The sequence below is a fragment of the Micromonospora ferruginea genome (assembly GCF_013694245.2).
GTDB lineage: Bacteria > Actinomycetota > Actinomycetes > Mycobacteriales > Micromonosporaceae > Micromonospora > Micromonospora robiginosa.
This window is the reverse complement of record NZ_CP059322.2, coordinates 1321256-1551941: the sequence shown is the minus strand read 5'-3', so window position 1 is coordinate 1551941 and position 230686 is coordinate 1321256. Positions and strand designations below refer to the sequence as shown.

Sequence of the window (230686 nt, the reverse complement as noted above, 5' to 3'; positions counted from 1 at the left end):
CGAGCAGCGCGGCGGCCGCCACCGCGCCGAACCCGAGCAACGCGCTCGCCACCCGGGCGGCCCGGCGCGGGTCGGGCACGGTCAACGCGCCGAGCGCCGCCGAGGCGGGCCCGGCCAGGACCACGGAAACCAGTGCGACGTCCATCGCCACCCCCTTCAGACATGCGCACTCTATTACACGATTTCTAATTCGTGTATCGTGAGACGCACGACAGTGGCTCGTCACGAGGAGAAGTGAGGGACATGACCGGATCCCCGCCCCAGGAATGGCCCACCAGCCCGAGCTTCGCCCTCGCCCGGCTGCGCGCGGGCCACCACCGCTACCGGGTCGGCGCCGCGCCGGCGCCGTTCGCCTCGGCCGGGGCGCCGGTGGCCGCCGTGCTCTCCTGCGCCGATCCGCAGCCGGAGGCGACGATCGTGTTCGGCGGCGCCGACGTGTTCGCGGTCCGGGCGGCCGGGCTGAGCGCCGGGCCCGCGGTGCTGGGCAGCCTCGAGTACGCGGTCGGCCACCTCGGCGCACCCCTGGTGGTGGTGCTCGGCCACACCACCTGCTCGCTGCCACACGGCAGCGGGCACGAGCAGATCCGCGCCACCCTGGCCGCGCTGCGCCGCGACTCGCCCCTGCTCGATCAGGCGGCGCGGTCCGGCCGCTGCGGCCTGCACGGCATGCTCTGGCACGACGCCGACCGGACCCTCGGCGAGATCCGCCCCGTCGTCGCCGTGCCGGCGGTGCGGCGCACCGGTCGACGGCGACCGCCGAACCGGGCGGAGGTCCGGACGACCTGACCAGCGACGTCAGAGGTTGCACCGCGGGCACGAGCCGGCAGCCGCGCTACGGCTCCCGCCGGCCGACCGCGTCGATCAGGCCGGCCAGCAGCGCCACCCGGGGGACCACCGAGTCGAGGTCGAGCCACTCCCCCGGGCTGTGGTCCGCGCCGCCGATCGGCCCGAGCCCGTCGAGCACGGTCGCGCCGGCCTCGGCCAGCAGGTTGGCGTCGGCGCAGCCGCCGGTCGCGGTGTGCGACACCGGCACGCCGAGCCCGGCGCCCACCTTCGCGGCCAGCTCGGCCAGCCGGCGGCCGGCCGGGTCCGGCTCCCAGGGCGGGGTGGGCGCCTGCACGGTCAGCTCGGCGTGCACCCCGGACACGGTCGGCGCGGCGACCAGCCGGCGGATCTCGGCGAGCGCGGCCTCGTACTCGCCGGTGCGCCAGGCGCGCAGGTCGACGAGCATCCGCGCCCGGTCGGCGACCACGTTGGGCCGGCCGCCCGCCTGCAGCGCGCCGACGTTCACCGTCACCCCGGGCCAACGGCCGTTGAGCTGGTCGAGGGCCACGGTCAGCCGGGCGGCGGCGAGCAGCGCGTTGGCGCCGCGTTCCGGCTCGATGCCGGCGTGCGCGGCCCGGCCGCGCAGCGTCACCGCGAGGTCCGCCACGCCCTTGCGGGCGGAGACCAGGTCACCGTTGTCGCGGGCGCACTCCAGGCAGAGCGCCACGTCGGCCTCGGTCCCGAGGGTACGCAGCAGCGCCCGGCTGCCCACCGAGCCGATCTCCTCGTCCGGCGTGCAGACCAGCACCAGTTCGCCGTACCCGTGCCGGTCGGTGGCGGTGAGCACCTCGACGGCGGCCAGCCCGGCCAGCACACCGCCCTTGTCGTCGCTGACCCCCGGCCCGTACGCGCGGCCGTCGTGCACCCGGAACGGGCGGGCGGCGGCGGTGCCGGCGGGGAACACGGTGTCCAGGTGACCGGCGAGCAGGACCCGGCGGGTGCCGGCGCCCCGGCGGCGGGCGATCAGCACGTCGCCGAGCGGCCGGCCGGCCGGGTCGGCGACCGGCGCCCGCTCGACGGCCAGCCCGGCGCCGAGGCACCAGCCCTGCACCAGGTCGGCGACCTCGCACAGCCCGTCGACGTGGCCGGAGCCGGAGTCGACGGCGACCAGCCGGGCGAGCCGGTCGTGGTAGGTGGCGAGCCGGTCGCCGGCGGCGGTGAGCAGCGGATCCATCAGAGCACCTTGTCGAGGAAGGCGCGGGTGCGCTCGTGGCGGGGCCGGCCGAGCACCTCGTCGGGCGGGCCGGCCTCGACCACCACCCCGTCGTCGAGGAACGCGACCTGGTCGGCGACCTCGCGGGCGAAGCCCATCTCGTGGGTCACCACCACCATGGTCATGCCGTCGGCGGCGAGGCCCTTCATCACGTCCAGCACCTCGCCGACGAGTTCCGGGTCGAGCGCGGAGGTGGGCTCGTCGAAGAGCATCAGCTTCGGTCGCATGGCGAGCGCCCGGGCGATGGCGACGCGCTGCTGCTGCCCGCCGGAGAGCTGGCTGGGGTAGTTGTGCGCGCGCTCGGCCAGCCCGACCCGGTCGAGCAGCCGCAGCGCCTCCTCGCGGGCCCGGTCGCGCGGGGTGCGCAGCACCCGCACCGGCGCCTCGGTCACGTTGCCGAGCGCGGTGAGGTGCGGGAAGAGGTTGAAGCGCTGGAAGACCATGCCGATGTCGCGGCGGCGCACGGCCACCTCGCGGGCCTTCAGCTCGTGGAGCCGGTCGCCCTGGCGGCGGTAGCCGACCAGTTCGCCGTCGACCGAGAGCTGTCCGCCGTCGATGCGCTCCAGGTGGTTGACGCAGCGCAGGAACGTGGACTTGCCGGAGCCGGAGGGGCCGAGCAGGCAGGCCACCTCGCCGGCGGCCACGGTCAGGTCGATGCCCTTGAGCACCTCGACGGAGCCGAACCGCTTGGTGACCTTCTCGGCGTGGACCATCGCCGTCATCGCACGCCTCCCCGGGCGAAGCCGCGGCCGAACCGGCGCTCCACCAGCCACTGGCCGGCGGAGAGGAGGCTGACCAGGGCGAGGTACCAGATCGCCGCCACCAGCAGCAGCGGGATCACCTTGTAGTTGTTCTGGTAGACGCTCTGCACGGCGGTCATCAGGTCCCGGCCGGCGATGATGGACACCAGCGCGGTGGACTTGAGCATGGTGATGGTCTCGTTGCCCATCGGCGGGATGATCACGCGCATGGCCTGGGGCAGCACCACCCGGCGCAGGGTGAGCGTGGGGCCCATGCCGAGCGCGGCGGCGGCCTCGGTCTGTCCCTGGTCGACGGCGAGGATGCCGCCGCGGATCACCTCGGCGGCGTACGCCATCTCGTTGAGCGAGAGCGCGAGCACGGCGGCGACCGTGCCGGTGACCACCACGCTGGTGGGCCGGTCGAACAGGACGGTGCCGGTGAACGGCACGCTGAGCGTGATCCGGGGGAAGAGCGCGCCGAGGAACCCGAAGAAGATGATCTGCACCAGCAGCGGGGTGCCGCGGAAGACCCAGATGAACGTCCAGGAGACGCCGCGCAGCACCGGGTTGTCGGAGAGTCGCAGCACGGCGAGCAGGATGCCGCCGGCGGTGCCGAGCACCATGGCGAGCAGGGTGAGCCAGAGCGTGGTGACCACGCCGTCGAGCACGTAGTCCTGGAACAGGTAGTGGGCGACGGTGCCGGGTTCGAGGTTGGGGCTGCTCAGCAGCGCCCGCAGGAACAGCGCGGCCAGCCCGGCCACGACCAGCGCGGTCAGCCAGCGGCCGTAGTGGCGGACGGGGACGACCCGTACCGCCGGGGGTTCGGTGGTGGTCATCGTGGGGGTGCCTCCGGCAGGGGTTCGGCGGTCGCCGGGCGCCTCCGGGCCCGCCCTCACGGAGTCGGAGGGCGCCCGGCGACCGCGGATCGGGGGGCGGTGGTCCGCCGGGTCAGTCGATGGCCTGGTCGATGGTGGCCTTCTCGACCGCGATCGGGGTCTGCTTCCAGCGGGTGAGGATCTTGCCGTAGGTGCCGTCGTCGATCAGCGACTGCACGGCCGCCCGGTACGCCTCGGCGAGTTCCTTGTCGGCCTTGAGGAACCCGAAGCCGTTCGGGCTGGCCAGCCAGCCGTTGGGCGAGGACGGGTCGTCGACCAGCTCGGCCTTGCCGGCGAGCGAGCCGGCGGTGTCCACCAGGTTGACCCGGGTGGCGGCGACGACCTGCACGTTGCCGGCGATCAGCGCCTGCACCGCCTGCGGGTTCTCCGGGTACTCCTTGACCTCCAGCGGCCGGCCGGCGCAGCTCTCCTTGGCGTACGTGGCGAGGTTCTTCGCCTGGTTGCTGGCCTTCTGCACGGCGACGGTGCGGCCGCAGAGGTCGGCGACGGTCTTCACGCCGAGCGGGTTGCCGGCGGCGACCAGGAACCCGGTGCCGGAGGCGGAGTAGTCGACGAACGTGGCGACCTGCTGGCGTTCCTTCTTGTCGGTGATGCCGCCGGCGATGGCGTCGTACTTGGCGGCCTGGAGGCCGGGCACGAGGCCGTCGAACGGCTGCTGGGTGAAGGTGGCCCTGAGGCCGAGGCGGGCCGAGGCGGCCTGGAACAGGTCGTGGTCGAGGCCGACGAACGCATCCGTGCGGCCCTCCACCTTGAAGTCGATGAACGGCTGGTAGGGGGCGTTGGTGGCGACCGTGACGGCGCCACGGCCGCGCACGTCGGACGGGACCTTGCCGGCGAGCGTCTTATCGGTGTCGACCGCGCCGACGCCGTCGATGGTGACCGAGACGGGCTTGACCTCGTCGGTGGAGCCACCGGCCGAGGAGGCGCCGCAGGCGGCGGTGGCGGCGAGCAGGGCCGTGGTCGCGCCGACCAGGGCGAGGGAACGGATGCGCATGGGGAGTCCTTCCGGGGGCCGGAACAGCCAGCCCCCGGACTGTAACTCACGTTACGATCTCGGTGGGGTTACAGTTTTTTGTAACGGACGTTTCAGCGCCCGCCGAACGCCTGCTGCGCCCCCTCCATCGCCTTGAGCCGGGCGCCGGCCACCGGGCCGAGCCGGTCCATCAACGCAGTGACCAGCGTTTCCACCAGCGCGAGGGTGGGCACGAAGCTGTCGTACGGCGACGGTGAGTCGACCCGGGCGGGCAGCACCACCTCGGCCAGGCCGGCCACCGGCGACAGCCACCGGTCGGTGAACAGCACCACCCGGGCGCCCCGGGCGGTGACCTGCCGGGCCAGCTCCAGGGTCGGCTCCTCGTAGCGGCGGAAGTCGAAGAGCACCACCAGGTCGCGCCGGCCGACGTCGACGAGCATGTCGGCGCGCTCCACCGGGCCGGCGGGCAGCAGCCGGCTGTTGCCGCGCACCTGCATCAGGTGCAGGACCAGATAATTCGCGAACAACGCGGAGAACCGGCCACCGCCCGCGGTGACCCGGAGCTGCTGGTCGGCGAGGAGGCGCACGGCCGCGTCCAGCTCACCCTGCGGCAGGTCGGCGAGCGTGCCGGCCACCGCGTCCGGCAGCGCCGCCGCGGCCCGGGGCAGCGCGCCCTCCGGCGGCGTCCCACCCCGCTCGCTCGCCCGGTAGGCGGTCAGCGGCGAGGTCTCCCGCTCGGCCAGCTCGTCGCGCAGCGCCCGCTGGAACTCCGGGTAGCCGCCGAAGCCGAGCCGGGACAGCAGGCGCAGCACCGTCGGCGCGCTCACCTCGGCCCGCTCGGCCAACGCGGCCACCGTGCCCAGGCCGGCGGAGGGGTAGGAGGCGAGCAGGGTGCGGGCGACCCGGCGCTCGGCCGGGCTGCACTCGCCGAGCCGCCGGCGGATCAGCGCGGCCACCCCCACCGCGTGCGGTTCGTCGACAGCATCGGAGTTCGACACGAGCCGAGCGTAGCGGCCCGCCGGTCCGCGGGCGGAGCCTCACCGGCCCGCCCACGGACCCCCGTCGCGGGTCAGGACCTCGCGACCGTGCAGGCGTAGTCGGCGGTCCCGGAGCCGGCGTACGCCTCCAGGTCGAGGTGGTACGTAGCGGTGCCGGACGCGGTACGGGTCAGGGTGAGCGACTCGTCCGTCCCGGCGCCGTCGTTCACCGAGCGGGTCAGCGTGCTTCCGCTCGCGCTGAGCAGGTAGAGGTCCGCGTCGTACGCCGACGGGATCGCGCAGTTCACGGTGAGCGTCTGCCCGGCGGCGAGCGCGAGCGAGAAGTAGTCGCGGTCGGTGGTGCTCTTCATGTCCCCGGTGACGGTGGCCGGGTAGCTCAGCCCGGCGATGTCGTTGGCGGCCGTGCGGGAGTCGTTCGGTTCCACCTCGGCGTAGGACGATCCCCCCGACGGCGGCGGGGTGGACGAGCAGTCGGTCACCGGGGTGCCGTCGTAGAGGCTGCCGTCCGGCACCCCGGCGCGCACGCTGCGCAGGTAGTAGCCGCAGGTCGGCCGGTTGGCGAAGTCGTAGCTCTGGCCGTTGGCCAGCTTCCAGATCTTGACGTTCAGGTAGGTCAGCGGCTGCCCGGACGTGGCGACCTCCGGCTGGTGGTCGCCGAGCACGACGTAGGCGCTCGGGCCGCTGAGCGTGGCCCGGCCGGCGCGGTCGATGAACAGCGAGGCGCCCTCCTCGACCCCGACGCCCCACGCCTTGCCGCCGGTGACCAGCCCGTCCTTGACCGCCCGGGCGACGAACGCGATGGTCCGGCCCATCCGGTCGCGGGTGACGAAGTGCGAGTCGTTGACGGTGTTGGCGTAGTTCGGCCAGCGGAACATGCCGGTGGTGAACGTCAACGACCTGTCGTACGGGTTGGCCAGCGCGCCCGCCGAGGTGGCGCTCGCGGTGCAGGCGTCGTAGACCACGTCGCTGTTGACGTGGTGCCCGGCGCTGCCGCCGCCGACCCCGCCGCCCTTGGCCACCACCGACTCGACCGACGCCTCCAGCGCGGTGCCCTTCCAGGCCACGTAGCGGCACTGGTCGCCACCGGCGAAGTAGACGAACTCGGCGTTGCGGATGTCCGTGTTGACCTGGCTGTTGTTGCCGTCGGCGGTGGCGGTGAGGGTGAGCGTGGTGCACGAGTTGACGCCGGTCAGGCCGGTGATCACGTCGCACTCCGGGGTGCCGGAGCCGGAGCCGGCGACCACCACCACGTCGATCGCGCCGGTGCCGCCGCGGATCGTGTCGATCGCCCTGGTCATGGTGGCGGTGACGATGCCGCCGGATCCGTTCATCGTCCAGGCCGGGCCGGACCAGCTCGCCCGGGTGGCGTCGGTGGCGCTGCCCTGGCGTACCCGGGTGACCTGGGCGTGTGCGGCGGGAACGCCGAGCGGGGCGACGGTGAGCAGCGCGGCGGCGGCCGCCGTCACGGCGAGTCGGCGGGAGTGGCGGGATGGGGACATGGGCACCTCCGAGGGGCCACGAAGCGATGAAACAGAAGTTACATCCATTAAGTTCACTGCTCAATACGTAACTTCTGTTACATGCTCGTGACGACGGCGCCGGACCGGGCGGGTCCGACGCCGCCGCACCACGTCAGGCCGGCCGGACGCCGACCACCACGTCGGTGAACGTGGTCGCCGACGCGCCCCGGAAGGCGCTGAACCCGGCACCCCGGCTCAGGCGGGCCGCCCACCGCGGGTCCTTCTCGTACGACGTCCCGCCGACCGCCACGCAGCCGGTGCGGGCGGCCAGCCCGGTCTCCACCAGGCCGACCATGGCGTAGTCGTAGAAGACGTCCTCGGACGGCGTCGCCGTGCACGGCCCCGCCTCCGGTCGCACGCGCGGCTTGCCGGCGGCCGGGACGACGGTCCACCGTGGCGCGAGGTACGCGTCACCGGCGGTCAGCCGGCTCCACCGCACGCCCTCGATCGCCCACACCCCACCGTGGTCGGTCACCCGGGCCCGGCGCAGGTCGAGCACGCTCACCCCGCGCTGCCCGAGCACCCGCAGCGACGGGTTGCGCCCGCCGACACCGGTGACCTCCAGTGCCGTGTTCTCGTCCAGGCCGAACACCCGGGCATGCCGGGTGTCCGAGGCGAGCCGGATCGACCGCGCCTCGCGCCCCCGCCGGGAGAAGTGGGTGTCCACCAGCCCGGCGGTGAAGAACCCGAAGCCGCCGCGCGGCAGGTAGCCGAGCACGTCCGGGTCCTCGAAGTAGCCCGGCTTCGCGCCGTCACGCAGACCCGGCTCGGTGGACCCACCGGTGATCATGTCGCGACCGGCCATGATCTGCGCACCCGCGCTGGTGCCGGCGACCACCGCGCCGCCACGCAGCTTGCGCCGGATCGCGGCGAGGGCCGCGCTGTCGCGCTGCGCCGCGCCCCGGGTCATCGTGGTGACGTAGCGGTACTGGTCGCCGCCGCCGAGGAAGAACCCGGTCATCGACTCGATCTGCCGGACCACCGCCGGATCGTCGGCCGCGCCCGGGTGGTCCAGGTCGATCGGGATCCACCGCGCGTCGGCCACCCGGTGGGACCGGAACAGGTCGGCGTAGTAGTCGCCGTTGCAGACGCTGTTGTTGCAGTCCGGGGTGCCGGCGTCGGGATCCTCGGCCGGCACCGGGGCGCCGGCGGTCAGGATGCCGATCCGGGCCCGGCCGGGCCCGCCGGCGAGCCGGACGATGTCGTCGTAGATCTCCCGGTTGTCGTCGGCCAGCGCGCCGCCGACCAGCACCAGGCTGCCGCCGGGACGATGGTGGGACGCGGTGGCCGCGGCCGGGACGGCGGCGACCGGAACGCTGAGCGCGACCGCCGCACAGGCGCCGACCCCGAGGGTCAGCAGGCGGTTCAGGGGCATGGTTGCTCCTCACAAGACCGTGAGGGCGGGCCGCAAGCCAGAGCGTACGGCACCGCTGCCCGGGCGACAAGCTTGAGAGCGCTAACATCGTCGTTCGCAAATCTTGCGCCCTCGTGAAGCGTTGACAGCCGCCTATGTAAACGCCACGCTAAGACCGATTGTTAGCGTTAACTAGTTCGTCATCTCCGCTGGAGGAGGATCGATGGACCCCACCACCGCCCGTCGCCGCCTGGCGACCGCGCTCGTACCCCTGGCCCTGCTGGTCGCCGCCACCGCGGCGGTGGTCGGCTCCGCCGCGCCCCCGGCGCGGGCCGCCGGCACCGGCCCGTGCGACATCTACGCCGCCGGTGGCACGCCCTGCGTGGCCGCGCACAGCACCACCCGCGCGCTCTACGGCGCCTACGCCGGCCCGCTCTACCAGGTGCGGCGCGCCTCCGACAACGCCACCCGCGACGTCGCCCCGCTCGCCGCCGGCGACGTCGCCAACGCCGCCACCCAGGACGCGTTCTGCGCCGGCACGAGCTGCCTGATCAGCGTCATCTACGACCAGTCCGGCCGCGGCAACCACCTGACCCAGGCGCCGCCCGGCGGGTTCTCCGGCCCGGCCGCCGGCGGCTACGACAATCTCGCCGACGCCACGCTCGCCCCGGTCACCCTCGGCGGCCGCAAGGCGTACGGGGTGTTCGTGGCCCCCGGCACCGGCTACCGCAACAACACCACCAACGGCATCGCCAAGGGCGACCAGCCCGAGGGCATGTACGCCATCTTCGACGGCACCCACTACAACGGCGGCTGCTGCTTCGACTACGGCAACGCGGAGACCAACAGCCGCGACAACGGCAACGGCACCATGGAGGCCATCTACTTCGGCAACATCAAGGTCTGGGGGTACGGCACCGGCAACGGCCCCTGGATCATGGCCGACCTGGAGAACGGCCTCTTCTCCGGCGTCAACCCCGGCTACAACGCCAACGACCCGTCGATCAGCCACCGCTTCCTCACCGCGATCGTCAAGGGCGAACCGAACCACTGGGCGATTCGCGGCGGCAACGCCCAGTCCGGCGGGCTCTCCACGTTCTACGACGGCAAACGACCCAACGCCTCCGGCTACAACCCGATGAAGAAGGAGGGCGCGATCATCCTCGGCATCGGCGGCGACAACAGCCACGGCTCCGCCGGCACCTTCTACGAAGGCGTGATGACCTCCGGCTACCCCACCAACGCCACCGAGGACGCCGTCCAGGCCAACATCACCGCCGCCGGGTACGCGGCGAGCACCGGCGGCGGGGGCCAGAGCGTCGAGATCGTCGGCGGCCAGTCCGGGCGCTGCGTCGACGTGCCGAACGGCGCCACCACCAACGGCACCCAGACGCAGCTCTGGGACTGCTGGGGCGGGACCATGCAGCGCTGGACCCGCACCGCGGCCCGGCAGCTCCAGGTGTACGGCACCAAGTGCCTGGACGCCAACGGCCAGGGCACCACCAACGGCACCGCCGTGATCATCTGGGACTGCAACGGCCAGACCAACCAGCAGTGGAACGTCAACGCCAACGGCACCATCACCGGCCAGCAGTCCGGCCTCTGCCTGGACGCCAACGCCGCCGGCACCGCCAACGGCACCAAGCTCATCCTCTGGGCCTGCAACGGCGGCGCCAACCAGCAGTGGAGCCTGCGCAACTGACCGTACGGGCCGGGCGGACCACGATCCGCCCGGCCCGTGCCACCCGTCTCCCCACCACGAAAGGCCCCCCATGCCCGCTCCCCTGGTGAACCGCCGGATGCTGCTGCGCGCCACCGGCGCGACCGCCGTCGCGACCGCGGCCGGCGCGGCCGTCGGGTCCCTCTCCGGCGGCGTCCCGGCCGGCGCCGCGCTGGCCCCGGCCCGCCCGGACATCGGCGTCTCCGCCTACGCGTTCGACGCCGGCCAGGCGCGGCTGACCGCGGGTCGCTGGCTCGACAACCAGAACCGCACGCTGTCCTACCTCCGCTTCGTCGACGTCAACCGGCTGCTCTACAACTTCCGCGCCAACCACCGGCTCTCCACCGCCGGGGCCGCCGCCAACGGCGGCTGGGACGCGCCGACCTTCCCGTTCCGCAGCCACATGCAGGGCCACTTCCTGACCGCCTGGGCGCAGGCCTGGGCGGTGGCCGGCGACACCACCTGCCGGGACAAGGCGGTCACCATGGTCGCCGAGCTGGCCAGGTGCCAGGCCAACAACGGCGCGGCCGGCTTCAGCACCGGCTATCTCTCCGGTTTCCCGGAGTCCGACTTCACCGCGCTGGAGGCCCGGACGCTGAGCAACGGCAACGTGCCCTACTACTGCGTGCACAAGACGCTCGCCGGCCTGCTCGACGTGTGGCGCCTGATCGGCAGCACCCAGGCCCGCGACGTGCTGCTGGCACTCGCCGGCTGGGTCGACCAGCGCACCGGCCGGCTCAGCTCCGCGCAGATGCAGGCCATGCTGGGCACCGAGTTCGGCGGCATGAACGCGGTGCTGACCGACATCTACCAGCAGACCGGCGACGCCCGGTGGCTGGCCACCGCCCAGCGCTTCGACCACGCCGCCGTGTTCAACCCGCTCGCGTCCAACTCCGACCAGCTCAACGGGCTGCACGCCAACACCCAGGTGCCCAAGTGGATCGGCGCGGCCCGGGAGTACAAGGCCACCGGCACCACCCGCTACCGCGACATCGCCACCAACGCCTGGTCCATCACCGTCGGCGCGCACACCTACGCGATCGGCGGCAACAGCCAGGCCGAGCACTTCCGCGCGCCCAACGCCATCGCCGGCTATCTGCGCACCGACACCTGCGAGGCGTGCAACACCTACAACATGCTCAAGCTGACCCGGGAGCTGTGGCAGCTCGACCCGGACCGGGTCGCCTACGTCGACTTCTACGAGCGGGCGCTGCTCAACCACATGATCGGCCAGCAGAACCCGGCCGACCCCCACGGTCACGTCACCTACTTCACCCCGCTCAACCCGGGCGGGCGGCGCGGCGTCGGGCCGGCGTGGGGCGGCGGCACCTGGAGCACCGACTACAACTCCTTCTGGTGCTGCCAGGGCACCGGGCTGGAGACCAACACCACGCTCGCCGACGCGATCTACTACCACAACGGCACCACGCTGACCGTGAACCTGTTCGTGCCCTCGGTGCTCACCTGGAGCCAACGCGGCATCACGGTCACCCAGAGCACCTCGTACCCGGTCTCGGACACCACCACGCTCACCGTCACCGGCTCGGTGGGCGGGTCGTGGACGATGCGGATCCGGATCCCGTCCTGGACCACCGGCGCGACGGTCAGCGTGAACGGCACGGCGCAGGGCATCGCCACCACGCCGGGCAGCTACGCGGCGCTGACCCGCGACTGGACCTCCGGGGACGTGGTCACGGTGCGGCTGCCGATGCGGGTGACCACGGTCGCCGCCAACGACGACGCGGCGGTCCAGGCGGTCATGTACGGGCCGGTGGTGCTCTCCGGCAACTACGGCAACACCACGTTGAGCGGGCTGCCGACGCTGGACACCGGCTCGGTCACCCGCACCGGCAGCGGCTCGCTGGCGTTCACCGCGCGGGCCGACGGTGCGACCGTGAATCTCGGGCCGTTCTACGACGCGCACGGGTTCAACTACACGGTCTACTGGCGCGCCGGCACGAGCGGCGGCGGGAGCGGCGAGGCGAGCTTCCGGCTGGCCAACGCCGCCAGCGGACAGGTGCTCGGGATCCAGAACATGTCCACCGCCGACGGCGGGCTCGCCCTCCAGTGGGGCGACACCGGCACCGCCGACCACGACTGGCAGCTCGTGGTGGACGGGTCGGCGCTCAAGCTGCGCAACGTCAACAGCGGCCGGGTGCTGGGCGTGGAGAACATGTCCACCGCCGACAACGCCCGGATCCTCCAGTGGGCCGACAACGGCACCGCCGACCACCTGTGGACCGTGCTCGACGTCGGCGACGGCACGCACAAGCTGCGCAACGTCAACAGCGGCAAGCTGCTCGGCATCTCCGGCGGCTCGACCGCGCAGGGCGCACAGGCCGTGCAGGACCCGGACAACGGCAGCCTCGACAACCAGTGGCGGTTCCTGCCCGACGGGGCGCGCCGACTCCAGAACCTGGGCAGCGGACTGGTGCTCGGCGTGCAGGACATGTCCACCGCGGACGGCGGGCTGGTCATCCAGTGGGGCGACACCGGCACCGCCGACCACCTCTGGACCGCGCTCGTGGACACCGGCGGCTACCTGCGACTACGCGCCTCGCACAGTGGCAAGGTGCTGGGCGTCGAGGGTGGCTCCGCCGCGGCCGGCGCCCGGATCGTGCAGTGGGCCGACAACGGCGCCGCCGACCACCGGTGGCGGCTGCGCCACGGCGGCAACGGCTACTTCCGCATCCAGTGCGGCAACGGCGGCCGGGTGCTCGGCCTCAGCGGCGGCTCCGGCAGCCAGGGCGCGCAGGCGGTCCTCGGCGACGACACCGGCGCGGCGCACCAGCGCTGGCGGTTCGTCTGAGGCACGGGGTGGGCGGGCCGTCGGTCCACGTACCCCCGATGACGCCGCCGCTGTCGGGCCGGGCGACCCGACGGCGGCGGCTCAGCGCTGCGGCGGTCGAACCGGCGGAACGCCCCGACTCCCGCCACGGGCCCTGACGATCCGGCCCGGAGACTTCCCCCAATGGCTGCCTGTCGAGCTGATGGCAGAAACGACTCGAACCCCGCCGGCCGCAGCCCACCGCGTCATTCCACTTGTCGGCACGGCCGGCCGCACTCTGCGAACACCGCAGATCTTGGGAGGAAAGTGCCCCCGGAGGGGCCGGTTCGTACCAAGATCTCGGGCCGGCCAACGGCGCGTGAGTCGTTGGAGACATCAGCTCGACAGGCGACACGGGGATGGTTGCCCGCCTCGGCGAGCGGCCCGGCCGCGGACCGTCCACTCCGCCGGGCCGCGAGGATGCGCGACTCAGCACGGCGGCGACTCAGCGCCGTGACCGGTCAGCGCTGCGGGGGTGGGCCGACGCTGCGCCGCGACACCAGCTTCGGCGCGATGGTCTGCCGCAGCGGCCCGACGCTCGTCGACTCGATCTGCGCCAGCAGCATGCCGAGGCTCGCCCGGGCCACCGCCGCGAAGTCGGGCCGGACGGTGGTCAGCGGCGGGATGAAGTAGGCCGCCTCGGGCACGTCGTCGAAGCCGACCACGCTGATGTCGTCCGGCACCCGGCGGCCGTGCTCGTGCAACGCGCGCAGCACGCCCAGCGCCAGGTGGTCGTTGGCGGTGAAGACGGCGGTGACCTCCGGCATCCGGGCGAGCATCTGCCCGCACCGGTAGCCCGCCGCGGCGGACCAGTCCGCCGGGACCAGCGGCGGGATCTCGGCGCCGGCCAGCCGCAGCGCCTCGCGCCAGCCCTCGATGCGGCCGGCGCTGTCGAACCAGTCGGACGGGCCGGAGACGTGCCAGACCGTGCGGTGCCCGGCGTCGAGCAGGTGCTGGGTGGCGGCCCGGGCGCCGGCGACCTGGTCGACCGTCACCAGCGGGATCGGCCGGCCCGGGTCGCCGTCGACGGTCACCAGCGGCACGTCGTGGGGCAGCCGTTCCAGCGCCGCGCCGGCCGACTCGACCGGCGCGATCACCACGATGCCGGCGACCCGGTGCGCCAGGTGCCGCTCGACCGCCTCCGAGATGGAGCGGTGGTCGAGGTCGCTGACGCTGCCGACGCTGACCGCGAACCCGGCCTCGGCGGCGGTCTGCTCCAGCGCGGCCAGCAGCGAGGCCGGACCGTAGAGGGTGGTGTTCTGCGCGACCACGCCGATCACCTGCGACCGGCCGGTGACCAGCGCGCGGGCCGCGCGGTTGGGCCGGTAGCCCAGCTCGGTGATGGCCGCCTGGACGCGCAGCCGGGTCTGCTCGCGCACGTTGGGATGCCCGTTGAGGACCCGGGAGACCGTCTGGTGGGAGACACCGGCGAGGCGAGCCACGTCCGTCATCGCAGGACCGCGCACGGCCACCTCACTTTCGCACATGCCCGCGTGGCCGAACCATGTCGACGTCGACCGGACCGGCCGGGGTGGCGACAGTCTACGCCAGTTCTCCCACCGGTCACGGGACGCCCGATCGACGAATCGGTCCGCCGCGCCGGAATGTCGGAGAATGGCCGGCAGCGCCCATTCCATTCCCGCCGTCGGTGCGCGAAAGGGCAGCTCCGGCCGCCCGGAGCGGGGCATTTTCGACCGTTGTCGGCGCCCCGCCCCGGGCAATTTCCGGACCGTCAAGGACCGGAAATGGTGACCCGCGTCACGGCGTTGTCACGGAGAACTGGCGCGCCGTCACCGCGCCGCCCAGTGATTGGGTGGCGTAGTTGAAGATGGCGAACCGGTATCCCATGAAGAACTGCCACGCGTTGTTCAGCGTCAGCGCGTTGCCCAACGGGACGAAGGTGACCCCGTCGGTGCTGTAGGAGAACCGCGCCTGCCGGCCCGAGCCGGGCCGGATGTCGGCGTTGACCCGCAACCAGATCCGCCCGCCGGAGACCGCCGCGCCGGCCACCTCACTGCCGGTCGACGTGGTGTTCCAGGTGCCGCTGGCCATGGTCAACCCGTTGGTCATGACCACCCGGGTGGCGCCGTTGTCCCGGCGCACGCCGATCCACGCCGAGCTGTCGCGCAGCATGGCCAGCCCGGACCGGTCCCCGTCGCGCATGGCCGAGTAGTCCAGCTCGACCGTCGCGGTGGAGGTGGGTCCCTGGATCCGGTGGGTCACCGTGTTGCGCGCCTGGTAGAGGTCGTTGGTCACGGACGCGGTCTGCAGGCGCAGGCCGTTGTTCACCGACCACCGGCTGTTGTCCGGGTTGTGGTTCCACTCGTACTGCGGGCCGAGCGTGGTGCCGGCGAACGTGTCGGTGCCGGTGAGCGGCTTCACCGGGTGCAGCGGCAGCGGGTTGGGGTAGCTCGCGCCCCACTGCCCGTTGACGGTCTGCACCTGCGGCCAGCCGTCGGCGGTCCAGGTGATCGGCGCCAGCGTCGGCATCCGCCCGCCCGGGTACGCGTCGGTGAAGGCCATGTAGTACCAGGCGCCGGTCTGCGTCTGCACCAGGCCACCCTGGTGCGGCACCCCGCCGCCGGAGATCGGGCCGGGCAGGTTCAACAGCACCTGCCGCTGCTCGTACGGGCCGAACGGGCCGTTGGTGGACTTGAGCACGTACTGGCCGTTCGCCGGGCGGGTCAGCCAGATGTAGTAGGCGCCGTTGCGCTTGTAGAAGCGCGCCCCCTCCAGCGTGCCGATGCTCGACGGCGTCTGGTAGACCTGCTGGGCCCGCACCTGGCTGCGCCCGTCCGCGGAGAGCTGCGCCACGCTGATCGTGCTGTTGCCGTACGCGACGTACATGGTGTCGTTGTCGTCGATCAGCATGCCGGCGTCGTAGTAGCAGTTGGGGATCGTGGTGAGCTTGCTCCACGTGCTGTCCACGGCGGGCGCGGTGTAGATGTGGGTCTGGGCGAAGTCGACGCACCCGGCCCAGTAGTAGGTCCTGTTGCTGGGCCGGTAGTTCAACGTCGAGGCCCAGATGCCGTCCACGTACGCCTGACTGCCCGGGGGCAGGTCGTACTTGGTGCCGAAGTCCAGCCGGGGCACCGAGTGCCCGGCGAACTCCCAGTTGACCAGGTCCCAGGAGCGCAGTACCGGCGCGCCGGGCGAGTAGTGCATGGTCGAGGCGGACATGTAGTAGACGTCCCCGACGCGGATGATGTCGACGTCGGCGAAGTCCTGCCAGATCGCCGGGTTGGTGAACGTGCCGCTCGGCGGCGGGTTCGTCGGCGGCGGGCTGGTCGGGGTGCCGCCGCCGTCGACGCGGACGAGCTGCCACTGCTGGTTGGCGCCGTTCCAGTCGTCGTACTGGACGATGTTGCCGCCGTCGGCGGTCGAGGCGTTCTGCACCTCCATCACCTTGTTGGAGTTGCGGTTGACCAGCCGGACGTAGCCGCCGTCGGAGTCCGCCAGCCGGAACTGCTGGTTGGTGCCGCCGTGGTCGGTCCACTGCACCACGGCCGCGCCGTTCGCGGTGGACGCGCCGGTCACGTCCAGCACCTTGCCGGAGTGCCGCGAGCGCACCCGGTAGTAGCCGCCGCCGGAGTCGACGAACTGCCACTGCTGCCACGCCCCGTCGTTGCGCGCCCACTGGGTGATCCGCGCCCCGTCGTTCGTGGCCTGGTTGTACAGGTCCAGCGCCTTGCCGCTGTTGCGGTCCACCAGCACGTACCACGCGCTGGTGTCCACCGTCGCCGCCGAGGCCGGCGCCGGGACCAACCCGACCAGCACGCCGCCGACCACCATCGCCACCAACCCCGCCAGGAGCCGGGACAGCCGAGCTGTCACCACCATGAACCTCCTCGTGTGATCGTTAACAGTTGTCCCTGCCCGAGGGGAGTCGGAGCCGGGTGGCAGCCACGACGAGGACCCCGCCCGGAACGGCCCGTACCGGCTGCCGGCAATCCGACACATCGACTGTGAGCGATAACATGGCGTTCGTCAAGGCGTAACAGCGAGGACACGAACGGGTGGCACGCCCCGGCACGGCACCGGAGCACGCCACCCGTGGTGATCGTCCGCGCGCGGTCAGAACCCGCGCGCGAGCCGGTGGTACGCCTGGTTCCAGCGCAGCTCGTCGGCGAACCGGTGCGGCACGGTGTCGCCGTCGATGACCGCCAGCTCGGTCCGCGTCATCGCGGCCAGGTCACGCAACTCCTCCACGCCCACCGCCTGGGAGAGCACGGTGTGGTGCGGGGCGCCCGCGGTGATCCACGACTCCGCCGACACGGAGAGGTCGGGGCGGGGCCGCCAGACCGCGCGCGCCACCGGCAGGCTGCGCAACGGCTGCGGCGGCGGCACCACGTCCACCACGTTGGCCACCAGCCGGAACCGCTCCCCCAGATCCGACATGCCGAGCACCACGGCCGGGCCGGACGCCGCGTCGAAGACCAGCCGGACCGGGTCCTCCCGCCCGCCGATGCCCAGCGGGTGCACCTCCGCGGTCGGCACGTCGGCGGCGATGCTCGGGCACACCTCCAGCATGTGCGCGCCGAGGACCAGCTCGTGGCCGAACGTCAGGTCGTAGGTGTAGTCCTCCATGAAGGACGTCCCACCCTCGACGCCGACGGCCATCGCCTTCAGCGTCCGCACCAGGATCGACGTCTTCCAGTCCCCCTCGCCGCCGAAGCCGTAGCCATCGGCCATCAGCCGCTGCACCGCGATGCCGGGGAGCTGGCGCAGCCCGCCGAGGTCCTCGAAGTTCGTGGTGAACGCGCGGAAGCCACCGTCGTCCAGGAACGCCCGCAGCCCCAACTCCTGGCGGGCGGCGTAGCGCAGCGAGTCGTGCCGGTCGCCGCCGGCCCGAAGCGCCGGGTCCAGCCGGTAGGTGTCGTCGTACTCCTTCACCAGGTCGTCCACCTGCGCCTCGGCGACCTGGTCGACCACCGCGACCAGGTCGTTCACGCCGTAGGTGTTGACCGAGACGCCGAAGCGCAGCTCCGCCTCGACCTTGTCCCCCTCGGTGACCGCGACGTCGCGCATGTTGTCGCCGAAGCGGGCCAGCCGCAGCGTCCGCACCGACGACCAGCCGATGGCCGCGCGGGCCCAGGCCGCCACCCGCGACACCACCCGCGGGTCGGTGACGTGCCCGACGACCGTCTTGCGGGCCACCCCCAGGCGGGTCTGGATGTACCCGAACTCGCGGTCGCCGTGCGCGGCCTGGTTCAGGTTCATGAAGTCCATGTCGATGGTGTCCCACGGCAGCGCCACGTTCGCCTGGGTGTGCAGGTGCAGCAGCGGCGTCTGCAACGCGTCCAGCCCGGCGATCCACATCTTGGCCGGTGAGAACGTGTGCATCCAGGCGATCACCCCGACCGCGCCCTGCACGGCCGCGTCCCGGCAGGCCGCGAGGATGTCCGTGCTGGAGGTGAGGACCGGCTTCCAGACCACGCGCACCGGGAGCTCCGACGACTCGTCCAGCCGGGCGGCGATCTGCCGGGACTGGTCGGCGACCTGCCGCAGGGTGTCCTCGCCGTAGAGACCCTGGCTACCGGTGAGGAACCAGACCTCGGGCTGGGGGTGAGTTGCCATGTTCGTGCCTTCCGCGCTAGGAGCAGTCACTTGAACCGGATGCCGATGAGGCGCTGGAGGAGGATGAACGCGAAGAGCAGGCCGCCGATCACGATCTTGGTCCACCAGGAGTTGAGGCTGCCGTCGAACGTGATCAGGGTCTGGATCACGCCCAGCACCAGCACGCCGAGCACGGTGCCGAAGACGTAGCCCGAGCCGCCGGTGAGCACCGTGCCGCCGATGACGACCGCGGCGATCACGTCCAGCTCCATCCCGACCGCGATCAGCGGCGCGCCGGAGAGCGTGTAGAACGACAGCAGGATGCCGCCGATGGCCGAGCACAGCCCGCTGATCGTGTAGACCGCGATCCGGGTGCGGCCCACCGGCAACCCCATCAGCAGCGCCGACTGCGCGTTGCCGCCGACCGCGTAGACGTTGCGGCCGAACCGGGTGTACGCCAGCACGTATGCGGCGACCAGCACCACCGCGAACGCGATCAGCACGCTGATCGACACGAAGTTCCCGGCCGGGTTCCCGATGCGCTCCTGGGACATCCCGGTCCAGAAACCGTCGGTGATGGAGATCGAGGCGTCGCTGATGAACGTGCACATGCCCCGGGCGAAGAACATCCCGGCGAGTGTGACGATGAACGGCTGGATCTCGAAGAAGTGGATCGCGCAGCCCATCAGGAACCCGAGCGCCGGGCCGATGAGCAGCGCGACGACGAGCACCAGGCCCGCCGGCAGGCCGTCGCGCAGCAGCGCGGCCGACACCATCGCGGTCATCGCCACCACCGAGCCGACGGACAGGTCGATGCCACCGGTGAGGATCACGAACGTCATGCCGACCGCGACCACGAGCATGAAGCCGTTGTCGATGAAGACGTTGAAGACCACCTGGACGTTGGAGAACGCGCGGTACTGCGAGACGCCGACGCCGTACATGACCAGCAGCAGCGCGAGTGTGGCCAGCACCGGGACGTGCCGCCGGGGCAGGCTGGGCCGCCAGGACCGGACGGCGGACAACGTGGTGCTGCTCATGCCGGCACCTGCTCCTTCTCCCGCTGCGGCGCCGCCGGACCGGGCTCGACCCCACCACGCCGGCGGCGACGGAAGCGGGCCCGGAACGCCGGGGCCTGCACCAGGCAGACGGCGATCACGACGACGGCCTTGAACAGCAGCGACGTCTGCGGCGAGATGTTCATGGCGTACACGGTGGTGGTCAGGGTCTGGATGATCAGCGCGCCGAGGACCGTGCCGCTGAGCGAGAACCGGCCGCCGGCCAGCGAGGTGCCGCCGATCACCACGGCGAGGATCGCGTCGAGTTCGATCCACAGCCCGGCGGCGTTGCCGTCCGCGCTGGACACGTTCGCGGTGACCATGAAGCCGGCCACCGCGGCGCAGGCGGCGCTGACCACGTAGACGAGGAAGATCACGCGGCGCGACCGGATGCCGGCCAGCCGGCTGGCCTCGGCGTTGCCGCCGACCGACTCGACGATCAACCCGAGCGCGGTGCGCCGGGTGAACGCGGCCACCAGCAGCGCCGCGGCCAGGGCGATGAGGATGGCCAGCGGCAGGGTCAGAAAGCTTCCCAGCCCGATCGCCCGGTACGGCCCGGAGTTGATCGTGATGATCTGTCCCTCGGTGACGAGCTGGGCGATTCCCCGGCCGGCCACCATCAGGATCAGCGTGGCGATGATCGGCTGGATGCCGATGACGGAGACCAGCACCCCGTTCCAGGCGCCGAGCACGAGCGCGGCCCCGAACGCCAGAGCCAGCGCGGTGGCCACCGTGGCCGGGCTGTTCTGGTCGGCCGCGCCGCTGATGTGCAGGCAGGCGATCGCGCCGCTGATGGCGCAGAGCGAGCCGACGGACAGGTCGATGCCGCCGGTGGCGATGACCAGGGTCATGCCGAGGGCGACCAGGATCAACGGCGCGCTCAGCCGGAGGATGTCGACGGGCGTGCCGTACAGGTGGCCGTTCTTGACCTCGACGGCAAGGAAGCCGGGCCGGTAGACGGTGTTCGCGGCGATCATCACCACGAGCACCACGGCCGGCCAGAACAGCCGGTGCCCGGTCAGCGGGCGGAGGCGGTCGGCGACGGTGTTCATCGGTTCACCTCCTCCCGGGGGGTTCCGCTGGCGATGGTGCGCATGACGCGGTCGGCGTCGAGCGTGTCGTCGTTGTCGAGCTGGGCGACCATCTCGCGGTCGCGCATGACCGCGACCCGGTGGCTCAGGCGCAGCACCTCCTCCAGCTCGGCGGAGATGAACAGCACCGCCATGCCGCCGTCGGAGAGCTGCACCACCAGCTTCTGGATCTCGGCCTTGGCGCCGACGTCGATGCCGCGGGTGGGCTCGTCGAGGATGAGCAGGCGCGGCTCGGTGATGAGCCAGCGGGCCAGCAGCACCTTCTGCTGGTTGCCGCCGGAGAGGTTGCGCACCGGCAGCTCCGGGTTGGCCGGGCGGATGCTGAGCGCCTGGACGTACTTCTGCACCAGCTCGTCCTGCCGGCGGCGGGGGATCGGACGCAGCCAGCCGCGGGCGGCCTGCATCGCCAGGATCATGTTCTCCCGCACCGACAGCTCCGGCACGATGCCCTCCGCGCGGCGGTTCTCCGAGCAGAAGCCGATGCCCCGGTCGATGGCCTGGATCGGGGTGCGCAGCGGCGCCCGGCCGCCGTCGACGAGGACCTGGCCGTGGTCGGCGCGGTCGGCGCCGAAGAGCAACCGCGCCACCTCGGTACGACCGGAGCCGAGCAGGCCGGCCAGGCCGACCACCTCGCCGGCGTGGATGCGCAGGCTGAACGGGGCGACCGCGCCACGGCGACCCAGCTCGGCGGCGTCCACCAGCGGGGCCGTGCCGTCGGGCGTCACGGAGGCGCGCTTCTGCTGCTCCTCGAGCCGTTCCAGCACGTCCAGCTCCTGGCCGATCATCTTCTCCACCAGGCTGAACTGCGGCAGCTCCTCGGTGCGGTACTCCCCCACCAGGCTGCCGTTGCGCAGCACCGTGATGCGGTCGGCGACCGCGTAGACCTGGTCGAGGAAGTGGGTGACGAACAGGATCGCGATCCCCTCGTCGCGCAACTGGCGCATGATGCGGAAGAGCTGGGCGACCTCGCCGGCGTCCAGGCTGGAGGTCGGCTCGTCGAGGATGAGCACCCGGGCCTGGACGTCGATGGCGCGGGCGATGGCCACCATCTGCTGCACAGCGAGCGAGTACGTCCCGAGCTGCGCGCCGACGTCGAGGTCGAGGTCGAGCCGGGTCAGGAGCTGCCGGGCCCGGCGACGCATCTCGCCCCAGCGCACCGCGCCCAGCCGGCGGGGCTCGCGGCCGATGAAGATGTTCTCCGCCACCGACAGGTTGGTGCAGAGGTTGACCTCCTGGTAGACGGTGCTCACGCCGGCCGCGGCGGCCTGCATCGGCCCGGTGAAGGACACCTGCTCGCCGGCGAGCGTGACGATGCCGGCGTCGGTGCCGTAGACACCGGTCAGCACCTTGATCAGGGTTGACTTGCCGGCGCCGTTCTCGCCCATGAGGGCGTGGACCTCGCCCGGGAACAGCCGGAAGTCGACGTCGTGCAGCGCCCGGACCCCGGGGAAGGTCTTGCTGATGCCGGTCATGGTCAGGACCGGACGGTCACCCGTACCCATCGGACCTCTTCTTCGGACGGTGGTGGCGCGGGGGCCGCCGTCGGCGCGACGGCGACCCCCGAGGTGGGTCAGTACTTGCGGTTGGGCAGGGCCTCCTTCGCCGTCTCCTGCGTGAAGGTGGTCTCCTCGGTCTCGATCCGGGCCGGCACCTCCTCGCCGGCCTTGACCTTCTTCGCGAGGTCCATCAGCTGCGGGCCGAGCAGCGGGCTGCACTCGGCGATGAAGTTGAACTTGCCGTCCGCGAGGGCCTGCATGCCGTCCTTCACCGCGTCGACGGTGATGATGGTGATGTCCTTGCCCGGCACCTTGCCGGCCGCGGTGATCGCCTCGAGCGCGCCCAGGCCCATGTCGTCGTTGTGCGCGAAGAGCACGTCGATCTTCGGGTTGGCCTTGAGGAACTGCTCCATCACCTGCTTGCCGCCGGCGCGGGTGAAGTCGCCCGACTGCGACGCGATGATCTTCAGGTTGGGGTTGGCCGCGATCGCCTCGCCGAAGCCCGCCTTGCGGTCGTTGGCCGGCGCCGAGCCGGTCGTGCCCTGCAGCTCGACGATGTTGACCGGGCCGGTGGCCGCCTTCTTCTGCTCCACTAGCCACTCGCCGGCGAGCCGGCCCTCCTTCTTGAAGTCCGAGCCGAGGAACGTCTTGTAGAGCGACTTGTCGGCCGAGTCGACCGCGCGGTCGGTCAGGATCACCGGGATCTTGGCGTCCTTGGCCTCCTTGAGCACGGTGTCCCAGCCGGACTCCACCACCGGCGAGAAGGCGATCACGTCCACCTTCTGCTGGATGAAGTTCCGGATCGCCTTGATCTGGTTCTCCTGCTTCTGCTGCGCGTCGTCGAACTTCAGCTCGACGCCGGCCTCGCCCGCCGCCTCCTTGATCGAGGTGGTGTTGGCGGTCCGCCAGCCGCTCTCCGCGCCGACCTGGGAGAAGCCCAGCACCAGCTTGTCGCTGCCGCCGCCGGAATCGCCGCCGGTGTCGCTGTTGCCGCAGGCGGCGATGCTGCCGGCGAGCAGCACGCCGGCCAGGGCCGCGATGACCGTACGGGCCGTGCTCCTGGTTCTCATCGAATCTCCTCGGGGTGGGGTGATCCGGGCGCGCGACCGGCGGGGCCGGGGCGACCGGTTGTGGTGGTGGGATGAGGTGGTGCTGGCCGGTGTCAGCCGCTCGGCGGGCGCTGGCCGTACACGTTCTGGTAGCGGTCGTGCAGCGCGTCGACGTCGGCCGGCGCGATCGGCAGCGGCTGCCCCAGCGCGCGGGCCAGGTGCGCGGTGCGTGCGACGTCCTCGCACATCACCGCGGCCTTGACCGCCGCCCGGGCGTCCCTGCCGATGGTGAACACGCCGTGGTTGCGCATGAGCACCGCGGGCGAGCGGTGCCCGGACAGCGTGCCGACGATGCCCTTGCCGATGTCGTCGCCGCCGATCAGGGCGAACGGTCCGACCGGGATCTCCCCGCCGAACTCGTCGGCCTGGGCGGTCAGCCAGCACGGGATCGCCTCACCCCGAGCCGCCCAGGCGGTGGCGTAGCCGCTGTGGGTGTGCACGACGCCGCCGACCTCGGGCATCGCGCGGTAGACGTAGGCGTGCGCGGCGGTGTCGCTGGACGGGGCGCCGCCGCCGTCGACCACCACGCCGTCGAGGTCGCAGAGCACCATGGTGTCGGCGGTCAGGTCGTCGTAGTCCACTCCGCTCGGCTTGATGACCATGAGGTCCTGTCCCGATACCCGCGCCGAGACGTTGCCGGCGGTCCAGGCCACCAGGTTGTTGCGGGTCAGCTCACGGTGCAGCCGGGCGACGGTCTCGCGCAGCGCGGCGACGGCGGGGGTCATCCGACCACCTCCAGGGTCGAGGCGGCCGGCTCGGCGGGGGCGTCGAGCGCCGCGTTGCGGATCGCCCGCAGGCGCAGCATGACGTCGCTCGCGCCGCGGCCGAAGTGGTCGTGCAGCGCGCGGTACTCGGCGTAGAGCGCGTCGTAGGCCCGCACGTTCGCCGGGATCGGCCGGTAGACGGCCTCGTCCACCCGCCCCATGGCCGCGGACGCCTCGTGCACCGTCGGGTACGCGCCGGCGGCGACCGCCGCGTGGATGGCGGAGCCGAGCGCCGGGCCCTGCGCCGAGCCGATGATGCCCAGCGGCCGGTTGGTGACGTCGGCGTAGATCTGCATCAGCAGCCGGTTGGAGGTGAGCCCGCCGGCCACCACCAGGTCGTCGACCGGCACGCCCGCCTCGGCGAAGGCCTCCACGATCATCCGGGTGCCGTACGCGGTGGCCTCCAGCAGCGCGCGGTAGACGTCCGCCGGCCGGGTGGCCAGGGTCAGGCCGACGACCAGCCCGCTGAGGTCGTGGTTGACCAGCAGCGACCGGTTGCCGTTCCACCAGTCGAGCGCGACCAGGCCGTGCGCGCCGACCGGCTGGGCGGCGGCCAGCTCGGTGAGCCGCTCGTGCGAGTCGAGGCCGGCGGGCGCGGCGTGCCGCACGAACCAGCCGAAGATGTCGCCGACGCCGCTCTGCCCGGCCTCGTAGCCCCAGGCGCCGGGGCTGATGCCGCCGTCGACCACGCCGCACATGCCGGGCACCTCGGCGGGGTGGGTGCCGTTGAGCACGTGGCAGGTGGAGGTGCCCATGATGGCCACCAGCCGGCCCGGGCGCAGCGCCTGGGCGGAGGCCGCGGTGACGTGCGCGTCGACGTTGCCGACGGCGACCGCGATGCCCTCCGGCAGCCCGGTCCAGGCGGCGGCGCGGGCGCCGAGCACGCCGGCCCGGTCGCCCAGTGGCAGCAGCGGGCCGTCCAGTTTGGTGACGAAGTCGGCGAAGGCGGGGTCGAGCGCGGCCAGGTAGTCCGGCGACGGGTAGCGGCCGTCCTGCCGGATGCCCTTGTAGCCGGCGGTGCAGGCGTTGCGCGTCTGGACGCCGCACAGCTCCCAGACGATCCAGTCGGCGGCCTCGACGAGGCGCTCGGCCCGCCGGTAGACCTCCGGGTCCTCGTCGAGGATCTGCAGTCCCTTGGCGAACTGCCACTCGGCGGAGATCTTGCCGCCGTAGCGGCCGATCCAGGGCTCGCCGCGCTCGTGCGCCAACGCGTTGATCCGGTCGGCCTGCGGTTGCGCGGCGTGGTGCTTCCAGAGCTTGACCCAGGCGTGCGGCCGGTGACGCAGCTCGGGCAGCTCGCACAGCGGGGTGCCGTCGGCGAGCGTGGGCAACACGGTGCAGGCGGTGAAGTCGGTGCCGATCCCGATCACCGTGGCCGGGTCCACCCGGGCCGCGGCCAGCGCGGCGGGCACCGCCTCGCGCAGCACGTCGCGGTAGTCCTCGGGGTCCTGCAACGCCCAGTCCGGGGGCAGCGACGGGCCGCCGTCGGGCAGGGCCGCCTCGATCACGCCGTGCCGGTACTCGTGCACCGCGGTGCCGACCTCGGCGCCGTCGCGGACCCGCACCACGAGCGCCCGCCCGGACAACGTGCCGAAATCGACCCCGACCACGTAGCGGTCGGGCCCGTCAATCTCGCTCATCTGCACCTCTCCCGTGTCACGGAGTTAGTGTTAGCGCTCACATATACATCCGTCAAGACACCTGAGCGCAACGGCTGCGTAACGAGCGACGGCGCGTTGCGAGGGTCGCCGACGACCGCGCCGGGACCGGCCCGGCCACGCCCCACCGGAGATCGTCCGGCGGCGCCGGCAGGCCACGGTGACGGACCCCAGCCTGGCAGTGTTAGCGAGAACATAAAAGACCTGATGGAGATCACGGTACGACCGCCCCGCGCCACCCCGGGCAGCGGGCCGGCATGCCGCCGACGAGCCGCCAGAAGGGCTCTCAACGGCTCTTTCTTGGGTCGTCCGCCCACCCTTCGGGCCGACTCTCGGCGACCGGCGGACCCGCCAAGCTATTTACAGCATTTGATGTCAGCGATAACATCCGCGACATCGCAGTGCCCACGAGTCGTCCCCGGGCGGACACCACCGGCACCGCGGCGAGGCGACGGCCGGCGGCGTCCCCGGCCATCGCCGACCCACCACCTGAGAGCGACCGCCGGCGGCCCACCGGTCCCCTCGACGCCACGGCCCGCCCGGTGACCCACCGGCCCCGTGACACGGACCGCCGCGTGCGACCGCTCGCCGGACGCCGGCACCGTCGGCGCCCTCGACCGAGGAGGACCTGTGCGAAGAAGAACACGACGGCTGCTGGCCGCTCTGGGGGTGGCGGCGGTCGCGGTCGCCGCCACCGCCGTCGGCGGGGCCGCCGTCCCACAGCCGGCGCGGGCGCTCGACAACGGCGTCGCCCGTACGCCGCCGATGGGGTGGAACAGTTGGAACACCTTCGGCTGCAACATCAACGAGACGCTGATCCGGCAGATGGCCGACGCGATGGTCAGCTCCGGCATGCGCGACGCGGGCTACCAGTACGTCGTCGTCGACGACTGCTGGATGAACCCGAACCGGGACTCGGCGGGCAACCTGCAGGGCGACCCGAGCCGCTTCCCGTCCGGCATGAGGGCGCTCGGCGACTACATCCACGCCCGGGGCCTGAAGTTCGGCATCTACCAGGGCCCGCTGGACAAGACGTGTGCGCAGTACTTCAACAGCTATCCCGGCGCCACCGGGGCCCAGGGGCACGAGGCGCAGGACGCCCGGCAGTTCGCCGCCTGGGGGGTCGACTACCTCAAGTACGACTGGTGCTCGCCCAGCGGCACCATCGACGACCAGGTGCGCGTCTTCAACATCATGCGCGACGCGCTCGCCGCCACCGGCCGGCCGATCGTCTACAGCATCAACTCCAACAGCGTCCACTCCAAGACCGGCCCGCAGCGTGACTGGGGCGACGTGGCGAACATGTGGCGCACCACCGAGGACATCACCAACACCTGGAACAGCGGCCAGACCAACGGCTACCCGATGGGCGTGCAGAACATCGTCGACGTCACCGTGCCGCTGGCCGGACGGGCCAAGCCCGGCGCGTTCAACGACATGGACATGCTGGAGGTCGGTCGCGGTGGGATGACCGACACCGAGATGCGCAGCCACTTCGCGCTGTGGGCGACGATGGCCTCCCCGCTGATCGCCGGCAACGACCTGCGCTCCATGAACGCGGCCACGCAGACGATCCTGAAGAACGCCAACCTGATCGGCATCAGCCAGGACCCGCTCGCCCGGCAGGCCGGTCAGGTCTCCTTCGACGGCACCCGGCGGGTGCTGGCCAAGCCGCTGGCCAACGGCGACGTGGCGGTCGTCCTGTTCAACCAGGGCAGCGCCACCACCACGGTCTCCACCACGGCCGCGGCGGTGGGCAAGAGCGGCAGCTCGTTCACCCTGCGCGACGCGTGGACCGACGCCACCTCCACCAGCACCGGCGCGATCTCCGCCAGCGTGCCCGCACACGGCACCGTGGTCTACCGGGTCAGCGGGGGCGGCACCACCACGCCGCCGCCCACCCCGACCACGTTCCGGCTGCGCAGCGAGTCGTCCGGCCGCTGCCTCGACGTCGACAACGGCGGCACGGCCAACGGCACCGGCACGCTGGTCTGGGACTGTCACAGCAACGCCAACCAGCAGTTCACCGCCAACGGCCAGACGCTTCAGGTGCTCGGCAAGTGCCTGGACGTGCCGACCGGCGCCACCGCCGGCACCCGGGTGCAGATCTGGGACTGCAACGGCGGCACCAACCAGCAGTGGACGTTCAACGGCAACGGCACGGTGAGCAACGGGCGGTTCCCGACGTTGTGCCTGGACGTCGACGGCGGCGCCACCGCCAACGGCACCCGGGTGATCCTCTGGACCTGCCACGGCAACACCAACCAGCGGTGGAGCCGGGCGTGACCGTGCGGCCGGCCGGACGGCTCCCCCGCCGTCCGGCCGGCCGGCCTCAGCGGCTGCCCGCGGCGCGGCGCTTGTTCCAGATGTCGAACGCCACGGCGGCGAGCAGCACCAGGCCCTTCACCACCGACTGGATCGACTGGTCGACGCCCATGAGCTGCATGCCGTTGCTCATCACCGCCATGATCAGGCCACCCACCATCGCGCCGACGACGGTGCCGACCCCGCCGGTGACCGCCGCGCCGCCGATGAAGGCCGCCGCGATCGCGTCCAGCTCGAACATGTTGCCCGCCGCCGGCTGCGCCCCGTTGGACCGGGAGGAGTAGATGACCCCGGCCACCGCGGAGAGGAAGCCCATGTTGACGAAGACCCAGAAGTTGACCCTCCTCACCCGGACCCCGGACAGCGTCGCCGCCGGCAGGTTGCCGCCGATCGCGTAGACCTGGCGGCCGAAGACGGTGCGGCGGGTGAGCAGCCCGTAGACGAGCACCAGCACGGCCAGCACGATCAGCACGATCGGCAGGCCCCGCGCGTGCGCGAGCTGCCAGGCGAACCACAGCACCACCGCGCCGACCACCACCACCCGCAGGACGAACAGCGGGAACGACTCCACCGGCTGCTCGTGGCGGACCCGGGCCAGCCGGGTCCGGAAGACGCTCGCCGCGTACCCGAGGACCGCGAAGACGCCGATGAACAGCGTGAACGCGTCGAAGCCCTGCCCGCCGAACAGGCCGTTGAGGAAGCCGGCCGCGACCCGCTGGTACTCCGCCGGGAACGGCGACAGCGAGATGTTGTCCAGCACCCGCAGCGTCAGGCCGCGGAACAGCAGCATGCCGGCCAGCGTGACGATGAACGCCGGGATCCCGGCGTAGGCGACCCAGAGGCCGTGCCAGGCGCCCACCGCCACGCCCACGACGAGCGCGGCGAGGATGCCGACCCACCAGGGCATGCCCTCGCGGATGACGAGCACGGCGGAGACCGCGCCGGTCAGCGCCACCACCGACCCGACGGACAGGTCGATGTGCCCGCCGATGATCACGATGACCATGCCGATCGCGAGCACCAGGATGTACGAGTACTGGAGCACGATGTTGGTGATGTTGCCGGGGCTGAGCGAGACGCCGTCGGTGAGGACCGCGAACAGCGCGACGATCACCACCAGGGCGATGTAGATGCCGCTCTGGCGAAGGTTGCCGAGGATCAGCGTGCGCGGGTCGCTGGTGCCGGTGTGCAGGGTGGCCGCCGCGCCGGAGTCGGGCGTGTCGAGCTTCGGTGAGGTCGCGGGCTTCGTGCTGGTCATCGGACGAGATCCCTGTCCTTGGTCATGAGTTCCATCAGGTTCTCCTGGGTGGCCTCGTCCACCGGCAGTTCCCCGGTGATCCGGCCGGCCGCCAGGGTGTAGATGCGGTCGCACATGCCGAGCAGCTCGGGCAGCTCGGAGGAGATGATGACGACGGCCTTGCCGGCGGCCACCAGGCGGTTGACGATCGTGTAGATCTCGAACTTCGCCCCGACGTCGATGCCGCGGGTCGGCTCGTCGAGGATCAGCACGTCCGGGTCGGTGAACAGCCACTTGGCCAGCACGACCTTCTGCTGGTTGCCGCCGGAGAGCTTGCCCACCACCGACATGACGGTCGGCGCCTTGATGTTCATGTCGCGCCGGCCCCGCTCGGCGACCGTGATCTCCTCGTTGCCGTCGATCCAGCCGTGGCGGGCGAGCTTGCCGAGCGCGGCGGCCGAGATGTTGCCCCGTACGTCGTCGATAAGGTTGAGGCCGTAGTGCTTGCGGTCCTCGGTCGCGTACGCGATGCCGTTGGCGATCGCCTCGGCCACCGTCCGGGTGCGCACCTGGCGGCCGTTGACGAAGACCCGCCCGGAGATGTCCCGCCCGTACGCGCGGCCGAACACGCTCATCGCCAGCTCGGTGCGGCCGGCCCCCATCAGGCCGGCGATGCCGACGACCTCGCCCGCGCGGACGCTCAGCGAGGCCCGGTCGACCACCAGCCGGTCCTGGGTCGGGTGGCGCACGGTCCAGTCCTCGATCCGCAGCACCTCCGCCCCGGGCGTCGACGTCCGGGTCGGGTAGAACGCGGCGAGGTCGCGGCCGACCATGCCGCGGATGATCCGCTCCTGGGTCGCGGTGCCGTCGCCCATGTCGAGCGTCTCCACCGTGCGGCCGTCGCGGATGACCGTGGTCGAGTCGGCGACAGCGGTGATCTCGCCGAGCTTGTGGGAGATCATGATGCAGGTGATGCCCTGGTCGCGCAGCCGGCGCAGCAGGTCGAGCAGGTGCGCCGAGTCGACGTCGTTGAGCGCCGCGGTCGGCTCGTCCAGGATGAGCAGCCGGACCTTCTTGGACAGCGCCTTGGCGATCTCCACCAGTTGCTGCTTGCCCACCCCGAGCTGGATGACCGGGGTCACCGGGTTCTCGTCCAGGCCGACCGACCGCAGCAGCGCGGCGGCCTCCGCGTTGGTCCGGTGCCAGTCGATCAGCCCACCGCGTCCGCGGCGCTCGTTGCCGAGAAAGATGTTCTCCGCGATCGACAGGTAGGGCACCAGCGCCAACTCCTGGTGGATGATGACGATGCCGCGTGACTCGCTGTCCCGGATGCCCCGGAACTCGACCGGCTCGCCGTCGAGGACGATCTGCCCGTCGTAGCTGCCGGCCGGGTAGACCCCGGAGAGCACCTTCATCAGGGTGGACTTGCCGGCGCCGTTCTCGCCGCAGATCGCGTGGATCTCGCCGCGCCGGACGGCGAGCGAGACGTCCTGGAGCGCGGCCACTCCGGGAAAGGTCTTGGTGATGTCGCGCATTTCGAGGATGTGGTCGCTCATGCACACCGTCCTGCTCGGTTCCGTCCCGTCGGTACGCCGGCGGGCCCGGTGACGCGGCACGCCACCGGGCCCGTCGTGCGGGTCAGCCGGCCCGGCCGGCGGCGACCTCCTGGGCGGTCAGGTAGCCCGAGTCGATGAGCGCGGACTTGATGTCGTCCTTGTAGACGGTCTGCACCGGCAGCAGGAACGCGGGCACGACCTTGACGCCGTTGTCGTACGCCTTGGTGTCGTTCGCCTTGGGCTCCTCCTTCTTCAGGAACGCCTCGGCGGCGACCACGGCCTGGTCGGCCAGCAGGCGGGTGTCCTTGAAGACGGTGGAGCTCTGGATGCCGTCGTTGATCAGCTTGACCGAGGCGACCTCGGCGTCCTGACCGGTGATCACCGGCATCTTCCTGGCCCCGCCGCGGTAGCCGGCGTTCTGCAGGGCGGTGATGATGCCCCGGGACAGGCCGTCGAACGGCGACAGCACGCCGTCGACCTTGCCGCCGTCGTTGTAGCTGGAGGTGAGCAGGTCCTCCATCCGCTTCTGCGCGGTCTCCTGCTGCCAGCGCAGGATGGCCACCTGCTCGATCTTCGTCTGGCCGGACGTCACCTTCAGCGTGCCGGCGTCGAAGTACGGCTTGAGCGTGTCCATCGCGCCGTTGAAGAAGAAGTGCGCGTTGTTGTCGTCCAGCGAGCCGGCGAACAGCTCGATGTTGAACGGGCCGGTCGCGCTGCCCTTCGAGCCGTCCTTGTTCTGCAGGCCGAGGCCGACCAGCAGCGCGTTGGCCTGGGCCACGCCGACCTTGTAGTTGTCGAAGCTGACGTAGAAGTCGACGTTGGGGCTGTTGCGGATCAGCCGGTCGTAGGAGATGACCGGGATCTTCGCCGCCGCGGCGGCCTGGAGCTGACCGCTGAGCGCGGTGCCGTCGATCGGGGCGATCACCAGCACGTCCGCGCCCTGGGTGATCATCTGGTCGATCTGCTGGGACTGGGTGGGGATCTCGTCCCCGGCGTACTGCAGGTCGACCTTGTAGCCCTTGGCCTGCAGCTTCTCCTTCACCGAGTTGCCGTCGGCGATCCACCGCTCCGAGGTCTGGGTCGGCATCGAGACGCCGATGGTCAGGTCGCCGGGCTTGGCGGTGCTGGTGTCACCCCCGCCGCCCGCGCCCTCACCGCTGCACGCGGCCAGGCTGACGGCGATCGCGACGCCGCCGAGCGCGGCCAGAAATCGTCTGCGCACGAGCATTCCTCTCCCCTACGTACTCCACGAACCGCACCGGAATCCTCTCGGGAGTGTTAACGCTCACAAGTTGCACCGTCAACCGGTCGGGCGAAACGCGCATGTCTCGGTCTCGTAACAGAAGCGCCGTCGACAGCACGCGGGGCGGCGCGTCAAGAGATCGACGCACCGCCCCGGTGACGGACGGAATCAGGCGGCCGTGCAGGTCGGGGTGAGGTTCGACGCGCTGCCGTTGCCCTGGAACCCGAACTCGGTGCTCTGCCCGGCGGCGAGCTGGCCGTTGTAGTCCACGTTGGTGAACCGCACCGCGCCGGAGCTGCCACTGGCCGTCGCGCTCCACGTATTCGTCACGCTCACCCCACCGGGCAACGTCACCGCGACCGACCAACCCCGGGTACCACCCGAACCGGCCGTCACCTTCACCGTGGCCACGAAACCACCCGTCCACGAGTTCAACGACACCGTCGCCGAACACCCACCCGTACTCGGCGGCGGCGTCGTCGGTCCGGGCGGCGGCGTGGTGGGTCCCGGCGAGGGCGTCGTCGGGCTCGGCGCCGGGGTGGTCGGGCTCGGCGGTGGCGTGGTCGCGCCGGTGCCGTCGAAGCCGAGGAACCGCACCGCCTGGGCGGCGTCGAACGGGATCGAGTGACCGTAGCCCTGGAAGCTGATCGCCTCCACCGGCGGAGTGCCGCCGGTGCCTCCGTAGCGGGTCCGGACGGCGCTGGCCTGCGGGTAGTCCGTCATGCTCGGCGTCTGCGAGACACCCAGCACGTTCGTCCACTGCTTGATCTGCTCGCCGAAGTTGACGTAGCTCAGCGTGGTGTCCGTGGTGCCGTGCCAGATCTGCATCCGGGGACGCCGGCCGGTGTAGCCCGGGTAGGCGTTGCGGACCAGGTCCCCCCACTGCTGCGGGGTCTTGGTGATCCGCCCGCCGGAGCACTCGCTGTTCCACTCCGAGCCGTTGGTGGTGGCGAAGCAGCCGAACGGCACGCCGGACGAGCTGACCCCGGCGTGGAACACGTCCGGGTAGACGCCGGCCATCACGTTCGTCATCATCGCGCCGGACGAAGCGCCGGCGACGCCGATGCGGGCCGGGTCGACCGGGTAACGGCTCGACACGTAGTCGATCATCGACTTGAGACCGACCGGGTCGCTACCACCACCGCGCCGCAGCGCCTGCGGTGACGACACGTCCCAGCACTTGCTGCTGCGGGTCACCGACGGGTAGATCACGATGAAGCCGTAGCGGTCGGCCAACGGGCTGTAGCCGGATCCGGTGTGCATCGCCGGGCCGCTGCCGGTGCAGTAGTGCAGGACCAGCAGCAGGGCCGGCCGGGACGGGAGCCGGTCCGGCACGTACAGGTGCATCTGCAGGTTGGTCGGGTTGGTCCCGAAGTTGGTCACCTGGGTGAGCGCGGCGGCGGACGCCGGGCCGGCGGCGGTGACGACGGCGGTCGCCGTCGCCAGGGCCGTCGCCAGCACGGCCGCGAGCAGCGCGATCTTCGCTCTCATCGACGGTTCCTCCACGATGGGGTACGGAGCCGCCGGCCCGGCCCACGGTGACGCGGGCCGGGCCGGCGGGCGGATCAGCTGGCGGAGCAGGTGGGCGTGAGGCCGGACGCGCTGCCGTTGCCCTGGAACCCGAACTCGGTGCTCTGGCCGGCGCCGAGCTGGCCGTTGTAGTCCACGTTGGCGAACCGCACCGTCCCGGTGGAACCGCTGGCGGTCGCGCTCCAGGTGTTGGTGACGCTGGCGCCACCGGGAAGCGTCACGCTCACCGTCCAGCCCCGGGTGCCGCTCGAACCGGCGGTCACCTTGATCGTGGCCACGAAACCACCGGTCCACGAGTTCAGCGACACCGTCGCCGAACAGCCACCCGTACCCGGCGGCGGCGTGGTCGGGTTCGGCGGCGGGGTGGTCGGGTTGCCCGGCGTCGTCGGCGGCGGCGTGCTGGTCCCGCCGGCGTTGAGCGCGTTCAGCACCGACGTGTACGCGGCCTTCTTGTTGCCGGCGCAGTCGAAGAGCAGCGCGTTGTCCGAGCCGCGCCACGAGTCGCAGTCGCGCACGCCCCACACGGTGATGCCGGTGCAGCGCGACACCGCCATGCAGGAGCGGGTGACCGTGCCGAAGATGTTCGCCTGGTTGCCGCCGGTCATCACGTCCAGCTCGGTGATCTGCACGTCCACGCCGAGGTCGGCGAAGCGCTGCAGGTTGGCCTGGTAGTCGCCCGGGATCGTGGTGCCCAGGTGCGACTGGAAGCCGACGCAGTCGATCGGCACGCCGCGGGACTTGAAGTCCCGCACCATGTTGTAGACGCCCGTCGACTTCGCGTTGATCCCGTCGGTGTTGTAGTCGTTGTAGCAGAGCTTCGCGCCCGGGTCGGCGGCCCGCGCGGCCCGGAAGGCCGCCTCGATCCAGTCGTTGCCGGTGCGCTGGAGGTTGGAGTCGCGGCGCCCGCCGCCACCGCCGTCGGCGAACGCCTCGTTCACCACGTCCCAGGCGTAGATCTGGCCCTTGAAGTGGGTCGCCACCTGGGTGACGTGGTTGATCGCCGCGTTGCGCAGCGCGGTGCCGGACAGGCCCTGCGCCCAGCTCGGCTGCTGCGCGTGCCAGAGCAGGGTGTGGCCGCGCACGCTCATCCCGTTGGCCCGGGCGTGGCTGACCAGCCGGTCACCGCCGGTGTAGTTGAACCGCCCCTGCTGGGGCTCGGTGGCGTCCCACTTCATCTCGTTCTCGGGCACCACGGAGTTGAACTCGCGGTTGAGCACCGTGACGTACGTGTTGTCGGACAGCTTGCCGGTGGCGACCGCCGCGCCGAAGTAGCGGCCCTTCTCGGCCGCCGAGGCGCGGAGCGTGGTGCCGGCGCTGGCGGTGGGCGCCAGCGCCACCGCCATGCCGGCGGCGAGCGCCCCGGCCAGCAGGCCGGTGGACAGCAAGGCTCTGGTGGGTCTCATACAGGATTCCTCTTCCGGGTTGCAGCGGTGGTGATGCGACCAGCGCGGCTCGCCCGGAGAGCCTGTGCTGCGGATGCCCTGCCATCGACTGTGAGCGATAACATGCCCGCGCGTCAAGTCCGGCGCGGGTCAGGGATACACCTTCTCGTGCGCCTTGCGGTAGTCCACGATCTCCGCCGACCGGCCGGTCGCCGCATGCGTCACCCAGGCCGGATTGCCGAGCAGGGCACGGCCCAGCGCGACCAGGTCGAACTCGCCCTCGGCTAGCCGGCGGGTCAGCCCGGACACCGACTCCGGGCCGCCCGGACGCAGGAAGTCGCGGGTCAGGCCGACCGAGCCCACGGTGATCGACGGCAGCCCGGTGAGGCGCTTCGCCCAGCCCGCCAGGTTCCACGGCGAGCCGGCGAACGCGGGCTGCCAGAACCGGCGCTGCGACGCGTGCAGGACGTCCGCGCCGGCCTCGGCGAACGCGCCGAGGATCTCCGCCAGCTCGGCCGGCGTCTCCGCGATCCGGGCGTCGAACGCGCGCTCCTTGAACTGCGAGAACCGCACGATCACCGGCCGGTCCGCCGGGAACCGGTCGCGGACCGCCCGCACCACCGCGGCCGGGAACGCGGCCCGCCGCGCCGGTGAGCCGCCGTACGCGTCGGTCCGCCGGTTCGTGTCCGGCCACAGGAACTCGTCCAGCAGGTAGCCGTGCGCGGCGTGGATCTCCACCGCGTCGAACCCGACCCGGGCGGCGACCCGCGCCGCCGCCGCGTACGCCGCCAGCAGCTCGTCCATGTCGGAGCCGGTCATGGCGTGCCCGACCGGGCGGCCCGGCTCGGGTACGCCCGACGGCGTCCAGGCTGCCCGGCCGTCGATCGGCTCGCGCAGGCTGCCCAGGTGCCACAGCTGCGCGGCGATCCGGCCGCCCGCGCCGTGGACCGCCTCGACCACCCGCCGCCAGCCCGCCTCGGCCGGCCCGGGTGTCAGCCGCGGCACGGTGTCCTCGTGACCGGCGCTCGGGTGGTCGACCAGGACTCCCTCGGTGACGATCAGCCCGACGCCCTGCTCGGCGCGCCGCCGGTAGTAGTCGGCGACCTCCGGCGTCGGCACCCCGCCGGGCGCGCGGTTGCGGGTCATCGGCGCCATGACGAACCGGGTGCGCATCGGCATCCCGGCGACGGTGACGGGTTCGATCAGCGGTGCCACCGGCGATCCGGCGGCGAGCGTGGTGGTCATGTCCCGACGGTAGGAGTTGACACCGGTGTCAGGGGCAAGCCCTGTCCGGCACCGGGCCGTCCGCGACGGTCATGTCGGTGACGACCTCGTCGAGCACCGCGACGGCGTGCGCGAGCCGCGCCATCTCGGCCTCCATCCGGGTCCGCTCCTCGCGCAGCCGGTCGGTCAGCCAGCGGGTGCGGATGTCGGGGTTGGTCACGCAGGGCAGCAGCTCGGACATCCGCCGGCTGCTCAACCCGGCGTCGAAGAGCCGCTGGATGAGGCGTACCCGCTCGACCGCCGACTCCGCGAACACCCGCTGCCCGCTGGCGGTACGCACGGCGGCGAGCAGCCCCTGCTGCTCGTAGTAGCGGATCGACCGGGCGCTGACTCCGGTACGCGCCGACAGTTCACCGATCCGCATCGCGCCTCCCCGCTCCGCTCCGCCCTGCCGGACCGAGCATGCCAGCCGGCGGCGCACCGCCGCTGCCGACCATCGTGTCGGGACGGCCTGCTACGGTTCCGCCGCCCTTGCCACAGCCCCCGCCGGAGGTCGGTGTGATCAACTCGCACGTGTCGTCGTTCGCCGGATTGCCGGTGCTGCCGTTCACACCGGGAATGGCCCTGCCGGACGATCCGTCCGCGGTGGCGTGGCGCCTCGAGGTCGAGGAGTTCGACGCGGAGCCGGAGGAGTTCGCCGCCCTGGTCCACGCGCTGCGCGACGAGGTGCCGGCCGAGGCGGTCCGGGCCGTCGTGGTGGGCGAGTGGGGCGAGGCGTACGAGCGCGCGCTGCCGGTGGACCTGCTGGTCGAGGCCGCGTCGAGCTGGACCGGGCTGCGCGCGCTGTTCCTCGCCGACCTGGTCGCCGAGCAGTGCGAGATCTCCTGGCTGACCCACGGCGACGTCACCTCGCTGCTGGCGGCCTGCCCGGGGCTGGAGGTGCTGTGGATCCGCGGCGCCCAGGGCCTGCGGCTGGCGCCGGACCGGCACGCCGGGCTGCGCGAGCTGCGGATCGAGTCCGGCGGCCTGCCGGCCGAGGTGACGCGCGGCGTCGGCGCCGCCGACCTGCCGGCGCTGCGCCGGCTCGACCTGTGGCTCGGCCGGGCGGACTACGGCCGCGACACCACGCCGGACGACCTGGCGGGCGTGCTGGCCGGCGACCACCTGCCGGCGCTGCGGCACCTGGCGGTGTGCAACGCGGAGAACGCCGACGCGGTCGCCGCGGCGGTGGCGGACGCGCCGGTCGTGCGCCGGCTGGAGGTGCTCGACCTGTCCATGGGCGTGCTCACCGACACCGGCGCGGCGACGCTGCTGGCCGGCCAGCCACTCACCCACCTGCGCCGGCTCGACCTGCACCACCACTTCCTCTCCGACGAGGCGGCCGCGTCGGTGGTCGCCGCGCTGCCCGAGGTCGAGGTCGACGTCTCCGACCCGCAGACCGCCGAGGTGTACGACGGCCGGCAGTACTTCTTCACCGCCGTCGGGGAGTGAGCGGCAGGTGACATGCGACTGACCGTGGTGGGCAACCCGGCCAACCGCCGGGTGGCGCTGTTCGACCGGGCGGTGCGCGACGCCGGCCTGCCGGCGCCCGACGTGCTGCCCTGGGTCGACGTGCTGACCGGGGCCGCGCCGCCGCCGGCCGGCGCGCTGGTGCGGGTGGACTCCCCCGGCGAGGACCCGCTCGTCGACCGGCTGCTGCGCGGCGCGCCCACCGCCGCCCGGCACGGCGAGCTGGTCGGCCTCGCCGACGCGTACGCCGGTCTGGTCGCCGGCCTCGCCCGGGTCGCCGCCGGCGGCGCGGAGCTGCTCAACCATCCGGACGACGTGGCCGTGCTGTGCGACAAGCGGCGCTGTCACGCCGTGCTGGCGGCGGCCGGCGTGCCGGTGCCGGCCGCGCTGCCTCCGGTCGGCGGCTACGCCGCGCTGCGCGAGGCGATGGCCGCGGCCGGCTGGCACCGGGTCTTCGTCAAGCCCGCGCACGGCTCGTCGGCCGCCGGGGTGCTCGCGCTCGCGGTCGGTCCGCGCGGCGTGCAGGCCGACACCACGGTCGAGGCCACCCCGGACGGGTTGTTCAACTCGCTGCGGGTGCGCCGGCTCACCGACGAGGCGGCCGTGGCCGCGATCGTCGACCGGCTGGCCCCCGACGGGCTGCACGTCGAGCGGTGGCTGCCCAAGGCCGGCCTGGGCGACCGGGTGGTCGACGTGCGGGTGCTGGTGGTCGCCGGCCGCCCCACGCACGCGGTGGTCCGGGCCGCCCGCGGTCCCCTGACCAACCTGCACCTCGGCAACGCCCGGGGGGACCTGGCCGCGCTGCGCGCCGCGGCCGGCGCGTCGGCCTGGTCGGCGGCGATGGAGACCTGCGAGCGGGTCGCGGCCTGCTTCCGCGGCTCGCTGCACGTCGGCGTCGACCTGATGTTCCGCACCGGGTGGCGTCGGCACGCGGTCGCCGAGGTGAACGCGTTCGGCGACCTGCTGCCCGGCGTGCTCGTCGACGGCCGGGACGCCTACGCCGAGCAGGTGCACGCGCTGACCACCGGCCGGTGGCGGCGGCGGGCGGAGGTGACCGCGTGCGCGACCTGATCGGCGACCACGACCTGCTCCTGGTCACGCTGGACACGTTGCGCTACGACGTGGCGGCCGAGCTGGCCGCGGCGGGGCGGACGCCGCGCCTGGCCCGGGTGTTGCCCGGTGGCCGGTGGGAGCGCCGGCACTCCCCGGCCAGCTTCACCTACGCCGCGCACCACGCGTTCTTCGCCGGCTTCCTGCCCACTCCGGCCGGGCCGGGCCGGCACGAGCGGCGCTTCGCGGCGGCCTTTCCCGGCAGCGAGACGGCCGGCGCCGACACGTGGGTGTTCGACGCCCCGGACCTGCCGACCGCGCTGGCCGGGGCCGGCTACCACACGCTGTGCCTGGGCGGGGTGGGCTTCTTCAACCGGCACAGTCCGTTGGGTTCGGTGCTGCCCGGCCTGTTCACCGAGGCGCACTGGGAGCCGGAGTTCGGGGTCACGTCCCCGACCTGCCTGGACGCCCAGCTCGACCGGTTGGCGGAGGTGCTGGCCCGGGTGCCGGCGCGCCGTCCGCTGTTCACCTTCCTCAACGTGGCCGCGCTGCACCAGCCCAACCGGCACCACCTGCCGGGCGCCGAGACCGACAGCCGGGCCAGTCACGCCGCCGCGCTGGAATACGTCGACGGCCGTGTCGACCGGCTGTTCCGCCTGGTCACCGGGCGGGGCCGGCCGGTGTTCACGATCGTCTGCTCCGACCACGGCACCGCCTACGGGGAGGACGGCCACACCGGCCACCGGATCGGCCACGACGTGGTGTGGACCGTCCCCTACGCCGACTTCACCCTGCACCCGGGAGAATGGTGACCAGCACCGATCCGAGCCTCGACGGCTCCGCCTACCAGCAGTACCTCTACGCCTACCCGCACAAGACCTCCTACCGGCCGCTGCGTCCCCGGCCCCGGCTGGCCGACGTGTGGCGGGGTGAGGCGCACGACGCGCTCTTCCTCTACCTGCACGTGCCGTTCTGTGAGATGCGGTGCGGCTTCTGCAACCTGTTCACCCGCGCGAACGCCCCGGCGGAGCAGGTCACGGCGTACCTGCGGCAGGTGCGTCGACAGGCCGAGCGGGTCGCCGAGGCGCTCGGCGACGACGCCGGGTACGCCCGGGCGGCGTTCGGCGGCGGCACCCCCACCTACCTCACCGCCGACGAGCTGGCCGAGCTGTTCGCCGTCGCCACCGACACGATCGGCGCGCGCCTGCCGGGCGTACCGCTGTCGGTGGAGACCTCGCCGGCCACCGCGACGCCGGACCGGCTCGCGGTGCTCGCCGCGCACGGCGCCACCCGGGTGAGCATCGGCGTGCAGAGCTTCCTCGACGCCGAAGCCCGCGCCGCCGGCCGGCCGCAGCGCCGCGCCGAGGTGGAGGCCGCGCTGGCCGCGATCCGGGACGCCCGGATCCCGTCGCTGAACATCGACCTGATCTACGGGATCGACGGGCAGACCGCCGACACCTGGCGGCAGAGCCTGGACGCGGCGCTGGCCTGGCGGCCGGAGGAGCTGTTCCTCTATCCGCTCTACGTCCGCCCGCTCACCGGTCTGGGCCGGCGCGCGCACGCCCGCGCCGACTGGGACGCCCAGCGGCTCGCGCTCTACCGGCAGGCGGTGGAGACGCTCGGCGCGGCCGGTTACCGACAGGAGTCGATGCGGCAGTTCCGCCGCGCCGACGTGCCGGCGCCGGACGGCCCGGACTACTGCTGCCAGGACGACGGCATGGTCGGCCTGGGCTGCGGGGCCCGCTCCTACACCACCGCGTTGCACTACTCCTTCGACTACGCGGTGAGCGTGACGCAGGTGCGCGCGGTGCTCGACGACTACCTCGGCCGGCCCGCCGACGACTTCGCGTACGCCGAGTTCGGTTTCCGGCTGGACGGCGCGGAGCAGCGCCGCCGCTGGCTGTTGACGTCGCTGCTGCGCGCCGACGGGGTGGACGCCGGCGCCTACCGGGCGCGCTTCGGGCGTCCGCCGGGTGAGGACTTCCCCCAGCTCGGCCGGCTGGTCGAGCGGGGTTGGGCCACCGACGGCGGGCTACGGCTCACCGACGCCGGGCTGGCCCGCTCCGACGCCGTCGGCCCGTGGCTGACCTCCGCCGAGGTGCGGCACGCGATGACCGGGTACGCGTTGCGATGAACCTGTCCGTCCTCTACCGGGGGCCACTGGCGAGCTGCAACTACGACTGTCCCTACTGTCCGTTCGCCAAGCGGCGCGACCCGCCGGAGCTGCTGCGCGCCGACCGGGCGGCGCTGGCCCGGTTCACCGGGTGGGTGGCCGCGACCACCGACGTGCGGCTGTCGGTGCTGTTCACGCCCTGGGGCGAGGGGTTGACCCGGAGCTGGTACCGGGACGCGATGACGTCGCTGTCCCACCTGCCGCACGTGGACCGGGTGGTCATCCAGACCAATCTCGCCGCCCGCGTCGACTGGCTGGCCGACGCCGATCCCGGCTCGGCCGCGCTCTGGGCGACCTACCACCCGGGGCAGGTCGAGCGGGCGCGGTTCCTGCGCCGCTGCGCGCGCCTGACCGAGCTGGGCGTCCGGTACTCGGTCGGGGTGGTCGGCCTGCCCGAGCACCTCGACGAGGCGCGGGCGCTGCGGGCCGCGTTGCCGCCGGCCGTCTACCTGTGGGTCAACGCGGCCGAGGGCCGCCGTTACGACGCCGTGGAGGAGGCGACCTGGACCGCGCTGGACCCGCACTTCGGCTACAGCGTCCGGCCGCACCTGTCGCTCGGCCGGCCCTGCCACGCCGGTGAGACCGCCGTCTCGGTGCTGGGTGACGGCACGGTCCGCCGCTGCCACTTCATCCCCACCCCGATCGGCAACCTGTACGACGGGTCGTGGCGGGCCGCGTTGAAGCCCCGAGGGTGCGACGCCGCGGTCTGCGACTGCCACATCGGGTACGTCCATCTGAAGCCGCTCGGCCTGCGGGACGTGTTCGCCGGCGGGGTGCTGGAGCGGATTCCGGCCGCCTGGCCGCCACCGGCCTCGACGGCGCGCTGACGGCTGGTCGAAACAGCTTCGCCCATTGACAGGCATCATATGTTAACGCAAACATTGGTGGGTGCCTCCTCCGGGACGGCACCGGGAGCTCACCACCTCGCACCACCACCGGTCCAGGGCAGGCCGGTGCTGCTCGGCACGCAGGTGACCGAGGGACGGCAGGGGTCGACAACCAGCCATCCGTCGCGCGTCATATACATCATACGAATGATGTGAGCGTTCATTTCGCCTCAGCCGGGCGTCGCCACCCCACTGATGGACCGGGAGGTCCCCGTGCGACCCACCAACCATTCCCGCCTACGGGCGGCGTCGATCGCCGCCGCCGCCGTGCTCACCCTCACCACCGCCGGCCTCACCGCCACCCAACTCCCCGCCGCCGCCGCCACCGGCTGCGCGGTCACCTATACCGTCTCGTCCTCCTGGCCGGGCGGCTTCAACACCAACGTCTCCGTCACCAACCTCGGCGACCCGATCAGCTCCTGGCGACTGACCTGGACCTTCACCGCCGGCCAGACCGTCACCCAGTACTGGAACACCACGCTCACCCAGACCGGCGCCGCCGTCACCGCCGCCAACGTCTCCTACAACGGCAGCATCCCCACCGGCGGCAGCACCAGCTTCGGCTTCAACGGCGCCGCGACCGGCAGCAACCCCACACCGACCAGCTTCGCGCTCAACGGCACCACCTGCACCGGCGGCGTCAGCACCCCACCCACCACGACCCCGCCACCCACCACGCCACCACCCACCACCCCACCCCCGGGCAGCAACGGCCCCTGTGACATCTACGCCGCCGGCGGCACCCCCTGCGTCGCCGCGCACAGCACCACCCGGGCGCTCTTCGGCGCCTACACCGGCCGGCTCTACCAGGTCCGCCGCGCCTCCGACAACACCACCCGGGACATCAACGCGCTCAGCGCCGGCGGCCCGGCGGACTCCGCCGTGCAGGACTCCTTCTGCGCCAACACGAGTTGCCTGATCACGGTCATCTACGACCAGACGACCCGCGGCAACCACCTCACCCAGGCGCCCCCCGGCGGGTTCTCCGGCCCCGCCCCGGGCGGGTACGACAACCTCGCCGACGCGAAGGCGGCACCGACCACGGTGCTCGGGCACCGGGCGTACGGCGTGTTCGTCGCGCCCGGCACCGGCTACCGCGACAACACCACCAACGGCATCGCCAAGGGCGACCAACCCGAAGGCATGTACGCCATCTTCGACGGCACCCACTACAACGGCGGCTGCTGCTTCGACTACGGCAACGCCGAAACCAACAGCCGCGACAACGGCAACGGCACCATGGAGGCCATCTACTTCGGCAACATCAAGGTCTGGGGGTACGGCACCGGCAACGGCCCCTGGATCATGGCCGACCTGGAGAACGGCCTCTTCTCCGGCGTCAACCCCGGCTACAACGCCAACGACCCGTCGATCAGCCACCGCTACCTCACCGCGATCGTCAAGGGCGAGCCGAACCACTGGGCCATCCGGGGCGGCAACGCGCAGTCCGGCGGGCTGTCCACGTTCTACGACGGCAAGCGGCCGAACGTCGCGGGCTACAACCCGATGAAGAAGGAAGGCGCGATCATCCTCGGCATCGGCGGCGACAACAGCCACGGCGCGGCCGGCACGTTCTACGAGGGCGTCATGACCTCCGGTTACCCGTCGAACGCCACCGAGGACGCGGTCCAGGCCAACATCACCGCCGCCGGCTACCGCTGACGGCGTCGCGGCCCGCCGCCGGACCTCCGCTGCCGGCGGCGGGCCGCACCCCCTCGACCGCACCCGCCCCGCCCTGAAAGGAAACGGGCCATGTCTTCGCCGTCCCGCATCTCCCGACGTCGCGGGCGCGACCACCACGTTCGGCTTCCTGGCCGGCTCGACCGGCACGAACAACCGCCCACCAACCTCACCGTCACCGTCGGCTGACGCCGGCCGAGCACAGGAGATCACCCATGGTTCGTCCCTCCCGGCCGCGCTGGGCGTTGACCGCCGCCGCTGCCGCTCTCACCGTCACCGCCGCCGGCCTGGCCGCCACCCAACTGCCCGCCGTGGCCGCCACCGGCTGCGCGGTCACCTACAGCGTGACCTCGTCCTGGTCCGGCGGGTTCGGCGCGAACGTCACCGTCACCAACCTCGGCGACCCGGTCGGCTCCTGGCGACTGACCTGGAACTTCACCGCCGGCCAGACCGTCACCCAGTTCTGGAACACCGCCATCACCCAGACCGGCGCCGCCGTCTCGGCCGCCAACGTCTCCTACAACGGCGCCATCGGAACCGGCGGCAGCACCAGCTTCGGTTTCAACGGCTCGTGGACCGGCAGCAACCCGGCACCCACCAGCTTCGCCCTCAACGGCACCACCTGCACCGGCGGCGTCAGCACGCCGCCGCCCACGACGACGCCACCGACGAGCACCCCACCCACCACGCCGCCGCCGAGCACCCCGCCACCTGGTGGCGACGCGCCGTGCGACATCTACGCGGCCGGCGGCACGCCCTGCGTCGCCGCGCACAGCACCACCCGGGCGCTGTTCCGCGCCTACAGCGGCCGGCTCTACCAGGTCCGCCGCTCCTCCGACAACACCACCCGCGACATCACCACGCTCAGCGCCGGCGGACCCGCGAACGCCCCCGCGCAGGACTCGTTCTGCGCCAACACCACCTGCGTCATCACCTGGATCTACGACCAGACGACCCGGGGCAACAACCTCGGCTACCAGGGATCCGGTGGCATCGGGGGCGCGGTGCAGCCGGCCGTCGCGAACCGGGAGTCGGTCACGGTCGGCGGCGCGAAGGCGTACTCGCTGTTCATTCCCGGCAACAGCAGCTACTGGCGGGACGGGCACCTGACCGGCGTCCCGACCGGCAGCGCGCCGGAGGGCATGTACATGGTGACCAGCGGCACCCACGTCAACAGCGGTTGCTGCTTCGACTACGGCAACAGCGAGACCACCCGCCGGGCCGACGGGGCCGGCGCGATGGACGCGATCAACTTCAGCACCAGTTGCTGGTTCGGCGGCTGCTCCGGCACCGGGCCCTGGGTGCAGGCCGATCTCGAATATGGTCTCTACCCCGGTGGCAGCTCGTCGTGGAACCCGAACCAGCGGGCCTTCACCAGCAAGTTCGTCACCGCCACGCTGAAGAACAACGGCACCTCCCGCTTCGCCATCAAGGGCAGCAACGCGCAGTCCGGCGGTCTCTACACGCTCTACGACGGGTCGCTGCCCCGCGGCTACAGCCCGATGCGGAAGCAGGGCGCGATCATCCTGGGCAGCGGCGGCGACTGCTGCATCGACAACAAGAACCAGAGCGTCGGCACGTTCTACGAGGGGGCCATGGTGGCCGGCTACCCCTCCGACGCCACCGAGAACGCCGTGCAGGCCAACGTGGTGGCCGCCGGATACCGCTGAGCCGACCCGGCCGCCGCTCCCGGTCCGACCCCGGGGACGGCGGCCGCGTCGTCCGGCGCGGCACGTGGGCCACGCGCGCGGCACCGGACCCGACGGAGGCCGCGCGGGCGGACGGTAGGCTGCGGGCGGTCGTCGGGGTGTCCGAAGGGGAACGCGTGACAGGCGTGGCGGTTCGTGGGGCGGTCGCGGCCCACGGAGGTCGGGAGTGAACGACGGGCTTCGCCCCGGTGACCCGGTCCGGCTCGGTGGGTACGAGCTGCTCGGCCGGCTCGGCGAGGGTGGGATGGGCAGCGTCTTCCTGGCCCGCTCGCCGCAGGGACGGCGGGTGGCGGTCAAGGTGGTCCGCGCGGAACTGTCGCACCACGACGAGTTCCGGGGCCGGTTCCGCAGCGAGGTGAACCGCGCGCGCCAGGTGCCGCCGTTCTGCACCGCCGAGGTGCTGGACGCCGACCCGGACCACGAGCCGCCCTACCTGGTGGTCGAGTACGTCGACGGCCCCAGCCTGGTCCAGGTGGTGCGGGACCAGGGGCCGATGACGACGACCGGGGTGCACGGCATCGCGGTCGGGGTGGCGACCGCGCTCACCGCCATCCACGGCGCCGGCGTGATCCACCGCGACCTGAAGCCGGCGAACGTCCTCGTCGCACCGGGCGGCATCAAGGTCATCGACTTCGGCATCGCCCGCGCCTTCGAGGCGACCAGCCAGCACACCCGGACCGACCAGATGGTCGGCACCGTCGCGTACATGGCGCCGGAGCGGTTCGAGACGACGTCCGGCAACCAGGTGGGACCGGCCGCCGACATCTTCGCCTGGGGCGCCGTCGTGGCGTTCGCCGCGACCGGCCGCACCCCGTTCGCGGGCGAGTCCGCGACCGCCACCGCGATGCGGATCCTCACCCAGCCGCCGGACCTGACCGGCCTGCACGGGCCGTTGCGCGCGCTCGTCGCCCGGGCGTTGGAGAAGGACCCGGCCGACCGGCCCACCGCCCGGGAACTGCTCGACGGACTGTTGACCACGGCCTCGTCGGGCGGGGACGCCGGCCGCCCCCCGAGCGTGCGGGCGGCCGCGACGCCCGGGGCCACCGGAGACGCGACCACCGGGCCGCCGGCCGCCGCCGGTGACGGGGACCGGTCCGGCCCGCCCGAGACGGACCCCGTCGCCGACCGACGGCGACGACGCCGGCTCGTCGGGCTCGTCGCCGGCGCGGCGGTGACGGCGACGCTGGTGTCCGGGGCGCTGTTCGGCCCGGACCTGCTGGGCGACCGCACCGGCGCGACGCCCACCCGCAGCGGCTCGCCGGCCGCCGGCGCGACGACGGCCGGTGCGGCCACGCCCGGTGGATCGCCGTCCACGTCGCCGGCCTCGCGTACGCCGAGCGGGTCGCCCTCCGCCACGACCGACCGGACCCGGGCCATCCTGGCCGGGCAGCGCCGGGTCCTGCTGCACGTGGTGGAGATCGACCGGGACCTCTCGCTGCCGTTCGACGGCGAACTCACCGTCGGCGACGGGACCGGCCGGGACGCGCTCTTCGTGCTCGAACCGGTCGGTGTCGACTTCATGATCAAATCAGTGAACCCGGACATCGCGCACCGCCCCTGCCTGGGCGTCAAGCTCGATTCGGAGGGGTACGCGTTCCTGGTGGGCGCCGACTGCCAGCCGACCGGGGCCACCGTGTTCGAGATCTCCCGCGAGGGCAAGGACGACAAGGGGCGCACCTCCTACGCCATCGTCAGCGACAAGTACGGCGTGGTGCAGTGGGACGAGAGCCAGAAGAAGATCTACGTCCAGGAGCTCGGCGACGCCCCGATCGACACCACGTTCAGCCTGGTCGACCGGGGCGACGCCTGACCGGCGTCAGGACAGCAACTCGACGTGGCCGGCGGAGCCGTGCACCCGGATCCGCTGCCCGTCGCGGATCAGCCGGGTGGCGTCGGGCACGTTCACCACGGCCGGCAGGCCGTACTCCCGGGCGATCACCGCGCCGTGGGTCATCTGGCCGCCCACCTCGGTCACCAGGGCGGCGGCGGCCACGAACACGGGCGTCCAACTCGGGTCGGTGTGGACGGTGACCAGGATGTCGCCCGGCTCCAGGTCGGCGCGGGCCAGGTCCCGCACCACCCGGGCCCGCCCCTCGACCGTGCCGTTCGACACCGGCAGCCCGACCAGCGCGCCGTCCGGCACGTCGTCGCGCCGGTACGCCCCGGCGAGCGCCTCGCCGTGGGAGGTGAGCACGCGCGGTGGCGTGAGCGTCCGGTGCCACCGGTACGCGTCCCGGCGTTCCCGGACGAGCCGCTCGTCCACCCGACGGGTGCGTACCGCGTCGCGGAACTCGTCGAACGTCAGGAAGAAGACGTCCTCCCGGTCGGCGAGCACACCGTCGCGGACCAGCCGGTCGGCCTCCGCGGTCAACGCCTGCTTGTAGACGAGGTAGCGGCTGACGATGCCGTACTTCGGGTACTCCCGGTAGCCGATGAAGGTGCGGACCCGGTCGATCATGCGGCGGGTCTCGTCGGCCCTGCGGTCGCCGTCCGGCAGCGCCCGCAGCCGGGTCAGCACCTCCTCGGCCTTGCGCTCCGCCGCCCGCCGCCCCTGCGCGAAACGCCGCCGGGCCTCGCCGGGGGCGAAGGTGCGGACGTGGTCGAGGATCAGCGGTACGAGGGTGGCCGGCTGCTCGCGCCACCGCGGCCGGGTGATGTCGATCTCGCCGACGCACCGCATGCCGTACCGGTCGAGGTAGTCCTCGATCGCGGCGCGTGCCTCGCGCCCGCCGGGAAGCTTCGGCAGCTCGTCGAGGAAGCCGCCGTCCTCGACGTGGCGCAGGAACGCCACCACCTCCGGATGCGGGCGGATCACGTCGGCGACGTCGAGCAGCGCCAGTCCCATCTCGGAGGTGACGTTGCCGGGGGCGGAGAGGGTGAGCGTGTCGGCGGCGTTCGGCTCGCCCAGCCACTCGCCCAGCTTGTCGTTGAGCCACCAGGTGGCCTCCATCCCGGCCATGATCGCCTGCATCCCGACCGGGTCGGCGAGGACCCGCTTGTGCTCCTCGAACGCCTCGGTCAGGAAGTCGAACAGCGCCGGACCGGACCGGGTGCGGATGTCGCGCCGCAGCGCGGCGATGCTGTCCCGGCTGGCCTCGATCAGCGCCGTGACGATGGCCGGGTCGGTCTCGATGGTCGCCGGCGGCAGGCCGGCCGGCGGGCCGGCGGGGCCCGGGGCGGGCAGCGTGGGCACGACGTCGCCGCGGTCCAGGACCGTGGTCAGCGCGTCCAGGGTCAACGGGTCGGACCGCCTCATCAGGTCCAGGAAGCCGGCCCGCCCGGCCGGGTCGCTCAGGTGCCGGGTGGCGTCGACGAAGAGCCGCCCGCCTGCGGCGTGCATGGGCGCCATGGCGGTCAGCCGCCACATCGACAGGCCCAGCGGCCTCATCGCGTCGGTCATCATCTGCTGGTGGCCGACGGAGAGGTAGACGTGCGTGGCGTCGTCGCCGGCCGCCGGGACCGGGAACAGGGTGGTGATCGGCCGGCTCTGCAGAATCTGGACGTCGCCGTCGACCAGGGCCCACTCCACGTCCTGCGGGCGGCCGAACCGGGCCTCGATCCGCCGGCCGAGGTCGACCAGCCGCAGGACCTGCGCGTCGGTCAGCGCCGGCTGCTCCTGGCGGGCCGGGTCGACATCCACCACCCGCGTCCCGCCGCCCGGCACGGCGCGCACCTCCGACCGCTTGGCCGCGATCGTCCGGCCGACGACCGCGCCGTCGCGCACCGTGAACACGTCCGGGGTCACCAGGCCGGCGACCATCGCCTCGCCGAGCCCGAAGCCGGCGTCCACCGAGGTGACCCGACGGTCGCCGGTGACCGGGTCGGCGGTGAACAGGACCCCGGCCGCGTCCGGGACGACCATCCGCTGCACGACCACGGCCATCCGTACCGCGCGGTGGTCGATGCCGTTGCGGAGGCGGTAGCCCACCGCGCGTTCGGTGAACAGCGACGCCCAGCAGCGGCTGACGTGGGCGAGGACCGCGGGCGGGCCGACCACGTTGAGGTAGCTGTCCTGCTGGCCGGCGAACGAGGCGGTCGGCAGGTCCTCCGCGGTGGCGCTGGAGCGGACGGCGTAGGCCGCGTCGTCGCCGAGGCCGGCCAGGGCGTCGGTGATCGCGGCGGCCACGTCGTGCGGAACGGCCGTCTCCTCGACCGCGCGGCGGATGTCCGCGCTGAACGTCCGGATCGCCTCCCGGTCGTCCGGCCCCGGCCGGGCGAGCCGGTCGAGTAGCTCGTCCAGCGCCGGCACGCCCGCCACGGCCAGCCGGAACGCGTCCGTGGTCACGCAGAAGCCGGGCGGCACGCGTACCCCCTCGGTCCGCGACAGCGCCCCCAGGTGGGCGCCCTTGCCGCCGACGACCGCGCCCTGCGTCTCGTCGACCTCGTCGAACCCCACCACGTACCGTCCGGCCATTCCGCGCCCCCGTTTTCCCAGCTCGATCCGCGTCCGGCCGACGATTCTGCGGCACCACCCGGGCCTTGCCACAAGCCCCCGGGTGCGGTATACGTTAGAAGTGGCAGGGAGCGATCTCCCTGCCTTTGCTGTTTCCTGGCCGCTGTCGTTTCCTGGCCGCCGCTGTTTCTCGACCACCGCCGGCCGTGTCCGCATCGCCCGGCGGAACTGTGGCGCTTCCGACCTCGCCGGGGCGGCATGGCATGGCCGTCTCGGGGGCAAGAGCACTGCGGAGAGCGACGCTGGGAGGCCGATCGGGCGGGCAATACGCCACCTCTGCCCGCATTTGCCCCCCGAAGCTGCGCCATCTGGACGGGCAGGATCCGACGCGGTGAGGGAGACTCGGGCGATGACCGGCGCTGGCACCGACCCGCGAACACGTGCCGACGTGTTCGCCGTCGACGGTGAGATCGGCCCGGACCTGGCCCGGGTCGACTGGTCGGCCCACCCGCTCGGCGCGCCGGACGGCTGGCCGCAGAGCCTCCGGACCGCGGTACGCATCCTGCTGTCCTCCCGCTTCCCCATGTGGATGGCCTGGGGGCCGGAGCTGACCTTCTTCTGCAACGCCGCCTACCGGCGCGACACGCTCGGCCGCAAGTACCCGTGGGCGCTGGGCCGGCCGGCGAACGAGGTGTGGGCGGAGATCTGGGGCGACATCGGCCCGCGCATCGACACCGTGCTGCGCACCGGTGAGGCGACCTGGGACGAGGGTCTGCGACTGTTCCTGGAGCGCTCCGGCTACCGGGAGGAGACCTACCACACGTTCTCCTACAGCCCGCTGCGCGACGACGACGGCACGCTGGTCGGGATGCTCTGCGTGGTCAGCGAGGAGACCGAGCGGGTCATCGGCGAGCGCCGGATGGCCACGCTGCGGGACCTCGGCTCCGACCCGAGCGTCATCCGCACCGAGCAGGAGACGCTCGCCTTCGCCGCGCGCCAGCTCGGGCGCAACCCGTGGGACCTGCCCTTCACACTGACGTACCTGTTCGGCGACGACGGCGACGCGCGGCTCGCCGAGGCGACCGGCGTCGCCGCCGGCCACCCGGCGGCTCCGGTGACGCTGTCGCCCGACGACGCCACGACGCCCTGGCCGACGGGCGAGCTGACCGAGGGCGAGTCGGTCCTGGTGCCGCTGGACGGCGACGGGTTCGCCGACCTGCCGACCGGCGGCTGGCCGGACCCGCCGACCGAGGCGCTGCTGGTGCCGCTGCGCCAGCAGGGCGGCACGCCGTACGGCTTCCTGGTGGCCGGGCTGAACCGCTACCGCGCGCTCGACGACGGCTACCGGGGGTTCGTGGAGCTGACCGCCGGGCACGTGGCGACCGGGATCGCCAGCGCCCGCAGCTACCAGGCCCAGCAGCGGCGGGCCGAGGAGCTGGCCGAGCTGGACCGGGCCAAGACCGCCTTCTTCTCCAACATCAGCCACGAGTTCCGCACCCCGCTGACGCTGATCATGGGTCCGGTCGACGAGCTGCGGGTCCGGCTGCGCGACGCCGACGAGCAGGTCCGCGCGGAGCTGGAGGTGGTCCGCCGCAACGGGCTGCGCCTGGGCAAGCTGGTCAACAGCCTGCTCGACTTCTCCCGCATCGAGGCCGGCCGGATGCAGGCCCGCTACCAGCCGGTGGACCTGGCCGCCGTCACCGCCGACCTGGCCAGCGTCTTCCGCTCCGCGATCGAACGCGCCGGCCTGGCCTTCGAGGTCGACTGCCGGCCGCTGCCCGAGCCGGTGCACATCGACCCGGCCATGTGGGAGAAGGTGGTGCTCAACCTGCTCAGCAACGCGTTGAAGTTCACCTTCGACGGCACCGTCCGGGTGACGCTGCGCGCCGAGGACGGGCAGGCCGTGCTGCGGGTCGCCGACACCGGGATCGGTGTCGCCGAGGACGAGATGCCCCGGTTGTTCGAGCGGTTCCACCGAATCGAGAACGCCCGCTCCCGTTCCGACGAGGGCAGCGGGATCGGCCTGGCGCTGGTCAGGGAGCTGATCGGGCTGCACGGCGGCATCATCACCGCCACCAGCACACCGGGCCGGGGCACTGAGTTCACCGTCCGGCTGCCGTTCGGCACCGCCCACCTGCCCGCGGACGCCCTCGCCCCGGCCGGCGCGGGTCGGGCCCCGGTCGCGGCCGAGCCGTTCGTGCAGGAGGCGCTGCGCTGGCTGCCGACCGATCCGGCGGCCGAGGTGGTCCCGGACGACCCGGCGCCGGGCGACGGGCCGGCGCCGGCCCTGCCGGGGCAGGTCGCGGCCCGGGTCCTGGTCGCCGACGACAACGCCGACATGCGCGAGTACCTCACCCGCCTGCTGCGCTCCGCCGGGCACCGGGTGCAGGCGGTGGCCGACGGGCAGGAGGCGCTGGAGGCGGCCCGCACGCACCCGCCCGACCTGGTGGTCAGCGACGTGATGATGCCCCGGCTCGACGGCCTGCGACTGGTGGCCGCGCTGCGCGCCGACCCGCGGACGGCCGGCACGCCGGTGCTCCTGCTGTCCGCCCGCGCCGGGCAGGAGGCCTCGATCGAGGGGTTGGAGGCGGGCGCCGACGACTACCTGGTCAAGCCGTTCCCCGCCGCCGAACTGCTGGCCCGGGTCCGGGCGAACGTGGAGCTGGCTCGACTGCGCAACCACCACGCCCGCTGGCGCACCGCGTTGATCGACTCGTTGCAGGAGGCGTTCTTCGTCTGCGACTCCGACGGCTCGGTAATCGAGATCAACACGGCGTTCACCGACATCCTCGGCTACGGGCCCGAGGGCCTGCCCTATCCGCCGGTGCAGCCGTGGTGGCCGGACCCGGAGGCCGAGCCGGAGGCGCACCGGCAGGTGTCCGCGGCGTTCTCGGTGCTGCTCGGGCAGACCCAGGGCACCTACACCGTGCCGGTGACCCACCGCAACGGCCACCGTCTCTGGATCGCGGCCGCGTTCAACCAGGTCGACGACCCGGACACCGGCCGCCGGGTGATCGTGGGCACGTTCCGCGACGTGACCGACGAGCACTACGCGGTGCAGCGCGAGACCGCGCTGGCCGGGCTCAGCATGCGCCTGTCCCAGGCGGACGACCTCACCGACGCCCTGCGCGGAGTGCTGGACGAGATGCGCAAGCTGTGGCGGGCCACCACCGTGCTCACCGCCGTCTTCGACGACTCCCCCGCCCCGGACGTCACCGCCACCGACCCCCTGCTGCGCTGGGACTCGCTGCCGGACGCGCGCCGCCAGGCGCTTGTCGCGCTGCGCGACACACCGCTGCTGACGCCGGTGGCGACCCGGACGCACGGCGCCGGCATCGCGGTGGAGCACCCGCACGGCACCATGGCGCTCTGGATCGACCTGGGTGAGAAGCGGCCCTTCACCGAGCAGGACCAGACCCTGCTGGCGCTGCTCGCCGGCCACGTCGCGCAGGGGCTGCACCGCGTGCACCAGATCGACCAGCAGCGCGAGACCGCGCTGGCCCTGCAGCGGGCGATCCTCGGTCCGGCCCAACTGCCGGCCGGCTTCGCCGTGCGCTACGCCCCCGCCACGCTCCCGCTCAAGGTCGGCGGCGACTGGTACGACACCGTCGAGCTGCCGGACGGGCGGATCGGGATCGTGGTCGGCGACTGCGTCGGCCACGGCCTGCGCGCCGCGACCGTGATGGGGCAGCTCCGCAGCGCCTGCCGGGCACTGCTGCTCCAGGACGCCAGCCCGGCCCAGACGCTGATGGCGCTGGACCGGTTCGCCGCGCTGCTGCCGGGCGCGCAGTGCGCCACCGTCTTCTGCGGCGTACTCGACCCGGCGACCGGCCGGCTGCGCTACTCCAGCGCCGGGCACCCGCCGGCCATCGTGGTGCAGCCCGACGGCACGTCGGCGCTGCTCGACCAGGGCCGTTCCCGCCCGCTCGCGGTCCGTACCGGCCGGGACCGGCCGGAGGCCGAGACCACGGTGCCGGCCCGGGCCACGCTCATGCTCTACACCGACGGCCTCGTCGAGCGCCGCCGCCAGCCGCTGACCTCCGGCATCGACCGGGCCACCGCCGCCATCCAGGAAGGCCGGTCCGTCCCGGTCGACGACCTGGCCAGCGAGGTGATGGACCGGCTCACCCCGGACGGCGGGTACGACGACGACGTGGCCCTGCTCCTCTACCGCCACCCGGGGCCGCTGGAGCTGGACTTCCCCGCCGAGTCGTCGCGCCTGGCCGAGGTCCGCACCGCGTTGCGCGGCTGGCTGGACCGGTGCGGCCTGGCCCCGGCCCACTCCTACAACGTCCTGGTGGCCGCCGGTGAGGCGTGCGCCAACGCCATCGAGCACGGCCACCGGAACAGCCCCGGCGGCCGGATCCGGCTGCGCGCCGCCGCGACCGCCGACGCGTTGCGGCTGAGCGTCACCGACAGCGGGCACTGGCGGGACCAGAACCGCCCGCCCGACCCGAGCCGGGGTCGTGGCCTGGTGCTCATGCGTGCTCTCATGGACAGCATCACCGTGACGCCGGGCGCCACCGGCACCACCGTCGACATGCAGGCAAGGATCATCCGATGAGCACGGCCCTGACGCTGACCACCAGCGACGGCCCCGACGGCACGCGTGTGCTGACCGCGGTCGGTGAGATCGACATGAGCAACGCGGCCGACTTCGGCGCCGCGCTGGACGACGCGGTACGCCCCGACGGCGACCCGCTCGTGGTGGACCTGACCAAGGTGGAATACCTGGACAGCGCCGGCCTGGCCGTGCTGTTCCCGCACGCCGAGCGCGTCGCACTGGTCGCCAGCCCACTGCTGGAGCCGCTGCTCACCATCTCCGGGCTGGCCGACCTCACCACGGTCCGCAGCGCCTGAGCCGGGTGGCGTTCACCGTGGGGCGGTGAGTTCCCCCGACTCGACCAGGTGACGCGCCACGTCGAGCAGTTTGGTGTTGGTGTGCTGGCTGCTCAGCACGAGCAGGCGGAACGCCTGCTCGCCGGTCACCCGGTGCCGTTCCATCAGGATGCCCTTGGCCTGGCCGATCACGTCCCGGGTGGAGAGAGCCTGGGTGAGCTGGGTGATCTGCCGGGCGTCGGACATGGCGACCGCGGCGTGCGCGGCGAACAGCAGGCCCACCTGCTCCGAATCGTCGGTGAACGCGTCGGGCCGCTCGGCGTAGAGGTTGAGCGCGCCGAGGTTGTCGTCGGAGACGTAGAGCTGGAACGACAGCATGCTGCCGATCCCCAACTCGGCGACGCCCTTGCTGAACGCCGGCCAGCGCGGGTCGGCGCCGACGTCGGACACCCGCACGGTGGTCTCCTCGTACAGCGACGACAGGCAGGGTCCCTGGTCGGTGTCGTACTGCACCTCGTCGACGTCGCACGGCACCTGGTGGGTGGTGGCGGTGGTGGAGATCCGTCGCCGCCCCCTGATCTCGGAGATCGCGGCGTAATCGGCGCCGGGGATGGTGTCGACGGCGGCCCTGACGACGGCGTCCAGCGTGCTCCGCTCGTCCTTCTCGCTCTGCAGGCCGCGGGCCAGGTCGACGAGCACCAGGCCCAGTCGGTCCAGCTCGGCGCCGCCGTACGCCGTCGACGGTCGGCCCCGGGCGTGCCGGTCTCCGTCGCCCACGGGGTCCCTCGCTTCCGCCGCGAAGGCTCCGCTCATCGAAACCCACTGAAGCTCAGACACCTACCCGGTCTCGGGCCGGTCCAATCCGGGGGCGGTCGCGAACATACAGCGACTGCGGATTCATAAGACGTATGCACTTCCGACCATCGATCTATCCGCACCTAGGATATTGACGTCCCCCGATGACAGCGCCTAACGTCTGATGTCTGAGCCGGCTTTCCCCACCCCACCACCCCGTCCCCGAAGGGATCACCATGTCCCGTCCCCACCTCACCCGCCGTTCCCTGCTGGCCGCCCTCGGCGCGGGCGGAGCCGCCGTCGCCGTGGGCGGCGTGGCTCGCCCACTGCCCGCCGCCGCCGCCATCCCCGGGCCGGCCTCCTACGCCGAGACCTGGGCATCGGTCGGCCAGCACCCGGCCGCGCCCGAGTGGTTCCAGGACGCCAAGTTCGGCATCTACTTCCACTGGGGCGCGTTCAGCGTGCCGGCCTACGCCAACGAGTGGTACCCGCGCAACATGTACAACAACGGCTCGAACGAGAACAACCACCACCGGTCCGTCTACGGCGACCCGTCGGCCTGGCCGTACCACAACTTCATCAACGGGGCCCGCGACAAGGCCGGCAACCTCGTCCAGTTCGCCCCGAGGCTGAAGTCGGCCGGCGGCGCCTTCGACCCCAACGAGTGGGCTCAGCTCTTCGCCGACGCCGGCGCCAGGTTCGCCGGCCCGGTCGCCGAGCACCACGACGGCTTCTCCATGTGGAACAGCCAGGTCAACGAGTGGAACTCGGTGGCCCGGGGCCCGAAGCTCGACCTGCTCCGCCTGCACACCGACGCGATCCGTGCGCGGGGCATGAAGGTCATGGTCGCCATGCACCACGCGTACAACTTCACCGGCTTCTACCAGTGGGCGCCGCAGCAGTCCGACGCGAGCCTGCGCAAGCTCTACGGGCAGCTCGGCACCGCCGCGGAGGAGCAGCTCTGGTACGACAAGCTGCGCGAGGTGATCGACCAGGCCCAGCCGGACATGATCTGGCAGGACTTCAACCTCGGCCGGATCAGCGAGGCGCAGCGGCTGAAGTTCCTGGCCTACTACTACAACCGGGCGGTGGCCTGGGACAAGGAGGTCGTCGCCACCTACAAGGACGGCCTGGAGCGGGGCGGCTCGGTCTTCGACTACGAGCGCGGCGGCCCGGCGGAGCGGCGTGACCCCTACTGGCTCACCGACGACAGCATCAGCAGTTCGAGCTGGTGCTACACGGTGGGCATCGGCTACTACTCGCTCAACCAGATGCTGCACTCGCTGCTGGACCGGGTCAGCAAGAACGGCAACATGGTGCTCAACATCGCGCCGATGGCCGACGGCACCATCCCGAGCGGGCAGCGCACCGTCCTGCTCGGCATCGGCGACTACCTGCGCCGCTTCGGCGAGTCCGTCTACGCCACCCGGGCCTGGAGCACCTACGGCGAGGGTCCGACCCAGATGGGCGGCGGCTCCTTCAGCACGCCGCGCGCCGGCACCGCGCAGGACATCCGGTTCACCCGCAACAAGGCCAACACCGTGCTGTACGCGACGATCCTCGGCTGGCCGGGCAGCTCGGTGAACATCACCACCCTGGCGGCGAACCGGATCAACCTGAGCAGCCTGGCCGGCGTGCAACTGCTCGGGTCCACCGCGGGCAGCTACGTCAACCTGCCGACGCGGACCCAGGACAACGGCGGCCTGCGGATCACCCTGCCCTCGGCCTCGGCGCCTTTCAGCGCCCCCGCGTACGTGCTCAAGCTGACCTTCAACGGCGCGATCCCGACCCTGGGCGGCAGCACCGGCACCTGGCAGCGGATCACCAACGTGACCAACGGCCTGGCGCTGGACAGCGGCGGCAACGTCGCCTCCGGGTCGGCGCTGAAGCAGTGGAGCTGGGACGGCAGCACGAACCTGCAGTGGCAGCTCATCGACCTGGGCACCGGCTACCACCGGATCGTCAACCGGACCAACGGCATGGTCGTCGACGGCTTCGGCCAGACCACCAACGGCGCCAACGCCCAGCAGGCGGCGTGGAACGGCGGCAACACCCAGCAGTGGCAGCTCACCGACCAGGGCAGCGGGCGCTACCGGATCGCCAACCGGGCCACCGGCCTGGTGCTCGACGGCGGTGGTCAGGTGGCCTCCGGTTCCCCGGTCAAGCAGTGGACCTGGGACGGCAGCACCAACCTGATGTGGACGATCACCGGCGTGTGAGCACCACTCCGTCGACCTGTTAGGCGGGGGCCCCGCCTATACCGAATGCGTTAACCGGGGCCCCCGCCTTACCGGCGGCACGGCGGTAGGGTGTCGCGGGTGGACGGGAGACGGGTGAGCGGACGGCGGGCGCGCCTGCGGGCCGCCGGCGTGGCAACGATGGTCGCGCTGGCGCTGACCGGGTGCGGCGAGCATCGCGGTGACGTGCTGGCGGCGGACGCGGCGACGGCCGACGCGAAGAGCCTCAACGAGGCCCTCGGGGATCGCAACCGGCCCCGCGACGCCGCGACGATCGCCGCGACCGAGATCCTGGGCGAAGCCCGGCCGCTCGCGCCGCCGGAGGAGGGCTCGACCGTACGCCGGGAGGCCCTGGCCTGGTCAGGTCGCGTCTCCGGCGACGAGCACGCCACCATCGACGTCCGGTTCGTCGCCTCCGTGCCGGAACGCTCGGCGGGCTCGTTCGGCGACACCGGCCACAGCGCCGGTGAGGCCACCCGCTGCTACCGCTACGAGCTGCGGATGTACCGGGAGACGTCCTATCGGGAGATCGACTGCCCGTCCGGGGCCGCTCCCCCACCGCCCAGCGCCGCGCCGGTGCCGAAGGTGCCGGACGACGGGAGCGCCCGGCTCACCGCGGTGCTGCGCACGGCCACCCCGCAGACGCTGGCGGGCAAGGTGCGGGCGGCGTTCCCGCAGGAGTGGATCACCGTCGACACGACGACCCACGAGGGCGCGTTGGTGGCCGCCGTGGGGGTGCCGGCGGAGCGGGACTGCCTGCTGCTGGTGCGTACGCCGGCCGGGCGGATCGAGGCGCCCGGTTACGACCGGGTGTGGTTGGAGCCGGGCGAGATCGGGTGCCGGACCGCCCTCTACACCGCACCGCCCCGCTGAGCTGTCAATGTAGCGTTGACAGATGGCCCTGGATCTGACCCGCCTGACCGAGATCGAGGCCGCCCGGGCCCGGCTGGACGAGCGGGAGCTGGAGCTGATCGACCGGGCCCGGCACGACGGCGCCACCTGGGCGCAGATCGCCGACGCCCTGGGGCTGAGCAGCCGGCAGGCCGCCGAGCAGCGCCGGCAGCGCCTGGTGGCGACCCGTCGCGCGCGGTTGGGGCGGGTGGACCGGGCCTGGTCGGCCGAGGTGGTGGCGCTGCGGGCGGCCGTCGCCGACCTGGACCGGTGGATCGGGGCGGATCGGGGCTGGGACGGCCGGTTCCGGCGCGCCGCGCTGGTGCGCCACACCTGCGCGTCGGCCCTGGACGCCGCGCCGGGGCCGCTGTTCGCGCTGGCCGCGTACCTGGTCGGCGATCTCGCCGGGGTCGGACCGCGACTGCCGGCGCCGGCCCGGGAGGCGGCCCGGCGGATCGCCGCGATGCTGTCAACGGAACATTGACGGTCTTGCTCGGGTGACGCTCAAGAATTGAAGATGTGAGTCTTCCCCGCTCAACCTCGGAGGGCTCATGCGCCGCAACGCCACGCTGTTCGTAGCCGTCTCGCTGCTGTCCGGGCTGGGCGGCAGCGCCATGTCCCTGGTCGCCGGCATCTGGGTGCTCGACCTCACCGGGTCGACCGGGCTGGCCGCGCTCGCCGGGCTCTGCGTCTACGCGCCGGTGCTGGCCGGCCCCTGGCTCGGCGGGCTGCTGGACCGGGCGCCCCGCCGGCCGCTGGTCGTCGGCGTCAACCTGGCGCTGGCCGCCGTCCTGCTCAGCCTGCTCGCGGTGCGCGGGCCGGACCGGGCCTGGCTGATCTTCGTGGTCTCGTGCGCCTACGGCCTCAGCTACGTGCTGATCGACGCCGGCGAGACGGCGCTGCTGCCCGCCGCGCTGCCCCCGGCGCGGCTCGCCGACGTCAACGGCTGGCGTTCCAGCGCGCAGGAGGGCACGAAGCTGGTGGCGCCGCTGGCCGGCGCGGGCCTCTACGCGTGGCGGGGCGGCCCTCCGGTGGTCCTGCTGTGCGCCGCCGTGCCGGTCCTCGTGGCCGCCGGATACGCCGCGTTGCGGCTGCCCGCCACCGGCCCGGTCGACCGGAGTCCGGCGGCACGCCCGCACGGGCTGCGGGCCGGGCTCGCCGTCCTCCTGCGCCGGCGCGCGGTACGCGTACCGGTGGCGCTCGCGGCGGTGACCATCGCGATGTCCGGTTTCACCACCGCGGCGCTCTACACCGTGGTGGTCGAGGAGTTGGCCCTGCCGTCGACGTTCCTCGGCGTGCTGGCCAGCGCGCAGGGCGCCGGTTCGGTGCTCGCCGGGCTGGTGGTCGGGCGGCTCGTCGCCCGCCGGGGCGCGTCCGCCGTCGGCGTCGCCGGCACGGTGCTGTTCGCGCTCGGCTGCCTGGGCCGTTGCCTGCCCTGGTGGCCGGCGACGGTGGCCGCCTCGGTGGTGATCGGCGTGGGTCTGCCGTGGACGCTCGTCGCCGCCGTCATCGCGGTGCAGACGCACACGCCCGCGGCGCTGCTCGGGCGGGTGTCCGGCACCGCGAACACGGCGATGTTCGGGCCGGTCACGGCGGCCATTCCGCTCGGCTCGGCGGCCGTGCACCTCGGCGGCCGGCCGCCGCTCGTCGCCGCCGCCGTGGCCTGTCTGGCCGTCGCGCTGACGACGGTCGCCACGACCGCGTGGCGCGGTCAGTCCGAGTCGGACACCGGCCGGCGGGACAGGTGGCGGATCAGCTCCGGTCGCGAACGGAGCTGCAACTTCCGGTAGACGTTGCCGAGGTGGTACTCCACGGTCTTGGGCGACAGGAAGATCCGGGTGGCGATCTCCCGGTTGGTCAGGCCCTCCGCGACGTGCAGGGCGATCTGGCGCTCCTGGCTGGTCAACCGGTCGACGCCCCGGTCGTCGGGGGCCGGCGCCCGCCGCCCGGTCGCGTCGATCTCGGCCCGGCAGCGCCGCGCCCACCCCTGGGCACCGGCCGACTCGAACAGCCGCAGGGCGGCGTGCAACCGCTCGCGGGCGTCCCGGCGTCGCTTCGCCCGGCGCAGCCGCTGACCGTAGCCGAGCAACGTGCGGGCCCGCTCCAACGACCCGGCCGCCGGGTCACACCGGGCCAGCGCGGCCGTGAACGCCTCGTCCAGGTCCCGTTCCGGGGCGAGCAGGCCGTGGACCCGGGCCGCCGCCGCCCGGCCGTCGCCCAGCTCCGCCGACGCCTGGGCCGCCCGCTCCGCGCGGCCCAGATGGGCGTACGCCTCCGCCAGTTCGCCGGCCACCGGGAGCCAGCCCGGCTCTGCCAACCCGCCGTGGCGCTGAGCGGCACGGATCCACTCCAGCTCGGTCACCGCCTCGTCCCAGCGCGCCGCGACGACGGATGTCATGGCGGTGGCGTACCGGAGCCGGACCTCGACCTCGCCGAACTCGACCGGCAGCAGCCGGCGGGCGTCGTCGACCCGCGCCCGCGCCGCCGGCTCCGCCCCCGACAGCGCCTCCACCAGGGCGAGCCCGGCCAACGCCTCCGCCCGCAGCACCGGCAGCGCCACCTGTTCGGCGAGCCGGACCGCCTCGGTCGCCGCCCGGTAGGCGGCGTGCAGCCGGCCACCGCGCCACTCCAGCTCGGCGAGTCGGGGCAGCGCGTAGGCCAGCAGGAACACGTCGTCGTTCGCCCGTGCGCGGTCGATCTCCGGCGCCAGCAACGCCCGCGCGGTGTCGTGGTCGGCGAGCCAGCAGAACACCTCGGCCAGTTCCGCGGCCGAGCCGTCGGCGTGCCCGGCGCAGACGGCGACGCACTCCCGGGCCAGCGCCGCCCCCTCGGGCAGCCCGGCCAGCACCTGCGCGGCGGCCAGCCGGATCAGCCCCTTGGGCCAGGGCGGGCCGTCGGCCGTCCGGGCGAGCGCCACCACCCGGGTGCACAACGGCAGCATGCCGGCGATGTCGAACCGGGCCCAGAACTGGTTGACCCCGGCGCTCATCAGCTTGGCCGCGCCGAGCGGGTCGACGCCCGCGTAGGACTCCGCCTCGGCCAGGAAAGCCTGCTCGCGTACCGCGGCGTCGCTGTGCTGCAGGGCGAGGTGGGTCAGCAGCGGCTTCACCCGGCACAGCAGGTCGACCCGCCGGGTGAGCGTCAGCGCCTCCTCCCCCAGCGCCACCGCGTGCCGGCCGGCGCCCGCGTTGGCCCAGGCCCGGGTGGCGCCGATCAGACGCTCCGCCCGCAGGTCCGCGTCCGGCGTCAGCCGGGCCGACCGCTCGTACGCCCGCGCCTCGGCCACCACCCCGCCGCGCCGCTGCGCCCGCTCGGCCGACCCGGCCAGCAGCGCGGCCACCCGCTCGTCGGGGACGCTCGTCGCGGCGGCCAGATGCCAGGCCCGGCGGTCGGCCGCGTCGGCGCCGGTCAGCACCGAGGCGATCGCCAGGTGCGCCGACCGGCGTTGCCCGGCGCCGGCGACGGAGTGCACCGCGGCCCGGGTCAGCGGGTGGCGGAACGTCACCTCACGGCCGCCGACCCGGACCAGGCCGGCGTCGACCGCCGGATCGAGCGCGTCCAGATGCAGGCCCTGCATCGTGAGGACCTGCTGGAGCAGCGCCGGCCCGGTCGTGCCGGCCACCGCGCAGACGACCAGTGCCCGCCAGGTGGCCTCCGGCAGGCCTCGGGCGTGCGCCAGGACGCTGGTGCGGATGCGGTCCGCCAGCACCAGCGGCTCCTCCAGCGGCAGCCAGCCGTCCCGGTGCTCCTCGGCGAGCGCCGCCGGCAGCTCGATCAGGGCCAGCGGATTGCCCGCGGTGGCCGCCGCCAGGTCCTCGGCGGCCCGCCGGTCCAGCCCGGCGCGCATCGCGAGCCGGACGGCGGCGTCCGGCGCCAGCCCCGCCACCGGCAGCTCCGGCACGCCGCGCCCGTCGAACCCGGGCACGTCCCGGGCCGCGAAGACGATCGCGACCCGGTCGGCCAGCAGGCGCCGCGCGGTGAACAGCAACGCCTCGGCGGACGCGGGATCGATCCAGTGCGCGTCGTCGACCAGGCACAGCACCGGCGTCCGCTCGGCCGCCGTGGTGAGCAGCGTCAACGTCGCCAGGTACGCGGCCAGCCGGTTGACCGTGCCGGAACCGCCGTCGACGGCCAGCGCGGTGCGCAGCGCGTCGGCCTGCCGCGCCGGCAGCTCGTCGAGCCGGTCCAGCAGCGGGCGCACCAGTTCGTGCAGCGCGGAGAACGGCAGCTCCGCCTCGAACGGCACCCCGGTCGCGCGCAGCACCCGCATCCCGCCCGCGTGCGCGGCGCAGTGGTCGAGCAGGGCCGTCTTGCCCACGCCGGCCGCACCGCGCAGCACCAGGGCACCGCCGCGCCCGTCCACGGCGTCGGCAAGCATCCCGGTCAGGCGGTGACACTCGTCGGCCCGGCCGAGCAGGTCGTCCGCGCCGCCGTCGGTGGCCGTGCCGACGGCGGCGGCCGGAGCCACCGATCCCCCCATGGCCGCACGTTAACCGCTGATCGGTTCCGGACCGACGGTGGCGACACGTTCCCGACAGCGGTCCGCCGGGCCGGCGTCGACTAGGAGGTTCCCGGATCCGGGCGCCGCCGGTCGTCCCTAGCGTCGTCACCAGCCGGGAAGCGGCGCCGGGTGGTCGGCGACCACCGGGCCGACCGTCCCGGCGCAGGGACGCGGGTTCGATCCGAAGGGAGAAACGGCAATGATCAGAAGCAGGGTCGGCGGAGTGCTGGCGGCGGGCGTGCTGGCCACCGGGCTCGGGGCGGTCCTCGCCCCGCCGGCGCAGGCGGCGAGCGGCTACTACGGCATCGTCAACTACGGCAGCGGGAAGTGCCTGGAGGTGGACCGGTTCGGCGCGCCCTCGTCGCTGGGCGGGCTGGTCGTGCAGCGGACCTGCGACGGGCAGGCCGTGCAGCACTGGTCGCCGGTGGGCCAGAGCCCCTACACGTTCGTCAACCGGTTCAGCGGCATGTGCGTGGACGTCCGCAACGGGGTCAACGCCGACGGCACGCCGTTGCAGCAGTGGGCGTGCACCGGGACGACGAGCATGAAGTGGACGGTGAACCCGAACTCCTTCAGCGGGGTGCACCAGATCAAGTCCCAGGTCGGCGGCCGGTGCATGGACGTGCGCGCCGGCTCGACCAGCGACGGCGCGACCGTGCAGATCTACCACTGCACCGGGTTCGGCAACCCGGCGCAGGTCTGGTCCTTCTCGCCGGTCTGACCGGTGGGCGCGGCCCGTCCCCCTTCCCCGGGGACGGGCCGCGCCGGATCCGGTCAGCGCCAGGTGTCGGTGGCGGCGCGGGTGCCGCCGGCCGGCGTGGTGAAACTGCGGTTGGCACCGGACTCCCAGGTCACCGAGCCGTCCGGGTTCCGCTTCACGTACTTGTACTCGACCACGGTGTTCGGCGGCAGGTCGACCGTGCCCCGCCACACCGGGTAGCTGGCCGCGGAGAGCGCGAACCCGTTCGCCGGGTTCCACCCGCCCAGCGCCGCGACGTTGCCGACCACGAACACGTTCTGGCCGTACGCCGTGGTCGCGGTGACCGCGAACGAGCTGGCCACCGCCGTCGACACGGTGTCGCCGCGGAACGTCTCGGTCACCGCGTACGTGCCGGACGCCGGCGTGGTGAGACTCCGGTTCGCGCCGGACTCCCAGGTGACCGCGCCGGAAGCGGTCAGCTTGACGAACTTGTACTCGACCGCCGTGGAGCGGGGCAGGTCGACGGTGGCACGGTAGGTGCCACCGCCCTGCGCGGTGAGCTTGACCCCGTTGGCCGGCGCCCACGAGCCCAGCTCGGGGACGCTGCCGACGACGTACACGTCCTGGCCGGCGGCCGGGGTGGCGCTCACGGTGAACGTGGTGGCGACCCGGTCGGTGGGGTTGGTGGTGGGCGACGCGGTCGGGGACGCGGTCGGCGAGGCGGTCGGCGACGGGCCGGTGCCGGGCCGCGCGCCGACGTGCACCGCGACCGCCCCGTTGGCGGGGATGGTGACGGCGGCCCGGCCGCCGGCGACGGTCACCGTGGCGCCGGTGCAGCCGTTCGCGGTGGCGGTGCCGGAGATGACGTCGCAGTAGCTGCCGTCGGCCAGCCCGGTGGTGAACGTGGCGGTGGTCGCGGAGCCGGAGTCGTTGATGCCGATCCAGGCCCGGTCGCCCCGGTGGAAGCCGATGACGTTGCTGTTCACCGTGGTGAAGTCCGAGACCGTCTTCACCGGGCGGGCGGTGTTGGCCCAGCCGACCATGCCCTTGATGCCGGGGCTGCGGGTCAGGCAGTTCCAGGCCGCGCCGCAGGCCGTGTCGGTGACCCGCCCGGCGCCGTCGCTCGGCGGTGACTGGTTGCGGTTCGACCAGGTGAAGCTGTCGTAGACCGACGGCTTGCCGTGCGGGTACGCCAGTGCGAAGTAGTTGGCGAGCACGTAGTCGCTGCCGTTCTTGTACGACAGCACCACGCCGTCCCGCTCCAGGTCGTGGTTGGTGACCATGGCGAAGACGTTGGCGCTCGGCGCGTCGAGGTTCCAGTTCGGCACGTTGGCCAGCGTGGAGACGGAGCCGAGGAACGCCGAACGGATGCCCTTGGCGTACCCGAAGTCGAGCACGTCGCCGTTGCCGATGAACGCCCGGGCCTGCAACGCCGGGTTGCTGGCGCCGTCGAAGATCTCCTGGGCGACGTAGGGGCGCCGGCCCTCGGCGACGGTGTTGTCCAGCTTGCCGATGATGGCCGCGAAGTCGTCCTTGCGCACGTGCTTGACCGCGTCCACCCGGAACCCGTCGACGCCGAGGCCGATCAGGTCGTTCAGGTAGCCGGCGATCTTGTTGCGGACGGCCTCCTTCTCGGTGTACAGGTCGGACAGGGACAGCAGCTCGCAGCTCGTCACCTGGGCCTCGTTGTTCCAGTCGGAGATGCCGCCGCCGGTGGGGCAGTTGTCGCCCGGGCGGTGGAAGTCCCCGCTGCCGTACGGCACGGCCGGGTAGCTGTAGCCGGAGAACTCGGTGCCGGCGTAGCCCCGCGTGCCGGCCGGGTTGTTGGTGCCGGCCATGTGGTTGACCACCGCGTCGACGTAGACCCGCACGCCGGCGGCGTGGCAGGTGGTGACCATGGCGGCGAACTGCTGCCGGTTGCCGAACCGGCTGTCCAGCTTGTACGACACCGGCTGGTACACCTCGTACCAGGGGTGCACGCCGTCGGGGCTGTTCGGCAGGCTGACCGACTCCTGCGGCGGGGCGACCTGCACCGCGCCGTAGCCGGCGGGTCCGAGATGGTCGGTGCAGGCGGCGGCGATCGAGGGCCAGTTCCATTCCCAGAGGTTGGCGGTCACCTCGCTGTCGTTCAGGGCGACGGCGGCACGGGCGGGGGTGGCGGTGGTGGTGGCGGCGACGACGGCGGTGCCGCCGGTCGCGACGAGCGCGGCGGCGAGCAGCAGGCGGCCGACGCGCCGACGCGGGTGTGGCCTGGCGAATTCCATGGCAGGGGGACCTCTTCCGGGTGCTCGAAAGGGTGCGCGGGGGATGGACGGCCGTCCGGGTAGCGAACACCATGCGCGATCCATGAAAGTCTTTGCAATACCTTGCGGCAAAGTTTTCGAAACCCGCGCGCAACAGTCACCCCCTTGAATGATTGCTGAGCAGCGAGAATCCCTTCCGGACCGCCCTGAACTTGGGACACCCTCTCCCGTCGAGTGGGAGGACCTTGACTCACCCCGGGACCCGCTCGTAAGTTCCCTACAAAGTTTGCGAGCCTTGCGGCCCGAACCCGGTCACCGTCCGTCATCGACAGGACGGCCGTCCGCCGGCACGGGCGCGCCGTCGCCGGACGACCACGCCGACCACGTTCAGGGCGACGCCCCACAACAGCGCCGCGCTCACCCACCGCGCCCAGTCCGGCGCCTCGGCGAGAACTCCCCGCATCGCCCCGTACGGGGTGAGCCGGTCCCGGGCCGCACCCCACGGCGTGAGCAGCGCGTACGCCCCGAGCGGCAACACGATCGTGGCCAGGCAGCCCCACGCCGGCCGGGCGACCAGCAGACCCAGCCCGGTGCCGACGAGCTGCGCCAGCACCTGCACCAGGACCCCCGCCACCGCGACCCCGCCGACGTGCGCCCACGGGTCCGGCGCGGTGGAGCCGGACGCGGCCAGCGCGACGAGGACGATCGCGTCGCCGACCAGTCCCGCCGCCACGGCGATCACCGTCGCCCCGGCGAGCGTGGGCAGCACCCGCGCGCCGGGTGCCCGCCGGAGGTCGGCGGCGAGCAGCACCCCGACGAACGGCAGCGGCACGGAGAGGAACGCGTGCACCGGCTCGCCGAACGCGACGGCGGTGCGCTCGGCGGGCGGGAGCCCGACCACCAGCGCCACCGCGGCGAGGGCACCCGCACCGACCGTCACCAGCAGCAGGATCCGGCGGCCCCGGGTCCCGGCCGCACGCCGCAGCGTGCCGGCGATCGTCTCGTTCGTCATCGCGTGTTCCTCCCGTGGTCAGGTCGACCCGGCCGAGGATCGCCGAGGGGCACGCGCCGGCGCACGGGCCGGAGGATCCGCCCGTCCCCCTACTTTGGTAGCTGGCGCGCCGCCGCGTACCGCCTAGGCTGCCGGCATGGCCGCCGCGCTGTTCGCCCTGCTCGTGCCGGACCCGACGAGCGACCGGGCGGTCGCGCGCCACCGACTCGCCGACGCCGTGGCGGTCACCGTGGCGCTGGGGTACGGCCTGACGATGCTGCGGATCGGGGACGCCACCGCGGCCGGCGCGGCGATCCCGTGGCCGGTCGACGTGCTGATCGGCCTGCTCTGCGCCGTGCCGCTGCTCTTCCGGCGACGCCGGCCGGTGGCCGTGCTGGCGGCGCTGCTGCCGTTCGGCGTGATCTCGGTGACCGCGACCGGGCCGATCCTGGTCGCGCTGTTCACCGCGGCGATCCGCCGCCGGGCCCGGTTGGTGTTCACGCTGGGCGCGGTGCACGTCGGCACCGGCGTGGTCTACTTCCTGCTCCAGCAGGACCCGCCGTACCCGGTCTGGGTGGACGTCGTGCTGCGCGCGGTGACCGGCGCGGCGGCGATCGGCTGGGGTCAGTTCGTGCGGGCCTACCGGCGGCTCACCGAGTCGCTGCGCGCGCACGCCGCCCGGTTGCAGGCCGAGCAGCACCTGCGCGTCGACCAGGCCCGGCTCACCGAACGCGCCCGGATCGCCCGGGAGATGCACGACGTGCTGGCCCACCGGATGTCGTTGATCAGCCTGCACGCGGGCGCGCTGGAGGTGCGCACCGACGCCCGGCCCGACGAGATCGCGATCGCGGCCGGCGCGATCCGCTCCAGCGCGCACGAGGCGCTGGAGGAGCTGCGGGCCGTGGTCGGCGTCGCGAACCGGCCGGAACCGCCGCAGCCCGGCCTCGCCGACGTGCCGGACCTGGTGGCCAGCGCCCGCGCGGCCGGCATGCGGGTCGAGTTCGCCGACGAGGTGACGGCCGACGATCCACCGACGATGGTGGGGCGGACGGTCTACCGGATCGCGCAGGAGGCGCTGACCAACGCCCGCAGGCACGGCAGCGACGCCAGCGCGGCGATCCGGCTGGCCGGCGGGCCCGGCGACGGGCTGCGCGTCGTCGTGGTCAACCCGTCCTCGGGTACGGGCGGGTCGGCCGACCGCCCCGGCGGGATGGGGCTCGTCGGCATCGGCGAGCGGGTGGCGCTGGCCGGTGGCCGGGTGAGCCACGGCGCGCGGGGTGGCGAGTACCGGCTGGAGGCGTGGCTGCCGTGGCAGACCTGAGCGGCGATCCCGGAGGGCGGCCGATCCGGCTGGCCGTGGTGGACGACGACCCGCTGGTCCGGGCCGGGCTGCGCATCCTGGTCGGCGGGTCGCCCGACATCGAGGTGGTCGCCGAGGCGGCCGACGGCGCGCAGGCGGTGTCGATGGCCCAGGCGCACTGGCCGGACGTCATCCTCATGGACGTCCGGATGCCTCGCCTCGACGGGCTGGCCGCGACCCGCCGGATCCGGTCCCGACCGGGCGCGCCGGAGGTCATCGTGCTGACCACGTTCGACGCCGACGAGTACGTGCTGGACGCGCTTCGCGGCGGCGCGTGCGGATTCCTGCTCAAGGACACCCCGCCGCGGGAGATCCTCGCCGCCGTCCGGACCGTCGCCGCGGGCGCGGCGATCCTGTCCCCCACGGTCGTCCGGCGGCTGATCGACCACGTCGCGGACCCGGCCGCGGGGAGCCGCCGGGCACGCGCGCGGGACGGCCTGGCCGCGCTCACCGACCGGGAGCGGGACGTGGCGGTGCTGGTCGGCCAGGGCCGGTCGAACGCCGAGATCGCCGCCGGACTGGGCATGGGCGTGCCGACGGTGAAGGGGCACGTGTCGCGGCTGCTGGCCAAGCTGGGGCTGAACAACCGGGTGCAGATCGCCCTGCTCGTGCACGACGCCGAGCTGCTCTGAGCCGCGCCGTGACGACGGGACGAGCCCCGGTCGATCCGCGCGGGATCGGCCGGGGCTCGTGCGGTGGAACGGCGGATCAGACCAGGTCGAACCGGTCCAGCTCCATCACCTTGGTCCAGGCGGCGACGAAGTCGGTCACGAACTTCTCCCGCGCGTCCTCGCTGGCGTAGACCTCGGCGAGCGCCCGCAGTTGCGAGTTCGAGCCGAAGATGAGGTCGACCGCGGTGGCGGTCCACTTCACCTGGTCGGTGGCCAGGTCCCGGATCTCGTAGACGTGCTCCGCGGACTCCGACGCCCTCCACCGGGTGCCCGGGGAGAGCAGGTTGGCGAAGAAGTCGTTGGTCAGCACGCCCGGCCGGTCGGTGAGCACGCCGTGGGTGGCGCCACCGACGTTGTTGCCGAGGGCGCGCAGGCCGCCGACGAGCACGGTCATCTCCGGCGCGGTCAGGCCGAGCATGTACGCGCGGTCGACGAGCAGCACCTCCGGCTCGGTCTTCTCGCCCGGCCGCAGGTAGTTGCGGAAGCCGTCGGCGCGCGGCTCCATCACCCGGAACGACTCGACGTCGGTCTGCTCCTGGGTGGCGTCGGTGCGGCCCGGCCGGAACGGCACGGTCACCTCGACGCCGGCGTCGCGCGCCGCCTTCTCGACCGCAGCCGAGCCGGCCAGCACGATCAGGTCCGCCAGCGAGATCTGGGCGCCACCGGCGGAGTTGAACTCCTGCTGGACGCCCTCCAGGGTGGCCAGCACGGTGGCGAGCTGCTCGGGCTGGTTGACCTCCCAGTTGCGCTGCGGCTCCAGCCGGATCCGCGCGCCGTTGGCGCCACCGCGCTTGTCGGTGGAGCGGTAGCTCGCGGCCGAGGCCCAGGCGGTGGAGACCAACTGGGCGGTGGTGAGACCGGAGTCGAGCACCTTCGCCTTGAGCGCGGCGACGTCGGCGTCACCGACCAGCTCGCGGCCGGCGGCCGGCACCGGGTCCTGCCAGAGCTGGGCCTCCGGGACCCACGGGCCGAGGAAGCGGCTGACCGGACCCATGTCGCGGTGCAGCAGCTTGTACCAGGCCTTGGCGAACGCCAGCGCGAACTCGTCCGGGTGCTCCAGGAAACGCCGCGAGATCTTCTCGTACGCCGGGTCGACGCGCAGCGACAGGTCGGTCGTCAGCATCGTCGGCCGGTGCTTGCGCGACGGGTCGTGGGCGTCCGGGATGATCGCCTCGGCGTCCTTGGCCACCCACTGCTTGGCCCCGCCGGGGCTGGTGGTCAGCTCCCACTCGTAGCCGAAGAGGATCTCGAAGAAGCGGTTGCTCCACTCGGTCGGCCGGTCGGTCCAGGTGACCTCCAGGCCGCTGGTGATCGTGTCGCCGCCCTTGCCGCTGCCGTGGGTGCTCAGCCAGCCGAGGCCCTGCGCCTCCAGCGGGGCGCCCTCGGGCTCCGGGCCGACGTGGTCGTCGGCGACGCCCGCGCCGTGGGTCTTGCCGAACGTGTGACCGCCGGCGATGAGGGCGACCGTCTCCTCGTCGTTCATCGCCATCCGGCGGAACGTCTCCCGGATGAAGTGCGCCGCCGCGGCCGGGTCCGCGTTGCCGCGCGGGCCCTCCGGGTTGACGTAGATGAGGCCCATCTCGGTGGCGCCGACGCCGGCCGCCATCTCCTTCTCGGAGGCGTAGCGCTCGTCGCCGAGCCAGGTGTCCTCCGGGCCCCAGAAGATCTCCTCGGGCTCCCAGACGTCCTCGCGGCCGAAGCCGAAGCCGAAGGTCTTGAAGCCCATCGACTCCAGCGCGACGTTGCCGGCGAGCACCAGCAGGTCGGCCCAGGAGATCTTCTGGCCGTACTTCTGCTTGACCGGCCAGAGCAGCCGGCGGGCCTTGTCCAGGTTGGCGTTGTCCGGCCAACTGTTGAGCGGGGCGAAGCGCTGGCCGCCGTCGCCGGCGCCGCCGCGGCCGTCCTCGATCCGGTAGGTGCCGGCGGCGTGCCAGCTCATCCGGATCATCAGGCCGCCGTAGTGGCCGAAGTCGGCCGGCCACCACTCCTGCGAGGTGGTGAGGACCTGGGTGATGTCCCGCTTGAGCGCCTCGACGTCGAGCGTGGCGAACTCCCGCGCGTAGCTGAACTCGGGCCCGAGCGGGTTGCCCTTGGACGAGTGGGCGTGCAGCACGGACAGGTCGAGCTGGTTGGGCCACCAGTCGCGGTTGGTGCGCGGGCGGCCACCGGTCTTCGGCGTCGGCGAGTCGATCGCCGGGTTCTCGCTCTCGCTGCCCTGCGCGGTCACCGAGTCGTGCGCGACCGGGCAGCCGGCCGCCTCCTTGGCGTCCACGCCCTGGGCGCTGACGGGCCCGTTGTCCTGGGTCTCGCTCATCTGTTTCCTTCCGAACTGGCGGATCACTGGCCGAACTGGCGGATCAGTGGGCGGTGCGGTCGGTCGCGCAGTCGGGGCAGGTGCCCCAGTAGACGACCTCCGCCTCGTCGACCACGAAGCCGTGGTCGTCGGAGGCGGTGAGGCAGGGGGCGTGACCGACGGCGCACTCCACGTCGGCGATCGCGCCGCACGAGCGGCAGACGATGTGGTGGTGGTTGTCGCCCACCCGTGACTCGTAGCGGGCGACGGCGCCGGCCGGCTGGATGCGCCGCACCAGACCGGCCTCGGTGAGTGCCCGGAGCACGTCGTAGACCGCCTGGTGGGAGACCGTCGGCTGGTCCGCCCGGACCAACGCGATCACGGTGTCGGTGTCGACGTGCGGGTGGTCCCGCAGGGCGGCGAGCACCGCCAGGCGGGGCCGGGTCACGCGCAACGAGACCGCCCGCAACTGGGTCTCGAAGTCGGACGTCATGAGTCGACCCTAGTCGACTCTTCTGGAATGAATCAAGTTTCCGCCCGGGTGTGTCGGCCGACACACGCGACGGTGGGGGCACCGCGGTCGCGGTGCCCCCACCGGGGAGAAGCCCAGCTCAGCTTGTCGAACAGGTCGCCGTCGGCGTGGTGTTGTTGCCGTTCTTGTAGAGCGTGATGCCGAAGTTGTTGCCGTTGCCGTTGGGACGCGCGGTGAGCGTGCCGCTGGTGCCGCTGACCGACGCGTTCCAGCTGTTCTGCAGGCTCTGCCCGCCCTGGGTCTGGATCCGGACCGTCCAGTTGCTGCTGCCGCTGACCGAGAACGTGGTGTTGAACCGGTCGCTCCAGTCCTCGGCCCGGTTCACGCTGACCGTGCAGCCGCCGCCGTTGTTGGGCGGCGGGGTGGTCGGGTTGGAGCCGCCGGAGCTGTCCACGGTGATGTTGGAGTTCCCGCTGCTCTGGTAGCCCTCGGTGGCCAGGATCTGGTAGTCGTGGTTGCCGAGGTTCATGCCGAGCCGGGACCAGGCGCTGAAGTGGTTGCCGGCGCTGATCGTGCCGCCGACGCGCTTCGACTGCCGGACGCTCCAGTACTGGTAGAAGGTCTGGGTGCCGTCGATCGAGGGCGCGTTGACCCGCTGGGTGCGGTAGATGTCGTACGTGCCGCCGTCGCTGCTCACCGTGCCCATGAAGCCGCTGCCCGGCGGGCGCCAACTGCCCCAGCTGTCGACGATGTAGTACTCGACGAGGGGGCTGCGGGTCCACCCGTAGAGGGTGAGGTAGGCGTTGCCGGACGGGTTGAAGCTGCCGGAGTAGGTGACGTTGCGGGCCGTGCCGGGCTTCCAGCCCTTGCCGGCCACGAAGTTGTTGATGCCGCTCCACTGGGTGCTGTACTGACCGCCGTTCCCCATCGTCATGGAGACGTTGCCACTGTCCTTCCAGAAGGAGAAGAAGTAGCCGTTGTTGGTGCCGGTCTGGTTCGACGTGACGGTCGTGTCGGCGTAGGCCGGACCGGACAGGACCGCGGTCGTGCCGGCGGCGGCGAGCGCCACCGCGCAGGCGCCGCCGAGGAGCATCCTGAGGCGTCCGCGCCTGCGGCTGCCCGAGCGGACGGGGGCGTCGTTCATGGGCGAGTTTCCTCCCTGTGGTGGCTGGCGCGCGGCCGATTTTCATAGAGGTGGGTCGATGGCAAGTATTGGAGTCGCCGGTTCACCGTGTCAACAACTTCCGGAAACATCGTGGAAACCGGCGGCGATCCGACCCGGCCGACGAACTCACATATTTCCTGCACAGAGCGCTGTGAAGCGCTTCGACACTCGGCGAACTTCGCGCTGGAGCGGCCATTGCCGATTGCCAAGAAAGCGTTGTCACCGAAACTTTCGGAAGGTTTTCGGGCCAGGTGCAGCGCTACCGGCGCCCGCGCCTTCGGTCGACTGCCCGCCCTGGCCGCCGCGCTCGGCGCACCTCCGGCCCGGTCGTAGCGCTTCCCGTCGCCGGCAGATCAGCGGACGTGGCCCCGCGCGTCCGCCTCGGCGGCGAGGACGGCCGCGCTCACCTCGCGCACGAACGCCGGCGCGTCGCCGTGCGGGCCGGAGTCGTCGTCCCGGCCGGAGTCGTACCACCAGTCGCGGGCCCAGCCGATGAGGTCCGCCCGGTGCGGAAACGCGGCGGCGGTCGGGGCGGCGGCCTGCCGCTTGGACAATTGCCGGCCGCACCGGAGGCGTTGGTAGGCCCGGCACAGGGTGAGCACCGCGTAGGACCGGGCCCCCGGCGTGGTCATCCCGGTCACCCACTCCGGCCAGTCCCGGACGTGGTCCAGCAGGGCCGTGCGCACGAGAGCGGGGTCGATCGCCGGCAACAGCGCGTCGGGCGCCGGGCCGAGCAGCGGACGACCGTGGTCGCGCACCGACGCCCAGGTGACGACGCGGTGGCGGGTGGCGGGCAGCAGGTGCAGCAGCTCGCCGGGGCTGACCCGGGCGATCACGTGCCTGCGGTCCGGCGAGCCCGTGCCGGCGTGACGGACCGCCGCCGGCGAGACGTACTCCACCTCGACCCGGCCGACCCAACCCGGATGCCGCCGGTCCAGGCCGCCGTGCAGCCCGGCGAGCACGGCGAGGAGTTCCTCGTCCGGATCGCGGTCGAGCACCGCGAGCAGGTCGAGGTCGCTGCGCGCCGGGGCGAAGTCGCCGGCCACGAGCGAGCCGTGCGCGTAGAGGCCGATCAGCCGGCCGGGCAGCGCGTCCGCCCAGGCGGTACGCAGGTCGGCCAGCACCGTTTCGGGTGGGGTCATCGCGCCATCCTGCCCGACACCGGCGGTCGATCGGATCGGCGTGTCGACGTTGAACCGATGGGTTCAGTGTCATAAGGTGAACCACGTGGTTCAGCAAGAGATCCTCAACCGGGTGTTCGCCAGCCTGGCCGACCCCACCCGGCGCGACATCCTCGTCCGCCTCGGCGCCGGCCCGGCCACCATCAGCGAGCTGACCGAGCCCACCGGAATGAGCCTCACCGGCATGAAGAAGCACGTCCAGGCGCTGGAGAACGCCGGCCTGGTGGTGACGCGCAAGGTCGGCCGGTCCCGGCAGTGCCACCTCGCCGACGCGCCGCTGGACGACGCGATGGCCTGGATCGGCTTCTACCAGCGGCTCTGGGCACGCCGCCTGGACGGCCTGGACGCCTACTTCACGCTCCGACCCGACCGCACCGACCCGAAGGACCCGGACACATGACCATCGACATGCGGATGACCCGGCAGCTCCCCGCCTCCCCCGAGGAGGTCTTCGACGCCTACACCGACGCCGAGAAGCAGAAGATCTGGTTCAGCATCCTCGACGAGGAGCCGGGCATCGTGGAGATCGACGTGGACCTGCGGGTCGGCGGGAAGCAGACCGCGGTGTGGGGGCCGTCGCCCGACATGCTGTTCCGCGAGACGCAGACGTTCCTGGAGATCGAACGGCCGCGCCGACTGGTCACCGAGTCGGTCGGCAGCAGCCCCGACGGGGAGACGATGACCACCCACATCGAGATCACCTTCGAGGAGCGGGACGGCGGCACGCTGATGACCGTGGTGCAGAGCGGCTTCCCGACGCCCGAGGTGCGCGACTTCTTCGCCGGCGAGGCGTGGAGCGGCGCGCTGGACCGCGTCGAGGCCTACCTGGCGCGGGAGCGATCGCGTGGCTGACCTGCCGCGCGCGGCGGTCGTCGCGTTGGCCACCGTCGCGGCGGTGGTCGTCAACCTGGTCGTCTACGCGGTCGGCCGGGCCGCCGGCGGCACGTTCCGGTTCACCGCCGCGAGCGGGCCGGCCGAGGTGAACGCCGTGACGGTCGCGGCGTTCAGCGCGCTGCCGCTGCTGGTCGGGCTCACCGCCGTGGCGCTGCTGGCGCCCCGGTTCGGCTGGGTGGTCCGGGCCGCGTCGATCGTCGGCCCGGCGCTCGCGGTGCTCACCGTCGTCGCGATGACGCTCCCCACCGACCTGGACGCCACCAGCAAGGCCACGCTCGCCGGGTGCCACCTGACGCTCGTGCCGATCATCCTGGTCGCGGTGGCCGCGCTCGGTCGGCGTACCCCGGTCGGCCCGGACGCGGTGGCGGCCTGAACGGACGGTCGGACCGCCGGGCGGACGTGACCGGGAGCCGGCCCGCCCGGCCCGGCCCACCCCGCGCCGCGGCCGATCGTCACGTCGGCGGCGCGCCGCACCCGTCCGGGCGTACGCCGGCGAGCATGTCGGCGGTGGTGTGCGCCCGGACGCCGTCCGGTGGCGTGCCGCCGGCGTGCCGGGCGACGACCGCGCGGACGTGGCGCTCGGCGGTCTCGGCGAGCCCGTCGTAGACGGCCGTGAACAGGTCGTGGGCCGACTGCCGGGGCCAGCCGGCCGGGAGGAGTTCCCGCGGCAGCCGCGGGTCGAGCGTCGGGAACCGCCGGTAGGTGTCCATCACCTCGGTGCGCGCCCGCACGGCGGCCGGGCCGTCGACCGTGCCGGTCCGGGACGCCAGCGGGGTCCACCGGCGCAGGAACTCCTGGTACTGCGCGGCGATGCCGGCGATGTCCCACGCCTCGATCGGCGCGCGCTGCCCGACCCCGTCCAGCGCGGCCTGCCGGGCCCGGAAGACGGTGACCGCGCCGGGGGCGAGCCCGGCCAGCAGCGACCGGGCCGGCGGGGTCGGCTCGTACGGCGAGACCCAGAGCCCGTCGTAGAGCGGCGCGAAGCCGAGCCAGCGGAGCTGCCCGCGCAGCGCGCGGCGCTGGGCGCCGCGGTCCTGCGGCAGCGAGAACGCGACGAGCGTCCAGCTCCCGTCCCACGCCGTCGGGGTGGTGGTGGAGGTGAGGATCCAGTTCCCGCCGGCGGAGAGGTCGGCGGCGACGCCGCGGCTGAGCCGGTAGGAGCTGTGGCGGCCCTGCCGGCTGCGCTCCAGCACGCCCCGGCGGGCCAGCCGGCTGATCGCGGTCCGCGCGCCGGCGTTGCTCACCCCGGTCTCGGCGAGCAACGTCACGATCGCCGCGGAGGGCAGCGCCGCCCGGGTACGCAGCGTGTAGTCCGCCATCAGCGTCACCACCACACCCTGCGGCGCGGCGCCGGACTGTCGCCGGGGCAGCCGCACCGAGGGCTCGTCGGGGTAGATCTCCTCGATGTCGAACGCGCTGGCCACGGGCACTCCGGAGTCGACTCGGCGACGGGGCCTCGACTGTAGACGGAGATCGGGGTCGGCAACGCATCGCGATTCATCGATTGACACTTGTGGGACCGGCGGGAACACTATCTGCTACCCGACACGGAGCCGGGCAGGGCGAACCACCCACGACGTCAACCTGCACAGGTGATCGAAGGAGTCTCCGTGAGAACCAGAGGGAAGATCCTGCTCGCCGTGGCCGCCACGCTGGCGGCGGCCGGCCTGGTGGTCCCCGCGACGCAACCCGCCTACGCGGCGTCGCTGACCGAGGTGACCAGCTTCGGCGACAACCCGGGGCGGATGCGGATGCACGTCTACGTCCCGGACAACCGGCCGGCCCGGCCGGCGACCGTGGTGGCCATGCACGGCTGCGGCGGCTCCGGCCCCGGCTTCTACTCCGGCAGCGAGTTCGCCTCGCTGGCCGACCGGTACGGCTACATCGTGATCTACCCCAGCGCGACCCAGCAGGCCGGCTTCGGCAACTGCTTCGACACCTGGTCCGACGCCGCCAAGCGGCGCGGCGGCGGCAGCGACCCGGTGTCGATCGTCTCGATGGTCCGCTACGTCCAGCAGCAGTACGGCGCCGACCCGGACCGGGTCTACGCCACCGGCAGCTCGTCCGGCGGCATGATGACCAACCACATGCTGGCGCTCTACCCCGACGTGTTCAAAGCCGGCGCGGCGTTCATGGGCGTGCCCTACAACTGCTTCGCGAACGCGGCGGACTATCCGCCGGGCAGCAGCCAGTGCACCGGCGGCAGCATGAACCGGACCCCGCAGCAGTGGGGTGACGCGGTCCGCCAGGCGTATCCCGGCTACACCGGCCCCCGCCCCCGGGTGCAGCTCTGGCACGGCACCGCCGACAACCTGGTGCCCTACTCGCTGCTCCAGGAGGAGATCGAGCAGTGGACCAACGTGTTCGGGCTCAGCCAGACGCCCACCTCCACGGACACGCCGCAGGCCGGCTGGAACCGGCGCCGCTGGGCCGACGGCGCCGGCACCGTGCAGGTCGAGGCGTACAGCATCCAGGGCGCCGGGCACAGCCTGCCGTCCGCCGGCATGGCCGCGGTCGCGATCGCGTTCTTCGGCCTGACCGGCACGCCCAGCCCGACCACGTCGCCCACGCCGACCACCTCGCCCAGCCCGACGCCGACCCCGACCACGTCGCCGACCCCGGGCCCGACCACTCCCCCGCCCGGCGGCGGGGCCTGCCGGGTGAGCGTCGAGGTCAACGCCTGGAACTCCGGGCTGACTGAGAACATCACCATCACCAACACCGGGTCGAGCGCGGTGAACGGCTGGTCGCTGGCGTTCACGCTGCCCGGCGGGCAGAGCATCACCTCGGGCTGGAACGCCTCCTACTCCCCCGCCTCCGGCCAGGTGACCGCCCGCAACGTCGCCTACAACGGCACCATCGGCCCCAACGGGTCGACCACCATCGGGTTCCAGGCCACCCACACCGGCAACACCGCCAGGCCCACCTCGTTCACGCTCAACGGCGCGGCCTGCGCGCTCGCCTGACCGGCGCGTGCCCGGGGGCGACCCGACCGGCCGCCCCCGGGACCGTCACGGCAGCGGGGCGCCGCGCGCGACCACCCACAGGTCGTACCACTCCTGGCGGGTCAGCTCCGGCTCCCGACGGACCGCGTCCCGGCAGGCCCGGATGCGCTCCGGACTGGCGGTGCCGATCACCGGCGCCACCCGCGCCGGGTGCCGCTGGATCCACCACAGCACGATCGCCTCCGGCGTCGTCCCCTTGGCCTCGGCGAGAGCGGCGACCCGGTCGGCGGTCGCCCGGTCGGCCGGCGTCCGCCCCGCGCCGGTGAAGCGCCCGCGCGCCAGCGGGCTCCACGACTGGACGCCGATCCGGTGCGCCCGGCAGTGTTCCAGCGTGCCGAGCGGAAACCCGACGCCGGTGGACTCGGCGGTGTTCACCAGCACGCCGGCCTCGACCCAGTCGCGCCGGGCCAGGCTGATCTCCAACTGGTTGGCGACCAGCGGCACGTCGAGCGACGCCTGGAGGTGGGCGACCTGCGCCGCCGCCATGTTCGACACGCCGAACTGCCGCACCAGGCCCTGCCGGTGCAGCGTGTGCAGCGCCTCGGCCACCTCGTCCGGCTCGGCGAGCGGGTCCGGCCGGTGCAGCAGCAGGACGTCGAGCACGTCCGTGCGCAGCCGGGTCAGGCTCCGCTCGACGCTGCGCACGATGTGCTCGCCGCGCAGGTCGTACCGGCCCGGACCGTCGTCGCCGGTCAGGCGGATGCCGCACTTGCTCTGCAGCACCACCCGCGAGCGGAGTTCCGGGGCGCGGGCGAGCACCTCGCCGAAGACCGCCTCCGACTTGCCGTTGCGGTAGATGTCGGCGTGGTCGAACGCGGTGACACCGATCTCCAGGGCGGCCTCGACCGCCGCCTCGGCCGCCGCGATCTCCGGCGCGCCGTACGGTTCGTCGTCCCACCCGCCGCCCAGCCCCATGCAGCCGTAGATCAGTCGGTGGTCGCGGATGTCGGCACCCGCCGGGGATACGTGCTGGTCGTCGGCCATGACACGTGGATAGCACAGCACCGGCGTGACCGTACTTTCGGCCGGTTCGTCGGGCCCCGGACTTTCCTAGCCTGGTGGCATGACCGAGACGCGTCGACCGGCCGGCCTCCTGCTCGACCTCGGCCTCGCCGTGGTGTTCGCCCTCGGCCTCGCGGCCACCGCCGTCATGATCGCGACCAGTTGGGGTCCCCGCTACGCCGTACCCGATGCCCTGGTCGGGGTGGTCGTCTGCGCCCTGGCGCTGGCGCGACGCCGGGACCGGGTGCGGACGGCGGCGGCCGGCCTCGCCGTGGCGGCCGTCGCGGTCGGCGTCTCGTTCGTCGCGGACCTGCCGCAGGAACCCGGCCCGGTCACCGGGCTGGCGCTGGCCGTCCTGGTCGGCTCCGTGGTCCGCGCCCGACCGCGACGGACCGCCGCCACGGTCGCCGGCGCGGGCCTGCTGGTGATCGCCGGCAGCCTGCTCACGTCGCTGGACAACCAGCACGGCCTCACCGCGGTGACGGTGCTCGACACGCTGTGCTGGCTGGCCGCCGTCGCGGTCGGCCTCGCGCTGCGCCGCGCCGACACCCGCGCCCGGGCCGCCACCGAGCGGGTACGCCGCGGCGAGCGGCTGGACCTGGCCCGCGAGCTGCACGACGTGGTCACCCACCACGTCACCGGCATCGTCGTGCAGGCTCAGGCCGCGCAGCTCGTCACCGCGAAGCAACCGGAGAAGGTGCCGGAGATGCTGGCCGGGATCGAGCTGTCCGGCACCGACGCGCTGGCCGCGATGCGCCGGGTGGTCGGCCTGCTCCGCGACGCCGACGACGGCGCGCCCGCCACACCCGGGCCGGAAGGGCTCGCCGACCTGGTGGACCGGTTCGGCCGGCACGGCCCGCCGGTGCGCCTGCGGCTGCCCGAGGACGACCGGGAGTGGCCGCCGGAGGTGACCACCACGGTGCACCGGGTCGTGCAGGAGGCGCTGACCAACGTGTCCCGGCACGCCCCGCACGCCGGCTCGGTCACCGTCACCGTCGACCAGGCCCCGGACGCCGTCGCGGTGGAGGTGGTGGACGACGCGCCGCCGACCCCGGCCCGCGTCGGGCACCGCGACGGGTACGGCCTGGTCGGCATGCGCGAGCGGGTCCAGGGGCTCGGTGGCACGCTGCGCGCCGGCCCGCGCGACGGCCGGGGCTGGTCGGTCCGGGCCACCCTCCCCCTGCCGACCCGGACGCCGCGATGAGCATCCGGGTGCTGATCGCCGACGACCAGGCGATGATCCGGGGCGGGCTGCGGCTCATCCTGGAGGACCAGCCCGACATCACCGTGGTGGGCGAGGCGCGCGACGGCGTCGAGGCGGTCGCCGAGGCCCGCCGGCTGCGCCCGGACGTCTGCCTGGTCGACATCCGGATGCCCCGGGTGGACGGGATCGAGGTGACCCGCGCGCTGGCCGGCCCGGGGACGCCCCGCCCGCTGCGGGTCATCGTGGTGACCACGTTCGACCTGGACGAGTACGTCTACGGCGCGCTGCGCAACGGCGCGGTCGGTTTCCTGCTCAAGGACGCCGGCCCGGCGCTGCTGGTCGAGGCGGTCCGCGCCGCGCACAACGGCGACGCGCTGGTCTCGCCGTCGGTGACGCTGCGGCTGCTCAAGCACGTGACCGCGGCGGCCCGGCCGGCGTCGGGACGGTCCCTGCCCCGGCTCTCCGCACGGGAGATGGAGGTGGTCCGGGCGATCGCGCGCGGGCGCACCAACCAGGAGATCGCCGGCGAGCTGTTCATCTCGCTGAGCACCGTGAAGAGCCACCTCTCCGGCATCCAGACCAAGCTGGGTGCCCGCAACCGGGTGGAGATCGCCGCCTGGGCGTGGGAGAACCGGCTGGTCGAGGGCGGGTGACTCACTCCGCCGAGGGCTACCGCGCGCCGGCCCGGCGACGCGCGCGCTCGAACTCGGCGACGTCGGACATCCAGGGGCCGTGCCCGTCGAGTGCCGCGCAGCCGCCGCGCACGAAGTCGCGCACCAGCTCGCGGTATTCGTCGAGCCCGTCGACCAGGCGATACTCCACCCGGTAGTGCGGCTCCGGCCCGACCTGGGGCCGCACCGTCGTGATCCGGGCGATGGAGTCGGCGTAGAAGTGCAGTTGGATCCCCTCGCCCATCGCCTCGTCCTCGATGGTGAACACCTCGTTGCCGGCCGCCGAGCGGTCGGCCACGAACGCCCAGAACTCGGCGGCGGCGCCGCGCGGGCCGTCCCGTCGCCAGGTCCGCTCGCCGCCCCGGTCGTCGGTGAACGACAGCGCCGCCTTCCCCGCACCGGGGTCGACGTCGTCGTCCGCCGGGGCGCTCCGGGACCGGTCCGCGACCTCCGCGCACATCAGGAAACTCACCGTCCGCACCGCGTCGGCGGCGAGCCCCGGGTACGCGCCGCGCACGGCCGCGTCGACGGCCGCCGCCGTCCGGTCCCAGGCGCGCTTGTCCGTGGCCCGGTTGCCCCGCCTCGGGTCGAGGCCGATCCGCATCCCCGCGCACGCCTGCTCGGCGGTGGCGATCACCCGCATGACCTGGGGCAGCAGCGCGGGGTCGACGGCGTCGGGCATCCGCCTCGGCTTCGTCGCGCCGTGCAGATACTGACCGGTGTACCGGAGGATCGCCGCGTCGAGCGGCCCGAGGACCACGCCGCGCTCGGCGCGCCGGCGGTCCGCGTGATGTTGCTGGGCACGCTTCTCGTCCGGCGTCTCCGTCGCCGTGCGCATCGCCTCGCAGACCTGACCGTGTTCCAGCGGACCGAGGCGGGCGCCGTGGGCGACGAGCCGGCTCCGGTCCCACCGGATGCGCCGGAAGAGCGCGTCGACGTCCTCGGGCGGGGCGAGCAGGACCGGGTCCAGGAGCGCGACGGCGGCGCTCTCGTCGAGCCGGCCCCGGGTCCCGGCGTCGTCGCACAGCGGGAGGAGCGCGCTCCACAGCAGCAGGTGTCGGGCCAGGTCCGCCCGGATCACCTCGAGGTGGGCCGCCCCGATCGGGACCGTGAACGTGCGGGGTTCGTGGTTGGCGTCGGCCCCGGCGCCGAGCATCAGCCTCAGCTCGTCGCCCTCACGGATCACGCTCGGGATCCAGCCGCCGCGCGTGAAGACCCTGGTCACGCCCATCGGGCACACTCGGCGTCCAGGCGCGGGTCGGCGCGCACCCACACCTCGCCGTCGGCCGCCCCGGCCGGCGCGTCGACGCGCTCCAGACCGAGGAACGCGATCAACTGGAGCAGCTCGGCCCGCTCGGCCCGGGCGTGGTCGACGTCGTCGGACTCGAAGAACACGTAGTACTGGTCGGTCGGGTCGACGATGCCCGAGTCGGCCCAGATCCGGCCGACCTCGTCGATCGCCGCCGCCTCGGTCGTGAACGTGGCGGCGCGGACGGCACCCCGGGTCTCCGGTGACGCGTCCAGGTCGGCGAGGTCGGCGAACCACTGCCCGAAGTAGTCCAGGCCGGCACAGCCGTTCTCGAAGAACAGCATCGCGGCCGGCAGGTAGCGGTTGCCCCGGTCGACCTTCAGGTGCTCCTGACCCGCCTCCCCGACCCGGGAGATCACCCCCCGCTGCGGCATGAGCACCAGGCGCTGCCTCGCCGCCTCGTCCGCGATGGTGTAGGTGTCGGACTCCCGGTCCCGGAGGAACGCGGCGAACGCCTCGTAAGCCTCCTGGGCGTCACCCACCGAGACGTGGTGGTCGGTGCCGTCGCCGGCGGCGAAGACGAACTGCTTCGGTCCGGGCTGGTAGGGGCGGGCCATGGGGGTCCTTCCGTCAGGCGCGAAGATCCACCAGCGTACGCACGCCGAGCCACTGCTCCGCATCCCAGGCCCGGAACCGCTCCACCTCGGTGAACCCCAGCTTCGCCGCGAGCCGCATGGAGGTGGCGTTCGCGGACTGGGTGGTGAGCATGACCGGCTCACCGGGCAGGACGCGGTCGAACCAGTCGAGCACCGCCCGACACGCCTCGGTGGCGTACCCGTGACCCCACGCCCGCGGCAGGAACTGGTAGCCGAGATCGGCCTTCCCCACCGCCGCCGGCCGGCGATGCTCGGTGGCGCGCCGGAGCAGGACCCGGCCGATCATCGCGCCGTCCAGGTCGACCACGAAGCACCCCGGCCACTGCCCGGGCGCCTCGGGCAGTTCCCGCTCGAGTTCGTCGCGCGGCCGGGGCCCGCCGAGATACGTGTGCGCCTCCGGCGAGGCCAGCAGTTCCACGAACGTCGCCCGGTCCCGGGCCTCGGCCGCCCGGAGCACCAGGCGTTCGGTGCGGATCGGCGCGGGTGGCCAGGGGACGGCTCCGATTCCGGTCATGCCGGCCATCCAACCACGCGGCGGGCGTCAGCTCGGGTGACGCCGGATCCGCCGGAACGCCACGGCCGCCAGCACCCCGGCGAGCAGCAGGTACAGGCCCGACTCCAACCACTGGAACGCCCAGTACCGGCCGACCGGCTGGTAGGCGACGTCCACGTGCAGGTCCTCGGCGGCCAGGCAGGTCGCCGTGTCGCCGAACGGTCCCTCGGCCGCCCCGGTCCTCGGCGGGTCGGTGAAACACCTGTCGAACACCCCCCGGTCGAGCGACCCGCCGGCGCGGGTGCGCAACTCGCTGACGTCGGTGACCCAGGCGTCCGGCACGGCCAGGCCCCGCACCACCGGGGCGCCGGTGATGCTGCCCAGGCCACGCGCCTCGTTGATAGCCGGTGCGGTCATCTCCAGCGTGGCGTGCCGCGGCGGCAGCAGGTGCGGTCGGACCAGGTTCGGCACCAGGAACTGGAGGACCACGAAGGCCAGCGCGGTCAGCGCCATGGCCGGCACGGTGCGCCGCAGCACCAGCCCGATCAGCACCCCGAGCACGACCGCGAACGCCGCGTACGCCACCGGGGTGAGGTTGCGGGCGCCGAACAGGACCGTGCTGAAGCGGTTGTCCGCGATCCGGTCCACCGGGCTCATCGCCCAGGTCACCAGCGCGGCGGCCGCGCCGGTCACGGCCATCGCGGCCAGGCCGACCACGGCCAGCTTGACGGCGAGCCAGCGGCGGCGGGTGACGCTCTGGTTCCAGACCAGCCGCTGGGTGCCGGTCTCCAGCTCCCGGGCCACCAGCGGCGCGCCCCAGAACATGCCGAGCAGGCCGGGGACCGGCCCGAGCAGCGCGGCCAGGTAGAGCGAGGTGTTCTCGTAGTCGACGGCGAGCTGGCGCAGCCGGGGGCAGTCGGGCGCGCCGGCGCACTGGGCCCGGTAGGTGTCGTAGGCGTCCCGGACGTCCAGGCCGAGGTGCCCGACGTACGCGGCGAACAACGCCAACACGGCCACGCCCACCAGGGCCGGGACGCGGAACTGCCGCCAGGTCGTCCAGATCATCGGTTGCCCTCCCCCGCCGCCCGCGTCAGGTAGCTCAGCGCCAACTCCTCCAGGCCGACCGGCTCCACCCGCCACGGCGTCCCCGCCGGCGGACGGTCGGCCCGCACCACGGCGTGCTCGTACGCCCCGGTGTGCCGCCTCAGCACCACCTCGACCCCGGCCGGGAGCCGGTCCAGCTCGCCGCGCGGGGCGACCAGCCGGTGGTGCCGGGCCAGCAGGTCGGCCACGTCCCCGGCGACCTGCACCCGGGAGCCGTCCAGCACGACGAGGTGGTCGCAGGACCGCTCCACGTCACCGAGCAGGTGCGACGAGAGGATCGCGGTCGCGCCCAGCTCGGCGACGACGCCGGTCAGGTTCCGCAGGAAGCCGTCGCGGGCCAGCGGGTCCAGCGCGGCGGCCGGCTCGTCGAGGATCAGCAGTTCGGGACGCTTCGCCACGGCCACGGTGAGCGCCAACTGCGCCCGCTGGCCGCCGGAGAGCCGGCCCGCCCTCTGCCCCGGGTCTAGGCCCACCTGGGCGATGCGCCGCTCGGCCAGGCCCGGGTCCCAGGACGGGTTCAGCTTCGCGCCCATCCGCAGGTGGTCGGCGACCGAGAAGGACGCGTACACCGGGGTGTCCTGGGCGACGAAACCGACCCGGGCCAGGTGTGCCGCGTTCGCCGCCGGCGGTGAGCCGAGCACCCGCAGCGTGCCCGCCGTCGGGGTGCTCAGCCCGCAGGCGAGGTTCAGCAGGGTGGACTTGCCGGCGCCGTTCGGGCCGACCAGCCCCACCACCCGTCCCCGGGGCAGGTCGAGGTCGCAGTCGGTCAGCGCCGGCCGGCGGCCGTACCGTTTGGTCAGGCCACGGGCCTGGAGCACGAGATCGGAAGATGACATGCCCCCGATCCTGCGGATCGGGACCCGCGCCGGCATCGGCCCGACGACGGGTCGGCCCGCGCCGGGCGCCGTCCTTTCGGCCGGTTCTCCCGCCGTCAGCCGTCGTCGTACCGCTCGACGTAGGGGCGGTCCTTGGGCCGGTGGCCGCCGGGTTTGCAGCCGGCGAACGGGCCGGCCGGGTCGCGCAGCGCGCCCATCGTCGGCCACAGGTGGTTCTGGTGCCACGCCGCCGGATCGGACGGCGCCGCCTTCGGGGACGTCCGCTCCTGCCAGGCGAGCCAGAGCCCGTGCAGGTAGGCGATCGCCTCCGGGTGCTCCCACCAGCGGGGGCACCACGGCGCGCCGGAGGTGACCTCGCCGCCGTAGACCGGCAGCAGGAGGCCCTCCACCCAGGTGGCCAGCCGGCGCAGCTCCTCGGCGTACTCGGGGCCGTCCAGGTAGAGGATGAAGAACGGCTTTCGCCCCGGCTCGTCGGTCAGCACGTCAGCGTCCCCTCGTCGCCGGGGTCCACGTCGAGCGCGGCGGTGATCCGGCGGTACGCGTCGACCCGCTTGCCGACCAGTTCGCCGTTGCCGCCGCCGCACTCCAGCGCGCCGTTGATGCTGCGGATCGTCCCGCCGAAGCCACCGCCGCCGGTGATCGCCGCGTGCGCGGTGGTCGCGCCCGCGCCGGGGTTGGTCATCCAGAACCAGAGCGCGGCCTGCCACGCCACCGACGGATCGGTCGCCACCAGGTCCGGGTTGCCGAGCAGGTCCAGCCCGAGCGCGTCGCCGGCCGCCTGGTAGTTGTAGTTCCAGCTCAGTTGCAGCGGCCCCCGCCCGTGGTAGGCGGTCCGGCCCGCCGGACATCCGTAGGGCCTGCCGCCGTCGCAGTAGGTGCCCCAGGCCGCCCGGTCGATCTCGTCGACGTGCGCCAGGCCGCCGGTCTCGTGGTCGACGTTGGCCAGGAACGCGGCCAGCTCCCGCCGGCGGGTCTGCTCGTCGCCGGTGGCGGCGAACGCGGGGAACTTCGCCATCGCGTCGGTGAGCCCGGCGTACGTGTAGAAGGAGTTGCGGCCCGGGAACAGGGTGTCGAACGTCGACGCGGTCAGCGACGCGCCGTCCGGGACCACCCGCTTGTTCGACCCGATGGACAGCGACGGGAACAGCTCCGGTGACGGCGACGGTGACGCGGACGCGGTGGACGTGTCCGTGCCGCCGATGGTGTAGCGGGCGAACAGGCCGCGCACCCGTAGCGGGTAGGTGTCCATCAGGATGACCGGCATGCCGCCCTGCTCCTTCACCGCCTCCAGGCCCTGGTCCCAGGCCATCAGCGTGAGCGTGAGGTGGTCACCGACCACGGACTCGTCGTCCAGCAGCCGCTGGGTCTCCTCGGCCAGGTGGCAGAACCACCGCGCGTGGGCGTGGATCGAGTCCTCCGGGTCCAGCGCCGAGGCCTCGCCGCTGTCGTCGTCGTCCTCGCCGTAACGGTCGAAGACGTCGGGGGTCAACTGGGACAGCCCCTTGCGGCCCTCCTGGCCCTCCTTGTCCGCGTCGAAGTCCGACGCGTACTCGATCTGCGCCGCGAGGATCACCGGGGTGAGCAGGTCGCACTCCCGGGCGGCGGCCCGGATCGGCGCGACCAGGTCCGCCTCCGGCACGCCTGATTCCCGGAACCCGCCGCGGCCGTCGCCGCCGGCGAGTTCGGTGAGGACGCTGCCACCGGCGCCCGGCCCGAGCGTGCTCTCCGGGTCCGGCGAGTAGGAGGTCATCTGCGAGCCGCTGAGCAGGATGATGACCACCAGGACGACCAGGGCCAGCGCGGCCAGCGCCGCGAGCGGCATCATCCCCACCATCGAGATGATCAGCCAGGTGATCTGGGTGGCGCCGAACCGGTTCGTCGCACTCTGGTGCGCCGCCCGCGCGGCCGCCAGTTTGGACACCGTCGCTCACCCGGCCCGCTGGCGCCAGGCCGCCGCCGCGCGGTCGGTGACCGCCTGCGCCTCGGCCTTCGCCGCCGCCGCGATCGGCGCCGCGTCCGGCTCCTTGAACCAGGGCCGCAGCCGGATCACCGCCGGCCGCACGCCGGTCGCCAGCAGCAGCGCCGTCCCCTTGGGCAGCGCCCGGATCCGGTCCGCCGGCAGCGCCTGCTCCTGCCGGTACGACACCGACCGGGAGGAGCCGTCACGCGAGCGGGAGTAGGTCGGGGTCCGCACGTCGTGCTGCCCCACCAGGCGGGCCACCTTGTCCACGAAGTCCGCGTCGTCGAGCCCCGCGCCGAGCAGCTTGACCGTGGCGGCGCTCCACAACGCGTCCATCCCGGCGTCGCCCCAGACCCGCACCCCCTGCCGGTAGCTCTGCAGCAACGTCACCACGCTGATGCCGCGCGAGCCGAGGTGGCTGTAGAGGTCGGGCAGGTCGGCGATCCGGCACACGTTGGCCGCCTCGTCCAGCACGGCGGTCATCGGCGGGTCCAGCCGGCCGCCCATCCGCTCGGCGGCCACCACGCCGGCCCGGACCACGGCGTCCGCCAGCCCGGCGATCACGCCGGCGGCCGAGCCGCCGCCATCCTTGGACAGCAGGTAGAGCGTGTCCCGGCCGAGCACGTGCTCCTCCGGCACGAACTCGGGGCGGTCCGGGTCGGGGCTGACCCAGGCCAGGATCTCCGGGTCGAGCAGGCAGGCGACGCACTGCCGGGACGTCTCGTAGATGCCGTCACGGGTCTGCACCGCCCCGCGTACGGTGCCCTGGAGCTGGTCGGCCATCGCCTCCAGGCCGGCGTCGCGGAGCAGGTCGATCGGGGTGCGGTCGCCCGGGTCGGCGAGCCAGCCCAGCATCTCGCCGACCGTCGCGCCGCCGTGCGCGGCGGCCAGGAACAGCGCGGTCAACGTGTTCTGCGCGGCGGCGATCCAGAAGTCCTTCTTGGACGCGTCGTCGTTGACCGAGCTGACGAAGTGCCCGGCGAGCCGCCGCGCGCCCTCCAGGGTGCGGCAGCCGCCGAGCATGTCCCACCACATGTCGCGCTCGGAGTAGACGATGCCCTGCGGGTCGAACGTCCACACCCGCCCGACGCGGGCCCGTTCCCGCCGGGTGACCAGGTAGACGTCCGACTTGTTCGAGGTCAGCAGCACCGCGCCGGGGGCACGCAGCACGCGGGGCACGGCGATGCCGGTGGACTTGCCGGCCCGGGGGGCCATCAGGTCCAGCTCCACGTCCTCGTAGGAGGAACGCAGCTCCGGCCCGGACGGCAGCAGGTCGCCGAGCAGGTTGCCGGTGTCGTCGGGGCGCAGCCGGGGCACGTCCCGCAACGAGGGGCGCAGCTCCCGGGCCCGCGCCTCGGCCGCCTTGCCGGTCATCCCCCGCAGGTCGGCCGCGCCGGCCAGGTTCGACGGCTGGGCGGCCAGGCGGCGAACCACCGCGCGGGTCCCCGCCACCACCGGCGCGGCGACCAGCGGCAGCAGCGCCACCGCGCCCGCGTACACCAGGGCCGGCGGGACGCCCGGCCACACCGCCTCGGCGCCGCCGCCGAGCAGGCTCAGGTAGACGTCCAGCCGGAACGGCGGTGGCCGCCAGCCGTAGCCGCCGAGCGCGGCGGCGAGCGTGCCGCCGAGCCACAGCAGGACGAAGACGGCGAGGTTGACCAGCGCGAGCCCGGGGATGAGCCAGGGCAGCAGGTCGCCGCCCGCGCCGCGCCTCACCGGGCCACCGCGCCGGGCCGGTCGCCGGCCGTGACGGCCCGCACCACGGCGGCCCGCTCGGCGAGCATCCGCTCGGCGTCGCCGTTGGCGATCCAGCGCGTGTTGGTGTCGTGCAGGTGCCGCTCGGCGTCGGTGATCGCGACCCGGATCGGGATGCCGGGCCGCCCGCCGACCTTGATCAGGAACCGGCCCCGGCCGGGCGGCTCCTCGTTGCCGCCGTCCTGCGCCCAGCCGGCCGGCGACGACCAGGACGACACCAGGTCGATCTCCCGCCGGGACAGGCCGACCACCCGGGCCAGCTCCTCCATCTCCGCCCTCGGCAGGCCGGCGCAGGCGACCATCCCGGCGCGCTCGACGAAGCCCCGCGCCTTGGCCTTGTCCGCCTCGCTACCAAGCGCCTCCGCGTCCTTGAGCGTGTGGGTGATCTTCGCGTCGGCCAGGCCGAGGGACCGGTTCAGCCGGGTCAGCGCGTCGATCCGGTCGACGATGCCGGAGGCCGCCCGCAACGGCCGCCACAGCTCGTCCAGCACGGTGAAGAACCAGCGCCGGGGCGCCAGGCCGGCGTCGGCGAGGGCGTGCGAGGCGGACACCGTACCCAGGCCGTCGGACCAGGCGGCGAGCATCGCGGCGGCGGTCAACTGGCCGTCCGCCTCGCCGATGCGGGAGATGTCGATGCAGACCGCGGTGGCGTCCGGGTCGATGCGGGTGGCGGTCTCCGAGGCGAACGTGTCGCCCAGCGGGCCGTCCACGATGCCCAGCAGCGACCGGTGCAGCGGGTCGACGGCGTCCCGGTACCGGGACTCCTGGCCCCGGTCCAGGGTGACCTGCCGGACCTGCGGTGGCCCCTCCTCCAGCACCGCGAGCAGGTCCGGCAGCCGGTACGTCCGGCCCGGCCCGGTGCGCTCGCGCAGGTGCCGCAGGCAGGCCGACAGCACCGACTGCTCGTGGTCGCTGATCGGCACGCCCCGCACGATGGTGAGCAGCGCGGCCACCATGTTCAGCACCCGGCCGTGCGACTCGGCGGCCAGCGCCTCGCCGGCCTGCCCGCCGATCCGCGCGGCCGCCGCGCCCATCGCGCCCGGGTCCAGCACGTTGAGCCCGCCGACGCCCCGGGCGATGGAGATGACCTGCCCGCCGAGCGCGCGGACGGTGTCCGCGTAGTCGGGCTTGAGGTCGCCGAGCACCAGCGGGACGACGCCCTGCCCGGCCAGGCCGATCAGCATCCGGTTGATCAGGGTGGACTTGCCGAGACCGGGCATGCCGAGCATGAACAGCGACGGGTTGGAGATGTAGCGGGCCCGGGTGAACCAGTTCAGCGGGTCGCCGCAGACCGTGGCGCCGGTGCTGATGTGCTGGCCCAGCGGCACCCCGGTCATCGGGGCGCCGGAACCGGAGGCGAACGGCCAGAGCCCGCACGCCTGCACGGTGGTGGCCCGCCACATGGTCGGGGGGTCCAGCGTCGCCACCCGGCCGCCGCCCACGGCGGGCGCGCCGCGGTGCGGCACCCCGTCGGCGTCGTCCTGCCGGGCCAGGCGTTGCCGGTACCGCCGCTCGGCCGCCTCCTCGGCGGCCTGCCGGCGCCGCGCCCGCCGCAACGCCCGGGGGGTCTGCCCGTCGGTCTCGTCGGGCTCCCGCTCCTGCGCCCCGGCGTCCGGCACGACCAGGCCGGACAACGCGGTGACCGGCCCCGACGTGCGGCGGGGCCAACCCGCGGCGAGGTCCGTCACCCGGGCGCCGTCCGCGCCCACCCCGGCCGTCACAGCGCCTCCTGGAGATCCTGCGGGACGATCGACTGCTCCCAGGGCAGGATGCCGACCGGCAGGGCGCAGGTGAACGCCGCGGCCTGCATCCGGTCTGCCGGTCGCATCGCGATCCGGGTGGCGCCGAGCAGGTTGCGCATCGTCACGTTCGCGTCGCGCACCTCGGCGGCCGAGTCGACGGTCAACGTCACCAGCATCGAGAACTCCACCAGACCGGCGCCGGAGGCCTCCTCCGCCGCGGTCTGCTCGGCCGCCTGGATCTCCGCGACCGCGCGCGCCCGGACCAGGCCCTTCGTCGAGTTGGCCATGAACTGGGCGGACCGCCGGTCCGACTCGACGATCCGGGCGGAGGTCGCCGGGTCGATCGGGCGGTAGACCAGCGCCACCCGCTTGCGGCGGATGCCGGCGGTCGGGTCGAGCAGGCTGCGCAGGATGCCCGAGCGCACCACGCCGCGCGGCGCCATGGTCAGCAGCCAGCTCCGGGACACCCCGGAGTCGTGCTGGTAGGAGGTCACCGACTCGACCGCCGCGGCCGGGCCGGAGTCGTCCCACTCCAGCCCGGTGCGGCCGTGCTGGGCGCGGACGTCGAGGACCTCGGCCGCGGCGGCCGGGTCGTACGCGACCCGCACGATCTCGGCGATCCGCTCGGCGGACAGCGGCTCCGCCGACCCCCCGCCGGCGGCCACCAGCCCGTTGAGGATCCCCTGCAACCGCAGCGCCAGGTCGGCCAGCATGGTGTCGTCGTCACGCCGCGCGCCACCGGGCGCCGAGTAGGTGAGCGTCAGGTAGGTGTTCATCTCCGAGGACGCGTCGGGGTAGGAGCGCACCACCTCCTCCATGACGGCCCGCGCGGCGGGCGGCGCGTCCGGGGAGAGACGGCCCAGCACCTCGGTGGCGAGCCGGGTGCCCGGATCGGGAGCGGTCTCCACCACCACCGACGCGCCCCGCAGCCCCGGCTCGTGGGCCAGCCGCGACAGCCACTCGCCCCACAGCGCCACCCACGTGTCGACCTGGTCCGGGTCGACCAGCGACCCGCCGTCGGGCTCGCAGCTCAGCACGATCGTGTACTGGTGGCGGTTGCGGTGGTGCAGCACCCCGAACGGCCGGTCGTACGGGTCGCGTCCCTCCAGCATGGTCACCCGGCTCAGCAGGCCGGGTGGGCGGAACCGGCCGCCGGGTCGGGCGGACAGCGGCCCGGACACGTAGAGGTGCTGCCGCTTCGACCTGCGGCGCAGCCAGCCGACCCGGACGCCGGCCATCTGGAACACGTTGCGGCCGTCCTGGGTGCGGATCGCCAGCGGCGCCAGCATCAGCGCGAACGGCAGCCCCACCACCAGGGCCGCGTCCAGCGAGATCATGGACGCGAGCAGGACCACCACGAGGCCGCCGAAGAGGCCGAAGGTGCCGATCAGGCCCAGCGAGCCGAGGCCGGCCTTGCGGGGGCGACGCCAGTTGCCGTACGTCGGTGTCTTGATCTGGTCGATTGCGGTGCTCATGGTCGTCCTCCTGGGCCGGCCTAGTCGCGGTCGGGGTCCGGCAGCGCGCCGCGGGCGATGCCCGCGGCGTGCCGGTGGGTGCCGGCGACGGCGCCGGCGCCCTTCTGCACGGTCCAGGCGGCGGCCCCGACGGCGCCGCTGACCACCCGGCCGGCGGTCGAGACGGCGCGGCGCCCGCCGCCCGAGGACGGTGGGCTGCCCGCGGGCGCCGGCTCGCTCACCGGCGCCGGCGTGCTGCCGGACGCGGCGGCGGGCGCGGGTTCGCTCGCCGGGGCGGGCGTGCTGCCGGGCGCGGACTCGCTCTCCGGCGCCGGCGTGCTGCCCGACGCCGGTTCGCCCCCGGTGGCCGGGGCGCCGCCGGACGTGGACGCGCCGCCGGACGAGGAGCCTCCGGACGAGGACGCGCCGTCGGCCACGGACGCGGTGTCGGACGCGCCGTCGGCGGTGGAACCGCCCTCGGTCTTCGTCGCGCCGTCCGCCTTGGACTCACCACCGTCCTTCGAGGCGCCGTCGGGCTTCGACCCGCCGCCGCCCTTGGTCACCGCGCCCGAGGGCGAGCCGCCGCCGCCCGACGACCGGACCGCGCCGCCGCCCCCGCCGTGACCGCCGCCGGCGATCCGCTTGGCGCCGCTGGCCACCGCGCCCGCCGCGGCGGCGCCGGCGGCCACGCCCGCGCCCACCCCGTCGGACGAGCCGAGCGCCGCCATCGCCGGTACGACCAGCCGCATCAACGCGGGCAGCGCGACCGCGGCCATCAGCAGGATGGCGGCGCCGGCCAGCTTGTAGTGCTTGGCGTCGCCGTCGACCGAGCCGATCATCGCCGCCCCGGAATACATGATCAGTCCGACCACCGGTTTGAACGACAGCCAGGCCACCATCCAGGCGATGTGCTTGCGCCACCACCCGCCGCCCGACTCGGTCATCGACGCCGCGGCGGCCAGCGGCAGGGTGCCGGTGAGCAGTACCATCGCGCCGAGCCGCACGTACATCAGGATCACGTGGATGCACCCGGCGAGCAGCAGCAGCAGGCCGATGATGATCAGCAGGAACGCGGTCAGGCCGTCGGTGCCACAGTTGGCGATCAGCTTGAGCTGCGCCTTGATGCCCTGGTCGTAGAGGTGGTCGCTGTAGCGGTCGGCCTCGGTGGCGAGCAGGTTGAGCACGGTCCACGCCGCGCCGACGGTCAGCACCATGCGGACCAGGCCCTGCAGCGCGGTCCACAGCGACTGGCCCCGGCGCAGCAACGCCATCCGGAACGCGGCGGCCAGCAACGACGCCACCGCGATGGTCACCACGAGCCAGTCGGTCTGCAGGTGGATCTGGTCGTTGATCTTCTCGTCGCCGAGCGTCGGCACGTCACCGAGGTTGGCGAACAGCTCCACGGCCGCGCCCATGATGGCGCCGGCGATGTCGCTGAGGATGCCGTCGATCCCGCGTTCGAAGAAGCCGACGACCTGGCCGATCTCGCCGATGTAGACGGCGTCGCCGGTCGCGCACTCAGCCATTGCCGGCCCCGTTCCACAGCACGAAGCCGGCCAGCGAGAGCACCGGCGTGACCGGGCCGTACAGGCCGCCGGAGTTCAGCGGGCGCAACCGCCAGTCGACGCCGTTCCAGTCCGTCGTGTAGTCCACCGAGAAGTAGCGCGCGGTCGCCTGCCGGACCAGCACCCGGACCACCGCCGTACGGGGCGTGTAGCGCACCACCAGGAAACCGGCCAGACGGTTGGCGGTCTGCGGCGGGCCGCCGTCCTCCAGCGACTCGCGCATCGCGTCGAAGTAGTCCCGCCCCAGCCCTGGCACGAGCTGCTGCCGGCTGACCACCCGCCAGTCCGGGCCGCTCATCTGCCGGGAGATGGTGTGCACCGCCAGCACCGCGCCCATCGGGGTGTGCGCGAAGCACCAGCGCAGCGGGCCGGTGCTCCGCAGCGGCCCGGCCGACGCGGAGAACGGCGTCAGCGCGCCGTTCACCGGCCGCCAGGTGATGTCGGCCGGCGCCTCGGTCGGGATCGGCTGCGCGGTGTCCACCGTGCGGCAACCCTGCGGTCGCGACCCGTCCGGTGCGAGCCCGCCGATCACCGGTCCGGCGGGGGGCGCGGCCCGGGAGCCGGCGTCTCCACCACCGTAGAGCGCCGCGCCGATGCCGGCGCAGAGCGCCAGCACCAGGAAACCCGCCGACACCTGCCACCGGCGGTGCCGCCAGAACGGCCCGTCCTCCGCCGGCTCGTGGGCGTGTCGCGCACGCATACGTCAGTTCCCCTCGCCGTCGCCGCCGCCGGTGCCGAAGACCCAGGTGACGATTGGGCCGGCGGTGGCGACCAGGATGCAGCCGCCCAGCACCATGCCGAGCCGGCTCATGTGCTCCGAGCTCTCCCCGCGCTTGTGCGAGATGGCCATCACCGCGCCGGTGATCAGGACACCGAGCACGCCCGCCGCGGTGCCCGCCCACGCGACCAGGCCGAGCGCCTGCTCGACCTTGGTGGCGAGCGGACCGGGCACCGCGTTTCCGCCGGTGGCCGGCTGCGGCACGCCACCGCCACCGTCGCCGTCGCCCGGTTCGGGCGCGAGGCGGAAGCCGAACGGGATCCGCACCAGACCGCTGTAGTAGATGTCGGAGAGGGTCATGGGTGCTCCTTCGAGGTCGGGGAAGGCGAACAGCCGGCCGGTGGCCGGTCCGGTGGTCACTGGCTGAATCCGAGGGCCTGCACGACCGGCCCGGCGGTGGTCGCGAGCAGGCAGGCCGCCAGCACGAACGCGATCTGCTTGGTGTATTCGGTCCGCTCCTCCAGCGCGCCGCGCCGCAACTGCGACGCCAGCGTCATGCCGGTCACCAGCAGGCCGATCACGGCGGCGGCGCTCACGCACCACGCCATCAGCGTGAGCAACTGCACCACCGGCGCGTTCGGGTCGTCCACCGCCACCTGGTACGGCTCGATCGACGGGGCCTCGAAGCTCTTCTTGTTGATCGCGTTCTCGCACTGGAACTTGCCCGCGTACAGGGCGCCCTTGAGGGTGCACGAGTGCGACCCGGTGATGTCCACGTCGTCCTTGGTCCGCGAGTGGCCGCTCAGGTCGACGAGCATCTCGACGTCCATCCAGACCGTGTCGCCGTCGGTGTACTCGGCGGTCAGGTCGAACGAGCCGTCCGTCGAGCCCTTCTTGCCGGAGCAGACCCGGTCACCGCCCCCGGCCGGGTAGGTGTTCACCGTGGTGGTGGTCTTCAGGCAGATCTTGTAGAGGAACGCGGCGTCGCCGCCGTCCACCGTCACCGTGTAGCTGCCCGCGGCCACCGCCGCGCCCGGCGGGGCGAGCGCGAGCACCGCCAGGACCAGGGCGACGAGCGCCGCGCCGGAGCGGACCGCCCGCCTCACCGCGACCCCCGCGCGGGCCGGGCGTCGGCCAGGTCGGCCAGCCGGGTCAGTTGGCGTGGCGGCCGCTGCGGCTCCACGCCGATCCGGTACGACGGGATCCACGGCACCCGGTGCACCGGGGCGACCGAGCGCAGCAGCCGGATCCGGCCGAGCAGCGGCGCCGGCAGCCGGCCCGGGGCGTCGGCAATCAACACCACGCCCACCAGCCGCATCCCCGCCGGGTGCCGGCCCTCCCGCATCGCGTTGAGCGCCCGGGACACCGCCCGCAGGCCGTCGACGTTGGTCCGGCCGACCAGCGCGACCCGGGCCGGCTCACCGATCGCCGGGTCCGGCCAGCGGCAGCCGATGTCCACGCCCCCGAGCAGGCGGGTCAGGGTGCTGGCGCCGGCGCCGCCGTGCGCGCCGATCCAGCCGATGCCCTCGTCGGAGAGAGCGTCGCGGCCCCGTACCGGACGCTCGTCGCGCTCGCGCGGTCGCCCCAGCACCATCGGTCGGCTCATCGCCCGCCCCGCCTCCTCTCCCCGTCGTCCGTCGCACGCGCCGACCGCCGCCGGATGGCCCGGCCGCAGCGGTCGACGGCCGCACTACGACGCGACCGCCCGCTCGGTTCGACCGGGATCCCAGGTTTTTTCTCGCGTCCGGCGCTGAACCACCCCGCCCACCGACCCGTAGTCGGTGCACCGCGATCCGTGGAAGGAGGCGGCACGCCCGAGCCGGCGCGGACCGCCGGCCGAACCAGCCAGTACCAGCGCTCGAAGGAGTGACCATGTCCGACCTGAGGTACAGCTACGAGCCGGACCCGCGGCAGCCGTCGCGACGCGCCCAGACCTTCGCCGCCGCGCCCGCACCGACGCAGCCCAGCGAGCGGCACTACAGCGTCCCGGTCAACCAGTACAGCCAGTACGCGTACCAGTCGTCGTCCAGCTCGGCGGCGCCGCAGTTCACCGACTCGTTCAACGGCGGGCAGCCGCTGCCCCCGGCCGCTCCCCCGCCGCGCTCCAGCCGGCAGAACTCGGCCGCGGCCCGCAACTCCGCCGCCGCCAACCACCAGGTGGACCGGCTGCGCCGTCGGTCCACCTACGTCGCCACCGACCCGGACCGGCTCGTGCAGACGGCCATGCAGGTGGGGGCGGTGAGCACGCCGGAGCCGGTCGAGCCCCGACGGGGCAGCCAGGTGAACCCGGCGAACCCGAACCGGCCGACCGAGAGCGAGGCACGCAAGGGCGCGCAGAACGCCGGTTTCAAGGGCCTGACCGACTTCAAGAACTACATGAACACCTATCTGCCGCCCGGGTCGGAGTTCACCGCCAACGCGTTGAACGCCACCGCCGGCCTCCTCGAGGGGTGGGCCGCGCGCGGCACGCAGATCGGCGCGTCCGCCGTCACCGCCCTGAAGTCCGGCGTGGAGTTCATCGACGCCGCGCAGAAGGGCGACTGGACCAAGGCCGCGGTCCACGCCGGGAACCTCAGCGGCATGGGCCTGAGCATCGCCGGCACGGCCGCGAACGTCCCGCAGCTCAGCGCCGCCGGCGCGTTCGTCGCGGCGGGCTCCGCCGTCACCAACGCGGCGGTCGACCAGCGGCGGACCGCGATCCAGCAGAACTCGCAGAACGTCGACCTGGAGCGCGGGCGGACCAGCCCGAGATCCAGCCCCACCCAGTCGACCGGGCAGGCGCCGCAACAGGCGCCGGCACGCGGTCGCTGACCGACCGTACGACCAGGCGGGCCCGGGTGATCGCACCCGGGCCCGCCGTCGTCGGGCCGGGTCAGCGGGCCTGGCGCCAGTTCTGGTTGCTCTGGCTCGCCGCGCACTCCCAGATCTGCAACGGCGCGCCGTCGTCGGAGTTCCAGTCCCGCACGTCCAGGCACTTGCCGGAGTGCGGGTTGCGCAGCAGCCCGCCCTCGGCCACCCACACCTGCGCCGGCCCGCCGGTGCACCAGGCGAGCTGCACCTTGGCCGCGTTGTCCCGGGACGCCCACGCCACGTCCATGCACTTGTCCAGCACCTTCAGCGTGTCGCCGGCGCCCCGGGTGAACCGCTGCGCCGGGGAGCCGTTGCACCGCCAGAGCTGCAACCGCACCCCGTCGGCGGACTCGCCGTTCGGCACGTCGACGCACTTGTCCGCGAACCCGCGCAGCGCGAACCCGCCGCCCGAGGTGACCGTCTTGCGCTCGGCCGGCGGCGCGGACGGCGCACCCCCGTTGCGGAACGTCACCACGACCTCGCCGCAGCCGGGGCAGTTGTAGACCGTCTCGTTGCCGGCAACCCGGTCGTGGGTGGACCACAGGTAGGCGCGGGGGCCGAACGGGAGCAACGCGGCGGTGTAGGCGCTCTCCGCGTCCCGGTTCGGGTTGACGCAGTTGATCCGGTCGCCCCGGGCCGGGTCGCGCACCGCGTGCGCCTCCGGGCAGGCCGCCAGCATCTGCCCGGCGGAGCAGTCCCACCGCGCGCAGCTACCCGCCTTCTCCGGGCGGGGCGCGCCCGGCGCGTCGATGGTGATCGTGGTGGACACCGCGTCGACGTAGCTGACGTTGTACCAGGGCGCCGCCGGGTCGTTCCGGTCGAAGTTGAACTCGGCCAGGCTCACCGGCTCCGCGCCCCGCTCACACCGGTCGGCGTACGCGCCGCAGTCGCCGACGAGGCAGCGGAACCCGCCGTTCGGGTCGCCGTCGCACCGCTGGCGGGCGAAGAACCGACCCCGCCAGTGACGCGGGTCGCCGTCGTCCGGCACGACGATCGTGCTCCGCTCACCGGGACGGAGCACGGGCAGGCCGGCGATCGGCCGGGAACCGTCGCCGCTCTCCCCCGCGCCGACCCAAAGCGTCTCCGCGGTGGCGTTGACGAAGGTCAGCCGCGCCCCGGCGGCAGCGGCAGCCGCCCCACCCGGCACGACCAGCCCCACCGCCACCAGCACCACCGCGAGAAACGCAAGGAGGGGCCCCCGGTTAACGCCTCCGGAGGTGGCGGGGCCCCCGGTTAACACCTCGGTCCCCGTCCGTGACGATCCGGTCCTCACAGCCATCTAGCCCTCCCTCGGCCTGGCGGGGACGCGTCGCGTCCCCCGACGTGCGCGGCTGGCGCACGCCCACACGACGACGAGGAAGGTCCTCCGGTTCACCGGAAAGTGGCACGGATCGAGGAGTCCGCCGACGCCGGAGCCGCCTCAGCGGGAGATGGGCGCGGTGACCACGGAGGTGCCGTCGGTCAGGCCCACGCCGACGAAGGAGAGCTGGTCGACCGGGGGCGACAGCTCGCCGGTCACCTCCTGCGGCCCGTTCGACGCGGTCCAGTCCCGCACCGGGTGGCTGACCCCGTCGCGGGTCACCGCGAACAGCCGGTAGCGCAGCCCCGGCCGCAGCCCGGTCGCGGTGATCCGGATGGTGGAGCCCTGACCCTCGTGGGTGGTGATCGACACGGACAGGCTCGCGCCCGCGCCGGGCGCCTCCCCGGTCGCGGTCAGCACCACGTCGTCGCGCCCACCGCCCCCGACCGCCGCCACGATCCCGCCGGTGAGCACGACCAGCGCCAACACCGCCGCACCGGCCCAGAGCAGCAGCCGGCGACGGGCGGACAGCGCGGGTGGGCGCCCCTCGGGCCGGTCGCCGGACGCCCGTCCCGGACCGGTCGGGCCGGTAGCGCGCCGCCGGCGCCCCGGGCCGGTCGAGCCCGCACCGCCGGCCGGACTCCCCGGGCGGTCGCTCCGCCGCCCGGCCGGTCCGCGGGCGGCGGCGTCCCCGACATCGGTACGGGACACGTCCGCGCGTTCCGACGCCGGCGCGTCGGCCCGCACCACCGCCGGTCCCGACACCGCCGGTGGCAGGACGGAGGCCGGCGGAAGGGCGAACTCGTCCCAGTCGGCCGCGCCGAGGCCGCCGAGCCCGCTGGTCACCCCGCCCAGGTCACCCGCGGCGGAGAGGCACTCCCCGCAGCCGGCCAGGTGCGCCTCGAAGGCGACCCGCTCGGTCTCGTCGAGCGCGCCGAGCAGATAGAGCGCCAGAGCCTCGTGCTCGGACGTCGGGTGTTCACCGCCGGTGCGCATCACGCCCCCCTTCCCGACCCGACCGAGGGTGCGCCGGAGCGACGATCCGGGCCACCGCGCCGGTGCCGGGGATCGGACGAGGGTCGCCGGTACGTGACATCAGGCCGACTCGATCGGGCCGATCGCCGCGTGCAGCGCCCGCACCGCGTAGTACGTCCGCGACTTTACCGTACCCTCGGGTATCCCCAGCCGCTCCGCGGCCTCCGCGACCGAGGCGCCCCGGTAGTACATCTCGATCAGGACCTCCCGGTGCTCCGGCTTGATCTGGCGCAGGGCCAGGCGAACGGTGTGGGCGCTGACCACCCGCTCCATCTCGTCGTCGGCCGTGGTGAGCCGGTTAAGGTCGGGCACCGCCACCTCGGGCGGGCGAGCCTGCCGGGCCCGGCCGGCGTCGACGGCCACGTGCCGGGCGACGGTGTAGAGCCAGGGCGCGATCCGGCGCGGCTCCTCGGCCAGCGTGGCCAGGTTGCGCCAGGCCCGCAGGAACGTCTCCTGCACCAGGTCCTCGGCCAACTCCTGCCGGCCGAGCACGAGCCGGGTGACGAACCGCAGCAGCGGCTCCCGGTAGGTCTCGTGGATCCACCGCATGAGGCTCTCCGGGGAACCCTGGGCGGCGGCCTCGCCCGGCGCTCCGGGATCCACCGCCTCGTTGGGCACCGCCGACACAGAACGCCTCCCCCTGACGTGTGGGGCGCGCCCGCACGGTCGACCCGACGCCGTGGCGCCGAGCCCCTCTGAGGGGAAAGGATAACCGTACTGATCGGACGGTGCCGCCGGCCGGCGGACCGCGATCAGGGTGCCGGCGCTCATCGGGCCCCGCCCACGCGGCGCGTCGCCGGCCGGCCCTGGTCCGGCCGGCCGGCGACGGCGCTGGTCGGCCCCGCGCCGGGCGGGTGGTGGCGAGTCGACATCGAACGCTCCGATCGACGGTCCGGCAGCCGCGGCGTGGTCCGTCCGTCGGCGCCACATTGACGGCCCGGTGTGCCGGTCGGTTCAATGGCGGCCGGACCGGAATCGGATCCGATTCCGGTCGGGTGAACCGAGGACGTCGCGCATCCGTCACGCCTGGCGACGTCATCACCGGAAGGGAAGCCCCGTGACACCCGATCTTCCTGGCATCCGATCCCGGCTCGCCCGGATCCCGCGTCGTGTCGTCGCCGCCATCGCGGCCGGCCTCGCGGTGCTGTTCATGGTGATCGCCTCCGTGAGCTGGGGCATCGCCACGGCCCGGGACGACAAGTTGACCGGCCGTACCGTCTCCGCCGAGCATCTGACCGCGATCCGGGCGGCGGCCCGGTCCTGCCCCACGCTGACCCCGGCCCGCCTGGCCGGCCAGCTGATGACCGAGTCCGGCCTGGACGGACGCGTGAGGAAGACCACATCGGGCGGTCGCGGCTTCGCCGGGCTCGACGACGCCGGGTGGAAGTCCTGGGCGCCGTGGCCCGACGCGGACCGCACCGACGCCGCCGCGAACATCCTCGCGCTGGCCCACCAGATGTGCGACCTCAGCGGGCAGCTCCGGCTCGCCGGCATTCCCGGCGACCAGTGGCGGCTGTCCCTGGCCGCGTTCCACACCGGGCTCGACCAGGTGCGCGAGGCCAAGGGCGTGCCGTCCGGGGCGGTGGAGTACGTCGACGACGTGAGCCGCTACGCGGCGTACTACGGCGAGCTGACCGCGTTCGGCGGTTCCGGCACCACCGGAGGTGAGCCGGAGCGCCGGCAGCCCAAGGCGGTGCCGGGGGGCTACGTACGCCTCGTGGTGCGCGCCGGGTCGGTGTGCCCGGAGGTGCCGCCCGCGGCGGTGGCCGCGCAGCTCATGGCGCTGTCCGGGTTCGATCCGAACCTGCTCGGCGATGACGGCCGGCGCGGGATCGCCCAGTTCCTGCCCGAGGTGTGGCGGGCGCACGGCCCCGCGGGCGCCTCGCCGTGGGACCCGCAGGTCGCCGTGCCGGCGGCCGGCGTGGCGCTCTGCGCGCTGCGGCGGGACCTGGCCGGCCTCGACGGCGACCCGGGCCTGCTGGCGCTGGCCGCCTACCGCAACGGCCCCACCGCCCTGCGGCAGACCGGTGGCGAGCTGGACGACGCGACGCAGGCGTACCTGCGGCAGGTGCGGGAGTTCACCGACTTCTACGCGCTCGACGGCCGGTTGCGGGTCCCCTCGGCCAGCCCGAGCCCGTCCCCCGCGTCGCCCTCGCCGTCGCCCTCGCCGTCCGCCGGGTCGCCGCTGCCCCGGCCCAGTGTGTCGCCGTCGACCCGGCCGCCGGCGGAGCCGGAGAAGCCGGCCCCGCCGAAGCGCCCGTCCGGGGCCAAGCAGCTCGTCGGCAAGGAGACCGGGCTGTGTGCCACCGGCGGGACCGGCGACGGCGTACGCGTCGTCCTGCGGCCGTGCAAGGAGCACAAGCTGCACTGGTGGACGTTCCCGTCCGACGGCAGCGTCCGCGTCAACGGCCTCTGCCTGGACGTGGCGTGGGGTGAGAAGCGCGACGGCGCACCGGTGCAGACCGCGTTCTGCAGCGGCAATCCGGCGCAGAAGTGGGAGTGGATCGAACGGGACGGCCGGCGGTCGCTGTTCAACCGGGAGACCGACCGCTGCCTGGACGTCGACGGGCACGGCCCGGACGCTCCGCTGAACGCGTGGACCTGCGTGTTCAACCCGAAGCAGACCTGGTCGCTGCGCTAGCGGGCGGTGCAAGGAGGGGCCCCTTCTTAACAGACGTCTGTTAAAAAGGGGCCCCTCCTTGCACCCTCAGTGGCGGCGGCGCATCCGGTAGACCAGGAAGCCACCCGCGCCGAACACCAGCGCGAAGCCCAGGAGCACGGCGACGAGCGTGCCCCCGCCGCGGCCCGCCTGCGCCGCGGCGGCGGCCGGACCCTCCACCGACGGCGCGACCGCGGCGGCCGGGTTGATCATGCCGGCGCCGTACCGCGCGTCGCCCTCGGCCACCTGCCCGCCCACCGGGTCGGCGGTGCCGCGGATCCGCTCCTCGACCTGCGTGGCGGTGAGGCCCGGCTCGACCGCCCGGATCAACGCGGCCTCACCGGCCACGAACGCCACCGCGAGTTCGGTGCCGGTGTTGCCGACCACCTTGCCCCGGCCCACGCCCAGCGTCGCCACCTCGATGCCGGGCGCGACCACCTCGACCGAACCGTCGAGATACTTCTCCGCGAGCTGCCCGCCGGCCCCCACGCCGCCGGTGAGCACCAGCGCGCCGCCACCGGACCCGCCCCGCGGCGACGGCAGCGTGGTCGGCTTGACCGGCGCGCCCGCCACCACCAGCACGTCGTGCTCCAGCGCGGTGGTCAGCGCGGTCGCCACCGCCGGGTCGGCCAGGTCGACGCGGGAGCCGAGCGCGACCACCTGGGCGCCGGTGCTGACCGCCACCTCGATGGCCGTGGCGGCGTCGGCCGGGCGGGCGTCGCCCGAGGAGCGGACCATCCGCACCGGCACGATCGTCGCGTCCGGGGCCAGCCCCACCGGGTTGCCGTCGACGCTGTCGTCGGCGGCGATGATGCCGGCCATCGCCGTACCGGAACCGAGGCAGTCCTCGTCGCCGCGCCCGTTGCCGACGGTGACGTCCGCGCCCACCGCGACCCGGCCGCTGAGCTGTTGGAGTCCGGCGTCGACGCCGGTGTCCACCACCGCGACCTTGACCCCGTTGCCCCTGGTCAGGGTCCACGCGCTGTCCGCCGCCATGCGGAGCTGCGCCCACTCCGACCGGCCGCTGGACGCGGTCTTGGCGGTGCACTTCGCCGCCGGCGCGGATCCGGTCGGCGAGCCGGTGGGCGACCCGGACGGGGTGACCGTGCCGCCGGGCGTCGGGCTGGCGTCCGGCCGTGGGCCCGGCGAGCCGGACGGGGCGGGGCGGGCCGACGGCCGGCGGGGGTCGGCAACTGGCCGTACTCGACGCCGTCGCCGGCCGCGTCCCACGGCAGCACCAGGTACCACCCGGCGCGCAGCTCGGCCGGATCGGTCAGCCGGGCCCCGTCCGGCTGCACCCGGCCGGTGTTGAGCTGGTAGATCTCCGCGGACCGCTCGCCGCTGCCGAGGAAGCGCCGGGCGATCTCGGTGAGGTTCTCCGGCTGGCCCTGGTAGCGCGCCGTGACCTGGTAGTACTTCACGTACGGCTCGGTGTCCGGCCCGGGGGCGGCGACCGAGGGACGTGGCGCGGCCAGGAACGCGCAGCCGACCATCACCACCACGAGCAGTCGAGCAAGGATGGAGTGCTTAGCCAGCACCGGGGTCCCCTTCCGTCACCGCGGCCCACACCGTGCGGCCGTCACCGTCTATTGCGGATCTGCGCCGACTTCGTTCAAATCAATCTGAACCAGATTTCCATGGCGTCCGTCATGGAGACCGCCGAGGGTACCGGCCCTCGATGTCGAGCAGCTTCGGCCGGCGGTGGGGCGTCGGCGGAACGAAGGCGGGGACGGCGGTGACAGAGCTGGTACGGGCCGTGGGCGGCCGGGGCATCGACCGGGTGCCGAGCACCCGTCGCTTCGACCCGCGCCGGCACCGGCGGGTGCCCGGCCTGCTCGACCTGTGGCTGGTGTGCGGGCCCCGGGGACGGCCGGCGCTGCCGAGCGAGCCGGAGCGCCCGCTGGACGCGCCCGCCGTGGCGGAGCTGGTGCGGCGCACCGGGGACGTCGCGGACGACGTGCGGATCCTCGCCGACGACGGCGCCCGGCACGCCGAGCTGTTCACCGAGGTGGCCGGGTTGCTGGGGCACGACGTGCTGGTCAGCCCGGACGGCGCGGACATCCGGCAGGTGTTGCCCGCCCGCACGCCCGAGGTCGGGGACGGCCCGCTGCACGCGTTGCCGCTGGACCGGGTCACCCGCCAGCCGATGGACTGGCTGGTGCTGCAACCGCCCGACCTGGCCACCCCGCTCCCCGGCTGGTTCGCCATGGAGGACGGTCTGGTCCGGCCCCGCACCGGGGTGGTGAACCTGCCGCTGGCCACCGGTGTGGCGTTGGCCACCCGGGCCGACTTCGTGGCCCGCCGGGCCACCGCCCACCGGCTCGGCGCCACCGGGTCCGAACTGGTCACGGTCTCCGTCACGGTCCGCGCCGGCGGCTTCCTGATCGGCGACTACAGCGGCACCCAGCAGGTCCGCGACGCCGGGCACCTGGCCGCGCTCCTCGGCGAGCTGCCGCTCTACGGCGCCGACCTGCGGCTGTGGCTCACCTGGCCGTCCGAACCGGACGAGCAGGCGAAACTCGTCACCCAGGCCGCGGAGCTGGCCGAGACCACCGGCGCCACGGTGTGGACGCCGCCGCCGGGCGGCCGGGCGGAACTGCTCGGCGACCGCCGCGACCTGCGGGCGCTCGACGCGGCCGGCGGCGTGGCGCCGTGGCAGGCCCACCGACCGAGGTACGCCGAGGGCCCGCCGGCCGTCGACGCGACACCCGACGGACTGCTGGCGCCCCGCGTGTCGCGGCAACGCGTCGTGGTGACCGGCGACGCCCCGCCCGACGACACCCCGACCGGCGACGCCGACGACGCTGCCCCGAACGACACCGGATCGGACGGCACCGGATCGGACGGCACCGCGCCGGACGGGCCCGGGCCGGCCCGGCCGGCACCCTCGGCGCGCCCGACGCTGGCCGCCGAGACCCGCCGCGCGCCCCGCTACGGGCCACCGTGGCTGCGTCCCGGCCAGCAGGTCAACGTCACCACGTTCGAGGCGTTCGTGCCGGTCACCGGCGACCTGGAGCGGGCCGCGGCCGACGGCGTACCCAGCGCGGAGCTGTTCCTGGTCGCCCACCTCGACCCGCGCTCCGCGCCGCAGCGGTCCGACCTGCTGCGGGTCCGGGTCGAGCCGGGCGGTGCGATCCCGGTGCAGGTGCTGCGCTCCCACGTCCCGGCGCGCCTGCAATATCTGCTCGGTGCGCCGGACACCTTTCTGCTGCCGGCCGGTCGGCTGGACCGGGCTCGGGTGCGCGACGGGTTCCGGGCCACCGACGACGACGGCCTCCGGGCGGTGGACGGGCTCGACGGCGCGCCGCTGCGCATCCGGTCCGCGCCGGCGGGCGCGTCGAGCGGCGGGCTGCCGCACGACGTCAGCCGGTGGCCGGCGCACGGCACCCGCCGGGCGTACGCGCTGCTGCCGGAGCGGTCCCGCGGCCTGGCGTCGGGCTGGATGCCACTGACCCGGCAACGCCCGGCGGCGCGGGCCGGGCGGCTGCTCGTGGAGGTGCGGGTGCCGCGCGGCCGCACGGTCGACGTCGAGGCCACCGCCGACGCCCTGGCCGCGCTGCCGCTGGCCCGTGGCCGGACGGCACGGCTGCGGCAGGCGGGCGTCGACCTGATCCTCACCAGCCGCTCCTACGACCGGGTGCAGGTGGACCGGGTCCACCGGGCGCGCGACGGGGTGTGGGAGGCCGTGCCCGGGGTGGCGGCGGGACCGCTGCCGGTGGTGCTGCGCGGCGTTCAGTCCCCGCCGCCCGCCGCCGGCTCCGCGTCGAGCTGAAGCGACCAGCGGCCGGCCGGGACGGGACCGAGCACCACCGGCACGCACCGGCCGCCGGTGGCGGCGGCGAGGCCACGCGCCCCGGCCGGCGGTGGGCCCTCGACGAACACCACGGACGGCTCGGGCAGCCCTTCGCCGGGCCGGGGCGGCTCGGGGAGGTCGGGCAGCCGGCGGCAGCCGGCCGGCAGGTCACCGCCGGGCGTCTCCCCGACGACCGCCACGCCGACCCCGGCGGCGGACAGCGTTCCGGCCAGCGCCACGGCGGCCCGGCCGCAGAGCGCCACCGGACCGACGAGCGTGAACACGTCCGGCACCCGGGCGAGATCCACGTGCAGCCGCCACGGCCCGCGGCGTCCCAGCACCAGCGGCAGCATCGCCGGCGGGGCCGTCTCCCCCGGACCCAACCAGGCGTACGGCGGCGCGCCGCGCCCGGCCGCCACCCCGACCAGCCGGACCCGGGCCGGGCCGACGTCGGTGTCCAGGTCGGCGGTGAGGTACGGCGCCCCGTCCTCGGCCGGCAGCGGCGGGCGCGGCACGTCCGGCGTGGCGCCGACGTCCGCTCCGCCAAGGGCCGCTGTCGACGGCGCCGGCCCGGCCACCGACGCGGCCGTCGCCGGGTCCGGCCCGGACGCCGTGACCGCTCCGGGCCCGGTGACCGATCCGGACGTGGCGGACCGAGGCGTCGCCGCCCCGGCGGCCGAGGTGGACGTCGCGGTGCGGGGAGACACCGTCGAACCGGCCGCCGTCTCGCCCGGGCCGGCGGGCCTGGCCGCCTCGGTGGAGTCGGTGGGCCTGGCGACCTCGGCCGGGTCGGTGGGCGCGGCAGCCTCGGCCGGGTCGGCGGGCTTGGCCGCCTCGGTGGTCGGCGCGGGCGGGGAGACGGCGGTCCCGGCGGACCGGACGATGGGCGCGGAACCCGGGGCCGTCGACGGGGGCGGGTCCCCCGCGGGTGCGGCGGTCGCGGACGGCGTCCGCACGCCGGTCGCGAGCGGTTCCGGTGCCAGGGCCGATACGGGCGAGCCGGTGTCCGGCCGGAAGCCCGGCGGCCCGGCCTCGCCCTCGGCTTCGGTCCTCGCGCCGGCGCCGGGTGGGGGCGTGTGGTGCCGGTGCGGCGGCCACGGCCCGTCGTCGCCCGCCACGGCCGGCGCGCGACCGCCGCGGCCCGGCCGCAGCAGCACGATCGCCACCACCGCGAGCAGCACCGACAGCACGCCGGCGCCGACCCGGATCACCAGCGGGTCGATCCCGCCGCCGGTCGTCCGGTCCCGTCGTGGCGGCGCGGCGACCTCGGTGGTGGCCGGGGGCCGGGCCGCCGCCCCGGCAGTGGCGGGCGACCGTGCCGGGGTGGACGACCGCGCCGGGGTCGGCGCGGCGGTGGTACGGGTCGGCGTGGACCGCGCCGGTGCGGGTGGACGGGTCGCCGGCGGGGTGGCCCGGACGCGGGGCAGCGGGCCGATGCGTACCCCCTGGCCCTTGGCGTCGCGGGGCAGGACGAGCACCCAGCCCGGGTTCAGCGTCAGCCCGTCGGTGAACGTCTCGCCGTCCGGCTGGGCCCGGCCGGTGTTCAGGTCGACGATCTCCCGGTAGCGGTTGCCGTTGCCGAGCGTGCGCAACGCGATCGCGTACAGGTATTCCCGCTGCCCGTCCACCGGCGGCCCGACCACGTAGTAGCGGCCGGTCTCCGCCGGCGCGGCGTGCGCCGGAGCGCCGGGCGCCAGCCAGATCCCGACCAGCACCAGCACCGCCTGTACGGCCCGCCGCATCCGCACGCGTCGCCCTCCCTGTCTGTGCACCGCCATCCTGCCGTCCGGCTCACTACGGACCGGACCGCCGGCGGTTCAACGGTGATCGCGGCCAGATCGCGCGGCGGCCCGGCCGGCCCGGGTCACGGGGAGGTGGAGAAGACGCCGATCGCCGCGAGCCCGCCGCAGCAGAGCGGCACGATGACGGCGAGCGAGACGAGCATGATGCTGTAGTTCGACCACAGGCCGAAGCGTGTCACGTCGGTGCCGTACCCGTCGTGCACCCGGTTGCGCCAGCCGCCGAAGCGGAACGACAGGTGCTGCGCGGCGCCCGGCTGGAGCATCACCGAGGTGGTGACGATCGGCACGCCCAGGAAGTCGGTGTAGCGGACGTCGTGCGGCCCCGGTGGCACCGCGATGTGCCAGGTGCCCTCACCGGGGATCGGCACCGACTGCCGGTCGATCTTGAAGCGGCTGGTCGTCGGCACGGGCACCAGGTAGGGCCCGCGGTTCACCGAGACGACGAGCACCGCGTAACCGGGCGGCGGCACGATCGGATGGGGGTACGCGACGAGCGGCGAGACGACGCCGGGCATGGGCGGGTACGGCTGCGCGGGGAGGTAGGACACGGCTGCCGATTCTGGCACGGCCGCGCACCCCCGCCGGATCGGGAATCCGGTCAGGGCTGGCCGGCGCCGGCCAGCAGGCGTTGACGCATCAGGAACTTGCGGACCTTTCCGGTCGGTCCGGTCACCACGTCGTCGTCCGGCACGGTCACCACCCGGCGCAGCGTGGCGGCCACCGCCGGGCCCAGCGCCGCGCGGACCCGGTCGGTGCGGTCCAGCGTGGTGTCGGCGTCGTCGGCGAGCAGGAGCAGCACGTCGGTGACCGTCGCGCCGTCGTCGGCGGTGGCCGCGACGACGGTGCAGTCCCGCACGTCCGGGCAGTGCTTGAGGATGCGCTCCTCGGACAGCGCGGTGTAGAGCCAGGCGCCACCGCCCAGGTCGACCGCGTCACTGGCCCGGTCCACGTGGTGGTAGTCGCCGGCCTCGTCGCGGTACATCAGGTCGCCGGTCAGGTACCACCCGCCGAGGCGGGTGCGCCAGGTGGTGACCGAGTCGTTCCAGTAGCCGATCGCCAGCGTCGGCGACTTCAGCCCGACGTGCCCGACCTGCCCGTCCGGGACCTCCTCGCCGGTGGCCACGTCGAGCAGGGCGATCCGGGCGAACGGGTACGGCCTGCCGACGCAGCGGTCGTAGCGGTCGCTGCCGAGGCGGTGGGTGATCCGGAACGCGCCGTGCCCCATCTCGGTGGAGCCGAGCATGTCGACGAACTTGGAGCCGGGCACGTCGACCAGCCCGTCGCGGGTCCAGGTGGGGTGGCTGCCGACGGCGACGAGCCGGCGCACGTGCGACTCGTGCGCGCAGTCGCCGGTGTTGAACCAGTTGCGCACCGAGCTGAGGTCGCGGGTGCCCAGGTCGACGCGGGCCAGCTCCGACCAGGTCACCGCGAAGCCGAACACGCCGGTCGGGCGCCACCGTTCGATGGCGTCGAGGATCGTCTCGGCGCTGCGCGTGAACGGGCCGCCCTGCGCCGACAGGCAGAGCAACTGGTAGCCGTTGCAGAGCGCCTGGTTGAGCGTGATGATGCCGGCGGCGTGCGCGGCCGGCAACGCGGACAGCTCGCGCACCTCGCCGTACGGCCGGGACTCGGTGAGCCGGACCGCGCGGATCGCGGCGAACAGGCCGTGGTGCGAGTGCACGATCGCGGCGGGCACCCGGGTGGTGCCCGAGGAGTGCGTGACGACCACCGGGTCCTCGGGGTGGTGGCGGTGGTGCGGCGGCGCCTGCGCGGGGTCGCCGGTGCCGGTCTCGGCCGCGTCGCCGAGCACCGGTACGCCGAGGTCGTGCTCGCGCAGCGCGGCGTGGTCGGCGTCGAGCACCACGCCGACGCCGCGCAGCCGCCTGACGAACTCGGCGGCCAGCTCGATCGGCATGTTGCCGTTCATCAGCGCCGGGATCGCGCCGAGCCAGGTGAGGGCGAGGAAGTTGAGGAACACGTCCGGCGCGGAGGTCACGTAGACCGCGACCGGGTCGCGCCGGCCGACGCCGCGCGCGGCGAACCAGGCCGCCCGGGCGGCGACCCGGTCGGTGAGGGTGGCCAGCGACAGCGGGGTCCAGGCGGGGATGTCGTCCACGTCGACGTCGAACGTCACCCGGGGCGCGTGCAGGTCGGCCCCGTGCGCGGCCAGTCGCGGCAGCACGTTGCCGGCGCCCAGTTCCGCATCCGCCGCCAGGGTCGCCCGGAAGTTGTCGGCACCCAACGCCTCACCTCCTCACGTCGCCAGGACACGATCAGGTTAGAGCGCCGGCAACGCTGAGACAATGGTCGATGTACGGACGGTCAGGAGACCTCGCGGTTGAACAGGTGCGACGACCAGAGGAGGCTGGCGGCGGCCAGCCCGACCATGATGAGCGCGCCCTGCCAGACCACGGTCTGCACGATCTGGCCGGCGAACAGCGCCCGCATGCCGTCGGTGGCCCAGGCGAACGGGTTCCACAGCGCGACCCGCTGGATCCACATCGGCGCGAGCACCAGGGGGATGAGCACGCCGGCGAGCAGCGAGATCGGCTGCCCGACGGTGTTCACCAGTACGCCGAGGCTGTTCTCGTTGCGCACCAGCAGCGCGATGTCGTACGAGATGGACGTGCTGAGCAGCACCATCACGCCCAGCAGCGCGTACGAGACGAGCAGGTTGGCCAGGTGCACGCGCAGGCCGAACGGCAGCGCCACGAGCGTGACCACGACGGCCTGCACCACGTTGAGGCACACGTGCATCAGGGCCCGGCCGAGCAGCAGCGCGGTGCGGCTGATCGGGGTCACCCGACACCTGTCGATGATGCCCGCGCGCAACGCGCTGAGCAGCCCGTAGCCGGCGAACAGGCCGCCGAACAGGCCCATCGCCACGAACAGGCCGGGCACGTAGATGCGGTACGCGTCGGCGTAGCTGGAGGCGCCCCGGTCGACCATCACCACCTTGAGGAACGGGGCGAAGAGGACGAGGTAGGTGATCGGCTGGGCCAGGCTGAACGCGACCATCACCGGGTTGCGCACCATCAGGCCGGCCTCCTGCTGGAAGACCAGCCAGGTGTCACGGGCGAGCTTCACGTCACTCCTCCAGTGAGCGGCCGGTCTTGGCCAGGAACACGTCGTCGAGGCTGGGCCGGCGGGCCTCGATCGCGCCGGGCTCGATGCCCCGGTCGTAGAGCGCCCGCATGATCTGCGGGATGGCGGTGGCGGCGCCGTCGACGTAGAGCCGCAGGACGCCGTCGACCGGCTCCGCCGCGCGCACGTAGGGCGCCTCGGCCAGCAGTTTCGTCGCGGCCGGCAGGTCACCGCCGGCCGCGTCGAGCAGGTCGGGCGCGGCGAAGTCCACGGTGACCACGTCGCCGGAGATCTCCCGCTTGAGGTCCGACGGGGTGCCCTCGGCGACGATCCGGCCGGCGTCGATGATCGAGACCCGGTCGCAGAGGCTGTCCGCCTCGTCCAGGTAGTGCGTGGTGAGGAAGATCGTCATGCCCTCGTCGCGCAGCCGCCGGACCTCCTGCCACATCCGGGCCCGGCTGGGCGGGTCGAGCCCGGCGGTGGGCTCGTCCAGGAACATGACCCGCGGCGAGTGGATGACGCCCAGCGCCACGTCGAGCCGCCGGCGCTGCCCGCCGGAGTACGTCCGGATCTTCCGGTCGGCGAAGTCGTCGAGCTGGAACGCGCGGATCGCCGCCACCGCCAGCTCCTGCGCCACGCTCTTCGCCAGGCCGTGCATCCGGGCCTGGAGCACCAGGTCCCGGCGGGCGGTGGAGTCGTCGTAGGTGCCGCTGGCCTGCGCCACGAACCCGATCCGCCGGCGCACCTCGGCGGGTGAGCGGAGCAGGTCGACACCCGCGATCGTCGCCGCGCCACCGCTGGGTCTGAGCAGCGTAGCGAGCATCTTCAGGGTGGTGGACTTGCCCGCGCCGTTGGGGCCGAGGAAGCCGACGATCTCACCGCGCCGCACCGCGAAGTCGACGCCGCGTACCGCCTCGACCGTGCTCGCGCCGCGACCGCGGCCCACCCGGAACGACTTGCGCAGGCCGGTGGCCTCGATCATCGGACCTCCTGGTGCGACGGTGGCGCCGGGACGGCCAGTGCGGCGAGGTGGTCGGCGGCGGCCCGGGCGCCACCGGCCGCGGCGAACGACGCGGCGACCCGGCGCGCGCCGTCGCGGTGGGCCGGGTCGTCGAGGACGGCCGCCAGCGCCGAGGTCAGCTCCGCCGGGGTGGCCTCGTGGAACGAGACCGCGAGACCGGCCCCGGCCCGCGTCACCTGCCGGGCCACGGTCGGGTGGTCGTGGCGGATCGGCGCCACCACCACCGGTACGCCGTGGGCCAGCGCCTCGGAGACCGTGCCCAGCCCGCCGTGCGAGACGACCGCGTCCAGCCGGGGCATCAGCTCCAGCACCGGCACCCGGGGCGCGACGAGCACGTGCGCCGGTGGGTCGGGCAGCAGGCCCGGCGGGGCGGTGAGGACCACCTGGACCCGGTCGGCCAGCGGCGCGGTGGCGGCCGTGATGCGCCGGTAGAAGTCGCTCGCCAGGTGCTCGGCCATGGTGCCGACGGTGACCAGCACGTGCCGGCGGGCCGGATCCCAGGCGTCCCAGTCGAAGGCGGGCGCGTTCGGCCGCCGGCCCAGCGCCGGCCCGGTCAGCACGCACCGCGCCGGCAGCGCCGCCGGGCCGGTCAGCGCCGCCGTGGTCAGCCCGATCACGAGGTACGGCGAGAAGCGCAGGTCGAGCGCCGGGTCGACGGGCAGGTCGGTCATCGCCCACACCCGGGCCACCTGCGCGCGCACGTAGTCGTCGAACCCGGGCATCTCCTCGGTCGGCGGGGTCAGCTCCAGCATGCCCACGCAGAACGTCGCCCAGCGCACCCCGTGTCGGTGCGCGGCCAGCGCGCCGGCCAGCGCGTACTGGTCGGCCACGACCACGTCGGGGCGGTATTCGGCGACCGCCCGGTCGGCGGTGTCGCGGATGAACCGGTTGGCCGGCAGCACGTGCCCCGCCCAGAGGCTGCGCACCGAGTCCATCCCGGACGCGGCGTCCGGCCGGTAGTGCCGCTTGCCGGTCGGGTAGAGCGTGGCGTCCGGCCCGATCAGCGGCCGCAGGTCGCTGCGGGGCCCGCACCAGGCGACCTCGTGCCCGGCGGCCTCCAGCGCCTGGGCGACGGCCAGTGGCGCGGACAGGTGCGACACCACCGGCAGCACCACGAAGAGGAACCGAGCCACGTCGATATGATGCCACGCGCGTTGACATCCATCGGTGTCGTTGGTGTGATCGCTGCGTGACGGTGTGCGGATGACGGCGCTCGACGCCGTCTCGGTGTTCCTGCCGAGCCGCCGGGTGCCGATCGAGGCGCTGGCCGCGCCGCTGCGCCTGACCGAGATGCAGATCCGGCTGTTCCGGCGGTTCCACGGGCTGACCGAGGTGCGCCGCGACCCCGACCGCTCCCTGCCCGACCTGCTGCTGCGCGCGACGGACGGCCTCACCGCGCTGCCCGGCGTGGCGCAGCGGGTTCGCTTCGTGCTGTACGCGCGCGCGTTCCCGGTGGTGGCGCCGTATCCCGCCAACCCGCTGCACGACGTCTGCCGGAAGCTGGGGCTGGGCCACGCGCTCGCGTTCACGCTGACCCAGCAGTCCTGCGCCGGCGCGCTGGCCGCGGTCGACGTGGCCGGGCGGCTGCTGGCCGCCGAGCCGCCCGGGCCGGACGGCGAGCCGCTCGCGCTGGTGCTCACCGGCGAGAAGGCGTTCACCCGCGACGCCCAGTTCATCCCGGAGACGTCGGTGTTCAGCGAGGGCGCGTCGGCCTGCCTGGTCAGCGCGCACGGCGGCCGGGACCGGCTGCTCTCCTACGCGTGCACGCAGCGCGGCGAGTTCGACGTGGCCGGCGGCGCGTCGCCGGCCCGGTTCCAGCGCGAATATCGCCCGGCGTTGGCCGAGGTCATCGACCGGGCCCTGACGGACGCCGGCACGACGCTGGCGGAACTGCGGCTGGTGCTGCCGCACAACGTCAACCTGTTGACCTGGAAGCGGCTGGGCAAGCTGATCGGCCTCCCGCTCGACAAGGTGCTGCTGGACAACGTCACCGAGACCGGTCACGTCTTCTGCGCCGACGCGTTCGTCAACTACCGCACCGCGCGCGAGCGTGACCTGTTGCGCCCGGGCGACCGTTACCTGGTCGCGGCGGTGGGCGCCGGCGACGGGGCGACGTTCGCCGCCATGGTGTTCGAGCACTGACCTGGGAGGCGTCCTGCTGCACCTCATCCGGGCCGCGCGCCGGGAGTTCACCGGCCCGGCCGAGCTGCTCGCCGACCCGGTGCTGCGGGCCCGCGCCGACGAGTACCTGACCGACCTGACCCGCCCGTACGGCCTGCGGTTCGACCCGACCGCGCGGGGCCAGTCCTACGGCGAGATGGCCGCGGCGCTGATCCCGACGCTCGTGCCCGACGACGAGCCGGTGGACCTGCTGGTGCTGGCGTACGCCGTGCACGACGCGCTGCCCGGGCGCGCCACCGCCGCCTACCTCAGTCACGTCTGCCCCGGCACGCCGATGTCGTTCGCGCTCTGCGACCAGGGCTCGGCGGCGGCGTTCACCGGGCTACGGATCGCCGACGCCTCGGCGTACCGCCGGACCCTGCTGATCGCCGTCGAGCAGGCCGTCCTGCCGTACGACCCGGGGGTTGCCGTGCCGGCGCGGCACCGGGCCGTGGCGCTGCTGCTCGGCGGCGGCCCGGCCGACGGTGGCGCGCGGGTGACCGCGCTGCGGCAGCACGCGGACGTCGGGCCGGCCGAGGTGGCCGGCCTGGCGGCGGCCGAGCTGCGCGCGCTCGGCGCCGGGTCCCCGGACGTGGCGGTGGTGCTGGGCGCGGGCCTCGCCGCCACCGGCATCGCGCTCGGGGCGAGCCCGGTGACGGCGATGCCGCCGGGGCAGCCGTCCACCGGGGTGTGGTGGGCGCTGCTGGACCGGATCGACGCCGGTCCGGATCGACCCGGGGCGGTACTGGTCGCCGACTACGAGCCGGACCTGCGCTATCTGTGCCTGGTCATCCTGGCCCACGGGTGACGGCGGGGCCGACCACGACCGGCCCGACGGGCAACGCTGTCAATCGGCCGGATCCGCCCAGGGCCGCTGGATCCAACTGTTGTCGTCCAGGTACGCGGTGAGGCGAGGAAACTGCCGTCTCGCCTTCGCCTCGTCCGTCAGATCGACGGGCGTCCCGAGCGGCTCGTCCAGGCCCGGCGGGCCGTCCACGGCGAACGGGGCGCCAGTCGCGGCAATGTGTGCCTCCATGGCCAGCCCGGTGAACCAGTCGATCTGTGCGTTGTGCCGATCGGGCGCCAACTCGACCAGACTGTCCGGGTCGTCCAGTAGTCGTCGTACGGTGTCGCGCCCGTGCGAGACGATCCAGCCCTGCACGGCGAGGAAGTCGTCCGTGGGCCCCAGCAGCAGAACCGCGGCGTCACTGATCGGCCATCGAAAGACCTCGTCCTGCGCCTGCTCCCACAGTTCCTGGAACCGCTCGATGTCATCGGGTGGCAGCGCTCGAAGGCGGCGAAGCAACACCTGGGCGACGCGTTCACTGTCGGCACCCATCTCCGCGCGGGCGTCTTCGACGATGCTCCAGAAAAGCTCCCCGTCCACCCGCGAACAATAGCGACTGCGCGTGAGCCGCGAGGTCCGCGAAGAGGCGGTTGGAGCAGCGTCACCCGCCGGCACTCCCGCCGGCCTAGCTGGGTCGGACCGGTCGGGGGTCGGGCCCGGAGCCAGGGATCTCCAACAGGCTCCGGATCTCCACGAACTCCTTCCCACGAGTGTTCGGGCGCTTCTTCGGGCTGAGGAAGGTGACCGTGCCGACGCTCGCCCGATCGGCCCACGCGCACATCGTGACGTAGTACTCGCCATTGCGGCCGGCACCGCAGCGAGCCTCACCCCCCAGGGGTCCCGGCTCCACCGTCCGAACGTCGCGCAGCCGGGGAAGCAGCTTGAAGAGCCCGTCCAGCGCCGCATCCTCGTCTCGTACGGAGCCGGCCACCGCGCTCACCATCACCGCATAGTCGGCGTCGGTCTCACCGTTGTAGACCTGCGCGGCCGAGTCGCGCGGCTGCCGGACCAGCCGAGCGAGCTGATCGGTGTTCTCCCCCGCCGCGAACAGCAGCGGGCGGTAGAAGAACTGGGAACGCGTGCCCAACCGCATCGGCAGTTCCAGGCGTGCCCACGGCGCGGACGGACTCGCCGAGGCCTGCGCCGACACCGAGCCGGAGGGCCGCGCCGACGTGGCCGGGGCAGGCTCAGTCGACTGTCGGCCGGGCGGGGAGGAGCAGCCGAGCACCGCGCCGCAGGCGATCACCGACGCCATCGCCCGGGCCGCCTTCCTGCCGACGGCGCTGGACATACCCGACTCCCTCACCGAGATCGACACATTGACGGGACGATACCGCGACCCTCGGCGGGATCTGTCTCCGCCATCACCCGGCGAGCGCTGGCGTGGGCATCGGAAGGAGCGGCTCCTCGGTCAGGCGGAGGCAGCCGAACCCGGACGTCTCGAACCATGCCACTGCGCCGTCACGATGGACGGCGGTGACGATCCGGTCCGGACCGGGATCGTCAGCGGCCCATGATGACGTACCTCATGCGTACGGTCGGGGCATGGTGACCGTAGCCGACGTCCGCGCCCTGGCGCGGACGCTGCCGCGCAGCAGTGAGCACCTCATCCGGGACCGCGTGAAGTTCCGGGTCGGCGCCATCGTGTACGTGGCGTTCTCCCGCGACGAGACGACGATGGGCTTCGGGTATCCGAAGGAGGAGCGCGACGGGCTCATCGCCGGCGACCCGGACCTGTTCTTCCTGCCCGGTGTCTCCGACCAGCGCTTCAACTGGGTGTGCTGCCACCTCGCCCGGCTCGACCACGGAGACATGACCGAGCTGGTGACGGAGGCATGGCGCATGGTCGTGCCCAAGTTCCTCGCCCGGCAACGACTCGGCGGTTGACCGGCGCTGTCCCCGTCGGAGAGCGCTACCGGCCTCACGGCGCGGCCGTCGGTGTCCCGTCGCGACGACGCGACCGGCCGGGGCCGGCCAGAGCACGGACCAGTGCCGGCAGGTCGCCATGCACCAGGGGAAGGTCGCCGAGCTCGTGGATCCCGACCCACGCCATGTCGTCGTGCTCGTCGGGCGCGCAGTTGGTCGGCGAACCTACCCAGTCTCCGACGTGCCAGACGCACAGGTGAACGGCGTTGTCGCCGCTGCCGAGGCGCAGCTCACCCAACCGTGACGAGGACTCCGCCACGATCCGGACACCGAGCTCCTCGTGCATCTCACGTGCGAGCGCTTGCAACTCCGACTCGCCCGGGTCGACGTGCCCGCCGGGCAGATCCCAGAGATCCGGATAGGCCCGGCGGGTCGGGCTGCGGTGCACGAGCAGGACCGCGCCGTTCTCCACGAGTGCGCCGGTGACCACGAGATGCATGCGGGGATTGGAGCACGGGGATACGACAGGCTCCGCGGCGAAAGGGGATGACGCCGGCGACGACATGTCGCACGTCCTCGCGTGCGATCGCCGCCGACGGGTGGGGTAAGGAGTGACCCAGCGGCGGCGAGGTCAGGGCTGCTCCTCGTCCCCGCCTCGCTGGTTCGGCCGGTACCGCTTGATCCACGCTTCGACGTCGGCGCGATCCCACACCCGCACCTTGCCGCTCGCCACGGTGTCGATGGGGTCCGGGAATGTCGACCGATTGGTGATCTCGGTCGCCCGCGTGCGCGACACGCCGCCAAGCATGTCCGCGATGTCGGAGAGCGCCACGAGCCTCACCCCGTGACCGTATGCACGTGACTCGTGCACACGTTGCCACTTCCAACCTTGACGGTGTGCACGTTACAGGGGAGGCTGGTGGGGGCACGTCCGGTGAGCGGTCCAGGTACCTGAACGGGGTTCGGTGCCTGGATCTGCCCGTCTCGGGAGACAGCGGATGATCGAGAGAGAAGCACCACGGTCGGAATGGGTGCCGGAGCTGGCGAAACAGATCATCCGGCGACACTGGATCTTGGGCTACTGCCGTCGGTGCCTGGACAGGGCAGGCGAATGCCCGTCCCTGGGCTGGGCGCGGGAGCGCTTCCGGGCACGGCGGCTGGCGGGCACCGTCCGGGGTGAGCGCTGAGTCAGAGACCTTCGGCGAGCGCGGCCCGGACGAACGCGAGCAGCCGGTCGTTCGCCTCGTCCGAGCCGACCGTGATCCGCACCCCCGCGCCGGGCAGCGCCATCACCAGGATCCCGGCCGCCCGGGCGCGGTCGGCGAACGACACCGCCCCCTCCCCCAGCGGCAGCCACACGAAGTTCGCCTCGCTCGGCGCCACGGTGACCCCGAGACCGCGCAGCGCGCCGATCAGGCGGGTCCGGGCCGCCACCAGTTCCGTGCAACGGCGGGTCAGCTCCGGCGTCACGTCCGGCGACAGGCTGGCCACGGCGGCGGCCTGGGCGAGCGCGTTCGGGAAGAACACCGCGCCGGTCAGCGCCGCCGCCCGGGTCAGCCGGGGCGGCACCACGGCGTAGCCGATCCGCAGCGCGGCCAGCCCGTACGCCTTGGAGAAGGTGCGCAGCACGCAGACGTTGTCGTAGGCCCGGTACAGCTCCATCCCGTCCGGCGCGTCGGGGTCGGTGACGAACTCCCGGTACGCCTCGTCCACGATGACCGGCACGTCGGCCGGGATCCGGTCGAGGAACGCGCGGACCTCGTCGCGGCGTAACGCGGCCCCGGTCGGGTTGTTCGGGTTGCACAGCAGCACGCACCGGGTCCGCTCGGTCACCGCGTCCGCCATGGCGGGCAGGTCGTGGCCGTACCCGTCCATCGGCACCGGCACCGCGCGGGCGCCCGCGTTGCCGATGATCAGCGGGTAGCCCTCGAAGGACAGTGCCGCGTGCACGACCTCCGGCCGGGGTCCGAGCGACTGCACCAGGTGCTGGCACAGGCCGGCCGAGCCGGGGCCGACCAGGATCCCCTCCGGTCCCACCCCGAGTCGCGCGGTCAGCGCGGACACCAGGGCCGACGAGGTGCGGTCCGGATACCGCTGGAGGGCGGCGGCGCCGTCGGCGACGATCCGCCGGATGCCGGGCAGCGGCGGGTACGGCGTCTCGTTCATCGACAGGTCGGCCGGGGGGTGGGTGCCGACGGCACTGGTAGGGGTCATGGTCGCTCACCTCTCCGACGGGGCCGGGGCGGACGGGGCGTGGGCGTGCCGGTCGGCGAGCAACCCGAGTTGGTGCAGCCGGTCGACGAGCGACAGGGGTCGCACGTCGGTGCCGGAGAGGTTGCCGGCGGTGAGCCCGAGCAGTCGGGGGTTGGCGGCGGTGCGGCGCATCATCCGCCCGCCGAGCAGCTTCGGCAGCCCGGTGACACTGGTGATCATGCGGGAGGCGTTGTGGCTGACGGTGGCGACGTGGTCGAGGCGGGACCGGCGCGCGGCCTGGTAGGCGCGCAGCGCCCGGTCCACCGCGTCGGGTTCCGGCGTCCCGCCCTCGGCCGCCAGCGTGGCGGCCAGCGTCTCGGCGTCGCCGAGGGAGCTGTTGACGCCCTGCGCCGCCATCGGGTGCACCGCGTGGGCGGCCTCGCCGAGCAGCGCGAGGCCGGGCACGGTGAGGCGGGCGGCGCGCAGCCGGTAGACCGCGAGGAGTTGGCGGCGGTGCAGGCTGGCCCGGATCGCCGGCTCCAGCGGGCGGATCGCCGGCACGTCGGCGAGCAGCCGGTCGCACCACGGACCCAGGTCGGCCCGGCCCCGGAACTCGTCCGGCGTCACCTGTACGTAGAGGCGGCACCGTCCGCCGGGCAGCGGGTAGACCAGGCACAGGCCCCGGCCGGTGCGGTAGGCGGTCACCTCGTCGGTCACCTCGGCGCCGGCCACGTCGAACGCGACCAGGCCGTGCGGGTACTCGCGGCGCTCGACCGCGACGCCGGCCGCCCGGCGCAGCGGCGAGGACATGCCGTCGGCGGCCACCACCAGCGCCGCCGGGACGTCCTGCTCACCGCCGTCGCCGGTGACCCGGACGCCGGTGACCCGCCCGCCGTCGTCGCGCAGCAGGCCGGTCACCCGCCGGCCCCAGCGCAGGTCCACCGGGTCGGGCAGCCCGTCGGCGAGCACGGCGCGCAGGTCGCCGTAGTCGGCGCAGAGGATCTCCCGGTACGCGCCGGGCAGGCCGGCGTAGTCCAGGCAGAGCAGCGGCTCGCCGGACGGGTCCCGGATGGCCAGCCGCCCGACCGGGCGCGCGCCGGTGGCCCGCAGCGCGTCGAGCGTGCCCCAGGTGTCGAGGATGCGGACCGTCTCGGGTTGCAGGATCTCGCCCTTGGCGATCGACGCGGGGGTGCGTTGCCGGTCGAGTACCAGCACCCGCAGCCCGAGCGCGCCGAGCGCGCGGGCGCTCGCCAGGCCACCCGCGCCGGCGCCCACCACCACGACGTCGGCGCTCATCGGGTCACCGCCCCGGGGGCGACGTCGGGGCGGCCGGCGGCGGTACGGCGGTGTTCGCCGAGCGCCCGCAGCGCGAGCGCCTGGGTGATCACCGCGTTGGGGTAGCGCATGTGGTGGCGGATGTAGTTGCACACCCGGGTCGCCGGCCAGCCGCCGTCCGGGCCGGCGGCCGCCACCAGCCAGGCGACGCCCCGGTCGGTGGCCGTCCGGGCCTCGGGGTCGCCGGTGGCGAGCAGCCCCTGGACGGCCCAGGCGGTCTCCTCCACCGAGCCGGCGGTGCCGTCGCCGGGTCCCCACGAGCCGTCCGGGAGCTGGGTGTCGCGCAGCCACCGGGCCGCCCGGCGGACCACGTCGTGCCGGGCGTGCCCGACGCGTGACAGCGCCGCCACCACCACCGCGGTCCCGGAGGTGTGGTCGCGGTACCAGAGGTTCTCGAAGGTGCCGTCCGGCGCGGCCCGGGTCAGCAGCCAGGCCGCCGCCCGCGCGATCGCCGGGTGGTCGTCGGGGCGGCCGGCCTCGTGCAGGGCGAGGATCGCCTGGCTGGTGATGGCCGGGCACGGCCCGTCGTTGGCGAGCCGGGTGTCGCGGACCCACAGGCTCCACGAGCCGCGGCTGTCCTGCCGCCCGGTCAGCCAGTCCAGGCCGGTACGCAGGACCGGATCGGCGTCGGCGTCGGGGTAGCCGGCGAGCGCGGACAGGATCTCGGCGGACTCCAGCGTCACCGGCCAGCCGCCCACGTTGGAGTAGCTCCAGCCGCCCGGCGGCACGTCCAGCACCTCGAACGCGGCCGGTTTCTGGGTGGCGTGGAAGAACTCGCGGGTGGCGCGCAGCCGGGGGTCGGCCGCGTACCCGGCGGCGATCAGGCCGGTGACCGCGTAGCCGGAGCGGGTCAGGTCGAGGTTGGTCACGGCGTCCCAGGCCCCGTCGAGGCGGACCGCGCGGCGCAGCCAGCCGACCACGGCGGCGGCGATGTCCGGGGCCTCCCCGCTGCGGGCCAGGCCGAGCAGCACCAGCGCGGCGGGCCACGGGTCCTCGCTGAGCGCGCCGGTGCGTCCCTCGTGGTCGAAGACGGAGCGCAGCAGCCGTACCGCCACCGGCCGGGCCCGGCGCAGCGTGGCGCGGCGCAGGCGGCCGGTGGGCAGCAGGTCGGCCTGCATCAGGGCGAGACCGACGAACGGGGTGGTGCGGAACGACAGGCGCCTGCGGCGGACCCGGTCGAACAGGACGATCTCCAGGGGCAGCCGGCGCAGCGGGCCGGCCTCGGCGGTCAGCCCGGCCATGGTCAGGAGTTGGCGGCACAGCAGTGCGATGGCCCGGTCGGTGACCGCGTCGACCCCGCCCATGGCGGCGAGCCGGGCCCGTCCGGCCGCGACCGCCTCGGCGCCGGCGGCCGGTGCGCCGAGCGCCAGCGCGGCGACCGCGACGGCGGTGGGCACGACCTCGCTCGGCGCGCCGACGACGCCACCCCAGCCGCCGTCGTCGTGTTGCTGGCGGAGCAGCCACTCGACGCCGGCGTCGACCAGGTCGGCGCTGCCGGCCGGGTCGGCGGCGTGCAACGCGGCCACCGCGCCGGCGGTGCCGAGCACCGAGGCGGGCGGGTCGTCGGTGAAGACGCCGTCGGCGCGCCGGCGGCGCAGCAGCGCCTCGGCGCCGGCGGTGATCGCCGTCGCGACGGCCTCCGCGGTCACAGCGGTCATGGCGCGTCCTCCAGGGGCACTCGACGGTGGGTGGCCAGGGCGAGGCCGGCGCTCGCCGGGCCGAGTTCGTAGCGGGCCCGCATCCCGCGCTGCGCCCACCAGGTCAGCGCGACCATCGGCAGCGCGAGCACGAGTTGCACGACCACGCCGAGGCCGAGCCCGACCACCGCCGAGGCCAGCACCACCCGCTCGACGACCAGGACGGAGTGGGCGCGCAACGCCACCGTGACCGGCATCCCGCCGCGGCGGGTCACCAGCGGCGCGAGCGCGGCGACGCCGGTGACCGCGACCACCAGCAGGGTCGCCAGGTAGGCGGCGCGGGCGTCGGGTCGGGCCAGCAGGCCGGCGGTGAGCGCGGCGCCGAGCGTGACGGCGTGCAGCGTCACGACGGTCCGGACGGCGACCGGTACGCCCCGGCGGACCGGCAGCGTCGCGTATCCGCCCGCGCGGTCGCCGTCGATGTCGCGCAGCGCGCCGACCAGGTTGGACATCGTGTCGTGCGCCCAGAAGGCGACGGCCAGCGCCAGCAGGACCGGCCACGCCGACGACGGGATCGGGACGGCGAGCGCGCCGTAGAGCAGCGCGACCGCGCCGAGCGCGCCGCGGACCAGGTTGCCGGCGATCCCGCGCGCCTTGAGCCAGCGGCTGTAGGCGACGATGCCGACGCCGGCCAGCAGCGCCGCCGTCCCGGTGCCCCAGCCACCCGCCACCGCCAGCACGGCGAGCACGGCGAAGCAGGCGCAGCCGCAGGCCACCGCCGTCCGTGCGCGCAACCGGTCGGACGGGATCGGCCGGTGCGGCTTGCTGCCGGCGTCCAGTTCCCGGTCGAACCAGTCACCGAGGTAGTGGCCGCCGAGCCAGCCGACGGTGGGCGCGGCCCACGCCGACAGCAGTCGCCACGGATGGTGCGGGCCGGCGGCCACCGCCGCGCCGCCCAGGCCGACCAGCCCCACGTACCAGAGGGTGTAGGGCCGCCAGGTCTCCAGGTGCGCCCGCAGTGCCCGGGCGGCACTCACGCCATCTCGCTCGTCATCCAGCCCGCGATGCCGGCCAGCACGTCCGCGCTCGCCGACGGGGCGAGCACGGTCAGTTCGGCCCGGGCGCGTTCGGCGTGCGTCACCATCCGCCGGTGGGCCTTCTCGACCGCGTCGGCGTCGCGGAGCAGCGCGCCGACCCACTCCACGTCGCCGGGGCCGGCGCCGCGCCGGTGCAGCACCGCCATCAGCTCGACCCGGTCGGTGTCGGTGGCCGCGTCGTACGCCAGCAGCAGCGGCAGCGTCGGCCGGCCGTTGTTGAGGTCGCTGGTCGCCGGCTTCCCGGTCTGCTCCGGGGTGGCGACGTAGGAGAGCAGGTCGTCGCGGATCTGGAACGCGACGCCGAGGTGTTCGCCGTAGCGGGCGAGCGCGGACGCCACGGCCGGTTCGGCGCCGCCGAGCAGCGCGCCGATGTGGCAGACCGCGCGGAACAGCGACCCGGTCTTGAGGCGGATCATCTCCGGGTACCAGCGGGCGCCGGCGTCCAGGTCGCCGACGAGACCGGCCTCGATCGACTGGCCGCGGCACAGGTCCTGTCCCGCCTCGGCCAGCGCGGTGATCGCGGCGACCACGTGGCCGGGCGGCGCCGCGGCGCCGCTGTCGGCGATGGCCCGGAACGCGGTGAAGATGAGGTGGTCGCCGCCGACGATGGCGCCCGGGATGCCGAACGCGACCGGGACGGCGGGACGGCCGCGGCGCATCGTGTCGGCGTCGATGATGTCGTCGTGCACGAGCGTCGCGACGTGCAGGTATTCCGTGCCGAGCGCGGCGGCGAGCACGTCGCGGGGTGATCCGCCCACCGCCTCGGCCGCGTGCAGCGTCATCATCGGCCGGAGCAGCTTGCCCGCCGGCAGCAGCGCGTAGCGGGCGATCGCGGTGAGCGGGTCGGTGGTCTCCGGCCAGCGGCGGCCGAGTTCGGCGTGCAGCAGCCGCCCCGATTCGCTTCGGGCCAGGTCGTCGATGAAGTGCGGATATCGCGTGAAGCCAGCAACCGTCATGACGCGTCGACCCTTTCGCGAGGGATCGGCTAGTCGCCATGCGAGACGTTACCGGCCGGAACTCCCGCGAACAACCATTGATAAATGCGTCAATTCATGGGTGGCCACCAATGCAATGACGATATTCTTCGGCAAATTGGCCGATGCGCAGCCAAATGAGCCTTTCCGACCCAGGTCGGCCGCCGCCGGTTGTCGGACCCGGCTGGCACCATGGGCGCATGACGCGAGCGAAGGGGCCGGTCACCGTGCCGGTCGACACGAATGTCGACGACTTCCTGGCGACGGTCCCCGACGCCCGACGGCGGGCCGACGCGCAACGACTCCGGGTCGTCCTTGCGGAGGTCTCCGGCGAGCCACCGGTCATGTGGGGCCCGAACATCGTGGGCTTCGGCAGCCATCGCGGCCCGACGGGCGACTTCTTCCTGGTCGGCTTCTCGCCGCGCAAGCAGAATCTCGTGCTCTACCTGGCCGGTGGCTACGCCGAGCGGCACGCCGAGACGCTCGCCCGGCTCGGCCCGCACCGGACGGCGAAGGCGTGCCTCTACCTGACCCGGCTCGACGCGGTCGACGAGGGCGTCCTCCGGGAGCTGGTCGACGCGTCCGTGCGGGAGCGCCGGGGCACCGACCGCGCATAGCGCTCCGGCGGCGGTCAGCGCGCGGGCGCGAACTCCATCAGGGTGAGGCCGTCGGTGCCGGCGAAGGTGCGCCGGGGTGCCAGGCCGGCGGTGGCGGCCAGCGCCGCGTGCTCGGCCACGCTCCGCTCCCGGCCGCCCACCAGCACCAGCATCCGCAGGTCGTAGGCGGACAGGTGCGGCACGTGCGGGACCGTCGGCAGCACCTCGATGACCAGCACCCGCCCGGCGTCGCCGGCCGCCTCGGCGCAGCGCCGCAGGATCGTCGTGGCGTGCGTGTCGCTCCAGTCGGTCAGCGCGCGCGACACCACGTAGACGTCGCCGCCGGCCGGCAGCGGGGCGAAGAAGTCACCGACCACGGTCTCGGTCCGGTCGGTGAGGCCGTGCGCGGCGAACGTCCGGGCGGCGGTCGCCACCGGCTCGTCGCGGTCGACGAGCGTGCCACGCAGGTGCGGGTGCGCGGCCAGCACCTCCCGCAGCAGTCCGCCGGCGCCGCCGCCGACGTCGACGACGCGCGTCACCTCGGCCCAGGGGTAGAGCGCGGCCACCTGCGGCGCAGTGAACCGCTGCTGGCTGAGCATCAGCGCGTCGAAGTAGGCGCGGTGCTCCGGGTGGGCGTCCAGGTCGGCCCAGAAGTCGCGCCCGTGCACCGCGCCGTAGCCGGGTCCGCCGGTGCGGATGGCGTGCGGCAGCCCGGCCCAGGCCAGGTCCATCCGCGCGCCGAGACCGCCGAGGTCCAGGTCGGCGCCGCGCCCGCCGCCGGCGCGGTCGCGGAGCAGTTCGCCGACGCCGGTCAGCGCGAACACCTCCGGCGACGGCTCGACGAAGACGCCCCGGTGGGTCAGGTAGCGCAGCAGGCGGCCCAGCGCGGCGGGGTCGACGTCGCACGCCTCGGCCAGCTCGGCGAGGCCGGTGACGCCGGACGCGATCCGGTCCGGCACCCGCAGCGTCACCGCGGTGCGCACCGCGAACGGGGTCGCCAGGTCGGTGAGCCGGTCCAGGCGCGCGCCCGCATCGTCCCCGTCGATCGTCACCAGCGTCCTCCCCCGCGCGCCGGCCGGGACCGCCGCCCCGGCGCAGTGGATGATCCCAAGCCCTCGGCGGGCGCGTCAACGACGACGGTGGTGAGGACATTCACGAACGTGGAAGAATGTGCGGACGGGGCGCCGCGCGCAGACCGGGAGGACCATCGATGACCACTTCCACCGCCGCCGACGTCCGGCTCGTCGCGGGCGCCCTGGGCGCCGAGGTCCACGGCATCGACCTCAACACGTTGACCGACGACGGTTTCGCGCTGATCCACGACCTGCTGCTGAAGCACCAGGTGGTGTTCGTCGCCGGCCAGGCCGGGCTGACGCCGCAGGCGCACGTCGCGTTCGGTCGCCGCTTCGGCGAGGTCGAGCTGCACCCCTACCTGCCCCGGTTGGAGGGGCATCCGGAGATCGTGGTCATCGACTCGACCGACGGCGGGAAGGTGGACGTCTGGCACACCGACATGACGTTCCACCAGAGCCCGCCGATCGCGTCCATCCTGCACCTGACCGAGCTGCCGGCGGTCGGCGGCGACACCATGTGGACCAACCAGTGCCGGGTCTACGAGGCGCTCTCCGCGCCGCTGCGTGACCTGGTCGACGGGCTGACCGCGATCCACGTCATCCGGATCGGCACCGAGTTCACCAGCCGCGCGGAGCACCCGGTGGTGCGCGTGCACCCGGAGACCGGGCGCCGGTCGCTGTACGTCAACCGGCTCTTCACCTCGCACATCCCGCAACTGACCCGCGGCGAGAGCGACGCGTTGCTGGAACACCTGTTCCGGTTCTCCGAGGGCCCGCAGTTCACCTGCCGCTACCGCTGGCGGGTGGGCGACGTCGCGGTGTGGGACAACCGGGTCACCCAGCACTACGCGATCAACGACTACGACGGCGTCCGGCGCGGGCAGCGGATCACCGTGCTCGGCGACCACCCGACCGGCGACGCGCCCCGGTGGGAGCACTACGCCCCGGCCCCGGGCGAGCGCTACTGGCCGGACCGGGTCAACGCGGTGGAGAGCTACTGACCGCCGTCACCAGGTGATCGGGAACGCGGCGATGCCGCCGTTCATCCGGTCGTGCCGCCACGGGATCTCCTCGATCGGCACGGCCGGCGCCAGCTCCGGCATCCGGCCCAACAGCGCGCCCAGGGCCAGTTCCACCTGCATCCGGCCCAGCGCGGTGCCGAGGCAGAAGTGCGGCCCGAAACCGAAGGTCAGGTGCGGCACGGTCGGTGTCCGGTCGATGTCGAACGTGTTGGGCTCGGGGAAGTGCCGGGGGTCGCGGTTGCCGGCCCACGGGATCGCCATCACGCAGTCACCGGCCCGCATCGCGACGCCGCCGAGGGTGAGGTCCTCGCGCACCACCTGGACGCGGAACATGCTGCTCACCGACGTGTAGCGCAGGATCTCCTCGGTGGCCGCGGCGAGCTTCTCCGGCGCCGCGCGCAGCTTCGCCAACTGCTCGGGGTGCTGGAACAACGCGCGCAGGCCGGCGCTCGTGGCGTTGATCTCCAGGCCGCCGAGCAGCACGCCCATGGCCAGCTCGACCAGCTCGGCGTCGACCAGCTCGTGCGCGTCCTGGCCGCGGACCCACGCGGAGAGCAGGTCGTCGCCGGGTTCGGCCCGCTTGCGCGCCAGTTGCCCGGACAGGTAGGCCCGCAGTTGCGCCTGCGCGTCGGCGGCGCCGGCCGAGCCGTACGCGGTGACCGAGTTGAGGCCGGCGATCCAGTCGTAGAAGCGGGGGCGGTCGGCGACCGGGACGCCGAGCACGTCGCAGACCACGAACACCGGCAGCGGCGCCACCAGCCCGGCCACCACGTCGGCCGGGCGGGGACCGGTGAGCAGCTTGTCGACCAACTCGTCCACCAGCCGCCGCACCCGGGGTCGGAACGTGTCGATGCGGCGGGCGGTGAACGCGCGGCCGGCCACCCGGCGCACCGCCGCGTGCGCCGGACCGTCCATGTTCAACTCGCGCGGGCCGCCGGCGCCGGGCGTGGTGGTCGCGCCGAGCGGGAGCCGGGAGAACCGGGGGTCGGCCAGGACCGTGCAGCAGTGCTCGTAGCTGAGCACGAGCCAGGCCGCCCGCCCGTCGGGCAGCCGCACCCGGCTGACCGGCTCGGCGACGACCATGTCGAGCAGCTCGGCGGGCAGGTCACCGGTGAACGGTTCGAACGGATAGGGGCGCAACCCGGAATTGACCGGCACCGGTCAAGACTCCACCACCGTTAGCCGGTCGTCAATATCTATTGACGGCGTCGGTGGCCTTCCCCGACCGGACGCCCATCGCCTAACATCTGTGGTCCGGGACTGCCCTTTCGCGCGCGGATTGGTGGGATTTGACGGCGGCCTTGCGCATTCTGATGTCCACGTGGGGTTGGCGTTCGCATTTCTACGGCCTGGTTCCGTTGGGCTGGGCGTTGCAGGCGGCCGGGCACGAGGTGCGGGTGGCCAGCCACCCGTCGATGGTCACGCCGATCAGCACCGCCGGGCTCGCCGCCGTGCCGCTGGGCGCGGACGTCGACTTCGCAGAGGCGTTCGCCGGCCGGATCGGCGCGGTGGGCGACCTGGACCGGCCGGGCGCCCCACCGGCGGGCGCCCTCGAACCGGCGATCACCGCCGACGGCGGAGTGGTCCGGTTCGCCGACGCCCTGCTCGACGAGCTGGTCGCGTACGGCCGCCGGTGGCGACCGGACCTGCTGGTCTGGGAACCGTTCAACCTGGCCGCGCCGGTGGCCGCCGCCGCGCTGGGTGTGCCCGGGGTGCTGCACCTGTGGGGGCCGGACTCCTCGGTGACGCTGCGCCTGGACCCGGAGTCGGTGCTCGGGCCGCTCGCCGCCCGCTTCGGGCTCGCCGCCACCGACGTGGCGCTGCACGGCGACCTGACGCTCGACCCGGCGCCGCCACCGATGCAGGTGCCGCTGGCCGGTCCCGCCCGGCCGGTGCGCTTCGTCCCGTACAACGGTGCGGCCGTACTGCCGCCCTGGCTGCACGGCCCGGCGGCGCGGCCCCGGGTCTGCGTCACGGCCGGCACCATGATGGCCGGCGTCGGGCTGCACGACCGCCTCGACCTGTCCCGGGTCGTCCGGTCGGTCGCCGAGCTGGACGTGGAGGTCGTCGTGGTGGTCGAGCCGCGCCAGCGGCGCGGGCTGGACGCGTTGCCGGCGAACGTCCGGCTGGCCGACGCGCCGCTGGCGCTGCGGCTGGTGCTGCCGACGTGCGCGGCGATCGTGCAGCAGGGCGGCGCCGGCACCACCATGACCGCGCTCGCCCACGGCGTGCCGCAACTGGTCCTGCCGCAGGTGAGCGACCAGCACTTCAACGCCGAACGGCTGGCGGCCACCGGCGCCGGCACCTGGCTGGCGCCGGAGCGGGCCAATGGGCCCGCGTTGCGCGACGCGGTCGCCGAACTGGTCGGCGACGGCCCGGCGCGGGCCGCCGCGGCGGTGATGCGCGACCGGATCCATGCGCTGCCCAGCCCCGCCGAGGTGGTGCCGGCGCTGGCCGCGCTCGCCGCCCGCATCCCGACCTGACCGTCCGCAGAGGAGTCGCAGATGACGCAGCCGCCACCCGTCCGGTACCCGCTCGCGCCGGCTCCCACGATCTACCACCCGTCGCCGGACTACACCCGGCTGCGCGAGACCTGCCCGGTGGCCCGGGTCGAGCTGCCCGACGGGGCGTCGGCCTACCTCGCCACCCGGCACGCCGACGTCCGCCGGGTCTTCACCGACCACCGGTTCAGCCGGGCGGCGGCGGCCGGCCCCGACCGGCCGACCCGCGAACTCGGCTCGCTCGCCGAGGACTCCCTGATCGGCATGGACCCGCCCCGGCACACACTGATGCGCCGCGCGGTGTCGCACGCGTTCACCGTGCGGCGGGTGGAGGAGCTGCGGCCCACGGTGGCGGCGCTGGTGGCCGGGATGATCGACCGGATGGAGGCGGCCGGCCGCCCGGCCGACCTGATCACCCATCTCTCCGCGCCGCTGCCGCTGGTCGTGATCAGCAAGCTGTTCGGCATCCCCGAGCAGGACCGGGAGCGGGTCCGGCAGTGGTCCGACGCGCTGGTCGGCGACTGGGACGCCGACCCGGCGGCCCCGCTGGCCGCGCTGGACGCGTTCCACGAGATGATCGACGAGCGCCGCCGGCGACCCGGTGACGACCTGATGAGCGCGCTCATCGCCGCCTGGGACGAGCACGACGACCTCACCGAGCGGGAGCTGGTCTCGGTCACCGCCGGCATCTTCGTGGGCGGGCACGAGACCACCACCAACCAGCTCAACCTGTTCCTGCTCGTGCTGGCCCGGCACCCGGAGCAACTGGCCGGGCTGCGCGGCGACGACCCGGTCGCGGTCGCCCGGGCGGTCGAGGAGCTGTCCCGGTTCATCCAGCTCGGCGACAACGGGGTGCTGCTGCCCCGGGTCACCACCGAGGAGGTGGAGCTGGGCGGCGTACGCCTGCCGGCCGGTTCGGCGGTGATGCCGGCGATCGCCTCGGCCAACCGGGACGCGACGGTGTTCCCCGACGCGGACTCGCTCGACCTGGACCGGACGCACAATCCGCACCTGGCGTTCGGCGCGGGCCCGCACCACTGCCTCGGCGCGGCGCTGGCCCGGATGGAGTTGCAGGAGGCGCTGGGCGCCCTGCTGCGCCGGCTGCCCGGCCTGCGGCTCGCGGTCGACGAGTCGGAGCTGCGGTTCCGCCCGGGCCTGGTGGTTCGCAGCCTGGAGTCGCTGCCGGTGACCTGGGGTCCGGACGACAGGTGAGCGGCCCGGGGCCGGTCAGCCGCCGCAGGACCCGACCCGGGTCGGCGCGGCGGCGTCGAAGGCCGCCTCCACGGCCACCTCCTCGACGCCGCGCAGCACGCCCTCGGCCTGCGCCTCGGTGAAGCTCGCGAAGTCGAAGATGACCTGCAGCAGCACCGTGTCCGGATGGTCCTCGACGGTGATGAACGCCTGCTCGTGCAGGTGGTCCAGGGGGCCGTCCCAGGTCAGGAACGTCTCGGCCGCGCGCCGCCGGACCGCCGCCGGGGTCACCTCCTCGTCACGGACACCGTCCGCCGCCGCCGTCCGGGTGGTCACCCGGCGGTCGTTGATCCGGCAGGTGATCCGGGCCGGGTACCCGCGTTCGGCGTCCAGGGCCGCCTCGCGCTCCGCCAGCCGCGCCGGGTCGTAGTAGGCGTACATGCCGGCCGTCATCGAGGCCCGGCGGGCGCGCGAGACCACCTCGTCCACGGTCGTGTCGGCGGTGTCGACGGTCAGCACGCCGTTCTGGCTGAGCGGGGCGATGGCCTCGGCGAAGCCGGGCCGGAACCGGTTGCCCACGATGAGTTTCGCGGTGAGCGGGGTGACGCCGGTGGCCCGGCCGATCGCGACCGCGATGACCGCGAGCAGCACGCGCGAGGTGTCGGTGCGGGTCCGCCGGGCGATGGCCCGCACCGCCAGGTACGCCGCGGGCGAGCCGAATCGGCCGTGCCAGTACCGGTGGCCCTGCCGGCCGCCGCCGGGGGTGGGTTCGCCGAACGTCAGCGGCGGGATGGCCCGCAGGTGCGACGCCCAGTGGCGTACGGCCCGGTCGCTGACCGCGCGCAGCGGCGGCGTCGCCTCCCGCCGCCCGAGGTCGAGGAGTTGCACGGTGCGCGGGTCCCGGGTCCGGCGGACCGCCGGCGCGGCCAACCCGAGGTCGGCCAGGATCAGCGACGTGGCGGTGCCGTCCACCACGAGGTGGTCGAGGGTCAGCACCCGGTGCACCAGCGCGCCCCGGTGCCGGACCACCGCCATCCGCACCGACCAGTCCCGGTAGAGGTCGTAGGGGGTCAGCAGGCGGGTGTGGCCGAGCTGGTAGGCGAACGCCGCCACGTCGGCCGGGTCGGCGTCGTCGGGGACGTCCACCACGTCCAGGGCCGTCTCGCCGGTGGCCGCGACGACCTGGCACGGCTCGCCCCGCTCGTCGCGCCCCAGGCGCATCCGCAGGGCCGGGTGCCGGCTCATCAGGTCGGCCAGCTCGGCGGCCACCTGCTCGACGGTGACGCCGGCCGGCATCGGGTGCGCGCCGCTGACGTTGTGCGTCCAGCCGGTCTCCCGCATGTCCCGCAGGATCGCCTTCTGCCCCCAGGTCAGGGGCGCGGTGCCGGCACCCGGCCCGGCGAACGGAACGGGGACCTGCGCCTGGGCCGTCTGCGCCAACACCGGCCTATCAGAGCAATGCGCATCGGCGCGTGTCAACGTCCTCCCGGGGCCGTTAGGCTGCCGGGCATGCGGGACACCGTGCGGGTCTGGGTGGTGTCGGCCGGGGTGTCCCCGGCGGAGCTGGCCCGCTGCCGCGCGGTGCTCGACGCGACCGAACGCGCCCGCGCCGAGGCGCTCCGCGGCGCCGCGCTGCGGGACCGGTTCACGGTCGCGCACGGCGCGCTGCGGGTCCTCGCCGGCCGGGCGGCGGGCGTGCCGCCGCGGGCCCTCGTCTGGCGCCCGGGCCGCTACGGCCGCCCGGCGCTGACCGGAGCGCACGCCGGGCTGCACACGAGCCTGTCCTACTCGGGTGACCTGGTCGCGGTGGCGCTCGGCGCGGGCCGCCCGGTCGGGGTGGACGTTCAGCACCTCCCGCCGGGCCGGGACCCGGTGTCCCTGGCCGAGCGCTTCTTCCACCCCGAGGAGGCGCGGCACGTCGCCGGCGGCGTCGACGCCGCGCAGCGGGCGGCGCGGTGCACCCGGCTGTGGGTCCGCAAGGAGGCGGCGGTCAAGTGCGCCGGCGGTCGGCTCTGGCCCAACCTGGCCGTGCCGGTGCACGCGGGCGACGTCGTGGAGTGCGTCGAGCCGCCCGGCAGGATCCGCCTCGTCGACGTGCCGACGCCCGCCGGTTACCGGCTGGCGGTGGCCCTCGGCGGTGACGCCCCGTACGCGGTCGAGTTCTACCCGTTGACACTCGCCGATGTCCTTTGCTCTGATGAGTCCATGGTGGAGCCTGGGCGCGACGAGGTCGTCAAGAGCCTGACGGCGTTGCTGGAGCGGATGCTCCGGCCGGACGCTCCGATCGGCGAGGGCACCCAGTTGATGGACGAGCTGGGGCTCAGCTCCTCGCTCGCGCTGGAGCTGCTGCTGGAGCTGGAGGACGAGCTGGAGATCCAGATCGACGTGGAGGATCTGGACGAGGACCGGATGACCACCCTCGGCGACCTGGCGGACCACATCGTCGCCAACTCCACCCCCCGCTGACCATGCCGACTCAGGGCCGACCGAGCCTGAGCGTGGTGGTGCCGGCGCACGAGAACGGCGCCGCGCTCGACGCGACGTTGCACTCGCTCACCCGGCAGAGCCTGCCGCGCGACGACTTCGAGGTGATCGTCGGCGACGACGGCTCGGCCGTCCCGCTGGCCCCGGTCGCGGAGAAGTACGCCGACCGGCTGGCCGTCACCTGTGTCCGCAGCGAGCGCAACCGCGGGCGCAGCGCCAACCGCAACGCGGCGGCGGCCCGCGCCCGCGCCGACACGCTGATGTTCCTGGACGCCGACACGGTGGCGCATCCCCGGCTGCTGGAGCGGCACCGCGACTTCCACGCCGGACGCGCCGGGCGGCCCGGGGTGCTGCTCGGGCAGCGCTACGACCTGGACTGGGCCGGCGCGGACGCGCTGCGTCGCGGCGAGCCGGTCGGTCCGGAGATGCTCGACGCCGAGCGCGGCGACCCGCGCCTGGAGGACACCGCCCACCCGCAGCGGATGCGGGACTTCCCCCGCGCGCCCTGGGTGCTCGGGCTGACGCACAACGCCTCGGTCGACCACGAGTCGTTCCGGCGGGTCGGCGGCTTCGACGAGGCCATGGTCAAGTGGGGGTTCGAGGACCTCGACTTCTTCTACCGGGTCTTCCACCTGCACGGCGCGCCGGCCGAGCTGTTCCGGCTGGACGTGGACGCGTTCTCCTACCACCTGCCGCACTTCCGCCGGACCACCAACGGCCTGGCGTCCATGGACAACATGAAGTACCTGCTGCGCAAACACCTGCGCTACGACGTCGAGGTGCTGTACGCGATCAACACGTTCGGCCGGCACCTGGGCCGCATCCGGCTCTACGGCGACGCGATCGACGCGTACCGGCGGGGTGGGCTGGGGCAACCGGCCGCGCTGCCCGCCGCGCTGCGCGCCGAGCTGGCCACCAGCCGGGCCCTGGTGGTCGGCAACGGGGTGTCCACGCTGGAGCTGGGCGCCGGCTCGCACACCTTCGACCACGCGGCGCCGCCGGGCGAGACGAACTCGCACCTGCTCGGCACCGTGCTGCAGCAGTTCCGCACCGGCGCGCTGGACCTGATCGTCAACGTCGACCTGTGGCGGTGCCTGCTCCCCGACGACCTGCCGGCGTTCCTGACCCGGGGGCTGCTGAAGGCCGACCGGATCGAGCTGGTCGCCAGCCGCACCGACCTCGACCAGCGGACGCTGCTGCCGGTGCCGCTCGTCGCGGACCTGGACTACCTGGTCGACATGCTGGGCACGCACTTCGCCGTCGCGGTCGCGGCGCACGACGCCGCGACCGTCGTCACGGTGCGCTGAGCCGGGCGGGGTCAGCCGGCCGACGCGGCGTGCCCCAGCACGAGGCTCACGTTGTGGCCGCCGAAGCCGAACGAGTTGGACAGCACCACGTCCACCGCCACCGCGCGCGCCTGCTTGCGGACGTGGTCGACGTCGCCGCCCGGGTCCGGGTCGTCGAGGTTGTGCGTCGGCGGCAGCAGGCCGCGCCGCAGCGCCTCGACGCCGATGGCCGCCTCGATGACGCCGGAGACGCCGAGCATGTGCCCGGTGACGCCCTTGGTCGAGCTGAGCGGCGGCGGGTGCGCGCCGAAGACGTCGCGCAGCGCGGCCAGCTCGGCCGCGTCACCGGCCCGGGTGCTGGTGCCGTGCGCGTTGACGTAGCCGACGTCGTCGAGCCCCAGGCCGGCGTCGCGGACCGCCATCCGCATGCAGTGGGCCGCGCCGGCGCCGTCCGGGCGCGGGGTGGTCGGATGGTACGCGTCGTTGGTCGCGCCCCAGCCGAGCACGTCGGCGTGGCGGCGGGCGCCGCGCGCGGCGGCGTGCGCGGCGCGTTCCAGCACCAGGACGCCGGCGCCCTCGCCGAGGACGAGTCCGTTGCGGCGGCGGTCGAACGGGCGGCTCGCGGCGGTCGGGTCGGCCCAGTTGCGGGCCAGCGCGCGGGCGTTGCCGAACGCGTCGGCGAACGCCGGGAACAGCGGCGCCTCGGCGCATCCGGCGACGACGACGTCCGCGTCGCCGGCGCGCAGGATGCGCAGTCCTTCGCCGACCGACTGGGCGCCGGCCGCGCACGCCGTGCCGATCGACGAGGTGTAGCCGCGGATGCCGTGGGTGATGGCGATGCGCGCGGCGCCCATGTTCGGCAGCGTGCCGGGCAGCATGTACGGGCTGACCCCGAAGCGGCCCCGCTGCGCGCGTTGCAGGACCTGGTCGGCCAGGGTGGACAGTCCGCCGACGCCGGAGACGACGACGGCCACCCGGTAGGGGTCGACGTCGTGCCCGATCCGCAGGCCGGCGTCGGCCAGCGCGTCCGCGGCGGCGCGCAGCGCCATCACGATCGAGCGGTCCACCACGCGTGACTCCGGGCCGGGCAGCACGGTGGCCGGGTCGATCGCCGGGGCGAACGCCGCGACGTCGACCACGCCGTCGACCGGGTGCCCGGCCGGGGGCCGGGAGAGCCCGGAGCGGCCGTCGCACACCGCGTCGAACACCTCGGCGGCGGTCGCGCCGACCGGGCTGACCAGCCCGATGCCGGTGACCGTCACGCTCTCGCGCACGGTCGGCGCGCCGGTCAGAGCGCCGACGCCGGTTGGATGCGCTGGGCCACCGTGCGGGAGAACTCGCCGAGGGTCATCATGGCGAGCATCTCCGCCTCGTCGTCGTCGAACGCCACCCCGAACCGGTCCTCCACCCGGACCGCCAGCTCGGCCAGGCCGAGGGAGTCCACGTCGAGTCCGGCCGGGCCGAAGACGGTGTCGTCGTCGACGTCCTCGACGTCGTACTTCATCTCGGTCAGGGCGTCGAGAAGGAACGCGCGGATCTCATCGGTCATGGCCGGTGTGTCCTTTCCCCAGCGTGACATCGACCTTACTCAATCGGCATGGTTTGGCAAGGCGCCGATCGGCCGGTGCGACGCGGTCAGTCGGAGCGGAAGGTGGTCGTAGCCGCGCAGCATGAGCGCGCGCCGCTCGCCGGGCTCGGCGGCGAGCGCCAGCGCCGGGAAGCGTTCCAGCACGCGGGGCAGGACCAGCCGCCCCTCCGCCCGGGCCAGCGCCGCGCCGAAGCAGTGGTGCGGCCCGGCGCTGAACGCCAGGTGCCGGTTGTCCACCCGGAACGGGTCGAACGAGTCCGGGTCGGCAAAGCGGCGCGGATCCCGGTTGGCGGCGCCGGTCAGCACCACCACCGACCGGCCTGCCGGCACCGGCAGGCCGGCGACCTCGGTGTCCTCGGCGGCGTAGCGGACCGCGAAGTGCACCGGCGGCTCGTACCGGAGGATCTCCTCGACGTAGGCGGCGGCGAGCGAGGCGTCGGCGCGCAACGCGGCCAGCGCGCCGGGCCGGGCCAGGAGCAGGACCAGGCCGTTGCCGAGCAGGTTCGCGGTGGTCCGGAACCCGGCGTTGTACATGATGATCAGGTTGGCCAGCAGCTCGTCGGCGGAGAGCTGGTCGGGGTCGCGGTCCCGGATCCGCGCCAGCGCCGACACCAGGTCCTCGCGCGGGCGCGCCCGGCGCTCGGCCAGCAACCCGGTGAAGTACGCGGTCAGCTCCGTCGCCGCCACGTTCGCGGCGCGCACCTCCCGCATCGAGCGGCGGCCGATCTCGAGCACCGCGTCGAACGTGCGGACCCGGGCCGGGAACCACTGCCGGTCCCGCTCCGGCACGCCCAGCAGCTCGCCGACGACGTCGCTGGGCAGGGTGAGCGCGAACGCCTCCATGAAGTCGACCGGACGGCCGCCCGCGCCCGCCGCGGCGAGCCGGTCCAGCAGGCCGTCGGCGATCCGCACGATCGCCGGCTCCAGCGCGGTGACCCGGCGCGGGGTCAACGCCTGGCTGAACAGTTGCCGGATCCGCAGGTGGTCACCGGGCGCGGCGTTGAGCATGGACGTCTGGAGGATCCGGATCGCCGGGTGCGCGCGCCAGCGGACCCCGGCCCGGTCCAGGAACTCGGCGCCGAGCACCCGGAAGACCGGGTCGCGCAGCACCCGGTTGACCGCCGCCCAGCCGTGCACGACCAGGACGTGCGGCTCGGCCGGCCGCAGCGCGACCGCCTCCCCCATGGCGTGCAGCCGGGCGTAGAACGGGTACGGGTCGCGCCGCACCCGCGCGCCGAGCAGGTCGTCGAGGGAGATCGAGTCACCCATGGGCCGCTCCTCGTGGGGCATCGACGTGCGGCGACCATAGACTCACCGCGACCGATGTGTCCACGGCGTCACGGCGTGGCGGTCACCGGCGGCGGCTCCTGGCCGCGGACGGTGAGGATCTGACCGCCGTACTCCTCCTTGGTCGCCTCGAACGCGTCGCGGAAGGCACGGAACCGGCGCGTCAGCTCGGCGGCGGGAAGCGGCCCGTCCGACTCGCTGTGGAACACGCGCAGCGTCTTCTGCAGCCGGACCGCCTCCTGGTGCCCGAGCAGCGACTGTTCCCAGTCCCGCAGAAGCTGCTGTCCGAGCTGCCCGGCGGCGGCCACGAAGCCGAGCACCGCCGGCACCCAGGCCGGTGCCGCGACCGCGAGCGCAAGCGGCACCGCCAGCGCCGACAGCCCGGAGGTGAACGCCAGGCACCGGTGCCGGATCGCCCGGACCCGTGCCGTGCGCACCACCCACGCGATGTGGCCCTGCGCCCAGTCCAGGTAGTCGCGTTCGGCGCGGCTCAGCTCCCCCGGCGGCTCGTAGCGCCGGAACGCGCGCGGATCGGGTCGGCTCTCCTCGGTCAGCAGGGTGCGGACGACGGCCAGGACCGCCGCCAGGGTCAGCAGCCGTCCGGCCCGCGTCGGTCGCGGCATAACGCACCTCCAGACATTCCGACCGCAGGGTAGGACGCGCGTGCCATCGGCCGACCTCCCCGTGCCGTACGGTGGATCGATGTCCGACATGGTGGAGAGCATTCGGCGGGCCTGCCTGGCGCTGCCCGAGGTCAGCGAGCGACTCAGCCACGGCACCCCGACCTGGTTCGTGCGGGGGAAGAAGTCGTTCGCCACCGTCTGGCCCGACGGCCACCACCAGGACGAGTTCCCGCACCTGTGGTGCGCGGCGCCGACCGGTGCGGCCGGCGAGCTGGTCGCGGCGGACCCGCGCACCTACTTCCGCCCGCCCTACGTCGGGGGTCGCGGCTGGGTCGGTGTCCGCCTCGACAGCGGCATCGACGAGGCCGAGCTGGCCGAGGTGCTCCAGGACGCGTACCGGTCGGTGGCGTCGGCGACGCTCGTCGCTCGGCTCGACGGCCGCTGACGGTCGGCCCGCGGCGCCGGTCCGCCCTGCGCGGGCGGTCGACGGAGGAGGGGCACCTTCGGGGAGAGTCCAACTCCCGACCTCCGGCTGCGTTCGCCGGTGTTCTACCCCAACTGAACTACGAAGGTGCGACGGGACGGTACCGAGGGGAATCCAACCCCTGACCTCCGGCTGCGTCCGCCGGTGTTCTACCCAACTGAACTACGGGCACGCCCCGCACGGACGGTAGCACGACCACCTCGCTCCGTGCGACCATCCGTTCCGATGACGACACTTCCTCCCGGTGTCGCGGCCTGGGTGCCGCCGGTGACGAGCACGACCCGGTGTCGTGCCCGGGAGGTCGCGTCGGCCGCGGCCGAGGCGATCCGCACCCGCACCGCCCCCGGCGGCAGGCTGGACCGGGCCGACGACGGGGACGGCGGGCGGTCCCCCGGGCTGGCCTCCGGGCACGCCGGGCTCGCCCTGATGGCCGCCGCGCTGGACGAGAGCCGGCCGGGCGCGGGTTGGGATCGTTTCGGGCACCTGCACCTGGCCGCGAGCCTCGGCGACGAGGCGACGCTGAGCCGGCTCGGTCCCTCGCTGCACACCGGATGGGGTGGGCTGGCGGTCGCCGCGACCGCGCTGGCCGCCGGCCGGCCCCGCTACCGCGCGTTTCTGGCGCAGTGCGACACCGCGCTGGCCCACGGCGCCACGCTGCTGGCGCGCCAGGTCCGGCAGGGTGTCGCGCCGCTACGGCCGCCCCTGGTCGATCTCGTCACCGGGCTCGCCGGAGTCACCGTGGCGCTCCTGATCCGGCGTGGCCGGTCCGAGATCGACGCGGCCCTGCGCGAAGCGCTGGCGGCGCTGGTCACGCTCGCCCGGCCCGACGACGGCAGCGACGGGCATCCGCGTCTCGTCGCGCCGCCGCAGTGGGGGGCGATGCGCCTCGACGGCCGGCGGCCGTTGCTCAACCTCGGCGTGGCGCACGGGCTGCCGGGCGTCCTGTCCGCACTCGCGCTGGCGTCGATCGAGGGTGTCGGCGGTGATGCCACGACGGCGGCGGTGGCCGGCCTGACGGACTGGTTGCGGCGTTACCGGCGCGCCGACCGATGGGGGCCGGCCTGGCCCAACGGCGTGTCCGTCGACCCCACCGTCCCGGTGCCGCCGCCGGGGCGGTCCGCGTGGTGCTACGGGACCGCGGGCTGTGCGCGGGCGCTCTGGCTCGCCGGCTGCGCGCTGGACCGGGCGACGTGGCGCGCCGAGGCGGTGGACGCCGTCCGGGGGACGCTGCGCCGGCCACCGTCCGAACGCGGCATCACCTCCCCCACGTTCTGCCACGGCCAGGCCGGCCTGGCCCACATCGCGCTGCGCTTCGCTGCCGACACCGGTGACGGCGACCTCGCCACAGCCGCGGAGGACGAGGTGATCCGCCTGATCGAGGTGTACGAGCCGGACAGTGTGTTCGGTTTCCGCCGACGGGAACGCGACGAGCCGCCGGTGGACTCGGCCGGGGTGCTCGACGGCGCCGCCGGGGTGGTCCTGGTGCTGCTGGCCGCCTCGGGTGACGGGCCGGCGGGCTGGGACCGCATCTTCGCGGTGGCCTGAGGTGACCGGCGAACGGCGGTGGCGGGCGGCTCCCACGTTCATGGTGCGGGCGCCCGCGCTGCCGGTGGACCGGTTCGTCGAGCTGTCGCAGCCCGACCCCGACCGCCGGCTCGTGACGTTGAGCCGTGACCCGGAGGTGGCGCTGGCGCTGGCCGTCGCCTCGCCGTCGATGGCGCGGGCGGTCGCGGCACACGCCGCCGAGGATGGCGACCTGGCCCCGGTCCGGACGGCCCTGGCCTCCTACCTGGTGCGGATGTCCACCCGACCGACCCCGTTCGGCCTGTTCGCCGGCATCGCGTCGGGCAGTTGGGGGGACCGCGCCCGGGTCACCCTGGGTCCGCCGGCGCGCCGGAGCCGGCCCGACATGGCGTGGCTGCTCGGCCTGGTGGAACGGTACGAGCGTGAGCCGGGAGTCCGGCGGCACCTGCGCCTCACCACCCATCCCGCCGCGCACCTGCGCGGGGGCCGGGCGGTGCTGCCCGACGCGGCGGGCGCGACGGCGTCCTCCGTGCGGGCCACCGCCGTGGTGCGGGAGGCGCTGGCGGCCTGCCGGTCGGGTGTCGGCCACGCCGCGCTGATCCACCGCCTGACCGCCACCGGCCGCGACCCCGACCGCACCCGCGCCGTGGTGGACACGCTCGTCGAGCGGGGCTTCCTGGTCACCGACCTGCGCCCCGCGCTGACGGCGGAGCCCGCACGGGAGGTGGCACGGGTGCTCGATGCGGCCGGCGCGTCGGCCGCGGCCGGGCTGCGCGGCCTGCTCGACGACCTCGCGGGCTGGGACCTCCTGCCCGCGGGCACGGCGCTGCGGCAATGGCCGCGGCTGCTCGCCCGCGCGGAGGCGATCCACCGGCCGGACCCGGTCGACCGCCGGGTCACCTCGCGCCCCGACGCGCCGGCGACCCCGACGGCCACGTTCGCGGTCGACGCCACGTTCACCGGCCCGGCCGTGCGGCTGCCCGCCGCGGTGGCCCGGGAGGCGTGCCGCGCGGTCGAGCTGCTGTCGCGGCTGTCGCCGTGGTCCACCCGGTTCCCCGGGTTGGCGGCGTGGCGACCGATGTTCGCCGAGGCGTACGGCCAGGACCGGTGGGTGCCGGTGCTCGACCTGGTCGCCGCCGGCCTGCCCGAGGTGTACGCCGTGCCGCCGCCCCGCCCCCGCTACGAACGGCTGCTGGTGCGGCTCGCCGGCGAGGCGGTGCGCGCCGGTGAGCGGGTGGTGCGGCTGGACGAGGGCCGGGTGGCGGAGCTGGAGGAGGCGGCGGGACGCGACGGCGATCCACCGGGTTCCGTCGACCTGTTCTGCGCGCTGGCGGCCCGGGACGACCGGGCCGTCGACCGGGGCGACTTCCTGCTCGTGGTGGCCGGGGTGGGTGCGACCGCACCGGCCGGGCGCGCGTTCGGCCGGTTCGGTCATCTCTTCGACGGCGGCGCGCCGGCGTTTCTCGGCGACCTCCCGGTCGGCCGTGCGGACGGGCCGAGGATCGCCGCCGAGTTGCTCTTCGAGCCGGTGCGGGCGCGACCGGCGAACGTGATGGTCCGGCCGGTCGTGCCGGAGCACGTCATCGCCGTGAACGGCGGTCCGCCGCCGGCGGGACGACGGATCATCCCGCTGTCCGAGCTGGCGGTGGTCCTGCGCGGGGAGCGGCTGGCGCTGGTGTGGACCCGGTCCGGCTCCGACGTGCTGGCCTGCGGTCTGCACCTGCTCACCCCGGCGATGGCGCCCCCGCTCGCGCAGTTCCTGCACGCGGTGAGCGTCGACCACGAGTCGGGTCTTCTCGACCGGTTCGGCTGGGGGCCGGCCGAGCACCTGCCGTACCGGCCCCGGGTTCAGGCCGGACGGGTGGTGCTGCGGCCCGCCGGCTGGAGCCTGGACCGCGCGTTCCTCGACGCCTACCCGCGGGACCGCGCCGGGGCGCGGCGGGCCGCGGGTCTGCCCCGGTACGTCCTGCTGGGCCCGCGCGACGAGCAGCTCCTGATCGACCTGGACAGCGAGGTCGGCGCCACGCTGCTGCTCGCCGCCGGGCGTCACCTGCCGGCCGGCGCGCGCCTGGACGTGCACGAGGCGCTGCCCGAGCCGGGCGACGCCGTCGCGTGGTCGCCGGACGGCCGGCGCCTCGTCGAGCTGGTCGTGCCGGTGGTCCGCACCGGCACCGGCCCGACGGCGGGCGGGGCCGCACCGCACGTCGCCGCCGGCCACGCGGGCGGCGGCCCGGATCCCGAGGGCGGCGCCGCGCCGCGGCGGCTGGTTCCTCGTCCGGCGCGGATGCGTCCGCCGGGCTCGGACTGGCTGTACGCCAAGCTGTACCTGCCGGTGGACGCGGTCGACGACCTGCTCGGCGGACCGGTGCCGGAGTTGGCCGGGCGGCTGTGCCGGGACGGCGCGGTCCGGTCGTGGTTCTTCCTCCGGTACGCCGATCCCCGGTTCCACGTCCGGCTGCGGTTCACCGGCGACCCGCGACGGTTGCGTACGGAGACCCTGCCCGCGCTGTGCGACTGGGCGGCGACGCTGACCGACGACGGCGTGCTGGACCGGTTCGCGCTCGACACGTACGAGCGTGAGGTCGAACGCTACGGCGGGCCCGCCGGCCTGGACCTGGCGGAGCAGTTGTTCGCGGCGGACAGCGCGGCGGTGTGCCGCCTGCTCGCCGACCCGGCCGTACGCGCCGCGCCGGACCGCCGGCACCTCGCCGTGCGGACCGTGGACGACCTGTTGGCGGCACTCGGACACCCGCCGTCGCACCGGCTCCGGTGGTACCGCGCCCACCGCGGCGCACGCCACCCGGTCGAGTCCGCCGAGTTCCGGGCGGACAAGCAACGGTTGCGGGCCTCCGTCGCCCCGGCGGAGGCCCGCGACCCGGTGACGGTGGCCCTGGACGCGCGGCGGCCCACCGTGGCGCGGGTCGCGGCCGGCCTGGACGCCCTGGCGGCGGCCGGTCGACTGGAGACGCCCCGCCCGCAGGTGGTGCGCAGCCTCGTGCACATGCACCTGAACCGGCTCCTCGGCGGCGCCCCGGAGCTGGAACGGCGCGTCTTCGCCCTGGCCGGCCTGGCCCTGGGCAGCGTGCTGGCATGGCCGATGTCCGGTGGCCGACAGTATCCGATCGGCGACGGTGATTCGATCATCGACCGCGCGTAGAGTCATCGACGCAGGACGCTGCGCGACCTTCGGGAGTTGCCATGCCCAGTCACATCGTCGACGTCTCCGCCAGGTCCCGGGTCCTGCGGGAGCAGCCCCTCCTGAGTCACGCCTGGGTGATGACCCCGCCGGAGGCCCTGGCCTACCTCCGTCGTCCCCGGTCCGTGCTGCGCACCATCGGCGTCCGGCTCCCGGCGGAGTGCGCCGTCGAGACGGTGTTGCGCAACCACGACTGGCTGACCGGGCACAGCGACGGCCTCGGCGACTCCGACGACGTCGTCGTCTACGCCCGGGGCGACGGGGACGGGCAGCGTTTCTACCGGGTCATGCTCTACGGCGGCAAGGCCGCCCGGCGGGTGCCGGACCGGCCGCTGCTGCACGACCCGACGGAGGAGGAGCGCCCGACCGGCCACGTCACGGATCGGGTGCGTGGCCGGGTGGACGCGATCCGGCGGTCGATGACTGCCGCGCCGATCCACACCGACGTGCACACCTGGCTCGCGCCGCTCACCGTCGACGCGCCGGTGACGAAGTCGAACGCGGAGGCCCACCGGGTGCTCGCCACGCTCGTCGACGCCGTCCGGCAGGTGCTGCCGACGAACCCGGCGTACGAGCCGGTGGTGACGGAGTTGTCGGCCGCGTTGCAGCGGCAGTTCAACCCCGGCTACTCCAGCGTCTACCGCGCCTACCGGGCACCTGACGCCACGTTCCCGCAGGCGTTCACCGGGCTGCTGTACGCCAAGGCGGTGCGGGTGCTCGCCACCAGCGGCTTCCAGCGCGACCAGCAGGTCGAGGAGGTGGCCCGCATCCTCGACGACCCCGCGCCGGCGCTGCGCGTGCTGACCGAGGCCGCCCGTGCCCAGGATCCGGACTTCTTCGTCCACGCGACGGTCGAGGCGACCATGCGCCGCCGGGACGACGGTCGGCTCGACCGTCGGCTGGTCGAGGCGGAGGACCAGTTCGCCTCGTTCGACCCGGACCGCGGTGCTCGGCGGTCGCGGCTCGCCGCTCCGTCGCGGCGGCTGGAACTGCTCGGCCCGGAGCACCGGGACGAGTGGTGGTTCCTGCCGGCGCTGGTCGCCTACGCCATCAACGTCTGGCCGCTGCGCGGCGACCAGACACCGCAGTAGCACTGAGAGGGTGACCGGGATGGGTAGCTCCGACACCGACCGGGCGAGCGCCGTGCTCGTCGACGAGGACGACGAATTCGACCTGGACCTGCGGATCGCACCGGGCTGGTTCTCGGTGCCGGCCGAGATCGGGGCCAGCGGCACCTGCGGCGGCTGCCCGGAGTGGAGCGAGGAGGGCAGCACCTGCCAGTTCAGCTGCCAGGACTCGTGCGGGGGCGGGTGCAGCTACAACCCGGTGTGCGGCGACTGACCGGGCCCCTGTCGCGGTGGTGGGGGCGGCAGGTAGCCCGCCCGCAGCAACGCGGCCGGGTCGTCCAGCACGTCGGCCCCACCCGCGTCCCCGCAGGCCAGGTGCATCCCCACGAGCGCCCGGAACGGGCGCAGCAGCGCCTCGCGGACGGCCGGTTCCGCGCCCAGGACGACGAGCGCCTCGGCGACGGCCTCCAGGGTGGACAGGCCGTGCGGGAAGGGCTGTGCGCGCACCGCGTACCTGCTCGGAGTGGTCGGTGAGATCGACATCCGCGGCATCGTCCCGAGGTGGTCATCGGCTTTCAGCATGCTCCTGGCCTGCCGCCAGGTGCCGTCGAGCACGACGATCGTGTACGGCCCACCACCGGGCACCCCGGTGATCGCGGGCGCGGCCGTCGTCGCGGAGACGGGGTAGAGCAGCAGCGGCGGGCGGGCGGCGTCACCCCGGACCGCGTGATCCGCGGCCGGAGACCTGCGGACACCGTCGAACACCTCGGTCTCCGGGATCACCCGCGCCAGCACCCGCACCGTGCCGAGCGCATGCCGTGCCTCCCGCGGATGGCGCAGCACCACGAGCCGGTGCGGCGTGTGAACCGGGGTGACGAAGCGGCACCAGCAGGCGGCGGGCGGTCGTCCACAGCCGGCGCACCGGCGCCGGCGGCCCTCACCGTCCGGTCGAGGATCACCCATCGCCCCTCCCCCGGCGATCCTCGTGGCCCGCCGGCGCGTCCAGGACGAGACGTCCCCCGTAGGCCGGCGCGTCGAGCACGCCGAGTATCTCCGCCCACGGCCCGCCCGCGGCCAGGGCGTCCAGGATCCACGGCAGCGTGCGCCACTCCTCCAACGACACCATCCCCGGCGGCCCGACCAGCCACACCGGATCCGGTGCGAGGCCGCGCCGCAGCGCGGGGAACAGCGCGCTCGCCCGGCACGTCATCAGCACCCAGAGCCGGGGCGGCCGAGCGCCGGACGCGTCCGGGCGGTCGGCCGACACCACCACCGGACCGGACCCCGAACGGGCCGGGAAGGCCGGCTCGGCCAGCCCACCGGGGGCGTTGCGGGCCAGCCAGTGGGTGAGCCGGGCGACGGCGCTGCCCGGGACGAGGTTGCGGTGTGCGAGGACCACCCGGCCCGCGCCGGTGCGGTCGATCCGGAGCAGGCCGTCGCTCAGCCACGAGTCGAGCGTCTCCTCCAGCCGACGGCCACTCCGACGGGCGGTCCGCGCCGCGTGCCGCGCCAGGCGGTCCGGGTCGGCCGGCAGGCCGCTGCCCGGCGTCACGGTGATCGGCAGGGCGGGGTCGAAGTCGGGACCGAGGCCGAAGCGCAGGTGCCCGACGTACATGCACACCGTGGCCGAGCGCAGCCCGTCCGACAGCGCCGCGGCGGCGCAGGCCCCCTGTCGCCCGTCGGTGTTCGCGACGATCCGCACCACCACGGGCCGCCCGGGCGCCGACGGCGACGGCCGGAACGCGTCCGGGTGGGTGAGGAACGTGGTGCACCCGTCCGGCACCGGCTCACGGCCGGTCGCGGCCAGCACCGGGGCCGCCGCGACCGGTCCGACGGCGTACCCGCGGGCGGTCAACGCGGCGACCAGGGAGCGGTGCCGCGCGACGGTGCCGGGGGTCCGGCCCGCGGCGGCCGCGACCGGGTGCCGGTCGCCCTCGTCGTCGTGCCCGAGGGCGATCACGCATTCCAGCGGCGCGCCGTCGGCCAGCGACGCGTAGGGCGGCGTGCCGGGCGGATGACCCATGTCGCCATGGTGCCCGCACGGAGGCCGGCGGGCAGCGGGGCTGCCGGCTTTCCGTCAGTACGGCGGCGGTCGACGGTCAGCGTGGCCAGCAGCGCGGGATGGTCGGTGGAGCCGCGCATGTCCAGCGCCCGCCGGCAGCAGATCGCGATGTCGCTCGTCGCGATGATCTGCTGCCGCGCGCCGTCGTCGACCCGCCGGTAGTCCGGCGGCACGCACGAGCGTACGTCCGGCGCGCCGCCGGCCCGCAGGTTGAGGTCGCCGCCGAGCACGGTCGGCGCGTATCCGGCGGCGCGTCGGACGGCCGGCACCACCGCGCCGACCAACTGCCCGCACTGGGCGAGCGCGACGGCGCCGTCGGTGTTCGCCAGGTGGGTGGTGCAGGCGTGCAGCACGGCGGCGGCGTGCAGACAGAGCCAGACCCGCTCCTCGGGGTCGGCGAGGTCCTGCGCCGGATAGGTGCCGCGGTGCACCGCGGGCCGGTCGTCGCGGGCGTCGAGACGGGCCAGCAGCCCGATCCCGTACGGCTGGCCGTTGTTGCAGCGGGTCGGGGCGCCGCTGGGGCGGTCGCCGGCGGCCTGGAAGGCGGTGGCGATCCGGCTGCCCGGATGGACGGCGGTGAGGGCACCTTCCAGGGTGTCCACGTCGTCGCGGCAGATCTCGTTGAGGGTGACCACGTCGGGCAGCTCGGCGGCGATCACCTCGGCGGCCTGCGGCACGGCGCGGCCGGTCCAGCAGCCGGCCCGCCCGCTGTTGCAGAGGTTCATCTGGAGCACCCGCAGCACCCCCGAGCCGGTGCCGCCGGCCGGTGACGATCCGGCCGGCATACCGGCCACGACCAGCAGGAGCACGACGGCGAGCGCCCGGCGGGCGCGCCGGGCGGGACGGGTGGTCGACTGCGCGGACAGCGGGGCTCCGGCGGGGTGGGGTCGTCGGCGGGTGGCCGTGATCCTAGCGCCGGCCGACCCCGGCGGGGCGAACCCGCTCGCGCCCGACGGCCGGAACGCTCCGGCCGTCGGTGTTTCCGATGGTGCGCGCGGTGGGCATGATTGCCGGCACCCGGGAGGAGTGACGGCAATGATCGTGAGTGGTTATCTGGGCGCGGTGCTCATCGGCGCCCTCATCGGTCTGCTCGGCCGGCTGGTGCTGCCCGGCCGGCAGCGGATCGGCGTCTTCGCGACGTTCCTCATCGGCGTCGGCGCGGCGGTGCTCGGCACCGTGGTCGCCCGCTGGGTCGGCATCGACGACGACGCGCCGGTGCGGCTGTGGGTGCTGCGGTGGGACTGGATCGTGCTGGCGCTCCAGGTCGGCTTCGCGGTCGTCGGCGTCGCGCTGGCGAACATGCTCACCTTCACCCGGCTGGCCGGCGGTGACGACGAGGCCCGCCGGCGGACCGCCCGCGGCAAGGCCCGGAGCTGATGACCGCACCGGCGCGCATCCTCGTCTACGGGGTGTACGGCGCCGGCAAGTCGACGCTGGCGGCGAAGCTGGCCGACCGGCTCGGGCTGCCGTGGGTCCCGGTCGACGACCTGCTGTGGCAGCCCGGCTGGGTGGAGGTGCCGGTGGCCGAGCAGCGCAGCCGCATCGAGGCGGTCTGCCGGCGGGACCGGTGGATCCTGGACGGGGCCTACCACGGCTGGCGGGACGTCGTGCTGGCCCGCGCCGACCTGGTCGTCGGCCTGGACTATCCGCGCGGGCTCTCCTTCGGGCGGCTGCTGCGCCGCACGGTCGGGCGGCTGGTCAGCCGCGAGGTGATCTGCAACGGCAACCGGGAGTCGTTGCGCAGCGTGTTCTCCCGCGACTCGGTCCTGGTGTGGCACGTCGGCGCGTTCGGCCGGGCCCGGCGGCGGATGCGCGCCTGGCGGGCCGACCCGAGCGGGCCGCCGGTGCTGCTGTTCGGCACTCCGGCGGACCTGGACCGCTGGGTGGCCGACCTGCCGGCGTCGCTGCCCCGGTCGGGCCAGGTCCCTCACCGCGGCCGGTAGCCGCGATCGGGCAGCAGCGGCGACGTGTCCCCCATGACACCGTCCTCCCGTGGATCCGCGCCTGTCTAGATCGGGAAGCGGCCGACGCGCCAGCGCCAGTGACGGCCGGCCGCGAGGTGGTCGACGACGGCACGCTGGAGCGCGGTGCGCCGGGGCAGCCGCTCCAGCGGGGTGCTCAGGTCGCGGAACACGAACCGGCGCACCTCGACGTCGGCGTCGATCCCCTCCGGCTCCTGGTAGGGCTCCAGCGCGAACCGGCGCTGGAACTGGACGATGTTGGCGTCCTCGGGCAGGTGTTCCCGCAGTTGCGGATCCAGCAGCCAGGAGCCGCAGGAGAACTCCGTGTGGGGCTCGTCGGGGAAGTGGCGCGGGAAGAACGCCCGGGCCGCGTCGAGCGAGGCGTCGACCGCCTCCGGGGTCAGCGGCCCGGACTCGGGGATGTGCAGGCCGATCGTCTCGCCGCGCTGGTGCTGCAACCGGCCCATCTCGTAGACACCGCCGCGCGCGTGCAGCGTCAACCAGCTCTGCATCACCGGCCAGCCCTCGCCGCGCATCCGCCGGTCGACCGCGAGGTTGCGGCCCAGGTCGGCGAGCGTCGTCCAGGACACGTCGTCGCCGATGCCGTGGTCGCGGTGGTAGTCCCGCACCACGTCGACCAGGGCGAGGTACGCGTAGACGTAGAGGTGCCGCCAGGCGGGGCCGCGCTCGCGCGGTAACGCCGGCCCGGGCGGCAGCCAGTCGTGTCCGCCGAGGTCGGCGCGGACCAGCGCGGTCGAGCGGTCCAGCAGCCACCGCAGTTCCGGGGTCCACATCGGTGAGTCGGGCACGGGCCAGCCGGCCAGGATCTCGGCGGCGTCGTCCGGGGCGACCGCGAGCCGGTCGAGGATCGCGGGCGCGGCGGCGCGGTCGGGCAGCGGCGCGGACGGCAGGTCGCCGGCGAGCCGGTGCACGCGGTCGACCTCCTCGACGGGCACGCCGAGGCGGGCGGCGGTCTCGGCCGGGTCCACGCGCACGACCCTACCGGCGGGGCGGCGGTCCCGACAGGCCACCGGTCGCGGCGTCAGCGGGCCGTCGGTTCGGTGGGCCGGAGCACCGCGTCGAGCCAGCGCAGTTGTCGCCGTACGTGCACGGCCTCGCCGCCCTCGTGGCCGTTGAACGGGTAGGTGTGGATCTCCCGGGCAGGCGCGGTCACCCGGTCGCCGACGGCGGCGCCGTACTGGTTGTACGCGGCGAAGCCGGTGCTCGGCGGGCAGACGTCGTCGCGCAGGCCGATCCCGAAGTGCGCCGGCGCGGTGGCCCGGCGGGCGAAGGTGACCCCGTCGACGTAGGACAGGGTGTGCCGGACCGCCTCCTCGGCCTCGCGGTGCACCGCCAGGTAGCGGGCGATCTCGCCGTACGGGGACGTCTCGGTGAGTTCGATGCCGCGCTGCACGTCGCACAGGAACGGGGCGGTGACCAGCAGCGCGGCGAGGTCGTCGAGGAGGCCGGCCACCGCGAGCGCGAGCCCGCCGCCCTGGCTGTTGCCCACCGCGGCGACGCGGTCGGGGTCGACGCCGGGCAGCGCGCGGGCGGCGTCGACCGCGCGGGCGGCGTCGGTGATCAGGCGGCGGTAGTGGTAGGTGTCCGGGGCCAGGATGCCGCGGGTGGCGGGGTCGGGACCGCCGGGCGCGTCGTGCGGGTCGGGGGTGTCGCCGCGACCGTGCAGCCCGCCCTGGCCCCGGTTGTCCACCAGCAGGTGGGCGTAGCCGGCCACCGGCCAGGTCAGGCGCTCGCCCGGCAGGCCCCGGCCGCGGCCGTAGCCGGGATACTCCACCACCGCCGGCAGCGGCGTGGACACGCCCGCGGGGCGGGTGTACCAGGCTCGGACCGGCTCGCCGTCGAAGCCGGCGACCGTCACGTCCCACACGTCGACCAGCCGGAGGTCGGTGGGCTCCGGACGGATGTCGAGCAGGGCCGGGGCCCGGGAGGCGGCGGCGAGGGTGGCGCGCCAGAACCGGTCGAAGTCGGCGGGTTCGGCGACGGTCGGGGTGTACCGGCGGAGCCGTTCGACAGCGAGGTCTATCGATGCCCTTGACACAGAGAGAACGATACCCATAAATTCCGAAAAGCTTACGGGGCATTACCGGAAGTTTTCGGTCGCGCGCTCCGGACAGGAGGGTGCGGGTGTTGTCCGAGACCGGTCGGTCGACCTGGCGGCGTGCCCTGCGCCGGGACTGGCAGCTCTACTCGCTGGCCGTGCTGCCGCTGCTGTTCTTCCTGACGTTCCGCTACCTGCCGATGCTCGGCAACGTGATCGCGTTCCGGCGCTTCCAGCCGGGCGGCAGCCTCTTCGGCGAGTACTGGACCGGGCTCCGATACTTCCGGCTGTTCCTCACCGACCCCACGTTCTGGAGCGTGTTCACCAACACGCTCGTGCTGGGCGCGCTCACGCTGCTGTTCTGCTTCCCGCTGCCGATCGTGCTCGCCCTGCTGCTCAACGAGGTGCGCAGCCGCGCCCTCAAGCGGTTCGTGCAGTCGGTGTCCTACCTGCCGCACTTCCTGTCCATCGTGATCGTGGCCGCCATGGTGATGCAGTTGCTGTCCGTGGACGGCACGGTCAACCAGTTCCTGCGCGCCGTCGGCGCCGAGCCGGTCGCGTTCCTGCAGCAGGCCGGCTGGTTCCGGACCATCTACGTCTCCTCCGAGGTCTGGCAGACCGTCGGCTGGGGCACGATCCTCTACCTGGCCGCGCTCACCACCGTCGACGGCGACCTCTACGAGGCGGCCCGCATCGACGGCGCGAGCCGGTGGCGGCAGACCTGGCACGTGACGCTGCCCGGGATCCGGCCGACCATGATGACGCTGCTGATCCTCAACATCGGCACGTTCATGGCGGTCGGCTTCGAGAAGATCCTGCTGCTGTACAACCCACTGACCTATCCCACCGCGGACGTGATCTCGACCTATCTCTTCCGGGTGGGCATCGTCTCCGGGAACCTCAGCTACGCCGCCGCGATCGGCCTGTTCGAGGCCGTGATCGGGCTGACGCTGGTGCTGTCGGCGAACGCGATCTCCCGACGCGCGGTGGGGACGAGCCTGTGGTGAGCGTGGACGCCCGCGCACGGGGGCGGGCGTCCCGGCCGCGTGGCCCCCGACCCACCCGGGGCTACCGGATCTTCCAGGCGGTCAACGCCGTCGTCCTGACCGGCGTCGTGGTGGTGACGGTGTACCCGTTCCTCACCATCGTCGCGCGGTCGCTCAGCGACAACGCGGCCATCGTCGCGGGCCGGGTCAACCTCGTCCCGCGCGGGTTCAACCTGACCGCCTACCGGGTGGTGACCTCGGATCCGGCGTTCTGGGTCAGCTACCGCAACACCGTCGTCTACACGGTGGTCGCCACGCTCGTCTCCGTCGTGCTGACCACCTGCTACGCGTACGTGCTGTCGAAGCGGCACCTGCGGGGCCGGACCGCGCTGGTCGGCGTCGCCGTGCTCACCATGTTCTTCACCGGCGGCCTGATCCCCAACTACGTGCTGGTCACCAGCCTGGGGCTGAAGAACACGGTGTGGGCGATCGCGCTGCCCAACGCGATCAACGTGTTCAACCTGCTGGTCATGAAGGCGTTCTTCGAGAGCCTGCCGGTCGAGCTGGAGGAGGCCGCCGCGGTCGACGGCCTGGACACGTACGGCACGCTGCTGCGGATCGTGCTGCCGCTGTCCAAGGCGATGGTGGCCACGATGGTGCTCTTCTACGCCGTCTCGTTCTGGAACTCCTGGTTCGCCGCGTTCCTCTACATGGACCGCCAGGACCTGCTCCCGGTGACCGTCTACCTGCGCAACCTGCTCGCCGGCGCGACCGACGCCACGCAGACCGGCGGTGGGCTCGGCAGCGCGAACGACGTCGTGCAGTCCGCCGCCACCATCCAGTCCGTGACCATCGTGCTGACCGTCCTGCCGATCCTCGCGGTCTATCCCTTCATCCAGCGCTACTTCGTCTCCGGAATCATGCTCGGCGCCGTGAAGGGATAGCCGCGCCCGCGACCCCACCCACCACCGAAGGGAACACCATGGTCCAGCTGTCCCGGCGCCAGGTGCTGTTCGCCACCGGCGCGGCCGCCGTCGCCTCCCTGGCCGGCTGCGGCGACGACACCCCCGACAAGAAGGATCTCGACCGCAACCGCGCGGGCGCGATGGAGAAGTACGGCGTCGGGGACCAGTTCACGGCCACCGAACCGGTCACCTTCTCGATCCTCTACAACAACCACCCGAACTATCCGCTCAAGCCGGAGTGGCTGTTCTGGAGCGAGCTGGCCCGGCGGACCAACGTCAAGCTGGACCCGGTGGCGGTGCCGCTCAGCGACTACGAGCAGAAGCGCAGCGTGCTGGTCGGCTCCGGCGACGCCCCGCTGATCATCCCGAAGACCTACCACCCGCAGGAGAACGCCTACGTCTCCTCCGGCGCCATCCTGCCGGTCAGCGACTACCTGGACCTGATGCCGCACCTCAAGGAGAAGTTGGAGCGCTGGAACCTCCGGCCGGAGACGGACACGCTGCGGCAGCAGGACGGCAAGTTCTACCTGCTGCCCGGCCTGCACGAGAAGCCGTGGCAGGAGTACACGCTCGCGGTTCGCACCGACGTGCTGGAGGAGTTGCGGATCCCGGCCCCGACCACCTGGGACGAGGTGTACGCCATGCTCAAGGCGATGCGGGCGGCCCACCCGGACGTCCATCCGTTCTCCGACCGGTTCGGCAAGCCCAACCCGGCCGGAAACCTGCTGAACATGCTCGCCCAGTCGTACGGCCTGCCGGGCGCCGGCTGGAACTACCACGCCACGAGCTGGGACGCCGACGCCGGGAGGTACGTCTTCACCGGGGCGTCGGAGAAGTACCGGCAGGTGGTCGAGTTCCTGCACAAGCTCGTCGCCGAAGGGCTGCTGGACCCGGAGACGTTCACCCAGACCGACGACCAGGCCCGCCAGAAGCTCGCCAACGGCCGGTCGTTCGTGATCAGCACGAACGCGCAGACCCTGGTCAACGACTACCGCCCGGACATCGCCAAGATCAACCCCGACGCCCGGCTGAAGAAGATCCTGTTCCCGATCGGCCCGGCCGGCCCGGTCAACCCGGCGAGCCGGCTGGAGAACGGTGTGATGATCTCCAGCAAGGCCCGCGACGGCAAGCACTTCGTGGCCATGATGCAGTTCATCGACTGGCTCTGGTACTCCGACACCGGCCAGGAGTTCGCCAAGTGGGGCGTCGAGGGCACCACCTTCACCCGGGACGCCGCCGGCCGGCGCGTTCCCACCCCCGACGTCGACATCGTCGGACTCAACCCCAAGGGCACCAAGCACCTGCAGAAGGACTTCGGCTTCGCCAACGGCGTCTTCGCCTACGGCGGCAAGCTCGACCTGGTGCAGTCGTTCTTCTCCCCGGAGGAACTGGAGTTCCAGAAGGAGATGAACGCGCGCAAGCCCGCGCCCTGGGTGACCCCGCCGCCGGCGCCGCTCAGCGACTCCGAGCAGGAGCAGACCACGCTGTGGGCGACCGCGCTGAAGGACCACGTCACGCAGAACACGCTGAAGTTCGCCCTCGGCCAGCGCCCGCTCGGCGAGTGGAACGCCTACGTCGCGGAGCTGAAGGCCAAGAACGCCGAGGCGTACACCGAGCTGGTCAACAAGGCGTACGAGCGGTACCGCAAGAACCACGGATGATGCGGCTCATCGTTCCCGACCGGCCCGTCGGCCGGCTGACCGACGCCTGGCGTACCTGCGTGGGCACCGGCCGGTTCGACCTGGCGCTGCGACGCGACCACCAGGAATCGCTGGCGCTGGTGCAGCGGGAGATCGGCTTCCGGCACATCCGCGGGCACGGGCTGCTCAGCGACGGCGTCGGCGTGCACCGGCCCTACGAGTGGCGGGGCGAGCATCGGGTGCGGCACGCCTTCACGTACGTCGACCAGGTCGTCGACGCCTACCTCGACCTCGGGGTCCGGCCGTTCGTGGAGCTGGGCTTCATGCCCTCGACGCTCGCCTCCGGCGAGCAGACGGTGTTCTGGTGGCGGGGCAACGTGACGCCGCCGCGCTCGCTGCGCGAGTGGGGCGACCTGGTCCGGGCCACGGTGGCCCACCTGGTCGACCGGTACGGCCTCGACGAGGTGCGCGGCTGGCCGATCGAGGTGTGGAACGAGCCCAACCTGACCGAGTTCTGGGCGGGCGCCGACCAGGCCGCCTACCACCGCCTCTACGAGGTGTCGGCGCACGCGGTCAAGGACGTCGACGCCGCGTTGCAGGTCGGCGGGCCGGCCCTCTCCCCCGGCGCCGACGGGTGGCTGGCGCCGTTCGCCGAGTTCGTCACCGCGCGCGACGTGCCCGTCGACTTCGTCAGCCGGCACGCCTACACCTCCGGCCCGGCGCGGCATGTGCCGTTCGGCACCCGGCAGGCCCTCGCCCCGGCGGCGGAGCTGCTGGCCCAGTTCGCCGCGCCCCGCCGCCGCCTGGCCGGCACCGCGCTGGCCGACCGGCCGGTGCACATCACCGAGTTCAACTCCTCGTACCGGCCGGACAACCCGATCCACGACACCGCCTTCCACGCCGCCTACCTGGCGCCCGTGCTGGCCGGTGGCGGGGAGCTGGTCGACTCGTTCTCGTACTGGACCTTCTGCGACGTGTTCGAGGAGCAGGGGGTGCCCACCGCCCTGCTGCACGGCGGCTTCGGCCTGCTCACCCACCGGCAGGTCAGGAAGCCCACCTACCACCTGTACGCGTTCATGGCCCGGCTCGGCGACGAGGTGCTCGCCCGCGGGGCGGACCATCTCGTCACCCGCCACCCCGACGGCCGGATCGCGGTGCTGGCCTGGGCGCCGGTGGACGTCACCGGCCGGGAGCCGACGCCCGAGCGGCACACCGTGGCGCTGTCCGTCCCGATCGGCCGGCCGGGCACCGTGTCGGCGTTCCTGCTGCGCCGGTCGGTGAGCGAGGACGCCGGCAACGTCTGGGCGGCCTGGCGGGAGATGGGCAGCCCGCAGTCGCCCCGGCCACGGCAGCTCGACGCGTTGCGGGAGGCGGCCGAACCGGCCCGTACCCACCGGGCGCTGCCGGTCACCGGCGGGCGGGCCGACGTGGACCTGACACTCGCCCGGCACGAGGTGACCCTCGCCGAGCTGACCCCGGTGGTGGACGAGACTCCACCGTGGTGGGACGACCGCCTGCTCGACCCGCCCGAGGCACGGCCGTGACCGACGCGGCGGGCCGGCGACCGGAGTTCGGCGACGGGCCGTTGTCGCGGGCCGCCGCCACCGTCCACACGCTGCTGACCGTGGAGCTGTGGCTGCTGCTCGGCGTGCTGCCCGGCCTGGTCGCGCTGGTGCTGCTCGACCGCGACGCCAGCAACCTGCCGCTGGTCGCGGTCGCGCTGCTGCCGGTCGGCCCGGCCGTCTCGGCCGCGCTGCACACCCTGCGCCACCAGCGCCCGGACCTGACCGACCTGCGGCCCGCCGCCACCTTCCGCCGGGCCTACCGGGCCAACCTGACGGGCGTGCTGCGCGTCTGGGCGCCGACGCTGGCGTGGCTGACCGTCATCGCGGTGAACCTGGCCCACCTGGACGCCGCGGGTGTCCCCGGCTGGTGGGCGGCGCCGCTGGTGCTGGTCGGCGCCGGGGTGCTGCTGGTCGGCGTCAACGCCCTGGTGATCGTCTCGCTGTTCACCTTCCGCACCCGCGACGCGATCCGGCTGGCCGTGTACTTCCTGGTGCGCCGGCCCGGCGTCACGCTCGGCAACACCGTGCTGCTGGCCGCCGCCGCCGGGGTCACCGCGGCCTTCTCCGAGGCGGTGCTCGCCCTGCTGGCCGCGCCACTGGTGCTGGCGCTGCTGCGGATCGCCGACCCGATGATCGACACCATCCGGACGGAGTTCACCCCATGAGCGTTCCGGTCACCGGCCGGGCCTCGGCCGCCGAGAAGTCGACCTGGCACGCGGCCTGGCTGCCGTCGGCGGCGTTCCGGGCCCTCGGCGCCCGGGACGTGCTGGTGCACGGCGACGGCACGCTCGTCGACACCGTGCTGGACGAGGTGACCCGGGCCTGCGCCCGCCACGGCGGGCGGGTCTGGCACTCCCCGCCCTGGGACGTCGACGCCGACCTGGTGCTCGCGTCGCGTACCGCCGGTCCGGTCGCGAACGCGGCGGCCGAGGCGGCCCGCCTGGGCGCGACGCCGGCGGTGGACGGCACGGGCGACGGGTCCCTGGGCGAGGAGGGGTTCCTGCTGGCCCGGGTGGACGGCGTGACGGTGGTGCTGGCCGACGCGCCGGCCGGCCTGCTGTACGGGCTGTTCCACGTGGTCCGGCTCGGCGCGGCGGCCTTCGACGACGACCGGCCGCCCCGGCGGCACCAGCCAGCGCTGGCCCGGCGGATACTCGACCACTGGGACAACGTGGCCGTGCACCCGGTGTCGGGGCAGGTCGAACGCGGCTACGCCGGCGGCTCCGTCTTCTGGCGCGACGGCGCCGCCCGGCGGGAGCCGGAGCGGCTACGGGACTACGGGCGTCTGCTCGCCGCGTGCGGCGTCAACGCGGTGACGGTGAACAACGTCAACGTGCACGACACCGAGGCGCGGCTGCTGACCGACCGGCTCGGCGACGTGGCCGAGATCGCCGACGCGCTGCGCCCGTACGGCATCCGGGTCCATCTGTCGGTGACCTTCGCCGCCCCGATGGTGCTCGGCGGCCTGCCCACCGCGGACCCGCTGGACGGCCGGGTGCGGGCCTGGTGGGCGGAGGCCACCGGGCGGGTCTACCGGCGGATCCCGGACTTCGGCGGCTACCTGGTGAAGGCCGACTCGGAGGGCCGGCCCGGCCCGTTCGCCTACGGGCGCGACCACGCCGACGGGGCGAACCTGCTCGCCGGGGCGCTCGCCCCGCACGGCGGCGTGGTGCGCTGGCGGGCATTCGTCTACGACCACCGGCAGGACTGGCGGGACCGGTCCACCGATCGGGCCCGGGCCGCGCACGACCACTTCGCGCCGCTGGACGGGCGGTTCCGGGACGACGTCGTCCTCCAGGTGAAGTTCGGGCCGCTGGACTTCCAGACGCGCGAGCCGGTGTCTCCGGTGCTCGCCGCGATGCCGGCCACCCGGCTGGCGCTGGAGGTGCAGGCGACGCAGGAGTACACCGGCCAGCAGCGGCACGTCTGCCATCTCGGCCCGTGGTGGAGCGAGGTGCTGCGGTTCGCGCCGTGGGGTCCGGCCGGCGACACGGTCGCCGACGTGGTCGCCGCCGGCGGCCTGGTGGCGGTGGCCAACGTGGGCGACGACCCGTTCTGGACCGGGCATCCGCTGGCCCAGGCGAACCTGTACGCCGCCGGCCGCCTCGCCTGGGATCCGCGGCTGGACCCGGGCGCGATCCTCGACGAGTGGATCGAGCTGACCTGGCTGCCGGTGACCACCGGCGATCCGGAGCTGGTGCGGCGGACGCTGCACGCGATCATGGACGATTCCTGGCGCACCTACGAGCGCTACACCGCGCCGCTGGGCGTCGGCTTCATGGTCCGGCCGGGCCACCACTACGGGCCGGACGTGGACGGGTACGAGTACACCCCGTGGGGCACCTACCACTTCGCCGACCGCGACGGTGTCGGGGTGGACCGCACCCGGGCGACCGGCACCGGCTTCACCGGCCAGTACCCGTCGCCGTGGTCGGAGGTGTACGAGTCGCGCCGGCGGTGCCCGGACGAGCTGCTGCTCTTCTTCCACCACGTGCCGTACGGTCACGTGCTGCACAGCGGGCGCACGGTGATCCAGCACATCTACGACACGCACTTCGCCGGCGTGGCGGAGGTGGCGGCGATGCGGGAGCGCTGGCGGTCGCTGGCCGGGGCGCTCGACCCGGCGGTGCACGACCGGGTGGCCGAGCGCCTCGACGAGCAGTTCCGGTGCGCCGTAGAGTGGCGGGACCAGGTCAACACCTACTTCTTCCGCAAGTCCGGGGTGCCGGACGCGCACGGCCGTCGCATCCACTGACCTGCGGGCGCGCTCACCAGGGGTGCACGGTGCCGTCGGTCAGCCGGTTCACCGGCAGGTACGCCGGCGCGTACGGGTGGCGGGCCGCGGCCTCCTCGTCGATGTCGACGCCGAGCCCGGGTGTCTCGGCGGGGTGCAGGTAGCCGCCGTCGAAGTGGTAGCCGTGCGGGAAGACCTCGTCGGTCGGCGCGGTGTGCCGCATGTACTCCTGCAGGCCGAAGTTGGGGATCGCGAGGTCGAGCTGGAGGGCGGCGGCCATGCAGACCGGGGACAGGTCGGTGGCGCCGTGCGAGCCGCTACGGACGTGGTGCAGCGCGGCGAGGTCGAAGATGCGGCGCAGGTGGGTGAGCCCGCCGGCGTGCACCACGGTGGCCCGGACGTAGTCGATGAGCTGTTCCCGGATGAGCTGCGCGGCGTCGAAGATGCTGGTGAAGACCTCACCGACGGCGATCGGGGTGGTGGTGTGTCGGCGGATGAGCCGGAAGCCCTCCGGCAGGTCCGCCGGGACAGGATCCTCCATCCAGGTCAACGCGTACGGCTCCAGGCTCTTGCCGAGGCGGGCCGCCTCGATCGGGGTGAGCCGGTGGTGCACGTCGTGCAGCAGCCGCAGGGTGGGGCCGAACTCGTCGCGGACCCGGGCGAACACGGTCGGCACGTGGGCCAGGTAGGCCTCGGTCGACCAGGTCGTCTCGGTGGGCAGCGCGGCGTCGGCGGGCTCGTAGAACATCTTGTCGGTGCTGACGCCGTAGGTGCGGGGCAGGCCGGGAACGCCGCACTGCACGCGCACCGCGCGGTAGCCGAGGTCGACGAAGCGGGCGACCTCGGTCAGCACCTCATCGACGGTCTCGCCGTTGGCGTGGCCGTAGACGGTCACGCCCTCGCGGGACCGGCCGCCGAGAAGCTGGTAGACCGGCAGCCCGGCGACCTTGCCCTTGATGTCCCACAGCGCGGTGTCGACGGCGGCGATCGCGCTCATCGTGACCGGCCCGCGCCGCCAGTAGGAGCCCTGGTAGAGGTATTGCCAGGTGTCCTCGATCCGGGCCGGGTCGCGCCCGATCAGCAGCGGCACGACGTGGTCGCGCAGATAGGACGCGACGGCCAGTTCCCGGCCGTTGAGGGTGGCGTCGCCGACGCCGGTGACCCCCTCGTCGGTGACGACCTTGAGGGTGACGAAGTTGCGGCCGGGACAGGTCACGATCACCCGGGCGTCGACGATGCGCATCCGGCCTCCCCTGCCGCTCGGCACGGGGTCCATTACAGCAGATTCATCGGCCTTTGCCGATGCCTTGGCGCCGCAGGCCGCTGAGCGGCGGATCAGGCCGGCTCAGGCACGCCGCCCGGGTCCCCGTCGTCGGGCATCGGCTCGACCGGCGCCTCCGGCAGCTCGTCCGGGGTGTCCGGGAGGAGTTCGCCGGGGTCGTCCGGCACGTCCTCACGCGGGTCGAGCGGCGGGTACACCTCGGGGTCGAGATCGGGGTTCGTCATCGAGTCATTATCCGCCGAGAGCGCCGGTGTCGCGCGTCGAGCAGGTTAGCCGGCCGGCGCAGGGGGTACGCGCCGAGCGCTCCGCCGGCGGCTTGCGAGGAGGCCAGATGACGTTCACCGACGCCTTCTTCGACCGGTTGTCGGCAATGGGGTACGACCCTCGGCTCGGCACGGTCAGCGGCAGTGTCCGGATCGACATCCGCGCCGACGGCGGCCTGCGGCAGTGGCGACTCGACATCGACCGGGGGCACCTGCGCGTCACCCGCGACGGCGGCCCCGCCTCCGCGGTCATCACCACGTCCGAGCGGACCGCCGAGGCGATGGCGACGGGCGGGATGAACGGGTTGGCCGCGATCACCCGGGGCGAGATCATGGTCGACGGGGATCTCGGCCTGGCGCTGCGGATCGGGCGGCTGTTCCCGACCCGGGCGGAGGCGGCCACCCGGACGGGCGGGCCCGACGGCGGCGCCGGATGAAGGACGTGCCGGGCACGGTCTCCTGCATCGACGGCAGCACGTTCGTCGTGTCGGACAGCTGCGGCGACATCGAGTCCTCGCCGGCCGCCCCGGTCGGCCTGTTCGCCGCCGACAGCCGATACCTGTCGCGGTGGGTGCTCACCGTCGACGGCGAGCGGATGACCGCCCTGTCGGTGGACGACAGCCACTACTTCGAGGCCGCGTTCTTCCTGGTCCCCGGCGGTCAGATGGACTACGTGCAGGCCGACGTGTCGGCCATCCGGCGACGGCGCATCGACGCCGACCTGACCGAGTGGATCACCGTCTTCAACTACGGCGACCAGCCGCGCGAGGTGGCGGTCCGGCTGGAGGTGGCGGCCGACTTCGCCGACATCTTCGAGATCAAGTTCAACGTCGGCACGAAGGCCGGTGAGACGTACACCGAGGTCGCGCCGGACGGCCTGCGGCTGGGCTACCGGCGCGGCACCTTCCACCGCGAGGTCGCCCTGAGCGCGGACCGGCCGGCGACCTTCACCCCCGAGGACATCCGGTTCTCGGTCCGGCTGGCGCCCGGGGCCGACTGGTCGGTCGAGCTGCGCGCGGAGATGCGCGCGTGGCGGCCCGACGGCGTCGACCTGCGGGCCGGGCCCCGCGCCCTGCGCGCGGACCCGTCCGTCCTGCCCGACGGCGTGCGGGCCTGGGTGGCCGCGGCGCCGACCCTGGACACCGACAGCGCCACCCTGCGGCAGGTGTACCAGCGCAGCCTGGTCGACCTCGCGGCGCTGCGCTTCGCGCCGCTCTCGCTCGGCGGCGCCACCGTGCCCGCGGCCGGCCTGCCCTGGTTCATGACGCTGTTCGGCCGCGACAGCCTGCTCACCTGCCTGCAGACCCTCCCGTTCACGCCGTCGCTGACCCCGCCGACCCTGCGCATCCTCGCCTCGTTGCAGGGCGCGCGGACCGACGACGTGCTGGAGGAGGACCCCGGGCGCATCCTGCACGAGCTGCGCTACGGCGAGTCCGCGGCGTTCGAGGAACAACCCCACTCGCCCTACTACGGCACGGTCGACGCCACCCCGCTGTTCGTGGTGCTGCTCGACGAGTACGAACGCTGGAGCGGGGACACCGCGCTGGTGCGGGAACTCGAGCAGGAGGCCCGCGCGGCGCTGGGCTGGATGGACCGGCACGCCGACCTGACCGGCGCCGGCTACGTGTCCTACCGGCGGCGCAACCTCGACACCGGCCTGGACAACCAGTGCTGGAAGGACTCCTGGGACAGCATCTCCTACGCCGACGGCCGGTTGCCGGGCTTTCCCCGCTCGACCTGCGAGACCCAGGGGTACGCGTACGACGCCAAGATCCGCGCGGCCCGGCTGGCGCGCACGGTCTGGCACGACGTGCCCTTCGCCGAGCGGCTCGAACGGGAGGCGGCGGAGCTGTTCGAGCGCTTCAACCGCGACTTCTGGCTGGCGGACCGCGGCTGGTACGCGGTGGCGCTCGACGCGGACGGCACCCCGGTGGACAGCCTCACCTCGAACATCGGGCACCTGTTGTGGAGCGGGGTCGTGCCGCCGGACCGGGCCGCGCGGGTGGCCGAGCACCTGATGAGCCCGGCGCTGTTCTCCGGCTGGGGCGTCCGCACGATGGCCGAGGGACAGAGCCGGTACAACCCGCTGGGCTACCACACCGGGACCGTGTGGCCGTTCGACAACTCGTTCATCGCCTGGGGGCTGCGGCGCTACGGCATGACCGACGAGGCCGGCCGGATCGCCGAGGGCATCATCTCCGCCGCCGCCTACTTCGAGGGACGCCTGCCCGAGGCGTTCGGTGGCTTCGACCGCCGGACCACCCGCTACCCGGTGCGCTACCCGACCGCCGGCAGCCCGCAGGCCTGGTCCAGCGGGGCACCGCTGCTGTTCCTGCGTACCCTGCTCGGCCTCGATCCGCACGAGGACCATCTCGCCGCGATCCCGGCCCTGCCGGCGGCGTTCGACCGCATCGCCCTGTTGGACGTGCCCGGGCGCTGGGGTCGCCTGGACGCGTTCGCCCGGCACCGGCCGGACAACCCGCCGGCCACCACGTACTGACAAGCATCGTGTCCGGTCACGCGACGGGGCCCGGCCGTCGGCCGGGCCCGCCTTCCGCGTCAGTGCACGGCCACGACCGCCGGCACCGGTTCCAGGTCGGCGAGCCGGGCCGGCCGCACCACGACCAGCAGCACGGCCAGCGCCGCCACCAGGCCACCGGCGACCACCAGGGCCATCGCCACCGCCCCGGTGCCCAGCACGCCGACCAGCGGCGCGGCCACCGCGCCCACGCCGAACTGCACGGCACCGAGCAGGGCCGAGGCGGTGCCCGCGGCCTCGCCGTGCCGGGACAGCGCCAGCGCCGGGGCGTTCGGCATCGCCAGGCCCGCCGCCGCCAGCACCACCCACAGCGACACCAGCAGGGCCGGCAGGCCGCCGACGTTCGTCGCGGCGAACCCCACCAGGGCCAGCCCGGCCAGCGTGCCCACGCCCAGCGAGACGACCAGGATGCGCTGCGGCGGGTGGCGGCGCAGCAGCCGCACGTTGTACTGCGTGGCTCCGATCAGGCCCACCGCACCGGCCCCGAAGGCCAGCGCGAACTGCTGCTCGTCGAGCCCGTAGCTCTGCTGCAGGACGAACGACGAGCCGGCCACGTAGGCGAACAACGCCGCCATCGCCAGGCCGGCGACCAGGACCAGCCCCACGAACACGCGGTCGCGCAGCAGCGACCCGTAGAGCGCGATCGTCGCGACGACGCCGCCGCGCCGACGGCGCTCCGGCGCGAGGGTCTCCGGCAGCCCGATCGAGGCGATCACGACGAGCAGCGCGCCGATGGCGGCGAGGGCGACGAACACGCCGCGCCAGTCCGTCCAGCGCAGCACCCCGCCGCCCAGGGTCGGGGCGAGGATCGGCGCCGCGCCCATCACCAGCAGCAGCCGGGAGAGCAGGGTGGCGAACGCCGCTCCGCTGAACAGGTCGCGGACCACGGCCATCGCGACCACCGCGGTGGCGGCGACCCCGAGGCCCTGCACCACCCGCAGCGCCCCGAGCACGGCGACGTTCGGCGCGACGACGCACAGCGACGACGCCACGACGTGCAACACGAGCCCGGCGATCAGCGGGCGGCGCCGCCCGACGGCGTCCGACAGCGGCCCGATCAGCAGTTGGCCGAGGGCGAGCCCGGCGAGCGTGCCGGTGAGGGTGAGCTGGACCGCCGCCGAGGTGGTCGCGAAGTCCGCGACGATCGCGGGCAGCGCGGGCAGGTACATGTCGATGGTCAGGGGGCCCACCGCGATCAGCGAACCGAGGACCAGGACGAGGCGCAGCCGCTGCCCGCGGCTCATCAGCTCACCCGGCGTCGAGGTGGATTTCAGCGTGACAGTCACACCTTGGTTCAGGCCAGCCTCCGCCGGCCTGATTCCCGTCCTGGCGAGAGGTGACCCGGCTCACCGGTAGACAGTGTCTACCGAGGCTGGTAGACACTGTCTATGCCGCAGCCGGACAGCACCCTCCGTGCCCGACTCGTGCGCGCCGGCGTCGACCTGCTGGAACGCGAGGGCGTCGGGGCGCTGACGCTGCGGGAGATCGCCCGCCGGGCCGGCGTCTCCCACGGCGCGCCGCGCCGGCACTTCCCGACCCACCTCGCCCTGCTGGCGGCCATCGCGCGTGAGGGCTACCAACAGCTCGGCCGGGAGGTCGCCGAGACGATCGACGACGCCGAGGCGGACGCGCACCACCAACTGCTCGCCCTGGGCCGGCTCTACCTGCGCTTCGCGCGCACCCACCACGGCATGTTCGAGCTGATGTTCCGGCACGACCTGCTGCGCGGCAACGGCGTCGGGCTGCGGGACGCCAGCGACCAGCTCTTCGGCGTCCTGGTCGACCTGGTCGCGCGGGCCCGACCCGACCTGGCCGGCACGCCCGCGCCACCGGTCGTCGCCGGCGCGCTCTGGGCCAACCTGCACGGCATCGCCGCGCTCTGGCGGTGGGGCAGCCTCCAACTCATGGTGCGCGACGACGACGTCGAACCGTTGCTGCACGCCGCGCTGGACGCCCATCTCGGGCGCACCACGGCACCCGCCACCCGCTGACCTCCGGAGGATCCCGTGCTGTTGCAGACCACCACCCGACTGGTGCTGGCGCCGCTGGGCCGGCTCGCCTTCCGGCCGGTGGTCGACGGGCGGGACAACGTCCCCCGGCGCGGTCCGGTGATCCTCGCCGCCAACCACATCTCCTTCCTCGACAGCGTGGTGATCCCGCTGCTGGCGCCCCGCCCGGTCGCCTTCCTGGCCAAGGACGACTACTTCCGGCAGCCGGGCGTCAAGGGCTGGCTCACCCGCACCTGCCTCACCGGGATCGACGCCGTTCCGGTGCGTCGAGGTGGGCACCGGTCGGCCCAGGCGTCGCTTCAGGTCGCGCTGGACGTTCTGGCCGCCGGCCGCGCGTTCGGCATCCACCCGGAGGGCAGCCGCTCGCGCGACGGTCGGCTCTACCGCGGCCGCACCGGCGTCGCCTGGCTCGCGCTGGCCTCCGGAGCCCCGGTGGTCCCGGTCGCCGTGCTCGGCACCGACCGGATCCAACCCGTCGGCGCCCGGCTGCCCCGGCCCGGGCGGGTCACCGTGCGCTTCGGCACACCGCTGCACTTCGCCCGGCAGACCACCGGCAGCGCCGGGCAGGCCCGGCGGGCGGTCACCGACGAGATCATGACCGCCATCCAGAAGCTGTCCGGTCAGGAGGTCGCCGACGAGTACAACGATCCCGGCCCGCCGGGCTGACCCGCGGGGCACGGCCGAGCGCCGGCGGCCGGAACCCTGCTCAGCGTGGCGGCGCGGCGGTGCTGGCCCGCAGCGCGAGCGTGGTCGCCAACTCCACACCGGTGCTCGGCGTCCGGTCGCCTCGCCCCAGAGCGAGTGCCAGTTCGGTCGCGGCCACCGCCATCTGGGCCAGCGGCTGGTGGACGGTGGTCAGTGGCGGTTCGACCAGGGCGGCGACGGGCAGGTCGTCGAAGCCCACCACGCTCAGCTCGGCCGGGATGCGCAGCCCGAGTTCCCGCGCGGCCCGGTAGACCCCGATCGCCTGCAGGTCGTTGGTGGCGAAGATGGCGGTCGGGCGGTCGGCGCCGCCGAGCAGGCGTCGGGCGGCGGACCGCCCGCCCTCGACCGTCAGGTCGGCCCGCTCCACCAGGTCACCGCCGACCGGCAGGTCGGCGGCCTCCATCGCGGAGCGGTAGCCGTCGAGCCGCGCACGACAGCACAGGATCCGGTCCCGGCCGACGATCGCCGCGATCCGGTGGTGCCCCAACTCGATGAGGTGCCGGGTGGCGGACCGCCCGCCCGCCCAGTTCGTCGCCCCGACGAAGGGCACGCCGTCGGGCAGTTCGACGCTGGGATCGAAGACCACGAACGGAATGCCCCGGGCACGTAGCTGGTCCCGTTCCGCACTCGACAACTGCGCCACCGAGATCACGCAGTCCGGGCGGCGGGCGAGCGTGTCGTCGATCCAGTAGCGGACCCCGCCGCGTTCCGGACCGAACTCGGTCAGCACGACGCCCACCCGATGCGCACGGGCGACCTGCTCCACGCCGCGGATGACCTCGATCCCCCACATGTGCTCCAACTGCCCGAAGACGAGTTCCACGAGGTTGCTGCGGGTGGACGGCGCCGGCCTGCGGTAGCCGAGCCGGCTGATCAGCGCCTCGACACGGGCCCGCGTCTCCGACGCCACGCCGGAGCGGCCGTTGATGACCTTCGAGACGGTCGGGATCGACACACCGGCGGTCCGGGCGATGTAGGAGATCGTCACCGGCCGGCCCGGACCACCGGGCGCGTCGTCCCGCTCGGCGACCGCCTCGTCCGGCTCGGCGTGCGACAACCTGGCTCCTCCCACGCCGGTCCGAGTGTCTGCGCGGCAAGGATATCCGCATCGACGTCCGTCGTCGCTTCCGCGCGGAAATCTTTCCGCCCGCGACCGACCGCCCGGCGGGGCGACAGTGACCGGTGAAGGCCGTGGCGACACCTCCATCGCATTGACGCTCATCAACAGGACGAGTAGCGTCCGGCTCGAAACTTTCCACCGTACGTCGAAAGTTTCTACGGCTGCGGGAGCCGTGCGGCACGGGCGGACGCCGAGGGCAGCGTCCGCGAGAGACCACTCCGCGCGCGAGCACCGGAGCGCCCGTCCGGGCGTCCGGCCCGCCTTCGCGCGCCCGAAGGCGGCGGCACCGGATCTCGACCCGATCGGCTCATCGGCCGACGTCGAGCCGCGCCCGCCGGGGCACGACCGCCCCGGCGGGCGCCGGCTGGCGGGTGCCGGCCGCCATCCACGGATCGATCCGCAACGGCAGGAGAGAAAGTGCGATGAGTCCGCAGAGCATACGAAGAGCACGCCTCCGCATCGGCCTGCTCGCCGGGAGCGTGGCGGCGCTGCTGGTGGCGTCGATGACGGTGGCCGTGGGTGCCCAGGCCGCCGCTGGCTGCCGCGTGGCGTACACGGTGCCGTCACAGTGGCCGGGCGGGTTCACCGCGTCGGTGGAGGTGACCAACCTCGGCAGCCCGGTCGACGGCTGGCGACTGGCGTGGACGTTCCCGTCCGGCCAGCGGGTGACCCAGGCGTGGAACGCCACGGTCACCTCGGCGGGCAGCCAGGTCACCGCGACGAACGCCGCCTGGAACGCCGCCGTCGGCACCGACGCCACCGTGTCGTTCGGGTTCAACGGATCGTGGTCGGGCGCCAACAGCGCGCCGGCCGACTTCACCCTCAACGGCGTGGCCTGCACCGGCAGCCCCGGCGGCACACCGTCGCCGACCACGAGCCCGTCGTCGACCCCCTCGCCCACCGCGACACCCACGACGTCGCCGTCGACGCCACCGACCACGCCACCGCCGGCCGGCAACCCGACGGCCACGGTGGCCGCGATGCAACCCGGCTGGAACCTCGGCAACACGCTCGACGCCATCCCGGACGAGACCGCCTGGGGCAACCCGCTCACCACCCAGGCCCTGCTGCGCCACGTCCGGTCGCAGGGCTACCGCAGCATCCGGCTCCCGATCACGTGGAGCAACCACCACGGCCCAGCGCCCGACCACACCATCGACGCGGCGTGGCTGAACCGGGTACGGCAGATCGTCGACTGGGCGCTCGCCGAGGACCTCTACGTGATGATCAACCTCCACCACGACTCCTGGCAGTGGCTCAACACCTACCCCGCCGACCGGGCCACGGTGACGAACCGGTACCGGGCGCTGTGGACCCAGATCGCCACCACGTTCCGCGGCCACTCGCCGAAGCTGGTCTTTGAGAGCATCAACGAGCCGCAGTTCGCCGACACCACCGACGCGCAGGGTGACACCGCGACGCGGGAACTCAACGCCGAGTTCGTCCGCATCGTGCGCGCCACCGGCGGCAACAACGCCACCCGGCTGCTGGTCCTGCCCACTCTCCACACCAGCGGCGAGCAGGCCCGGCTGGACGCGCTGGCCGCCGGCATCGACGCGCTGCGCGACCCCAACCTCGCCGCCACCGTGCACTTCTACGGGTGGTGGCCGTTCAGCGTGAACATCGCCGGCGGCACCCGCTACGACGCCAACGTGGAGAAGGACCTGGTGGACACGTTCGACCGGGTCCACGACACGTTCCTCGCCCGCGGCATCCCGGTCGTCATCGGCGAGTGGGCGCTGCTCTCCTGGGACCACACCCGGCCGGGCATCATCGAACGCGGCGAGTTCCTGAAATACCTCGAGGCGGTCGGCTACCACGCCCGCACCCGCAACCTCACCACCATGCTCTGGGACGCCGGGCAGTTCCTGAACCGCACCGAGCTGCGCTGGCGCGACCAGGGCGTGTACGACATGCTCAAGGCGAGCTGGACCACCCGCTCCGGCACCGCCTCCACCGACCAGGTGTACGTGCCGCGCACCGGCACGATCACCGCGAAGGCCCTCACGCTCAACCTCAACGGGCTGACGTTCCGCGGTCTCTGGCAGGGCGGCACGCCGCTGACCAGCGGCACCGACTACACGGTCTCCGGCACCACCCTCACGCTCACCGCAGCGGCGGTGAGCCGGCTGGCGGGCAACCGGGCGTACGGCGTCAACTCCACCGTCGAGGCCCGCTTCTCCCAGGGCGTGCCCTGGCGGATCGACGTCATCAGCTCCGACCCGCCCACCCAGTCGGCCGCCACCGGCACGACCAGCAGCTTCGCCGTCCCCACCCAGTTCCACGGCGACCAGCTCGCCACCATGGAAGCCACCTACCCCGACGGCAGCCCCGCCGGCCCGGCCAACTGGACGCCGTACAAGGAGTTCTGGGGACACTTCCAGCCCGACTACACCGCCGGCACGATCATCCTGAAACCGGAGTTCTTCGCCGAGGTGAACGACGGCACGGTCACCCTCACCTTCCACTTCTGGAGCGGCACGAAGATCACGTACCGGATCACCAAGGCCGGCACCTCGGTCACCGGCAGCGTCGCCTGACCCCCGAGGTGCCGCGGCGTCAGGCCGCCGCGGCAACTCGGACGGCAGGTTTGGCCGGTGCCGCCGCGGGTCAATGTCGGCGCATGTCATCGCTGTCCGAACGGGCCCGCGGCGCCGTCTCCCGCGCCGCCGACAACCCGGCCCTGGAGCGTCTCACCCGGGCCGGCTTCGTCGGCTACGGGATCCTGCACCTGCTCTTCGCCTGGGTGGTGGTCCGGGTCGCCTCGGGCGGGCCGACCGCCGACGGCGACCAGTCGGGCGCCATGCAGGAGATCGCCGACGAGCCGTTCGGTCTGGTGCTCATCGCGGCCATCGTCGTCGGGCTGGTGGCCATGGCGCTCTGGCAGGTGCTGGAGCTGCTCCGGGACCGCCGGGCCGGCGAGCGGCTGGCGTCGGCCGGCCGGGCCGCGTTCTACCTCTACCTCGCGTTCAGCGGCGTCAAGGTGCTGCGCGGCAAGAAGTCGTCCAGCGCCGACACCCAGCAGGACACCGCGGAGGGCCTGCTCGCGTCGAGCGGGGGCCGGGCCGCCGTCATGGTGGTCGGGCTGGTCCTGGCCGGCCTCGGCGGATGGCTGGCGTTCGTCGGTTTCACCGGGCGCTTCGAGAAGCACCTGCGGGTCGGCGAGATGGCGGCGGCCACCCGGCGGCTCGTGCGCCGGCTCGGCGTGGCGGGCTTCGTGGCCAAGGGCCTGGCGTACGGCATCGCCGGCGTGCTGTTCGTGGTGGCGGCGTGGCGCTTCGACCCGGACAAGGCGCGCGGGCTCGACGCGGCGCTGCGGACGCTGGCGGGCGAGACCTACGGCACCGCGCTGCTGCTCGTGGTGGCGGTCGGTTTCGCGGCGTACGGGCTGTTCGCGGTGACCGAGGCGCGCTACCGCAAGGTCTGACCGACACCGGTTGGACCGGTCGCCTGGCATCGACGCGGTACCGCCGTTTCCGGTACGGCCTGCCGGCCGACGAGGTGGAACGATCCGCCGCCGGATCACCGAGCGCAGGCTCGGCATCGAGAGCCCGTCCGGAGCGTCACGCCGCCGTCGACGGCCGGCATCCACCGCCGACTGACGGCGACGGTCCTCTCCCCCGCGCGCCCGGCCCTTCGGCGGGCCGGTCCGGGCTCGGCATCCTAGCCGCCGCGCCCGGCCGGAGCGGCACCTCGACCGAACCGCCGACGCGGCTCCGCGTGCCGCCCTAGCGTGCAGGCAGCGCGGGACGAGCACGAGGAGCAGCGGGGATGAACCAGGCCACCGACCCGGCGACCTTCGCCGCCGGTCTGCGCCGGGTCGACGCGGGGGCGCTCGACATCGGGTACGTCGACGCCGGTCCGCCGCGCGGCCCGGTGGTGGTCCTGCTGCACGGCTGGCCGTACGACATCCACAGCTTCGCCGAGGTCGTGCCGCTCCTGACGGCGGCCGGCCGGCGGGTGCTCGTGCCGTTTCTGCGCGGTCACGGCGCGACCCGGTTCCGCTCCGCCGACACCGTCCGCAACGGCCAACCCGCGGCGCTGGCCCACGACACGGTGGCGTTCCTGGACGCCCTCGGCGTGGACGCGGCGACGCTCGCCGGTTTCGACTGGGGCGCCCGCACGGCCGACGTCGTCGCCGCCCTGCTGCCCGAGCGCTGCGCGGGGCTGGTGTCGGTCAGCGGCTACCTGATCGCGAGCCAGGCGTCCGGCCGCGCGCCGCTGGCCCCGGCGGCGGAGTTGTCCTGGTGGTACCAGTTCTACTTCGCCACCGACCGGGGTCGCGACGGGTACGCGCGGCACCGCCGCGACTTCGCCCGGCTGATCTGGCGTACCGCGTCGCCGCGGTGGGCGTTCGACGAGGCGACGTTCGCGCGCAGCGCCGCCGCCCTGGACAACCCCGACCACGTGGACGTGGTGATCCACAACTACCGGTGGCGCCTCGGCCTCGCGCCGGGCGAGCCGCGCTACGACGAGTGGGAGGCGAGGCTGGCCGGCAGTCCGGGCATCGGCGTGCCCGCCATCACGTTGGAGGGCGACGCGAACGGCGCGCCGCACCTGGACCCCTCGGCGTACGCGACGCGGTTCACCGGCCGTTACGAGCACCGGACGGTCGGCGGCGGCGTCGGGCACAACCTGCCGCAGGAGGCGCCTCGGCAGTTCGCCGACGCGGTGCTGCAGGTCGGCGACTGAGTCACCCTCGCTTGACCGTGCACGCGCCACACCATACGGTGAAGTTGAACGTGTTCAAATATGGTGCGGTGCGGAGGATCATGAAGATCGTCATTCCCGGAGGCACCGGGCAGGTCGGCACGATCCTGGACCGGGCGTTGACCGCCGAGGGCCACGACGTGGTGCTGCTGACCCGCTCGCCGAGGGGCGGGCGCCAGGTCCACTGGGACGGCCGCACGCTGGGCGACTGGGCCGAGCGGATCGACGGCAGCGACGTGGTCGTCAACCTGGCCGGGCGCAGCGTGAGCTGCCGCTACACCCCGCCGAACCTCGAGGCCATGATGCGCTCACGGGTGGACTCCACGCGGGTGGTCGGCGAGGCCATCGCCCGGGCCACCCGACCGCCCGCGGTGTGGTTGCAGATGAGCACCGCGACGATCTACGCGCACCGCTTCGACGCGGCCAACGACGAGCACGACGGCCTGATCGGCGGCGACGAGCGTGGCGTACCCGGATACTGGGCCTACAGCATCGAGATCGCCCGCACCTGGGAGGCCGCGCAGGAGCAGGCGGCGACGCCGCGCACCCGCAAGCTCGCGCTGCGGTCGGCGATGGTGATGAGCCCCGACCGCGGGGGCGTGTTCGACGTGCTGAGCCGGCTCGCGCGACTCGGGCTCGGCGGGCCGGTCGCGGGCGGCCGGCAGTACGTCTCGTGGATCCACGAGCACGACTTCGTCCGCGCCGTCCGGTTCCTGATCGACCGCGACGACCTCGCCGGCGCGGTGAACCTGGCGGCGCCGGAACCGCTGCCGCACCGCGAGTTCATGCGGGAGCTACGGTCGGCGTGGCGGATGCCGGTCGGCCTGCCGGCCACCCGCTGGATGGCGGAGGTCGGGGCGTTCGCGATGCGCTCCGACACCGAACTGCTGCTGAAGAGCCGGCGCGTCACCCCCGGGCGGCTCACCGACGCCGGATTCACCTTCCACCATCCACGGTGGCAGGCCGCGGCCGTGGACCTGACGGCACGGCGTCGCCGGGCCTAGCCGGGCGGGTCCGCGAAATTGCGGCGACGGCGGCGGCCTGTTCCGCGATGATGACCGGCATGGACGGGAACGGGGTCGAGGTCGTGATCGCCCACAGCGAGCGCGCGACCCTACGCGTCGGCGACGTGTTCGTGAAGGTCGACGCGGACCAGGCCCGCCTGGACGTCGAGGTGCAGGCGATGGCCGCCGCGCCGGTCCCCACCCCGCAGGTCCGATGGCACGAGCCGCCCGCGCTGGCGCTCGCCGCGCTCCCGGGGGTCGCGCTCGGTCGCCTCGGCGAGCCGTCCACCGCCTCGCCGGCCGCGTGGGCGGCGGCGGGCGCCGCCGTCCGCACACTGCACGACGCGCCGCTGCCGCCCTGGCCCGGACGCAGTCGCGACGAGCTGGCGTCGGGCCTGGCCGAGGAGTGCGAGTGGCTGCTCGCCCACGACGTCCTGCCCGCCGACGTGGTCACCCGTAACCGCCGGCTCGCCGAGACGGCGCTGCGGCCGTGGACGCCGGTGTTCATCCACGGCGACCTCCAGGTCGACCACGTCTTCGTCGCCGACGATCAGGTCACCGGCATCCTCGACTGGTCCGAGGCGTCCCGCGGTGACGCGCACTTCGACCTCGCCACCCTCACGCTGGGGCACCCGGAGCACCTCGGCGACGTCATCGCCGGCTACGGCGCCGACGTCGACCGCGACCTGGTACGCGCCTGGTGGTCGCTGCGGTGCCTGACCAACGTGCGCTGGCTGGCCGAACACGGCTACGGCTCGCCGGACGACTTCCCCGAGGTGGCCGTGCTGCGCGCGCAGCCCTGAGGCGGCACGTCGACGCTCAAGGTCAGCAGCCGAGCCGCCGGGTGAACAGGGCGATGTCGTCGATCCAGAGGTCGAACTCGCCCGGCGTCGTGCCGCCCTGGTAGAGCTGCCAGCCGATCTTCACCGTGTCGACCGTCGGCAGCACGAAGGGAACGTCGTTGCCGCCGTGGTCGGTGGTGGAGGCGGTCAGCTCCGGGTTGGCCACGCCGTCGATCCACACCGCGACGCGATTGTCCCGCGCGTCGAGCGTCCACTCGACGCACTGCCAGGTGTCCTCGGTGACCGGGACGGACTCCCGCCAGTTGGTCCAGTCGCCGGTGGGGCCGCCGTCGGCGCCGATGCCCCAGAAGGTGCCGGGGACGGTGGGGGCGTACTGGCCGCCGACCGGACGCACGACCTCCGCGCTGCCGGCGCCGGTCGCCTCCACCAGCGTGAAGTGCGCCCAGTCCGGGGCGGTGGGAAAGGCGTCCACGCGGAGCCGCATCCGGCCGTAGAAGCGGTTGCCGGGCGCGGCGAGGTCGTCGACCCGCAGGAAGGCGCGTCCGTTGTCGACGGTGTGGACGTGCAGCACCTGGTTGCCGTGGCGCGCCCGTTCGACGGTGAGTGTGCCGTGGCGGGTGTCGACACCCCAGTTCAGCGTGCTCGGCCCACCGGCCGGCAGGCGGTCGAAGTCCTCGCAGAACAACAGGCCGCGTGGGCACGAGCGTGGTGGTACGCCGGACGCGGCGGCCGGGGCGCTGCCGGTCGCGGCGCCGAGGACCAGGGTGGCGGTGAACACCGCGAGGAAAGTACGCATGGTCGTCCTCCACGACGGCCGGTCCCACCACTCGGGGCGGGCCGGCGGGGAACTCTCCGGCCTGCCGCACCGCCCGTTCGCGCCCGCGCGGTCGTCCCCGCGCGGTGATCCGAGCCGTCCCGACATGACCGCATCCGTCTCATTACATTGACGTTCATCATTGCATACCCGGGTGGTCGGCCGTCCGCCGGTTCCGACATCCGGACCGGGACCGGCGGGTCGACCCCCGTTCGCCCGGCGCGTTCTCCTCGATGCTCGGACCGGCCCGTCGCGCACGAGGCGCGCGGCCGCACGGAGGACTGTGGTAGTAAATTGATCCGTGGCAATCGAATGGAGGGTGCGGATGACCGCTCGACGACTTCTGGCGCACACGACGGCGGCGTGCCTCGCGGCCACGGCCCTGACCGCCCTCGCGCCGGCCGCGACGGCGCAGGCGGCCTGCACCACGAGCAGCTTCACCGTCGTCTGGGACTACGCGGGCATGTACACCGCCCCCAACGAGTCGACGCTGTACGGCACCCGCCGCTACGGGCAGGTGGTCACCGGTCCCACCGGCAACACCGCCAACGGCTGGACGCTCACCTACGACTACTGGAACGGGCTCCCGCTGTGGGCGTACATGAAGGACGCCGCGCTGCAGTACCGGGGCTGCGCCTGAGGCCGGGCGACACGGGCCGAGGCTCAGAACCCGATCAGGAACAGCAGCCCGGCGACGACCAGGCCGCCCTCCACGAGCGCGACGAACACCCGGTCGCTGATCCGCCCCACCGTCCGGCGGCCGGCCCACGCGCCCAGCAGCGTCGCGGGTGTCAACGCCAGCCCGAACAGCAGCACGCGGCGGTCGAGCAACGCGCCGGCGCCGTACGCGGCGATCTTCGCGCCGTGCATCGCCAGCGCGCTCGCCGCCTCGGTGCCGACGTAGGCGGCGTGCGCCAACCCGTAGGCCAGGAAGAACGGCGCGGTCAGCGGGCCCACCGACCCGAGCAACGCCGAGCCGAGACCGGAGGCCGCGCCCACCACGCCGAACGCCCGTTCGGTCGGCCGCCGCGGCCGCGGGCGGTGTCGCCGCCGGACGACCACCGCGATCAGCAGCACGCCCAGCAGCCGCTTGAGCGGCCCGGCCGGGGCGTGCGCCAGCGCCAGCCCACCCAGAACGGCGGTGGGCAGCGCACCCAGCGCGAACCAGCGCACCAACGGCCAATTCACCTCCCGCCGGTTGAGCCACACACGTGAGCCGTTGCTCCACACCTGGGCCAGGGTCAGCACCGGTACGGCCGTGCGCAGTCCGAACAACGCGGTGAACACCGGCAGCAACAGCACGCCCCCACCGAAGCCGGCCACCGCGGACAGCCACGCCGTCGCGAACGCCGCCACCGACGCCACCGCGAGGGTCTCGACCACGCCCGTCACCGCATTCCCTCCCGTCTCGGCAATCCGCCCGCCCGCCGCCCCGGCTCGGGGGCACCGGCCGCTTCGTGGCCGGCACCGGGCATGCTGATCGCCGTGGCGGGAAACCATCTCATCGTGTCGCCGGTGCACGCGCCTCGCCCCCACGCCGACCGGGCGGCGACCACCGAGACAGCCGTGGCGGACCGGTGAGCCCGTTCCGCGTCCTCACCGATCTGGTGGGCACATACGGCTATCCGGGCGTCGCCCTGCTCGTCGGCGTGGAGGGCTTCGGCGTGCCCGCCCCCGGGCAGACCGCGATCGTCCTCGCCGCCGGCTACGCCGCCCACGGCAAGCTGAGCGTCGTCGGCGTGGCGGCCACCGCGTTCCTGGCCGCCGTGATCGGCGACAGCATCGGCTACCTGATCGGCCGCTACGGGGGCCGTCGGCTCGTCCTGCGCCACGGCCGCCGCCTGGGTCTCGGCCCGGACCGCTTCGCCCGCCTGGAGGCGGTGATGAGCCGGCAGGGTCCGAAGCTGGTCGCCGCCGCACGGTTCGTCGACGGCCTCCGGCAGTTCAACGGCGTCGTCGCCGGCACCACCGGCATGCCGTGGCGGCGCTTCGTGACCTACAACGCCCTCGGCGCCGCCGCCTGGGTCGGGCTGTGGACCGCCGGCGGGTACCTGGCCGGCGACCACCTGCGCGCGCTCCTGGTGGACCTGCACCACTTCGAGTGGTACGTGGTCGGCGCCGTTGTCGTCCTCGTGCTCGCCTACGTCGGTCGGCGGCTGGCCCGCCGCTCGGACCGGGCCGGGTGACCGCCCCTCCGCCGCCAACCGGCACCCGCCTCCCGCGCGGCCCACCCCGACCCCTGGCGTGGCTGGCCCTCGCCGCGGCCGTGCTGACGGTGGCCGACCCGGCGGTGATCTCGACGGTCCGGCTCACCCTCGACGCTGGCGACGCACCCCGCACCTACGCGCGCTCAGAACCGCGCCGGGGCGTCCGGGACCCGCTCCCGATCCGGCGGACCCGGCCGGGTGACGTCGTCCTCCCGGGTCCTGCGCCGGCTCCACCAGCGCTCGGCAGCGCCCATCACGACGAAGACGACACCGACGTAGAGCCATCCGACCAGGACGTCGATGACCCAGTGCTCGCCCGAGTAGACGAGCGTGAACGTCATGGCGAGCGGATAGCACAGCAGGAGCGGCCACCAGCGACGGCGCAGCGACGGCAGGAAGAACACCACCGCCAGTAACGCGAACGCGGTGTGCAGCGACGGCATGGCGGCGACCGGGTTCGACGCCTCGACCTGCAGCGCGTTGAGCGCGTTGCCGGCGCCGTGCAGGCCGATCGCCTCCCAGCCGTTGGTGGAGATGCGCTGCACGTCGACGAGCGCGCCGTGCTGCGGCTCCGCGGCCCACCACGGCGGCGCCGCCGGGTAGACGAAGTACGTGACCAGCCCGGCGACGCACAGGGTGAACCAGCGGCGCATGAACCGGCCCCACTGCGGGCGCGACCGCATCCACAGCACCACGGCGACCGTCGGTACGGCCAAGAAGTGCGAGAAGTACACGACGGAGACGGCGACCTCCCACCACTGCACCGCGCCCGGCTCGTACAGGTGCCGCTGTAGCCACGCGGTGGGCACGTCGCCGCCCGTGACGCCACCGAACATCCACCGGTCCGCCGCGATCAGCTCGGTCACGTGCGGGGCGAAGAGATTGTCCGCGTAGCCCCGGGAGATGTTGTAGACGACGAGCAGCGAGCAGATGGGCAGCCAGTCCCGCAGGAACCTCAGATGCCGCCGCCACGGCTGGTCGCTGTGCCAGGCGATGGTGGCCAGCCACAGCCAGCCGAAGGCGATGAAGGGGTCACTGGTCGGCAGGCCGATGAACGCGGTGCCCACCGCGAACAGCGCGAGCCACAGGAGCATCGCGACGACCCGACGACGCTTTCCTCCGGCCGGCGTACCGGATTCCTCTGGGCTTTCCTGCGGAACCGTCATGTCGTCCGAGAATAGCCGTTCGATATCGATCGGTGACGTCGGGCTGCCGCACTCTTCCACCGTTTCTCCGCGCATCCCGACGGGCACGTCCGGGGAGGTTGGACAGCGGTCGGCGTTGTTATCTTTGCGACGCATTACCGCTCTCTGGGCCAAGGGGATGCCACCATGCCGGATGATCATTCCATCACCTCCTTGCGTGACCGGATCGACGAGATCGACGCCACCCTCATCGCCATGTGGCAGGAACGGGCGGGCATTTCCCGGCAGATCGGCGCGCTGCGCCTCACCTCCGGCGGCACCCGGCTGGCGCTGTCGCGGGAGCTCGAAGTCATGCGGCGGTTCCGCGAGGGCATCGGCCCCGACGGCAACGACCTCGCGCTGCTCGTGCTGCGCGCCGGTCGGGGCCCGCTGCTGCCCCCGACCTGACCGCCGACCCCGCAACCGGCGCGGCGTGGGCGCCCGCGGCTCGCTACCGAACGGCGGCCCTCGCGGCATGCGGCCACGCCCCTGCGCCTGGCGCTGTCCGACCGGCTCCGCTGCGCGGTTGGACATCCTCAGCGAGTCAGGCTCTTCTGCGGGGCGGTCGCTCTCGGCCGACCGCGGATCGGACTCCGTACAGTGATCGGCTGTGAGCAGTCCCGGACGTGTCGTCGAGGTGGTGGTCCACGACCCGAGGTGGCCGGATCAGTTCGAGCGTGAACGACGGCTCCTGGCCGAGGTGTTGCCGACATCGCTGAGCATCGAGCACATCGGGTCGACCAGCGTCCCGGGGTTGGCGGCCAAACCGATCATCGACATCTCGGCGGTGCTGCCCGATTTCCAGGAGAACGCCGTGGACCTGGAGGCACTGGGGCGACTCGGGTACGTCTTTCGACCGGGGGTGTTCGCCGACGATGAGCAGCACCTGTTCTTCCCCAAGGACACCGCGGGGAGGCGCACCCACCACTTGCACCTCTTCAGCGTGATGTCGCCGCTTCCACGGCAGAATCGGATCTTCCGCGACTACCTCGCGGCCCACCCGGATGCGGCACGACGATACGAATCGGCCAAACGACGAGCAGCCGATCTGCATCCCGACAGCCGAGCCAGATACGGCGAGGCCAAGGAAGCGGCCATGCTTCACGTGCTGGCCCAGGCTCGGCTGTGGGCGCGTTGAGTTCGGCCACCCGCTGGGCTGGATGTCACTGACGACAGCGGCCGGCAGCGGCGCGAAAGTGCCACCGCCGGCCACTCCCGGAGATGCGTCAGGAGGTTTCCTCCGCACGCATACGACGCAACGCCGGCCGGGTGGAAACCGCAGCGGGCAACGCCTCGAGACGATCGGCGATCCCGGCGGGGGTGGGCTGCTCGAACAGGGTCCGGATCTCCAACTCGGCGCCGAGGACCACCCGCACCCGAGAGATCAACCTCACCGCCAGCAGGGAGTGCCCACCCAGGGCGAAGAAGTCGTCATCCACCCCGACCGTGTCGACACCGAGCACGTGCGCGAACGCGTCACACAGCGCCTGCTCCCGCTCGTTGGCCGGCTCCCGGCTCGACCCACCGGCATACTCCGGCGCCGGCAACGCCCTCCGGTCGAGTTTGCCGTTACCGGTCAGCGGCAGCTCGGTCAGGGACACGAACGCCGAGGGCACCATGTGCTCCGGCAGCCGCCCGGCCACGAACTCGCGTAGCCCGTCCACCGGACCGTCCGCCACCACATACGCCACCAGACGCCTGTCCCCCGGCTGATCCTCACGGGCGACCACCACAGCCTGCTCAACCACCGGATACGCCCCGACGACGGCTTGGACCTCGCCCGGCTCGACCCGATAGCCACGAATCTTCACCTGGTCATCAGCGCGGCCGGCGAACTCCACCACCCCGTCGGCGGTCCACCGCACCCGATCCCCGGTCCGATACCACCGCATCCCACCCGCGCCGGCGACGAACCGCTGCGCGGTCAAACCCGGCCGACCGGCGTAGCCCCGCGCGACCTGCGGGCCACTCACATACAACTCGCCGACCACACCCACCGGGACGGGTTGCAGCCACTCGTCCCACACCGCCACCCGCATGTTCGGCACCGGCAACCCCAACACCGCACCCGAACCGGTCATCGGACCGGTCAGCACGCCGATCGTGGTCTCCGTCGGGCCGTAGTGGTTGAACACCGGCCGACCCACCGACACCACCGCATCCACCAACTGCGGCGGCGCCGCCTCACCACCCAGAACCAGTGACCCCGACGGCAGCACCGCCCCCACCCCACCATCACCGGCAGCCAACGCGGCCAGGTGCGACGGGACGGCCTTCACATGCTCGATCTCGTGCTCACGCCAGTACCCCGCCACCACGACCGGATCCACCACCGCCGCCGCGTCGAGCACGTGCAGACAGCCTCCCGTGGCCAAGCTGGTGAAGATCGTCGTGTTACCCAGGTCGGTGACCTGCGCCTGCAACAAGCCGTAACGAGCACCAGGCGCACCCCACCCCAACCGCGACGGCACCCCCGCCACGTAGTTCGCCACACCCCGCTGGGTGACACCCACACCCTTCGGACGGCCCGTCGACCCCGACGTGTAGATCACATACGCCAAAGCATCCAGGGGCACCTGAACACCCGGCGCCTCGTCCGGCATGACCTCCAGCAGCGGATCGTCCACCGACACCGTCCGCATCCCAGCCGGCAGATCACCCAACACCTCATCCGTACCCACCAACACCGACACCCGCGCATCGGTGAACATGAACGCAAGCCGATCCGTCGGCAGCGACACATCCACCGGCAGGTAGGCGCCGCCGGCCTTCCACACCGCCACCATCCCCACAACCATGTCCACACCGTCGGGCAGCGCCAGACCCACCACCGAATCCACACCCACACCGTTGGCCTGCAACACCCGAGCCAGACGATTCGCCCGCGCATCGACCTGCGCGAACGTCAGCGACACACCGCCACCCACGACCGCCGGCGCATCCGGACACGCCGCCACCTGTCGCTCGAACAACGACACCACCGACACATCCACACCCGACAGGACCTCACCCACACCGGCCACCGCAAGCCGCGCCTGCTCCCCCTCACCCGCCACCGCAACCGACCGCACCAACACCGACGGATCCCCCGCCACCTGCGCCAACACCCGCACCCACCCAGCCGACAACCGCCGCACCGAACCCGCGTCGAACAGATCCGCCGCCCCGGTCACCGTCCCCCGCAAACCCGCCGCGACACCCGCACCGTCGAATGTCTCCGCCACCATCACGTCCACGTCGAACTTCGCCGCCGGCCGCTCCACCGGCAGGAACTCGATGTCGAGGCCGGGCAGCACGGGCAGTTCCTCGTCCGTCTCGTGGGTGGTGAGGACCACCTGGAACAGCGGGTGGCGGGCCAGCGACCGCGCCGGCGCCAACTCCTCGACCAGACGCTCGAACGGCACATCCTGATGGGCCAGTGCGCTGAGACCCTGCTCGCGAACCCGGCCGAGCACCTCGCGGAACGTCGGGTCGCCGGACAGGTCGGTCCGGACGACAAGCGTGTTGACGAAACACCCGACCAGATCATCGAGCGCCTCATCCGTACGCCCCGCCACCGCCGACCCGATCGGCACATCAGTGCCCGCACCCAACCGCGACAGCAACACCGCCAACGCCGCCTGCAACACCATGAACACCGTCACACCCTCGACGCGCGCCAACTCCACGAGTGCCCGGTGCAGCTCGGCCGGCACCTCCAGCGGCGTGTTGTGCGCCTGGTGCGTGGCGGTCGCCGGGCGCGGCCGGTCGAACGGCAGCGCCAACTCCTCCGGTATGCCGGCGAGCGCATCCCGCCAGTACGCGAGCTGCCGTGCGCTGATGCTCTCCGGGTCCTCGTGGTCGCCGAGCAAATTCTGCTGCCACAGGGCGAAGTCGGCGTACTGGGCCGGAAGAGGTGTCCACCGCGGCACGTCTCCGGTGCGGCGGGCGGCGTACGCGGTCTCCAGATCCCGAGCCAGCGGACCCATCGACCAGCCGTCACTGGCGATGTGGTGCAGCACGAGGACGAGCAGATGCTCGTCCGGCCCGGTACGCAGCAGCGTCGCCCGGAACGGCACTTCGACAGTCAGGTCGAAGGCGTACCGGCTGGCCCGTTCGACCGCCGCACCCACGAAGGCCGCGTCGGCAACCGGCTCACCGTCGGACACGGCCGGCGCGGGCGGCTGGAGGACGTCGAGGCGCCAGTCCAGCGCGGTGCTGTCGAGAATCTTCTGGTACGGCTCCCCGTCCGCCGTGGGGAACACGGTCCGCAACGCCTCGTGCCTGTCGAGCAGGTCCCGCAGTGCGGCTTCGAGCACACTCGGGTCGAGTTCACCGCGCAGTCGCAGCACGTTCGGGGCGTTGTACGTGGCGCTCAGCCCCTCCAACTGGGCCAGGAACCACAACCGTCGCTGCCCGAAGGACAGCGGAACCCGCTCCGGTCGTTCGCCGGCGATCAGGGCCGGTCGTGCCGTCGCGTCGGTGAGGTGCGCGGCGATCCCGGCGGGGGTGGGCTGCTCGAACAGGGTCCGGATCTCCAACTCCGCGCCGAGGACCACCCGCACCCGAGAGATCAACCTCACCGCCAGCAGCGAATGCCCACCCAGAGCGAAGAAGTCGTCATCCACCCCGACCGAATCGACACCGAGCACATGCGCGAACGCCTGACACAACAACTCCTCGCGCGCGTTGGCCGGCTCCCGACGAGGACCCGACGCATACTCCGGCGCCGGCAACCCCTTCCGGTCGAGTTTGCCGTTACCCGTCAACGGCAGCTCGGTCAGGGACACGAACGCCGACGGCACCATGTGCTCCGGCAGCCGCCCGGCCACAAACTCCCGTAACCCGTCCACCGGACCGTCCGCCACCACATACGCCACCAGACGCTTATCCCCCGGCTGATCCTCACGAGCGACCACCACCGCCCGCTCAACCACCGGATACGCCGCCACGACGGCCTGGACCTCACCCGGCTCGACCCGATAACCACGAATCTTCACCTGATCATCAGCGCGACCGGCGAACTCCACCACACCGTCAGCGGTCCACCGCACCCGATCCCCGGTCCGATACCACCGCACCCCACCCGACCCGGCAACAAACCGCGCCGCAGTCAAACCCGGCCGCCCGGCATAACCCCGCGCGACCTGCGGACCACTCACATACAACTCGCCGACCACACCCACCGGGACGGGTTGCAACCACTCGTCCCACACCGCCACCCGCATGTTCGGCACCGGCAACCCCAACACCCCACCCGAACCGCCCGCCTGACCGGCCCGATCCGCCGACCCCGCCATCGCCGCGGACGACCCCGCAATCGCCACGGACGACCCCGCCATCGCTCCGGACGAATCCGGGACCGACCCGGCCGCCGCAGTAGCCAACCTGGCCCTGGCAGTAACCGACCCGGCCGAACCGACGATCGGGCCGGTCAGCACACCGATCGTGGTCTCCGTCGGCCCGTAGTGGTTGAACACCGGCCGCCCCACCGACACCACCGCATCCACCAACGAACGCGGCGCGGCCTCACCACCCAAAACCAGCGACCCCGACGGCACCACCGCCCCCACCCCACCATCACCGGCAGCCAACGCGGCCAGGTGCGACGGGACGGCCTTCACATGCTCGATCCCATGCTCACGCCAATACCCCGCCACCGCCGCCGGATCCACCACCATGTCCGCATCCAGCACATGCAGACACCCGCCCGTAGCCAGGCTCGTGAAGATCGTCGTGTTACCCAGATCCGTCACCTGCGCCTGCAACAAACCGTACCGAGCACCAGGCGCACCCCACCCCAAACGCCGAGGCACCCCCGCCACATAGTTCGCCACACCCCGCTGCGTGACACCCACACCCTTCGGACGCCCCGTCGACCCCGACGTGTAGATCACATACGCCAAGGCGTCCAACGGCACGACCACACCCGGCGCCTCGTCCGGCATGACACCCAACAACGGATCATCCAACGACACCGTCCGCATACCAGCCGGCAGATCACCCAACACCTCATCCGTACCCACCAACACCGACACCCGCGCATCGGTGAACATGAACGCAAGCCGATCCGTCGGCAGCGACACATCCACCGGCAGGTAGGCGCCGCCGGCCTTCCACACCGCCACCATCCCCACAACCATGTCCACGCCGTCGGGTAGCGCCAGACCCACCACCGAATCCACGTCCACACCGTTGGCCCGCAACACCCGAGCCAAACGATTCGCCCGCGCATCCACCTGCGCAAACGTCAGCGAAACACCACCACCCACGACCGCCGGCGCATCAGGGCACGCCGCCACCCGCCGCTCGAACAACGACACCACCGACACATCCACACCCGACAGAACCCCACCCACACCCACGCGAGCCAGGAACTCCCGCTCCTCCACCCCGGCCACCACCACCGACCGCACCAACACCGACGGATCCCCCGCCACCTGCTCCAACACCCGCACCCAACGCCGCCCGATCGCCTCCGCCGTACCCCGATCGAAGAGATCCGCGGCGGCCGTCACCGTCCCCCGCAGGCCCGCCGGCCGCCCGTCGGCCTCGCGCAGCTCGCCGACCATCACATCCAGGTCGAACTTGGCCGCGTCGCGGTGCAGCGGGACCAGCGTGGCCTCGATGCCGGGCAGCTCGAGGGCGGCGTCGATCGTGTCCTGCATGGTCAGGATGACCTGGAAGAGCGGGTGCCGGGCCAGGGAGCGCGCCGGCGCCAACTCCTCGACCAGCCGTTCGAACGGCACGTCCTGGTGGTCGAGCGCGGCGAGGCTACGCTCGCGGACCCGGGCGAGCACGTCGCGGAACGTCGGGTCGCCGGACAGGTCGGTCCGGACGACAAGCGTGTTGACGAAACACCCGACCAAGTCGTCGAGCGCCTCGTCGGGACGGCCCGCCACCGCCGAGCCGATCGGCACGTCGGTGCCGGCGCCCAGCCGCGACAGCAGCACCGCCAGGGCCGCCTGCAACACCATGAACACCGTCACGCCCTCGGCGCGGGCGATCTCCGCCAGCCGGGCATGGACCGTGCCCGGCACGGCGAACGCGGCCGTGTGCCCCCGGTGCGAGGCGGTCGCCGGACGCGGCCGGTCGAACGGCAGCGCCAACTCCTCGGGCGCTGCGGCGAGAGCGTCCCGCCAGTGGGCGAGCTGCCGGTTGACCAGGCTGTCCGGATCGTCCTCGACGCCGAGCAGGTCGCGCTGCCACACGGCGAAGTCGGCGTACTGCACCGGCAGCGGCGCCCAGTCCGGCGCGCGGCCGTCGGAACGGGCCGCGTACGCGTGGGAGAGGTCCCGCGCGAGCGGGCCGAGCGACCAGCCGTCGCTGACGATGTGGTGGGTCACGAGCAGCAGGAGATGTTCGTGCGCGCGGCTGCGCAGCAGAGTGCCGCGGATCGGGATCTCGGTGCTCAGGTCGAAGGCCCGGGCGGCACGCTCGGTGAGCGCCGCGGTCACCCGCTCCCCGGGCGCGCCGGTCAGGTCGACGTGCTCCAGCGTCCAGGTCAGCTCCGCGGGTGCCAGCACCCGTTGGTAGGGCTCACCGTCGCGGGCCGGGAAGACCGTCCGCAGGGCCTCGTGCCGCGCCAGCACGTCACGCAGCGCCGCGTCGAGCGCCGCGGTGTCCAGGTCGCCGGTGAGCCGGAGGACGGCGGGGGCGTTGTAGGTGGCGGTGTCGCCGTCGAGCTGGGCCAGGAACCACAGGCGGCGCTGGCCGAACGACAGCGGTACCCACTCCGGGCGGGCGCCGGCGGTGAGGGCGCGGCGGCTCGGCGCGGCGGTCCTGGCGGCGAGGTGGGCGGCCAGCCCGGCCGGGGTGGGCGTGCGGAACAACTCCCGGATCTCCACCTCGGCGCCGAGCAGCGCCCGGATCCGCGACATCAGCCGCAGGGCGAGCAGCGAGTGCCCGCCGAGCGCGAAGAAGTCGTCGTCGGCGCCGACCGTGGCGATCCCGAGTACCTGGGCGAAGGCCTCGCAGAGCCGCGCCTCGACCGGGGTGGTCGGGGCCCGGCCGGCGCCCCGGGCAGTGCCCTGGTCGGGGGCGGGCAGCGCCTTGCGGTCGAGTTTGCCGTTGGGGGTGAGCGGCAGGTCCTCCAGCACCACCAGCGCGGCCGGGACCATGTAGCCGGGCAGCCACCTCTTCAGGTCGGCGCGGACGTCGCGGGTGAGCTGGGCCGGGCCGTACCAGCGACCGGCGGCCGGCGGCGGCTCGGTGCGCCCGGTCACCGGCGCCTCCGGCCGTACCGCGTAGATCATGTGCAGGTCGGTGCCCGCCACGTCCGCCGCGGTGTCGCGGACCACGGTGAAGCCGCGCTCACCGAGCAGGTCGACGATCGCGTCCAGCCGGCCGTGCACGTCGTGCACCTCGGCGACGATCTGCCTGATCAACGGCCAGTGCTCGTCGTCGATGCCCCGGAACACCTCCAGCTCGCTCTTCTCGGCGTCCACCTTGAGCAGGTCGACGACCGGGATGCGGTGCTCGCGGATCAGGTCGGACAGCCGGCGGATGGCCACACCGACCCGATGCCCGCGCAGCCGCTCGGTGAGCATCTCGTCCACCAACGCCTCGCCGGCGTCGTCCAGCTCGGCGCCGTGCTCGTTGCGCAGGTAGCGGCGCAGTGTCTCCCGTTCCTCGGCCTCGTCGGCGAAGCGACCCGACAGGATGGACATCTGCGGGTAGTAGGTGAACGTGGTGGTCTCGTCGTGCTCGCCGACGCCGCAGTTGGTGACGGTGACGTCGGCCTCGTTGAGGTCGGCGTTGGCCCGCAGCAGGCCGGCCAGCTCCGGGATCGGTTCGAAGGCCCACACCCGGGCGCCCGGGGACACCTCGCCGGCGTACATCGAGAAGAACCCGACGTGCGCGCCGACGTCGACGACGCAGGCCCCGTCCGGCAGGGTGACGCCGAAGCGCAGGTACTCGTTCTGCTCGAAGATCTCGCGGTAGAGGAACTCGACGTTGGCCCGGTTGTGGGCCAGCATGCTCATGCCGTTGGGCAGCTCGTGCAGTTCCGCGCCCGGGTCGCCGGACCGCTGCAACCGCAGCCGTCGGGTGACCCGCGCGGCCGCCTCGGGGTGCGGGGTGACGTAGCCGACCAGCGCGGGGCCGCCCGGCTGGTCGTCGCGCAGCACGACCCCGGCGGTGCCGACGGCCGGGTGGGCGGCGAGCCGTCCGGCGATCTCGCCCAGCTCGATGCGGAAACCACGGATCTTGACCTGTTCGTCGGCGCGGCCGGCGAACTCCAACTCCCCGGCGGGGGTCCACCGGGCCAGGTCGCCGGTGCGGTACATCCGCTCCCCCGCGTCGTACGAGGAGGCCACGAACCGTTGCCCGGTGAGCCCCGGGCGGCCGAGGTAGCCGAGCGAGACACCGGCGCCGGCCACGTAGACCTCGCCGAGCACGCCCGGGGGCACCGGCCGCAGCATCGGATCGAGGACGTACGTGCGCCAGCCGGGCAGTCCCCGCCCGACGAGGCTGCCGCTCGCGGTCGCCACCACCGCCGCGTCGAGCGCCACGTGGGTGACGTGCACGGTGGTCTCCGTGATGCCGTACATGTTCACCAGTTGCGGCCCGTGCGGAAACGTGTCGTACCACGCCCGCAGCCGGGACAGTTCGAGCGCCTCGCCACCGAAGACGACGTAGCGCAGCGCAAGGTCCGCCCGGGTGGCGTCGTCCAGCACCGCCTGCACCTGGTGGAACGCCGAGGGCGTCTGGCTCAGGACGGTCACCCGCTCGCGGACCAGCAGCGCGAGGAACTCGGCTGGTGACCGGGACACCTCGAACGGGACCACGACGAGCCGGCCGCCGGTGAGCAGCGCCCCCCACATCTCCCACACCGAGAAGTCGAAGGCGAACGAGTGGAAGCAGGTCCACACGTCCCCCGAGTCGAAGGTGAACGACTGGCCGCAGGCCGCCAGCAGGTCGGTCACGTTGCGGTGGGTGACCACGCAGCCCTTCGGCGCGCCGGTCGACCCCGAGGTGTAGATCACGTACGCGGGCTGGGCGGGCAGGACCGGCCCGCCGCGCTCGGCGTCGCCGATCGGGTCGCCGTCGCCGACCGCGTCGGCGGGGTCGAGCACCGGCAGGTCGCCCAGGGGCCCGGAGCCGAGCAGGCACACCGCGCCCGAGTCGGCAGCCATGTAGGCCGCCCGCTCGGCGGGCTGCTGCGGGTCCACCGGCAGGTAGGCGGCACCCGCCTTGACCACCCCGAGCAGGGCCGCGACGATGCCGGCGCCGCGGTCCATCCGGACGGCCACCACGTCACCCCGGCGCACCCCGTGCCCGAGCAGCAGCCGCGCGATCCGGTTGGACCACTCGTCCAGCTCGCGGTAGGTCAGCCCGTCGACCGCCGGCGCGTGTCCGTCGCGTCGGCAGCTCGCCTCGAAGAGGCTGGTCAGCGTGGTCGGCGGCACGCCCGGCGACCCCTGGTTGAAGTCGCCGACGACCTGCTCACGCTCGGCCGGGCCCAGGACGTCGACCGTGGCCAGGGGCGGGTCGCCGGCGCCGGAGAGGGCCTGTTCCAGGGCGGAGGTCAGGTTCGCCGCGGCGGTGACCACGTGCCGGGCGAGCGCCTCCGGCGCGATCGGGGGCACCGCGTCGACGCTGACGACGGTCTCGGTGCCGAGGTCGTCGACCGAGACGCTCACCGGGTAGTTCTGCCGCTCCTGGGCGAAGACGGTGCTGATGCCCTCCAGGCCTTCGTCGGCCGCGTTGTTGACGTCGTCGACCCACAGGCCCTCGCCGCCGTACCGGTAGTTGAACAGCGAGCTGAACAGCGGCACGTCGGCGGGCATGTCGGCGGCCTGCTGAGCCACGGCGAGCCGGGCGTGCTCGTGGTTCAACAGGCCGCTCAACTGGGTGCGCATGCGGTGCACCGCGTCGAGCGAGGACACCCCACGGACGGTCACCCGGGCGGGCAGCGTGTTGGTGAACAGGCCGACGGCGTGGCCCGCGCCGGCACCCGCGTTCATCCGGCCGAGCAGCACCGTGCCGAACACGACGTCGTCGCGGCCGGACACCGCGGCCAGGGCCCGCCCCCAGGCGACGTGCCACACGGTGGCGACACTGACGCCGAGCCGGCGGGCGACCGTACGCAGCCGCGCGGCGACCGCCGCGTCGACGTGCACCTGCGCCCGGACCACGTCGGTGCCGTCGCCGTGCACGTCGAGCTGCCCGTAGGGCGCGGTGGGCTCGGTGACGCCGTGCAGCAGCTCGGTGAAGAAGCCGGTGTGCAGCTCGTCGGCCGACCGGTGGCGGGCGTGGGCGACGAACGTGCGGAACGGGACCGGCTCGGGCAGGTCGTCGCCGCGGCCGGCCAGCACCTCGCGGACCTCGCGCAGCATCACCTCCATGCCGGTGTGGTCCTGCATCAGGTGGTGCATGCGCAGCAGGCCGAGCACCCGGCCGTCCGGGGGCGTCGCCACGTGCAGGTCGATCAGCGGCGGGCGGGTCAGGTCCATGACGAGCCCGACGGAGGCCACGAGCGCCGCGACCGGGTCGCCGGCTCCGCCGTCGAGATCGACGTCGACGACCGGCAGGGCGACGTCGCGCCACACCACCTGCACCGGCTCCGGCAGGCCGTCCCACACCACGCCGGTGCGGTAGACGTCGTGCCGGCGGACCACGTGCTGCAGGGCCGCGGCGAAGGCGTCGAGCCGGGCGCGGGTGTCGAATTCCAGGACCACGACCGCCACGTACGCGTCGTCGCCGCCGGCCGACATCAGGTGGTGGAAGAACATGCCCTCCTGCAGCGGCGCCAGCGGGTAGATGTCCGCCACCCCGGCCGCGCCGCCGTCCACCGTGGCGGTCACCCGGTCGATCTCGGTCGGCGACAGCCCGGCCAGCGGCACCATCTCCGGGGTGATCCTCGTCGTCCCGTCCGGGATCCGGCCGGTCGGCACCGGCACCGTCTCGGGCGTCGCGGCCGTGGCCAGCCCCGCCGGTGTCGGGGCGGCGAACAGGGCCGACGCCGAGGCCGCCACCCCGCCGGCGCGGAGGTGCTCGACCAGCCGGACGGCGAGCAGGGAGTGGCCGCCGAGGTCGAAGAAGTTGTCGTCCGCGCCGACCTGGTCGACGCCGAGCACGTACGCGAACGCGGCGCACACCGCGGCTTCCCGGTCGTTCGCCGGCGGCCGTCCCGGAGTCGCGCGGGCGAGGTCGGGGGCGGGCAGCGCCCGGCGGTCCAGCTTGCCGTTCACGGTCAGCGGCAGCCGGTCGAGGCGCACCACGGCGGAGGGCACCAGGTAGTGCGGCAGCCGGTCGGCGAGATGGTCGCGCAGGTCGTCCACCGGGCCGGTCGCCACCACGTAGGCGACCAGGCGCTTGTCCCCGGGCACGTCCTCGCGCACCACCACCGCGGCCTGGCGGACCCGGGGGTGGGTGAGAACCGCCGCCTGCGCCTCGCCCGGCTCCACCCGGAAGCCACGGATCTTGACCTGGTCGTCGGCGCGGCCCAGGAACACCAGGTCACCGTCGGAGGTCCAGCGGACCCGGTCGCCGGTGCGGTACATCCGCTCCCCCGCCGCCCACGGCGAGGCCACGAACCGCTCGGCGGTCAACCCCGGCCGGCCGGCATAACCGTGCGCCACGCCGTCCCCGGCGACGTACAGCTCGCCGGGGACGCCGGGCGGCACCGGGCACAGGTCGTCGTCGAGGACGTGGACCCGGGTGTTGCGGATCGGCCGCCCGATGTGCGGTCGGTCGCCGGGGCGCAGGGCGGCGGAGAAGGTGGCCGCCACGCTGGTCTCGGTGGGACCGTACCCGTTGAAGAACGCCCTCCCGGCGCCCCAGCGGTCGACCGACTCGGCGTCGAGCGCCTCGCCGGCCGACACCAGGTTCGTGACGGTGGGCAGCTCCGGCCCGGTCAGCGCGGACAGCACCGCCGGCGGCACGGTCAGGTGCGTGACGCCGTGCCGGGCCACCACCTCGGTCAGCCCGGCGCCGGGTACCAGCTCCGCGGCCGGTGCCACCACGAGGGCGCCGCCGGAGCAGAGCGCCATCAGCAGCTCCCACACGGCGGCGTCGAAGCCGATCGACGAGAACTGCAGGACCCGTGAGCCCGGGCCGGCGCCGAACAGCTCGACCTGCGCCGCCGCCGTGCGTGCCGCACCCCGGTGGTGCAGCAGGACGCCCTTGGGCCGGCCGGTCGACCCGGAGGTGTAGGTCATGTACGCGCCGCGCTGGAGCCGGGCGCCGGCCGGCACCGGGATCCGCCCGGTCCCGGCGGTGGCCAGGGAGGCGACGACCGCGGGGTCGTCCAGCACCACCGCGGGCGCCTCGGCGGGCAGCAGCGGGGCGAGGTCGGTCGTCGTCAGCACCGCGTCGGCGCCGCTGTCGGACACCACGTACGCGATCCGGTCGCGCGGGTTGCGCGGGTCGGCGGGCAGGAAGACACCGCCCGCCTTCCACACGGCCAGCCACGACACGGCCAGGTCCAGCCCGCGGCCGAGCAGGACGGCGACCGTCGAGCCGGCGGCCAGCCCACGACCGGTCAGGACGTGCGCCAGCCGGTTGGCCCGCGCGTCGAGATCCGCGTAGGACACCGTCAGGTCGTCGCCGAGCACGGCCGGGGCGTCCGGGGCGCGATCCGCCCAGTCCTCGAAGAGTTCGAGGCCGGTGCGGCGTACCTCGATCTGCGGCGCCCGCTCCCAACCGGCGACCAGCTCCCGCTCGGCCGGGGTGCGCACGTCGGCGGAGTGCAGGGGCGAGTCCGGGTCCGTGGCGAGGTGGCCCAGCAGGAGTTGCCAGCGTTCCGCCAGCCGCTCGGCGGTCGCCCGCTCGAACAGGTCGGCGGCGGCCGTCAGCCCGCCGCGCAGGCCCGCGGGGCGACCCTGCGCGTCGAAGGTCTCGCCGACGGACAGGTCGAGGTCGAAGCGGGCGGCGAAGGCGAGCGCGCCGGCGCGGGCGGCGCCGCCCGCGGTCACCCCGGTCAGGTGCAGCGCCGCCCGCTCGACGTTCTGGACGGTGAGCCCGACCTGGAACAGCGGGTGGCGGGCGAGGACCCGGCCCGGTGCCAGCTCCTCCACCAGCCGCTCGAACGGCACGTCCTGGTGCGCGAGGGCGCTCAGGCCGCGGTCGCGGACCCGGGCCAGCAGGTGCCGGAAGGTGGGGTCTCCGCTCACGTCGGTGCGGATGACGAGGTTGTTGAGGAAGCAACCGACCAGGTCCTCCAGGCCGGCCTCGGTGCGCCCGGCGACGGCCGAGCCGATCGGGATGTCGGTGCCCGCGCCGAGCCGGGACAGCAGGACCGCGAGCGCGGCGTGCAGGGCCATGGCGAGGGTGGTGCCCTCGGCGCGGGCCGTCTCGGCGAGGGCACGGTGCACCTCGGCGGGGACGGCCAGCGGCACGGTGTGGCCGCGGTGGCTGGGCACGGCGGGGCGCGGGTGGTCGTACGGCAGGTCCAGTTCCTCCGGCGCCCCGGCCAGCGCGTCCCGCCAGTAGGCGAGCTGCCCGGAGACCACGCTACCCGGATCGGTCTCGGCACCGAGCAGCTCGCGCTGCCAGAGGACGTAGTCGGCGTACCGGGCGGGAAGGGGTCGCCAGTCCGGGGCGTGCCCGGCGACCCGGGCGGCGTAGGCGTGGGACAGGTCGCGGGCCAGCGGTTCCATCGACCAGCCGTCCACGGCGGTGTGGTGCACCACCAGCACGAGCACGGCGTCGTCGCCGGTCGTGGCGAGCGGTGCGGCGGGTCCGGCGGTCAGGCCGAGCTCGCCCGTGGCGGCCTCGACGACCTCGCCCGCCAGGTCGGCCGGGAAGGTGCCGGTGTCCAGCAGCGTGGCCCGGATCGGCACCTCGCGGGCCAGGTCGAAGACCTGCCGGGCGGCCTGGTCGATCGCCTCCGCCACCCGCGGGGCGGGGGCGCCGCGCAGGTCGGCGACGGTGAGGTTCCAGTCGAGGGAGTCGGGTTCGACGATCTGCTGGTATGGCTGCCCGTCCTCGTCCACCAGCAGCGTGCGCAACGGCTCGTGCCGCACGATCACGTCGCGCAGCGCGGTGGCCAGCGCGCCGCGGTTCAGGTCGCCGCCGAGCCGCAGCACCACCGGGAGGTTGTAGCCGGCGTTCGCGCCTTCGAGCCGGTCGACCAGCCAGAGCCGGTGCTGGGCGAAGGACAGGGGCAGCCGCCCGGGCCGGGGCCGCCCGGTCAGCGCCGGTCGGGGCGCGGCCTCGGCGGGCACCAGCGCGGCCAGTCCGGCCGGGGTCGGCGCGGCGAAGATCTCGGCCAGCCCGAGGCCGGGGCCGAGCACCGGGCGCAGCCGGGCCGCGAGCCGGGTGGCGAGCAGCGAGTGGCCGCCGAGGGCGAAGAAGTCGTCGTCCGCGCCGACGGTGGGGACCTTGAGCACGTCGGCGAAGGCGGTGCGCACGGCGGCCTCCCGGGCGTCGGCCGGCGGACGCCCGGCCGGTGCCGCCTCGTACTCGGGCGCGGGCAGTGCCGCCCGGTCGACCTTGCCGTTGACGGTGCGGGGCAGCTCGACCAGCCGAACCACCGCGGCGGGCACCAGATAGTGCGGCAGCCGGGCGGCCACGAACTCGCGCAGGTCGTCGGTCGGGCCGTCGGCGACCACGTAGGCCACGAGCTGCGCCTCCCGGTCCGCGTCCGTGCGCACCACCACCGCGGCCTGCCGTACCGCCGGGTGCGCGGTGACCGCCGCCCGACTCTCCCCCGGCTCGACCCGGAAGCCACGGATCTTGACCTGGTCGTCGGCGCGACCGGCGAACACCAGCCGGCCCTCCTCGTTCCACCGCACCCGGTCACCGGTCCGGTAGAGGCGCTCGCCGACGCCGAAGGGCGAGGCCACGAAGCGTTCGCCGGTGAGGCCGGTCCGGCCGAGGTAGCCCCAGGCCAGGCCCGCGCCGGAGACGTAGAGCTCGCCGGGCGCGCCGGTCGGCACCGGGCGCAGCTCGTCGTCCAGGACGAACACCCGGGTACGTGGGACGGGCCCGCCGATGGCCGGTTCGTCGCCGGCGCGCAGCGGCGGGGACACCGTGGCCGCGACCGTCGTCTCGGTCGGGCCGTAGCCGTTGAAGAAGGCACGCCCCTCGCTCCACCGCGCGACCAGCTCGGCGTCCATCGCCTCGCCGGCCGAGATCAGCGTCGTCACCGGGGACAGGTCGGCGGGTTCCAGCACGGCCAGCACGGCCGGCGGCACGGTGAGGTGGGTGACCGCGTGCCGGGCGACGATGCCGGTCAGGTCCGCGCCCGGCAGCAGCGCACGGGAGTCCGCCACGACCAGCGCCGCGCCCGTGCACAGTGCCATGCTCAGCTCGGCCAGCGCGCCGTCGAAGCCGATCGAGGCGAACTGCAGCACGCGGGCGCCCGGTCCGGCACCAAACCGCGTCACCTGGATCTCGGCCAGCCGGGTCAGCCCGCCGTGCGGGAGCACGACGCCCTTCGGCCGGCCCGTCGACCCCGAGGTGTACGTCACGTAGGCGGCCTGCAGCGGTGAGCGCACCCCGGTTCCGGGCGTCTCCGCTCCGGTGGCTGCCGCGAGCCGCGTCTCGACGGCCGGGTCGTCGAGCGCCAGGACGGGTGTGGCGTCGGCGGCCTCGCGGACGAGCGCGGCCGGCCCGCCGGCGGTGATCACCAGGCCGGCGCCGGAGTCGGTGAGCACCAGTCGCAGCCGTTCCTCGGGGACCTGCGGGTCCACCGGGACGAAGAGGGCGCCGAGCTTCCACACCGCGAGCCACGCGACCACCACCGGCAGGCCGCGGTCGAGCACCGCCGCGACCGGGTCACCGGCCCGCACGCCCTCCTCGTCGAGCAGCCGCGCCAGCCGGTCCGCCCGCTCGTCGAGCTCGGCGTAGGTGACGCGCAGGTCGTCGCCGAGCACCGCCGGGGCGTCCGGGGTGCGGGCCACCCACTCGTGGAACAGGTCCAGGCAGGAGTCGACGCCTCCGGTGCCGGGCGGGCCGCCGATCGGTGCGGCGGTGGGCGCGGTGGCGAGCCAGCCGAGCACCGCGCGCACGGAGGTGTCGAGTTCCTGCCACGCGCCGGACGCGCCGGGCGGTGGGCTCGCCGGCTCGGTCAGGTGCACCTCCGCCGTCGCGTCACGGCGGTCTCCGCCGGTCGCGGCACGGGCGTGGGCGCTGCAGTAGACGTAGTCGGCCACGGACATCCGCGGGTCGAGCGGGAGCCGTACGCGGCCGGCCCCGCGCGAGGGTACGGCCAGGTCGACGCCGTCGTCGCCGGTGCGCCCGCCCACGGCCAGCCCGGTGGCGGCGACGAGGACGTCACCGGCGCTCACGGCGTAGCGGGACGCGAGCGCGCGCAGCAGCGCGTCGTCGTGCCGGCTGAGCGAGGTGGCGCCGGGACGCGGCCAGGCCTGCTCCGGGACGTCGCGGACCTCGGGCGAGCGGCCGTTCCCCACAGCCCGGCCGCCGGCCGGTCGATCGGCGACGGGTGCTCCCGGCTCGTTCCCCAGCACAACCATTCTCGTTCTCCCGATCGCTGGACGATTTCGCCGCGAGCGGCGGCGGCAAGCAGCCGTCGGGCGACTCAACAAAGGTCGCCTGGTCGCCGACCAGGCGATTGTCGTCATCAGTTGCGCGGTCGCGGCATCTCCGGCGCCGGATCGGCACGCACCACGTTTCCACCGCCGGCGGCCAGGGTGCGTCCGCACTCGGCGGCCGACCGTCCAGCCGCCACTCTGGCCTGCTCAGCGCGGTGTGACAAGCGTGTGCACGGTGTTCGACCGCTGCCTCGAAGCAGTCGAACGCACCCCCGCGCACGGGTGATCCGCACAGCCTGCCTTGGTGCCATAGTGACCGCGTCCGCCGCCGATTACCGTCGACCCGATATTGGAGAGCACCGGTGACTTCGACGCAGATTGACAATGTGCCATGGCGTATGTGAAGAGCAACGGGATCCGGCTCTCGTACACCATTTCCGGCACCGGTGACCCGGTTCTGCTCGTGATGGGTTCGGGCGCCTCGGCCCAGGTCTGGGACATGTACCAGACCCCCGCGCTGCGGGCGGCCGGCTATCGGACGGTGACCTTCGACAACCGCGGCATCGCGCCGTCCGACGTGCCGCCGGGCCGGTACGCGCTGGAGGATCTGGTCGCCGACACGCGGGGCCTGGTGGAGGCGTTGGACCTGCGCGGGTGCCACGTCGTCGGACTGTCGCTGGGGGGCCTGATCGTGCAGCGGCTCCTGGCCACCGATCCGGAGCTGTTCACCAGCGCCGTCCTGGTGGCGACCCGGTCCCGCGCCGATCGCGCGCGGCTGGCCCAGGACGCGGCCGACGTGGCGTTGCGGGAGAGCGGCATCCAACTCCCGGCCGGATACCGCGCGGTGCGGACGGTCTTCGAGATGCTGTCGCCGGCGACCGTGAACAACGACGCCGCGGTCGCGGAGTGGCTGGACCTGTTCGAGCTGACCTACGAGCCGGGCGAGCCCAACGGTCAGGTGTGGATCGACACCGCGACGGACCGGACGGCCGACCTGGCCGCCGTCACCGCGCCCTGCCGGGTGATCGCCTTCACCGACGACGTGGTGAGCCCGCCGCACCTGGGCGCCGAGGTCGCCGCCGCCATCCCGGGCTGCGACTTCGTCGAGATCCCGGACTGCGGCCACCTCGGGCATCTGGAGCGGCCGGAGGTGTTCAACGAGGCGATGCTCGACTTCCTCGGCAAGCACGCGGTCGGTCGCGCCGCCGTGAGCCGGGCCGGCGGCGTCCGGTGACCGCGCGGATGCCCGCGGCGGGCAGCATGCGGGCCCGGCTGTACGACGAGAACCTCACGCGGCAGAAGATCAAGGCCGGCACGGTCCGCCGGATCCTGCCCTACGCCAAGCGCCGGCGCGGGTCGCTCGCCGTGGTCCTGCTGGCCACCACGGTCAGCGCCGTCATCGCCGCGGCCGGGCCGCTGGTGCTCAAGCGCATCATCGACGACGGCATCACCGGGCAGCACCTGCGCGTGGTGGTGGAGCTCAGCCTGCTGCTGGTCGGGCTGGCCCTGGTGGACGTGGCGGCGATCTTCGTGCAGACACTGTTCTCGGCCCGGGTCGGTCAGGGGCTCGTCTACGAGCTGCGGACGGCGGCCTTCCGGCACGTGCAGCGGCAGCCGCTGGCGTTCTTCACCCGGGTGCAGACCGGGTCGCTGGTGAGCCGGTTGAACACCGACATCATCGGCGCGCAGCAGGCCCTGACCTCGGTGCTGGCCCAGTCGCTGTCCATCGTGCTGACCGTCGCCCTGGTGCTGGCGGCGATGTTCGCGCTGTCCTGGCAGGTCACGCTGGCCGCCCTGGTGACGGTCCCGATCTTCTTCCTGCCGGCGAAGCTGCTGGGCCGGCGGGTGCAGCGGCTCATCCGCGAGGGCATGCAGCAGGACGCCGCGATGAGTTCGATGATGAACGAGCGGTTCAACGTCTCCGGCGCGATGCTCGCCCAACTCTACGGCGACCCGGACCGGGAGGCCGGCGGCTTCGCGGCGCGGGCGGCCCGGGTCCGCGACATCTTCGTGCGCCAGGACGTCTACGGGCGGCTGTTCTTCATGTCGACCACGCTGCTGACCGCCTGCACCACCGCGCTCGTCTACGGGATGGGCGGCGCGCTGGTGATCGACGGGGTGCTGCAGATCGGCACCCTCGTCGCGCTGCTGGCGCTGCTCATGCGGCTGTACGGCCCGATCAACCAGCTCACCAGCATGCAGCGCAACGTGATCGCCGCGGTGGTCAGCTTCGATCGGGTCTTCGAGCTCATGGACCTCCAGCCGCTGCTGCGCGAACGTCCGAACGCCCGCGCGCTGCCCGCTCCGGCGGAGGGCGACCCGGCGCCGGAGATCGTGTTCGACGCGGTGTCGTTCCGCTACCCGGCGGCCACCGAGGTGTCGATCCCGTCGTTGGAGACGCACACCCGCACCGCGGCCGAGGCGCAGGAGCAGCCGTGGATCCTGCGGGACGTGAGCTTCGAGGTTCCGGCCGGCAAGCTCACCGCCCTGGTGGGGCCGTCCGGCGCGGGCAAGAGCACGATCACCCATCTCGTCCCGCGGCTCTACGACCCGGTGGACGGCGTGGTGCGCGTCGCCGGGCACGACGTGCGCGACCTGACGCTGGGCTCGCTGCGGTCGACGGTCGGCGTCGTGTCCCAGGACGCCCATCTGTTCCACGACACGATCCGCGCCAACCTCGCGTACGCGGATCCGGAAGCCTCGACCGAGGACATCGTCCGGGCCTGTACCGCGGCCCGCATCTGGGACATGATCCTGGCGCTGCCCGACGGGCTGGACACGGTGGTGGGCGACCGCGGCTACCGGCTGTCCGGCGGCGAGAAGCAGCGTCTCGCCCTCGCTCGGGTGCTGCTCAAGTCTCCCCCGATCGTGGTGCTCGACGAGGCGACCGCGCACCTGGACGCGGAGTCCGAGGCGGCGATCCAGCAGGCGCTGGCGACCGCGCTGGCCGGCCGCACCTCGCTGGTCATCGCGCACCGGCTCGCCACGGTCCGCGACGCCGACCAGATCGTCGTGCTCGACGAGGGCCGGGTCCGCGAGCGCGGTACGCACGAGTCACTGCGGGCCGCCGGTGGTCTCTACGCCGACCTCTACCGCACCCAGTTCGCCCCGCAGTCGGGCTCGCCGCTGCAGGTGGGCCCCACGTCCTGATCGTCGCTCGCACACGAGGCCGGAACCGTCGCGGTTCCGGCCTCGTGTCGTCGTTTCCGGGCGCTTGACGCTCGCCGCAGGCTTAGTGTTCTATAGTGCTATGAGCGTAGTACAACGGGGGTGGCACGGTGATCGTTTTCCCCGCGGCTCCGCCGAGCGCCGCACGTGGGGTCGCCGGCGGTCAGAGGTCGGCGGCAGCCGAGACCACGACATGACCACACTTCGATCCGCCATGGAGGTCCCGCAATGACCCTCGTCCTCGACACCGAAGGGCTCGGCAAGCGATACGGGCGTCATCAGGCCCTGGCCGACTGCACCCTCAAGATCCCCACCGGACGGGTGATCGGCCTGGTCGGGCCGAACGGCGCCGGCAAGTCCACGCTGCTCGGGCTCACGTCGGGGCTCGTCAAGCCCACCGAGGGCACCATCCGGGTGCTCGGCGAGGCGCCCGCCGCCGACGCGTCGCAACTGGCCCGGGTCGGCTTCGTCGCGCAGGACACCCCGGTCTACGCGGGGCTCAGCATCACCGAGCACATGCGGCTGGGCGCCAAGCTCAACCCCCGGTGGGACGGCGCACTGGCCGAGCGGCGCATCCGCCAGCTAGGACTCAACCCGTCGCAGAAGGCGGGCTCCCTCTCCGGCGGCCAGCGCGCCCAGCTCGCCCTGGCACTCGCCGCCGGCAAGCGCCCCGATCTGCTCATCTTCGACGAGCCGGTCGCCGCGCTCGACCCGCTGGCCCGACACGGCTTCCTGCAGAGCCTGATGGAGTCGGTCGCCGAGCTCTCGGCCAGCGTCATCCTCTCCTCGCACCTCCTGGAGGATCTCGAGCGGGTGTGCGATCACCTGATCGTGCTCTCCGCGGGCCGGGTCCAGGTCAGCGGCGACGTCGACGACCTGGTGGCCAAGCACTACCGCCTCATCGGCTCGCACGGCAGCTTCGCCGGGCTGCCGCCCGAGCTGGAGGTCATCCGGGACGAGTCCAACGGCCACCAGCAGACGCTCGTCGTCCGCGCCCAGGGCGCGCTGCCCTATTCGTTCAAGGACGCCCAGCATCTCAGCGTCGAGGATCTCGTCCTCGCATACATGGGACGCGCGGACCGTTCGATCGCGAGCATGCCGGCACACCACACCGTGGAGGCTTTCCGATGATCTGGCTCACCTGGCGTCAATTCCGGGCACAGGCGCTCACCGCCGGCGTGGGGTTGGCCCTGTTCGCCGCCTTCCTGGTGTTCCTCGGCCTACGCACCCGCAGCGCGTACGACGACAACATCGTCGGCTGCGGCAGCCCCGCCGACTGTTCCTCGGCCGCCGAGTTCTTCCAGGACCAGTTCTCCACCCAGATCACGCTCGCCAGCGTGCTGCTGCTGGTCATCCCGGTCCTGATCGGCATCTTCTGGGGGGCGCCGCTGATCGCCCGGGAGCTGGAGACCGGCACCCACCGCTTCGTGTGGAACCAGAGCATCACCCGCACCCGCTGGCTGCTCGTGAAGCTCTCCTTCATCGCCCTGACCGCGATGGCCGTCACCGGTCTCTGCTCGGCGCTGCTCACCTGGGCGGCCAGCCGCTACGACCTGGTGCTCGGCGAGCGGTTCGGCATCCTGTTCTTCGGCTCGCGCAACATCGTGCCGGTGGGCTACGCGCTCTTCGCCTTCATCCTGGCCACCCTCACCGGGATGCTGATGCGCCGCATCGTGCCCGCGATGGCCGTCTCGCTGGGCATCATCGCCGTGCTCGGCATCGCGGTGCCCCTGTTCGTCCGCCCCTACCTGCAGCCGCCCATCGAGAAGACGGTCAACTTCACCGTCGACTCGGTGCGGGGCGCGAAGCTCAACGTCGCGGACAAGATCCAGGTCGGCTACAGCCTGGACAACGCCTGGGTGCTCGACTCGTGGTACCCGGTGTACGACAAGAACGGCAAGGAGATCGCCACGAAGGACGTGCAGGAGTGCATCACCGGCGACCGGGAGAAGGACGCGCAGTGCATCTCCGAGCGCGACGTGCACTTCACGGCCGTCTACCAGCCGGGCGACCGGTACTGGACGTTCCAGTGGCTGGAACTCGGGGCCTACGTGGCCCTCGCGCTGATCCTGGCGGCGGTCAGCCTCGGGCGGATCCGACGCCCGCTGGCGTGACCGGCGGGCGGGCACGACGATGACGACGGCGTCGGCGATCGGGAGCTTCCGATCGCCGGCGCCGCTCCCGTTGACCGAGGCCCGCTCACCAGCGCCACTCGCGTCCACCGGTGAGCTGCCGGGCGAGGATGCCCCGACCGGCGCACCAGCGCTCGATGTCACCGATCGCCCCGGGGACGGCCGGCTCGGCGCCCGGGGCGTACGTCCACATCTCGTCCGCGTCGAGCCCGGACACGATCGCCGCGGCGCGGTCCGCGGCCGGGGCCGGTTCGACCCGCCGCTCCCCCGGATGCCCCGGCAGGGCGTCGAGCCACGCCTGCGGCGGCGCGGAGACGTCCCGGGCGAGGAAGGCCATGTCGATCGGACCGGCGACGTCGCGGATCCCCCGGTACAGCAGCGGTTCGGCGCTGCCCGATCCGGAGCCGACGAAGACGGTCGCGCCGGCGGCCTTCACCACATAGGTGGACTTGGCCCGCACGTCGGGCCCGGCGCCGTCGTCCTGGTAGGGGGTCGCGACCACGGACCCGCCGGGGAAGGCGACCTCCTCGAAGTCGTCGACCTCGACGACCGGGAAACCGGTGTGCCGCAGGAAGAGCACGAGCGACGGGTCGGCGATGTTCCCCTTCGAGCTGCGGGGCACGACCACACCGCCGATCCGCCCCCGCAGTTGGACCAGCGTCGCGAAGGCGGCGGGCTCCTGCCAGCCGTTCGTGAGCAGGATCAGGTCGACGTGATCCGGGAGGTCGCCGATCACGTAGCGGCCGCGGGTGTCGACGAAGGGATCGGTCAGCACCGCGCCCTCGGGCGTCTGCACCAGGAACGACGACCGCCCGAGATAGCGGATCCGGCCGCCCGCCTCGAGGTGCCGGCCGGACCGGACCGCCGGCGCCGGCGCGAGGAAACGGTCGAGCAACGCCGCTCGGGCGCCGTCGAGTCCCAGCACCTCGGCGAGATGATCCAGGGTGGTCGGGCGGACACGGGCCCGGGCCAGCTCGGTCACGGCCTCGGCGTCGAAGCGCACCGGCAGGTCGAGCGTGTCCGGCCCGGGCAGGTGCGGGCCGCCCGGCAGACCTCGGGCCCGACCGGCGGGCGCCGGCCCGATCCGGATCGACTGCCGCTGCTCGTCATGGACCCTGCTGCGGTAGAGCAACGACTCGATCCACCGGATGCCCGGCCGGCCGCCGCGGTCGCGGGTCAGCTCGACCAGGCCCTGCACCGCCTGCGGCAGCCGGCGGTAGAGGGCGGCCAGGTCGTCCGGGGCGGTCGCGTCGGCGATCATCTCCTCCGCGGTGGCCGCCGCGGCGGCGAAGTCCAGCATGGCCCCGCGGTCCCGTTTGATCGACTCCAGCAACGCGGCCACCCCGGCGCCGCCGGGCCTGGACAGCCGACGCTGCATGAGCGGGATCTGGGCGTGCGCGAGGGTCAGGGCGGCCGGGGCCGGCGCGACCGTGTAGAGCCACGCGTCGAAGCGGTCGACCAATGGCTGGACGAGCACGTCCGAGCAGAGATATCTGGTCTCCGGGCGATGCCGCATGCGTTTTCCGTTCCCTAGTGATGACGAGGGGCGGCGCATGCGGCAGCGCCTCGGCACGACCGCATTGTGCAGCGCCGCGGTGCAGTTTTCCGATCATGGTTCGACCGGTGGCGTGGAATCAGGCGCTGCGCGCCTTGCGCCGGTCCAGCGCATCGGCCAGGCGCAGCCATTCGTCCGCGCATCGGCGCGCGACGTCGGCCACGGTATAGGTCGAGTGCGGGGGGATCTCGTCGACGTACCGACGCCACTCCCCGTTACGCACGGCCCGCGAATGCAGCCATTGCAACAACCGTCGACCGGAGGCGCTCAGCCGCAGCGACGGGTCGCGGGCCAGGCCGCGCAGCACCGGCGTGACGTCCGAGTGCGACACCGGGGACTCCTCGCGGACGAGGGTCGGCGCCGTCGCCCGCGAGGAGGCCGACGACCCGATCGGGCCCTCTCCGCGTCGCACCCGGTTGCGGACGTCCCAGGCGGTGGAGGGCGACACCGAGGCGAGCTTGGCGATCGCCCGCAGCGGCGCGTCGGGCTGTTCCCGTAGCAACTCGACCACGCGCAGCCGGCCGTCCGCGCTGTTCAGCGGTCGTACGCGGCCGTCGCGGCCGACCCGGGCCGAGGTCGCGTCGTAGGCCGCGAGCCGCCGGCGCACCCCGGCGACGGTCTTGGCGCTGAGCCCCGCGGTCGTGCCGATGGCCCGGTCCGACCAGTGAGGATGGCTGGTGATGATCTGCTCGGCGGCGGCCGTGCGGTCCCGAAGCGACAACGGCAGGCCGTGCGTCACGTTGGCCTTCACGGCCAGGACGAAGGCGGCCTCCGTGGTCCCGTCGAAGAAGTTGCCCCAGATCTCGGTGTCACCGCGCAGGCGGGCGGCGCGGATGCGGTGCATGCCGTCGATGACCCGCATCGTCGCCCGGTGCACCATGATCGGTGGCAGCGGCATGTCGCTGTCCGCGAGCATCCGGGCATGATCGTCGTTTTCTCCGTCGAGCCGTGGCGACAGCGAGCCACCCAGCTCGAATAGTGGAATCAATTCTGTCTCGAACAATGGACCGGCACCCGCCGGGTCGAACGGTCGTACAGATTCCCCCGTGGCTTGGCGCGTCACAATTTCTCCCCGTTGATCCGCGTTGCTTACGTTCAGCTGATCCGCAGAATTAAACCTTCCAGACGCCGAGGTTTAGCGCATCCCCATTACGGGCATCCTAACACGCGTATCTATTTTCCGAGTCCTCCACAACCCGACAGTACGGCCGCGCCACCCCCCTCCCGAGCAGCCTCTTCGACCACGAATCGTGCAAACCTACTCACCCCCTCCACAATGGCCTCCTCGCTGAGATAGCTGACCGAAAGCCGGATACCACACTCGCCACCACCCTCCGGATAGAAGTACGACATCGGCGTCCAAATCACGCCGTGTTCCTCGGCGGAGCGGGTCAGCGCCGCGTTGTCCGCGACGAACGGCACCTCCACCGACAGGAAGAAGCCTCCGGTCGGCTCGTTCCACCGGACCCCCAGCCGCGCCCGCTCCGGGCGCGGGAAGGCGCGGTCCAGCTCGCGCAGCGTGATGCGCATGGCGGTGCCGTAGTAGTCGGCGGTGTCCTCGTTCAGGGCCGCCGCGCTGCCACCGGCGGCGAGCAGCATGCCGGCCACCGCCGCCTGGCTCAGCGACGAGGTGTTCACCGTGATCATGCTCTTGATCTTGACCAGTTCCTCGGCGAGCAGCCGGGTGCCGCCGGCGCCGTCCGAAACGAGCTGGTCGGCGACGGCGAACCCGACGCGCGCGCCCGGGAACACCGTCTTCGAGAACGAGCCCAGGTGCAGCACCCGCCGGTGCTCGTCCAGCGCCTTGAGCGACGGCACCTGGGCGCCGGGGCTCACCAGCCGGTACGGGCTGTCCTCGAGCACCACCAGGTCCAGCCGGGTGGCCACGTCCAGCAGCTCCCGGCGGACCGGTTCGGGCACGGTGTTCCCGGACGGGTTGGCATGGTCCGGGATCACGTAGAAGGCGCGCGGCCGACGGCCCCGCGCCCGCTCCTCCTCGCACGCGGCGACGAGGTCGGCGCAGCGCAGACCGTCCGGGCGCTCCGGGACCGCGCGGACCCGGATGCCGAACAGGCGCGCGGCTCCCACGATGCCGACGTAGCAGGGGCTGGACACCAGCAGGACGTCGTCCGGGCCGGTGATCAGGGCCCGGATCGCGAGCACCATCGCCTCCTGCGCACCGACGGTCACCACGATCGACTCGGCCGCCACGTCGATCCCCTCGTCGGCTCGCAACGATGCGGCGATGATCTCCCGGATCCGGCCGGCGGTCGGGCCGTACTGGAACAGGGCGTCGCGGATCTGGGCACCCGAGAGCCCGCCGGCACCCAGGTGGTCCACATAGGTCCGAATGCCGGCGAAGATCTGCTCGACGTCGAAGAAGCCGTCGTACGGGCGTCCGGGCGCGAAGGACACCGCATCCGGGTAGCGGGTGGTGACCTCGTTGAGGAAGTTCATCGTGTCGAGCACCGGATCGTCGAGGCTCGGGTGGACGTCCCGCCGCGGGACGGGCGCGACCGTGCGGACGGGCAACGGCGTGCCGGACAGCACGGCCGCGTCCCGCAGCTCGGTCAGCATCTGATCGAGCACGTGGGAGACGCCCTCGGCGCCGCCCGCCGCGAGGGCGTACAGGATCGGGCGGCCGACCATCGCGGCGTCCGCGCCGCTGGTCAGCGCGGTCAGGATGTCGCTGCCGCGCCGGATGCCGCCGTCGACCAGCACCGGGCAGGCCCCACCGACGGCGGCGGCCACCGCCGGCAGCACGTCCAGGGTGGCAGGCGCCCCGTCGAGCTGACGGCCACCGTGGTTGGACACGATAATCGCGTCCGCTCCGGCGGCCACCGCCCGCCGCGCGTCGTCGGCCGCCAGGACGCCCTTCACCACGAGGGGCAACGGGCTCACCGAACGCAGCCAGGCGAGGACCGACCAGTCGAGCGCGGGATCGAACGCGGTGAGCGCGTGGCCCGCGGGTGACCGGTAGCTCCCGCCGGGCAGGTTGGCGGGGGCCACGCCGGCCGGCAGCACGAAGCCGTTGCGTACGTCGCGAAGGCGCCGGCCCAACCGCGGTGCGTCCACCGTGAGGACGATCGCCTCGAAGCCGGCGGCGGCGGCCCGCTCGACGAGGGCCCGGGTGACGGCCCGGTCCCGGAAGCAGTAGACCTGCAGCCAGCACGGGCCGCCGGCGGCTGCCGCGACGTCCTCGACCGTCCGGCCGGCGAACGTGCTCACCACGAACGGCACCCCGACCCGCGCGGCGCCCCGGGCGGTGGCCACCTCGCCCTCCGGATGCACGAGCGTGTGATAGGCGGTGGGCGCGATCGCCAGCGGCGCCGGCCACGTCCGGCCCAGCACCGGCACCGAGAGGTCGGGCTCCGTCACGCCGGTGAGCACCCGGGGCACCAGTGGATGCCTGTCGTACGCGGTCCGGTTCGCGATCAACGTCCGCTCGTCGCCCGCTCCCCCGGCGATGAAGTCCCACGTCGCGGCGTCGAGGCGGGCGCGGGCCGCCCGCTCGACGTCGGCCGGCGAGAGCAGCCCGGCGGCGAGGCCGACGCCGGACCGTTCCTCCACCGTCATCGCGCGGCCAGCCGGTCCAGCTCCACAGCCTCGTAGAGCGCACGGATGTTGTTGCTGCCGAAGCCCCGGGAGCCGCGCCGCTGGATCAGCTCGTAGAACAGGGTGTCGCGCGGGTGCGGCGACCGGGTGAACAACTGCAGCAGGTAACCCCACTCGTCCCGGTCCGCCAGGACGTTCGTCGCGCGGAGGTCGGCGATCTCCTCGCGCATGCCGGCGAGCCGACTGCCGAGGGCGTCGTAGTAGGTCCCGGGCGTGTTCAGGAACTCGACCCGCTCGGCCTCCCGGACGGCCGCGACGATGTCGTCGACCAGGAACGCCAGGTGCTGCACGCCCGGTCCGTCGTTGCGGGACAGGAACGCGTCCAGTTGCCCCGAGCCCTCCGACGGGCCGGGGGCGACCAGGGTGAAGGTCACGCCGTCGCTGTCGCTGCGGACCACCACCGACTCCATCGAACTGGCGCCGACCCGGACGCTCTCGGCGGAGTAGCGGGTGAGCCCGAACCCGGCGGCGTAGAAGTCGGCGTACGAGTCGAGGCTGCCCCGCTCGACGCAGACCGCGATGTGGTCGAGCAGGGCGATGCGCTCGGGGCGCTCGCCGCGCGACTCGCCGGACGGCACCCAGCCGAACCCGGCGGGCAGGCCGTCGGCGGTGCCGGTGGCCGGCAGCAGGGTGTGCACCACAGAACCGAATCCGGAGACGGCCGGGCCGCCGTGCGGGACGTCGGCGTCCACGGCCCCGGCGGCCAGGGCGCCCTGCCGGGTCGCCGTCACGTCGTCGCAGCGGAACGCGACGTCGGCGATGCCGTCGCCGTGCTGCTCGACGAACGCCCCGGTCACCTCGCCCGTGGTGACCACCAGCCGCGCCGTGCCCTGCCGGAGCAGGACGGAATCGCGTCCGGGCCCCGCCGAACGGGCGACGAGCGCGAAGCCCAGATCGGATCGGAAATAGTCGGTCATCGCCTCGGCGTCGGCGGTGTAGAGCTCCACGTAATCGATTTCCTGGGCACCCATGGTCAATCCCTTTCCACCAGGCGTCGGATGCCGGGGACCGGCACGGTGAACACGGTCGCTCGGCTTTCGTCAGCGGCGATTCCGCTGGCACGCGTCGCAAGACTGGCACAGGGCGGCAGGGCCGACAACGCTTGTCCGGGCACGGTGGAACCGGTGCCCGGGCAGGGTGGAAAACGCGCCTGGGCCGCCGTTCGACTGCGTATCGGGACGCGGTCGAACGGCGGCCGGTGCGCCGGGGATCAGCGCTCGCCCACCCGGGCCGCGGCGAGGAACTCGGCCCTCGACCGCGCGTCGGAGCGCAGGGTGCCGAGCATCGTCGACGTGATCGTGCGGGCGCCCACCGCCTGCACGCCCCGCAGCGTCATGCAGAGGTGCTCGGCCTCGATGACCACACCCACGCCGTTGGGTCGCAGCTCCTCGGTCAGCCAGTCCGCGACCTGCTTGGTCAACCGTTCCTGGACCTGGGTGCCCTGGGCGAACATCTCCACGACCCGGGCCAGCTTGGACAGCCCGAGGATCCGTGAGTTCGGCAGGTAGCCGACGTGCGCGACGCCGACGAACGGCAGCAGGTGGTGCTCGCAGACCGACCGGATCGGGATCGAGCGGGCCAGGACGAGTTCGTCGTACCCCTCGTCGTTGTCGAAGGTGGTCAGCTTGAAGTCGCGCGGGGTGAGCAGCTCCGCGAAGGCCCGCGCCATCCGGGCCGGCGTCTCGCGCAGGCTGTCCGAGCCGAGGTCCACGCCGACCGCCTCGAGGAAGTCGGCCGCCGCGGCGGTCGCGGCGTCCAGGTCGCAGACCCGGCGCGCCCGGCTGACGTGCTTGGCGGTGACGGTCATGGTGTCCTCTCGAGACTCGGCAGGTTGGGGGCGGGGGCGACACCCGACGCGGGCGCGTTGTCCCACGACTCGTGCTGCAGGCGGCGGCGATGCTCGCCGTCGCCGACCTCGATGCGGGCGGCCGCGGCCCGGAGCAGGGGCGGTGCGAGCACCGAGGTCGCGATCGCGACGAGCGCGACGATGGTGTAGGAGGCGGTGTTGAGCACGCCGAGTCGCAGCCCGGTGAGCGCCACCACCAGCTCGACGACCCCCCGGGAGTTGAGCCCGGCGCCCAGGGCCAGGCTCTCCCAGTGGCTCAGTCGAGTCGCCCGGGAGGCCAGGTAGACCCCGCCGAACTTGCCGACGACCGCGACCGTCAGGACGGCGACCGCGGCGAGAGCCACACCGGGATCCGCCAGCGCGGTGAGATCCATCCGCAGTCCCGCCGTCGCGAGGAACAGCGGCGCCAGCACGGACAGCACCACCATGCGCAGGCCGGCGAGTTTGGCCATGTCGGCCGCGCCGGGCAGTCCGATGAGGATGCCGACGACGAAGGCGCCGAAGATCGGCTCCATGCCGAGCGCGTGGGTGGTGATCGCACCCAGCAGCACGAGCAGGACGGCGACGGCGACGGTCGGGCCGGACGACGGCGACCGGCCCGCGGCCCGCATCAGCCGACGGACCAGCGGCCGGCCGGCCGCCACCGCCACCGCCAGGAAGACCGCCAGGCTGGCGACGGCGGACACCGCCGTACTGGTGGTGAAACCGGAGACCGCGATCACCGAGACGATCGACAGCAGCAGCCAGCCGACGGCGTCGTCGATGGTCGCCGCGGCCAGCGCGAGCTGGCCGATGTCCCGGTGCAGCAGCCGCATGTCCGACAGCGTCTTGGCGATCACCGGGATGGCGGACACGCACATCGCCACGCCGAGGAGGAAGGCGAAGAGGCCCGCGCCGCCCGCCTCGGGTCCGCGCAGCGTCGCGGGCAACCCGAGGCCGAGGGCGATGCCCAGGCCGAGCGGCATGATCAGGCCGCCCAGGCTCGCGGTCACCACCGTGGCGCGGCGCCGGCGGAGCATGCCGGCGTCCAGGTGGGTGCCGGTCAACGCGACAAGCAGCAGGATGCCGATCTGCCCGACCGCGTCCACCAGGTGCATCTGCTCCGGCTGCGCCGGCAGCAGCCAGCCCGCCACGTCCGGGGCGAACTCGCCGAGCAGGGACGGGCCGAGGATCACCCCGGTGCTGAGCTCGCCGACGACGGCGGGCAGGCGGACCCGCTCGGCGAGCCGCCCGAGGCAGAACGCCACCAGCAGCAGGGCGGTGACCGCGACCAGGAATCTCAGCAGCGGTTCACCGCCGAGCACCGGTACGGGTGCCGCATGACTCATTGGTCCTCCTTGGAAGAACGGCGGATTCGCCCGGGAATGGTGACGGCAGCGGCCTTCGCCAGGCGGCCCACGCCTTCCGATGCGGCACATTTTCATCCGCTCGTGGCGTTGTTCAACTGCACCGCAGCAGCAGTTGTACGCCGCTCTCGCACACCGTCGTGAATCCGCCGGGCGATGACATAGTGAGGCGGTTCCGCCCTTTGCGCCGGTCGGCGCCACTCTGCTCTTTTTCCGAGGAGGACAAGCATGGGCAGCAGCGACCAGGTCTATCTACGCTCGAATGCGATCATCGAGCCGCTGGTCGACCGCTTCTTCGCCTGGATGCACATCGTCGCGCCGGTGCAGGCATCCATGAACCTCATGAACGTCCAGGTACCGTTGCTCGAGTCGTACCTGCACTCGCCGCAGATTCACGTCGCGGCCAGCAACAACCCGGCCATGCGGGGCGGCTACTTCGTCAACGTCCCGGAGGAGCGCAGCAACGAGATCGCGGACCTGCTCGACACGATCAAGCGCGACCGCGCGGAGATGCTGGCCTTCGCCGCCGGCATCGCCGAGGCCGAGGAGATCCTGAAGCAGGACGCCACCGGATTCGACCTGACGCCGCTCTACCCGCGGCTGCCCCAGGTGCTCAACGGGCTCGTCGAACTCGCCTACGACACCAGCAACCAGCCCTCGATGCACTTCATCGAGCCGCTGCTCTACCACAGCCCGATCTTCGACCGCCGCCGCCAGTCGGTGCAGCTCTCGTTGGACACCGGCGTCGAGCGGCCGTTCATCCTCAGCACCCCGCGCCTGCCCGGCCCCGACGTGCTGGAGCTGCCGATCGCCCTGGACCACCCCGGGCTCGACACGCTGTTCCGCGCCCGGATCGCGCCGGCCGCCCGCGGCGAGCTGCACGACGCGCTGGGGCTCGACGCCGCCCAGGCCCTCCAGCTGGACCGGCTGCTCACCGACGCGCCCAGCGTGGCGCCCGACCGGCACATCGAGGGCGGCGGTCGGATCCGCTACTTCGGCCACGCCTGCCTGGTGCTGCAGACCGCCGAGGGTTCGGTCGTCACCGACCCGTTCATCAGCACCGACAACCGCCACGGCGACCGTTTCACGCTCGACGACCTGCCGGACCGCATCGACCTGGTGCTCATCACCCACGGTCACCAGGACCACATCGTGCTGGAGACGCTGCTGCAGCTCCGCTCGCGGATCGGCGCCGTCGTCACGCCGCGCTCGTCGCGCGGGAACACCGCCGACCCGTCGATCGGGCTCTACCTCAAGGCCCTCGGGTTCAACGTCATCGAGGTCGACGACTTCGACGAGGTGCCGTTCCCGGGCGGCAAGGTGATCGCCACGCCGTTCCTGGGCGAGCACTCCGACCTGGACATCCGGGCCAAGTCGACATTCTTCGTGCAGCTCTCCGGCAAGACCGTGTTCGTCGGCGCGGACTCCTCCGGCATCGACCCGGTCCTCTACCGCTACATGCGCGAGCACCTGGGCGACGTGCAGATCGCCTTCCTCGGCATGGAGTGCGACGGCGCCCCGCTCACCTGGCTCTACAAGGGTCTGCTGACCCGTCCGGTGACCAAGAAGATGAGCGACTCGCGGAAGCTGTCCGGCTCGAACGCCAAGCAGGCGGCCGACATCATGGAGGAGCTGCGCGCGGACGAGGCCTACATCTACGCGATGGGCGAGGAGAGCTGGCAGGGTCACGTCATGGCCACCACCTACGACGAGGACACCTACCAGATCAAGCAGATCGAGGAGTTCGTCGGCTGGTGCGCCGAGCGGAACATCCCCGCGGAGCACCTGTTCAACAAGCGCGAATGGCGCTGGTAGCGGGGCACGTGAAGCGGCCGACCGGTGAACCGGTCGGCCGCTTCGTCGATGTGCGCGTCAACGCCCTTCCCAGACGGGGTCGCGCCCCTCGGCGAACGCGCGCGGCCCCTCGACCGCGTCGCGGCTCAGAATCCGACGCCGCTCCCAGTCGAACGCGGTGTGGAAGGCCCGGCGCAGCGGCATGTCGGCGGAGTGGTGCGCCGCCTCCTTGATCGCGCGCACCGCCAGCGGGGCGGCCCGCAGCAGGTCGTCGGTCCAGCCGGCGACACACTCGTCCAGGTCGGCGCCCGGGACCACGTCGTTGACCAGACCGTGGTGCAGGGCCACGGCCGCCGGCATGTGCCGGCCGGTCAGCAGGTAGCCCATCGCCATCTTGGGCGGCAACTGCCGGACCAGCCGGAACACGCCGCCCGCGCCGGGGACGAGCCCGAGCAGCGCCTCGGGCAGCGCGAAGACCGCGTGCTCGGCGGCGACGATCACGTCGCAGGCCAGCGCCAGCTCGAAGCCGCCGCCGAGCGCGTACCCGTTGACCCGGGCGATCACCGGCTTGGTGAAGTCGAAGCGCTCGGTGAGCCGCGGCCAGCCGGGCTGGCCGCGGCTGCCGAAGGTGGTGGGCGCCGCGCCCATCTCGTTGAGGCGGGCCCGCTCCCGCAGGTCCTGCCCCACGGAGAAGGACCGCTCCCCCGCGCCGGTCAGCACGACGACGCGGACGTCGTCGTCGTCCTCGATCTCGTCCCAGACCCAGCCGAGTTCCTCGTGCATGCGCAGGTCCATCGCGTTGAGCACCTCGGGCCGGTCGAGGACGACGCGGGCGACGTGCCCGGTCTTCTCGTACCGCACGCGGCGGCCGGCGTCGCCCGTCACGCCGGCACCGCCGCGGGGCGCCCGGTGCTGAAGCGGCCCACCTTGGCGATGACGTCGTCGCTGTGCAGACGCCGGGCCTGGCACACCGCGAACGCCGCCAGATAGCGGCGGAAATCGTCCAGCGGCTCCTCGGTCACCAGCAGCATCTCCCGGTTGGCCGCGACCGCCGAGCCGCGCAGCAGCTCCGCGCCGGCGCGCACCGCCTCGTCGAGCTGCGGTCCCGGCTCGTGCACCGCGTCCACGAGCAGGCGCGCCTCCGGCTCGGTGACGCGCAGGCGCCGGCCGAGCAGGATGAGCTGCCGCGCCAGCCGCGCCGGCACCCGCCGGGCGAGCCGGAAGTTGGCCGCACCGGGCACGATGCCCTCCTGCGCCGCGGGCAGGCTCAGGTAGGCGTCCGCTCCCGCCACCACGTGGTCGGCGACGAGCAGCAACTGCGTCCCGCCCCCGATCGCGAACGTGTCGACCGCGGCGAGCACCGGCTTGCCGCCACGCACCAGCTTGTGCACGTAGCCCAGCTCGCGGGTCAGCAGGAAGCCGACCAGACCGATGCCGCCGGCGTGCAGCGCCTTGAGGTTGATGCCCGAGCTGAACACGCGCCGGCCCCGGTAGCGCGGGTGGGTCATCACGCCGCCCCGCAGCACGAGCACGTCGACCTGCGGGTCCAGCAGCGCCAGGTCGACCGCGGTCTCCATGTCGGCGACCTGGCGGGCGTCCTCGGCGTTGAGGCAGTCGTCGCGGCACATGGTCAGGTGGGCCACCCCGGCGTCGCGACGCAGCCGGACCGAGGGCAGGTCGGCCCGCCCCTCGCGCAGATAGCTCTCGGCGAGCGCGGCGGCCCGGGCGGTGGGCCGCAGCATGGCCCGCAGCAGATGCCGGCCCTCCTCCGGCCTGTCGAGCACCGCGCCGAGGAACAGGCCGACGTCGATCTCGAGGCCCTCCTTGTGCCGCTGCGGGAGGTCGTGCTCGGCGGCCAACCGGGCCCGGGAGGCCACCAGGCCGGGGAACGCCTCGGCCGTGGCCGCGCACAGCTCCGCCAGGCGCATCGGACGGGTCAGCCCGGCGGTCACCTCGCGGTAGACCGCGCTCGCGTACCGGTCCAGGAACTCCGCGCGGGCCTCGCGCGCGGCGGCGTGGGCGGCGGACGCGGTCGCCCGTTCGTCGGGGGTGCGCCCTTCCGGTGCCGGCAGCGTGCCCAGGACGGCTTCGGCCCGCGCGGCGGCGGCCTCGACCGCGCGCCGCCCGTCGTCCAGGCCGGGGATGCCGATGGCCGGCTTGGCGCCGGCCATCGTCGTCGGGGATCCGAGCGTCATGACAGCGACTCCGCGGCCGCTCGCCGCAGCTCCCGGTCGCAGGCCGCCAGGTGCACGCCGAGCGCGTCCTCGAAGCCGACCGTCTGGGCGTCGAGCATGAGTTGCCGGCGCAGGGCCACCTCGGCCCCGGGCACGGTGACGACGCGGGCGGTCGCGGCGGCCACCGCGGCGGCGGGGTCGTCGGTCACCTCGTGCACGAGCGACACCGGCAGCGCCTCGGCCATGGTGATCGGGCTGCCGAAGAGCACCGACCGGCGGACGGCGTCGGCGGCGGAGCCCTGGCGGGTCATCCGGTAGAGCGCCATGCCCGGCCAACTGGCGGCGCCCGGGCGGGACGGGACCAGCCGCGCCGACGTGGCCGCGATGCGGTAGTCGGTCGCCAGCAGGGCGTCCAGGGCCGGGCCGCCGCAGTCCCCGCTGGCCACCGCGACGGTGGCGGCAGGGAGTTGCTCCAGCCGCCGCAGCGCCTGCTCCCACTTGTTGATCACGCCGACCGTGACGCCGTCCGGCCAGGGGCCGGCCGGCGCGCCGGAGACGTGCACCACCACGACGGCCGGCGTGACGGCGTCCTCCGCCCGGGCGCACGCCCGCAGCACGGTGGCGATCTGCTCGGGCCCGGGGGCGCGGCGGCCGTCGATCTCGATCGCGATCTCCAGGGCCGTCGCGCGGGCGCCGTCGATGTCGGTGTCCATGTCCATGTGCTCCCGCCTCACCACTGCACCAGCGCGGTCTCGATCGTCGATCCGGGTCCCATCGTCATCAGCACGCCGAAGTCGCCGGGCGCCACGACTCGCTCGCGCAGCAGGCGCTCGTACGAGAAGAGGAAGGAACCGCTGGACAGGTTGCCGTAGTCGCGCAGCACCCCGGTGGTGTGCCGCACATCGTGCCGGGTCAGGCCGAGGTTGACCCGGACCGCGTCGATGACCTTCTTGCCGCCGGAGTGCACCAGCCAGTGCCCGATGTCGCGCCGGCGCAGCCCCGCGCCGGCCAGCAGCTCGCCGACCACCTGCTCGGCGTGCGCCCCGACCACGTACGGGATCTGGGGGTCGAGGAAGAAGCTGAACTTGTGCTGCTCGTCGTCCCAGTCGTAGCGCATCGCGTCGAGCGCCGAGGTGATGAGGATGCTGCGGAACCCGAGGATGCGCAGGCTGCCCGCGGGCCCCGCGTCGACGCCCTCCGGGGCGCGCACCGCGATCGCGGCGGAGCCGTCACCGAACAGGCTGTTGACCACGGCGGTACGCATGGACGAGTCCATGACGTACGCGGCGGAGCACGCCTCCGCGCACACCATCACCGCGAGCCGGCCCGGGTTGGCCTTGGCCCACGCCGAGGTGGCGTTCAACGCGTTGAGCCCGGCGTTGCAGCCCATGCCGACGACGTCGACCCGGTGGCAGCTCGGGTCTATGCCCAGCTCCCGGATGACGAGCGCGGTCAGGCCGGGGGTGAGGAAGCCGGTCGACGTGACGCAGCAGAGGTATTCGACGTCGGTGAGGCCGGCGCCGGCGTCGGCCAGGGCCCGGCGCACCGCACGGCAGGCCATGTCGACGGCCACCCGCCGGTGCTTGCGCAACAGGTCGCCCTGGGGCTCGGGCAGGAACGCGCCGTCCTCGCCGCGCGGGGGCAGGGTCACGTGCCGCTGCGCGATGGCGCTGTTGAGGAAGACCGAGCGGACCTTGGGGTCCTCGATCCGGAAGAGGTCCAGCAGCTCGCGCTGCGAGTAGGCGGTGCCGGTGACGGCCGTGCCGACCCCGACGATCTGCGCGGCGGCCGGCGGCGCGCCGGCGTCCGGCGCGGGCAGGCAGATCAGCTCGGGGACGGTGAGATCCGCGGTGAGGGTCATCGGAAGGTCCACCCCCACGTGCGGGGCTTGCTGCGCAGGAGTTGCACTACCGTGAGCACATCGTTTCCTTTCGTCAACTCGGACAGGCGGAGTCACGCTCGTCGCCGAATCGATTTCCGGCCGCGAGGAAAAGCGACGGGGAAAAGTGTTCGGCAGAGCGGTTCCGGCACGTGAGACGCTATCCAAAAGGGCGGATGTGCTCCACCGTCGATCAGCGGGAGTGGCTGCGTTTCTCCTCGAGCGCATCCGCGAGCTGCAGCCATTCGTCGGCGCATCCGCGGGCCAGCTCCGCGACCGTGCCGGCATAGTTCGTCGGCACCTGGTCGGCCACGCCGACGCGTTCCTCCGGCCGCACCGCACGCGACTGGATCCAGCGCAGCAGATTGCGGCCGGACTCGCTGAACCGCAGCGACGGGTCGTTGCGCAGGCCCTCGAGCATGTCGGCCATGGCCACCTCGGGCAGGCCCTCGACAGTCGTCGCCGGCACGGGCCGAGGTGCGCCGGCGACCCGGTTGCCGGGCACCGGATCGTCGCCGCGCTGCAGGCGGGCCCGGACGTCGCGCACCGTGGACGGTGAGACCCCGACCTCCCGGGCGACCTCACGCAGCGAGGCGTCGGGACGTTCCTTGATCACCGCGGCTGCCCGCAGCCGACCGATCGCGTTGTCCAGGGGGCGGATCCGCCCGTCCCGCCCGGTGCGGGCCTGCGGCTGCGGGGTCGCCTCGCCCCCGGCGCCGCCGAGTTCGAGCTTGCGGCGCAGCGTGGCCACCGTGCGGGCGCCGAGCCCGGCGGCCTGGGCGATGGCCCGGTCGGACCAGGTCGGGTGGCTGACGATGATCCGCTCGGCGGCGCGGGAGCGGTCGGCGTGCGTCAGCGGCAGCCCGTGGGTGGTGTTGGCCCGGACGGCGAGGAGGAACGCCTCCATCTCGGAGCCGTCGAAGAAGCGGACCTCGATGGTCTCCTCGCCGCGCAGCCGCGCCGCGCCGAGCCGGTGCGCGCCGTCGATGACCCGCATGGTGGGCCGGTGGACGAGGATCGGCGGCAGGCCGTCGTCGATGCGGGCGAGCATCCTGGTGTGCTCGATGTCCTCGCCCTCCTGCCGGGGTGAGTGCCCGGTCGAGAGGGCGCGGACCGGCACGCGCTGCACGTCGGCGAAGAGCTCGGCCCGGATCTCGGTGGCCTCGGCGGCACCGGACGTCACGGGCTCGGACGAAGTGGGAAAATCGTTCTCGGCCACGGCACTCCCGTAGATGTCACCCCGATCACAATCGCAGTCATGCTACGTGCTCGTAGCGTGATGTTTCCGATGTGCAACTGCGCCACTGCGGCGGTCGAATGCCCCACCGGCGCCGGCGTACGGCCCCGGGCCCGGGCCTTCCGCAGGTCGGAGGCCCGGGCGTCGGTGGGCGAGGCCGGCAGCGACGTACCGCTCTCAGCCGATGGGCGCCGCCGCATGCGTCCAGGTGCGGTACCGCCGGAAGCCGTACAGCAGGGCGCTGCCCTCCCGGAGGCGTTCGATGTGACGCACCGTCCCGACGACGATCGCGTGGTCGCCGGCCGGGTGGACCCGCTCCACGAGACAGTCGGCCACCGTGTGCGCCGCCTCCACGAGCGCCGGGCTGCCCGAGCCGGCGCAGGGCCGCCAGGCGACCCGGTCGAAGCGGTCGGCGGCGCCCGAGCCGAACAGCGCGGCGACATCCTGGGCGTCACCGTGCAGCAGGTTGACCGCGAAGGCGCCCGACCGGGTCACCGCCGCCAGCGTCGGGCTCGCGGCGCGCAGGCACACCAGCAGGCTCGGCGGGTCGGCGCTGAGGCTGCACAGCGCCGAGCAGGTCATCCCGTACGGCCGGGGCCCGCCGTCGTGGCCGGTGACGACGGACACCCCGCTGGGGAACGCCGCCATCATCTCGCGGAAGCTGGTGTCCACGGCCGTCAGCTCCCCTCGCGCATCCTGCGGAAGTACTCGTTCTGGGTGGGCAGCGCGGCGACCAGCGCCCGGGCCTTGTGCCGGATGGCCTGGAACTCGGCCAGCGCGGGCTTCTCGTCGATCAGGTCGAGCGCCGGCGACGGCAGGGTCTCGATGCCGCCGGTGCCGAGCAGGATGCAGTTGTACGAGTACGGCGGCAGGCCGTGGTAGCGCGGGTAGGTCGAGCCGGCGTCCGGCACCTTGCTGCGCCACGCCTCGAGCCGCTCGGCCAGGCCGTCGGGGACGGCGCGCGTCTTGGTGTCGCGCCAGTACTGGTTGTCCGCCCGCTTCGCGCCGCGGTAGTGCAGCACGAGGAATTCCCGCACCCCGTCCATGACGTGCTGGACCGAGCTGTTGTAGCCCTCCTGCAGTTGCGGGTCGAAGCCGGTCGCCGGGAAGAACTTCACCAGTTGCTCGATCGCGTGGTGGATGAAGAAGATGCCGGTGGACTCCAGCGGTTCGACGAAGCCGCTGGACAGGCCGATCGCGACGACGTTGTTGACCCAGGACCGGCGGCTGCGCCCGATGCGCATGCGGATGTGGTTGGCGGGGGCGTCGGCGGCGGCCGGGCCGACGAACTCCCGCAGGGTCCGCTCGGCCTCCTCCGGCTCGAGGTAGTCGCGGGCGTAGACGTAGCCGGTGCCGAGCCGGCTGATCAGCGGGATCGTCCAGATCCAGCCGGCGTCCTGGGCGGTCGCGGTGGTGCACGGGCGGATCGGGTCCTTGTCCATGTCCATCGGCACCTGCAGCGCGACCGCGCTGTCGTTGGGCAGGCTGTCCTGGTAGGAGACGAACGGCTCGGCGAGCGCCTTGTTGACCAGCAGGCCGCGGAAGCCGGTGCAGTCCACGAAGATGTCGCCGTCGATGCGCCCGTGCTCCGCGGTCTCCAGGTGCGACACCCAGCCCCGCTCGTCGAGGGCGACCTCGCGGACCGTGTCGACGACGTGTGTGACACCGCGCTGGGTGGCGTACCGGGTCAGGTACTTGGCCAGCAGGTGCGCCTCGAAGTGGTAGGCGTAGGGGAACTGGGCGCCCTGGTACTCGGCGATCGTGGAGGGCAGTCCGTCCTTCTCCACGAATTCCTGCTCGAGCAGCCGCCCGTCCAGGTAGCGCGGGCTGCGGCCGGCGTCGCAGAGCGAGGCCATCACGAAGCAGTCCACGTCGAAGCGGTCGGTGGTCGGGTGCCGCAGCCACCAGTCGGTCAGCGGGAAACCCTGTACCGAGCGCAGTTGCTCGAAGGGGTGGTAGAAGTGGTGCCCCGGCTGCCGCCAGTTCTCGAACCGGACCGCGAGCTTGTAGGTGGCGTTGCAGGCGGGCATCCAGTCGCGCTCGGCCAGGCCGAGGAACTCGAAGAAGTGCCGGATGTCGCTGAAGGTGGCCTCGCCGACGCCGACCGCCCCGATGTCGGCCGACTCCACGACGGTGATGTCGACGCGCTCGCCGAAGGCGGCGGTCAGGTAGGCGGCGGTCATCCAGCCGGCCGTGCCCCCGCCGACGACGACCATTTTGCGCACGGCGCCGCCGCGCCCGGTTCCCGGATCCGCGTTCACCATTTCCGCTCCCAATCATCGAGATGCGCGACGGCACGTGGCGCGCCGCCCGCGAAGAGAAGGGGGAATTCCCGAAACGGGGATGCTCCCCGGAAGAAAGTGGCGCCGCGGACAATTTCTCGGAGCGCCGACAATGCGAATTTACCCGGCCGATAAATGTGCGTCAACGCAGTCGGGAAGGGCTCCGGCGGACACCGGAGCCCTTCCCGTCAGGCCGGTGGCCGGTCGGCGCCGAGCCACCCGGCGACCGCCGCCCAGGCCGTACCGAGGGTCTCCGGATCGAGCAGGTCGCTGTGCCGGCAGTCCAGCCGGACCTCCGCGATGTCGCCGGCGACGAACGGCTGCCACCGCCGCGCCCAGGGCTCGTCGGCGGGCCGGGACCGCCCGGCCACCACGACCAGCGCGTCGCCGGTGAAGCGACCGCACTCGTGCGCCCCGGTGACCGCGACGTTGTTCCGGTAGATCCGCGCGAAGGTCCGGATCTCGTCGGTGGAGAAGCCGCCGGCCGTCTCCCCCGCCTCGGCCTCCATCCTCGACATCAGGTGGTCGAGTTCCGGGGCCCGGGCCGGAGGCGTCCCCGGTTCGTTCGGGTAGGCGTCCAGGATCACCAGGGCGGCGACCTTCTCCCCGGCGGCCTCCAGTTGCACGGCGATCTCGTGGGCCGGCAGCACCCCCGCGGAGAAGCCGAGCAGGTGGTAGGGGCCCGACGGCTGGATCCGCCGGATCTCGCGTACGTAGTCGCGGGCCATCTCGGTCACCGACCCGGCGAGTTCCGAGGCGCCGTCGAAGCCGCGCGCCTGCAGGCCGTACAGCGGCAGGTCCGCCGGCACGTGCCGGGCCAACGGGCTGTAGGACCAGCTGAGCCCACCGGCGGGGTGCACGCAGAAGAACGGCGCCAGCGAACCCTCGGTCTTGATGGGCAGCACCACGTCGAGGGAGCCGCTGACCGACGTCAGGCTCATCCGGTTGAGCAACGCCGTCACGGTCGGCGCGGCCAGGATGTCGGCCAGCCGCACCACGACGCCCCGCTCCCGCAGCCGGCCGACCAGCTTCACCGCCAGCAGCGAGTGACCGCCGAGTTGGAAGAAGTTGTCGTCCACCGCGACGGACGGGACCTCGAGCACCTCCGCGAAGACCTCGCAGAGCGCCGCCTCGAGGATCGACCCGGGGCCGCGGCGTGCCCTGGCCGGCGCGGGGGCGGCGGAGTGCTCCGGGGCGGGGAGGGCGGCCGTGTCGAGCTTGCCGTGCAGGGTCAGCGGCAGCTCGTCGAGGGTCACGAACGCCGAGGGCACCATGTAGTCGGGCAGCCGGTCGGCGAGGAACGCCTGGAGGTCGCCGATGTCGCCGGCGGTGACCACGTACGCGACCAGTCGCTCGCCCCGGGCGACGACCGCGGCCCGGCTCACCCCGGGATGTGCCAGCACCGCCGCCCGGACCTCGCCCGGCTCGATCCGGAAGCCACGGATCTTGATCTGGTCGTCCGAGCGTCCGCAGTAGAGCAGCCGACCGTCGGCGGTCCAGCGCACCCGGTCCCCGGTGCGGTACATCCGCCCGCCGGCGGTGAACGGGTCCGCCACGAAACGCTCGCCGGTGAGCGCGGGACGCCCGGCGTAGCCGCGGGCCACCTGCGGGCCGCTGACGTACAGCTCGCCCACCACGCCCGCGGGGATCGGCTGGAGCAGGTCGTCCAGCACGTGGATGCGGGTGTTCGCCACCGGCGCCCCGATCGGCGGCGAGCCGGCGTCACCGGTCACGTCGGCCATGGTGGCGCAGACCGTGGTCTCGGTCGGCCCGTACGCGTTGACCAGCCGCCGCCCCCGCGACCAGGCCGCCGCCAGCGCGCCGTCGAGCGCGGAGCCCGCCGACACCAGCGTGGTCACCGACGGCAGGCCGGCCGGGTCGAGCACCGCGAGCGCGGCCGGCGGCAGCGTCACGTGGGTGACCCGGTGCCGGTCGATCACGGCGGCCAGCTCACCGCCGGGCAGCAGGTCGTCGGCGGGGGCGACGACCAGGGCGCCGCCCGCGCCGAAGGCCATGAGCAGCTCCCACGTCGCGGCGTCGAAGCCGACCGAGGCGAACTGGAGCACCCGACTGTCCGGGCCGGCCCCGAGCCGGTCGAGCTGCGCCGCCATCAGGTTCGCCGCGCCGCCGTGAGTGAGCACCACGCCCTTGGGTACGCCGGTGGAGCCGGAGGTGTAGATGACGTAGGCGGCGTCCTCGGCGCCGAGGGCGCCGCCGCGTTCCGCCTCGGTGAGCGGGTCCCCGGAGAGTCCGGCGGCCTCGGTCACCGAGGTCAGCGTCAGGACCGCGCCGCTGTCGGCGACGAGGAACCGCTTGCGCTCCGCCGGCTGCCGGGGGTCGATCGGCAGGTACGCCGCCCCGGCCCGGAGCACGCCCAGCAGCGCGGTGACCAGCGGCAGCCCGCGGTCCAGGGACACCGCCACCACGGAGCCGCGGGTCACGCCGCGCGCCAGCAGCAGGCGCGCCACGCGGTTGGCCTCGGCGTCCAGCCCGGCGTACGTGACGTGCCCGGCGTCGCCGAGCACGGCCACCGCGTCCGGGGCCTGCCGCGCCCGGGCCTCGATCGTCTCGTGCACCGGCCGGAAGACGGTCGTCAGGGTGCTGCCGGCCCCCGCGTCACGCATCAGCTCCCGCTCCCGATCGGTGCGTACGTCCACCTGGTGCAGGCGCAGGTCCGGGTGCGAGCCGAGCAGGCGTAGCACCGTCGTCCAGCGTTCGGCCAGCGCGGCCACCGTGGACGCCTCGAACAGGTCCGTCGCGCCGATGACGGCGGCCCGCAGGCCGGCCGGACGGCCCTGGTCGTCGCGCAGTTCCTGCGCGGTCACCTCGAGGTCGACCTTCGCCGCGACACCGGTCAGGTCGCCGGTCGCCGGCGGGGCGCCCGCGGTGCCCGGGCTCTGCAGTGTGAACGCCGTCTGGAACAGCGGCGGGCGGGCCGGCGACCGGGTCGGGGCGAGTTCCTCCACCAGCCGCTCGAACGGCACGTCCTGGTGGCCCAGCGCCGCCACCGTGCGTTCGCGGACCCGGGCCAGCACCTCCCGCAGGGTCGGGTCGCCGGCCAGGTCGGTGCGCACCACGAGCGTGTTGACGAAGAAGCCGACCAGGTCGTGCAGCGCCTCGTCGGACCGGCCCGCCACGGCCGAGCCGATCGGGACGTCGGTGCCGGCGCCGAGTCGGGTGAGCGTCACCGCGAGCGCCGCCTGCAGCGCCATGAACACGGTGACACCCTCGGCTCGGGCCAGCTCGGCCACCGCCCGGTGCAGCTCGGCCGGCAGGTGCAGCGCGACGCCGTGCCCGCGGTGGCCGGCGACGGCGGGCCGCGGGTGGTCGTACGGCAGGGCGATCTCCTCCGGGACGCCGGCCAGGGTGTCCCGCCAGTAGGCGACCTGGCGCGACAGCACGCTGTCCGGGTCGGCCGGGTCGCCGAGCAGTTCGCGCTGCCAGCGGGCGTAGTCGGCGTACTGCACGGGCAGCGGCGCCCAGTCGGGTTCCCGTCCGGCCCGCCGGGCGACGTACGCCGTCGTCAGGTCCCGGGCCAGCGGCCCGGCCGACCAGCCGTCCGTGGCGATGTGGTGCACGACCAGGAGTAGCTGCGACTCGCTGCCGGCCTCGTGCAGCCAGGCCCGGATCGGCACCTCGGTGGCCAGGTCGAACGGCTGCTCGGCCAGCGCGGTCAGCTCCTCCGGCCCGGCGGCCGTGCCCAGCCGTGGACCGGCCTCGGCGACGGACAGCACCCGCTGGTACGGGACGCCGTCCACGGTGGTGAAGACCGTGCGCAGCACCTCGTGCCGGTCCATGACGTCGCGCAGCGCCGCGGCCAGGGCGCCGCGGTCGGCCTCGGGCAGGCGGATCACCGACGAGACGTGGTAGGTGGCGGACGGACCCTCCAGCTCGTGCAGGAACCACAGTCGTTGCTGCGCGAAGGAGACCGGCGCCAGCTCGGCCCGCGGGCCGGCGGTCAGCGGCGGCTGGGTCGTGCCGTCCCAGCGACCCGCCAGCCCGGCCGGGGTCGGGGCGTCGAACAGCGTACGGATGTCGAGTTCGGCGCCGAGCAGGGTCCGCAGCCGCGAGATCAGCCGTACGGCGAGCAGCGAGTGCCCGCCGAGCGCGAAGAAGTTGTCGTGCGGTCCTACCCGTGGCACGCCGAGCACCTGGGCGAACGCCTCGGCGATCAGGTCCTCCTGAGCGCTCGCGGGCCGGTCCTCGGCGCCGGTGGTGCCGGCCGCGGGGGCCGGCAGCGCCCGGTGGTCGACCTTGCCGTTGACCGTCAGCGGCAGCTCCGCCAGCTCGACCACCGCCGCCGGGACCAGGTGGCCCGGCAGCCGGCCGGCCAGGTGCTCGCGCAGCTCGCCGGCCGGCGCGTGGCCGACGACGTAGGCCACCAGGGCGTCGTCGCGGGCCACGACCACCGCCTGGGTGACCGCCGGGTGGGTGAGCAGGGCGGCCTGGATCTCCCCGGGCTCGACCCGGTAGCCACGCACCTTGAGCTGGTCGTCGGCGCGTCCGGCGAAGTCGAGCTGGCCGTCCGGCGTCCACCGGGCCAGGTCGCCCGTGCGGTACATCCGCTCGCCGGCACGGAACGGGTCGGCCACGAAGCGCTCGGCGGTCAGGTCGGGGCGGCCGAGGTAGCCGCGGGCCACCTGGGCGCCGGCGACGTAGAGCTCGCCGGTGACGCCGGGCGGCAGGGACCGCAACGCGTCGTCGAGCACGTAGGCCCGCCCGTTGGCGATCGGCGTGCCGATCGTCGGGTGCGCGTCCGGAGCCAGCGGGTGCGACATGCTGGCGCAGACGGTCGTCTCGGTCGGGCCGTACGCGTTGATCAGGCGCCGGCCCGGCGCCCAGCGGCGCAGGACGTCCGCGTCGAGCGCCGACCCGGCGGACACGAGTGTGGTGACCGACGGCAGGGCGTCCGGCTCCAGCACCGCGAGCACCGCGGGCGGCAGCGTGACGTGGGTGACGCCGTGGGTGGCCACGACCTCCTCGAGCCCACCGCCGGGGCGCAGCGCCGTGGCGGGCGCGACCACCAGCGTCGCGCCGGCGGCGAGGGCGGTGAGCAGCTCCGAGGTCGCCGCGTCGAAGCCGATCGAGGCGAACTGCAGGATCCGGGCGCCGGGTGCGATCCCGAACCGCTCGATCTGCGCCAGCGCCAGGTTGACCGCGCCGCCGTGGGTCAGCACCACCCCCTTGGGCCGGCCGGTCGAGCCGGAGGTGTAGATGACGTACGCGGCGTCGGCGGCGGTGACCCGGACGTCGACGGGCTCGCCGGAGAGCCCGTCCAGGTCCCGCTCACCGATCGTGGTGACCGTGACATCGGGCACCGCGGCGACCGGTGTGCCATCGGTGAGGACGAGGTCCGTGCCGCTGTCGCCGAGCAACTGGGCCAAGCGGGCGGCCGGTTGGCCCGGTTCGACCGGCAGGTATGCCGCGCCGGCCTTGAGCACGCCGAGCAGCGTGGTCACGAGGGCGGTCCCGCGGTCCATCACCACCGCCACCACCGCCCCGCGGCGCACCCCGCGCCGGAGCAGCAGCCGCGCGATCCGGTTGGCCCGGGCGTCCAACTGCGCAAAGGAGCAGTCGATCCCGGCGCCGGCGAGCGCGGTCGCGTCCGGCGTCCGGCGCACCTGGGCCTCGACGAGTTCGGCCACGGACAGGGCGGGGACGGCTCGCGTGGTGTCGTTGAACGCGCCGAGCTGCCGCTCGATCTCGTCCGCGGGCCGGATCGCCACGTCGGCGAGGCGGGCCTGCTCGCCGCCGTCCAGGGCGGTCACCAGCGCGGACGTCAGATTGTCCAGCGCGGTGCCGACGAGGGCGGCCACGGCCCGGGGTTGCGCCGGGGCGGCGGCGTCGACCGTGATCACGAAGTCGGCGCCGAGGTCGTCGATCGACACGCCGAGCGGGTAGTTGGCCCGTTCCTGCATGAACACCGACCGGATGCCGCCGGTGGCCGCCCGGTCCGGCCGTCCGCCGGTGTCCCGCTCGCTGTGCCGGTAGTTGAACACCGAGCTGAACAGCGGCACGTCGGTGGGCACGCCGCTGGCCTGCTGCGCGACCGACAGCGGCAGGTGCTCGCGTTCCAGCAGCGCCGCCAGTTGCGTCCGCATCCCGCGTACGGCGTCGAGCACGCCGACGTCCGCCAGCCGGACGCGCGCCGGCAGCGTGTTCATGAACAGGCCCAGCGCCCGGCCGGCGCCGGCGCCGGCGTTCGTCCGGCCCAGCAGGACCGTGCCGAACACCACGTCGTCGCGGCCGGAGACCGTGCCCAGGACCCGCGCCCAGGCGACGTGCCACAGGGTGGCCGGGCTGACGCCCAGCCGGCGGGCGACCTCCCGGACCCGGACGGCCGGCTCGCCGTCGAGGACCAGGTGGTCCCGTACGGTCGCCGCGCCGTCACCGTGCACGTCGGTCAGGCCGTACGGGGCGGTCGTCGTGGTGACGTCCCCGAGCAGTTCCGCGAAGTAGTCGTCCGGTTCCCCGGCGCGGCGCCGGGCCTCGGCGACGAAGTCGCGGAAGGGCGTCGCGGGCGGCAGGTCGTCGCCGTGCCCGGCCAGGAAGGCCCGCACCTCGCGCAGCAACTGGTCGGTGCCGGTGTGGTCCTGCACGAGGTGGTGCATGCGGAGCAGGCCGAGCTGCCGGCCGGTGCCGTCGCCGGTGGTGTGCAGGTCCATCAGCGGCGGGCTGGTCAGGTCCATCGTCCGGCCCACGGCGGCGACCAGGGCGGCCACCGGGTCGGTGGTCCCCGCGGGGAGCGTCACCTCGGTGACCGGCAGGGTGGCCGTGCGTCTCACCACCTGCACCGGCTCGGGCAGACCGTCCCAGTGCACGCCGGTGCGGTAGACGTCGTGCCGGTCCACGACCCGCTGCAGGGCCTCGGCGAAGCGGTCCCGGTCGGTCTCGCCGGTGAACTCCAGGACCACGACCGAGACGTACGCGTCGGCGCCCTCCCCCGCCATGAGGTGGTGGAAGAGCAAGCCCTCCTGCAGGGGCGCCAGCGGGTAGACGTCGGCGACGGCGGCGGCGCCGCCGTCGACGGCGGTGACGATGCGGTCGATGTCGGCCTGGCTCAGGTCGACGAGCGGCAGCAGGTCCGGGGTGATGGTCCGCGCGTCCGCCGGGATCAGGTTGGGCGGGACGGCCTCGGTGGGCACGGTGGCGGCGCCGGCGAGCCCGGCGGGCGTGGGCGCGCGGAACAGGTCGCGCACCGCCACCGCGAGGCCGTGCCCGCGTAGCTGGTCGATGAGCCGGACGGCGAGCAGGGAGTGCCCGCCGAGGGCGAAGAAGTCGTCGTCCACGCCGACGTCGGGCACGCCGAGAACGTCGGCGAAGGCCGCGCACAGCAATTCTTCGCGCGGATTCGCCGGGGGCCGTCCGGTCGACACGTATTCCGGTTCGGGGAGTGCGGTGGTGTCGACCTTGCCGTTGGCGTTCAACGGCAACGCCGCCAACTCCACCACCACCGACGGCACCATGTAATCCGGCAACCGCTCACCCACGAACGCCCGCAACCCCCGCACCGAACCATCCGCCACCACATACGCCACCAACCCCTGCCCCCGCGCCACCACCACCGCCTGCCGCACCCCCGCAAACCGCAACACCACCGCCCGCACCTCACCCAACTCCACCCGAAAACCCCGCACCTTCACCTGCTCATCCACCCGCCCCGCGAACACCAACTCCCCACCCACAGACCACCGCGCCCGATCCCCCGTCCGATACAACCGCTCACCCACCCCAAACGGCGACGCCACAAACCGCTGCGCCGTCAACCCCACCCGCCCCGCATAACCCCGAGCCACCTGCACACCACCCACATAAACCTCACCCACCACCCCCACCGGAACAGGCCGCAAACCCTCATCCAAAACCCACACCGAACAATTCGCCAACGGCCCACCCATCGACACCCCACGACCCGCCACCACCACACCACACGACACAATCACCGAACACTCCGTCGGCCCATACGCATTCGACAACACCCGACCACCCGCCCACGCCCACGCCGTCGCCTCACCAATCGCCGACGACCCCACCACCACATCCCGCCAATGAGCAAAACCCCGGATCCAACACCTCCAACAACGACGGCACCACACTCGCCGCCCCCACATCCAACCCCGCCAAACCCACCGGATCCCGCCGCTCATCCTCCGACGCCACCACCAACCGAACACCCCCGACAACGCCACCCCCACATCCAACACCGACGCATCAAAACTAAACGACACAAACTGCAACAACCCCCACCCCCACCCACCAACCGCGGCCCCAACACCGACACCACATTCACCAAACCCGCATGCGAACACGCCACCCCTTCGGCACCCCCGTCGAACCCGACGTATAAATCACATACGCCAAAGACAACGGCAACACCACCACACCCGGATCCCCACCCCCACCACATCCAACCCCGCCATAACCGACTCATCCACCACCAACACCGCACCAGAATCCGCCACCATGAACTCCCGCCGCGCCACCGGCAACCCCGGATCCACCGGCACAAAACCCGCACCCGCCTTCCACACCCCCACCATCGCCACCACCACATCCACCCCACGCGGCAAACACACCCCCACCACCGAATCCACACCCACACCCACCGACACCAAAAAATTCGCCACCCGATTCGACAACACATCCAACTCCACAAACGACAACACCACCCCACCACACACCACCGCCGGCGCATCCGGCGTCAACCCCACCCACACCCGAAAACCATCCAGCACCGAACCCCAACCCACGTCCGTCACCGGACCCGAGGCGAAGCGCACGAGACGCCCGTACTCCTCGTCCGGCAGGACCGGCGCCGCCGCGACGCGGAGGCCGGGCTCCGCGACCAGCGCCTCCAGCAGCCGCACCCAGCGGGCGGCCAGCGCCACCACCGACTCGGTGTCGAACAGGTCCGCCGCACCGGTCAGCGATCCGCGCAGGCCGGCGGGACGCCCCTCGTCGTCGAACGCCTCGCCGATGTTGAGTTCGAGGTCGAACTTGGCGACCACGTCCGTGCGGGCGGCGGCCGGGGTGGCCGGGCCGCCCAGGGCGGAGCGACGCCGGCCCGGCAGGTTCTGCAGGGTGCACATGACCTGGAACAGCGGATGCCGGGCCGCCGAACGCACCGGCGCCAACTCCTCCACCAGCCGCTCGAACGGCACGTCCTGATGCTCCAACGCGTCCAACCCACGCTCACGGACCCGACCCAGCAGCTCCCGGAACGACGGATCCCCCGTCAGGTCCGCACGCACCACAAGCGTGTTGACGAAGAAACCGATGACGTCGTCCAACGCCTCGTCGTCACGCCCGGCCACGGCGGTGCCGAGCGGGATGTCGTCGCCCGCGCCGTGGCGGGACAGCAGCACCGCCAGGGCCGCCTGCACCACCATGGACACGGTGACCCCCTCGGCGCGGGCCAGGTCCAGGACGGCCCGGTGCGTCCGCGCCGGGAGTTCGAGCGGGGTGGCGACGCCGCGATGGGTCGGGACGGCCGGCCGGGGCCGATCGGCGGGCAGGACGGTCTCCTCCGGCGCGCCGGCGAGGGCGTCACGCCAGTACGCGATCTGCCGCGCCAGCAGGCTGTCCGGGTCGTTCTCGTCGCCCAGCACCCGACGCTGCCACACCGCGAAGTCCGCGTACTGCACGCGCAGCGGCGTCCAGTCCGGGGCGGCGCCGGCGGCTCGTGCCTCGTACGCGTGCAGCAGGTCGCGGACGAGCATCCCGACGGACCAGCCGTCCGAGGCGATGTGGTGCACCACCATCACCAGCGCCGGACCGTCGGCGTCCTCGGACAGCCAGGCCCGGAACGGCACCTGCGCGCCGAGGTCGAAGTCGCCCTCGACCGGCGACCAGCCGAGCCGCCAGCCCACCTCGGCCGCCGGAAGCACCCGCTGGTACGGCTGCCTCTCCTCCACCGGGAACACCGACCGCAGCACCTCGTGCCGGTCCAGCACGTCGCGCACCGCCACCTCCAGCGCCGACTCGTCGAAGCTGGACGGGAGGCCGACGCGTACCGGGATGGTGTACAGGCCGCCGGCGCCCTCCCACCGCGACAGGAACCACAGGCGCTGCTGACCGTAGGACAGCGGCACCCGGTCCGGTCGGGTCACCTCGGTGAGGCTCACCGCCGGCGTGTCCGCGGCGGGCCCGATCAGCCGGGCCAGGCGGGCGGGCGTCGGCGCGGCGAAGACCACGCGCACCGGGGGCCGTACGCCGAAGACGCGGGCGATCCGCGCCACCAGCCGCACCGCCAGCAGCGAGTGTCCGCCCAGGGCGAAGAAGTCGTCGTCGACGCCGAGGTCGTCCACCCCGAGCACCTCGGCGAAGATCGCGCAGAGCAGTTCCTCGCGCACGTCGGCGGGAGCCCGCCCGGTGGTCACCGTCGCCGGAGCCGGCAGGGCGCGGACGTCCACCTTGCCGTTGGCGTTCAGCGGCAGTGCGGCCAGCTCGACGACCGCCGACGGCACCATGTAGTCGGGCAGCCGCTCGCCCACGAACCCCGGGAGACCGTCGAGCAGCCCGTCGGCGACGACGTAGGCCACCAACCGCTCGTCGCGAACGACCACCACGGCCTGCCGCACGGCCGGATGCTGAAGCACCACCGCCCGCACCTCGCCCGGCTCCACCCGAAAGCCCCGGATCTTCACCTGCTCGTCGGCCCGACCGGCGAACACCAGATCACCACCGCCGGTCCACCGGGCCCGGTCCCCGGTGCGGTAGAGCCGCTCACCGGTGCCGAGCGGCGACGCGACGAACCGTTGCGCGGTCAGCGCCACGCGACCCGGATAGCCGCGAGCCACCTGCACACCGCCGACATACACCTCACCGACCACGCCCACCGGCACCGGCTGCAACCACTCGTCCAGCACCAGCACCGAGGTGTTCGCCACCGGGGCGCCCATCGGCACCGGCCCGGCGCCGCCGTCGACCTCACCGGCGGTCACCATCACCGACGCCTCGGTCGGCCCGTACGTGTTCACCAGCCGCCGCCCCCGCGACCACACCCGCGCGGTCCGCTCCGACACCGCCGACGCGCCCACCAGCACGGTGTCGGTCTCCGCCATCTCCTCCGGCGCCACGACCTCCAACAGGGACGGCACCACGCTCGCCGAGTCGACGGCCAACCCGGCCAGCAGCCGGGGGTCACCACGCTGCTCCTCGGTGGCGATCACCAACGTCGCCCCGGACACCAGCGCCATCCCGACGTCCAACACCGACGCGTCGAAGCCGAACGAGGCGAACTGCAGCACCCGCCGACCGACCGCCGCACCCACCACCGGCGCGAAGACGGACACCACATTCCACAGGCCGGCGTGGGTGCACGCGACGCCCTTGGGCACACCGGTCGACCCGGAGGTGTAGATGACGTAGGCGACCGACAGCGGCAGCACCGGCGCCGGCGGGGCGACGTCGGCGGCCGAGTCGCTCGCGGCCAGCACACCCTCGTCGACCACCGTGGAGGCGCCCGAGTCGGCCAGGATGAAGTCCCGCCGGGCCGGCGGCAGAGCCGGATCCACGGGCACGAAACCCGCGCCGGCCTTCCACACGCCCACCATCGCCGCGACCACGTCCACGCCCCGCGGCAGGCAGATGCCCACCACGGCGTCGCGGCGTACCCCGGTCGCCCTCAGGTGGGCGGCGATCCGGCTCGCGCGCTCGTCCAGGTCGGCGTAGGTGAGCGTGGTGCCGTCGCACACCACCGCCGGCGCCTCCGGGGTGGTCCGGGCCCGGTCCTGGAAGCGCTCCAGCACGCTGCCCGCGCCGAAGTCCTCGGCCGGGCCCGACGCGAAGCCGCCCAGCCGGGCCCGCTCGTCGTCGAGGACGACGTCCACGACCCGTACCGGTGCCTGCGGCACGGCCGTGACCTGCTCGACCACCCGCACCCACCGCGCGGCGAGACCGCGCACGGAGGTCTCGTCGAACAGATCCGCCGCGCCGACCAGCACGCCGTGCATGCCCGCGGGCCGCCCCTGCTCGTCGAACCACTCGCCGGCGGTCAGCTCCAGGTCGAAGCGGGCGGTGCTCTGCGCGGGCACCGGCGGCGGGGTCCCCGGGCGGGCGGCACCGGGCTGTTCGAGGTTCTGCAGGGTGACCATGACCTGCGCGAGTGGCGGGCGGGCGAGCGAACGGGCCGGGGCCAGCTCCTCGACCAGCCGCTCGAACGGCACGTCCTGATGCTCCAGGGCGTCCAGACCACGCTCACGAACCCGACGCAGCACCTCCTGGAACGTCGGGTCGCCGGTCAGGTCGGTGCGGATCACCAACGTGTTGACGAAGAAACCGACCACGTCGTCCAACGCCTCGTCACCACGCCCGGCCACCGCCGAGCCGATCGGAATGTCAGCGCCCGCACCCAACCGCGACAGCAACACCGCCAGAGCCGCCTGCACCACCATGAACACCGTGACGCCCTCCGCCCGGGCGAGGGCGCTCAGGCGGGCGTGGGTCTCCGCCGGTACGGCGAACCCGGCGGCCACGCCCCGGTGGCTGGGCAGCGGCGGGCGCGGCCGGTCGAACGGCAGCGGCAGCTCCTCCGGTACGCCGCTGAGCTGGGCACGCCAGAAGTCGATCTGCCGGGCGATCAGGCTGTCCGGATCGGCCTCGTCGCCCAGCACGGCGCGCTGCCACAGCGCGAAGTCGGCGTACTGCACGGGCAGGGGCGCCCAGTCCGGCGCCGAGCCGGCGCGTCGGGCCTCGTACGCCGCGAGGACGTCGCGGCGCAGCGGCGCGAGGGACCAGCCGTCCGTGGCGATGTGGTGCAGCACCACGACCAGCCGGCGCTCGTCGGGGCCGGTGCGCAGCAGCGCGGCCCGCACCGGCACCTCGTTCGCCAGGTCGAACGGCCGGCGCACCCGCTCGGCGACGGCCTGCGCCGGATCGCCCGGCACGTCGGCTACCTCCAGCCGCCAGTCCAGCTCGGACATGGGGAGGATCCGCTGGTACGGCTCGCCGTCGACGGCGGGGAACAGCGTCCGCAGCACCTCGTGCCGCGCCAGCACGTCGCGCAGCGCGAGGGCCAGCGCCGCCTCGTCCACGTCCGCGCTGAAGCGGGCGACGACCGAGCTGTTGTAGGTGGCGTCGTGGTCGAGCTGGGCGAGGAACCACAGCCGCTGCTGGCCGTACGAGAGGGGGATCCGGTCCGGGCGCGGCGCGGCGACGAGGGCGGGACGCGTGGGCCGGCCGGCGTCCTCGGGCAGCAGATCCGCCAGCCCGGCGGGGGTCGGGTGCTGGAACAGCTCGCGGATCTCCAGGTCGACGCCGAGCAGCGCGCGGATCCGCGCCAGCAGCCGGACGGCCAGCAGCGAGTGGCCGCCGAGCTGGAAGAAGTCGTCGTCGACGCCGACCGTGCCGACACCGAGCGTGTCGGCGAAGGCCTCGCAGAGCAGGGCCTCGCGCGGATTCACCGGCGCGCGGTGAACGCCGCCCGCGGTTTCGCGCTCCGGGGCCGGCAGCGCCCTGCGGTCCACCTTGCCGTTGGCGGTCAGCGGCAGCCGCTCCAGCACCACCACGGTGGAGGGCACCATGTACTCGGGCAGCCGGCCGGCGATGAACCGCTGGACCTGCCCGCCGCCGGTCTCCTCGTCGGCGACCACGTAGGCCACCAGGCGCTCGTCGCGCACGACGACGACGGCCTGGGTCACCGCGGGGTGGGCCAGCGCCGCGGCCTCCACCTCGCCCGGCTCGATGCGGTAGCCGCGGACCTTGACCT

At 73.6% G+C, this 230686-nt stretch carries 175 protein-coding genes and 2 tRNA genes (2 of these 177 cut by a window edge); 70 read left to right on the top strand and 107 right to left on the bottom strand.

Translation table 11 applies throughout. The annotated features are described in order from the left end of the window. Positions 1-145, bottom strand: the start of a protein-coding gene (locus H1D33_RS06765) for a putative inorganic carbon transporter subunit DabA (protein ID WP_307755364.1). The gene continues 4079 nt to the left of window position 1, outside the view; only the first 145 of its 4224 coding nucleotides appear in the window; it begins with the start codon at positions 143-145; its stop codon lies beyond the left edge, outside the window. A 98-nt stretch (positions 146-243) separates the two neighbouring features. On the opposite strand from H1D33_RS06765, the gene H1D33_RS06760 reads away from it, so the two are divergent. Beyond that, positions 244-786 (top strand): carbonic anhydrase, encoded by a 543-nt coding sequence (locus tag H1D33_RS06760; RefSeq protein WP_181568889.1) that lies wholly within the window; start codon positions 244-246, stop codon positions 784-786. A 46-nt stretch (positions 787-832) separates the two neighbouring features. Here the strand turns inward: H1D33_RS06760 and H1D33_RS06755 are convergent, their stop codons facing one another. The 7 genes from H1D33_RS06755 to H1D33_RS06725 all read right to left on the bottom strand — a co-directional run bounded on the left by H1D33_RS06755 (position 833) and on the right by H1D33_RS06725 (position 8540). Continuing rightward, positions 833-1999, bottom strand: a complete 1167-nt coding sequence (locus H1D33_RS06755) for a M20/M25/M40 family metallo-hydrolase (RefSeq protein WP_181568890.1) — start codon at positions 1997-1999, stop codon at positions 833-835. Then, positions 1999-2760: an amino acid ABC transporter ATP-binding protein gene (locus H1D33_RS06750; protein WP_281370381.1), complete on the bottom strand. Its 762-nt coding sequence runs from the start codon at positions 2758-2760 to the stop codon at positions 1999-2001. Before H1D33_RS06750 ends, H1D33_RS06755 begins: the two co-directional genes overlap by 1 nt. Beyond that, the gene (locus H1D33_RS06745; protein WP_181568891.1) at positions 2757-3614 is read right to left on the bottom strand and encodes an amino acid ABC transporter permease; all 858 of its coding nucleotides are present in this window, start codon (positions 3612-3614) and stop codon (positions 2757-2759) included. Before H1D33_RS06745 ends, H1D33_RS06750 begins: the two co-directional genes overlap by 4 nt. A 112-nt stretch (positions 3615-3726) precedes the next feature. Further along, positions 3727-4668, bottom strand: a complete 942-nt coding sequence (locus H1D33_RS06740) for a transporter substrate-binding domain-containing protein (RefSeq protein ID WP_181568892.1) — start codon at positions 4666-4668, stop codon at positions 3727-3729. A 92-nt stretch (positions 4669-4760) separates the two neighbouring features. Next, positions 4761-5645, bottom strand: coding sequence for a MurR/RpiR family transcriptional regulator (locus H1D33_RS06735; RefSeq protein ID WP_220138683.1), 885 nt, complete (start codon positions 5643-5645; stop codon positions 4761-4763). Positions 5646-5716: 71 nt separating this feature from the next. Beyond that, positions 5717-7144: a pre-peptidase C-terminal domain-containing protein gene (locus tag H1D33_RS06730; protein WP_181568893.1), complete on the bottom strand. Its 1428-nt coding sequence runs from the start codon at positions 7142-7144 to the stop codon at positions 5717-5719. A gap of 133 nt (positions 7145-7277) precedes the next feature. Then, positions 7278-8540, bottom strand: a complete 1263-nt coding sequence (locus H1D33_RS06725) for a cyanophycinase (RefSeq protein ID WP_220138684.1) — start codon at positions 8538-8540, stop codon at positions 7278-7280. 202 nt (positions 8541-8742) lie between these two features. Here H1D33_RS06725 and H1D33_RS06720 point away from each other — a divergent pair, with 202 nt between their 5' ends. Together H1D33_RS06720 and H1D33_RS06715 are read left to right on the top strand one after the other, a co-directional pair. Then, on the top strand, positions 8743-10221 hold the full coding sequence (locus H1D33_RS06720) for an arabinofuranosidase catalytic domain-containing protein (RefSeq protein ID WP_181568894.1): 1479 nt from the start codon (positions 8743-8745) through the stop codon (positions 10219-10221). Positions 10222-10291: 70 nt separating this feature from the next. After that, entirely contained in the window at positions 10292-13048 is a 2757-nt protein-coding gene (locus H1D33_RS06715; protein ID WP_181568895.1) for a beta-L-arabinofuranosidase domain-containing protein, read from the top strand. A 479-nt stretch (positions 13049-13527) separates the two neighbouring features. On the opposite strand, the gene H1D33_RS06710 is transcribed toward H1D33_RS06715, so the two are convergent. From H1D33_RS06710 to araB, 9 genes are all read right to left on the bottom strand, one after another. Then, the gene (locus H1D33_RS06710; RefSeq protein ID WP_181568896.1) at positions 13528-14517 is read right to left on the bottom strand and encodes a LacI family DNA-binding transcriptional regulator; all 990 of its coding nucleotides are present in this window, start codon (positions 14515-14517) and stop codon (positions 13528-13530) included. Between the two features lie 307 nt (positions 14518-14824). Beyond that, entirely contained in the window at positions 14825-16906 is a 2082-nt protein-coding gene (locus H1D33_RS06705) for an RICIN domain-containing protein (protein ID WP_181568897.1), read from the bottom strand. Between the two features lie 234 nt (positions 16907-17140). Further along, positions 17141-18643 carry an L-arabinose isomerase gene (gene araA, locus H1D33_RS06700; RefSeq protein ID WP_181568898.1) on the bottom strand — a complete coding sequence of 501 codons (1503 nt, stop codon included), beginning with the start codon at positions 18641-18643 and terminating at the stop codon, positions 17141-17143. A gap of 26 nt (positions 18644-18669) precedes the next feature. Continuing rightward, positions 18670-19662: a galactofuranose ABC transporter, permease protein YjfF gene (gene yjfF / locus H1D33_RS06695; protein ID WP_181568899.1), complete on the bottom strand. Its 993-nt coding sequence runs from the start codon at positions 19660-19662 to the stop codon at positions 18670-18672. Further along, positions 19659-20732, bottom strand: coding sequence for an ABC transporter permease (locus H1D33_RS06690; RefSeq protein ID WP_181568900.1), 1074 nt, complete (start codon positions 20730-20732; stop codon positions 19659-19661). Before H1D33_RS06690 ends, yjfF begins: the two co-directional genes overlap by 4 nt. Then, the gene (locus H1D33_RS06685; protein ID WP_181568901.1) at positions 20729-22273 is read right to left on the bottom strand and encodes a sugar ABC transporter ATP-binding protein; all 1545 of its coding nucleotides are present in this window, start codon (positions 22271-22273) and stop codon (positions 20729-20731) included. The genes H1D33_RS06690 and H1D33_RS06685 overlap by 4 nt, the downstream gene beginning before the upstream one ends. Before the next feature lie 68 nt (positions 22274-22341). Next, a complete protein-coding gene (locus H1D33_RS06680) occupies positions 22342-23337 on the bottom strand; it encodes an ABC transporter substrate-binding protein (RefSeq protein ID WP_181568902.1) in 996 nt (331 codons plus the stop codon). A gap of 92 nt (positions 23338-23429) precedes the next feature. Next, entirely contained in the window at positions 23430-24101 is a 672-nt protein-coding gene (locus tag H1D33_RS06675) for an L-ribulose-5-phosphate 4-epimerase (protein WP_181568903.1), read from the bottom strand. Further along, positions 24098-25780, bottom strand: a complete 1683-nt coding sequence (gene araB / locus H1D33_RS06670) for a ribulokinase (protein ID WP_181568904.1) — start codon at positions 25778-25780, stop codon at positions 24098-24100. Before araB ends, H1D33_RS06675 begins: the two co-directional genes overlap by 4 nt. A 648-nt stretch (positions 25781-26428) precedes the next feature. Between araB and H1D33_RS06665 the strand changes: the two genes are divergently transcribed. Beyond that, the gene (locus H1D33_RS06665; RefSeq protein WP_181568905.1) at positions 26429-28084 is read left to right on the top strand and encodes a glycoside hydrolase family 27 protein; all 1656 of its coding nucleotides are present in this window, start codon (positions 26429-26431) and stop codon (positions 28082-28084) included. A 46-nt stretch (positions 28085-28130) separates the two neighbouring features. Here the strand turns inward: H1D33_RS06665 and mmsB are convergent, their stop codons facing one another. The 7 genes from mmsB to H1D33_RS06630 all read right to left on the bottom strand — a co-directional run bounded on the left by mmsB (position 28131) and on the right by H1D33_RS06630 (position 36719). After that, positions 28131-29381: a multiple monosaccharide ABC transporter permease gene (gene mmsB / locus H1D33_RS06660; protein ID WP_181568906.1), complete on the bottom strand. Its 1251-nt coding sequence runs from the start codon at positions 29379-29381 to the stop codon at positions 28131-28133. Continuing rightward, positions 29378-30916, bottom strand: a complete 1539-nt coding sequence (mmsA, locus tag H1D33_RS06655) for a multiple monosaccharide ABC transporter ATP-binding protein (protein WP_181568907.1) — start codon at positions 30914-30916, stop codon at positions 29378-29380. Before mmsA ends, mmsB begins: the two co-directional genes overlap by 4 nt. Before the next feature lie 82 nt (positions 30917-30998). Next, positions 30999-32138: a multiple monosaccharide ABC transporter substrate-binding protein gene (chvE, locus tag H1D33_RS06650; protein ID WP_181568908.1), complete on the bottom strand. Its 1140-nt coding sequence runs from the start codon at positions 32136-32138 to the stop codon at positions 30999-31001. A 189-nt stretch (positions 32139-32327) separates the two neighbouring features. Further along, positions 32328-33650 (bottom strand): extracellular catalytic domain type 1 short-chain-length polyhydroxyalkanoate depolymerase, encoded by a 1323-nt coding sequence (locus tag H1D33_RS06645; protein WP_181568909.1) that lies wholly within the window; start codon positions 33648-33650, stop codon positions 32328-32330. 74 nt (positions 33651-33724) lie between these two features. After that, complete coding sequence (locus H1D33_RS06640; RefSeq protein WP_181568910.1) at positions 33725-35092, bottom strand: endo-1,4-beta-xylanase; 1368 nt, start codon at positions 35090-35092, stop codon at positions 33725-33727. A 129-nt stretch (positions 35093-35221) separates the two neighbouring features. After that, a complete protein-coding gene (locus H1D33_RS06635; RefSeq protein ID WP_181568911.1) occupies positions 35222-36316 on the bottom strand; it encodes an oxidoreductase in 1095 nt (364 codons plus the stop codon). Positions 36317-36344: 28 nt separating this feature from the next. Then, the gene (locus tag H1D33_RS06630) at positions 36345-36719 is read right to left on the bottom strand and encodes a MerR family transcriptional regulator (RefSeq protein WP_181568912.1); all 375 of its coding nucleotides are present in this window, start codon (positions 36717-36719) and stop codon (positions 36345-36347) included. Positions 36720-36853: 134 nt separating this feature from the next. Between H1D33_RS06630 and H1D33_RS06625 the strand changes: the two genes are divergently transcribed. The 8 genes from H1D33_RS06625 to H1D33_RS06590 all read left to right on the top strand — a co-directional run bounded on the left by H1D33_RS06625 (position 36854) and on the right by H1D33_RS06590 (position 47113). Further along, positions 36854-37786, top strand: coding sequence for an STM4015 family protein (locus H1D33_RS06625; RefSeq protein WP_220138685.1), 933 nt, complete (start codon positions 36854-36856; stop codon positions 37784-37786). Positions 37787-37798: 12 nt separating this feature from the next. Continuing rightward, positions 37799-38875 carry an STM4014 family protein gene (locus H1D33_RS06620; protein WP_181568914.1) on the top strand — a complete coding sequence of 359 codons (1077 nt, stop codon included), beginning with the start codon at positions 37799-37801 and terminating at the stop codon, positions 38873-38875. Beyond that, positions 38863-39666, top strand: coding sequence for an STM4013/SEN3800 family hydrolase (locus tag H1D33_RS06615; RefSeq protein ID WP_181568915.1), 804 nt, complete (start codon positions 38863-38865; stop codon positions 39664-39666). Before H1D33_RS06620 ends, H1D33_RS06615 begins: the two co-directional genes overlap by 13 nt. Continuing rightward, on the top strand, positions 39663-40988 hold the full coding sequence (locus H1D33_RS06610; RefSeq protein ID WP_246411595.1) for an STM4012 family radical SAM protein: 1326 nt from the start codon (positions 39663-39665) through the stop codon (positions 40986-40988). Before H1D33_RS06615 ends, H1D33_RS06610 begins: the two co-directional genes overlap by 4 nt. Then, positions 40985-41854, top strand: a complete 870-nt coding sequence (locus H1D33_RS06605) for an STM4011 family radical SAM protein (protein WP_181568917.1) — start codon at positions 40985-40987, stop codon at positions 41852-41854. The genes H1D33_RS06610 and H1D33_RS06605 overlap by 4 nt, the downstream gene beginning before the upstream one ends. A 273-nt stretch (positions 41855-42127) precedes the next feature. Next, entirely contained in the window at positions 42128-43576 is a 1449-nt protein-coding gene (locus tag H1D33_RS06600; RefSeq protein ID WP_307755363.1) for an arabinofuranosidase catalytic domain-containing protein, read from the top strand. A gap of 233 nt (positions 43577-43809) precedes the next feature. Further along, a complete protein-coding gene (locus tag H1D33_RS06595; protein WP_181568918.1) occupies positions 43810-45264 on the top strand; it encodes an arabinofuranosidase catalytic domain-containing protein in 1455 nt (484 codons plus the stop codon). Positions 45265-45469: 205 nt separating this feature from the next. Continuing rightward, entirely contained in the window at positions 45470-47113 is a 1644-nt protein-coding gene (locus H1D33_RS06590; protein WP_181568919.1) for a serine/threonine protein kinase, read from the top strand. Positions 47114-47119: 6 nt separating this feature from the next. On the opposite strand, the gene rph is transcribed toward H1D33_RS06590, so the two are convergent. Beyond that, positions 47120-49717, bottom strand: coding sequence for a rifamycin-inactivating phosphotransferase (rph, locus tag H1D33_RS06585; RefSeq protein WP_181568920.1), 2598 nt, complete (start codon positions 49715-49717; stop codon positions 47120-47122). A gap of 388 nt (positions 49718-50105) precedes the next feature. Between rph and H1D33_RS06580 the strand changes: the two genes are divergently transcribed. After that, positions 50106-54260: a SpoIIE family protein phosphatase gene (locus tag H1D33_RS06580; protein ID WP_181568921.1), complete on the top strand. Its 4155-nt coding sequence runs from the start codon at positions 50106-50108 to the stop codon at positions 54258-54260. Next, complete coding sequence (locus H1D33_RS06575) at positions 54257-54556, top strand: STAS domain-containing protein (RefSeq protein ID WP_181568922.1); 300 nt, start codon at positions 54257-54259, stop codon at positions 54554-54556. The genes H1D33_RS06580 and H1D33_RS06575 overlap by 4 nt, the downstream gene beginning before the upstream one ends. 12 nt (positions 54557-54568) lie before the next feature. On the opposite strand, the gene H1D33_RS06570 is transcribed toward H1D33_RS06575, so the two are convergent. Further along, on the bottom strand, positions 54569-55312 hold the full coding sequence (locus tag H1D33_RS06570) for a GAF and ANTAR domain-containing protein (protein ID WP_220138688.1): 744 nt from the start codon (positions 55310-55312) through the stop codon (positions 54569-54571). A gap of 254 nt (positions 55313-55566) precedes the next feature. Between H1D33_RS06570 and H1D33_RS06565 the strand changes: the two genes are divergently transcribed. The 4 genes from H1D33_RS06565 (at position 55567) to H1D33_RS06550 (ending at position 60248) form a co-directional block, all read left to right on the top strand. Continuing rightward, a complete protein-coding gene (locus H1D33_RS06565) occupies positions 55567-57549 on the top strand; it encodes an alpha-L-fucosidase (protein ID WP_181568924.1) in 1983 nt (660 codons plus the stop codon). 99 nt (positions 57550-57648) lie between these two features. Further along, entirely contained in the window at positions 57649-58440 is a 792-nt protein-coding gene (locus H1D33_RS06560) for a hypothetical protein (protein WP_246411597.1), read from the top strand. 22 nt (positions 58441-58462) lie between these two features. Further along, on the top strand, positions 58463-58942 hold the full coding sequence (locus tag H1D33_RS06555) for a hypothetical protein (protein ID WP_181568925.1): 480 nt from the start codon (positions 58463-58465) through the stop codon (positions 58940-58942). 67 nt (positions 58943-59009) lie between these two features. Beyond that, positions 59010-60248, top strand: a complete 1239-nt coding sequence (locus tag H1D33_RS06550) for an MFS transporter (protein WP_181568926.1) — start codon at positions 59010-59012, stop codon at positions 60246-60248. Here H1D33_RS06550 and H1D33_RS06545 read toward each other — a convergent pair. Continuing rightward, the gene (locus H1D33_RS06545; protein WP_181568927.1) at positions 60170-62938 is read right to left on the bottom strand and encodes a helix-turn-helix transcriptional regulator; all 2769 of its coding nucleotides are present in this window, start codon (positions 62936-62938) and stop codon (positions 60170-60172) included. The two genes, H1D33_RS06550 and H1D33_RS06545, sit on opposite strands and share 79 nt — an antisense overlap. 220 nt (positions 62939-63158) lie before the next feature. On the opposite strand from H1D33_RS06545, the gene H1D33_RS06540 reads away from it, so the two are divergent. After that, positions 63159-63680, top strand: coding sequence for an RICIN domain-containing protein (locus H1D33_RS06540; RefSeq protein WP_181568928.1), 522 nt, complete (start codon positions 63159-63161; stop codon positions 63678-63680). Positions 63681-63733: 53 nt separating this feature from the next. On the opposite strand, the gene H1D33_RS06535 is transcribed toward H1D33_RS06540, so the two are convergent. Together H1D33_RS06535 and H1D33_RS06530 are read right to left on the bottom strand one after the other, a co-directional pair. Continuing rightward, positions 63734-65923 carry a carbohydrate-binding module family 20 domain-containing protein gene (locus tag H1D33_RS06535; RefSeq protein ID WP_181568929.1) on the bottom strand — a complete coding sequence of 730 codons (2190 nt, stop codon included), beginning with the start codon at positions 65921-65923 and terminating at the stop codon, positions 63734-63736. Positions 65924-66224: 301 nt separating this feature from the next. Next, positions 66225-66914: a hypothetical protein gene (locus tag H1D33_RS06530; RefSeq protein WP_181568930.1), complete on the bottom strand. Its 690-nt coding sequence runs from the start codon at positions 66912-66914 to the stop codon at positions 66225-66227. Positions 66915-67050: 136 nt separating this feature from the next. On the opposite strand from H1D33_RS06530, the gene H1D33_RS06525 reads away from it, so the two are divergent. Further along, a complete protein-coding gene (locus H1D33_RS06525; RefSeq protein WP_181568931.1) occupies positions 67051-68214 on the top strand; it encodes a sensor histidine kinase in 1164 nt (387 codons plus the stop codon). Further along, complete coding sequence (locus H1D33_RS06520; RefSeq protein WP_220138689.1) at positions 68193-68885, top strand: response regulator; 693 nt, start codon at positions 68193-68195, stop codon at positions 68883-68885. The genes H1D33_RS06525 and H1D33_RS06520 overlap by 22 nt, the downstream gene beginning before the upstream one ends. A 76-nt stretch (positions 68886-68961) precedes the next feature. On the opposite strand, the gene katG is transcribed toward H1D33_RS06520, so the two are convergent. The 4 genes from katG to H1D33_RS06500 form a co-directional block, all read right to left on the bottom strand. Continuing rightward, positions 68962-71238, bottom strand: coding sequence for a catalase/peroxidase HPI (katG, locus tag H1D33_RS06515; RefSeq protein ID WP_181568933.1), 2277 nt, complete (start codon positions 71236-71238; stop codon positions 68962-68964). A gap of 43 nt (positions 71239-71281) precedes the next feature. Then, on the bottom strand, positions 71282-71710 hold the full coding sequence (locus H1D33_RS06510; RefSeq protein WP_181568934.1) for a Fur family transcriptional regulator: 429 nt from the start codon (positions 71708-71710) through the stop codon (positions 71282-71284). 118 nt (positions 71711-71828) lie between these two features. Continuing rightward, the gene (locus tag H1D33_RS06505; RefSeq protein WP_246411599.1) at positions 71829-72833 is read right to left on the bottom strand and encodes a glycoside hydrolase family 11 protein; all 1005 of its coding nucleotides are present in this window, start codon (positions 72831-72833) and stop codon (positions 71829-71831) included. A 374-nt stretch (positions 72834-73207) separates the two neighbouring features. Continuing rightward, positions 73208-73996, bottom strand: a complete 789-nt coding sequence (locus H1D33_RS06500; protein WP_181568935.1) for a nucleotidyltransferase domain-containing protein — start codon at positions 73994-73996, stop codon at positions 73208-73210. Between the two features lie 85 nt (positions 73997-74081). On the opposite strand from H1D33_RS06500, the gene H1D33_RS06495 reads away from it, so the two are divergent. From H1D33_RS06495 to H1D33_RS06485, 3 genes are read left to right on the top strand one after another with little or no spacing between them, the layout of a single operon-like run. Next, positions 74082-74435 carry an ArsR/SmtB family transcription factor gene (locus tag H1D33_RS06495; protein ID WP_181568936.1) on the top strand — a complete coding sequence of 118 codons (354 nt, stop codon included), beginning with the start codon at positions 74082-74084 and terminating at the stop codon, positions 74433-74435. Beyond that, positions 74432-74887, top strand: a complete 456-nt coding sequence (locus tag H1D33_RS06490; protein ID WP_181568937.1) for an SRPBCC family protein — start codon at positions 74432-74434, stop codon at positions 74885-74887. Before H1D33_RS06495 ends, H1D33_RS06490 begins: the two co-directional genes overlap by 4 nt. Continuing rightward, positions 74880-75302 carry a DUF6069 family protein gene (locus H1D33_RS06485; RefSeq protein WP_181568938.1) on the top strand — a complete coding sequence of 141 codons (423 nt, stop codon included), beginning with the start codon at positions 74880-74882 and terminating at the stop codon, positions 75300-75302. Before H1D33_RS06490 ends, H1D33_RS06485 begins: the two co-directional genes overlap by 8 nt. Positions 75303-75381: 79 nt before the next feature. Here the strand turns inward: H1D33_RS06485 and H1D33_RS06480 are convergent, their stop codons facing one another. Continuing rightward, positions 75382-76353, bottom strand: coding sequence for a PaaX family transcriptional regulator (locus H1D33_RS06480; protein WP_181568939.1), 972 nt, complete (start codon positions 76351-76353; stop codon positions 75382-75384). Between the two features lie 186 nt (positions 76354-76539). On the opposite strand from H1D33_RS06480, the gene H1D33_RS06475 reads away from it, so the two are divergent. Beyond that, positions 76540-77895, top strand: a complete 1356-nt coding sequence (locus tag H1D33_RS06475) for an extracellular catalytic domain type 1 short-chain-length polyhydroxyalkanoate depolymerase (protein WP_181568940.1) — start codon at positions 76540-76542, stop codon at positions 77893-77895. A 45-nt stretch (positions 77896-77940) separates the two neighbouring features. Here H1D33_RS06475 and H1D33_RS06470 read toward each other — a convergent pair whose 3' ends face one another. Further along, positions 77941-78918 (bottom strand): aldo/keto reductase, encoded by a 978-nt coding sequence (locus tag H1D33_RS06470; protein WP_220138690.1) that lies wholly within the window; start codon positions 78916-78918, stop codon positions 77941-77943. Positions 78919-78997: 79 nt separating this feature from the next. Here H1D33_RS06470 and H1D33_RS06465 point away from each other — a divergent pair, with 79 nt between their 5' ends. After that, a complete protein-coding gene (locus H1D33_RS06465; RefSeq protein WP_181568941.1) occupies positions 78998-80140 on the top strand; it encodes a sensor histidine kinase in 1143 nt (380 codons plus the stop codon). Further along, complete coding sequence (locus H1D33_RS06460) at positions 80137-80793, top strand: response regulator (RefSeq protein ID WP_181568942.1); 657 nt, start codon at positions 80137-80139, stop codon at positions 80791-80793. The genes H1D33_RS06465 and H1D33_RS06460 overlap by 4 nt, the downstream gene beginning before the upstream one ends. 16 nt (positions 80794-80809) lie before the next feature. Here the strand turns inward: H1D33_RS06460 and H1D33_RS06455 are convergent, their stop codons facing one another. The 15 genes from H1D33_RS06455 to H1D33_RS06385 all read right to left on the bottom strand — a co-directional run bounded on the left by H1D33_RS06455 (position 80810) and on the right by H1D33_RS06385 (position 95949). Next, positions 80810-82042 (bottom strand): DUF6357 family protein, encoded by a 1233-nt coding sequence (locus H1D33_RS06455; protein ID WP_181568943.1) that lies wholly within the window; start codon positions 82040-82042, stop codon positions 80810-80812. Then, entirely contained in the window at positions 82033-82677 is a 645-nt protein-coding gene (locus H1D33_RS06450; RefSeq protein ID WP_181568944.1) for a hypothetical protein, read from the bottom strand. Before H1D33_RS06450 ends, H1D33_RS06455 begins: the two co-directional genes overlap by 10 nt. Positions 82678-82690: 13 nt before the next feature. Then, positions 82691-83230, bottom strand: a complete 540-nt coding sequence (locus H1D33_RS06445) for a GNAT family N-acetyltransferase (RefSeq protein ID WP_181568945.1) — start codon at positions 83228-83230, stop codon at positions 82691-82693. A gap of 27 nt (positions 83231-83257) precedes the next feature. Continuing rightward, positions 83258-84274 (bottom strand): ABC transporter permease subunit, encoded by a 1017-nt coding sequence (locus H1D33_RS06440; RefSeq protein ID WP_181568946.1) that lies wholly within the window; start codon positions 84272-84274, stop codon positions 83258-83260. After that, entirely contained in the window at positions 84271-85149 is an 879-nt protein-coding gene (locus tag H1D33_RS06435; protein ID WP_181568947.1) for an ABC transporter ATP-binding protein, read from the bottom strand. Before H1D33_RS06435 ends, H1D33_RS06440 begins: the two co-directional genes overlap by 4 nt. Before the next feature lie 95 nt (positions 85150-85244). Further along, a complete protein-coding gene (locus tag H1D33_RS06430; protein WP_181568948.1) occupies positions 85245-85631 on the bottom strand; it encodes a DUF4913 domain-containing protein in 387 nt (128 codons plus the stop codon). Further along, positions 85625-87070: a glycoside hydrolase family 19 protein gene (locus tag H1D33_RS06425; protein ID WP_181568949.1), complete on the bottom strand. Its 1446-nt coding sequence runs from the start codon at positions 87068-87070 to the stop codon at positions 85625-85627. Before H1D33_RS06425 ends, H1D33_RS06430 begins: the two co-directional genes overlap by 7 nt. Positions 87071-87076: 6 nt before the next feature. Further along, complete coding sequence (locus H1D33_RS06420) at positions 87077-88825, bottom strand: type IV secretory system conjugative DNA transfer family protein (RefSeq protein WP_181568950.1); 1749 nt, start codon at positions 88823-88825, stop codon at positions 87077-87079. Then, on the bottom strand, positions 88822-90585 hold the full coding sequence (locus H1D33_RS06415; protein WP_181568951.1) for an ATP/GTP-binding protein: 1764 nt from the start codon (positions 90583-90585) through the stop codon (positions 88822-88824). The genes H1D33_RS06420 and H1D33_RS06415 overlap by 4 nt, the downstream gene beginning before the upstream one ends. Then, the gene (locus H1D33_RS06410; RefSeq protein ID WP_181568952.1) at positions 90582-92081 is read right to left on the bottom strand and encodes an SCO6880 family protein; all 1500 of its coding nucleotides are present in this window, start codon (positions 92079-92081) and stop codon (positions 90582-90584) included. The genes H1D33_RS06415 and H1D33_RS06410 overlap by 4 nt, the downstream gene beginning before the upstream one ends. Before the next feature lie 20 nt (positions 92082-92101). Beyond that, complete coding sequence (locus H1D33_RS06405; protein ID WP_181568953.1) at positions 92102-93586, bottom strand: hypothetical protein; 1485 nt, start codon at positions 93584-93586, stop codon at positions 92102-92104. Beyond that, positions 93579-94325 (bottom strand): DUF8175 domain-containg protein, encoded by a 747-nt coding sequence (locus H1D33_RS06400; protein ID WP_181568954.1) that lies wholly within the window; start codon positions 94323-94325, stop codon positions 93579-93581. Before H1D33_RS06400 ends, H1D33_RS06405 begins: the two co-directional genes overlap by 8 nt. Before the next feature lie 3 nt (positions 94326-94328). Next, complete coding sequence (locus H1D33_RS06395) at positions 94329-94703, bottom strand: hypothetical protein (RefSeq protein ID WP_181568955.1); 375 nt, start codon at positions 94701-94703, stop codon at positions 94329-94331. 56 nt (positions 94704-94759) lie between these two features. Then, a complete protein-coding gene (locus H1D33_RS06390) occupies positions 94760-95449 on the bottom strand; it encodes a hypothetical protein (protein ID WP_181568956.1) in 690 nt (229 codons plus the stop codon). Next, positions 95446-95949 (bottom strand): hypothetical protein, encoded by a 504-nt coding sequence (locus H1D33_RS06385; RefSeq protein WP_246411602.1) that lies wholly within the window; start codon positions 95947-95949, stop codon positions 95446-95448. The genes H1D33_RS06390 and H1D33_RS06385 overlap by 4 nt, the downstream gene beginning before the upstream one ends. Positions 95950-96215: 266 nt before the next feature. Here H1D33_RS06385 and H1D33_RS06380 point away from each other — a divergent pair, with 266 nt between their 5' ends. Then, complete coding sequence (locus H1D33_RS06380) at positions 96216-97154, top strand: hypothetical protein (protein ID WP_181568957.1); 939 nt, start codon at positions 96216-96218, stop codon at positions 97152-97154. 61 nt (positions 97155-97215) lie between these two features. Here H1D33_RS06380 and H1D33_RS06375 read toward each other — a convergent pair whose 3' ends face one another. From H1D33_RS06375 to H1D33_RS06365, 3 genes are all read right to left on the bottom strand, one after another. After that, a complete protein-coding gene (locus tag H1D33_RS06375) occupies positions 97216-98367 on the bottom strand; it encodes a ricin-type beta-trefoil lectin domain protein (RefSeq protein ID WP_181568958.1) in 1152 nt (383 codons plus the stop codon). Positions 98368-98613: 246 nt separating this feature from the next. Continuing rightward, entirely contained in the window at positions 98614-99489 is an 876-nt protein-coding gene (locus H1D33_RS06370) for a zf-HC2 domain-containing protein (protein ID WP_220138691.1), read from the bottom strand. Positions 99490-99588: 99 nt separating this feature from the next. Then, the gene (locus H1D33_RS06365) at positions 99589-100155 is read right to left on the bottom strand and encodes a sigma-70 family RNA polymerase sigma factor (RefSeq protein WP_246411604.1); all 567 of its coding nucleotides are present in this window, start codon (positions 100153-100155) and stop codon (positions 99589-99591) included. A gap of 430 nt (positions 100156-100585) precedes the next feature. Here H1D33_RS06365 and H1D33_RS06360 point away from each other — a divergent pair, with 430 nt between their 5' ends. Then, positions 100586-102169 (top strand): ricin-type beta-trefoil lectin domain protein, encoded by a 1584-nt coding sequence (locus tag H1D33_RS06360; RefSeq protein ID WP_181568959.1) that lies wholly within the window; start codon positions 100586-100588, stop codon positions 102167-102169. Positions 102170-102235: 66 nt separating this feature from the next. Here the strand turns inward: H1D33_RS06360 and H1D33_RS06355 are convergent, their stop codons facing one another. Beyond that, positions 102236-103183, bottom strand: a complete 948-nt coding sequence (locus tag H1D33_RS06355) for a S8 family serine peptidase (RefSeq protein WP_307755362.1) — start codon at positions 103181-103183, stop codon at positions 102236-102238. After that, on the bottom strand, positions 103156-103725 hold the full coding sequence (locus H1D33_RS06350; protein WP_307755361.1) for a LysM peptidoglycan-binding domain-containing protein: 570 nt from the start codon (positions 103723-103725) through the stop codon (positions 103156-103158). Before H1D33_RS06350 ends, H1D33_RS06355 begins: the two co-directional genes overlap by 28 nt. Before the next feature lie 197 nt (positions 103726-103922). On the opposite strand from H1D33_RS06350, the gene H1D33_RS06345 reads away from it, so the two are divergent. Further along, the gene (locus tag H1D33_RS06345) at positions 103923-105959 is read left to right on the top strand and encodes a hypothetical protein (protein ID WP_181568961.1); all 2037 of its coding nucleotides are present in this window, start codon (positions 103923-103925) and stop codon (positions 105957-105959) included. On the opposite strand, the gene H1D33_RS06340 is transcribed toward H1D33_RS06345, so the two are convergent. The 6 genes from H1D33_RS06340 to H1D33_RS06315 all read right to left on the bottom strand — a co-directional run bounded on the left by H1D33_RS06340 (position 105920) and on the right by H1D33_RS06315 (position 113020). Then, the gene (locus H1D33_RS06340) at positions 105920-107728 is read right to left on the bottom strand and encodes a hypothetical protein (RefSeq protein ID WP_181568962.1); all 1809 of its coding nucleotides are present in this window, start codon (positions 107726-107728) and stop codon (positions 105920-105922) included. The genes H1D33_RS06345 and H1D33_RS06340 overlap by 40 nt on opposite strands. Positions 107729-107844: 116 nt before the next feature. Next, entirely contained in the window at positions 107845-108330 is a 486-nt protein-coding gene (locus H1D33_RS06335; protein WP_181568963.1) for a hypothetical protein, read from the bottom strand. 50 nt (positions 108331-108380) lie between these two features. After that, a complete protein-coding gene (locus tag H1D33_RS06330; RefSeq protein ID WP_181568964.1) occupies positions 108381-110024 on the bottom strand; it encodes a class I adenylate-forming enzyme family protein in 1644 nt (547 codons plus the stop codon). Positions 110025-110104: 80 nt separating this feature from the next. Further along, complete coding sequence (locus tag H1D33_RS06325) at positions 110105-110869, bottom strand: ABC transporter permease (RefSeq protein WP_181568965.1); 765 nt, start codon at positions 110867-110869, stop codon at positions 110105-110107. A gap of 1 nt (position 110870) precedes the next feature. After that, positions 110871-111848 (bottom strand): ATP-binding cassette domain-containing protein, encoded by a 978-nt coding sequence (locus tag H1D33_RS06320; protein ID WP_181568966.1) that lies wholly within the window; start codon positions 111846-111848, stop codon positions 110871-110873. Next, positions 111845-113020 (bottom strand): glycosyltransferase, encoded by a 1176-nt coding sequence (locus H1D33_RS06315; protein WP_181568967.1) that lies wholly within the window; start codon positions 113018-113020, stop codon positions 111845-111847. Before H1D33_RS06315 ends, H1D33_RS06320 begins: the two co-directional genes overlap by 4 nt. Positions 113021-113090: 70 nt before the next feature. Between H1D33_RS06315 and H1D33_RS06310 the strand changes: the two genes are divergently transcribed. Then, on the top strand, positions 113091-114029 hold the full coding sequence (locus H1D33_RS06310) for a 3-oxoacyl-[acyl-carrier-protein] synthase III C-terminal domain-containing protein (RefSeq protein ID WP_181568968.1): 939 nt from the start codon (positions 113091-113093) through the stop codon (positions 114027-114029). Between the two features lie 79 nt (positions 114030-114108). After that, positions 114109-114855 carry a serine/threonine-protein kinase gene (locus H1D33_RS06305; RefSeq protein WP_246411605.1) on the top strand — a complete coding sequence of 249 codons (747 nt, stop codon included), beginning with the start codon at positions 114109-114111 and terminating at the stop codon, positions 114853-114855. Positions 114856-114894: 39 nt separating this feature from the next. Here H1D33_RS06305 and H1D33_RS06300 read toward each other — a convergent pair whose 3' ends face one another. After that, on the bottom strand, positions 114895-115434 hold the full coding sequence (locus tag H1D33_RS06300; RefSeq protein ID WP_246411606.1) for a DUF4240 domain-containing protein: 540 nt from the start codon (positions 115432-115434) through the stop codon (positions 114895-114897). A gap of 85 nt (positions 115435-115519) precedes the next feature. Further along, on the bottom strand, positions 115520-116185 hold the full coding sequence (locus tag H1D33_RS06295) for a hypothetical protein (RefSeq protein WP_246411607.1): 666 nt from the start codon (positions 116183-116185) through the stop codon (positions 115520-115522). A 254-nt stretch (positions 116186-116439) separates the two neighbouring features. On the opposite strand from H1D33_RS06295, the gene H1D33_RS06290 reads away from it, so the two are divergent. Continuing rightward, the gene (locus H1D33_RS06290) at positions 116440-116781 is read left to right on the top strand and encodes an MmcQ/YjbR family DNA-binding protein (protein ID WP_181568970.1); all 342 of its coding nucleotides are present in this window, start codon (positions 116440-116442) and stop codon (positions 116779-116781) included. Between the two features lie 34 nt (positions 116782-116815). On the opposite strand, the gene H1D33_RS06285 is transcribed toward H1D33_RS06290, so the two are convergent. The 7 genes from H1D33_RS06285 to H1D33_RS06255 form a co-directional block, all read right to left on the bottom strand. After that, positions 116816-117259: an NUDIX domain-containing protein gene (locus H1D33_RS06285; RefSeq protein ID WP_181568971.1), complete on the bottom strand. Its 444-nt coding sequence runs from the start codon at positions 117257-117259 to the stop codon at positions 116816-116818. Between the two features lie 132 nt (positions 117260-117391). Continuing rightward, positions 117392-117592, bottom strand: coding sequence for a hypothetical protein (locus tag H1D33_RS06280; protein WP_307755360.1), 201 nt, complete (start codon positions 117590-117592; stop codon positions 117392-117394). 356 nt (positions 117593-117948) lie between these two features. Beyond that, positions 117949-118974 carry an aminotransferase class I/II-fold pyridoxal phosphate-dependent enzyme gene (locus H1D33_RS06275; RefSeq protein ID WP_246411608.1) on the bottom strand — a complete coding sequence of 342 codons (1026 nt, stop codon included), beginning with the start codon at positions 118972-118974 and terminating at the stop codon, positions 117949-117951. 6 nt (positions 118975-118980) lie between these two features. After that, positions 118981-120249 (bottom strand): FAD-dependent oxidoreductase, encoded by a 1269-nt coding sequence (locus H1D33_RS06270; protein WP_181568973.1) that lies wholly within the window; start codon positions 120247-120249, stop codon positions 118981-118983. Further along, positions 120246-121946, bottom strand: a complete 1701-nt coding sequence (locus H1D33_RS06265) for a prenyltransferase/squalene oxidase repeat-containing protein (RefSeq protein WP_181568974.1) — start codon at positions 121944-121946, stop codon at positions 120246-120248. Before H1D33_RS06265 ends, H1D33_RS06270 begins: the two co-directional genes overlap by 4 nt. Further along, positions 121943-122962, bottom strand: a complete 1020-nt coding sequence (locus H1D33_RS06260; RefSeq protein ID WP_181568975.1) for a UbiA family prenyltransferase — start codon at positions 122960-122962, stop codon at positions 121943-121945. The genes H1D33_RS06265 and H1D33_RS06260 overlap by 4 nt, the downstream gene beginning before the upstream one ends. After that, positions 122959-123978: a polyprenyl synthetase family protein gene (locus H1D33_RS06255; protein ID WP_181568976.1), complete on the bottom strand. Its 1020-nt coding sequence runs from the start codon at positions 123976-123978 to the stop codon at positions 122959-122961. Before H1D33_RS06255 ends, H1D33_RS06260 begins: the two co-directional genes overlap by 4 nt. 218 nt (positions 123979-124196) lie before the next feature. On the opposite strand from H1D33_RS06255, the gene H1D33_RS06250 reads away from it, so the two are divergent. Next, the gene (locus tag H1D33_RS06250) at positions 124197-124613 is read left to right on the top strand and encodes a DUF1801 domain-containing protein (RefSeq protein ID WP_181568977.1); all 417 of its coding nucleotides are present in this window, start codon (positions 124197-124199) and stop codon (positions 124611-124613) included. A gap of 14 nt (positions 124614-124627) precedes the next feature. Here the strand turns inward: H1D33_RS06250 and H1D33_RS06245 are convergent, their stop codons facing one another. Continuing rightward, a complete protein-coding gene (locus H1D33_RS06245) occupies positions 124628-125644 on the bottom strand; it encodes a methyltransferase (RefSeq protein WP_246411609.1) in 1017 nt (338 codons plus the stop codon). A 158-nt stretch (positions 125645-125802) separates the two neighbouring features. Here H1D33_RS06245 and H1D33_RS06240 point away from each other — a divergent pair, with 158 nt between their 5' ends. Further along, complete coding sequence (locus H1D33_RS06240) at positions 125803-126666, top strand: TauD/TfdA dioxygenase family protein (RefSeq protein WP_181568978.1); 864 nt, start codon at positions 125803-125805, stop codon at positions 126664-126666. A gap of 6 nt (positions 126667-126672) precedes the next feature. On the opposite strand, the gene H1D33_RS06235 is transcribed toward H1D33_RS06240, so the two are convergent. Further along, complete coding sequence (locus H1D33_RS06235) at positions 126673-127845, bottom strand: cytochrome P450 (protein ID WP_181568979.1); 1173 nt, start codon at positions 127843-127845, stop codon at positions 126673-126675. Positions 127846-128000: 155 nt separating this feature from the next. On the opposite strand from H1D33_RS06235, the gene H1D33_RS06230 reads away from it, so the two are divergent. Both H1D33_RS06230 and H1D33_RS06225 read left to right on the top strand, forming a co-directional pair. Then, positions 128001-129170, top strand: coding sequence for a nucleotide disphospho-sugar-binding domain-containing protein (locus H1D33_RS06230; protein ID WP_181568980.1), 1170 nt, complete (start codon positions 128001-128003; stop codon positions 129168-129170). Between the two features lie 21 nt (positions 129171-129191). Beyond that, on the top strand, positions 129192-130400 hold the full coding sequence (locus tag H1D33_RS06225) for a cytochrome P450 (RefSeq protein ID WP_181568981.1): 1209 nt from the start codon (positions 129192-129194) through the stop codon (positions 130398-130400). 15 nt (positions 130401-130415) lie between these two features. Here the strand turns inward: H1D33_RS06225 and H1D33_RS06220 are convergent, their stop codons facing one another. Continuing rightward, positions 130416-131822 carry a condensation domain-containing protein gene (locus tag H1D33_RS06220; RefSeq protein WP_181568982.1) on the bottom strand — a complete coding sequence of 469 codons (1407 nt, stop codon included), beginning with the start codon at positions 131820-131822 and terminating at the stop codon, positions 130416-130418. Positions 131823-131888: 66 nt separating this feature from the next. Between H1D33_RS06220 and H1D33_RS06215 the strand changes: the two genes are divergently transcribed. Beyond that, positions 131889-132845, top strand: coding sequence for a 4'-phosphopantetheinyl transferase family protein (locus H1D33_RS06215; protein ID WP_246411610.1), 957 nt, complete (start codon positions 131889-131891; stop codon positions 132843-132845). 2 nt (positions 132846-132847) lie between these two features. Further along, positions 132848-134170 (top strand): glycosyltransferase family 2 protein, encoded by a 1323-nt coding sequence (locus H1D33_RS06210; protein ID WP_181568983.1) that lies wholly within the window; start codon positions 132848-132850, stop codon positions 134168-134170. Positions 134171-134181: 11 nt separating this feature from the next. Here the strand turns inward: H1D33_RS06210 and H1D33_RS06205 are convergent, their stop codons facing one another. From H1D33_RS06205 to H1D33_RS06190, 4 genes are all read right to left on the bottom strand, one after another. After that, the gene (locus H1D33_RS06205; RefSeq protein ID WP_246411611.1) at positions 134182-135423 is read right to left on the bottom strand and encodes a beta-ketoacyl-[acyl-carrier-protein] synthase family protein; all 1242 of its coding nucleotides are present in this window, start codon (positions 135421-135423) and stop codon (positions 134182-134184) included. 14 nt (positions 135424-135437) lie between these two features. Continuing rightward, a complete protein-coding gene (locus tag H1D33_RS06200; protein WP_181568984.1) occupies positions 135438-135698 on the bottom strand; it encodes an acyl carrier protein in 261 nt (86 codons plus the stop codon). A 39-nt stretch (positions 135699-135737) separates the two neighbouring features. After that, the gene (locus tag H1D33_RS06195) at positions 135738-137006 is read right to left on the bottom strand and encodes a cytochrome P450 (protein ID WP_181568985.1); all 1269 of its coding nucleotides are present in this window, start codon (positions 137004-137006) and stop codon (positions 135738-135740) included. A 68-nt stretch (positions 137007-137074) separates the two neighbouring features. After that, positions 137075-137647 (bottom strand): hypothetical protein, encoded by a 573-nt coding sequence (locus H1D33_RS06190; protein ID WP_181568986.1) that lies wholly within the window; start codon positions 137645-137647, stop codon positions 137075-137077. 79 nt (positions 137648-137726) lie between these two features. Between H1D33_RS06190 and H1D33_RS06185 the strand changes: the two genes are divergently transcribed. Continuing rightward, on the top strand, positions 137727-138092 hold the full coding sequence (locus H1D33_RS06185) for an MmcQ/YjbR family DNA-binding protein (protein WP_181568987.1): 366 nt from the start codon (positions 137727-137729) through the stop codon (positions 138090-138092). 53 nt (positions 138093-138145) lie between these two features. On the opposite strand, the gene H1D33_RS06180 is transcribed toward H1D33_RS06185, so the two are convergent. Next, positions 138146-138220: transfer RNA gene (locus H1D33_RS06180), tRNA-Arg, on the bottom strand. Between the two features lie 12 nt (positions 138221-138232). Further along, a tRNA-Arg gene (locus H1D33_RS06175) sits at positions 138233-138299 on the bottom strand. 99 nt (positions 138300-138398) lie between these two features. On the opposite strand from H1D33_RS06175, the gene H1D33_RS06170 reads away from it, so the two are divergent. The 4 genes from H1D33_RS06170 to H1D33_RS06155 are packed head-to-tail and all read left to right on the top strand — an operon-like array spanning position 138399 to position 144192. Further along, positions 138399-139676 carry a lanthionine synthetase C family protein gene (locus H1D33_RS06170; protein WP_181568988.1) on the top strand — a complete coding sequence of 426 codons (1278 nt, stop codon included), beginning with the start codon at positions 138399-138401 and terminating at the stop codon, positions 139674-139676. 1 nt (position 139677) lies between these two features. Then, a complete protein-coding gene (locus tag H1D33_RS06165) occupies positions 139678-142812 on the top strand; it encodes a lantibiotic dehydratase (protein ID WP_181568989.1) in 3135 nt (1044 codons plus the stop codon). A 41-nt stretch (positions 142813-142853) separates the two neighbouring features. Then, positions 142854-143942, top strand: a complete 1089-nt coding sequence (locus H1D33_RS06160; protein WP_181568990.1) for a hypothetical protein — start codon at positions 142854-142856, stop codon at positions 143940-143942. Positions 143943-143961: 19 nt separating this feature from the next. Next, complete coding sequence (locus H1D33_RS06155) at positions 143962-144192, top strand: hypothetical protein (RefSeq protein ID WP_181568991.1); 231 nt, start codon at positions 143962-143964, stop codon at positions 144190-144192. Here the strand turns inward: H1D33_RS06155 and H1D33_RS06150 are convergent. From H1D33_RS06150 to H1D33_RS06140, 3 genes are read right to left on the bottom strand one after another with little or no spacing between them, the layout of a single operon-like run. Then, a complete protein-coding gene (locus H1D33_RS06150; RefSeq protein ID WP_181568992.1) occupies positions 144168-144881 on the bottom strand; it encodes a tRNA-uridine aminocarboxypropyltransferase in 714 nt (237 codons plus the stop codon). The two genes, H1D33_RS06155 and H1D33_RS06150, sit on opposite strands and share 25 nt — an antisense overlap. Next, positions 144874-145941 (bottom strand): hypothetical protein, encoded by a 1068-nt coding sequence (locus H1D33_RS06145; protein WP_181568993.1) that lies wholly within the window; start codon positions 145939-145941, stop codon positions 144874-144876. The genes H1D33_RS06150 and H1D33_RS06145 overlap by 8 nt, the downstream gene beginning before the upstream one ends. Further along, the gene (locus H1D33_RS06140) at positions 145875-146789 is read right to left on the bottom strand and encodes an endonuclease/exonuclease/phosphatase family protein (RefSeq protein WP_246411612.1); all 915 of its coding nucleotides are present in this window, start codon (positions 146787-146789) and stop codon (positions 145875-145877) included. The genes H1D33_RS06145 and H1D33_RS06140 overlap by 67 nt, the downstream gene beginning before the upstream one ends. A 226-nt stretch (positions 146790-147015) precedes the next feature. Between H1D33_RS06140 and H1D33_RS06135 the strand changes: the two genes are divergently transcribed. Both H1D33_RS06135 and H1D33_RS06130 read left to right on the top strand, forming a co-directional pair. Further along, positions 147016-147357 (top strand): GlsB/YeaQ/YmgE family stress response membrane protein, encoded by a 342-nt coding sequence (locus tag H1D33_RS06135; RefSeq protein WP_246411614.1) that lies wholly within the window; start codon positions 147016-147018, stop codon positions 147355-147357. Then, on the top strand, positions 147357-147923 hold the full coding sequence (locus H1D33_RS06130; protein ID WP_181568994.1) for a P-loop NTPase family protein: 567 nt from the start codon (positions 147357-147359) through the stop codon (positions 147921-147923). The genes H1D33_RS06135 and H1D33_RS06130 overlap by 1 nt, the downstream gene beginning before the upstream one ends. 65 nt (positions 147924-147988) lie before the next feature. On the opposite strand, the gene H1D33_RS06125 is transcribed toward H1D33_RS06130, so the two are convergent. Both H1D33_RS06125 and H1D33_RS06120 read right to left on the bottom strand, forming a co-directional pair. Continuing rightward, positions 147989-148930: an acyltransferase domain-containing protein gene (locus tag H1D33_RS06125; RefSeq protein ID WP_181568995.1), complete on the bottom strand. Its 942-nt coding sequence runs from the start codon at positions 148928-148930 to the stop codon at positions 147989-147991. 53 nt (positions 148931-148983) lie between these two features. Then, positions 148984-150018, bottom strand: coding sequence for an acetylxylan esterase (locus H1D33_RS06120; RefSeq protein ID WP_181568996.1), 1035 nt, complete (start codon positions 150016-150018; stop codon positions 148984-148986). Positions 150019-150089: 71 nt separating this feature from the next. Between H1D33_RS06120 and H1D33_RS06115 the strand changes: the two genes are divergently transcribed. Genes H1D33_RS06115 through H1D33_RS06090 form a run of 6 tightly spaced genes read left to right on the top strand, consistent with a single transcriptional unit; the run spans position 150090 to position 157911 of the window. Then, complete coding sequence (locus tag H1D33_RS06115; protein ID WP_220138805.1) at positions 150090-151007, top strand: ABC transporter permease; 918 nt, start codon at positions 150090-150092, stop codon at positions 151005-151007. Then, the gene (locus H1D33_RS06110) at positions 151004-151930 is read left to right on the top strand and encodes a carbohydrate ABC transporter permease (RefSeq protein ID WP_246411618.1); all 927 of its coding nucleotides are present in this window, start codon (positions 151004-151006) and stop codon (positions 151928-151930) included. Before H1D33_RS06115 ends, H1D33_RS06110 begins: the two co-directional genes overlap by 4 nt. Positions 151931-151968: 38 nt before the next feature. After that, positions 151969-153612, top strand: a complete 1644-nt coding sequence (locus tag H1D33_RS06105; RefSeq protein WP_181568998.1) for an ABC transporter substrate-binding protein — start codon at positions 151969-151971, stop codon at positions 153610-153612. After that, positions 153609-155135 (top strand): GH39 family glycosyl hydrolase, encoded by a 1527-nt coding sequence (locus H1D33_RS06100; protein WP_246411620.1) that lies wholly within the window; start codon positions 153609-153611, stop codon positions 155133-155135. Before H1D33_RS06105 ends, H1D33_RS06100 begins: the two co-directional genes overlap by 4 nt. Continuing rightward, positions 155132-155821: a YesL family protein gene (locus H1D33_RS06095; protein WP_181568999.1), complete on the top strand. Its 690-nt coding sequence runs from the start codon at positions 155132-155134 to the stop codon at positions 155819-155821. Before H1D33_RS06100 ends, H1D33_RS06095 begins: the two co-directional genes overlap by 4 nt. Continuing rightward, the gene (locus H1D33_RS06090) at positions 155818-157911 is read left to right on the top strand and encodes an alpha-glucuronidase (RefSeq protein WP_181569000.1); all 2094 of its coding nucleotides are present in this window, start codon (positions 155818-155820) and stop codon (positions 157909-157911) included. Before H1D33_RS06095 ends, H1D33_RS06090 begins: the two co-directional genes overlap by 4 nt. Before the next feature lie 13 nt (positions 157912-157924). Here H1D33_RS06090 and manD read toward each other — a convergent pair whose 3' ends face one another. Both manD and H1D33_RS06080 read right to left on the bottom strand, forming a co-directional pair. Then, positions 157925-159133 (bottom strand): D-mannonate dehydratase ManD, encoded by a 1209-nt coding sequence (gene manD / locus H1D33_RS06085; RefSeq protein ID WP_181569001.1) that lies wholly within the window; start codon positions 159131-159133, stop codon positions 157925-157927. A gap of 92 nt (positions 159134-159225) precedes the next feature. Beyond that, the gene (locus tag H1D33_RS06080; protein ID WP_181569002.1) at positions 159226-159396 is read right to left on the bottom strand and encodes a hypothetical protein; all 171 of its coding nucleotides are present in this window, start codon (positions 159394-159396) and stop codon (positions 159226-159228) included. Positions 159397-159503: 107 nt separating this feature from the next. Here H1D33_RS06080 and H1D33_RS06075 point away from each other — a divergent pair, with 107 nt between their 5' ends. Together H1D33_RS06075 and H1D33_RS06070 are read left to right on the top strand one after the other, a co-directional pair. Further along, positions 159504-159872 (top strand): SCP2 sterol-binding domain-containing protein, encoded by a 369-nt coding sequence (locus H1D33_RS06075; protein WP_181569003.1) that lies wholly within the window; start codon positions 159504-159506, stop codon positions 159870-159872. A gap of 5 nt (positions 159873-159877) precedes the next feature. Further along, positions 159878-161935 carry an amylo-alpha-1,6-glucosidase gene (locus H1D33_RS06070; RefSeq protein ID WP_181572871.1) on the top strand — a complete coding sequence of 686 codons (2058 nt, stop codon included), beginning with the start codon at positions 159878-159880 and terminating at the stop codon, positions 161933-161935. 59 nt (positions 161936-161994) lie between these two features. On the opposite strand, the gene H1D33_RS06065 is transcribed toward H1D33_RS06070, so the two are convergent. Next, on the bottom strand, positions 161995-163218 hold the full coding sequence (locus tag H1D33_RS06065; protein ID WP_181569004.1) for a multidrug effflux MFS transporter: 1224 nt from the start codon (positions 163216-163218) through the stop codon (positions 161995-161997). Positions 163219-163362: 144 nt separating this feature from the next. Here H1D33_RS06065 and H1D33_RS06060 point away from each other — a divergent pair, with 144 nt between their 5' ends. Together H1D33_RS06060 and H1D33_RS06055 are read left to right on the top strand one after the other, a co-directional pair. Then, positions 163363-163965 (top strand): TetR/AcrR family transcriptional regulator, encoded by a 603-nt coding sequence (locus tag H1D33_RS06060; RefSeq protein WP_181569005.1) that lies wholly within the window; start codon positions 163363-163365, stop codon positions 163963-163965. A 15-nt stretch (positions 163966-163980) separates the two neighbouring features. Beyond that, positions 163981-164649: a lysophospholipid acyltransferase family protein gene (locus tag H1D33_RS06055; protein WP_181569006.1), complete on the top strand. Its 669-nt coding sequence runs from the start codon at positions 163981-163983 to the stop codon at positions 164647-164649. A 40-nt stretch (positions 164650-164689) separates the two neighbouring features. On the opposite strand, the gene H1D33_RS06050 is transcribed toward H1D33_RS06055, so the two are convergent. After that, complete coding sequence (locus H1D33_RS06050; RefSeq protein WP_246411622.1) at positions 164690-165745, bottom strand: LacI family DNA-binding transcriptional regulator; 1056 nt, start codon at positions 165743-165745, stop codon at positions 164690-164692. Between the two features lie 485 nt (positions 165746-166230). Between H1D33_RS06050 and H1D33_RS06045 the strand changes: the two genes are divergently transcribed. From H1D33_RS06045 to H1D33_RS06025, 5 genes are all read left to right on the top strand, one after another. After that, a complete protein-coding gene (locus tag H1D33_RS06045; protein WP_181569007.1) occupies positions 166231-168348 on the top strand; it encodes a cellulase family glycosylhydrolase in 2118 nt (705 codons plus the stop codon). A gap of 83 nt (positions 168349-168431) precedes the next feature. Continuing rightward, positions 168432-169235: a DUF1206 domain-containing protein gene (locus tag H1D33_RS06040; RefSeq protein WP_181569008.1), complete on the top strand. Its 804-nt coding sequence runs from the start codon at positions 168432-168434 to the stop codon at positions 169233-169235. Between the two features lie 344 nt (positions 169236-169579). After that, complete coding sequence (locus H1D33_RS06035) at positions 169580-170500, top strand: alpha/beta fold hydrolase (RefSeq protein ID WP_181569009.1); 921 nt, start codon at positions 169580-169582, stop codon at positions 170498-170500. 80 nt (positions 170501-170580) lie between these two features. Beyond that, the gene (locus H1D33_RS06030; protein WP_181569010.1) at positions 170581-171522 is read left to right on the top strand and encodes a TIGR01777 family oxidoreductase; all 942 of its coding nucleotides are present in this window, start codon (positions 170581-170583) and stop codon (positions 171520-171522) included. A gap of 59 nt (positions 171523-171581) precedes the next feature. After that, complete coding sequence (locus tag H1D33_RS06025) at positions 171582-172325, top strand: aminoglycoside phosphotransferase family protein (protein ID WP_181569011.1); 744 nt, start codon at positions 171582-171584, stop codon at positions 172323-172325. A 22-nt stretch (positions 172326-172347) separates the two neighbouring features. On the opposite strand, the gene H1D33_RS06020 is transcribed toward H1D33_RS06025, so the two are convergent. Then, complete coding sequence (locus tag H1D33_RS06020; RefSeq protein ID WP_181569012.1) at positions 172348-173121, bottom strand: hypothetical protein; 774 nt, start codon at positions 173119-173121, stop codon at positions 172348-172350. A gap of 343 nt (positions 173122-173464) precedes the next feature. Between H1D33_RS06020 and H1D33_RS06015 the strand changes: the two genes are divergently transcribed. Then, positions 173465-173779, top strand: coding sequence for a hypothetical protein (locus H1D33_RS06015; protein WP_181569013.1), 315 nt, complete (start codon positions 173465-173467; stop codon positions 173777-173779). Between the two features lie 23 nt (positions 173780-173802). On the opposite strand, the gene H1D33_RS06010 is transcribed toward H1D33_RS06015, so the two are convergent. Then, a complete protein-coding gene (locus H1D33_RS06010) occupies positions 173803-174522 on the bottom strand; it encodes a sulfite exporter TauE/SafE family protein (protein WP_246411623.1) in 720 nt (239 codons plus the stop codon). A 194-nt stretch (positions 174523-174716) separates the two neighbouring features. Between H1D33_RS06010 and H1D33_RS06005 the strand changes: the two genes are divergently transcribed. Then, positions 174717-175325, top strand: a complete 609-nt coding sequence (locus H1D33_RS06005; protein ID WP_246411625.1) for a DedA family protein — start codon at positions 174717-174719, stop codon at positions 175323-175325. Positions 175326-175489: 164 nt separating this feature from the next. On the opposite strand, the gene H1D33_RS06000 is transcribed toward H1D33_RS06005, so the two are convergent. Further along, entirely contained in the window at positions 175490-176512 is a 1023-nt protein-coding gene (locus tag H1D33_RS06000; protein WP_246411627.1) for a phosphatase PAP2 family protein, read from the bottom strand. Positions 176513-176677: 165 nt separating this feature from the next. Here H1D33_RS06000 and H1D33_RS05995 point away from each other — a divergent pair, with 165 nt between their 5' ends. Both H1D33_RS05995 and H1D33_RS05990 read left to right on the top strand, forming a co-directional pair. Then, a complete protein-coding gene (locus H1D33_RS05995) occupies positions 176678-176938 on the top strand; it encodes a chorismate mutase (protein ID WP_181569015.1) in 261 nt (86 codons plus the stop codon). A gap of 202 nt (positions 176939-177140) precedes the next feature. After that, on the top strand, positions 177141-177668 hold the full coding sequence (locus H1D33_RS05990) for a GrpB family protein (RefSeq protein WP_181569016.1): 528 nt from the start codon (positions 177141-177143) through the stop codon (positions 177666-177668). Positions 177669-177756: 88 nt separating this feature from the next. On the opposite strand, the gene H1D33_RS05985 is transcribed toward H1D33_RS05990, so the two are convergent. Further along, a complete protein-coding gene (locus H1D33_RS05985; RefSeq protein ID WP_307755359.1) occupies positions 177757-193932 on the bottom strand; it encodes a non-ribosomal peptide synthetase in 16176 nt (5391 codons plus the stop codon). 409 nt (positions 193933-194341) lie between these two features. On the opposite strand from H1D33_RS05985, the gene H1D33_RS05980 reads away from it, so the two are divergent. The 4 genes from H1D33_RS05980 (at position 194342) to H1D33_RS05965 (ending at position 199232) form a co-directional block, all read left to right on the top strand. Further along, positions 194342-195184: an alpha/beta fold hydrolase gene (locus H1D33_RS05980; RefSeq protein WP_181569020.1), complete on the top strand. Its 843-nt coding sequence runs from the start codon at positions 194342-194344 to the stop codon at positions 195182-195184. Positions 195185-195210: 26 nt separating this feature from the next. Further along, on the top strand, positions 195211-197100 hold the full coding sequence (locus tag H1D33_RS05975) for an ABC transporter ATP-binding protein (protein ID WP_220138692.1): 1890 nt from the start codon (positions 195211-195213) through the stop codon (positions 197098-197100). A 246-nt stretch (positions 197101-197346) separates the two neighbouring features. Further along, a complete protein-coding gene (locus tag H1D33_RS05970; RefSeq protein ID WP_181569021.1) occupies positions 197347-198249 on the top strand; it encodes an ABC transporter ATP-binding protein in 903 nt (300 codons plus the stop codon). Beyond that, on the top strand, positions 198246-199232 hold the full coding sequence (locus H1D33_RS05965) for an ABC-2 transporter permease (RefSeq protein ID WP_181569022.1): 987 nt from the start codon (positions 198246-198248) through the stop codon (positions 199230-199232). Before H1D33_RS05970 ends, H1D33_RS05965 begins: the two co-directional genes overlap by 4 nt. Positions 199233-199317: 85 nt before the next feature. Here the strand turns inward: H1D33_RS05965 and H1D33_RS05960 are convergent, their stop codons facing one another. The 6 genes from H1D33_RS05960 to H1D33_RS05935 form a co-directional block, all read right to left on the bottom strand. Beyond that, positions 199318-200766, bottom strand: a complete 1449-nt coding sequence (locus H1D33_RS05960; RefSeq protein WP_181569023.1) for an MBL fold metallo-hydrolase — start codon at positions 200764-200766, stop codon at positions 199318-199320. 118 nt (positions 200767-200884) lie between these two features. Beyond that, the gene (locus H1D33_RS05955; protein ID WP_220138693.1) at positions 200885-201868 is read right to left on the bottom strand and encodes a transcriptional regulator protein; all 984 of its coding nucleotides are present in this window, start codon (positions 201866-201868) and stop codon (positions 200885-200887) included. Between the two features lie 110 nt (positions 201869-201978). Continuing rightward, on the bottom strand, positions 201979-204381 hold the full coding sequence (locus H1D33_RS05950) for an aminotransferase class I/II-fold pyridoxal phosphate-dependent enzyme (RefSeq protein WP_181569024.1): 2403 nt from the start codon (positions 204379-204381) through the stop codon (positions 201979-201981). After that, entirely contained in the window at positions 204378-205391 is a 1014-nt protein-coding gene (hppD, locus tag H1D33_RS05945) for a 4-hydroxyphenylpyruvate dioxygenase (RefSeq protein ID WP_181569025.1), read from the bottom strand. The genes H1D33_RS05950 and hppD overlap by 4 nt, the downstream gene beginning before the upstream one ends. Positions 205392-205630: 239 nt before the next feature. Continuing rightward, a complete protein-coding gene (gene folE, locus H1D33_RS05940) occupies positions 205631-206227 on the bottom strand; it encodes a GTP cyclohydrolase I FolE (protein WP_181569026.1) in 597 nt (198 codons plus the stop codon). Then, a complete protein-coding gene (locus tag H1D33_RS05935) occupies positions 206224-207594 on the bottom strand; it encodes a cation:proton antiporter (RefSeq protein ID WP_181569027.1) in 1371 nt (456 codons plus the stop codon). Before H1D33_RS05935 ends, folE begins: the two co-directional genes overlap by 4 nt. A 246-nt stretch (positions 207595-207840) precedes the next feature. On the opposite strand from H1D33_RS05935, the gene H1D33_RS05930 reads away from it, so the two are divergent. After that, complete coding sequence (locus tag H1D33_RS05930) at positions 207841-209427, top strand: MBL fold metallo-hydrolase (protein WP_181569028.1); 1587 nt, start codon at positions 207841-207843, stop codon at positions 209425-209427. Positions 209428-209484: 57 nt separating this feature from the next. On the opposite strand, the gene dpgD is transcribed toward H1D33_RS05930, so the two are convergent. The 9 genes from dpgD to H1D33_RS05885 all read right to left on the bottom strand — a co-directional run. Beyond that, positions 209485-210291: an enoyl-CoA-hydratase DpgD gene (dpgD, locus tag H1D33_RS05925; protein ID WP_220138694.1), complete on the bottom strand. Its 807-nt coding sequence runs from the start codon at positions 210289-210291 to the stop codon at positions 209485-209487. Then, positions 210288-211601, bottom strand: coding sequence for a (3,5-dihydroxyphenyl)acetyl-CoA 1,2-dioxygenase DpgC (gene dpgC, locus H1D33_RS05920; protein ID WP_220138695.1), 1314 nt, complete (start codon positions 211599-211601; stop codon positions 210288-210290). Before dpgC ends, dpgD begins: the two co-directional genes overlap by 4 nt. Then, positions 211598-212299, bottom strand: coding sequence for an enoyl-CoA-hydratase DpgB (dpgB, locus tag H1D33_RS05915; RefSeq protein WP_220138696.1), 702 nt, complete (start codon positions 212297-212299; stop codon positions 211598-211600). The genes dpgC and dpgB overlap by 4 nt, the downstream gene beginning before the upstream one ends. A gap of 11 nt (positions 212300-212310) precedes the next feature. After that, entirely contained in the window at positions 212311-213441 is a 1131-nt protein-coding gene (gene dpgA / locus H1D33_RS05910) for a 3,5-dihydroxyphenylacetyl-CoA synthase DpgA (protein WP_181569029.1), read from the bottom strand. A gap of 211 nt (positions 213442-213652) precedes the next feature. Then, the gene (locus tag H1D33_RS05905) at positions 213653-214642 is read right to left on the bottom strand and encodes a ParB/RepB/Spo0J family partition protein (protein ID WP_220138697.1); all 990 of its coding nucleotides are present in this window, start codon (positions 214640-214642) and stop codon (positions 213653-213655) included. A gap of 231 nt (positions 214643-214873) precedes the next feature. After that, on the bottom strand, positions 214874-215368 hold the full coding sequence (locus H1D33_RS05900) for a flavin reductase family protein (RefSeq protein ID WP_246411629.1): 495 nt from the start codon (positions 215366-215368) through the stop codon (positions 214874-214876). Between the two features lie 5 nt (positions 215369-215373). Then, positions 215374-216912, bottom strand: coding sequence for a tryptophan halogenase family protein (locus H1D33_RS05895; RefSeq protein WP_181572882.1), 1539 nt, complete (start codon positions 216910-216912; stop codon positions 215374-215376). A 254-nt stretch (positions 216913-217166) separates the two neighbouring features. After that, positions 217167-225089 carry a non-ribosomal peptide synthetase gene (locus H1D33_RS05890; protein ID WP_307755423.1) on the bottom strand — a complete coding sequence of 2641 codons (7923 nt, stop codon included), beginning with the start codon at positions 225087-225089 and terminating at the stop codon, positions 217167-217169. Positions 225090-225326: 237 nt separating this feature from the next. Continuing rightward, positions 225327-230686, bottom strand: the final stretch of a protein-coding gene (locus H1D33_RS05885) for a non-ribosomal peptide synthetase (RefSeq protein ID WP_307755358.1). It continues 5719 nt past the right edge of the window; 5360 of the gene's 11079 nt are visible here — the last part of the coding sequence; its start codon lies beyond the right edge, outside the window — the gene reads right to left on this strand; it ends in the stop codon at positions 225327-225329.

Bases quoted from the DNA above. Each gene is read 5' to 3' on its own strand.
- H1D33_RS06760 (WP_181568889.1), top strand. From the start codon at position 244: ATGACCGGATCCCCGCCCCAGGAATGGCCCACCAGCCCGAGCTTCGCC.
- H1D33_RS06755 (WP_181568890.1), bottom strand. From the start codon at position 1,999: ATGGATCCGCTGCTCACCGCCGCCGGCGACCGGCTCGCCACCTACCAC.
- H1D33_RS06750 (WP_281370381.1), bottom strand. From the start codon at position 2,760: ATGACGGCGATGGTCCACGCCGAGAAGGTCACCAAGCGGTTCGGCTCC.
- H1D33_RS06745 (WP_181568891.1), bottom strand. From the start codon at position 3,614: ATGACCACCACCGAACCCCCGGCGGTACGGGTCGTCCCCGTCCGCCAC.
- H1D33_RS06740 (WP_181568892.1), bottom strand. From the start codon at position 4,668: ATGCGCATCCGTTCCCTCGCCCTGGTCGGCGCGACCACGGCCCTGCTC.
- H1D33_RS06730 (WP_181568893.1), bottom strand. From the start codon at position 7,144: ATGTCCCCATCCCGCCACTCCCGCCGACTCGCCGTGACGGCGGCCGCC.
- H1D33_RS06725 (WP_220138684.1), bottom strand. From the start codon at position 8,540: ATGCCCCTGAACCGCCTGCTGACCCTCGGGGTCGGCGCCTGTGCGGCG.
- H1D33_RS06720 (WP_181568894.1), top strand. From the start codon at position 8,743: ATGGACCCCACCACCGCCCGTCGCCGCCTGGCGACCGCGCTCGTACCC.
- H1D33_RS06715 (WP_181568895.1), top strand. From the start codon at position 10,292: ATGCCCGCTCCCCTGGTGAACCGCCGGATGCTGCTGCGCGCCACCGGC.
- H1D33_RS06710 (WP_181568896.1), bottom strand. From the start codon at position 14,517: ATGACGGACGTGGCTCGCCTCGCCGGTGTCTCCCACCAGACGGTCTCC.
- H1D33_RS06705 (WP_181568897.1), bottom strand. From the start codon at position 16,906: ATGGTGGTGACAGCTCGGCTGTCCCGGCTCCTGGCGGGGTTGGTGGCG.
- araA (WP_181568898.1), bottom strand. From the start codon at position 18,643: ATGGCAACTCACCCCCAGCCCGAGGTCTGGTTCCTCACCGGTAGCCAG.
- yjfF (WP_181568899.1), bottom strand. From the start codon at position 19,662: ATGAGCAGCACCACGTTGTCCGCCGTCCGGTCCTGGCGGCCCAGCCTG.
- H1D33_RS06690 (WP_181568900.1), bottom strand. From the start codon at position 20,732: ATGAACACCGTCGCCGACCGCCTCCGCCCGCTGACCGGGCACCGGCTG.
- H1D33_RS06685 (WP_181568901.1), bottom strand. From the start codon at position 22,273: ATGGGTACGGGTGACCGTCCGGTCCTGACCATGACCGGCATCAGCAAG.
- H1D33_RS06680 (WP_181568902.1), bottom strand. From the start codon at position 23,337: ATGAGAACCAGGAGCACGGCCCGTACGGTCATCGCGGCCCTGGCCGGC.
- H1D33_RS06675 (WP_181568903.1), bottom strand. From the start codon at position 24,101: ATGACCCCCGCCGTCGCCGCGCTGCGCGAGACCGTCGCCCGGCTGCAC.
- araB (WP_181568904.1), bottom strand. From the start codon at position 25,780: ATGAGCGAGATTGACGGGCCCGACCGCTACGTGGTCGGGGTCGATTTC.
- mmsB (WP_181568906.1), bottom strand. From the start codon at position 29,381: ATGACCAGCACGAAGCCCGCGACCTCACCGAAGCTCGACACGCCCGAC.
- mmsA (WP_181568907.1), bottom strand. From the start codon at position 30,916: ATGAGCGACCACATCCTCGAAATGCGCGACATCACCAAGACCTTTCCC.
- H1D33_RS06645 (WP_181568909.1), bottom strand. From the start codon at position 33,650: ATGAGAGCGAAGATCGCGCTGCTCGCGGCCGTGCTGGCGACGGCCCTG.
- H1D33_RS06640 (WP_181568910.1), bottom strand. From the start codon at position 35,092: ATGAGACCCACCAGAGCCTTGCTGTCCACCGGCCTGCTGGCCGGGGCG.
- H1D33_RS06635 (WP_181568911.1), bottom strand. From the start codon at position 36,316: ATGACCACCACGCTCGCCGCCGGATCGCCGGTGGCACCGCTGATCGAA.
- H1D33_RS06630 (WP_181568912.1), bottom strand. From the start codon at position 36,719: ATGCGGATCGGTGAACTGTCGGCGCGTACCGGAGTCAGCGCCCGGTCG.
- H1D33_RS06620 (WP_181568914.1), top strand. From the start codon at position 37,799: ATGCGACTGACCGTGGTGGGCAACCCGGCCAACCGCCGGGTGGCGCTG.
- H1D33_RS06605 (WP_181568917.1), top strand. From the start codon at position 40,985: ATGAACCTGTCCGTCCTCTACCGGGGGCCACTGGCGAGCTGCAACTAC.
- H1D33_RS06595 (WP_181568918.1), top strand. From the start codon at position 43,810: ATGGTTCGTCCCTCCCGGCCGCGCTGGGCGTTGACCGCCGCCGCTGCC.
- rph (WP_181568920.1), bottom strand. From the start codon at position 49,717: ATGGCCGGACGGTACGTGGTGGGGTTCGACGAGGTCGACGAGACGCAG.
- H1D33_RS06580 (WP_181568921.1), top strand. From the start codon at position 50,106: ATGACCGGCGCTGGCACCGACCCGCGAACACGTGCCGACGTGTTCGCC.
- H1D33_RS06575 (WP_181568922.1), top strand. From the start codon at position 54,257: ATGAGCACGGCCCTGACGCTGACCACCAGCGACGGCCCCGACGGCACG.
- H1D33_RS06565 (WP_181568924.1), top strand. From the start codon at position 55,567: ATGTCCCGTCCCCACCTCACCCGCCGTTCCCTGCTGGCCGCCCTCGGC.
- H1D33_RS06555 (WP_181568925.1), top strand. From the start codon at position 58,463: ATGGCCCTGGATCTGACCCGCCTGACCGAGATCGAGGCCGCCCGGGCC.
- H1D33_RS06550 (WP_181568926.1), top strand. From the start codon at position 59,010: ATGCGCCGCAACGCCACGCTGTTCGTAGCCGTCTCGCTGCTGTCCGGG.
- H1D33_RS06545 (WP_181568927.1), bottom strand. From the start codon at position 62,938: ATGGGGGGATCGGTGGCTCCGGCCGCCGCCGTCGGCACGGCCACCGAC.
- H1D33_RS06540 (WP_181568928.1), top strand. From the start codon at position 63,159: ATGATCAGAAGCAGGGTCGGCGGAGTGCTGGCGGCGGGCGTGCTGGCC.
- H1D33_RS06535 (WP_181568929.1), bottom strand. From the start codon at position 65,923: ATGGAATTCGCCAGGCCACACCCGCGTCGGCGCGTCGGCCGCCTGCTG.
- H1D33_RS06530 (WP_181568930.1), bottom strand. From the start codon at position 66,914: ATGACGAACGAGACGATCGCCGGCACGCTGCGGCGTGCGGCCGGGACC.
- H1D33_RS06525 (WP_181568931.1), top strand. From the start codon at position 67,051: ATGGCCGCCGCGCTGTTCGCCCTGCTCGTGCCGGACCCGACGAGCGAC.
- katG (WP_181568933.1), bottom strand. From the start codon at position 71,238: ATGAGCGAGACCCAGGACAACGGGCCCGTCAGCGCCCAGGGCGTGGAC.
- H1D33_RS06510 (WP_181568934.1), bottom strand. From the start codon at position 71,710: ATGACGTCCGACTTCGAGACCCAGTTGCGGGCGGTCTCGTTGCGCGTG.
- H1D33_RS06505 (WP_246411599.1), bottom strand. From the start codon at position 72,833: ATGAACGACGCCCCCGTCCGCTCGGGCAGCCGCAGGCGCGGACGCCTC.
- H1D33_RS06500 (WP_181568935.1), bottom strand. From the start codon at position 73,996: ATGACCCCACCCGAAACGGTGCTGGCCGACCTGCGTACCGCCTGGGCG.
- H1D33_RS06490 (WP_181568937.1), top strand. From the start codon at position 74,432: ATGACCATCGACATGCGGATGACCCGGCAGCTCCCCGCCTCCCCCGAG.
- H1D33_RS06470 (WP_220138690.1), bottom strand. From the start codon at position 78,918: ATGGCCGACGACCAGCACGTATCCCCGGCGGGTGCCGACATCCGCGAC.
- H1D33_RS06465 (WP_181568941.1), top strand. From the start codon at position 78,998: ATGACCGAGACGCGTCGACCGGCCGGCCTCCTGCTCGACCTCGGCCTC.
- H1D33_RS06460 (WP_181568942.1), top strand. From the start codon at position 80,137: ATGAGCATCCGGGTGCTGATCGCCGACGACCAGGCGATGATCCGGGGC.
- H1D33_RS06455 (WP_181568943.1), bottom strand. From the start codon at position 82,042: ATGGGCGTGACCAGGGTCTTCACGCGCGGCGGCTGGATCCCGAGCGTG.
- H1D33_RS06450 (WP_181568944.1), bottom strand. From the start codon at position 82,677: ATGGCCCGCCCCTACCAGCCCGGACCGAAGCAGTTCGTCTTCGCCGCC.
- H1D33_RS06445 (WP_181568945.1), bottom strand. From the start codon at position 83,230: ATGACCGGAATCGGAGCCGTCCCCTGGCCACCCGCGCCGATCCGCACC.
- H1D33_RS06440 (WP_181568946.1), bottom strand. From the start codon at position 84,274: ATGATCTGGACGACCTGGCGGCAGTTCCGCGTCCCGGCCCTGGTGGGC.
- H1D33_RS06435 (WP_181568947.1), bottom strand. From the start codon at position 85,149: ATGTCATCTTCCGATCTCGTGCTCCAGGCCCGTGGCCTGACCAAACGG.
- H1D33_RS06410 (WP_181568952.1), bottom strand. From the start codon at position 92,081: ATGAGCACCGCAATCGACCAGATCAAGACACCGACGTACGGCAACTGG.
- H1D33_RS06405 (WP_181568953.1), bottom strand. From the start codon at position 93,586: ATGGCTGAGTGCGCGACCGGCGACGCCGTCTACATCGGCGAGATCGGC.
- H1D33_RS06400 (WP_181568954.1), bottom strand. From the start codon at position 94,325: ATGCGTGCGCGACACGCCCACGAGCCGGCGGAGGACGGGCCGTTCTGG.
- H1D33_RS06395 (WP_181568955.1), bottom strand. From the start codon at position 94,703: ATGACCCTCTCCGACATCTACTACAGCGGTCTGGTGCGGATCCCGTTC.
- H1D33_RS06385 (WP_246411602.1), bottom strand. From the start codon at position 95,949: ATGAGCCGACCGATGGTGCTGGGGCGACCGCGCGAGCGCGACGAGCGT.
- H1D33_RS06380 (WP_181568957.1), top strand. From the start codon at position 96,216: ATGTCCGACCTGAGGTACAGCTACGAGCCGGACCCGCGGCAGCCGTCG.
- H1D33_RS06370 (WP_220138691.1), bottom strand. From the start codon at position 99,489: ATGCGCACCGGCGGTGAACACCCGACGTCCGAGCACGAGGCTCTGGCG.
- H1D33_RS06355 (WP_307755362.1), bottom strand. From the start codon at position 103,183: ATGGCGGCGGACAGCGCGTGGACCCTGACCAGGGGCAACGGGGTCAAG.
- H1D33_RS06320 (WP_181568966.1), bottom strand. From the start codon at position 111,848: ATGATCGAGGCCACCGGCCTGCGCAAGTCGTTCCGGGTGGGCCGCGGT.
- H1D33_RS06310 (WP_181568968.1), top strand. From the start codon at position 113,091: ATGACGGCGCTCGACGCCGTCTCGGTGTTCCTGCCGAGCCGCCGGGTG.
- H1D33_RS06295 (WP_246411607.1), bottom strand. From the start codon at position 116,185: ATGTCCAGCGCCGTCGGCAGGAAGGCGGCCCGGGCGATGGCGTCGGTG.
- H1D33_RS06290 (WP_181568970.1), top strand. From the start codon at position 116,440: ATGGTGACCGTAGCCGACGTCCGCGCCCTGGCGCGGACGCTGCCGCGC.
- H1D33_RS06285 (WP_181568971.1), bottom strand. From the start codon at position 117,259: ATGCATCTCGTGGTCACCGGCGCACTCGTGGAGAACGGCGCGGTCCTG.
- H1D33_RS06275 (WP_246411608.1), bottom strand. From the start codon at position 118,974: ATGACCCCTACCAGTGCCGTCGGCACCCACCCCCCGGCCGACCTGTCG.
- H1D33_RS06270 (WP_181568973.1), bottom strand. From the start codon at position 120,249: ATGAGCGCCGACGTCGTGGTGGTGGGCGCCGGCGCGGGTGGCCTGGCG.
- H1D33_RS06265 (WP_181568974.1), bottom strand. From the start codon at position 121,946: ATGACCGCTGTGACCGCGGAGGCCGTCGCGACGGCGATCACCGCCGGC.
- H1D33_RS06255 (WP_181568976.1), bottom strand. From the start codon at position 123,978: ATGACGGTTGCTGGCTTCACGCGATATCCGCACTTCATCGACGACCTG.
- H1D33_RS06250 (WP_181568977.1), top strand. From the start codon at position 124,197: ATGACGCGAGCGAAGGGGCCGGTCACCGTGCCGGTCGACACGAATGTC.
- H1D33_RS06240 (WP_181568978.1), top strand. From the start codon at position 125,803: ATGACCACTTCCACCGCCGCCGACGTCCGGCTCGTCGCGGGCGCCCTG.
- H1D33_RS06230 (WP_181568980.1), top strand. From the start codon at position 128,001: ATGTCCACGTGGGGTTGGCGTTCGCATTTCTACGGCCTGGTTCCGTTG.
- H1D33_RS06225 (WP_181568981.1), top strand. From the start codon at position 129,192: ATGACGCAGCCGCCACCCGTCCGGTACCCGCTCGCGCCGGCTCCCACG.
- H1D33_RS06215 (WP_246411610.1), top strand. From the start codon at position 131,889: ATGCGGGACACCGTGCGGGTCTGGGTGGTGTCGGCCGGGGTGTCCCCG.
- H1D33_RS06210 (WP_181568983.1), top strand. From the start codon at position 132,848: ATGCCGACTCAGGGCCGACCGAGCCTGAGCGTGGTGGTGCCGGCGCAC.
- H1D33_RS06200 (WP_181568984.1), bottom strand. From the start codon at position 135,698: ATGACCGATGAGATCCGCGCGTTCCTTCTCGACGCCCTGACCGAGATG.
- H1D33_RS06195 (WP_181568985.1), bottom strand. From the start codon at position 137,006: ATGGGTGACTCGATCTCCCTCGACGACCTGCTCGGCGCGCGGGTGCGG.
- H1D33_RS06190 (WP_181568986.1), bottom strand. From the start codon at position 137,647: ATGCCGCGACCGACGCGGGCCGGACGGCTGCTGACCCTGGCGGCGGTC.
- H1D33_RS06185 (WP_181568987.1), top strand. From the start codon at position 137,727: ATGTCCGACATGGTGGAGAGCATTCGGCGGGCCTGCCTGGCGCTGCCC.
- H1D33_RS06160 (WP_181568990.1), top strand. From the start codon at position 142,854: ATGCCCAGTCACATCGTCGACGTCTCCGCCAGGTCCCGGGTCCTGCGG.
- H1D33_RS06155 (WP_181568991.1), top strand. From the start codon at position 143,962: ATGGGTAGCTCCGACACCGACCGGGCGAGCGCCGTGCTCGTCGACGAG.
- H1D33_RS06150 (WP_181568992.1), bottom strand. From the start codon at position 144,881: ATGGGTGATCCTCGACCGGACGGTGAGGGCCGCCGGCGCCGGTGCGCC.
- H1D33_RS06145 (WP_181568993.1), bottom strand. From the start codon at position 145,941: ATGGGTCATCCGCCCGGCACGCCGCCCTACGCGTCGCTGGCCGACGGC.
- H1D33_RS06135 (WP_246411614.1), top strand. From the start codon at position 147,016: ATGATCGTGAGTGGTTATCTGGGCGCGGTGCTCATCGGCGCCCTCATC.
- H1D33_RS06130 (WP_181568994.1), top strand. From the start codon at position 147,357: ATGACCGCACCGGCGCGCATCCTCGTCTACGGGGTGTACGGCGCCGGC.
- H1D33_RS06120 (WP_181568996.1), bottom strand. From the start codon at position 150,018: ATGGGTATCGTTCTCTCTGTGTCAAGGGCATCGATAGACCTCGCTGTC.
- H1D33_RS06105 (WP_181568998.1), top strand. From the start codon at position 151,969: ATGGTCCAGCTGTCCCGGCGCCAGGTGCTGTTCGCCACCGGCGCGGCC.
- H1D33_RS06100 (WP_246411620.1), top strand. From the start codon at position 153,609: ATGATGCGGCTCATCGTTCCCGACCGGCCCGTCGGCCGGCTGACCGAC.
- H1D33_RS06090 (WP_181569000.1), top strand. From the start codon at position 155,818: ATGAGCGTTCCGGTCACCGGCCGGGCCTCGGCCGCCGAGAAGTCGACC.
- manD (WP_181569001.1), bottom strand. From the start codon at position 159,133: ATGCGCATCGTCGACGCCCGGGTGATCGTGACCTGTCCCGGCCGCAAC.
- H1D33_RS06080 (WP_181569002.1), bottom strand. From the start codon at position 159,396: ATGACGAACCCCGATCTCGACCCCGAGGTGTACCCGCCGCTCGACCCG.
- H1D33_RS06075 (WP_181569003.1), top strand. From the start codon at position 159,504: ATGACGTTCACCGACGCCTTCTTCGACCGGTTGTCGGCAATGGGGTAC.
- H1D33_RS06065 (WP_181569004.1), bottom strand. From the start codon at position 163,218: ATGAGCCGCGGGCAGCGGCTGCGCCTCGTCCTGGTCCTCGGTTCGCTG.
- H1D33_RS06060 (WP_181569005.1), top strand. From the start codon at position 163,363: ATGCCGCAGCCGGACAGCACCCTCCGTGCCCGACTCGTGCGCGCCGGC.
- H1D33_RS06045 (WP_181569007.1), top strand. From the start codon at position 166,231: ATGAGTCCGCAGAGCATACGAAGAGCACGCCTCCGCATCGGCCTGCTC.
- H1D33_RS06040 (WP_181569008.1), top strand. From the start codon at position 168,432: ATGTCATCGCTGTCCGAACGGGCCCGCGGCGCCGTCTCCCGCGCCGCC.
- H1D33_RS06035 (WP_181569009.1), top strand. From the start codon at position 169,580: ATGAACCAGGCCACCGACCCGGCGACCTTCGCCGCCGGTCTGCGCCGG.
- H1D33_RS06030 (WP_181569010.1), top strand. From the start codon at position 170,581: ATGAAGATCGTCATTCCCGGAGGCACCGGGCAGGTCGGCACGATCCTG.
- H1D33_RS06025 (WP_181569011.1), top strand. From the start codon at position 171,582: ATGGACGGGAACGGGGTCGAGGTCGTGATCGCCCACAGCGAGCGCGCG.
- H1D33_RS06020 (WP_181569012.1), bottom strand. From the start codon at position 173,121: ATGCGTACTTTCCTCGCGGTGTTCACCGCCACCCTGGTCCTCGGCGCC.
- H1D33_RS06015 (WP_181569013.1), top strand. From the start codon at position 173,465: ATGACCGCTCGACGACTTCTGGCGCACACGACGGCGGCGTGCCTCGCG.
- H1D33_RS06000 (WP_246411627.1), bottom strand. From the start codon at position 176,512: ATGACGGTTCCGCAGGAAAGCCCAGAGGAATCCGGTACGCCGGCCGGA.
- H1D33_RS05995 (WP_181569015.1), top strand. From the start codon at position 176,678: ATGCCGGATGATCATTCCATCACCTCCTTGCGTGACCGGATCGACGAG.
- H1D33_RS05985 (WP_307755359.1), bottom strand. From the start codon at position 193,932: ATGGTTGTGCTGGGGAACGAGCCGGGAGCACCCGTCGCCGATCGACCG.
- H1D33_RS05980 (WP_181569020.1), top strand. From the start codon at position 194,342: ATGGCGTATGTGAAGAGCAACGGGATCCGGCTCTCGTACACCATTTCC.
- H1D33_RS05975 (WP_220138692.1), top strand. From the start codon at position 195,211: ATGCGGGCCCGGCTGTACGACGAGAACCTCACGCGGCAGAAGATCAAG.
- H1D33_RS05970 (WP_181569021.1), top strand. From the start codon at position 197,347: ATGACCCTCGTCCTCGACACCGAAGGGCTCGGCAAGCGATACGGGCGT.
- H1D33_RS05965 (WP_181569022.1), top strand. From the start codon at position 198,246: ATGATCTGGCTCACCTGGCGTCAATTCCGGGCACAGGCGCTCACCGCC.
- H1D33_RS05960 (WP_181569023.1), bottom strand. From the start codon at position 200,766: ATGCGGCATCGCCCGGAGACCAGATATCTCTGCTCGGACGTGCTCGTC.
- H1D33_RS05950 (WP_181569024.1), bottom strand. From the start codon at position 204,381: ATGACGGTGGAGGAACGGTCCGGCGTCGGCCTCGCCGCCGGGCTGCTC.
- hppD (WP_181569025.1), bottom strand. From the start codon at position 205,391: ATGGGTGCCCAGGAAATCGATTACGTGGAGCTCTACACCGCCGACGCC.
- folE (WP_181569026.1), bottom strand. From the start codon at position 206,227: ATGACCGTCACCGCCAAGCACGTCAGCCGGGCGCGCCGGGTCTGCGAC.
- H1D33_RS05935 (WP_181569027.1), bottom strand. From the start codon at position 207,594: ATGAGTCATGCGGCACCCGTACCGGTGCTCGGCGGTGAACCGCTGCTG.
- H1D33_RS05930 (WP_181569028.1), top strand. From the start codon at position 207,841: ATGGGCAGCAGCGACCAGGTCTATCTACGCTCGAATGCGATCATCGAG.
- dpgC (WP_220138695.1), bottom strand. From the start codon at position 211,601: ATGACGCTCGGATCCCCGACGACGATGGCCGGCGCCAAGCCGGCCATC.
- dpgB (WP_220138696.1), bottom strand. From the start codon at position 212,299: ATGGACATGGACACCGACATCGACGGCGCCCGCGCGACGGCCCTGGAG.
- dpgA (WP_181569029.1), bottom strand. From the start codon at position 213,441: ATGACCCTCACCGCGGATCTCACCGTCCCCGAGCTGATCTGCCTGCCC.
- H1D33_RS05895 (WP_181572882.1), bottom strand. From the start codon at position 216,912: ATGGTCGTCGTCGGCGGGGGCACGGCCGGCTGGATGACCGCCGCCTAC.
- H1D33_RS05890 (WP_307755423.1), bottom strand. From the start codon at position 225,089: ATGTGGGGGCGGCGAGTGTGGTGCCGTCGTTGTTGGAGGTGTTGGATC.